Origin of the sequence: Enterobacter quasiroggenkampii, assembly GCF_043972695.1 — a bacterium.
GTDB lineage: Bacteria > Pseudomonadota > Gammaproteobacteria > Enterobacterales > Enterobacteriaceae > Enterobacter > Enterobacter quasiroggenkampii.
Map to the genome: position 1 here is coordinate 803,332 of NZ_CP143745.1, position 230,686 is coordinate 1,034,017.

A 230,686-nucleotide genomic window follows, 5' to 3' on the forward strand; every position below is an offset into this window, starting at 1 on the left:
CGCGACGCCGCGTCTGAACCCGGACGATCGTCGTGAGCGTATTAAGCTGACGGGAGAGCTGCCAAGCCCGCTGAATCCGCCGCCGGGATGTGCATTCAATGCCCGCTGCAGCCGCCGCTTTGGCCCCTGCACCCAGCTACAGCCGCAACTGAAGGATTATGGCGGCCAGCTGGTGGCCTGCTTTGCGGTCGATCAGGATGAAAATGGCGAGAAGCCGCATGCATAACGAAAAAAACCGGCGCTAAGCCGGTTTTTTTATGCCTGCTTTATTATTTCCGCAGGCGAATCTGGTCGACGGCGTGCTTCTCGCTCTTGGTGAGGATCAGGCTCGCACGCTCGCGCGTCGGCAGGATGTTCTCTTTGAGGTTCACGTAGTTGATCTCATTCCACAGTCCCGTGGCCACATTGATCGCTTCTTCTTCAGACAGCTGAGCATAGTGGTGGAAATAGGAGTCCGGATCGGTGAAGGCCCCTTCGCGGAACTTCAGGAAGCGGTTGATGTACCAGTTCTGCAGCAGGTCTTCCGGCGCATCGACATAAATAGAGAAATCGACGAAATCCGAGACAAAGACGTGATGCGGGTCGTGAGGATAGTCCATGCCGCTTTGCAGCACGTTCAGACCTTCCAGAATGAGAATATCCGGCTGGACCACCGTTTTATCCCCACCCGGGATGCGATCGTAGATCAGGTGCGAATAGACCGGCGCTGTTACGTGAGGCACGCCGGATTTCAGGTCGGAGACAAATTTCACCAGACGGTGCATATCATAAGAGAGCGGGAAGCCTTTCTTCTTCATCAGCCCGCGTTCTTTTAAGACTTCGTTTGGATGCAGGAAGCCGTCGGTCGTGATCAGCTCCACGCTGCGGTGTTCCGGCCAGCGGCTCAACAGCGCCTGCAGAACGCGTGCGGTGGTACTTTTACCCACGGCCACGCTGCCTGCGATACTGATGATATAAGGAATTCGTTGACCGTTCGTCCCGAGAAACTGCTCCAGCACCGCCTGACGACGCAGGTTCGAGCTGATATAGAAGTTAAGCAAGCGAGAGAGGGGGAGATAAATTTCTGCCACCTCTTCAAGGGACAGATCTTCGTTTATCCCTTTTAACCGTGCGATTTCACCTTCCGTCAGCGTCATAGGGACGGAATCACGCAGGGCAGCCCACTGGCTGCGGTTAAAGTGAAGATAAGGCGTCATTAACGTTTGCTCTTTTTTGCTCATAAGCATGCTTCAATGAGCCAGCGCTACACTGCCGGATCGTGGCTCATCACACAGTTAATTTTGGACAATGGGCAGGAGGTTAACACCAGATGGCAGGAATAATAAGAAAAAAGATGGATAGCGCTGCGTTACGCGGAAGCCGTCACGCTATGGTGTATATAGTGTAAATCACGCGTGCATGTTGATTATTTGACCCGCAATGACTACTTTTACAGCGCTTAGCGCTTCGTTCGCATAAAATGTGAGCGAAAGAACGTTTTATGCAAATTTTTAGTTGCATGACCGCGCAGGTATCCATAGAATGCGCGCTACTTGATGCCGACTTAGCTCAGTAGGTAGAGCAACTGACTTGTAATCAGTAGGTCACCAGTTCGATTCCGGTAGTCGGCACCATCAAGTCCGGTGGGGTTCCCGAGCGGCCAAAGGGAGCAGACTGTAAATCTGCCGTCACAGACTTCGAAGGTTCGAATCCTTCCCCCACCACCACTTTCTGGCAGCGTAAATGCCGCCGGAGCTGGTTGGAAAAATTAGCCAGCTCAAACTGAAAAAGAGAGAAATCTCTTTTTTTGTTACAGAAAGAACTGGGTAGCCGAGTTTCAGGATGCGGGCATCGTATAATGGCTATTACCTCAGCCTTCCAAGCTGATGATGCGGGTTCGATTCCCGCTGCCCGCTCCAATACGTGCTGATATGGCTCAGTTGGTAGAGCGCACCCTTGGTAAGGGTGAGGTCCCCAGTTCGACTCTGGGTATCAGCACCACTTCACTTCTCCTTCCCGTTTCTCTCTGTTTCAATTTTACTGTATTCAACAATTCAGGCATTTCGCCTGGTTGATGTGGTGATATCACCGATTTATCCGTGTCTTAGAGGGACAATCGATGTCTAAAGAAAAGTTTGAACGTACAAAACCGCACGTTAACGTCGGTACTATCGGCCACGTTGACCATGGTAAAACAACGCTGACCGCTGCAATCACTACCGTTCTGGCAAAAACCTACGGTGGTTCTGCTCGTGCATTCGACCAGATCGATAACGCACCAGAAGAAAAAGCTCGTGGTATCACCATCAACACCTCTCACGTTGAGTACGACACCCCGACTCGCCACTACGCACACGTAGACTGCCCAGGCCACGCCGACTATGTTAAAAACATGATCACCGGTGCTGCGCAGATGGACGGCGCGATCCTGGTTGTTGCTGCGACTGACGGCCCAATGCCTCAGACTCGTGAGCACATCCTGCTGGGTCGTCAGGTAGGCGTTCCTTACATCATCGTGTTCCTGAACAAGTGCGACATGGTTGATGACGAAGAGCTGCTGGAACTGGTAGAGATGGAAGTTCGTGAACTGCTGTCTCAGTACGATTTCCCAGGCGATGATACCCCAATCGTTCGTGGTTCTGCTCTGAAAGCGCTGGAAGGCGACGCAGAGTGGGAAGCGAAAATCATCGAACTGGCTGGCTTCCTGGATTCTTACATCCCAGAACCAGAGCGTGCGATTGACAAGCCATTCCTGCTGCCAATCGAAGACGTATTCTCCATCTCCGGTCGTGGTACCGTTGTTACCGGTCGTGTAGAGCGCGGTATCATCAAAGTTGGTGAAGAAGTTGAAATCGTTGGTATCAAAGAGACTGCGAAGTCTACCTGTACTGGCGTTGAAATGTTCCGCAAACTGCTGGACGAAGGCCGTGCTGGTGAGAACGTTGGTGTTCTGCTGCGTGGTATCAAACGTGAAGAAATCGAACGTGGTCAGGTTCTGGCTAAGCCAGGCTCAATCAAGCCGCACACCAAGTTCGAATCTGAAGTGTACATCCTGTCCAAAGACGAAGGCGGCCGTCATACTCCGTTCTTCAAAGGCTACCGTCCACAGTTCTACTTCCGTACTACTGACGTGACCGGTACCATCGAACTGCCAGAAGGCGTTGAGATGGTAATGCCAGGCGACAACATCAAGATGGTTGTGACGCTGATCCACCCAATCGCGATGGACGACGGTCTGCGTTTCGCAATCCGTGAAGGTGGCCGTACCGTTGGCGCGGGCGTGGTTGCTAAAGTTCTCGGCTAATTGCTGATAACATTTGACGCAATGCGCAATAAAAGGGCATCATTTGATGCCCTTTTTGCACGCTTTCACGTCAGAACCTGGCTCATCAGTGATTATTTTTGTCATAATCATTGCTGAGACAGGCTCTGCAGAGAGCGTATAATTCGAAAAGCGAATTAGCATTTCGATTTGGTTTGCCTCGCAATCGCGGGGTGAAAATGTTTGTAGAATACTTCTGACAGGTTGGTTTATGAGTGCGAATACCGAAGCTCAAGGGAGCGGGCGCGGCCTGGAAGCGATGAAATGGGTAGTAGTAGCCGTTCTGCTGATCGTAGCGATTGTCGGCAACTACCTTTATCGTGACATGATGCTGCCGCTACGCGCGCTTGCAGTGGTAATTCTGATTGCTGCAGCGGGTGGTGTCGCGCTGTTGACGACGAAAGGCAAAGCGACTGTCGCTTTTGCTCGCGAAGCGCGTACCGAAGTCCGTAAGGTAATTTGGCCGACTCGCCAGGAAACATTGCACACCACGCTGATCGTAGCGGCGGTTACCGCTGTAATGTCACTGATCCTGTGGGGACTGGATGGTATTCTGGTTCGCCTGGTATCCTTTATCACTGGCCTGAGGTTCTGAGATGTCTGAAGCCCCTAAAAAGCGCTGGTACGTCGTTCAGGCGTTTTCCGGTTTTGAAGGCCGCGTAGCAACGTCGCTGCGTGAGCATATCAAATTACACAACATGGAAGAGTTATTTGGCGAAGTTATGGTTCCGACCGAAGAAGTGGTCGAGATCCGTGGCGGCCAGCGTCGCAAAAGCGAACGCAAATTCTTCCCGGGTTACGTGCTGGTTCAGATGGTGATGAACGACGCGAGCTGGCACCTGGTGCGCAGCGTACCGCGCGTGATGGGCTTTATCGGCGGCACGTCTGACCGTCCGGCGCCAATCAGCGACAAAGAAGTGGATGCGATTATGAACCGCCTGCAGCAGGTTGGTGATAAGCCGCGTCCGAAAACGCTGTTTGAACCGGGTGAAATGGTGCGTGTTAATGACGGTCCGTTTGCTGACTTTAACGGCGTCGTTGAAGAAGTGGACTACGAGAAGTCCCGCCTGAAAGTTTCTGTATCTATCTTCGGTCGTGCGACCCCGGTAGAACTGGACTTTGCTCAGGTCGAAAAAGCCTAAGCAGCGATCAAAAAAGCGACGATTTAATCGTTGCACAGGGCGCGAGATTGGAATACAATTTCGCGCCTTTTGTTTTTATGGGCCCGGCCCGTAAAACGAATTTTATTCACGGGGAGCCTCACTGAGGCGCTATTACCCAATCAGAGGATTTTAGAATGGCTAAGAAAGTACAAGCCTACGTCAAGCTGCAGGTTGCAGCTGGTATGGCGAACCCAAGTCCACCAGTTGGTCCAGCTCTGGGTCAGCAGGGTGTGAACATCATGGAATTCTGTAAAGCGTTCAACGCAAAAACTGAATCCCTGGAAAAAGGTCTGCCAATCCCAGTCGTAATCACTGTTTACGCTGACCGTTCTTTCACTTTCGTTACCAAAACCCCTCCAGCAGCAGTTCTGCTGAAGAAAGCGGCTGGTATCAAGTCTGGTTCCGGTAAACCGAACAAAGACAAAGTGGGTAAAATTTCCCGCGCTCAGCTGCAGGAAATCGCGCAGACCAAAGCTGCCGACATGACTGGTGCCGACATTGAAGCGATGACTCGCTCAATCGAAGGTACTGCACGTTCCATGGGCCTGGTAGTGGAGGACTAAGAAATGGCTAAACTGACCAAGCGCATGTCCGTGATCCGTGACAAAGTTGATGCGACCAAACAGTACGACATCAACGAAGCTATCGCTCTGCTGAAAGAACTGGCAACTGCTAAGTTCGTTGAAAGCGTTGACGTTGCCGTTAACCTGGGCATCGACGCGCGTAAATCTGATCAGAACGTTCGTGGCGCAACTGTACTGCCACACGGTACTGGCCGTTCCGTACGTGTAGCTGTATTTGCTCAGGGTGCAAACGCTGAAGCTGCTAAAGCTGCCGGCGCTGAACTGGTAGGTATGGAAGATCTGGCTGATCAGATCAAGAAAGGCGAAATGAACTTTGACGTTGTTATTGCTTCTCCAGATGCAATGCGCGTTGTTGGCCAGCTGGGCCAGGTTCTGGGTCCACGCGGCCTGATGCCAAACCCGAAAGTGGGTACTGTAACGCCTAACGTTGCTGAAGCGGTTAAGAACGCTAAAGCAGGTCAGGTTCGTTATCGTAACGACAAAAACGGCATCATCCACACCACCATCGGTAAAGTGGACTTTGACGCTGACAAACTGAAAGAAAACCTGGAAGCTCTGCTGGTTGCGCTGAAAAAAGCAAAACCAACTCAGGCGAAAGGCGTGTACATCAAGAAAGTTAGCATCTCCACCACCATGGGTGCAGGTGTTGCAGTTGACCAGGCTGGCCTGAGCGCTGCTGCAAACTAATGCCTTTACGTGGGCGGTGATTTTGTCTACAATCTTACCCCCACGTTTGCTAACAAAAGTTAGCGGCTAAAAGATTTGTTCGTTGGAGCCTGGCCTAATCCAGGCCTCCGTCGAAGACCGCAGGTGTTTCGCAAGAGACTTAATCCCCTGCGTAGACGGTGACAGAACGCTAAGATTATTTTTGGATACTCTGGCTTGTTTCTGCTCACCGTATTAAGACGCTCTTTCCGTTGGGAAGAGTGAAGTGAGTTCCGGAACATGAGTTCCGGCAAACATCCAGGAGCAAAGCTAATGGCTTTAAATCTTCAAGACAAACAAGCGATTGTTGCTGAAGTCAGCGAAGTAGCCAAAGGCGCGCTGTCTGCAGTAGTTGCGGATTCCCGTGGCGTTACTGTAGACAAAATGACTGAACTGCGTAAAGCAGGTCGTGAAGCTGGCGTATACATGCGTGTTGTTCGTAACACCCTGCTGCGCCGCGTAGTTGAAGGTACTCAGTTCGAGTGCCTGAAAGACACGTTTGTTGGTCCGACCCTGATTGCATACTCTATGGAACACCCGGGCGCTGCTGCTCGTCTGTTCAAAGAGTTCGCGAAAGCGAATGCAAAATTTGAGGTCAAAGCTGCAGCCTTTGAAGGTGAGTTGATCCCGGCATCGCAAATCGATCGCCTGGCAACCCTGCCGACCTACGAAGAAGCAATTGCACGCCTGATGGCAACCATGAAAGAAGCTGCGGCTGGCAAACTGGTTCGCACTCTGGCTGCTGTACGCGATGCGAAAGAAGCTGCTTAATCGCAGTTATCTTTATAAAGCATTTGCTTACGTATAAACTTATTCTGATTTTCAGGAACAATTTAAATGTCTATCACTAAAGATCAAATCATTGAAGCAGTAGCAGCTATGTCCGTAATGGACGTTGTAGAGCTGGTTTCTGCAATGGAAGAAAAATTCGGTGTTTCTGCTGCTGCTGCTGTAGCTGTAGCTGCGGGCCCGGCTGAAGCTGCTGAAGAAAAAACTGAATTCGACGTAATTCTGAAAGCTGCTGGCGCGAACAAAGTTGCTGTTATCAAAGCAGTACGTGGCGCAACTGGCCTGGGTCTGAAAGAAGCTAAAGACCTGGTAGAATCTGCTCCAGCTGCGCTGAAAGAAGGCGTGAGCAAAGACGACGCAGAAGCACTGAAAAAATCTCTGGAAGAAGCTGGCGCTGAAGTTGAAGTTAAATAAGCCAACTTTTCTGGTTGCAGCCTAAGTCATTAGGCTGATGGCTGGTGACTTTTTAGTCACCAGCCTTTTTGCGCTGTAAGGCATCAGTAGCATTTCACACTGTTTGACTGCTGATTGTCCTGACAATGCATGTTTCTATCGACGACTTAATATATTGCGACAGGGTGCTCGCTCTGTGTAAATCGCGACGAAATGATTTAAGCGTGATAGCAACAGGTATTGCGGAAAGTATTCAATTTTCCGGTCCACAAAATGGTGTTGCACAAACTGTCCCTTCGTCGGACAGATGGGTCGACTTGTCAGCGAGCTGAGGAACCCTATGGTTTACTCCTATACCGAGAAAAAACGTATTCGTAAGGATTTTGGTAAACGTCCACAAGTTCTGGACATTCCATATCTCCTTTCTATCCAGCTTGACTCGTTCCAGAAGTTTATCGAGCAAGATCCTGAAGGGCAGTACGGTCTGGAAGCAGCCTTCCGCTCCGTGTTCCCGATTCAGAGCTACAGCGGTAACTCCGAGCTGCAGTACGTCAGCTACCGCCTTGGCGAACCGGTGTTTGACGTTCAGGAATGTCAGATCCGTGGCGTGACCTATTCCGCACCGCTGCGCGTAAAACTGCGTCTGGTGATCTACGAGCGCGAAGCGCCGGAAGGCACCGTAAAAGACATTAAAGAACAAGAAGTCTACATGGGTGAAATTCCACTCATGACAGACAACGGTACTTTCGTTATCAACGGTACTGAGCGTGTTATCGTTTCCCAGCTGCATCGTAGCCCGGGCGTCTTCTTCGACAGCGATAAAGGTAAAACACACTCTTCCGGTAAAGTACTGTATAACGCACGCATCATTCCTTACCGTGGTTCCTGGCTGGACTTCGAGTTCGATCCAAAAGACAACCTGTTTGTCCGTATCGACCGTCGTCGTAAACTGCCTGCAACCATCATTCTGCGTGCACTGAACTATACCACTGAGCAGATCCTGGACCTGTTCTTTGAGAAAGTGATCTTTGAAATCCGCGACAACAAGCTGCAGATGGAGCTGGTGCCGGAACGTCTGCGTGGTGAGACCGCGTCGTTCGACATCGAAGCCGACGGCAAAGTGTATGTGGAAAAAGGTCGCCGTATCACCGCGCGCCACATCCGCCAGCTGGAAAAAGATGATATCAAACACATCGAAGTTCCGGTTGAATACATTGCAGGAAAAGTAGCCGCGAAAGATTACGTTGATGAATCAACTGGCGAGCTGATCTGCCCGGCGAACATGGAGCTGAGCCTGGATCTGCTGGCTAAGCTGAGTCAGGCTGGCCACAAACGTATCGAAACGCTGTTCACCAACGATCTGGACCACGGTCCGTACATCTCTGAGACGGTACGCGTCGACCCAACGACCGATCGTCTGAGTGCGCTGGTTGAAATCTACCGCATGATGCGTCCTGGTGAGCCACCAACTCGCGAAGCGGCGGAAAGCCTGTTCGAGAATCTGTTCTTCTCCGAAGACCGCTACGATCTGTCTGCGGTTGGTCGTATGAAGTTCAACCGTTCTCTGCTGCGCGACGAAATTGAAGGTTCCGGTATCCTGAGCAAAGACGACATCATCGAAGTGATGAAGAAGCTCATCGATATCCGTAACGGTAAAGGCGAAGTGGACGATATCGACCACCTCGGCAACCGTCGTATCCGTTCCGTCGGCGAAATGGCGGAAAACCAGTTCCGCGTTGGCCTGGTGCGTGTAGAGCGTGCGGTGAAAGAGCGTCTGTCTCTGGGCGATCTGGATACCCTGATGCCTCAGGATATGATCAACGCCAAGCCGATTTCTGCAGCAGTGAAAGAGTTCTTTGGTTCCAGCCAGCTGTCTCAGTTCATGGACCAGAACAACCCGCTGTCTGAGATTACGCACAAACGTCGTATCTCTGCACTCGGCCCAGGCGGTCTGACCCGTGAACGTGCAGGCTTTGAAGTTCGAGACGTACACCCGACGCACTACGGTCGCGTATGTCCAATCGAAACGCCTGAAGGTCCAAACATCGGTCTGATCAACTCCCTGTCCGTGTACGCACAGACGAACGAATACGGTTTCCTTGAGACGCCGTACCGTAAAGTGACTGACGGTGTTGTAACCGACGAAATTCACTACCTGTCTGCTATCGAAGAAGGCAACTACGTTATCGCTCAGGCGAACTCCAACCTGGATGACGAAGGCCACTTTGTAGAAGATCTGGTGACCTGCCGTAGCAAAGGCGAATCCAGCTTGTTCAGCCGCGACCAGGTTGACTACATGGACGTATCCACCCAGCAGGTGGTATCCGTCGGTGCGTCCCTGATCCCGTTCCTGGAACACGATGACGCCAACCGTGCATTGATGGGTGCGAACATGCAACGTCAGGCCGTTCCAACTCTGCGCGCTGATAAGCCGCTGGTTGGTACCGGTATGGAACGTGCTGTTGCCGTTGACTCCGGTGTTACTGCAGTTGCTAAGCGTGGCGGTACCGTTCAGTACGTCGACGCATCCCGTATCGTTATCAAAGTTAACGAAGACGAGATGTATCCGGGCGAAGCAGGTATCGACATTTATAACCTGACCAAATACACCCGTTCTAACCAGAACACCTGTATCAACCAGATGCCTTGCGTATCTCTGGGTGAGCCAGTTGAGCGCGGCGACGTGCTGGCAGACGGTCCGTCCACCGACCTCGGTGAACTGGCGCTCGGTCAGAACATGCGCGTAGCGTTCATGCCGTGGAACGGTTACAACTTCGAAGACTCCATCCTCGTCTCCGAGCGTGTGGTTCAGGAAGATCGTTTCACCACCATCCACATTCAGGAACTGGCATGTGTGTCCCGTGACACCAAGCTGGGGCCAGAAGAGATCACCGCTGACATCCCTAACGTGGGTGAAGCTGCGCTCTCCAAACTGGATGAATCAGGTATCGTTTACATCGGTGCGGAAGTGACCGGCGGCGACATTCTGGTAGGTAAGGTTACGCCTAAAGGTGAAACCCAGCTGACGCCAGAAGAGAAACTGCTGCGTGCCATCTTCGGTGAGAAAGCGTCTGACGTTAAAGACTCTTCTCTGCGCGTACCAAACGGTGTTTCCGGTACGGTTATCGACGTTCAGGTCTTCACTCGTGACGGCGTTGAGAAAGATAAGCGTGCGCTGGAAATCGAAGAGATGCAGCTCAAACAGGCTAAGAAAGACCTGTCTGAAGAACTGCAGATCCTCGAAGCGGGTCTGTTCAGCCGTATCTATGCGGTGCTGGTTGCCGGTGGCGTTGAAGCTGAGAAGCTCGACAAACTGCCACGCGATCGCTGGCTGGAACTGGGCCTGACCGACGAAGAGAAACAAAATCAGCTGGAACAGCTGGCTGAGCAGTATGACGAACTGAAACACGAGTTCGAGAAAAAACTCGAAGCGAAACGCCGCAAAATCACTCAGGGCGACGATCTGGCACCAGGCGTGCTGAAGATTGTTAAGGTGTATCTGGCTGTTAAACGTCAGATCCAGCCTGGTGATAAGATGGCAGGTCGTCACGGTAACAAGGGTGTTATCTCTAAGATCAACCCGATCGAAGATATGCCGCACGATGCTAACGGTACGCCGGTAGATATCGTACTGAACCCACTGGGCGTACCGTCTCGTATGAACATTGGTCAGATCCTGGAAACTCACCTGGGTATGGCTGCGAAAGGCATCGGCGACAAGATTAACGCCATGCTGAAACAGCAGCAGGAAGTCGCGAAACTGCGCGAATTCATCCAGCGTGCCTACGATCTGGGTACCGACGTGCGTCAGAAAGTCGACCTGAACACCTTCAGCGATGAAGAAGTGCTGCGTCTGGCAGAGAACCTGCGCAAAGGTATGCCAATTGCAACGCCGGTATTCGACGGTGCAAAAGAAGCTGAAATTAAAGAGCTGCTGCAACTGGGTGGTCTGCCAACGTCTGGTCAGATTACGCTGTTTGACGGCCGTACCGGTGAACAGTTCGAACGTCCGGTAACCGTAGGTTACATGTACATGCTGAAACTGAACCACCTGGTCGACGACAAGATGCACGCTCGTTCTACCGGTTCTTACAGCCTGGTTACTCAGCAGCCGCTGGGTGGTAAGGCACAGTTCGGTGGTCAGCGCTTCGGGGAGATGGAAGTGTGGGCGCTGGAAGCATACGGCGCGGCATACACCCTGCAGGAAATGCTCACCGTTAAGTCTGATGACGTGAACGGTCGTACCAAGATGTATAAAAACATCGTGGACGGCAACCATCAGATGGAACCGGGCATGCCAGAATCCTTCAACGTTCTGTTGAAAGAGATTCGTTCGCTGGGTATCAACATCGAACTGGAAGACGAGTAATTCTCGCTCAAACAGGTCACTGGTGCCGGGTTAATCCCCGGCACCGGATTGTGCTAACTCCGACGGGAGCAAATCCGTGAAAGATTTATTAAAGTTTCTGAAAGCGCAGACTAAAACCGAAGAGTTTGATGCGATCAAAATTGCTCTGGCTTCGCCAGACATGATCCGTTCATGGTCTTTCGGTGAAGTTAAAAAGCCGGAAACCATCAACTACCGTACGTTCAAACCTGAGCGTGACGGCCTTTTCTGTGCGCGTATTTTCGGGCCAGTAAAAGATTACGAGTGCCTGTGCGGTAAGTACAAGCGCCTGAAACACCGTGGTGTGATCTGTGAGAAGTGCGGCGTTGAAGTGACCCAGACCAAAGTACGCCGTGAGCGTATGGGCCACATCGAGCTGGCGTCTCCGACTGCTCACATCTGGTTCCTGAAATCCCTGCCGTCCCGTATCGGTCTGCTGCTGGATATGCCGCTGCGTGATATCGAACGTGTTCTGTACTTCGAATCTTATGTGGTTATCGAAGGCGGGATGACGAACCTGGAACGTCATCAGATCCTGACTGAAGAGCAGTATCTGGACGCGCTGGAAGAGTTCGGTGACGAATTCGACGCGAAGATGGGTGCGGAAGCTATTCAGGCCCTGCTGAAGAGCATGGATCTGGAGCAAGAGTGCGAGCAGCTGCGTGAAGAGCTGAACGAAACCAACTCCGAAACCAAGCGTAAAAAGCTGACCAAGCGTATCAAACTGCTGGAAGCGTTCGTTCAGTCTGGTAACAAGCCAGAGTGGATGATCCTGACCGTTCTGCCGGTTCTGCCGCCAGATCTGCGTCCACTGGTTCCGCTGGATGGTGGTCGTTTCGCAACGTCCGATCTGAACGATCTGTATCGTCGCGTGATCAACCGTAACAACCGTCTGAAACGTCTGCTGGATCTGGCTGCCCCGGACATCATCGTACGCAACGAAAAACGTATGCTGCAGGAAGCGGTAGATGCCCTGCTGGATAACGGTCGTCGTGGTCGTGCGATCACCGGTTCTAACAAACGTCCTCTGAAATCTTTGGCCGACATGATCAAAGGTAAACAGGGTCGTTTCCGTCAGAACCTGCTCGGTAAGCGTGTTGACTACTCCGGTCGTTCTGTAATCACCGTAGGTCCATACCTGCGTCTGCATCAGTGCGGTCTGCCGAAGAAAATGGCACTGGAGCTGTTCAAACCGTTCATCTACGGCAAGCTGGAACTGCGTGGCCTGGCCACCACCATCAAAGCCGCGAAGAAAATGGTTGAGCGTGAAGAAGCTGTCGTTTGGGATATCCTGGACGAAGTGATCCGCGAACACCCGGTACTGCTGAACCGTGCACCAACCCTGCACCGTCTGGGTATCCAGGCATTTGAGCCGGTCCTGATCGAAGGTAAAGCTATTCAGCTGCACCCGCTGGTTTGTGCGGCATATAACGCCGACTTCGATGGTGACCAGATGGCTGTTCACGTACCGCTGACGCTGGAAGCCCAGCTCGAAGCGCGTGCGCTGATGATGTCTACCAACAACATCCTGTCTCCAGCGAACGGTGAGCCAATCATTGTTCCTTCTCAGGACGTTGTACTGGGTCTGTACTACATGACCCGTGACTGTGTTAACGCCAAAGGCGAAGGCATGGTGCTGACTGGCCCGAAAGAAGCTGAGCGTATTTATCGCGCTGGCCTGGCCTCTCTGCATGCGCGCGTTAAAGTGCGTATCACCGAATACGAAAAAGATGCAAACGGCGAATTCGTTGCGAAAACCAGCCTGAAAGACACGACCGTTGGCCGTGCCATTCTGTGGATGATCGTACCGAAAGGTCTGCCTTTCTCCATCGTCAACCAGGCGCTGGGCAAGAAAGCGATCTCCAAAATGCTGAACACCTGTTACCGCATTCTGGGTCTGAAGCCGACCGTTATCTTCGCTGACCAGACAATGTACACCGGCTTTGCGTATGCAGCGCGTTCAGGTGCATCTGTTGGTATCGATGACATGGTCATCCCAGAGAAGAAACACGAGATCATCTCTGAAGCGGAAGCCGAAGTTGCTGAGATCCAGGAGCAGTTCCAGTCTGGTCTGGTTACCGCGGGCGAACGCTATAACAAAGTTATCGATATCTGGGCCGCGGCGAACGATCGTGTATCCAAAGCGATGATGGATAACCTGCAGACCGAAACCGTGATTAACCGTGACGGCGTAGAAGAACAGCAGGTTTCCTTCAACAGCATTTACATGATGGCCGACTCCGGTGCGCGTGGTTCTGCAGCACAGATTCGTCAGCTGGCAGGTATGCGTGGTCTGATGGCGAAGCCAGATGGCTCCATCATCGAAACGCCAATCACCGCGAACTTCCGTGAAGGTCTGAACGTACTCCAGTACTTCATCTCCACGCACGGTGCGCGTAAAGGTCTGGCGGATACCGCACTGAAAACAGCGAACTCCGGTTATCTGACGCGTCGTCTGGTTGACGTTGCGCAGGACCTGGTTGTGACCGAAGACGATTGTGGCACCCTCGAAGGTATCACCATGACCCCGGTTATCGAGGGTGGTGATGTTAAAGAGCCACTGCGCGATCGCGTTCTGGGTCGTGTAACCGCGGAAGACATTCTGAAGCCGGGTACGGCAGACATTCTGGTTCCACGCAACACGCTGCTGCACGAGCACTGGTGTGACCTGCTGGAAGCGAACTCTGTTGACTCCGTGAAAGTCCGTTCCGTTGTATCCTGTGACACCGACTTTGGTGTATGTGCACACTGCTACGGTCGTGACCTGGCGCGTGGCCACATCATCAACAAAGGTGAAGCCATCGGCGTTATCGCGGCACAGTCCATCGGTGAGCCGGGTACACAGCTGACGATGCGTACGTTCCACATCGGTGGTGCGGCATCTCGTGCGGCTGCTGAATCCAGCATCCAGGTGAAAAACAAAGGTAGCATCAAGCTCAGCAACGCGAAGTCGGTTGTGAACTCCAGCGGTAAACTGGTCATCACTTCCCGTAACACCGAGCTGAAGCTGATCGACGAATTCGGTCGTACCAAAGAGAGCTATAAAGTGCCTTACGGTGCGGTTATGGCGAAAGGTGATGGCGAGCAGGTTGCCGGCGGTGAAACCGTTGCAAACTGGGATCCACACACCATGCCGGTTATCACCGAAGTAAGTGGTTTCATCCGCTTCACTGACATGATTGACGGCCAGACCATTACTCGTCAGACCGACGAGCTGACCGGTCTGTCTTCTCTGGTGGTTCTGGATTCTGCTGAACGTACTACCGGTGGTAAAGATCTGCGTCCTGCACTGAAAATCGTTGATGCTCAGGGTAACGACGTTCTGATCCCAGGTACCGATATGCCTGCGCAGTACTTCCTGCCGGGTAAAGCGATTGTACAGCTGGAAGATGGCGTACAGATCAGCTCTGGTGACACCCTGGCGCGTATTCCTCAGGAATCCGGCGGTACCAAGGACATCACCGGTGGTCTGCCACGCGTTGCGGACCTGTTCGAAGCGCGTCGTCCGAAAGAGCCTGCAATCCTGGCTGAAATCAGCGGTATCATCTCCTTCGGTAAAGAGACCAAAGGTAAACGCCGTCTGGTTATCACACCAGTAGATGGCAGCGAACCGTACGAAGAGATGATTCCTAAGTGGCGTCAGCTCAACGTGTTCGAAGGTGAACGTGTAGAACGTGGTGACGTGGTTTCCGATGGTCCAGAAGCGCCGCACGACATTCTGCGTCTTCGTGGCGTACATGCGGTAACGCGTTACATCACCAACGAAGTACAGGACGTTTATCGTCTGCAGGGCGTTAAGATAAACGATAAGCACATTGAAGTTATCGTTCGTCAGATGCTGCGTAAAGCAACCATCGAAAACGCAGGCAGCTCCGAGTTCCTGGAAGGCGAGCAGGTTGAATACTCACGCGTCAAGATCGCTAACCGCGAACTGGAAGCGAACGGCAAAATCGGTGCGACCTTCTCGCGCGATCTGCTGGGTATCACCAAAGCGTCTCTGGCAACCGAGTCCTTCATCTCTGCAGCATCGTTCCAGGAAACGACTCGTGTCCTGACCGAAGCTGCTGTTGCAGGTAAACGTGATGAACTGCGCGGTCTGAAAGAGAACGTTATCGTGGGTCGTCTGATCCCGGCTGGTACCGGTTATGCGTACCATCAGGATCGTATGCGTCGTCGTGCTGCGGGCGAACTGCCAGCTGCACCGCAGGTGACTGCTGAAGATGCATCCGCGAGCCTGGCAGAACTGCTGAACGCAGGTCTGGGTGGTTCTGACAACGAGTAATCGTTGAGCCGCTAATAAAAAACCCGCCTCGGCGGGTTTTTTTACATCTGCATGTTTTCAATTCACTAACGGGATCCGGCGATAAAGCTCAATCATATCGCCTGCCAGGTCCTGAATGACCATGGCGTTCATCAGGTGATCCTGAGAGTGGACGGTGATCAGGTTAACCGGAAGTTTCCCGGTCCCCTCATCAAGACCAATAAGCTGCGTCTGTATGGTGTGCGCATGCTTCACATATTCACGCGACTCTTCCATCGCTTTTTCAGCTTCGTCAAACTCACCTTTACGCGCCATCTGCAACGCCGTCAGGGCCGCACTGCGCGCTGCACCTGCGTTAACAAGCAGTTCCATAATCGTGGTTTCTAAGTCTTCCATTATGACTCCAGAAGTTTGAGCGCTTTATCCAGTACGGCATCACCTTTCATCATGCCGTAATCCATCATGTCGATCACCGCGACCTTTTTACCTAACGGGTCGGCCTGTGCCTGTAATTTAGCCTGCTCGTATTTAACCTGTGGCCCCAGTAATACGATGTCGGCCGTCGCGATGTTGTCTTTAAACTCCGCAACCGGAACGGCTTTAATGGTGACTTCAACCCCTTTTTTCTGCGCGGCATCTTTCATACGTTGAACCAGCATGCTGGTTGACATTCCCGCTGCACAGCATAAAACGATGTTCTTCATAATCAGCCTCGATCTACATGTGTTTATTGATAATTATCCCGTGCAGACCGCTTCAACAACCGCTTTACCGCGATTGTGTGTCAGGCATCACAAAGAAACAGGCGATTTTCTGAAACCGGTTACAATTTTACACTGGCGGGTACCCGGCCCGTCGAAACGGGCAGGGTGAAGGAGAGAGGATTAGCTGATGGATGTGCGAATGATGCGGTTTTTTCCCTGCTGTTTGGCGCTGTAGAGGGCGTTATCAACGCTTCCGACGAATTGTTCCAGCGGCTCAAAATGCCACTCTCCAAGACCACCGCTGAACGTAACGCGCAGGTTTTCTTCCCGCCAGACGCGATTTTCAACGGCGGTACGCCACGCTTCCAGCAAGGAGAGCGCGGAAGACATCTGCTCCGCCTGGAAGATGACCGCGAACTCTTCTCCACCATAACGGTAAACCGAAACATGATGTGGCTGCATAATCTGGATCCCTTCCCGAGCCACGTTGCGCAGAACGATATCACCGGTCAGGTGACCCAGCGTGTCGTTAATTGACTTGAAGTTATCGATATCCACCAGCGCCATCGCGAAAGGCTGCTGGGTATTCAGCAGCTCTGCGACATCGCTGTCGAACGCGCGGCGGTTTTTACAGCCCGTCAGCGCATCGTGGGTGGCCTGGCGCACATACGCCATTTCGCGCTCTTTATTGGACTGAATCGTGTGGCTCAGCATCGCTTCCAGGCGCGGCGCCTCGCTGACATCGCCGGTTTTGATGGCATTGATAATGTGCATCAACACGCTACGCGAGGCGTGGCGGAGGTATAAGCCGAAGAGGATGATGATGATGGCCGCCAGCGCAAACCCCCAGCCAACGATTGTCGTTTCGTGGCGGGTAATATCGGTAAGCGTCGCACCGGATACCCGGTAGATGACAAACCAGTCCGGGTTGGTAAACGAATAGTAGTAATACCAGGCGTTGCTTTTCTTGTCGTAAAGATGACCTTCGCCGCTGGTCATTTTATCCATCAGCGCTTCGCTCACATACTGCTTGAAGAGCGCGCCGGTATCCGGATGCAGCACCACGGCACCATCGCGTTCGACGACGAAGAATTCCCCCTGAACGGGCGCCACCATCTGACGCAGGGTGAAGCCCATTGAGGTCAAATCGAGATGGAAAGCGAGCGTTCCCTTCAGCCTCCCTTCAGGCGATATCAAAGGCTTATAAAGCGTCACCGTCGGATGGCCGGTGAAGTAGTCCATGTAAGGACGGGTATAGTGGCTGAAGATGCTGGCTTCCGCCTGAGCGACAAACCACGGTCGCGTCCGGGGATCGAAGGTTTTACTCGTCTCCGTGGGGAGCACTTCCGGTGCGCGGAGATAATGCCCTTGCGTGTCCGCCAGCGAGATGGAGGAGACGGTCGGCATCAGGTTCTGCAGATGCATCATCATCTGCAGTCCCTGCGTCGGATTGACGTTGAGCGTCTCGTTTAGCCTGTCGTCGCGCGCAAAGTACATCGCGGAACGGCCCAGGATATAGTCGTTTTCACGCAGGATAGATTCGGTGTAGTTCACCGCCAGGTTATGCGTGAAGTTGCTATTGATCTTATGATAATCCTCAAGAAAATCCTTCCGTTGCGAAAGCGTCACCGCGATCGCGATCACCGCAAAACTGCAGAGGATCCCCGCGAAGCTGAGCATAATGGGCCGGGTAAAAGAGAGCTTTTTGCTGTGAAGTGCCATGAGCTGTACATCGTTCCTGATGGTGAATACTTTTCGTCTGCCGATATCCTCTCAGCATAGTCGCTGTCCTGCGGTTAGCGGTGAATTATACGGCACACGATTTCTGACGGGATGATTTATCTTAAGAACCATTAAGAAAATACTTATTAAACTGGCAGGGACCGTTTGTGTAATGCACCAGAGGCAGGGCGAAACGAGGAAGAAGCTTTTCGCCCTGGTCAGCATCCGTTGCTGACCGTGTGACAATAAAAAACCGGACGATCGCTGACAATCCTCCGGTTTTGCCTTTTCGTTGTGCCTCGATAATTTTTTAACGTGTTGCAGTGCGTTTCAACGTCACTGCGAGGCTCTTCCCAGCCAGCTGTCCCAGTCTTTCCAGACAGGCTGCAGACCCTGCGCTGTCAGGGCGGCAGCGACCGCTTCAGGACGTCGGCTATCATGCGGTACAAACTGTTCCAGCTCGGGACGATCGTCGGCGTAGCCGCCTGGCTGCGTTTTGGAAAATGCGCTGACGTTGTTAATCGCAAGCGGGATGACGCGATCGCGAAACGCCGGGGACTCGCGCGTTGAGAGCGATAATTCCACTTCCGGTGCGAGCAGGCGAAACGCGCAGATGGTCTGCACCAGCTGGCGTTCATCCATCAGAGAAGCCGGCTCAATTCCTCCCGCGCAGGGACGCAGGCGCGGGAAGGAGATGGAATAACGGCTCTGCCAGTAGCGCTGTTGAAGCCACAGCAGATGTTCCGCCACCATGTAACAATCCACCCGCCAGCTGTCGGAGAGCCCGATCAGCGCACCCAGACCGATTTTGTCGATGCCGGCGCGACCCAGCCTGTCCGGCGTTTCCAGGCGGAAAAAGAAATCCTGTTTCTTGCCTTTCAGGTGGTGCCGGGCGTACGTCGCCTCGTGGTAGGTTTCCTGATAGACCATAACGCCGTCCAGCCCGAGCGTTTTGAGCTCCGCGTACTCCTCCTGCGACAGAGGCTGCACTTCCATCTGCAACGACGCAAACTGACGACGAATGGCAGGAAGATGCCGACGGAAATAGTCCATTCCCACTTTCCCCTGATGTTCGCCCGTAACCAGCAGAAGATGTTCAAAGCCCATTTCACGGATGGCTGCACACTCACGGGCAATCTCACCCTCATCAAGGGTTTTTCGCCTGATGCGGTTGCTCATGGAGAAGCCGCAGTAGGTGCAGTCATTGGCGCACAGGTTGGAGAGATAGAGCGGTACGTAGAAGCTCACCGTGTTGCCAAAACGCTGGCGGGTGAGCCGCTGCGCTCGCTGAGCCATCGGTTCGAGGTACGCGCTGGCCGCCGGGGAGAGCAGGGCCATCAGATCCTCGCGGGTCAGCTGACGGGCATGCAGCGCGCGCTCCACGTCAGCCGCCGTTTTGCTGTTGATGCGCAGGGCAATGTCGTCCCAGCTAAGCTGTCGCCAGCGCTCGGTAAACGTGCTCATGAGATCGCCTCCAGAAAACCGGTCAGCGGGCTGGTGGCCTGCGCCTGGAAACTGCGCGAGCCGGGACCTGATCCCCTTGCCAGCAGGCCGGCCTCCACGGCCAGGCGGAATGCCCGCGCCATCATGACCGGATCGTCGGCAACCGCGATAGCCGTATTGACCAGCACCGCGTCAGCCCCCATTTCCAGCGCCTGCGCGGCATGGCTGGGCACGCCAATGCCCGCATCAACCACCACCGGCACGGTAGCCTGCTCAATAATGATTTCCAGCATCGCGCGGGTCTCCAGCCCCTGGTTGGAGCCAATGGGGGCCCCCAGCGGCATGACGGCGGCGCAGCCGACCTCTTCGAGACGTTTGCACAGCACCGGGTCGGCCCCGCAGTAAGGCAGGACGGTAAACCCTTGCTGAACCAGCTTTTCAGCCGCTTTCAGCGTTTCAATCGGGTCGGGCAGCAGCCAGCGGGCATCCGGATGGATTTCCAGCTTCAGCCAGCGGGTGCCGAGCGCTTCACGCGCCAGCTGTGCGGCGAAAATTGCCTCTTCGGCGGTTTTCGCTCCGGAGGTGTTGGGCAGCAGCGTCACGCCTGCTTCCAGCAACGGAGCAAGAATGGCATCGCTGTGATGGCGCAGATCCACGCGCTTGAGCGCCAGCGTCACCAGCTGGCTGCCGCTTTCACGAATGGCATCCACCATCAGCTGCGGCGAGGCGAATTTTCCGGTTCCGGTAAACAGATGCGAATCAAAAACCTTATCGGCAATACGTAACATCTCAGCCCCCTGCGATAACCTGAAACAGCAGGATCTGGTCGCCTTCATTGACCTGCTGATGTTCCCACTGCTCGCGCGGCAGGATCTGTTGATTGAGCGCCAGCGCCGTTCCCGGCTTGAGCTGACGCAGCTTGTCGAGCAGTGCGGCAACGGTAAGCCCGTCGTCGCATCTCATCGGCTCATCGTTAAACAGAATGCGCATCGCGGCCTCCGCATACCGGGCAGCGGCTGGCGCGGCGTAACGCCAGCTGGCGCCAGCCGCTGGAGCGGGCATCAAACAGCCGCAGCGTATTGCGTTCCGTCTCCATGCCGCTGAGCAGCTTGATAGCCTCCAGCGCCTGCATGGTGCCCATCACGCCGACCACCGGACCCAGAATACCCGCCGTACGGCAGTTGCGCGTCGGCTCGGCATCGTCCGGCCACAGGCAGCGATAGCAGCCCTGCGTCCACGGTGGCGTCAGAACCATCATTTGCCCGCCGAACCCCACCGCGCTGGCGGTGATAAGCGGCGTATGATTTGCCACGCAGGCGGCGTTGATCGCCTGGCGCGTCGCCATGTTGTCGGTACAGTCCAGCACCACGTCGGCAAGGGCGACTTCACGGTGCAGGCTTTCACCGCTAAGACGCTCCTGTAAGGCAATCAGCTCGATATCCGGGTTAAGCTGGTTCAGCCGCTGCCGGGTGATTTTCGCTTTCGGCTGGTTGATATCGTCGGTAGTAAAGAGGATTTGCCGCTGCAGATTGCTGAGGTGGACCTCATCGTCGTCGGCCAGCACCAGCGTGCCGATGCCCGCACCTGTCAGATAGAGCGCGGCGGGTGCGCCTAATCCTCCCAGGCCAACAATCAGCACCCGGCTGGCGAGCAGTTTTTGCTGGCCGTCGATGGCGATATCCTCCAGCAGGATCTGACGGCTGTAGCGCATAAAGTCGCGATCATTCATCGCCTGCTCCTGCCAGCTGTAAAAGCTGTTCGGTGGCGGACCGCCAGTCTGCGGCCTGGGTGATGGCGCTGACGACGGCGATGCTGCCGACGTCGGTCTCCAGCACCGCCGGGGCACGTTCAAGGCTGATTCCGCCGATGGCGACGGTGGGGTAATCGGCAAGGCGTTTAACGTGACTCGCCAGCTGCATCAGACCCTGCGGTGCGGAGGGCATCTGCTTGGTTTGCGTCGGGAAGACGTGACCGAGTGCGATGTAAGAGGGACGGGCCGCCAGGGCCACGTCGATCTCCATGTCATCGTGCGTTGACACGCCAAGACGCAGCCCGGCTTCACGGATTGCGCTCAGATCCGTTGTTTCCAGGTCCTCCTGACCCAGATGCACGCCGTACGCCCGGTGCTTAACGGCCAGCCGCCAGTAGTCGTTGATAAACAGCCGGGCGTTATACCGACGCCCCAGCGCAATGGCGGCAACCACATCGGCTTCCACCTCGTCATCGCGCTTATCCTTGATGCGCAGCTGGAGGGTGCGAACGCCTGCCTCCAGCAGTCGCGCTAACCACGCCACGCTGTCCACCACCGGATAGAGCCCTAAACGGTAGGGGACGGGTGGGAAATCGGGCTGGTACATTACGCCTCCTCTTTTTTGAGGTAGATTTCGCCGCCTTTGGCGCGGAAGGTTTCAGACATGTCCGCCATACCCACTTCAATGGTTTGCGTGGCGGCGTAGTCGCGCACTTCCTGGCTGATTTTCATCGAGCAGAATTTTGGTCCGCACATGGAGCAGAAGTGCGCGACTTTGCCCGATTCCTGCGGCAGGGTTTCGTCGTGGTAGGCGCGGGCGGTGAACGGGTCCAGCGCCAGGTTGAACTGATCTTCCCAGCGGAATTCAAAGCGCGCCTTCGACATGGCGTTATCGCGGATTTGCGCGCCCGGGTGGCCTTTGGCCAGATCCGCCGCGTGGGCGGCAATTTTGTAGGTAATCAGCCCCTGCTTCACGTCCTCTTTGTTTGGCAGGCCGAGGTGCTCTTTCGGCGTCACGTAGCAGAGCATGGCGCAGCCGAACCAGCCGATCATCGCCGCGCCAATGCCTGACGTGAAGTGGTCGTAGCCCGGCGCAATATCGGTGGTCAACGGCCCCAGGGTATAGAACGGCGCTTCGTGGCAGTGCTCCAGCTCCTCGGTCATGTTGCGGCGGATCATCTGCATCGGCACGTGTCCCGGGCCTTCAATCATCACCTGCACGTCATACTCCCAGGCGATTTTGGTCAGTTCGCCCAGCGTGTGCAGCTCGGCAAACTGCGCTTCGTCGTTGGCGTCACGGATGGAGCCCGGGCGCAGGCCGTCGCCCAGCGACAGCGAGACGTCATAAGCGGCGCAGATTTCGCAGATCTCGCGGAAGTGTTCGTAGAGGAAGTTCTCCTGGTGATGGGAGAGGCACCACTTCGCCATGATCGAACCGCCGCGCGAGACGATACCGGTCAGACGCTTCGCGGTCATCGGCACGTAGCGCAGCAGCACGCCCGCGTGAATGGTGAAGTAGTCGACGCCCTGCTCGGCCTGCTCCAGCAACGTGTCGCGGAACGCTTCCCAGGTCAGATCTTCGGCAATGCCGTTGACCTTCTCCAGCGCCTGATAAATCGGGACGGTGCCAATCGGAACCGGGCTGTTACGCAGGATCCACTCGCGGGTTTCGTGAATATAGCGGCCGGTGGAGAGATCCATTACCGTGTCCGCGCCCCAGCGCGTTGACCAGACCAGCTTTTCCACCTCTTCTTCGATGGAGGAGGTGACGGCCGAGTTACCGATGTTAGCGTTAACCTTCACCAGGAAGTTGCGGCCAATAATCATAGGCTCGGATTCCGGGTGGTTAATGTTGGCGGGGATAATCGCGCGGCCGGCGGCCACTTCGTCACGCACAAATTCCGGCGTGATGTTCTCCGGCAGGCGCGCGCCAAAGCCCTCTCCCGGATGCTGGTAGCGCAGCACTTCGCTGCGGATACGCTCGCGGCCCATGTTCTCGCGGATGGCGATGAACTCCATCTCCGGCGTGACGATCCCCTGGCGGGCGTAGTGCAGCTGGGTCACGCATTTGCCCGCTTTGGCACGTTTTGGCGTCAGCAGGCCGGTAAAGCGCAGCGCGTCCAGACCGTCGTCGGCCAGGCGTTCTTTGGTGTACGCAGAACTGCGTACGCTGAGTTCTTCGCAGTCGTTACGCGCCTCTATCCACGGCTGGCGCAGCTTTGCCAGACCCTGCTGAACGTTGATCGTAACAGAGGGATCGCCGTACGGGCCGGAGGTGTCATACACCGGTACGGCTTCGTTGTCTTCATACTGCGGATTCTCTTTGCTGCCGCCGATAAGCGTCGGGCTGAGCTGGATTTCGCGCATCGGGACGCGGATATCGGCCTGCGAGCCGGAAATATAGATGCGTTTCGAGTTCGGGAAAGCGGTGCCTTCCAGGGTGTCGATGAAGTGTTGGGCCTGTGCGCGCTGTTCGCGGCGGGTCAGTTTTGCAGTAGACATAGCTCATTCCAAAAGTGAAGGACATGGCTTGTCAGACGACGGATGAAGCAAGAGAGGATCGCCCGGGGGGGCGATACAACAGCAGTGTGACTCTTGTTCCCTTCGCAGGTATTAACCTGATCAGGTTCCGCGGATCCCGAATTAACGGTCTCAGCCCGGCTTTCGCTCTGGGCACTCCGACAAGAAAAATCCCCCTCGTGAGAGGGGCGAATGGTTGTAAATTACTCGTTAACGATTAAGAACTCAAGCCGGGCGCGCGACGTTATCTTCGGGACTGGCATCCAGGACGAGGCTAATCAGTCTATCTTCCAGCGTGAATCGCTCCTCCAGCGCTTCACCGAGGTCGGATAATGCCCGCTGAAACTCAAGGTAGTTATCGTGATCGATGGCATTCTCGAGCGTGGAATCATAGTAATCCATGATCTGCTGGGTGTTGGCCTCCAGCAGCGGATAGAGTTTGCTGGCCGCTAAATACGGCGTTGTCCCTTCCATTTCGCGGATAATGCGTTCATAAATATTGAAATGGCCGTCAGACAGATAGTCGACCAGGCCCTGACAAAAATCATCCAGCGCTTTTTCGTTCAGCCGCATAAACGATTCTTTGCCAGGCTTAATGCCGACCAGATTGTAATAAGCCACGAGTAGATGCTTGCGCACATGAAGCCAGCGATCCACCAGTTTGTTACTTCCTCTAACGCGCTCAGTCAGGCTTTCTAGCTGGTTTAACATGGTCGACTCCGCAAAGTGTAGGATTGAATCTGCTTATCCAGAATGTAACCACAATGCTAACAACATGTCAGTGAAGCGAAGGTAGTGCAATAGATATGGATCGTATTATTGAAAAATCAGATCTGGGTTGGTGGATCGTCAGCCACGAACAAAAATTATGGTTGCCCGGTGGAGAACTGCCCTACGGTGCGGCGGAAACGTTCGATCTCGTGGGCCAGCCAGCGCTAAAGATCGGCGAGTGGCAGGGTGAGCCCGTGTGGTTGATCCAGCAAGCGCGTCGTCAGGATATGGGATCCGTTCGCCAGGTGTTGGATCTGGACGTGGGCCTGTTCCAGTTGGCGGGGCGCGGCGTGCAGCTGGCGGAGTTTTATCGCTCGCACAAATACTGCGGCTACTGCGGTCATACCATGCGTCCGAGCAAAACCGAATGGGCGATGCTCTGCAGCCACTGCCGCGAACGCTACTATCCGCAGATTGCGCCGTGCATTATCGTCGCTATCCGCCGGGAGGATTCCATCCTGCTGGCGCAACATACCCGCCATCGCAACGGCGTTCACACCGTGCTGGCCGGCTTCGTCGAGGTGGGCGAAACGCTGGAGCAGGCGGTGGCGCGCGAGGTGATGGAGGAGAGCGGGATCAAAGTGAAGAACCTGCGCTACGTCACCTCCCAGCCGTGGCCGTTCCCGCAGTCGCTGATGACGGCCTTTATGGCCGAATACGACAGCGGCGAGATCGTTATCGATCAGAAAGAGCTGCTGGACGCGAACTGGTATCGCTACGACGATTTACCGCTGTTACCACCGCCGGGCACCGTGGCGCGCCGGCTGATAGAAGATACCGTAGCGATGTGTCGGGCCGAGTATGAGTAGTGTTACACTGAGGCCATGACGCTTAAGGAACTGCAAAAATGACCGAACTGAAGAACGATCGTTATCTGCGTGCGCTGCTGCGACAGCCCGTTGATGTCACCCCGGTGTGGATGATGCGCCAGGCGGGACGCTATCTGCCAGAATACAAAGCCACGCGCGCGCAGGCGGGCGATTTTATGTCGCTGTGCAAAAACGCCGAGCTGGCCTGTGAAGTGACGCTCCAGCCGCTGCGCCGCTTCCCGCTGGATGCGGCGATCCTCTTCTCGGATATTCTGACCATTCCGGATGCCATGGGCCTGGGCCTGTACTTTGAAACGGGTGAAGGCCCGCGTTTCACCTCTCCGATCAAAAGCAAAGCCGACGTGGACAAGCTGCCGATCCCCGATCCGGAAGGTGAACTGGGCTACGTGATGAACGCCGTGCGCACCATTCGCCGCGAGCTGAAAGGCGAAGTGCCGCTGATTGGCTTCTCCGGCAGCCCGTGGACGCTGGCGACCTATATGGTGGAAGGGGGCAGCAGTAAAGCCTTCACCCTGATTAAAAAGATGATGTACGCCGAGCCGCTGGCCCTGCATGCGCTGCTCGACAAGCTGGCGAAGAGCGTCACGCTCTATCTGAACGCGCAGATTAAGGCGGGTGCGCAGTCGGTGATGATTTTCGACACCTGGGGCGGCGTGCTGACCGGCCGCGATTATCAGCAGTTCTCCCTGTACTACATGAATAAAATCGTCGACGGCCTGCTGCGTGAAAACGAAGGTCGCCGCGTGCCGGTGACGCTGTTCACCAAAGGTGGCGGCCAGTGGCTGGAAGCGATGGCCGCCACCGGCTGCGACGCGCTGGGTCTCGACTGGACCACCGATATTGCCGATGCCCGCCGCCGCGTGGGCGACAAAGTGGCGCTGCAGGGCAATATGGACCCGTCCATGCTCTATGCGCCGCCTGCCCGCATTGAAGAAGAAGTGTCGACTATACTGTCTGGTTACGGCCAGGGGGAAGGCCACGTCTTTAACCTCGGCCACGGTATTCATCAGGATGTACCGCCAGAGCACGCAGGCGTATTTGTGGAGGCGGTGCATCGGCTTTCTGCCCAGTATCACAAGTAAGGAGTCGTTATGGATCTCGCGTCGCTACGCGCTCAACAAATCGAACTGGCCTCATCGGTGATCCGCGAGGATCGTCTGGATAAGGATCCTCCGCAGTACATTGGCGGAGCAGACGTCGGGTTCGAGCAGGGTGGGGACGTGACGCGAGCGGCGATGGTGGTACTGAAGTACCCTTCGCTCGAGCTGGTGGAGTACAAGGTCGCGCGTATTGCCACCACCATGCCCTATATTCCCGGCTTTCTCTCCTTTCGCGAATATCCCGCGCTGCTGGCAGCGTGGGAGCAGCTCTCGCAAAAACCTGACCTGCTGTTTGTCGATGGGCACGGGATCTCACACCCGCGCCGCTTAGGCGTTGCCAGCCACTTTGGGCTGCTGGTGGATGTGCCGACCATTGGCGTTGCCAAGAAACGCCTGTGCGGGGCGTTTGAGCCACTCTCCGCCGAGCCGGGTGCGCTGGCGCCGCTCATCCATAAGGGCGAGCAGCTGGCGTGGGTCTGGCGCAGCAAGGCGCGCTGTAATCCGCTGTTCATCGCCACCGGCCATCGGGTGAGCATGGACAGTGCTCTGGCGTGGGTACAACGCTGCATGAAGGGCTACCGTTTACCGGAGCCGACGCGCTGGGCTGACGCGGTGGCCTCTTCGCGTCCGGCTTTTGTTCGTTGGCAGGAAATTCAGCGATGATTCAGGTAAACTGCGCCTAATTTTCGATTCGAGAGATCATCATGCTACAAAACCCGATTCACCTGCGCCTTGAAAAGCTGGAAAGCTGGCAGCACGTCACCTTTATGGCTTGCCTGTGCGAGCGCATGTATCCCAACTATGCCGCGTTCTGCAAGCAGACGGGCTTTGGTGATGGCCATATCTACCGCCGTATTCTGGATCTGATCTGGGAAACGCTGACGGTGAAAGACGCGAAGGTGAATTTCGACTCTCAGCTCGAAAAGCTGGAAGAGGCGATTCCGGTGGCGGATGATTTTGACCTGTACGGCGTCTACCCGGCAATTGATGCCTGTGTGGCGTTAAGCGAATTGCTCCACTCCCGCCTGAGCGGTGAGACGCTGGAGCACGCTATCGAAGTCAGTAAGGCCTCTATCACTACCGTAGCGATGCTGGAAATGACCCAGGAAGGTCGCGAAATGACCGATGAAGAGCTGCGCGCAAACCCGGCCGTTGAGCAAGAATGGGATATCCAGTGGGAAATTTTCCGCCTGCTGGCAGAGTGTGAAGAACGCGATATTGAACTGATAAAAGGGCTGCGTGCGGACTTACGTGAGGCCGGCGAGAGTAATATTGGTATAATTTTTAACCAATGAGATAAGAAAACTTGAGATAACGCCCGTTTTGTCGCTCCTCGACTCTTCCCTTTCGCCCCTTGTCTGGTCTACATTTGGGGGGCGAAAAAAAGTGGCTATCGGTGCGTGTATGCAGGAGAGTGCTTTTTTGGCATTTTCGTCGCACTCGATGCTTAGCAAGCGATAAACACATTGAAAGGATAACTTATGAACAAGACTCAACTGATTGATGTAATTGCGGACAAGGCTGATCTGTCTAAAGTGCAGGCTAAAGCTGCTCTGGAATCTACCCTGGCTGCTATTACTGAGTCTCTGAAAGAAGGCGATGCTGTACAACTGGTTGGTTTCGGTACCTTCAAAGTGAACCACCGCGCTGAGCGTACTGGCCGCAACCCGCAGACCGGTAAAGAAATCAAAATCGCCGCAGCGAACGTGCCGGCATTTGTTTCTGGTAAAGCACTGAAAGACGCAGTTAAGTAAGACGCGTGGCAGTGAACAGTTTTAGCGAAGGGGCGGCAACGCCCCTTTTGTCTTTCTGGCGCGGAACGCTCGCGCTGGCAGGCATGCTGCTGCTGTCAGCCTGTAGCCACGACACCGCTTTGCCGCCGTTTACCGCCAGCGGCTACGCGGACAACCAGGGCGCGGTCAGGATCTGGCGTAAAGATTCCGGCGGCGAAGTGCATCTGCTTTCTGCCTTTAGCCCGTGGCATAGCGGCAATACATCGACGGCGGAGTATCGCTGGCAGGGAGATGACCTGTCGCTGATTGAGCTGAACGTCTACAGCAAGACCCCCGAACACGTGAAAGTGCGTTTTGACGACCATGGCGAGCTGAGCTTTATGCAGCGCGAAGTCAGCGGTCAAAAACAGCAGCTTTCCAGCGATCAAATCGCCCTCTACCGTTACCGGGCCGAACAAATCCGCCAGACCAGCGATGCGCTTCGTCTGGGACGCGTCGTGCTGCGCCAGGGGCGCTGGCATAATGACGGGACGGTGACGACCTGCGAAGGGCAAACGGTCAAGCCTGAGCTCGAGTCCTGGGCGACCGAACACATTCAACGCCGTCAGCGTCATTCATCAATGGAAGTGAGTGTGGCGTGGCTGGAAGCGCCGGAAGGTTCTCAATTGCTATTGGTGGCGAACGAAGACTTCTGCACCTGGCAGCCGACAGAGAAGAGTTTCTGAGTTCTGTGGATTAAGCCGGATGGCGCTGACGCTTATCCGGCCTACGAACGATTCCCTCTCCCCGTGGGAGAGGGTGAGGGCGAGGAGGAATTACTCCCCCTGCTCGCGCGCAATCGCGCGATAGCCGATATCCTGACGGCTAAAGCTACCGTTCCAGTGAATATCCGCCATCAGCGCATAGGCGCGCTTCTGCGCTTCTGCCACGGTATGGCCCAGCGCGGTTGCACACAGCACGCGGCCGCCGTTGGTCAGAACGCGATCGTCCTCAGCCAGCTTCGTACCGGCGTGGAACACCTTCGCACCTTCCCTCTCTTCCAGCGGCAGACCGTGGATTTCATCTCCGGTGCTGTAGTTGCCCGGATAACCACCCGCAGCAATCACCACGCCGAGAGACGCACGCTCGTCCCACTCGGAGGTTTTTTCGTCCAGCTTGCCATCGCAGGCTGCCAGGCACAGATCCACCAGATCGGATTTCATGCGCAGCATGATGGGCTGTGTTTCCGGATCGCCAAAGCGGCAGTTGAATTCGATGACCTTAGGGTTACCCTGCTTGTCGATCATCAGACCTGCGTAAAGGAAACCGGTGTAGGTATTCCCTTCTGCTGCCATTCCCTTCACGGTAGGCCAGATGATGCGATCCATGGTGCGCTGGTGGACGTCGTCAGTCACGACCGGAGCAGGGGAGTAAGCGCCCATCCCGCCGGTGTTAGGACCCGTGTCGCCATTACCCACACGCTTGTGATCCTGGCTGGTGGCCATCGGCAGAACGTGCTCGCCGTCGACCATGACGATAAAGCTCGCCTCTTCACCGTCGAGGAACTCTTCAATCACGATGCGGTGGCCCGCATCGCCAAAGGCGTTACCTGCCAGCATGTCCTGAACCGCGGCTTCGGCTTCGTCGAGCGTCATCGCGACGATCACGCCTTTACCGGCGGCCAGTCCGTCGGCCTTGATAACAATCGGCGCGCCCTTCTCACGTAAGTAGGCCAGAGCAGGCTCCACTTCAGTGAAATTCTGATATTCCGCCGTCGGGATGTTATGACGCGCGAGGAAATCTTTGGTGAAGGCTTTGGAGCCTTCCAGCTGCGCGGCGCCTTCCGTTGGGCCGAAGATTTTCAGGCCCGCTGCGCGGAACGCATCCACCACGCCAATCACCAGCGGCGCTTCCGGGCCGACGATGGTCAGGTCGATTTTCTCGCTCTGGGCAAAACTGAGCAGCGCCGGAATGTCGGTCACGCCGATAGCCACGTTCTGCAGCGCGGGTTCCAGTGCGGTACCGGCGTTGCCCGGTGCCACGAAGACCGTTTTCACCAGCGGAGACTGCGCCGCTTTCCACGCCAGCGCGTGCTCGCGTCCGCCGTTACCAATCACTAATACTTTCATTTTCAGCTCCGGGAATTAATGGCGGAAGTGGCGCATGTCGGTGAAGATCATCGCGATGCCGTGTTCGTCGGCAGCGGCAATCACTTCGTCGTCGCGGATTGAACCGCCTGGCTGGATCACGCAGGTGATGCCGACAGCGGCTGCTGCGTCGATACCATCACGGAACGGGAAGAAGGCGTCAGAGGCCATGGCGGAGCCTTTGACTTCCAGACCTTCGTCACCTGCTTTAATACCCGCGATTTTCGCAGAGTAAACGCGGCTCATCTGGCCTGCGCCTATCCCGATGGTCATGTTCTCTTTCGCGTAGACGATGGCGTTGGATTTCACGAACTTCGCCACTTTCCAGCAGAACAGCGCGTCACGCAGTTCCTGTTCGGTCGGCTGACGTTTGGTCACCACGCGCAGGTCGGCTTCTGTCACCATACCCAGATCGCGATCCTGAACCAGCAGACCGCCGTTTACGCGTTTGAAGTCCAGGCCCGGCACGCGTTCTGCCCACTGGCCGCAAACCAGTACGCGCACGTTCTGTTTTGCCGCGGTGATTTTCAGCGCTTCCTCGGAGGCCGATGGCGCGATGATCACTTCGACAAACTGGCGGGAGATGATGGCCTGAGCCGTTTCCGCATCCAGCTCACGGTTGAAGGCAATGATGCCACCGAACGCGGAGGTTGGGTCAGTTTTGTATGCGCGATCGTAAGCTTCCAGAATCGACGTGCTTACCGCCACGCCGCATGGGTTGGCGTGCTTGACGATAACGCAGGCCGGCTCGCTGAACTCTTTCACGCATTCCAGCGCCGCGTCGGTGTCGGCAATGTTGTTATAGGAGAGCGCTTTGCCCTGCACCTGCTGAGCGGTTGCAACAGAGGCTTCTTTTACCTCTTCTTCTATATAGAAGGCTGCCTGCTGGTGGCTGTTCTCACCGTAACGCATATCCTGCTTCTTAATGAAGTTCAGGTTCAGGGTGCGCGGGAAGCGGCCGGAAGGATCTTTGCTTTCACCGTGGTAAGCCGGTACCAGGCTACCGAAGTAGTTGGCGATCATGCTGTCGTACGCCGCGGTGTGTTCGAAGGCTTTGATGGCGAGGTCGAAACGCGTTTCCAGGGTCAGCGACCCTTCGTTGGCGTCCATCTCATTAATAATGGTGGTGTAATCGCTGCTCTTTACCACGATGGCGACATCTTTATGGTTCTTGGCCGCAGAGCGCACCATGGTCGGGCCGCCGATATCAATGTTCTCTACAGCATCTTCCAGAGAGCAGCCTTCGCGGGCAACGGTCTGGGCAAACGGGTAGAGGTTAACGACAACCATGTCGATCGGCGCGATGTCGTGCTGTTCCATAATGGCGTCGTCCTGACCGCGACGGCCAAGAATACCGCCGTGGACTTTCGGATGCAGGGTTTTGACGCGTCCATCCATCATTTCCGGGAAACCGGTGTAATCGGACACTTCGGTTACCGGCAGACCTTTATCTGCTAACAGGCGAGCGGTTCCACCTGTGGAAAGCAGCTCCACACCGCGTGCAGAAAGTGCCTGAGCGAATTCGACGATACCGGCTTTATCAGAAACACTGAGCAGAGCGCGGCGGACTGGACGACGTTGTTGCATGGTAAATCCCCTGGATTTCACGATTACAGAGAGCGTTAGATGAATTTTCCTGTGAAAAACTCATCTAACACACCTGACGAGGCATCCTTGTTAAGCGCGAGCATTTTAACGAAAACGTTTGCGCAACGCTCGCACATTTTTACTTTTTCGTATCATTGTGGATAAGTCTGTGCGTAAAAAGGTATAAGGCGGGGTTTTGCTGTGGAATGCAGCAGTCAGTCATTTTTCTGTCATTTAGCGGTTGCGGCCTGCGGAGAACTCCCTATAATGCGCCTCCATCGACACGGCGGATGTGAATCACTTCACACAACAAGCGGTTCGGTTGAAGAGAAAAAATCCTGAAATAACGGGTTGACTCTGAAAGAGGAAAGCGTAATATACGCCACCTCGCAACGGTGAGCAAAAGCCGCGTTGCACTGCTCTTTAACAATTTATCAGACAATCTGTGTGGGCACTCAAAGTGACATGGATTCTTAATGTCTTCGGACAATAAATGAATACCAAGTCTCTGAGTGAACATGCGTAATTCATTACGAAGTTTAATTCACGAGCATCAAACTTAAATTGAAGAGTTTGATCATGGCTCAGATTGAACGCTGGCGGCAGGCCTAACACATGCAAGTCGAGCGGTAACACAGGGAGCTTGCTCCTGGGTGACGAGCGGCGGACGGGTGAGTAATGTCTGGGAAACTGCCTGATGGAGGGGGATAACTACTGGAAACGGTAGCTAATACCGCATAACGTCGCAAGACCAAAGAGGGGGACCTTCGGGCCTCTTGCCATCAGATGTGCCCAGATGGGATTAGCTAGTAGGTGGGGTAATGGCTCACCTAGGCGACGATCCCTAGCTGGTCTGAGAGGATGACCAGCCACACTGGAACTGAGACACGGTCCAGACTCCTACGGGAGGCAGCAGTGGGGAATATTGCACAATGGGCGCAAGCCTGATGCAGCCATGCCGCGTGTATGAAGAAGGCCTTCGGGTTGTAAAGTACTTTCAGCGGGGAGGAAGGTGTTGAGGTTAATAACCTCAGCAATTGACGTTACCCGCAGAAGAAGCACCGGCTAACTCCGTGCCAGCAGCCGCGGTAATACGGAGGGTGCAAGCGTTAATCGGAATTACTGGGCGTAAAGCGCACGCAGGCGGTCTGTCAAGTCGGATGTGAAATCCCCGGGCTCAACCTGGGAACTGCATTCGAAACTGGCAGGCTAGAGTCTTGTAGAGGGGGGTAGAATTCCAGGTGTAGCGGTGAAATGCGTAGAGATCTGGAGGAATACCGGTGGCGAAGGCGGCCCCCTGGACAAAGACTGACGCTCAGGTGCGAAAGCGTGGGGAGCAAACAGGATTAGATACCCTGGTAGTCCACGCCGTAAACGATGTCGACTTGGAGGTTGTGCCCTTGAGGCGTGGCTTCCGGAGCTAACGCGTTAAGTCGACCGCCTGGGGAGTACGGCCGCAAGGTTAAAACTCAAATGAATTGACGGGGGCCCGCACAAGCGGTGGAGCATGTGGTTTAATTCGATGCAACGCGAAGAACCTTACCTACTCTTGACATCCAGAGAACTTTCCAGAGATGGATTGGTGCCTTCGGGAACTCTGAGACAGGTGCTGCATGGCTGTCGTCAGCTCGTGTTGTGAAATGTTGGGTTAAGTCCCGCAACGAGCGCAACCCTTATCCTTTGTTGCCAGCGGTTAGGCCGGGAACTCAAAGGAGACTGCCAGTGATAAACTGGAGGAAGGTGGGGATGACGTCAAGTCATCATGGCCCTTACGAGTAGGGCTACACACGTGCTACAATGGCGCATACAAAGAGAAGCGACCTCGCGAGAGCAAGCGGACCTCATAAAGTGCGTCGTAGTCCGGATTGGAGTCTGCAACTCGACTCCATGAAGTCGGAATCGCTAGTAATCGTAGATCAGAATGCTACGGTGAATACGTTCCCGGGCCTTGTACACACCGCCCGTCACACCATGGGAGTGGGTTGCAAAAGAAGTAGGTAGCTTAACCTTCGGGAGGGCGCTTACCACTTTGTGATTCATGACTGGGGTGAAGTCGTAACAAGGTAACCGTAGGGGAACCTGCGGTTGGATCACCTCCTTACCTTAAAGAACCTGCCTTTGCAGTGCTCACACAGATTGTCTGATGAATGATGAACTTCTGAATGTACTTTTGAGTGCATTAAGAAGTTTTGCTCTTTAAAAATCTGGATCAAGCTGAAAATTGAAACGACACATCTTTAAGGTGTGTTCGAGTCTCTCAAATTTTCGCAATCAGAAGTGAAACATCTTCGGGTTGTGAGGTTAAGCGACTAAGCGTACACGGTGGATGCCCTGGCAGTCAGAGGCGATGAAGGACGTGCTAATCTGCGAAAAGCGCCGGCGAGGTGATATGAACCTTTGACCCGGCGATGTCCGAATGGGGAAACCCAGTGTGATTCGTCACACTATCGTTAACTGAATACATAGGTTAACGAGGCGAACCGGGGGAACTGAAACATCTAAGTACCCCGAGGAAAAGAAATCAACCGAGATTCCCCCAGTAGCGGCGAGCGAACGGGGAGCAGCCCAGAGTCTGAATCAGCTTGTGTGTTAGTGGAAGCGTCTGGAAAGTCGCACGGTACAGGGTGACAGTCCCGTACACGAAAACACACAGGTTGTGAACTCGAAGAGTAGGGCGGGACACGTGGTATCCTGTCTGAATATGGGGGGACCATCCTCCAAGGCTAAATACTCCTGACTGACCGATAGTGAACCAGTACCGTGAGGGAAAGGCGAAAAGAACCCCGGCGAGGGGAGTGAAAAAGAACCTGAAACCGTGTACGTACAAGCAGTGGGAGCACCTTCGTGGTGTGACTGCGTACCTTTTGTATAATGGGTCAGCGACTTATATTCTGTAGCAAGGTTAACCGTATAGGGGAGCCGAAGGGAAACCGAGTCTTAACTGGGCGTTAAGTTGCAGGGTATAGACCCGAAACCCGGTGATCTAGCCATGGGCAGGTTGAAGGTTGGGTAACACTAACTGGAGGACCGAACCGACTAATGTTGAAAAATTAGCGGATGACTTGTGGCTGGGGGTGAAAGGCCAATCAAACCGGGAGATAGCTGGTTCTCCCCGAAAGCTATTTAGGTAGCGCCTCGTGAACTCATCTTCGGGGGTAGAGCACTGTTTCGGCTAGGGGGCCATCCCGGCTTACCAACCCGATGCAAACTACGAATACCGAAGAATGTTATCACGGGAGACACACGGCGGGTGCTAACGTCCGTCGTGAAGAGGGAAACAACCCAGACCGCCAGCTAAGGTCCCAAAGTCATGGTTAAGTGGGAAACGATGTGGGAAGGCACAGACAGCCAGGATGTTGGCTTAGAAGCAGCCATCATTTAAAGAAAGCGTAATAGCTCACTGGTCGAGTCGGCCTGCGCGGAAGATGTAACGGGGCTAAACCATGCACCGAAGCTGCGGCAGCGACACTATGTGTTGTTGGGTAGGGGAGCGTTCTGTAAGCCGTTGAAGGTGTGCTGTGAGGCATGCTGGAGGTATCAGAAGTGCGAATGCTGACATAAGTAACGATAAAGCGGGTGAAAAGCCCGCTCGCCGGAAGACCAAGGGTTCCTGTCCAACGTTAATCGGGGCAGGGTGAGTCGACCCCTAAGGCGAGGCCGAAAGGCGTAGTCGATGGGAAACAGGTTAATATTCCTGTACTTGGTGTTACTGCGAAGGGGGGACGGAGAAGGCTATGTTAGCCGGGCGACGGTTGTCCCGGTTTAAGCATGTAGGCGGAGGTTCCAGGTAAATCCGGTACCTTTTAACGCTGAGGTGTGATGACGAGGCACTACGGTGCTGAAGTAACAAATGCCCTGCTTCCAGGAAAAGCCTCTAAGCATCAGGTAACACGAAATCGTACCCCAAACCGACACAGGTGGTCAGGTAGAGAATACCAAGGCGCTTGAGAGAACTCGGGTGAAGGAACTAGGCAAAATGGTGCCGTAACTTCGGGAGAAGGCACGCTGATATGTAGGTGAAGCCCCTGCGGGTGGAGCTGAAATCAGTCGAAGATACCAGCTGGCTGCAACTGTTTATTAAAAACACAGCACTGTGCAAACACGAAAGTGGACGTATACGGTGTGACGCCTGCCCGGTGCCGGAAGGTTAATTGATGGGGTTAGCGGCAACGCGAAGCTCTTGATCGAAGCCCCGGTAAACGGCGGCCGTAACTATAACGGTCCTAAGGTAGCGAAATTCCTTGTCGGGTAAGTTCCGACCTGCACGAATGGCGTAATGATGGCCAGGCTGTCTCCACCCGAGACTCAGTGAAATTGAACTCGCTGTGAAGATGCAGTGTACCCGCGGCAAGACGGAAAGACCCCGTGAACCTTTACTATAGCTTGACACTGAACACTGGTCCTTGATGTGTAGGATAGGTGGGAGGCTTTGAAGTGTGGACGCCAGTCTGCATGGAGCCGTCCTTGAAATACCACCCTTTAATGGCTGGTGTTCTAACGTAGACCCGTGATCCGGGTTGCGGACAGTGTCTGGTGGGTAGTTTGACTGGGGCGGTCTCCTCCCAAAGAGTAACGGAGGAGCACGAAGGTTAGCTAATCCTGGTCGGACATCAGGAGGTTAGTGCAATGGCATAAGCTAGCTTGACTGCGAGAGTGACGGCTCGAGCAGGTGCGAAAGCAGGTCATAGTGATCCGGTGGTTCTGAATGGAAGGGCCATCGCTCAACGGATAAAAGGTACTCCGGGGATAACAGGCTGATACCGCCCAAGAGTTCATATCGACGGCGGTGTTTGGCACCTCGATGTCGGCTCATCACATCCTGGGGCTGAAGTAGGTCCCAAGGGTATGGCTGTTCGCCATTTAAAGTGGTACGCGAGCTGGGTTTAGAACGTCGTGAGACAGTTCGGTCCCTATCTGCCGTGGGCGCTGGAGAATTGAGGGGGGCTGCTCCTAGTACGAGAGGACCGGAGTGGACGCATCACTGGTGTTCGGGTTGTCATGCCAATGGCACTGCCCGGTAGCTAAATGCGGAAAAGATAAGTGCTGAAAGCATCTAAGCACGAAACTTGCCCCGAGATGAGTTCTCCCTGAGACTTTAAGTCTCCTGAAGGAACGTTGAAGACGACGACGTTGATAGGTCGGGTGTGTAAGCGCAGCGATGCGTTGAGCTAACCGATACTAATGAACCGTGAGGCTTAACCTTACAACGCCGAAGATGTTTTGGCGAAGAGACGAACAATCAAAATTCAGCCTGATACAGATTAACAGAATTTGCCTGGCGGCTTTAGCGCGGTGGTCCCACCTGACCCCATGCCGAACTCAGAAGTGAAACGCCGTAGCGCCGATGGTAGTGTGGGGTCTCCCCATGTGAGAGTAGGGAACTGCCAGGCATCAATTAAGAAGAACCCCGTACCGTAAGGTGCGGGGTTTTTTGCTTTTGTTTTCTCCCTCTCCCTGTGGGAGAGGGACGGGGTGAGGGCGTCAGACTGCACCATCCTCTCCTTGAAACTTTCTCACCTTCTGCTTGCAGACTCGACATTCAAGCCATTTCTGGGTATCGTTAGCTGTCTGGATGTCTAAACGTTTATACGTATGCTGTGAGGATACAAAGCTATGCCGATTCGGGTGCAGGACGAGCTACCAGCCGTCAATTTCTTGCGTGAAGAAAATGTCTTTGTGATGACGACTTCACGTGCGACAGGTCAGGAAATTCGCCCGCTGAAGGTGCTTATTCTCAATCTGATGCCCAAAAAGATCGAAACAGAAAACCAGTTCCTGCGTCTGCTGTCGAACTCCCCGCTGCAGGTCGATATTCAACTGCTGCGAATCGACGCCCGTGAGTCACGCAATACGCCTTCTGAGCATCTGAACAACTTCTACTGCAACTTCGATGACATTCAGGGTGAAAACTTCGACGGTCTGATTGTGACCGGCGCGCCGCTGGGCCTGGTGGAATTTAACGATGTCGCTTACTGGCCGCAGATCAAACAGGTTCTGGAGTGGGCAAAAGATCACGTCACGTCCACGCTGTTTGTCTGTTGGGCGGTACAAGCCGCACTGAATATTCTCTATGGCATCCCCAAGCAAACCCGCACTGAAAAGCTCTCCGGCGTATACGAACACCATATTCTCCATCCCCATGCGTTGCTGACGCGCGGGTTTGATGATTCTTTCCTGGCTCCGCATTCTCGCTACGCTGACTTCCCGGCCCAGCTGATTCGTGATTACACCGATCTGGAGATTCTGGCCGAAACGGAAGATGGGGACGCTTACCTGTTTGCCAGTAAAGATAAGCGCATTGCCTTTGTGACCGGACATCCTGAGTACGATCCGCACACCCTTGCGTCAGAATATTTCCGTGATGTCGAAGCGGGTCTGAACCCGGATGTCCCGTACAACTATTTCCCGAAAGACGATCCGCAAAACAAACCGAGAGCGACCTGGCGAAGCCACGGGAATTTGCTTTTTACTAACTGGCTCAACTATTACGTCTACCAGATAACGCCATACGATCTGCGTCACATGAATCCAACGCTGGAGTAATCGTCTGCACTAAACGATCCTAAAGCGTTTCAGCTATTCAAATCAGGCACCTTCGGGTGCCTTTTTTATTTCCGAAATGTCACTCATCATTCTTTAAAACTTTAATTTCAATAAAATCAATCAATTAATTGCAATTTATAATTAAAATGGAAATTGTTTTTGATTTTAGAAAAAATAGAGATAGTCTTAATTCTGCTGAGCGAAAACTACCCAACGATCTTTCGTTCGCATCGGGAGCGTGATTTTGGATCTTTGATGAGGAGCAGAGTAATGACTCAACAGGCAACGACGGTCGATGAACTGGCCTTTACCCAGCCGTATGGCGAGCAAGAACAGCAAGTTTTGACGGCAGAAGCGGTAGAATTTCTGACTGAACTGGTGACCCGCTTTACCCCGCAGCGCAATAAGCTGCTGGCGGCACGTATTCATCAGCAGCAGGAAATTGATAACGGCAAGTTGCCTGGTTTTATTTCGGAAACCGCTTCCATTCGCCGTGGCGAGTGGAAAATCCGCGGCATCCCTGAAGATTTACAGGATCGCCGCGTCGAGATCACCGGTCCGGTAGAGCGCAAAATGGTGATCAACGCCATGAACGCCAACGTTAAGGTCTTTATGGCCGATTTTGAAGACTCGCTGGCGCCGGACTGGCGTAAGGTCATCGACGGACAGATCAACCTGCGCGACGCCGTAAACGGCACCATCAGCTATACCAACGAAACCGGCAAAATATACCAGCTCAAACCGAACCCGGCGGTACTGATCTGTCGCGTGCGTGGGCTGCACCTGCCGGAAAAACATGTCACCTGGCGTGGTGAAGCCATTCCGGGAAGCCTGTTTGATTTTGCGCTCTATTTCTTCCACAACTACAAAGCCCTGCTGGCGAAGGGCAGCGGCCCATATTTCTATCTGCCTAAAACGCAGGCCTGGCAGGAAGCGGCCTGGTGGAGCGAAGTCTTCAGCTATGCGGAAGATCGTTTCAACCTGCCGCGCGGCACCATCAAAGCCACCTTGCTGATTGAAACGCTGCCTGCCGTGTTCCAGATGAATGAAATTCTGCACGCCCTGCGTGACCACATTGTCGGCCTGAACTGCGGACGCTGGGACTATATTTTCAGCTACATCAAAACGCTGAAAAATTATCCCGATCGCGTACTGCCGGATCGCCAGGTCGTGACCATGGATAAATCGTTCCTGAGCGCCTACTCGCGTCTACTGATCAAAACCTGCCACAAGCGCGGTGCCTTCGCGATGGGCGGCATGGCGGCCTTTATCCCGAGCAAAGATGCCGAGCGCAACAATCAGGTGCTCAACAAGGTGAAAGCCGACAAAGAGCTTGAAGCACGTAACGGCCATGACGGGACGTGGATCGCGCATCCGGGTCTGGCCGATACGGCGATGGACGTCTTTAACCGCGTGCTTGGCGACAATAAAAACCAGCTGTTTGTCACGCGTGAAGACGATGCCCCAACGGCTGAAGAACAGCTGCTGGCCCCGTGCGCGGGCGAACGGACGGAAGAGGGGATGCGGGCCAATATCCGCGTTGCGGTGCAGTACATCGAAGCGTGGATCTCCGGCAACGGCTGCGTGCCGATCTACGGCCTGATGGAAGATGCTGCGACGGCGGAGATCTCACGTACCTCTATCTGGCAGTGGATCCACCATCAAAAAACGCTCAGCAACGGCAAGCTGGTGACCAAATCCCTGTTCCGCCAGATGCTGGCCGAAGAGATGCGGGTGATCCAGGACGAGCTGGGCGAACACCGCTTCAGCAGCGGACGCTTTGACGACGCTGCGCGCCTGATGGAGCAAATCACCACATCAGATGACTTAATCGACTTCCTGACCCTGCCGGGATACCGCTTCCTGGCGTAACTCACCACATAACAATATGGAGCATCTGCACATGAAAACCCGTACCCAACAAATCGAAGAATTAAAGAAAGAGTGGACACAACCTCGCTGGGAAGGCATCCGCCGTCCGTACAGCGCGGAGGACGTGGTGAAATTACGCGGCTCGGTCAATCCGGAATGCACGCTGGCGCAAAATGGCGCGGCTAAAATGTGGAAGCTGCTGCACGGTGGCTCTAAAAAGGGCTACATCAACAGCCTCGGCGCGCTGACCGGCGGTCAGGCGCTGCAGCAGGCGAAGGCCGGTATTGAGGCGATTTACCTCTCCGGCTGGCAGGTCGCGGCGGACGCCAACCTGGCCTCCAGCATGTACCCGGATCAGTCGCTCTATCCGGCTAACTCCGTGCCGTCGGTCGTGGATCGGATCAACAACACTTTCCGTCGTGCGGATCAGATCCAGTGGGCGGCGGGCATCGAGCCTAACGATCCGCGCTTTATTGACTATTTCCTGCCGATCGTTGCAGATGCGGAAGCGGGCTTCGGCGGCGTGCTGAACGCCTTTGAACTGATGAAATCGATGATTGAAGCCGGTGCAGCGGCCGTTCACTTCGAAGATCAGCTGGCGTCAGTGAAGAAGTGCGGACATATGGGCGGTAAGGTGCTGGTTCCCACACAGGAAGCGGTTCAGAAGCTGGTTGCCGCGCGTCTGGCTGCTGACGTGCTCGGCGTGCCGACGCTGGTCATTGCCCGTACCGATGCCGACGCGGCTGACCTGATCACCTCTGACTGCGATCCGTACGACAGCGAGTTCATCACCGGCGAGCGTACCAGTGAAGGTTTCTATCGTACCCACGCGGGTATCGAGCAGGCGATCAGCCGCGGTCTGGCGTACGCGCCGTACGCGGATCTGGTCTGGTGTGAAACGTCTACGCCGGATCTGGCGCTGGCAAAACGCTTTGCTGATGCCATTCATGCGAAGTACCCGGGCAAACTGCTGGCCTACAACTGCTCGCCGTCCTTCAACTGGCAGAAAAAGCTGGATGACAAAACGATCGCCAGCTTCCAGCAGCAGCTGTCCGACATGGGCTACAAATACCAGTTCATTACTCTGGCAGGCATCCACAGCATGTGGTTCAACATGTTCGATCTGGCGCACGCCTATGCGCAGGGTGAGGGCATGAAGCACTACGTTGAGAAGGTGCAGCAGCCGGAATTTGCGGCGGGCAAAGATGGTTATACCTTCGTCTCTCACCAGCAGGAAGTGGGCACCGGCTACTTTGATAATGTGACCACGATTATTCAGGGCGGCACCTCCTCCGTCACCGCCTTGACGGGTTCAACGGAAGAAGCACAGTTCTAATCTTTTCCCCCTCTCCCCCCTGGGGAGAGGGTTGGTGGTGAGGGGGAATATATGTCGCGTGGCCTGGAATTACTGATTGCCCAAACTATTTTGCAGGGCTTCGATGCCCAGTATGGTCGTTTTCTTGAAGTGACCTCCGGCGCGCAGCAGCGCTTCGAACACGCAGACTGGCATGCGGTTCAGCAGGCCATGAAGCAGCGTATCCATCTTTATGACCACCACGTGGGTCTGGTGGTGGAGCAGTTGCGCTGTATTACCGACGGTAAAAGTCCGGACGCGGAATTTTTACTGCGCGTAAAAGAGCATTACACCCATTTGTTACCCGACTACCCGCGCTTCGAGATTGCGGAGAGCTTTTTCAACTCCGTCTATTGCCGGTTATTTGACCACCGCTCATTATCTCCTGAGCGGTTATTTATCTTCAGCTCCCAGCCCGAGCGACGCTTTCGTACCATTCCGCGTCCGCTGGCGAAAGATTTCTTCCCCGATCGCGGATGGGAAAAGCTCCTGCACCGCGTGCTTACAGATCTGCCGCTGCGCCTGCCCTGGGAGAATAAAACCCGGGATATCGGGTATATCCACGCCCATCTCAAGGAATCCTTCGGCGCGGAGGTGCTCAGCCACAGCCATTTGCAGGTGGCCAACGAGCTTTTCTACCGCAATAAAGCGGCCTGGCTGGTGGGCAAACTGGTTACGACGACGGCCATTGTGCCGTTTCTGCTGCCCATTCACCGCACCGACGGCGGGGAACTGTTTGTCGATACCTGCCTGACCACCAGCGCCGAGGCCAGCATCGTGTTTGGCTTCGCCCGTTCCTATTTTATGGTCTATGCCCCGTTACCTGCCGCGCTGGTGGAGTGGCTGCGCGAGATCCTGCCGGGCAAAACCACCGCTGAGCTGTATATGGCTATTGGCTGCCAGAAGCACGCTAAAACGGAAAGCTACCGGGAATACCTGCGTTATGTCACTACCGCTGATGAGCAGTTCATCGAAGCGCCCGGCATTCGCGGCATGGTGATGCTGGTGTTTACGCTGCCGGGCTTTGACCGGGTCTTTAAGGTAATTAAGGACAGATTCGCGCCGCAGAAAGAGATGACTGCCGCGCACGTCCGCGCATGCTACCAGCTGGTTAAGGAGCACGACCGCGTCGGGCGCATGGCGGATACTCAGGAATTCGAAAACTTTGTGCTGGATAAGCAGCAGATCGATCCGGCACTCATGGCGCTTTTATTGCAGGAAGCACCTGCCAAAATCACCGATCTTGGCGACAAGATCGCCATCAGCCATCTCTATATTGAACGACGCATGGTGCCGCTGAATATCTGGCTGGAGCAGTCCGACGGTCAGGCTTTAAGAGATGCGATTGAAGAGTACGGCAACGCGATTCGTCAGCTTGCCGCCGCCAACATCTTCCCGGGCGATATGCTGTTTAAAAACTTCGGCGTCACCCGTCACGGTCGGGTGGTGTTCTACGATTACGACGAAATTTGCTACATGACCGAGGTGAACTTCCGCGATATTCCACCGCCCCGCTACCCGGAAGATGAGCTTTCCAGCGAGCCGTGGTACAGCGTTTCGCCGGGCGATGTGTTTCCCGAAGAGTTTCGCCACTGGTTGTGCGCCGATCCGCGCATCGGGCCGCTATTCGAAGAGATGCATGCCGATCTGTTTCGCGCCAGCTACTGGCGCGGACTGCAAACGCGGATCAAAAATGGGCATGTCGAAGATGTGTATGCATACCGCCGCAAGCAGCGGTTTTGCATCAGGTTTTCAGAGGGCATCATGTAGGCCGGGTAAGGCGAAGTCGCCACCCGGCAATGCATGCTTAACGAATCCCACCGTACGCCAGCGTCACCTCTTTCGCCGCTTTAATCACCAGCGCACCCAGCTCAGTGACCCGATCGTCGGTCATACGCGAAATCGGCCCGGAGATAGAGATGGCGGCAAACGGCTCGCGGTGCTCGTCAAAAATACAGGCTGCGATACAGCGCAGGCCGAGGGCGTGCTCCTCGTCGTCAAACGAATAGCCGCGCTTGCGGGTCAGGGCCAGATCTTCTTTCAGATGCACCGGCGAAACCAGCGTGGCGTGGGTATAGGCGTGCAGCCCTTTACGGTGCAGCAGCCCTGTCACCTGTTCCTCGCTCAGCTGCGAGAGAAATGCTTTCCCCGCCCCGGACGCGTGCATCGGCAGCTTACCGCCAATTGGCGCGGACATGCGCATCAGCTGCGTGCACTGTACCTGGTCGATGATAATCGCCTGGTGATCGCTCTGGTCCAGCACCGCCAGGTTTACGGTCTCACCGGACTCCTCCATCAGCTTGCGCAGAATCGGATGCACAATCGCCAGCAGGTTGCGGCTCTGCAGGAAGCTGCTGCCAACGATAAACGCATGCGCGCCCACCGCCCAGTGTCCCAGCTCGCCCACCTGGCGGACAAAACCCAGCTGCTGCATGGTGGTCAGCAGGCGGTGTGTTGTGGAGTTCGGCAGGCCAGCCTGCTGGGCCAGCTCCGTCAGGGCCACGCTGCTGTGCGACTCGGCTATCCACTCCAGCAGCTTCAGACCGCGCGTGAGCGATTGAACCTGTCCGCCCTGTTGTGCGGCGGCGGTGGTGGCAGCAGGTTTTCTGCCGCGTTTAGCGGGAACGGTCGCGACCATGACGATCTCCTTTTTCTGTATCGTGGAAATCATTTTCGTTTTATTTGGTGAATTTGCAACCGTTATCCTGACTGATCGGAGGAGTGATGGTGAACATGTCTCATGTTACCGCTGAGCGGCTTTTCCACCCTGCGAGATTGTGCCAGTATGGAACGCAGCCTTTTGGCCTTGTTGAGCGTTGTCGGGAGCAAGTGTGAGCAGCAAAGTAGAGCAACTGCGTGCGCAGTTAAATGAACGAATTCTGGTGCTGGACGGCGGCATGGGCACCATGATCCAGGGCTATCGCCTGAGTGAAGATGATTTCCGCGGCGAACGCTTTGCCGACTGGCCCTGCGACCTGAAAGGGAACAACGACCTGCTGGTGCTCAGCAAGCCGTCCGTTATTAAGGATATCCACAACGCCTACTTCGAAGCGGGTGCGGATATCGTTGAAACCAACACCTTTAACTCGACAACCATCGCCATGGCGGATTACCAGATGGAATCCCTGTCGGCGGAAATCAACTTTGAAGCCGCGAAGCTGGCGCGCGCCTGCGCCGACGAGTGGACGGCCCGCACGCCGGATAAGCCGCGCTACGTTGCCGGGGTGCTTGGCCCGACGAACCGCACCGCGTCGATTTCACCGGACGTCAACGACCCGGCGTTTCGTAATATCACCTTTGACCAGCTGGTTGCGGCCTACCGGGAATCGACCAAAGCGCTGGTGGAAGGTGGTTCCGATCTGATCCTGATTGAAACCGTCTTCGACACCCTCAACGCCAAAGCCGCAATTTACGCGGTGAAAGAGGAGTTCGAGGCGCTGGGCGTTGACCTGCCGATCATGATTTCCGGCACCATCACCGACGCCTCTGGCCGTACCCTGTCCGGCCAGACCACCGAAGCGTTTTATAACTCCCTGCGCCACGCCGACGCACTCTCCTTCGGCCTGAACTGCGCGCTGGGCCCGGATGAACTGCGCCAGTACGTACAGGAGCTGTCGCGCATCGCGGAATGCTACGTCACCGCACACCCGAACGCCGGTCTGCCAAACGCCTTCGGTGAATACGATCTGGATGCCGACACCATGGCGGCACAAATCCGCGAGTGGGCCGAGTCTGGATTTCTGAACATCGTCGGCGGCTGCTGCGGCACCACGCCGGAGCACATCGCGGCCATGAGCAATGCCGTCGCCGGGCTGCCGCCGCGCAAGCTGCCCGAGCTGCCGGTTGCCTGTCGCCTCTCCGGCCTTGAGCCGTTGACCATTGGTGAAGACAGCCTGTTTGTGAACGTGGGTGAGCGTACCAACGTCACCGGTTCCGCGAAGTTTAAACGCCTGATCAAAGAAGAGAAGTACAGCGAAGCGCTGGACGTTGCCCGCCAGCAGGTGGAAAGCGGCGCGCAGATTATCGATATCAACATGGATGAGGGGATGCTCGATGCCGAAGCGGCGATGGTGCGTTTCCTCAACCTGATTGCCGGTGAGCCGGACATCGCCCGCGTGCCGATCATGATCGACTCCTCCAAATGGGACGTGATCGAGAAGGGGCTGAAGTGCATTCAGGGTAAAGGCATCGTCAACTCCATCTCCATGAAAGAGGGCGTTGATGTCTTCATCCACCACGCGAAGAGGGTCCGCCGCTACGGTGCCGCCGTGGTGGTCATGGCCTTCGACGAAGTGGGCCAGGCCGATACCCGCGCGCGTAAAATTGAGATTTGCCGCCGCGCGTACAAAATACTGACCGAAGAGGTGGGCTTCCCGCCGGAAGACATCATCTTTGACCCGAACATCTTCGCCGTGGCGACCGGCATCGAAGAGCACAATAACTACGCCCAGGACTTTATCGGCGCGTGCGAGGACATTAAGCGCGAGCTGCCGCATGCCCTCATCTCCGGCGGCGTGTCGAACGTCTCGTTCTCGTTCCGCGGTAACGACCCGGTGCGTGAAGCAATCCACGCCGTGTTCCTCTACTACGCCATCCGCAACGGGATGGACATGGGGATCGTTAACGCCGGCCAGCTGGCGATTTACGACGACCTGCCTGCCGAGCTGCGCGATGCCGTAGAGGACGTGATCCTTAACCGCCGCGACGACGCCACCGAACGGCTGCTGGACCTGGCGGAGAAATACCGCGGCAGCAAGTCGGATGACGCAGCCAACGTTCAGCAGGCCGAGTGGCGTGCCTGGGACGTGAAAAAGCGTCTGGAATATTCGCTGGTAAAAGGCATCACCGAGTTTATCGAGCAGGACACCGAAGAGGCGCGTCAGCAGTCAGCCCGCCCGATTGAAGTGATCGAAGGGCCGCTGATGGACGGCATGAACGTGGTAGGCGATCTGTTCGGTGAAGGCAAAATGTTCCTGCCACAGGTGGTGAAATCCGCCCGCGTGATGAAGCAGGCCGTGGCGTACCTGGAGCCGTTTATCGAGGCCAGCAAAGAGAAAGGCTCCAGCAACGGCAAGATGGTCATCGCCACCGTCAAGGGTGACGTGCACGACATCGGCAAGAATATCGTCGGCGTGGTGCTGCAGTGTAATAACTACGAGATTATCGACCTCGGCGTGATGGTCCCGGCGGATAAAATCCTCAAGACCGCGCGCGAAGTGAATGCCGATTTGATTGGCCTCTCCGGGCTGATCACCCCGTCGCTGGACGAGATGGTTAACGTGGCGAAGGAGATGGAGCGTCAGGGCTTCACCATTCCGCTGCTGATTGGCGGCGCGACGACTTCCAAAGCGCACACGGCGGTGAAGATCGAGCAGAACTACAGCGGGCCGACGGTCTACGTGCAGAACGCCTCGCGCACGGTGGGCGTGGTCTCCGCGCTGCTCTCTGACACCCAGCGCGATGAGTTTGTTGAGCGCACCCGCAAAGAGTACGAAACCGTTCGCATCCAGCACGGGCGCAAGAAACCGCGTACCCCGCCAGTTTCACTCCAGGCGGCGCGCGATAACGATCTGGCGTTTGACTGGTCGAGCTATACGCCGCCGGTCGCGCACCGCCTGGGCGTTCAGGAGGTCAGCGCCAGCATTGAAACGCTGCGCAACTACATCGACTGGACGCCGTTCTTTATGACCTGGTCGCTCGCGGGCAAATATCCCCGCATCCTGGAAGATGAGGTGGTAGGTGAGGAGGCGAAACGCCTGTTTAAAGATGCTAACGACATGCTCGACAGGCTGAGTGCGGAGAAAACCCTTAACCCGCGCGGCGTCGTGGGCCTGTTCCCGGCTAACCGTGTGGGTGACGACATCGAAATTTACCGCGATGAAACTCGCACCCACATACTGGCGGTCAGCCGCCATCTGCGTCAGCAAACCGAGAAAGTGGGCTTTGCCAACTACTGCCTGGCCGATTTTGTCGCGCCGAAGCTGAGCGGTAAAGCCGACTATATTGGCGCCTTTGCCGTGACCGGCGGTCTGGAAGAAGATGCCCTGGCTGACGCGTTCGAAGCGCAGCACGACGATTACAATAAAATCATGGTGAAAGCGATCGCCGACCGACTGGCGGAAGCCTTCGCCGAGTACCTGCACGAGCGCGTGCGTAAGGTGCACTGGGGCTACGCGGCGAATGAAAACCTCAGCAACGAGGAGCTGATCCGCGAAAACTACCAGGGGATTCGTCCGGCACCGGGCTATCCGGCCTGCCCGGAGCACACCGAAAAGGGCACGATCTGGCAACTGCTGGACGTCGAAGCCCATACCGGGATGAAGCTCACCGAGTCGTTCGCCATGTGGCCGGGTGCGTCAGTTTCAGGCTGGTACTTCAGTCATCCGGACAGCAAGTACTTTGCCGTGGCGCAGCTGCAGCGCGATCAGATTGAAGATTACGCCCTGCGCAAAGGGATGAGCGTGTCAGAAGTCGAGCGCTGGCTGGCCCCGAACTTAGGCTACGACGCAGACTAACGTCACTTTTCCTTACAACAAACAAGGCACCTCAAGGGTGCCTTGTCTCTTTCTTACGCTTAACCCCTTATACTAAACCTATGGAAAACGAATAATGATAAGGAGGAAAACCTTCCGTGCTGACCCTGTTACATCTGCTCTCTGCAGTCGCACTGCTCGTATGGGGCACCCATATCGTCCGTACCGGCGTGATGCGCGTTTTTGGCGCCCGTTTACGTACCGTTCTCAGCAGCAGCGTTGAGAAGAAGCCGCTCGCCTTCTGCGCGGGCATTGGCGTAACGGCACTGGTTCAGAGCAGCAACGCCACAACCCTGCTTGTCACCTCCTTTGTGGCGCAGGATCTGGTGGCGCTGGCCCCGGCGCTGGTCATTGTGCTGGGGGCTGATGTGGGTACCGCGCTGATGGCGCGTATCCTGACGTTTGACCTCTCCTGGCTGTCGCCGCTGCTGATTTTTGTCGGCGTCATCTTTTTCCTCGGCCGCAAACAGACGCGGGCCGGCCAGCTTGGACGCGTGGGCATTGGCCTGGGGCTGATCCTGCTGGCGCTGGAGCTGATTGTGCAGGCGGTCACCCCGATTACCGAGGCCAACGGCGTTCAGGTCATCTTCGCTTCCCTGACCGGGGACATCATGCTCGACGCGCTGATTGGCGCGGTGTTTGCCATCGTCAGCTACTCCAGCCTGGCCGCCGTGCTGCTGACGGCCACGCTCACCGCCGCCGGGGCGATCTCCTTCCCGGTCGCGCTGTGTCTGGTGATCGGTGCCAACCTCGGCTCTGGCCTGCTGGCGATGCTCAATAACAGCGCCGCCAACGCTGCCGCCCGCCGCGTGGCGCTCGGTAGCCTGCTGTTTAAGCTGGTGGGCAGCCTGATTATCCTGCCCTTTATCCATCCGCTGGCGAACCTGATGGACAACCTCCCGCTGCCGAAGGCGGAGCTGGTGATCTATTTCCACGTGTTCTACAACCTGGTGCGCTGCCTGGCGATGGTCCCTTTTGCCGGGTCGATGGCCCGCTTCTGCGAACGACTCATTCAGGACGAACCGGAGCTGGATGCGCGCCTGAAGCCGAAGCATCTGGATACCTCCGCGCTGGACACCCCGGCGCTGGCGCTGGCGAATGCCGCACGCGAGACGCTGCGCATGGGCGACGCGATGGAGACCATGCTCGAAGGCCTGCAAAAGGTAATGCACGGCGAGCCGCGGGAGGAGAAAGAGCTGCGCAGACTGGCGGATGATATCAACGTGCTCTATACCGCCATTAAGCTCTACCTGGCGCGCATGCCGCAGGACGAGCTGGCGGAGGAGGAGTCCCGCCGCTGGGCGGAAATCATTGAGATGTCGCTCAACCTTGAGCAGGCCTCCGATATCGTTGAGCGCATGGGCAGCGAGATCGCCGATAAATCCCTGGCCGCACGCCGGGCGTTCTCCGTTGAAGGTCTGAAGGAGCTGGAAGCGCTGCACGAGCAGCTGGTTAGTAATCTGAAGCTGGCGATGCTGGTCTTCTTTTCCAGCGACGTCCCGAGCGCGCGCCGCCTGCGCCGTAACAAGCATCGATTCCGCATTCTTAACCGCCGCTACTCGCACGCCCACGTTGAGCGTCTGCATCAGCAAAACGTGCAAAGTATCGAAACCAGCTCACTCCACCTGGGACTGCTGGGGGATATGAAGCGCCTTAACTCGTTGTTCTGCGCGGTGGCCTACAGCGTGATGGAACAGCCGGATGAAGATGACCAGCGGGATGAGTATTAATCCCCGGCGTGTTTGAGTGTTAGCCCAAAACCCAATGCTTTCATGACCGCGAGCGTGGTTTTGAGCGTTGGGTTTCCTTTATCACTGAATGACCGATAAAGCTGCTCACGTGATAAACCGGTTTGCTGTGAAATGTTCGACATGCCTTTGGCTCGCGCGACAACACCAAGGGCTTTAGCGATATATGTCGAGTCGCCTGTTTCTAGTGCATCAGCGATAAACACGGCGATTTCCTCGTCATCCACCAACGCGTTGGCGGGATCGTAAGGTGTTAATTTATGCATGCTCATTCACTCCTGCCATTGGGATACATTGCTCAGCATTTTTGCCATCAGTATGTCTCTGGCCTGGCTGCTTTTGTCACCACCACATAACAGCACGATGATGTAATTGCCCTGGTCTTTAAAATAGATTCTGTAGCCCGGACCAAAGTGGATCCTTAGTTCACTTATATCTTCTCCCACGGGTTTAACGTCGCCCGCTAAGCCATTTGCCAACCGAAAGAGGCGGGAAGCGATAATGGTCTTCGCTCGTCGATCTTTTAAGTTTTGCTCCCAGCGTCGGAAGGATTCTGTCTGAACAATCTCCTTCATATTACTCCCTGTGATTTATAAACTACAAATACTTCTCCATGGAGAGTAAAACTAAAAGGCTTGAACACATGGGTAAATGACAGGATGCAAAATCCTGAAAGCGTCTCGCAAACTAAAAAACCCGTCTCAGTTACCGTCGGCTAATCTTTTTTTCCAGTCCATACCTAAGGTATATTTCGCCCTTCACAGGAGAAACTATGCTGCCAACTCAATCAACCCGATTAAACAAATACATTAGCGAGAGCGGGATCTGCTCACGTCGCGAGGCGGACCGTTACATTGAACAAGGTAATGTGTTCCTCAACGGCAAACGCGCCACGATTGGTGACCAGGTGATGCCTGGCGATGTGGTTAAAGTGAATGGTCAGCTCATCGAACCGCGTGATGCCGAAGACCTGGTGTTTATCGCGTTGAACAAACCGGTTGGGATTGTCAGCACCACGGAAGATGGCGAGCGGGACAACATCGTTGATTTCGTGAACCACAGCAGCCGTATCTTTCCGATTGGCCGTCTGGATAAAGACTCTCAGGGGCTGATTTTCCTCACCAACCACGGCGATCTGGTCAACAAGATCCTGCGTGCCGGTAACGATCACGAGAAAGAGTACATTGTGACGGTGAATAAGCCGGTCACGGACGACTTTATTCGCGGTATGGGCGCCGGTGTGCCGATCCTCGGTACCGTTACGAAAAAGTGTAAGGTGAAGAAAGAAGCGCCGTTCGCGTTCCGTATTACCCTTGTGCAGGGCTTAAACCGCCAGATCCGCCGCATGTGCGAGTACTTCGGTTATGAAGTGACGAAGCTGGAGCGCACGCGCATCATGAACGTCAGCCTGACTGGCATTCCGCTGGGCGAATGGCGCGACTTAACGGACGACGAACTGATCGAGCTGTTCAAGCTTATCGAGAACTCCTCGTCCGAAGCGAAGCCGAAGGCCAAAGCAAAACCGAAAACCCAGGCGATTAAGCGTCCGGTCGTGAAGGCACCCCAGGCGGAAGAGAAAGGACGCGGCAAACCGGGTAACGGGAAGCGATTTACCCAGCCTGGCCGTAAAAAGAAAGGGCGCTAGCTAGCGCCTTCCACGGGTAGAGGTATTGGCCGACCAGGAAAAGGTCGTTTCAGTATCCGGCTTGTAAGCCTGCTGCTTTTTCAGTTTGCGGGCTTTTTTCGCCTCGGCGTCACGCTGCGCCATCAGTTTGTCGATGTACTCTTTTTTCACCTGATTGGTTTCGGCGTTGGTCAGCGTACGGCCATGCGCGATGCGGGCGCGGTCGAGAAGCGTTTTCAGTTCGCGCTGCTCGGCTTCCGTCATGTCTTTCTGGGTCAAACGTGGTGTCGCCATTGCTGAAGCCTCCTGAGAGAGAGGCTTCAGTGTAAAGCAAGCTGAATCAATTAACCCTGCTTCACCGCATCTTTTTTCGTTTGTTCCTCAATCGGTTTGCCGGACCAGTAGCCCGCCAGCAGCGAGCCGGAGAGGTTGTGCCAGACTGAGAACAGCGCACCCGGCAGGGCCGCCAGCGGCGAGAAGTAGATTTTACCGAGCGCCGCCGCCAGGCCGGAGTTCTGCATCCCTACCTCGATTGCCAGCGTGCGGCAGGTCGATTCGTCGAAGCCAAACAGTTTCCCGCCCCAGTAGCCGCCCAGCAGGCCAATGGTGTTATGCAGCACCACCGCGACGATCACCACAAAGCCTACGGAAGCAATGTGCGAGGCGGAGCCCGCCACCACGGCGCTGATGATGGCCAGAATACAGACCATCGAAAATGCGGGCAGGTATGGCTCAACGGCCTTCACCACGCGCGGGAAAAGATGGTGAATGACCAGCCCCAGCGCAATCGGGATCACCACGATTTGCAGAATGCTCAGCAGCATGCCCATCACGTCCACCTGAATATGCGCATCCACGTACAGGCGGGTTAACAGCGGCGTGGCAATCACGCCCACCAGCGTAGAGACGGACGAGATAGTGACGGAGAGCGCCACGTCGCCTTTCGCCAGATAGATCATGACGTTGGACGCCGTGCCGCTGGCCACGCTGCCCACCAGCACCATCCCGGCGGAAAGGTCGGGCGGCATCTTAAAGGCCATCGCCAGTAGCCACGCCGCGAGCGGCATCACCAGGTAGTGCAGAAATATTCCTGCCGCGACGGGCGCAGGGCGAGACAGCACGCGTTTGAAGTCGTCGACTTTCAGATGCACGCCCATACCGAACATGATCAGCATCAGCAGCGTGGTGACCCACGGACCAATACCGGTGAACGTGGTGGGCGTGTAATACGCGAGTACGGAGAGCAGCAGCGCCCATAACGGGAACAGCCGCGTAATAGCGGATAACATAATGATTTCCTTGCGATGAATGTTGTGTGTGTTTGTTATAAAAAGCCGGGATCGAGCCCGGCTATAGTTATTGTTTATCGCGTAAGGAAGTAATATTCAAATGAATTATGACCGGATGCTTTCCCAGCTCAGACTAAAGCGAGCCAGATATTTGCGCAGTCGGTCGGCGTCGTTAGGATTGGCTTTTTTGAGCCGTGAAACGGCAAACAGCTCACGTCCGGCTTCAGACAACGATGCGCTGCGGCGACATACCTCCAGCACCGTTTCAAGTTGCCGCTGGTCAAAGAGGTCAATCTCCATGTCAGTTGCAGGCTGCGTCACGTCAGTTTGCCAGTCGGTCTGAAGACGTGAGATCTCCTCCAGCACCAGATCCTGAGTAATACGCCCTCGTTCCGCCAGGGTCGCCATGCGTGCGACGCTGGCGCTCAGTTCGCGAAAGTTGCCCCGCCACAGCGCCCTGCTGGAACAGGCAAAGGCCAGATAGCCTTCGCGCGCCTCTTTATCGAAGCGGATTTGCGTCTGGCTTTCGCGAGAGAAACGTTGAAGTTCGTAGTCGACATTCGGCGTGATGTCCTCTTTCCGTTGGGCAAGGCCGGGCAAGGCAAAGCTCCACATATTAATACGGGCATAGAGATCTTCACGAAAACGTCCCTCTGCCACCCACTGGCGCATATCACGGTGGGTTCCGGCGATAAGTTGAAAATCGCTGTGAACTTCTTTATCGGAGCCAAACGGGAAAAAAGTTTTCTCTTCAATGGCTTTGAGCAGCATCGCCTGTTCATCCAGGCCTAGTTCGGCAATCTCATCGAGGAAAAGGACGCCGCCATCGGCTTCACGCAGCAGGCCGCTGCGCGCCGACAGTGCGCCGGTAAAGGCTCCTTTCACATGGCCGAACAGCGTGGACATGGCGTTATCACCGCGCAGGGTCGCGCAGTTGACGGAAACCAGCTTGCCGGATACCTGATGGCGTGACTGCTTAAGCTGATAAATGCGGTTCGCGAGGAACGACTTGCCCGCGCCGGTGGGGCCGGTCAGCAGGATCGGGGCTGTTGAACGTAGCGCCACGCGTTCAATCTTGTCGATAAGAGTGTTAAAGGTGGCATTTCGCGTATCAATGCCCGCTTTCAGAAATGAGATTGACTGCTGCTGCTCGCGCTGAAAACGGTTGGTAAGGGTCGTGTAGCGGCTTAAATCCAGGTCGATAATTGAGTAAGTTCCGGCTGCAGTCTCCTCAGCAGAGGCTTCTTTTCTGGCAGGGCCAGTCTGCAAAAGGCTGGCGGGAAGATAACGGGCTTCCGTCAGCAGGAACCAGCAGATCTGCGCCACATGCGTGCCGGTGGTGATATGGACGAAATACTCTTCGTGATCGGTATCAAACGTGTACTGGGTGGCGAAATCGAGAAACGCGGCATAAACCTCTTCGAAATCCCACGGGTCTTCAATGATTACCGTGCTGGGACGCACCTCGGTGTGGGGGGAAACCAGCACAATATCTTCCGCCAGTTGCTGAGCCATGCCGAGATCTCGCGGTTGATGTAGCAGCTCCAGCCTGTCGACCGGGAAATCCGGCTGTTGGCACAGCCCGACGGTCGGTCGCCATTTGCGAAAGCGATTAGCCCGCTTTCCCCGTTTATCCATCACGGTGCCAAGCACCCCGATTACCACCTTCCGCTTCTTCATGTTTATCCAGAAAGATAATTGTCGATATAACAGGATAAAAAATGTTGAGCCGAACGGCAATGAATGAAAAGTGTGATAAATAAAAACCATTAATTATCAATGAAATAAAAAAATAAAACGGCAATTTTTGTTTTTGGCACGCTTCTGGCAATACAGATAACGTCACGACGTTGAGCACACTGGGGGTTAAGGCCCCGTCGGCGCACCAGGAACGGCAAGGCTGTTTTCCGGGGGCGTTCCGTCAACCAATGACAGACAGAAGGGTTCGATTCCCGATTCATTCTCCCAATGAAAACTGGTTGTAAACATCAAAGTAAAAACGGGGATTGCGCAGTCAGCAATCCCAATGAAGGTCGCCGGTAATGGCGCCGGATCGCAGGCGAAAAGGCATTCCCCTGTGATTTCGTGCCTGCACCCGCGCCTGACTTTAAGGAATATAAAATGGCTAAAAAAATCACGATAAAAAAAGGTCAGTTAGGACTGGTAGCAAAAGCTGGCGATTATTACCGGGTACTGGAGGCGGGTGAACACCGTCTGGGTTGGTTCAATACTGACGACGTGCTGGTGGTGAGCCAGGACGGCAGCGAGGTGCCGGGTGCGCTGGCGGATTATCTGCGCCGCTTTCAGCCTGACTGGGTGGCACGTTACTGCCTGGCGGTTGATCTTACTGCGGATGAAATCGGGGTGTTATCGAACAACGGCGTATTGCAGGAGATTGTGCCGCCTTGTACACGTCGTCTGTACTGGCAGCAGGATGCGGCGTTGAGCCTGCGAAGAATTGATACCCGTGATGTGCGGGTGCCGGAGGACGTGATGAATGCTGCTCTGCAGCCGCGTCGCAATGGCGCGGTAAAAGGGCGTGACGCGATGCTGGTCGTACAGGTACCTGCCTGGCACGTCGGGGTGGTGAAAATCGACGGAGAAATTCAGGCACTGTTACCGCCGGGACTGACGGCTTACTGGAAAATTAACCATCTGGTTGAGGCAGAGGTAGTGGATACGCGCCTTCAGGTGGTGGAAGTGAGCGGGCAGGAGATCCTGACGAAGGACAAAGTTAACCTGCGCCTGAACCTGGCGGCTAACTGGCGCTACAGCGACGTGCTACAGGCCTGCGGACAGCTTACGAAACCGCTGGAACATTTGTACCGCGAACTCCAGTTCGCACTGCGTGAAGCGGTCGGCACCCGAACTCTCGATGAGTTACTGGAAGATAAGCAGATCATTGACGAGGTGGTCAGCAAACAGGTGCAAGGCCGCCTGTCATCCTTTGGAATGGAAATTGCGTCGCTTGGGGTAAAAGATATTGTTTTACCTGGTGATATGAAAACGATTTTATCCCGTCTGGTAGAGGCCGAAAAATCGGCCCAGGCGAATGTTATTCGCCGACGTGAAGAAACGGCGGCGACACGATCGCTGTTAAACACCGCAAAGGTGATGGAAAACAACCCGGTGGCGCTGCGTTTAAAAGAGCTGGAAACCCTGGAAAGGGTCGCGGAGCGTATCGACAAAATTTCAGTATTTGGTGGCCTGGACCAGGTATTACACGGCCTTGTTAACCTGAAAGGATAACGCAATGCAACAGAATGATTTTGAATTACTGACGGCGTCAAACGGCGCCCCGATCAAAATGTGGACTCACGGTGTGCCCGTGGAGCCAGAGGCACAGGCGCAGTTACTGAATACCGCAAAGATGCCGTTTATTTTCAAACACCTTGCGGTGATGCCCGACGTTCATCTCGGTAAAGGCTCAACCATCGGCAGCGTGATCCCGACCAAAGGGGCAATTATTCCTGCGGCGGTTGGCGTGGATATTGGCTGTGGGATGATTGCCGTTCGCACGTCGTTGGTGGCCGGTGATTTGCCGGATAATCTCAGCGGTTTACGTAGCGCCATTGAACAGGCAGTACCGCATGGGAGAACCAATACCCGTTCTCGACGGGATAAAGGCGCGTGGGAAACGCCACCGAAAGAAGTGGACGATCGCTGGTGGGTGCTGGCCCCACGTTTTAAACAACTCACGGATAAATACCCGCAGTTGCTGAAAACCAACAACTACCAGCATCTGGGCACGCTGGGTACCGGAAACCACTTTATTGAAATTTGCCTCGATGAGCAGCAGCGCGTCTGGGTGATGTTGCACAGCGGCTCGCGCGGCGTAGGAAACGCCATCGGTAATGTGTTTATCGCCCTGGCACAGCAGGATATGCAGCATCACCTGGGACATCTGCCGGATAAAAATCTGGCCTATTTTCAGGAGGGGAGTCGTCACTATGAGGACTACATCGAGGCGGTGGAGTGGGCGCAGGATTTTGCCCGCCACAATCGGGAAGTGATGATGTCGCGCGTGCTGGCGGCGCTCTCTCGCGAAGTGACTAAGCCCTTTATTACGCAGCAGGAGGCGGTTAACTGCCATCACAACTATGTGCAGAAAGAGCATCACTTTGGGGAAGAGGTACTGATCACGCGCAAAGGTGCGGTGTCGGCGCAGAAAGGGCAAATGGGGATTATTCCGGGCTCAATGGGCGCAAAGAGCTTCATCGTGCGTGGCCTCGGCAACGAGCAAAGCTTCTGTTCCTGCAGCCACGGCGCTGGGCGAGTGATGAGCCGAACGGCGGCAAAAAAACGCTATACCCTTAGCGACCATATTCAGGCGACCTCTCACGTAGAGTGTCGCAAAGACAATGAGGTGATCGATGAAACGCCGATGGCCTATAAAGACATTGATGCCGTGATGGCCGCGCAATCGTCGCTGGTGGAGATCGTTCACACCCTGCGTCAGGTAGTGTGTGTAAAAGGATAAAAAAATGAGCAACAACGATGTTGATAGCGCGATGCGCGCACGAGTCTGCGCGCAACTTCGCGATATAGAGCAGCGCTATAACGTGCGCGTGCTCTACGCCTGTGAATCGGGCAGCCGGGGATGGGGATTTGCCTCACCGGATAGCGATTATGATGTGCGGTTTTTGTACGTTCACCGCCCAGAATGGTATCTGCGCGTCGAAGCCCAACGGGATGTGATCGAGCTGCCGATAGATGATGAACTGGACGTATGTGGCTGGGAATGGCGCAAGGCACTGGGCCTGCTGAAGGGGGCAAACCCGACGCTTATCGAGTGGCTGGATTCCCCTATTGTTTATCAGGAGGATGAGACGGTAGTGGCCGAGTTGCGCGCGCTGATACCCGCGTGGTTCTCACCATTGCGCGCCCGCTGGCATTACTACTCGATGGCCCGAAAAAACTTCCATGAATATTTACAGGGGGAAACGGTTCGGCTGAAAAAGTACTTTTATGTTCTGCGCCCTTTGCTGGCGGCGCGGTGGGTAGAAGCGGGGAAAGGCGTTCCACCGATGCGTTTTACCGAACTGCTTGCCGGGAGCGAACTGTGTGCGCCGTTACGTGCGGAAATCGATGCATTGCTGGAAATAAAACAGCGCGCAGATGAAGCGGAATATGGTCCTAAACGGCCATTACTCCACGCTTTTTTGCAAAATGAGCTGGTGAGAGGAGAAGTACCGCCGGTACTACCCGACAGCAGAGAAGGAAATTTAAAAGATCTGGATTCGTTGCTGATGAGAACAGTAATGAAAAGCTAAAGAATGGCCCGGTAGTGAAAACACCCGGGCCATTCTTGCGCTTATTCAAACAAATTCTGATGAAGCTTCTGCACAACCTGCTCGGCCTGATCGGCTGGCACCAGGAAGCAGAGGTTATAGCTGGACGCACCGTAGCAAATCATGCGGATGTTGAACGGGTCGAGCACGCCAAACACCTCTTTGCCCACGCCGCAGGCGCGTGACAGCTTGTTACCGATGATGGCAACCAGCGCCAGGTCTTCTTCGACTTCCACGCGGCACAGTTCAGACAGCTCAATCAGCAGCGACTGCGTCAGCAGGGTATCACCGGTTGAGGTAGAGCCCGTGGTGTCCAGCGTCAGCGCAATGCTCACTTCAGAGGTGGTGATCAGGTCCACGGAGATATTGTGGCGCGCCAGAATGCCAAACACTTCCGCCAGGAAACCGCGGGAGTGCAGCATATTGTGGCTGTGCAGGGTGACCAGCGTCTGGCGACGGCGCAGGGCAAGGGCGCGGAACAGCGGCGGGTTTTCCGTTTTCTTGCAGACCAGCGTCCCGCCCGCTTTTGGATCTTTACTGGAGCCGACGAAGACCGGAATATCGCTGCGTACGGCTGGCAAAAGGGTTGCCGGATGCAGCACTTTCGCACCGAAGGTGGCCATTTCAGCCGCTTCTTCAAACGCGATCACATCAATACGTTTCGCCGCGGAAACAACGCGCGGGTCGGTGGTGTAAATACCCGGAACGTCAGTCCAGATATCCACGCGCGTGGCATGCAGGGCCTCGCCCAGCAGCGCGGCGGTGTAGTCGCTGCCGCCACGGCCAAGCGTGGTGGTGCGGCCCTTCGCTTCGCTGCCGATAAAGCCCTGGGTGATCACGATGCCGTCTGCCAGACGCGGGGCCAGCTGCTGATTGGTCAGTTCGGCCAGTGCTTCAACATCCGGCTCGGCGCGACCAAAGCGGTCGCTGGTGCGCATCACTTTACGCACGTCAAACCACTGCGCCTGAATGTTACGCTCGCGCATGATTTCAACAAACAGCAGGGTGGACATCAGCTCACCGTGGCTGACCAGCTCGTCGGTCAGGGCGGTGGAGGTGGCCAGTGAGGCGGCTTCTGCCAGGGTGGTGATGTTTTCCAGCAGACGTTCCACTTCCTCGCGGATGACGTTCGGGTTCTGCAGACGCTCAAGAATGTCGAACTGAATTTTGCGCAGTGCATCCAGCTTCACGAAACGTTCTGTCGCTTCCAGTCCTTCAGACAGAGAAACCAGCAGGTTCGTCACGCCGGCAGAGGCAGACAGCACCACCAGGCGGGTATTCGGATCGGCCAGCACCACATCGGCGCTGCGGTTCATGGCATCGTAATCGGCCACACTGGTGCCGCCAAATTTGGCGACCACAAAACTCGTCATAACAACCTCGTGTCAGGGAATGAATAAGCGACCTTGGCACAAGAGTGAAACGAAAACAGGTGCAGGCGCAAAATACGGCCCTATAAATAAAATGCGGGGGAGGTCCTGTCAATGCTGGGATTATGCGGATTTTTTATGGGGGGGTACCCCTGAGAAACAGGACTTATAACAGGGCCAGATTTTATGCTCCGTTTTAGGGCATTTTGACCGACATTTCACCGCTCCTGGAAGGCGCTTCAGCAGCTATACTTTTCGGGTCTTTTCACCTGTGTTTGATGCAGGCCAGGGCAATGGCATAAAAACCATCACAATTTTTATTTGCAGGCGCTACAATCGACCGCAGTCACAATTCTCAAATCAGAAGAGTATTGCTAATGAAAAACATCAACCCAACGCAGACCGCTGCCTGGCAGGCACTCCAGAAACATTTTGATGAAATGAAAGACGTCACCATCGCGGATCTGTTCGCGAAAGATGCCGATCGTTTCAACAAGTTCTCCGCGACCTTCGACGACCTGATGCTGGTGGATTTCTCTAAAAACCGCATTACGGAAGAGACGCTGGCAAAACTGCAGGATCTGGCTAAAGAAACCGAGCTGGCGGACGCCATCAAATCCATGTTCTCCGGTGAGAAGATCAACCGCACCGAAGACCGTGCCGTGCTGCACGTCGCTCTGCGTAACCGTAGCAATACGCCAATCATCGTTGACGGCAAAGACGTCATGCCGGAAGTGAACGCGGTGCTGGAAAAGATGAAAACCTTCTCCGAAGCGATCATCTCCGGTAGCTGGAAAGGCTACACCGGCAAAGCGATCACCGACGTGGTAAACATCGGTATCGGCGGTTCTGACCTCGGCCCGTTCATGGTGACCGAAGCGCTGCGTCCGTACAAAAACCACCTCAATATGCACTTTGTGTCTAACGTCGATGGTACCCACATCGCCGAAGTGCTGAAGAACGTGAACCCGGAAACCACCCTGTTCCTGGTTGCGTCTAAAACCTTTACCACCCAGGAAACCATGACCAACGCCCACAGCGCGCGCGACTGGTTCCTGAAAACCGCGGGCGACAACAAGCACGTGGCGAAACACTTCGCGGCGCTGTCTACCAACGGTAAAGCCGTCAGCGAGTTCGGTATCGACACCGCGAACATGTTCGAGTTCTGGGACTGGGTTGGTGGCCGCTACTCTCTGTGGTCTGCAATTGGCCTGTCTATCATCCTGTCCGTGGGCTTCGACAACTTCGTTGAGCTGCTCTCCGGCGCGCACGCGATGGACAAACACTTCTCCACCACCGCGCCTGAGAAAAACCTGCCGGTGCTGCTGGCGCTGATCGGGATCTGGTACAACAACTTCTTCGGCGCTGAAACCGAAGCGATCCTGCCGTACGACCAGTATATGCACCGCTTTGCTGCGTACTTCCAGCAGGGCAACATGGAATCCAACGGTAAATACGTGGACCGTAATGGCAACGCGGTGGACTACCAGACTGGCCCAATCATCTGGGGCGAGCCGGGTACTAACGGCCAGCATGCTTTCTACCAGCTGATTCACCAGGGCACCAAAATGGTACCGTGCGATTTCATCGCGCCGGCTATCACCCATAACCCGCTGTCCGATCACCATCCGAAGCTGCTGTCCAACTTCTTCGCCCAGACCGAAGCGCTGGCGTTCGGTAAATCCCGCGAGGTGGTTGAGCAGGAATACCGCGACCAGGGTAAAGATCCGGCAACGCTGGACCACGTGGTGCCGTTCAAAGTATTCGAAGGCAACCGTCCAACCAATTCCATCCTGCTGCGCGAAATCACGCCGTTCAGCCTGGGTGCGCTGATTGCTCTGTACGAGCACAAAATCTTCACGCAGGGCGCGATCCTGAACATCTTCACCTTTGACCAGTGGGGCGTTGAGCTGGGCAAACAGCTGGCAAACCGTATTCTGCCAGAGCTGGGTGATGATAAAGCGATTACCAGCCATGACAGCTCGACCAATGGTTTGATCAACCGTTATAAAGCATGGCGTGCGTAATTAAAACGTCATGAAAACGTGCCGGCTTAATGCCGGCATTTTTTTATCGGATAATTCCTGATGTCTGTTAGTTAACTCAAATTCTGGTTCTGAGTTTAATCCGAAAAAGACGCTTAACCCGTTAATTGCTGCGGTTTATTTTAAGAAAATACGCAGAAGTCAGTTAATATCTCTATATTATAACATCTTGATTTTTATTGGTTATATATTTTCCTGTTTTTCCTTTCATTTCGATTTTATCCATTAGTCCGAAAACCCTCTCCCTATTTCCCCTTACGGCAAACCCGCGGCAGTAGTTGTGTATACTCGATTCCGCCTGAAATTCTTTTCGGGCAAATCTCCATTCATTCATTGAAGGGAAATTGTTATGAAGAAAGTACTGTATGGCATTTTTGCCATATCTGCGCTTGCGGCGACATCTGTCTATGCAGCTCCGGTTCAGGTCGGGGAAGCGGCAGGGTCGGCTGCGACGTCTGCGTCTGCGGGGAGTTCTACCGCAGCCAGCGCCAGCACCGTAAGTTCAGCCGTGGGTGTCGCGCTGGCGGCAACCGGTGGCGGTGATGGCTCCAACACCGGAACCACGACCACCACGACAACCAGCACCCAGTAATAGCGGGTGTTTTAATCATAACCACACTTCGGTGTGGTTATTTCGCCCCTTCGGAGAAGAGTCGTGAAGCGACCTGCAATCATTCTGATTTGCCTGCTGCTGCAGGCGTGCTCGGCCACCACTAAAGGGCTGGGAAACTCACTGTGGGAAAGCCTGTTCGGCACACCGGGCGTGCATCTGACCGATGACGAACTTCAGAACATGCCCTATGCCAGTCAGTACATGCAGCTTAACGATGGCCCGCAACTGTTTGTGGTGCTCGCTTTCGATGAAAACGGGCAGCAGAAATGGGTGACGCAGGATCAGGCCACCATCGTGACGCAGCATGGCCGTATCGTGAAAACCCTGTTGGGCGGCGATAACCTGCTGGAGGTGAATAATCTCGCCGACGACCCGCTGATCAAGCCGAACCAGATCGCCGACGGCGCAGGCTGGACGCGCACGATGGGCTGGACCGAACACAAGCAGGTGCGTTACGCCACGGCACGCTCGACCTTCCGCTGGGATGGCACCGACAGCGTGAAAGTCGGCAGCGACGAAACGCAGGTTCGCGTGCTGGATGAAGAGGTCACCACCGACCAGGCCACCTGGCACAACCGCTTCTGGATCGACGAGGAAGGGCAGATCCGTCAGTCCTTACAGTATCTCGGTGCCGGTTTCTTCCCGGTCAAAACCACCCTGATCAAGGCGGCGAAATCATGAAAACGCTCATTCACGTTGCGCTTATCGCCAGTTTTGCCGCGCCGCTGGCATGGTCCGCCGGGACAGTAAAGGTCTACACGCCGGACAGTGAAAAACCCAAAACCTTAACCCACGCCGAGCATCTGCTCGATCTTGTCGGACAGCCAAGGCTCGCCAACAGCTGGTGGCCAGGCGCGGTCATCGCTGAACGGCAGAAGACCGTGGAAGCGGAACAGCAGCACAAGGCGCTTCTTGCCAGGCTAACGGGACTCGCGGAGCAGGAAGATGGCGACGACGCGGCGGCCATTAATAGCGTCCGTCAGCAACTGCAGGCGCTGAAGGTGACGGGCCGACAGAACGTCAATCTTGATCCGGATGACGTGCGCGTCACGGAAAACGGCAACCCCACGCTGGAAGGGGACTATACGCTCTGGCTTCCGGCGAAGCCGACGACGGTGACCGTGATGGGGCTTATCAGCAGCCCAGGTAAGAAGCCCTTTATCCCCGGTCGTGACGTGGCGAGCTATCTCGACGAGCAGAGTCTGCTGAGCGGCGCGGATAACAGCTACGCCTGGGTGGTTTACCCTGACGGCCACACGCAAAAAGCCCCTGTCGCTTACTGGAATAAGCGTCATATCGAACCCATGCCGGGCAGCATTATTTTTGTCGGTTTTGCCGACCATTTCTGGACGAAGGCGTATGACGGGCTTAACGCCGATATCCTTCACTCCCTGATTCAGCGGATACCGGAATAATGAAAAGAACCTATCTCTACAGCATGCTGGCGCTCTGCGTGAGTGCCGCCTGCCATGCAGAAACGTATCCGGCACCCATTGGCCCGTCTCAGTCAGACTTCGGCGGCGTCGGTTTACTGCAAACGCCCACCGCGCGTATGGCGCGTGAAGGGGAAATTAGCCTTAACTACCGTGATAACGACCAGTATCGCTACTACTCGGCGTCGGTGCAGCTGTTCCCGTGGCTTGAAACCACCCTGCGCTATACCGACGTGCGGACGAAACAATACAGCAGCGTCGAGGCGTTCTCAGGCGATCAGACCTACAAAGATAAAGCCTTCGACGTCAAGCTGCGCCTGTGGGAAGAGAGCTACTGGATGCCGCAGGTCTCCGTGGGCGCCAAAGATATCGGCGGTACCGGCCTGTTTGACGCGGAATACATCGTGGCCAGCAAGGCCTGGGGACCGTTTGATTTCTCACTCGGTCTGGGATGGGGCTATCTTGGCACCAGCGGCAACGTGAAAAACCCGTTTTGCTCCTACAGCGATAAATACTGTTACCGCGATAACAGCTACCAGAAAGCGGGATCCATCAACAGTGACCAGATGTTCCACGGTCCGGCGTCACTGTTTGGCGGCGTTGAATATCAGACGCCCTGGCAGCCGTTACGCCTGAAGCTGGAGTACGAGGGGAATGACTACTCGCAGGACTTCGCCGGGAAGATTGAGCAGAAGAGCAAGTTTAACGTCGGCGCCATTTATCGCGTCACCGACTGGGCCGACGTTAACCTCAGCTACGAGCGCGGCAATACGGTGATGTTTGGCTTCACGCTGCGCACCAACTTTAACGACATGCGGCCGCACTACAATGATAACGCGCGGCCTGCATACCAGCCGGAGCCGCAGGATGCGATTCTGCAGCACTCCGTGGTGGCAAACCAGCTGACGCTGCTGAAATACAATGCCGGTCTGGCGGATCCGAAAATTCAGGTGAAAGGCGATACGCTGTACGTCACCGGCGAGCAGGTGAAATACCGCGACTCGCGTGAAGGGATCGAACGCGCCAACCGGATCATCATGAACGATCTCCCGGACGGGATCCGCACGATCCGCGTGACGGAGAATCGTCTCAACCTGCCGCAGGTGACGACGGAAACGGATGTTGCCAGCCTTAAGCGCCACCTGGAGGGCGAACCGCTTGGGCATGAAACCGAGCTGGTACAAAAACGCGTTGAGCCGATCGTGCCGGAGACCACCGAGCAGGGCTGGTATATCGACAAGTCGCGCTTCGATTTCCATATCGATCCGGTGCTGAACCAGTCCGTCGGCGGGCCGGAAAACTTCTACATGTATCAGCTGGGCGTTATGGCGACGGCGGATCTGTGGCTCACCGACCACCTGCTGACCACCGGCAGCCTGTTCGGCAACATCGCCAACAACTACGACAAGTTCAACTACACCAATCCGCCAAAAGACTCGACGCTGCCGCGCGTGCGTACCCGCGTGCGTGAGTACGTGCAGAACGATGCCTACGTGAATAACCTGCAGGCCAACTACTTCCAGTACTTCGGCAACGGCTTTTACGGCCAGGTGTACGGCGGGTATCTGGAAACCATGTACGGCGGCGCGGGGGCAGAAGTGCTTTATCGTCCTGTCGACAGTAACTGGGCGTTCGGGATTGATGCCAACTACGTCAAACAGCGTGACTGGCGCAGCGCCCAGGACATGATGAAGTTCACCGACTACAGCGTCAAAACCGGCCACCTGACCGCCTACTGGACGCCGTCGTTCGCGCCTGACGTGCTGGTGAAAGCCAGCGTCGGCCAGTACCTGGCGGGCGACAAGGGCGGCACGCTGGACATCTCCAAACACTTCGACAGCGGCGTCGTGGTGGGCGGCTATGCCACCATCACCAACGTCTCGCCGGACGAGTACGGGGAAGGGGACTTCACCAAAGGGGTTTACGTATCAATTCCGCTGGATCTGTTCTCATCCGGTCCAACCCGCAGCCGCGCGGCCATTGGCTGGACGCCGCTGACGCGCGACGGCGGTCAGCAGCTTGGACGTAAGTTCCAGCTGTATGATATGACGAGCGATAAGAACATTAACTTCCGCTGATGCCCCTCACCCTAACCCTCTCCCCAAAGGGGAGAGGGGATCGCTCGGTGCTGTCTTTTCCCCCTCGCCCCTTTGGGGAGAGGGCCGGGGTGAGGGGAATCCTCTCCGGTGCGCTAAACATAAACAAAAAATATAGATCTCCGTCACATTTTTGCGTTATACAGAAACCTCGCCCTGGAGAATGAGGTGCTATATGACATCCCTGACTCGCCCGCGCGTTGAGTTTATCTCAACTATCCTCCAGACCGTGCTGAACCTCGGTCTGTTGAGCCTTGGCCTGATACTGGTCGTCTTTTTGGGTAAGGAGACGGTGCATCTGGCGGATGTGCTGTTTGCCCCTGAACAAACCAGCAAATATGCGCTGGTGGAAGGACTGGTGGTCTACTTTCTCTACTTTGAATTTATCGCCCTGATTGTGAAGTATTTTCAGTCCGGCTTTCACTTCCCGCTGCGTTATTTTGTCTACATCGGGATCACCGCGATTGTGCGGCTGATCATCGTCGATCATAAATCCCCGCTCGACGTGCTGATCTACTCGGCGGCGATCCTGCTGCTGGTGATCACCCTCTGGCTGTGTAACTCGAAGCGGCTGAAACGCGAATAAAAAAATGGCGGCCCGGAGGCCGCCTAACAACAGTCACAAGTTGGGTCAATACAATACGTCTAAAGTTGAGGGTTGCAGTGGCATAACAAAATGAAACTTAACCTTTCACACCGCCCGCCGTCAGGCCGTTGACCAGCCAGCGCTGCGCCAGCAGGAACACCACGGTAATCGGGATGGCAGAGAGTACGGCCGCCGCGGCAAAGTCGCCCCACAGGTAGTTTTGCGGGTTGAGGTATTGCTGCATACCCACGGCCAGGGTGTAGCTGTTCACATCACGCAGTAACAGTGAGGCAACCGGTACTTCGGTGATCGCAGCGATAAACGACAGGATAAACACCACCGCCAGAATCGGCACCGACAGCGGCAGCAGCACCAGGCGGAACGCCTGCCACGGGGTAGCCCCATCCAGCGCGGCCGCTTCTTCCAGCGAACCGTCGATGGTTTCGAAATAGCCTTTAATGGTCCACACATGCAGTGCGATACCGCCAAGGTAGGCGAAGATCACGCCGCCGTGGGTGTTCAGACCGATAAACGGAATGTACTGGCCCAGGCGGTCAAACAGGGCGTACAGCGCCACCAGCGACAGCACCGCCGGGAACATCTGGAAAATCAACATCCCTTTCAGCAGCGTCGCTTTGCCCGGGAAACGCATACGGGCAAAGGCGTAAGCGCAGGTGGTGGACAGCGCTACGATACCGATCGCAGTAATGCCTGCGATTTTCACCGAGTTCCACAGCCACAGCAGCACCGGGAACGGCGGCGGCGTGACGCGACCATCTGCGTGCTCCACGCTGAAGCCCAGCGCGAGCTTCCAGTGCTCCCAGGAGATTTCGTCCGGGATCAGGCTCCCGGTGGCAAAGTTACCCGAACGCAGGGAGATGGCGATTACCATCAGCAGCGGGAACATGATCGCCGCGATAAAAATCAGCAGGCCTAAATGCGTCGCCAGGAGGCGCAGTTTCTGAGATTTGGGTTGTACCATAGCCATGTTCAGTGCCCTCCTTAGTCAAATTTCATACGCGTGGCTTTCAGGTTCACTATCGCCAGTGCGCCTACCAGCAGGAAGATCAGGGTGGCAATCGCCGCCGCCAGACCGAAGTCCTGACCGCCGCCGCCTTCGAAGGCGATACGGTAGGTGTAGCTCACGAGCAGGTCGGTATAGCCTGCCGGCGTGGTGGTGCCCAGGCGGTCCGGGCCGCCGTTGGTCAACAGCTGAATCAGCACGAAGTTGTTAAAGTTAAAGGCGAAGCTGGCAATCATCAACGGGGTGAGCGGCTTGATGAGCAGCGGCAGCGTAATCTTAAAGAAGTTCTGGAACGGGCCCGCACCGTCCATCGCTGAAGCTTCGTACAGGTCATCCGGGATGGCCTTCAGCAGCCCCATGCACAGGATCATCATGTACGGATAGCCCAGCCAGGTATTGACGATGATGATCATCGAGCGGGCGGTGGTTGGGTCGCTGAACCAGGCCGGTTTGATGCCGAACAGCGCGCTCAGCATCATGTTGATTTCACCGAAGCTCTGGTTAAACAGCCCTTTGAAAATCAGAATCGAGATAAACGATGGCACGGCATACGGCAGAATTAGCAGCACGCGGTAGATCGCTTTGCCCTTCAGGGATTCCCACTGGACAAGACAGGCCAGCACCATGCCCACGGCCACGGTGAGGATCACGGTCAGTACGGAGAAGACCATCGTCCAGACGAAGATGGCGAAGAACGGTTTCTGAATGCCTTCGTCGGTAAACACGCGGGTAAAGTTGTCCCAGCCGATGGTGACGGTGTAGCCCGGGCTGAGCTTGTCATCACCCCATTTGCCGTCGGCAGTAATGGACTGATAGAAACCAATGTCGTTATTCGGACGATATTTCACACCGCTCTGGTTGTTGGTCAGCGTGCCGTCATCCGCCAGGGTATAGAGCGGTTGGGTGCCTGAGAACTGGCGCAGCGAGCTCATGATCACTTTGCTTTCGTCTGGCAGCACGGCGGTGAGCTGGGTCAGCGCCTGACGGTTCTGGGTAATGACGCGCAGGTTGGCACGTTCACCTTCCGGCAGGGCTTGCGCCTCTTTTAAGGCCAGCTTCTGCTCGCCGCCAAATTTGAAGGCGTCAGAGACATAGTATTTCCCGCTTGCTTCGTCAGTGAGCGCTAACTTCCACTCATTGCCTGCAGGATAGAGGCCGAAGTTAAAGGTCTTGCCTGCCTGGTATGAGCGGTCCAGCAGGACCTGCTGCGCGCGTTCCTGCGCAAGCTGGTTGGTGCTGCTGTAGTTGGTAAACGCAATGGCGACGGTACAAATCAACGGGAACAGGACAAACAGCCCCATCCCGGCCACGCCAGGGTAGACATAGCGCCAGGCGTAGGCTTTACGGTTGGCGAAAATATACAGGCCAGCAGAGCTTAAAATCAGCGTCATGATGGCGAACAGATATTCCCCTTGTACGTACATTAAAACAACAAGGTAACCCACCAGCAGGCACAGCAGACCGATCGCTGACCACTTCAGCGCGTCGCTTTGCCACCAGCGTTTCTTTTTAATGACATCCATGGGGTTCTTCCTCTACAACGGTGGAATCTTATCGTCAGGTGGCGCTGCGCTTACCTGACCTACGGATCGTGCCGTAGTCGTAGGGCGGGTAAGCGCACGCGCTACCCGCCGTTTTTCTGCTTACTTAGTAATACGACCCTGAGCATCTTTCAGCGCGGCATCAACGGTCTGGCGACCGCTTGCAGCGTTGATAACCGCGGTACGGGTGGCGTACCAGAATGCGGCCATCTGTGGGATGTTCGGCATGATTTCGCCTTTCTGGGCGTTATCCATGGTGGCCGCGATACGTGGGTCTTTCGCCAGCTGATCCTGGAAAGATTTCAGCGCGACGGCGCCCAGCGGTTTGTCCTTGTTCACTTCATCCAGACCCTGATCGGTCAGCAGGTAGTTTTCCAGGAACTCTTTCGCCAGCTCTTTGTTCGGGCTGGCAGCGTTGATGCCTGCGCTCAGCACGCCAACGAACGGTTTAGACGGCTTGCCTTTGAAGGTTGGCAGCAGCGTCACGCCGTAGTTGATTTTGCTCTTATCGATGTTGGTCCAGGCCCACGGACCGTTGATGGTCATCGCGGTTTCGCCTTTGTTGAACGCAGCTTCCGCGATGGAGTAATCGGTATCCGCGTTCATGTGCTTGTTCTTGATCAGGTCAACCAGGAAGGTCAGACCCGCTTTCGCACCTGCGCTGTCGACGCCCACGTCTTTCACGTCGTATTTGCCGTTTTCAAACTTGAACGCGTAACCGCCGTCGGCAGCAATCAGCGGCCAGGTGAAGTACGGCTCTTGCAGGTTGAACATCAGGGCGGATTTACCTTTCGCCTTCAGCTCTTTATCCAGTTTCGGGATCTCTTCCCAGGTTTTCGGTGGGTTAGGGACCAGGTCTTTGTTGTAAATCAGAGACAGGGCTTCGACCGCGACAGGGTACGCGATCAGCTTGCCGTTATAGCGAACGGCATCCCAGGTGAACGGGAACAGTTTGTCCTGGAACGCTTTGTCCGGGGTGACTTCAGCCAACAGGCCAGACTGCGCGTAACCGCCGAAACGGTCATGCGCCCAGAAGATGATGTCCGGGCCGTCGCCGGTTGCCGCAACCTGCGGGAATTTCTCTTCCAGTTTGTCCGGATGCTCTACGGTCACTTTGATGCCGGTGTCTTTCTCGAATTTTTTGCCCACTTCGGCCAGGCCGTTATAGCCTTTGTCGCCGTTAATCCAGATAACCAGTTTGCCTTCTTCAATTTTGGCGAGCGCCGGTGCGGAAATCATCATTGCTGCGAGGGCGGACAATGCGAAAACGCGTGCGCCAGTCTTGATATTCATATCTGCCATCCTTTTTGGTGATGTCTCGTGGTATGACTTCAGTGGTTCAACGTGACTCAGTCTCCTTATTTGACATCCTCTTTCCATCCTCCCAACCCCTACGCCCCACCCCCCGTTTGTGTGATCTCCATTGCATAAATTTAAGTTATGAGTGCTGGCGCACATAAAAACGCACTGAATTTTGCAGGCGGCTTCACGAATTTTGCCCTGGCCCGCCCGTGCCGGTCGCAGAGCCTGCTCTCTCATCCTCCCGCCTCCTCCCCCATAAAAAAGCCGGGGGGTGGAGGATTCGGGAAAGTAATGGATACCCCATAGTGAACTTATCTTGAATGTTTCTGTCGGTGACAGGTTGTAACGAAGGGAGAAGGGCATGGCGAGCGTACAGCTGCGTAATGTAACGAAAGCCTGGGGTGACGTTGTGGTGTCGAAAGACATCAATCTGGACATCCACGAAGGTGAATTCGTGGTATTTGTCGGCCCATCAGGCTGCGGTAAATCAACTCTGCTGCGTATGATTGCCGGTCTTGAAACCATCACCAGCGGCGACCTGCTGATCGGTGATACCCGAATGAATGACATCCCGCCTGCCGAACGTGGCGTAGGCATGGTGTTCCAGTCTTATGCTCTCTATCCCCATCTTTCCGTCGCCGAGAACATGTCTTTTGGTCTGAAGCTGGCCGGCGCGAAGAAAGAGGTCATTAACCAGCGCGTGACGCAGGTGGCGGAAGTGTTACAGCTGGCGCACCTGCTGGAGCGTAAGCCGAAAGCGCTTTCCGGCGGTCAGCGTCAGCGTGTGGCGATCGGCCGTACTCTGGTTGCCGAGCCGCGCGTCTTCCTGCTCGACGAACCGCTTTCCAACCTGGATGCCGCCCTGCGCGTCCAGATGCGTATCGAAATCTCCCGTCTGCACAAGCGTCTTGGCCGCACGATGATTTACGTCACCCACGATCAGGTCGAAGCGATGACCCTCGCCGACAAAATTGTGGTGCTGGATGCCGGCCGCGTGGCGCAGGTGGGCAAACCGCTGGAGCTGTATCACTACCCGGCAGACCGCTTTGTTGCGGGCTTCATTGGCTCGCCAAAGATGAACTTCCTGCCCGTCAAAGTGACCGCGACCGCGATTGAACAGGTACAGGTGGAGCTGCCAAACCGCCAGCAGGTCTGGCTGCCGGTCGACAGCGCCAACGTACAGGTGGGGGCAAACATGTCCCTCGGTATTCGTCCTGAGCATTTACTGCCGAGCCACATCGCCGATGTGACGCTGGAAGGTGAGGTTCAGGTCGTCGAACAGCTTGGTCACGAAACACAGATTCATATCCAGATCCCCGCCATCCGTCAGAACCTGGTCTACCGCCAGAACGACGTGGTGTTGGTAGAAGAGGGTGCCACATTCGCTATCGGCTTGCCGCCAGAGCGCTGCCATCTGTTCCGTGAGGATGGCACTGCATGTCGTCGGTTGCACAAAGAGCCAGGCGTTTAAGCAATCCCAAAAGAAGACACGAAACCGACAGGTGAAGTGTTCAAAGAAAAGCAATGATCTCAGGAGATAGAATGATGATTACTCTGCGCAAACTTCCTCTGGCAGTTGCCGTCGCAGCGGGCGTAATGTCTGCTCAGGCAATGGCCGTGGATTTCCATGGTTATGCTCGTTCCGGTATCGGCTGGACGGGGAGTGGCGGCGAACAACAGTGCTTCCAGGCAACCGGTGCTCAAAGTAAATACCGTCTGGGTAACGAATGTGAAACCTATGCGGAACTGAAGCTGGGCCAGGAAGTATGGAAAGAAGGCGACAAGAGCTTCTACTTCGACACCAACGTAGCGTACTCCGTGGCGCAACAGAACGACTGGGAAGCCACTGATCCTGCGTTCCGTGAAGCCAACGTGCAGGGTAAAAACCTGATTGAGTGGCTGCCAGGTTCCACCATCTGGGCCGGTAAGCGCTTCTATCAGCGTCATGACGTCCACATGATCGACTTCTACTACTGGGATATTTCAGGTCCTGGTGCGGGTATCGAAAACGTCGATCTGGGCTTCGGTAAACTGTCTCTGGCCGCGACCCGTTCTCAGGAAGCGGGTGGTTCATACATCTTCACCAGCAACGATATCTATCATAACTTCAAAGACACCGCTAACGACGTCTTCGATGTGCGTTTAGCGCAGATGGAAATCAACCCGGGCGGTACGCTGGAGCTGGGTGTTGACTATGGCCGAGCTAACAAAACTGACGGTTACAGCTTCGCTGACGGCGCATCTAAAGATGGCTGGATGTTCACCGCTGAACATACCCAGAGCATGCTGAAAGGCTACAACAAGTTTGTTGTCCAGTACGCTACCGATGCAATGACCACGCAGGGCAAAGGTATTCCTCAGGGTTCCTTCACCGGCAACAACTATGACAAAGACGCTGAAATTGGTGTTGTAGACAACAAGATCAACAACAACGGCTCTCTGGTTCGTATTCTCGACCACGGTGCGATCTCTCTGGGTGACAGCTGGGATCTGATGTACGTCGGTATGTATCAGGATATCGATCGTGACGACAACAACGGTACGACCTGGTACACCGTGGGTGTGCGCCCAATGTATAAATGGACGCCAATCATGAGCACCTTGCTTGAAGTGGGCTACGACAACGTTAAGTCGCAGAAAACTGACGATACCAACAACCAGTACAAAATTACCCTTGCACAGCAATGGCAGGCCGGTGACAGCATCTGGTCCCGTCCAGCGATCCGTGTCTTCGCAACTTACGCGAAGTGGGATGAGAAATGGGGTTATGACAACGGCATTGCAAAAAGCGATACCAAAGCCACAACCTACAGCCGCGGTGACAACGACGAGTGGTCCTTCGGCGCCCAGATGGAAATCTGGTGGTAATACCGTCTTAACCTGACGTAATGACCAAACTGAGGGGCGCAAGCCCCTCAATCCTTGGGACGGCGCGCTATTGCCTGGCTACCGCTGACCTGTGCATTTTGAGGTGATAACAATGAAAATGAACAAAACTCTCCTTGCCCTTTGTTTATCCGCAGGGCTGCTGGCGAGCGCGCCTGCTGTAACGCTCGCTAATGTGAATTTCGTTCCGCAAAACACAACATCCGCGCCAGCCATACCGGCCGCAGCGTTGCAACAGCTGGTCTGGACGCCTGTCGATCAATCTAAAGCCCAAACGACCCAGCTCTCGACGGGGGGACAACCGCTTAATGTTCCAGGCATCAGTGGCCCGGTGGTCGCATACAGCGTGCCCGCTAACATTGGCGAACTGACGTTAACGCTCTCGAGTGAAGTCAATAAACAGACCAGCGTCTTTGCCCCGAACGTGCTGATTCTTGACCAGAACATGACGCCTTCTGCATTCTTCCCGAGCGAATACTTTACCTATCAGGAACCCGGCGTCATGAGCGCAGACCGCCTGGAAGGGGTAATGCGCCTGACGCCTGCGCTGGGTCAGCAGAAAATTTATGTTCTCGTCTTCACCACGGAAAAAGATTTGCAGCAAACCACCACGCTGCTTGATCCCGCTAAGGCCTATGCCAAAGGCGTAGGTAACGCCGTACCGGATATTCCGGACCCGATTGCCCGCCATACCACTGACGGCCTTGTGAAGCTGAAAGTATCGACCAGCAGTGCATCCAGCGTCCTGGTCGGCCCGCTGTTTGGCTCCTCCGGTACCGGCCCTGTCACCGTAGGTAATACCGCTGCGCCTGCCTATACCGCACCTGCTGCCACGACAGCCGCACCGGTAGCGACTGCAGCGCCAGCCCCGGCGAAGAAAGCGGAACCGGTACTGAACGACACCGAAGAATACTTCAACAACGCCATTAAGCAGGCGGTGAAGCGCGGCGATGTCGATAAAGCGCTGAAACTGCTTGATGAAGCCGAACGTTTAGGTTCAACCACTGCCCGTTCCACCTTTATCAGCAGTGTAAAAGGCAAGGGGTAACCGTTTCCCCGCAGTGCTGATTTGTTAGTCGTTTGGTGCGCCTGAGTGGGCGCACTTTTTTTCGTCTCCGCCGGGCTGTTGCACTCTTGTTGCGATCGTGATCGTTAAATAACGTTTGGCCCCCCTCAATCCGTGTTTCTGCGATACAATGCCATTACGTTATGTATCGGAGAGTCTGGCATGTCACACCCTGCGCTAACGCAACTGCGTGCGCTGCGCTATTTCGACCAAATACCTGCGCTTGATCCCCAGCAACTGGACTGGTTGCTGCTGGAAGATTCCATGACGAAACGTTTTGAGCAGCAGGGAAAAACGGTCACGGTGACCCTGATTCAGGAAGGGTTTGTCTCTGGCGATGAGATTGCCAACGAGCTGCCGCTGCTGCCGCACGAGCCACGTTACTGGCTGCGTGAAATTTTACTTTGTGCCGATGGCGAGCCGTGGCTTGCCGGGCGGACGGTGGTGCCCGAGTCCACCCTTTCCGGGCCAGAACTGGCGCTGCAACGTCTGGGGAAAACGCCGCTGGGGCGTTACCTTTTCACCTCGTCTGAGCTTACCCGGGATTTTATTGAGATTGGTCGTGATGCCGAACTGTGGGGGCGTCGTTCCCGCCTTCGCCTGAGCGGTAAGCCGTTAATTCTGACGGAGCTTTTTTTACCGGCATCGCCGTTGTACTAAGAGGAAGAAAAAATGGAGTGGAGCCTGACGCAGAATAAGCTGTTGGCGTATCACCGCTTAATGCGTACCGATAAACCGATTGGCGCGTTGCTGCTGCTGTGGCCGACCCTATGGGCGCTGTGGGTTGCCACGCCGGGCGTGCCGCCGCTGTGGATCCTTGGCGTGTTCGTGGCTGGCGTCTGGCTGATGCGCGCGGCGGGCTGCGTGGTCAATGATTATGCCGACCGTAAATTCGACGGCCATGTAAAGCGTACTGCCGGTCGTCCGTTACCCAGCGGGCAGGTCACCGGGAAAGAAGCCCGCGTGCTGTTCATCGTTCTGGTGTTGCTCTCTTTCCTGCTGGTGTTAACCCTGAACACCATGACCATTTTGCTTTCCGTCGCGGCCCTGGCCCTGGCCTGGGTGTATCCGTTTATGAAGCGCTATACCCACCTGCCTCAGGTGGTGCTCGGGGCGGCGTTTGGCTGGTCGATTCCGATGGCGTTTGCGGCGGTTAGTGAGTCCTTACCGCTCAGCTGCTGGTTGATGTTCCTGGCGAACATACTTTGGGCGGTGGCGTACGACACGCAGTATGCGATGGTTGACCGCGATGACGACCTAAAAATTGGCATCAAATCCACCGCCATCCTCTTTGGCCGTCAGGACAAGCTGATTATTGGTATCCTGCAGGTCGCGGTACTGGCGCTGATGGTGGCGATCGGTCGCCTGAACGGGCTGAACTGGGAGTTTTACTGGTCCGTGCTGGTGGCGGGGCTGCTGTTTGCCTACCAGCAAAAGCTGATTGCGAAGCGCGAACGCGACGCCTGCTTCAAGGCGTTTATGAACAATAACTACGTCGGTCTGGTGCTGTTTTTAGGGCTGGCGATGAGCTACTTCATATAAAAAAAGCCGGGTGGCGGCTTCGCCTTACCCGGCCTACGATTTAGCAGGATATGTAGGCCCGGTAAGCGTCAGCGCCACCGGGCGTTTTTTTACCGGCGACGCAACAGCCGGAGCGCGTTCGCCGTCACCAGCACCGTCGCGCCGGTATCCGCCAGCACCGCCAGCCACAGCCCGGTCATGCCCAGCAGCGTGGTCACCAGGAAAATCCCCTTCAGCCCCAGCGCGATGCCGATGTTCTGACGGATATTGGCCCGCGTCGCGCGCGCAAGATCGATCATCTGCGCCAGTCCGGTCAGGCGGTTGTGGGTCAGCGCCGCGTCAGCCGTTTCCAGTGCGACGTCGGTACCGCTGCCCATCGCAATACCGATGGTGGATGCTTTCATCGCCGGGGCATCGTTAATCCCGTCACCGACCATCGCCAGCGGCGCCTGAGCATTCAGTTCCGTCACCGCGCTGACCTTATCCGCCGGCAGCAATCCGGCTTTAAACGCCAGCCCCAGCTCACTGGCAATCGCTGCCGCCGCGCGAGGGTTATCGCCGGTGAGAATCACGCCCTGGACGCCCAACTGATGCAGCGCCGACACGGCCTCTTTTGCGTCATCGCGCAGGGTGTCGCGCAGCGCCAGCCTCCCTTTTGCGGTGCCGTCCTGCATGACGGTCACGACAGTTTGTCCGGTCTGTTCTAGCGCCTCCACCTCTGGCGTAGAAGACTTGCCCGCCGCGACAATCAGTACCTTTTTACCGTCAACGGTGGCCTCAATCCCTGTCCCGACCAGCGCCCGCTGGGCGGTTGCCGGAGGGATGTTCAGTCCGCGCGACTGCGCTTCTCGCACAATCGCCTGCGCCAGCGGGTGAGTGGACCCCTGCTCAACGGCGGCGGCCAGGGTCAGCAGTTCATCTTCACTGATGTCCTGCGGATACACGCCGGTCACCTGCGGCTTGCCGACGGTCAGCGTACCGGTTTTATCAAAAGCGATATGCTGGACCTGGCTTAGCTGCTCCAGCGCCGCGCCGCCCTTAATCAGCGCCCCGCGACGTGCCGCAGCCGCCAGCCCGGAGGTAATCGCCGCCGGGGTGGAAATCACCAGCGCGCACGGACAGCCGATCAGCAATAGCGTCAGCCCTTTATAAATCCACCCCTCCCACGGCGCGCCAAAGAACAGCGGCGGAACGACGGTAACCAGCAGGGCAACCAGCATAATGGCGGGCGTGTAGATCCGGCTGAAGCGGTCGATAAAGCGTTCGACTGGCGCGCGGCGCTCTTCGGCCTCTTCAATCAGCTTCAGGATGCGGTCGATGGCGCTGTCACCCGGCTCGGAAAGCACGGTGAGCTGCACCAGACGGTCGACGCTGGTGGCGCCTGCAGGCACTTTTTCACCCGCCTCACGTTCGACCGGAATGGATTCGCCGGTCAGGGCGCTTTCATCAAAGCTCGCGGTGGCGGTAAGCAGCGCACCGTCTGCAGGCAAGCGTCCACCTGCCGCGACTTCAATCACGTCGCCCGGACGAAGGGTCGTGATGGCGACCGTTTCACGCGTGCCGTTTACCACGCGCGTGGCGGTTTCCGGCTTCAGCGCCATCAGCGCGCTGACCCCTTTACGCGCCCGGCTGGCTGCCCAGCCCTCAAGGCGTTCACCAATTAAGAACAGCAGCAGCACCATCGCCGCTTCTGCCGTCGCGCCAATAAACAGCGCGCCGATGGCCGCCACGCTCATTAGCGTTTCGATGGCAAACCAGCTGCCGCTTTTCATCAGGCGCAGCGCCTGACGGGCAATCGGGAACAGACCGACCAGCGTGGTGGCGATAAACGCCAGGTTGCCGAACGGATGGTTAATCTGTTCCAGCCCCCAGCTCAGGGCCATCATGATGATGAGGGTGATGAGCGGCAGGTTTTCCCGCAGGGATGACGTTTTTTCCGCGGGCGCGGCTTCGCTACGCAGGCTGTAACCCGCCTTGCTTACCGCGGCTTCAACCTGTTTGCTGACGTCGTTTTCGGCGCTAACCAGCAGCTTTTCGGTGGCGAACAGCACCTGAACGTGGCTGACGCCCGGCACCTGTTTCACCGCATTTTCTACTTTACGGGCGCAGGCGGCGCAGTCCATGCCGTTAACGACCCAGCTGTAGCGGTTGCCGCTTTCGGGCAGCATTTCCGTTTGCGTTTCGCACGTGCCTTCGCAGCAGCAGTCGTCTTGCGGCGGAACCGGACTGAGCTTAAGCGCCGAGAATTGAGGAACTTTTTTGGGTGTTTCTGGAGTCGACATGGCAGTCTCCGGCAATGATAATTTTCTCATTAACCGCAGCATACACTCTGGAGTCGACTCCAGAGTCAAGCGTTATTTAGATATACAGCGAACGCACAATCAGGAAGTGCCCGGCAAAGTAACAGGCGGCGGCAATCGCGTTATCCGCCCGGAAACGGCGGCGATAGTGGCTGCCCAGCCACACGATATTCCCAATCAGCAGCAGCGCGGCGCCGAAGAATGCGGACATTGCCGGAGCGGTCGGACGGAAGAACCACAGTTCACCTGCCAGCCATACCATTACCAGGGTCATGGCGATAAACGTGCAGACCGGCAAACGCATCTCTTCCAGACGCGACCAGATCACCGCGATCAGCAGGGCGCCAATCACCAGCAGGACCAGCGGCAGCGGCCAGAAGAAAGAGAGCGTCATCTGGCTGGCGAAGTAGATGGTATACAGCAGGTGCGACAGGAAAAATGCCCCTACGGCATACAGCAGGCGCTGGCGCGGCAGCAGGGTCAGGGCGTCGCCAATCAGAGAGGCGCACAGCCCGGCGAGCACCAGATAGCTGACGGCGTTGAACATCGGCGCTTGCCAGGCCAGCAGCAACAGGAGCAACAGCGTGACCGGTTTAAACAGCCAGCGCTGCCAGGTGGGACCACGGTACGACGCATCGACATAAAGCCATGCGGAAAAACAGACAGCGATAAATGACCAAAGCATATTAACTCCCTGTATCTGTTAAGTCTGAATAATCAGTTTCTGATCCAGTGTAGTGACGCGGGCGGGCGTTTGGCAATGCCGGGGAAGGCAGGGTATCCTGAATTCCGCATAATCTGATGGGATTGTAGAATGAGCAAGATGCCGCTGTTTTTCATTATCGTGGTGGCGATTATCGTCATTGCCGCCTCGTTCCGCTTCGTGCAGCAGCGCCGCGAGAAGGCGGATAACGATGCCGCACCGCTGATGCAAAAGCGCGTGGTGGTGACGAACAAACGCGAAAAACCGCTCAATGACCGCCGCTCGCGCCAGCAGCAGGTGACGCCTGCGGGCACAACAATGCGCTATGAAGCGAGCTTTAAGCCAGAAACGGGCGGCCTGGAGATGACCTTCCGTCTGGAGGCGCAGCAGTACCACCAACTGACGGTGGGAGAGAAAGGAACGCTGAGCTACAAAGGGTCGCGATTCGAAGGGTTTGCACCGGAGCGGTAACGCCGGGCGGCACTGCGTTTGCCCGGCCTACAGGGTTTCGTAGGCCCGGTAAGCGAAGCGCCACCGGGCGATAGCGCGCACCTTACTTCTTCACCTGCGCCTTAAACTTCTTCATCCACACCAGCAGCTCAAACACGCCGAAAAGAAACACGCGCAGCTGCTGCCAGCCCGTCATCTGCGGGCCGTCTTTCGGCAGACCGTTTTTCAGCATCACCATCTGCAGGGCGTGCATGAACGAGGTGAAAATCAGCGCCACGTTAACGAAAATATTCATCGGACGCGGGAACGGGTGCACCAGGTTGAGCAGCAAAAACGCCCAGACGCCCAGCATCAGCAAACGTCCCAGATTAATCAGTACCGGCATCGGATCCTCCTTGTGCCTGACGGTGATACAGACGATAAGCAACCTGACCTGCCACTTTTTCGCGGTGCAGATCCCAGTGGGCGGGAACCGGCGGCAAACCGTTTTCCACTTCGCTTTCCACGTAAATCAATGCGTCATCCGCCAGCCAGCCGTTTTGCTCCAGCAGGGATAACGTCTCTTCCAGCAACCCCTTGCGGAACGGCGGGTCGACAAACACCACGGTGTGCGGCGTGCCCTTTTGTGCGAGGAAGCTCAGCGTGTTGGTGTTCACCACTTTCGCGTTGCTCGCCTTCAGCGTCGCCAGATTTTGCTGCAACGTCTGCGCCACGCCGCGCTCCATCTCCAGCAGCGTGGCGCTGGCAGCATAGCGCGACAGCGCTTCCAGCCCGAGCGCACCGCTTCCGGCGAAGCAGTCCAGGCAGCGGGCGTCTACCATTGACGGGGCCAGCCAGTTAAACAGCGTCTCGCGCACGCGATCGGTAGTAGGGCGTAAACCGGGGCTGTCCGGCACCGGTAATTTCCGGCCTCGCCACTGACCGCCGATAATACGAATTTGACCGGCCGGGGCGCGGTTGGGTTTCTTCATCTCAGGAAAGCTCTGTTAACAATTGGCCTGCGATTGCGGGCGGTGATGTCAATTAAGTAAAGTGTTAGACTATTTCATCATTTTTTTAGCTTCCATGTATATAGCGCCGCGAGGAGTGTAGTCGCAGATGGCAAAACAAAAAAAACGTGGCTTCTTTTCCTGGCTGGGCTTCGGTGAAAAAGAGCAAGAAACAGAACAGAAAACCGAAGAGCAACATGCCGTTGAAGAGCCGTCGCAGCCTGAAACGCCAGTAGAAACCGCCGCGGTTGTCGATGCGGAAGAAACGGCGCACAGCAAAGAAGAGGTTGAAACCTTTGCTGAAGAGGTGGTTGAGGTCACTGAACAGGTTCAGGAAAGCGAGAAGCCAGAGCCGGTTGTCGTAGAAGCCGCTATCGAAGCACCACAGGCTGCTATCGAACACGAAGAGCTGCCGCTGCCGGAAGAGGTGAAAGCCGAAGCGGTGTCTGCCGAAGAGTGGCAGGCCGAAGCGGAAACCGTTGAAATCGTTGAGGCGGTGGAAGAAGAGGCGGCGCTTGAGCCAGATCTGACCGACGAAGAGCTGGAAGCTCAGGCGCTGGCGGCTGAGGCCGCTGAAGAAGCGGTCATCGTGGTGCCGGTAGAAGAAGAACCGGAAGAAGAGACCGTTCAGGAGCAGGAAAAACCGACCAAAGAGGGTTTCTTCGCGCGTCTGAAACGCAGCCTGCTTAAAACCAAAGAAAACTTAGGTTCCGGATTTATCAGTCTGTTCCGCGGCAAGAAGATCGACGACGATCTGTTTGAAGAGCTGGAAGAGCAACTGCTGATTGCGGACGTGGGGGTCGAAACCACCCGTAAGATCATCACTAATCTGACCGAAGGGGCGAGCCGCAAACAGCTGCGTGACGCCGAAGCGCTGTACGGCCTGCTGAAAGACGAGATGGGTGAAATTCTCGCAAAAGTTGACGAACCGCTTAATATTGAAGGCAAAACGCCATTTGTTATTCTGATGGTCGGCGTGAACGGCGTGGGTAAAACCACCACCATCGGCAAGCTGGCGCGTCAGTTCGAGCAGCAGGGTAAATCGGTGATGCTGGCGGCGGGCGACACCTTCCGTGCGGCGGCGGTTGAGCAGCTGCAGGTCTGGGGCCAGCGCAACAACATTCCGGTGATTGCTCAGCATACCGGCGCGGATTCCGCGTCCGTGATCTTTGACGCCATCCAGGCGGCGAAGGCGCGTAACGTGGACGTGCTAATTGCCGATACCGCAGGGCGTTTGCAGAATAAATCGCACCTGATGGAAGAGCTGAAGAAAATCGTTCGCGTCATGAAGAAGCTGGACGAAGACGCACCGCATGAAATTATGCTGACCATTGATGCCAGCACCGGACAGAACGCCATCAGCCAGGCGAAGCTGTTCCATGAAGCGGTAGGACTGACGGGGATCACGCTGACCAAACTGGACGGCACCGCGAAAGGCGGGGTGATCTTCTCCGTGGCCGACCAGTTCGGCATTCCTATCCGTTACATCGGTGTGGGCGAGCGTATTGAGGATTTACGTCCGTTTAAGGCGGACGACTTTATTGAGGCATTATTTGCCCGAGAGGACTAACAATGATTCGCTTTGAACACGTCAGCAAGGCCTATCTCGGTGGGAGACAAGCGCTGCAGGGGGTCACATTCCACCTGCAGCCGGGCGAGATGGCATTCCTGACCGGCCATTCCGGCGCGGGGAAAAGTACCCTGCTCAAGCTTATCTGTGGGATCGAGCGGCCAAGCGCCGGGAAAATCTTTTTCGGCGGCCATGAGATCAGCCGCCTGAAAAACCGCGAAGTGCCGTTCCTGCGTCGTCAGATCGGCATGATTTTCCAGGATCACCACCTGCTGATGGATCGCACCGTTTTCGATAACGTGGCCATTCCGCTGATTATTGCCGGCGCCAGCTATGATGATATCCGCCGTCGCGTTTCCGCGGCGCTGGATAAGGTCGGGCTGCTGGACAAAGCGAAGAACTTCCCGATCCAGCTCTCCGGCGGTGAACAGCAGCGCGTGGGTATCGCCCGTGCGGTGGTGAACAAGCCTGCGGTGCTGCTGGCGGATGAACCGACCGGTAACCTGGACGATGCCCTGTCAGAAGGGATTTTGCGTCTGTTTGAGGAGTTTAACCGCGTGGGGGTTACCGTATTGATGGCGACGCACGACATCGGGCTGATTTCCCGTCGTTCGTACCGCATGCTGACCCTGAGCGACGGTCATTTGCACGGAGGCCACGGTGAATAAGCGTGATGCAATAAACCAGATTCGGCAGTTCGGGAACCGGTTTGACCGTTTCCGTAAGCCGCAGGGCGGGGGTGACGGCAATCGTAATGCGCCGAAGCGCCAGAAGGCCGCGCCAAAGCCAGCCTCCCGTAAAACCAACGTGTTTAACGAGCAGGTGCGCTACGCGTTCCACGGCGCGCTGCAGGACCTGAAAAGCAAACCGCTGGCGACGTTCCTGACGGTGATGGTGATCGCCATCTCCCTCACGCTGCCAAGCGTCTGCTATATGGTCTATAAAAACGTCAACCAGGCGGCGTCGCAGTATTATCCGTCTCCGCAGATCACGGTCTATCTGGATAAAGCGCTCGACGATAACGCGGCGGCGCAGGTGGTTGGGCAAATTCAGGCCGAGCAGGGCGTGGAGAAGGTCAATTATCTCTCACGTGAAGACGCGCTGGGTGAGTTCAGGAACTGGTCTGGCTTTGGCGGCGCGCTGGATATGCTCGAAGAGAACCCGCTGCCCGCCGTGGCGGTGGTGATCCCGAAGCTGGATTTCCAGGGGACAGATTCGCTTAACACCCTGCGCGATCGCATCACGCGCATTAAGGGGATTGATGAAGTGCGCATGGATGACAGCTGGTTTGCGCGTCTCTCTGCTCTGACCGGGCTGGTAGGCCGCGTCGCGGCGATGATTGGCGTGCTGATGGTGGCGGCGGTCTTCCTCGTCATCGGCAACAGCGTTCGCCTGAGCATCTTCGCCCGTCGCGACACCATCAACGTGCAGAAACTGATTGGTGCGACAGATGGCTTCATCCTCCGACCGTTCCTTTACGGTGGCGCACTGCTCGGTTTTTCCGGCGCATTTCTTTCACTGATATTGTCAGAAATTTTGGTGATGCGGCTTTCCTCTGCCGTGACTGAAGTGGCGCAGGTTTTCGGAACGAAGTTTGATATCAGTGGCTTAGGGTTCGATGAGTGCCTGTTGTTGCTGCTGGTGTGTTCGATGATTGGGTGGGTGGCAGCGTGGCTGGCAACCGTTCAACATTTACGTCACTTTACTCCCGACTAATAAAAGCGTGATATAATCTTTCCCTGCACCGAGATGTTCGCTCTGCAGGGAAAGCGTCCCTGTTGTCTCTTCCCCTGTTATCATCTCCATGTCACATTTTGTGCGTAATTTATTCACCGTTGCACCTGGAACTTGTGGATAAAATCACTGTCTGATAAAAGAGTGAATGCTAATCTCGTTGCTCAAACGCTTTGGCATGGTTGTTGCCTGACGGGGACAACCTGGACCAGAAGAAACACTGAGAGGAATGAATGACCAAAGAAATGCAAACTTTAGCTTTAGCCCCTGTTGGTAACCTGGAATCTTACATCCGGGCTGCGAACACCTGGCCGATGTTAACGGCCGAGGAAGAAAAGGAGCTTGCTGAAAAGCTGCATTACCAGGGCGATCTGGAAGCAGCGAAAAAGCTGATCCTGTCTCACCTGCGCTTTGTTGTTCACATTGCTCGTAATTATGCGGGCTATGGCCTGCCGCAGGCGGACTTGATTCAGGAAGGTAACATCGGCCTGATGAAGGCTGTGCGTCGCTTTAACCCGGAAGTGGGTGTGCGACTCGTCTCCTTCGCCGTACACTGGATCAAAGCAGAAATTCATGAATACGTGCTGCGCAACTGGCGTATCGTGAAAGTCGCCACGACAAAAGCGCAACGCAAACTGTTCTTCAACCTGCGTAAAACCAAGCAGCGTCTGGGCTGGTTCAATCAGGATGAAGTGGAAATGGTGGCGCGCGAGCTGGGCGTATCCAGCAAAGACGTGCGTGAGATGGAATCCCGTATGGCCGCGCAGGACATGACCTTTGATATGTCCTCCGACGACGACGCATCCGACAGCCAGCCAATGGCACCGGTTCTTTATCTGCAGGATAAAACCTCTAACTTTGCTGACGGCATCGAAGAGGACAACTGGGAAGATCAGGCCGCGAACAAGCTGAGCTATGCGATGGAAGGCCTCGACGAACGTAGCCAGGATATTATCCGCGCCCGCTGGCTGGACGAAGACAACAAGTCCACGCTGCAGGAGCTGGCCGACCGCTACGGCGTCTCTGCGGAACGTGTCCGTCAGCTTGAAAAGAACGCCATGAAAAAACTTCGCGCCGCTATCGAAGCGTAATTTCCGCGAAGTACACCGAGAACCCCTGGATGAGAGTCTGGGGGTTTTGTTTTTTTAGCGCCCGCTCTGGCGAATTCCCTCCCCCTGGCAAACACTTACTGATGCGCTAAGCAGGCGACTTTCTCAGGGGGACAGGGTGAAAAACAACGAACTGAACGACCGGCGTTTACAGGCGACGCCGCGTGGCATCGGCGTGATGTGTAACTTCTATGCCGATAAAGCAGAAAACGCCACGGTGTGGGATGTCGAGGGCAATGAGTACATCGACTTCGCCGCCGGTATCGCGGTGCTGAATACCGGCCATCGCCATCCCAAAGTCATTTCCGCCATCGAAAAACAACTCCACGCCTTTACCCACACGGCGTACCAGATCGTGCCGTACGAAGGCTACGTGGCGCTTGCCGAGCGCATCAACGCACGGGTGCCGATTGACGGCCCTGCCAAAACGGCGTTCTTCTCGACGGGCGCAGAAGCTGTGGAAAACGCCGTAAAAATTGCCCGCGCCTTTACCAGACGTCCTGGCCTTATCACCTTCGGCGGCGCGTTCCACGGCCGCACCTTTATGACCATGGCGCTGACCGGCAAGGTTGCGCCGTACAAGCTCGGCTTTGGGCCCTTCCCCGGCTCGGTGTATCACGCGCAGTATCCGAATGAACTGCACGGCGTCAGCACCGCTGAGGCGTTGAAAAGCCTGGAACGTATCTTTAAAGCGGATATTGCTCCTGACCAGGTCGCGGCGATCATTCTCGAACCGGTTCAGGGGGAGGGTGGCTTCAACATCGCTCCTGCTGATTTTATGCAGGCGCTGCGCGCCCTGTGCGATACCCACGGCATTTTGCTGATTGCCGACGAGGTCCAAAGCGGCTTCGCCCGCACCGGCAAGCTGTTCTCGATGGAACACCACTGCGTGAAACCGGATCTGATCACCATGGCGAAAAGCCTGGCGGGCGGGATGCCGCTCTCGGCGGTGTCGGGACGTGCTGAGGTGATGGATGCGCCCGCGCCGGGCGGGCTGGGTGGCACCTACGCAGGTAACCCGCTGGCGATTGCGGCGGCGCATGCCGTACTGGACGTGATTGATGAGGAAGATCTCTGTACGCGATCGGCGCATCTTGGCCATCACCTGGTGGAAGTGCTGAACAAAGCGAAGGAACACTGCCCGTATATCGCGGATATTCGCGCCCAGGGCTCGATGGTGGCGGTGGAGTTTAACGACCCGCAAACGGGTCAGCCTTCGCCGGAATTTACCCGCCAGGTGCAGGAGCGGGCGTTGCAGGAAGGGCTGCTTCTTCTGAGCTGCGGCGTCTACGGCAACGTCATTCGTTTCCTGTATCCGCTGACGATTCCCGAAGTGCAGTTCCGTAAAGCGCTGGACATTATCTCCGCCTCGCTGACACGTTAAAGCCATATGCCCGGCGAAAACCTCTGCCGGGCCTATCATATATTCATTTCAAATTAGCTATTCCAAAATCATAAAAATCGGGTATGTTTTAGCAGAGTATGCTGAAAAAGCGCGAACAGCACACCTATAACTGACATAAAGCGCTGCACAACAACATCACAACAATCGTAATAACCATAATAATGGGGAATCTCAGGATGAACATGAAGGGTAAAGCGTTACTGGCAGGATGTATCGCGTTGGCATTCAGCACCATGGCACAGGCAGACATTAAAGTGGCTGTGGTTGGCGCCATGTCCGGACCGGTAGCGCAGTACGGCGACCAGGAGTTTACTGGCGCAGAACAGGCGGTTGCAGACATTAATGCCAAAGGCGGTATTAAGGGCGAAAAACTGCAGATCGTAAAATATGATGATGCCTGTGACCCGAAACAAGCGGTCGCGGTCGCGAACAAAGTGGTGAACGACGGGATCAAATACGTTATCGGTCACCTGTGCTCTTCTTCTACTCAGCCCGCGTCTGACATCTACGAAGACGAAGGTATCCTGATGATCACCCCGGCTGCGACCGCACCGGAGCTGACCGCACGCGGCTACAAGCTGACCCTGCGCACCACCGGTCTGGACTCTGACCAGGGCCCAACCGCGGCGAAATACATCGTTGAAAAAGTGAAGCCGAAGCGCATTGCCATCGTTCATGACAAGCAGCAGTACGGTGAAGGTCTGGCGCGTTCAGTGCAGGACAACCTCAAGAAAGCCAATGCCGATGTGGTGTTCTTCGACGGGATCACCGCCGGTGAGAAAGACTTCTCCACCCTGGTGGCGCGTCTGAAGAAAGAGAATATCGACTTCGTATACTACGGCGGCTACCACCCGGAAATGGGCCAGATCCTGCGCCAGGCGCGCGCAGCGGGTCTGAAAACCCAGTTCATGGGCCCGGAAGGGGTGGCGAACGTTTCTCTGTCTAACATCGCAGGTGAATCCGCTGAAGGCCTGCTGGTGACCAAACCGAAGAACTACGACCAGGTTCCTGCGAACAAACCTATCGTAGATGCCATCAAGGCGAAGAAACAGGATCCAAGCGGCGCGTTCGTCTGGACCACCTATGCGGCGCTGCAGTCTCTGCAGGCGGGCCTGAACCAGTCAGCCGATCCGGCTGAGATTGCCACCTGGCTGAAAGCGAACACGGTTGAGACCGTCATGGGGCCTCTTTCCTGGGACGCGAAGGGCGACCTGAAGGGCTTCGAGTTCGGCGTGTTTGACTGGCATGCTAACGGCACGGCGACCGACGCAAAATAAACGCAAATGGCAACCGTAAGGTTGCCATTTTAGTGTTTGCACCCTCTCCCCGTGGGAGAGGGCCGGGGTGAGGGCATCAGACCGCACAGCACCTCGTAGGCCGGGTAAGGCGCAGCCGCCACCCGGCTTTCTTTTAGCGCTTCTCCCACCCGCTTTCCTGCGCCGTAAAGCCTAACGCCTGCATAAACGCCGCCATCACGTCGCGGTCTTCAACGCCCACGTCGGCCATCCACCAGGAGGTCACGCTCGGGTTTTCGCGGATCACTTCTTCAATTAAATACTGTCCCACGCCGCGACGACGGGTGACGTCACGCACGCGCAGCGAGTCCAGCGCCCCTTCTGTACCGCTCAGGGTGACGCGAACCGCTGCCAGCAGGCGCTCGTTAAAACGCGCGGCATAAATGCGGTGGGTCTCATCCACGCGTAGCGACGAAGGGGAATATTCCGGCCAGATCTTGCCCAGGTCGATATGATCCTGGTCGCTAAAGGTCACCAGACGCACGATAGTCAGTTTCATTAGCTACTTGTCCAAATCAAATTGAGTAGAGGCAGTGTACTCAATTTATTCACTCAGGGGCTTCCTCTTTTTATTCTCATTTGCCAGGTGATTAGTTTTTTGGCAACGCGTTGGGCAGTTTGAAAACACATGGATCGAAAAATACGCAGAATTTTAACCTGATGGGTAGTGATTTATTCGGCGCTTTGTACCGTTATTTTATGCTGCAAACTGCACTTTTAGTTGTTTATCTCTGCCTGATTTCAGAATATTATCTTTGCTTAATCGCCTGAAAAATAGAGATTTTAGTCTGGTTTTTGACAAAAACCTGCGCTAAACCATTAAAGGCACTGGTAAAAATAGCGTTGTTCATTAAAAGTACAGAATGCTTTTTAACCATAATAAAACAAAATATAAACACGACATCACGAATGGGGATTCAGAGATGAAAAGGAACGCGAAGACGTTAATCGCGGGGATGGTCGCACTGTCGATCTCGTATGCCGCCATGGCGGAGGACATTAAAGTTGCGGTAGTGGGTGCGATGTCCGGCCCTGTTGCCCAGTGGGGTGACATGGAGTTCAACGGTGCGCGCCAGGCCATCAAAGACATCAACGCTAAGGGCGGCATCAAAGGCGACAAGCTGGTGGGCGTAGAATATGACGACGCCTGCGATCCGAAACAGGCCGTCGCGGTCGCTAACAAAATCGTCAACGATGGCATCCAGTATGTGATCGGCCACCTGTGCTCGTCGTCCACCCAGCCCGCGTCTGATATCTACGAAGACGAAGGCATTCTGATGATCACCCCCGGTGCGACTAACCCGGAACTGACCCAGCGCGGCTATCAACACATTATGCGTACCGCGGGGCTGGACTCCTCTCAGGGGCCAACCGCCGCCAAATACATCCTTGAAACCGTCAAGCCGCAGCGTATCGCCATTATTCATGACAAGCAGCAGTACGGTGAAGGCCTGGCGCGCTCCGTTCAGGACGGCCTGAAAAAAGGCGGCGCAAACATCGTCTTCTTCGACGGGATTACCGCCGGTGAGAAAGACTTCTCCGCGCTGATCGCTCGTCTGCAAAAAGAGAATATCGACTTTGTTTACTACGGCGGCTACTACCCGGAGATGGGGCAGATGCTGCGTCAGGCGCGCGCCACCGGTCTGAAGACCCAGTTTATGGGGCCAGAGGGTGTGGGCAATGCTTCCCTGTCCAACATCGCCGGGGATTCTGCCGAAGGCATGCTGGTGACGATGCCAAAACGCTATGACCAGGATCCGGCCAACAAGGCTATCGTGGATGCGCTCAAGGCGCAGAAGAAAGATCCGAGTGGTCCGTACGTCTGGATCACCTACGCCGCCGTGCAGTCTCTGGCCACCGCGCTGGATCGTACCGGCAGCAAAGAACCGCTGGATCTGGTGAAAGATTTAAAAGCACACGGGGCGAACACCGTGATTGGGCCGCTGAACTGGGATGAGAAAGGCGATCTGAAGGGATTTGAGTTTGGTGTCTTTAAGTGGCACGCCGACGGGTCATCCTCGGCCGCCAAATAATTATCCCACCGCCCGGACTGACGGGCGGGTATAAAAAGGTTTACATATGTCCGAGCAGTTTCTCTATTTCCTGCAGCAGATGTTTAACGGCGTCACGCTGGGAAGCACCTACGCGCTGATCGCCATCGGCTATACGATGGTTTACGGCATTATCGGCATGATTAACTTCGCCCACGGCGAGGTCTACATGATCGGTAGCTATGTCTCCTTTATGATTATCGCCGCCCTGATGATGATGGGCATCGACAGCAGCTGGCTGCTGGTCGCCGCCGGGTTTGTCGGCGCGATTGTGATTGCCAGCGCCTACGGCTGGAGCATCGAGCGCGTGGCCTACCGGCCGGTGCGCAGCTCCAAACGCCTGATTGCGCTGATTTCCGCCATCGGGATGTCGATCTTCCTGCAAAACTACGTCAGCCTGACCGAAGGCTCGCGCGACGTGGCGCTGCCAAGCCTGTTTAACGGCCAGTGGATTGTGGGGGCCAGTGAAAACTTCGCGGCCTCTATCACCACCATGCAGCTGGTTATCTGGGTCGTGACCTTTATTGCGATGCTTGCCCTGACGCTGTTCATCCGCTACTCGCGGATGGGACGCGCCTGCCGCGCCTGCGCAGAAGACCTGAAGATGGCGAGCCTGCTCGGCATCAACACCGACCGCGTGATTGCCCTGACCTTCGTGATTGGCGCCGCGATGGCGGCGGTGGCGGGTGTCCTGCTCGGCCAGTTCTATGGCGTGATCAACCCGTACATCGGCTTTATGGCCGGGATGAAAGCCTTCACCGCGGCGGTGCTGGGCGGTATCGGCAGTATTCCGGGCGCGATGATTGGCGGCCTGATCCTGGGCGTGGCGGAAGCGCTCTCCTCGGCGTATCTGAGCACGGAATATAAAGATGTGGTGTCGTTTGCCCTGCTGATTCTGGTTCTGCTGGTCATGCCTACCGGCATTCTGGGCCGTCCGGAGGTAGAGAAAGTATGAAACCGATGCATTTTGCAATGGCGCTGCTCTCTGCCGCCATGTTCTTCGTGCTGGCAGGCGTCTTTATGGGCGTCCAGTTAGGTCTGGATGGGACGAAGCTGGTGGTGGATACCGCACCCGACATCCGCTGGCAGTGGGTATTTATCGGCACTGCCGTGGTGTTCCTGTTCCAGCTGTTGCGTCCGCTGTTCCAGAAGTCGCTGAAAAACGTCTCCGGGCCGAAATTCGTTCTGCCGGCCATCGACGGGTCTACCGTTAAGCAGAAGCTGTTCCTCGTGGCGCTGCTGGTGGCTGCCGTGGCGTGGCCGTTTGTGGTCTCTCGTGGCACCGTGGATATCGCTACCCTGACCATGATCTACGTGATCCTCGGTCTCGGTCTGAACGTGGTGGTGGGGCTCTCTGGCCTGCTGGTGCTGGGCTACGGCGGCTTCTACGCCATCGGCGCCTACACCTTCGCGCTGCTGAACCACTATTACGGCCTCGGCTTCTGGACCTGCCTGCCGCTGGCGGGGCTGGTCTCAGCCGCGGCAGGCTTCCTGCTCGGCTTCCCGGTACTGCGCCTGCGCGGTGACTACCTGGCGATTGTGACCTTAGGCTTTGGCGAAATCGTCCGTATCCTGCTGCTGAACAACACCGAAGTGACCGGCGGCCCGAACGGCATCAGCCAGATCCCGAAACCAACCTTCTTTGGCCTGGAGTTCAGCCGTACCGCCCGCGAAGGCGGCTGGGACACCTTCAGTAACTTCTTCGGCGTGAAGTATGACCCGTCCGACCGCGTCATCTGGCTCTATCTGGTGGCGCTGCTGCTGGTGGTGATTACCCTGTTCGTGATTAACCGTCTGCTGCGCATGCCGCTGGGCCGTGCGTGGGAAGCGCTGCGCGAAGATGAGATTGCCTGCCGTTCCCTGGGCCTGAACCCGACCCGCATCAAGCTGACCGCGTTCACCATCAGCGCCGCGTTTGCCGGTTTCGCCGGGACGCTGTTTGCCGCGCGTCAGGGCTTCGTCAGCCCGGAATCGTTCACCTTTGCCGAATCCGCTTTTGTGCTGGCGATTGTGGTGCTCGGCGGGATGGGCTCGCAGTTTGCCGTTATCCTCGCGGCCATCCTGCTGGTGGTCTCGCGCGAGCTGATGCGCGACTTTAACGAATACAGCATGTTAATGCTGGGTGGTTTGATGGTGCTGATGATGATCTGGCGTCCGCAGGGCTTGCTGCCGATGACCCGTCCACAGCTGAAGCTGAAGAACGGGCAAGCGAAAGGAGAGCAGGCATGAGTCAGCCATTATTATCCGTTAACGGTCTGATGATGCGTTTTGGCGGCCTGCTGGCGGTCAACAATGTGTCACTGGATCTGCACAAGAAAGAGATTGTCTCCCTGATTGGCCCGAACGGCGCGGGGAAAACCACCGTCTTTAACTGCCTGACCGGTTTTTACAAGCCGACGGGCGGCACCATCATGCTGCGCGACAAGCATCTTGAAGGGCTGCCGGGCCAGCAGATTGCCCGCATGGGCGTGGTGCGTACCTTCCAGCACGTGCGTCTGTTCCGCGAGATGACGGTGATTGAGAACCTGCTGGTCGCGCAGCATCAGCAGCTGAAAACCGGGCTGTTCTCCGGCCTGCTGAAAACCCCGGCCTTCCGCCGCGCCCAGGATGAAGCGCTCGATCGCGCCGCCACCTGGCTCGACCGCATTGGCCTGCTGCAGCACGCCAACCGTCAGGCGAGTAACCTGGCCTACGGCGACCAGCGTCGTCTGGAGATTGTGCGCTGCATGGTGACCCAGCCGGAGATCCTGATGCTCGACGAACCGGCGGCGGGCCTCAACCCGAAAGAGACCAAAGAGCTGGACGAGCTGATTGCCGAGCTGCGCGATCACCACGACACCACCATTCTGCTGATTGAGCACGACATGAAGCTGGTAATGGGCATTTCCGACCGTATCTACGTGGTTAACCAGGGTACGCCGCTGGCAAACGGCACGCCGGAAGAGATCCGCAACAACCCGGACGTGATCCGCGCATACCTGGGCGAGGCATAAGATGGAAAAAGCGATGTTAACGTTCGACAAGGTCAACGCGCACTACGGCAAGATCCAGGCGCTGCACGATGTCAGCCTGCATATCAATCAGGGTGAAATCGTTACCCTGATTGGCGCCAACGGCGCGGGCAAAACCACGCTGCTCGGCACCCTGTGCGGCGACCCGCGCGCCACCAGCGGGCGGATTGTGTTTGATGGCAAAGACATTACCGACTGGCAGACGGCCAGAATCATGCGTGAGGCGGTGGCGATTGTCCCGGAAGGGCGTCGCGTCTTCTCGCGTATGACGGTGGAAGAGAACCTGGCGATGGGCGGTTTCTTCGCCCATCGCGATGAATACCAGACCCGCATCAAGTGGGTGTACGAACTCTTCCCGCGCCTGTGGGAGCGTCGCATTCAGCGTGCGGGCACCATGTCCGGCGGTGAACAGCAGATGCTGGCAATTGGCCGCGCGCTGATGAGCCAGCCGCGTCTCCTGCTGCTGGACGAGCCGTCGCTCGGTCTTGCGCCGATCATCATCCAGCAGATATTCGACACCATCGAGCAGCTGCGTAAAGAGGGGATGACCATCTTCCTCGTCGAGCAGAACGCCAACCAGGCGCTGAAGCTCGCTGACCGTGGCTACGTGCTGGAGAACGGCCGCGTGGTGCTGGAAGACACCGGCGATGCGCTGCTGGCGAACGAAGCGGTGCGGAGCGCTTACCTGGGCGGCTGAGCCGTCTGTATCGCCCGGTGGCGCTGCGCTTACCGGGCCTACAGGGATCGAGTAGGCCGGGTAAGGCGTAGCCGCCACCCGGCTTTTTTAACCACTACACCCCTTCACACAACCATCATCCCCCTGACCCTTTACTGTCACTTATCTGTAAACAAACAGTTATTTTTCTGTCATTCGAGCATGTCATGTTACCTCGCGAGCATAAAACGCGTGATATCGCGCATCCGGCACAATAAGAGAGATGACAATGACATCGTTACGACACACAGCTTTGGGTCTGGCACTGGGTCTGGCTTTTGCGACGAACGCAATGGCTGTGACGACCATTCCGTTCTGGCATTCCATGGAAGGGGAGTTGGGTAAAGAAGTTGACTCCCTGGCGCAGCGTTTCAACGACACCCATCCGGATTACAAAATTGTGCCGGTGTACAAAGGTAACTACGAGCAGAGCCTGAGCGCGGGCATCGCCGCCTTCCGTACCGGCAACGCGCCTGCACTGTTACAGGTTTATGAAGTGGGCACCGCCACCATGATGGCCTCCAAAGCTATCAAGCCGGTGTATGAAGTGTTCAAAGAGGCGGGTATCAACTTTGATGAATCCCAGTTTGTGCCGACCGTAGCGGGTTACTACACCGATTCCAAAACCGGACATCTGCTGTCTCAGCCGTTTAACAGCTCCACGCCGGTGCTGTACTACAACAAAGACGCCTTCAGGAAAGCCGGTTTAGACCCGGAGCAGCCGCCAAAAACCTGGCAGGACCTGGCCGAATACACTGCGAAGCTGAAAGCGGCGGGGATGAAGTGCGGCTACGCCAGCGGCTGGCAGGGCTGGATCCAGATTGAAAACTTCAGCGCCTGGCACGGCCTGCCGGTGGCGACCAAAAACAACGGCTTCGACGGCACCGATGCGGTACTGGAGTTCAACAAGCCGGAGCAGGTGAAGCACATTGCGCTGCTGGAAGAACTCAACAAGAAGGGCGACTTCAGCTACTTCGGGCGTAAAGACGAATCCACCGAGAAGTTCTACAACGGCGACTGCGCCATTACCACCGCCTCGTCCGGCTCGCTGGCGGATATCCGTCACTACGCCAAATTCAATTACGGCGTGGGCATGATGCCGTATGACGCTGACGTGAAGGGCGCGCCGCAGAACGCCATCATCGGCGGGGCGAGCCTGTGGGTGATGCAGGGTAAAGACAAGGGCACCTATAAAGGCGTGGCCGAATTCCTCGACTTCCTGGCGAAGCCGGAAAACGCTGCCGAATGGCACCAGAAGACCGGCTACCTGCCGATCACCAAAGCCGCGTATGACCTGACCCGCGAGCAGGGCTTCTACAGCAAGAACCCGGGCGCGGACATCGCGACGCGTCAGATGCTGAACAAGCCGCCGTTGCCGTTCACCAAAGGCCTGCGCCTGGGCAACATGCCGCAGATCCGCACCATCGTGGATGAAGAGCTGGAAAGCGTGTGGACCGGGAAGAAAACGCCACAGCAGGCGCTGGATTCCGCAGTAGAGCGCGGGAATCAGCTGCTGCGCCGCTTTGAGCAGTCGACGAAATCGTAATCCGTGATTCGCCCGGTGACGCGTAGCGATCCGGGCCTACGGGGATCGTGCGGGCTGATGCCCTCACCCCAACCCTCTCCCACGGGGAGAGGGAGAAATATTTGTAGGCCGGGTAAGGCGCAGCCGCCACCCGGCATTGCTCAGGAACCCAATCTCAATGTCATCATCCCGTCCGGTGTTCCGTTCCCGCTGGCTGCCGTACCTGTTGGTCGCGCCTCAGCTGGTCATCACCGTTATCTTCTTTATCTGGCCTGCGGGCGAAGCACTGTGGTACTCGGTACAAAGCGTCGATCCGTTTGGGCTCTCCAGCCAGTTTGTCGGGCTGGACAACTTTACCGCGCTGTTCCATGACAGCTACTACCTGGACGCCTTCTGGACGACGATGAAGTTCAGCGCGCTGGTCACCGTCAGCGGCCTTGTCGCCTCGCTGTTTTTCGCCGCGCTGGTGGACTACGTGGTGCGCGGCAGTCGTATTTATCAGACCCTGATGCTGCTGCCGTACGCCGTGGCACCCGCCGTCGCTGCCGTACTGTGGATTTTCCTGTTTAACCCCGGTCGCGGGCTGATCACCCATTTCCTGGCAGAGTTCGGCTACGACTGGAACCACGCCCAGAACAGCGGTCAGGCGATGTTCCTGGTGGTGTTCGCCTCGGTGTGGAAGCAGATCAGTTACAACTTCCTGTTCTTCTTTGCCGCGCTGCAGTCCATTCCCCGTTCGCTGGTGGAAGCCGCCGCGATTGACGGCGCAGGGCCGATTCGTCGCTTCTTCAGGCTGTCGCTGCCGCTGATCGCCCCAGTGAGCTTCTTCCTGCTGGTGGTTAACCTCGTGTACGCCTTCTTCGACACCTTCCCGGTGATCGATGCGGCCACCGCAGGCGGCCCGGTGCAGGCGACCACGACGCTTATCTACAAGATCTACCGCGAAGGCTTCGCCGGGCTGGATCTCTCCGCCTCCGCCGCGCAGTCGGTGGTGTTGATGTTCCTCGTCATCATCCTCACGGTGGTGCAGTTCCGCTATGTCGAAAGTAAGGTGCGCTACCAATGATTGAGAACCGTCGCGGGCTGACGATTTTCAGCCACACCATGCTGATTCTGGGGATTATCGTCATCCTCTTCCCGCTGTACGTGGCCTTTGTCGCCGCCACGCTGGACACCAAAGCGGTGTTCGACACGCCGATGACGCTGATCCCAGGCACACATCTGTTCGAGAACATGAAGACCATCTGGACCCAGGGCGTGGGCGCCAACAGCGCGCCGTTCTGGCTGATGATGCTCAACAGCTTCATCATGGCGTTCGGCATTACGGTCGGCAAAATTACGGTGTCGATGCTCTCGGCCTTCGCCATCGTCTGGTTCCGTTTTCCGCTGCGCAACCTGTTTTTCTGGATGATTTTTATCACCCTGATGTTGCCGGTGGAGGTGCGTATCTTCCCTACGGTGGAAGTGATCGCCAACCTGAAGATGCTCGACAGCTACGCGGGCTTGACCCTGCCGCTGATGGCCTCGGCGACCGCCACATTCCTGTTTCGCCAGTTCTTTATGACCCTGCCGGACGAGCTGATTGAAGCGGCGCGCATTGATGGCGCATCGCCGATGCGTTTCTTCCGCGACATCGTGCTGCCGCTGTCGAAAACCAACCTTGCGGCGCTGTTTGTGATCACCTTTATCTACGGCTGGAACCAGTACCTGTGGCCGCTGCTGATTATTCAGGACGTCAATCTCGGCACCGCCGTGGCGGGCATCAAAGGCATGATTGCCACCGGCGAAGGCACCACCCTCTGGAACCAGGTGATGGCGGCGATGCTGCTTACCCTTATCCCACCCGTAGTCATTGTTTTAGCCATGCAGCGCGCGTTTGTCCGCGGCCTGGTCGATAGCGAGAAATAAGATGGCAGGTTTAAAACTTCAGGCAGTAACCAAAAGCTGGGACGGCAAAACCCAGGTGATTCAGCCGCTCACGCTCGACGTGGCGGACGGGGAGTTTATCGTGATGGTCGGCCCGTCCGGCTGTGGCAAATCCACCCTGCTGCGCATGGTGGCGGGGCTGGAGCGCGTGACCTCCGGGGATATCTGGATTGACCGCCAGCGCGTCACCGAGATGGAGCCGAAAGACAGAGGCATCGCGATGGTCTTCCAGAACTACGCTCTCTATCCGCACATGAGCGTGGAAGAGAACATGGCCTGGGGGCTGAAAATCCGCGGCATGGGCAAAGGCCATATCGAGGAGCGCGTGAAAGAAGCCGCCCGTATTCTGGAACTGGACGGCCTGCTCAAGCGCCGCCCGCGCGAGCTCTCCGGCGGCCAGCGCCAGCGCGTAGCGATGGGGCGCGCCATCGTGCGCGACCCGGCGGTATTTCTGTTCGACGAGCCGCTCTCTAACCTCGACGCCAAGCTGCGCGTGCAGATGCGCCTTGAGCTGCAGCAATTGCACCGTCGTCTGAAAACCACGTCGCTGTACGTTACCCACGATCAGGTCGAAGCCATGACCCTCGCCCAGCGCGTGATGGTGATGAACAAAGGCGTTGCCGAGCAGATTGGTACCCCGGTGGAAGTCTACGAGAAACCAGCCACCCGTTTCGTGGCGAGCTTTATCGGCAGCCCGGCGATGAACCTGCTGGAAGGGCGCATCAGCAGTGCGGGCTCGCACTTTGAGCTGGAAAGCGGGATGGCATTGCCGATCAACTGGTACTATCGTGGCTACGCCGGGCGTAAGATGACGCTCGGTATCCGCCCGGAACATATCGGTTTAACCACTCAGGCGGAAGGCGGCGTGCCGCTGGTGATGGACACGCTGGAGATGTTGGGTGCAGATAACCTGGCGCACGGGCGCTGGGGCGAGCAAAAAATGGTGGTGCGGCTGGCACATCAGGAGCGCCCTAAAGCAGGCAGCACGCTGTGGCTGCACCTGCCGGAAAATCATCTGCACCTGTTTGACGGTGAAACAGGACAACGAGTATGAGCAACTGGCCTTATCCCCATGTCGTCGCCCACCGGGGCGGCGGTAAGCTGGCGCCGGAGAATACCCTGGCGGCGATTGACGTTGGCGCGCGCTACGGCCACACGATGATCGAGTTCGACGCCAAGCTGTCGAAAGACGGCGAGATTTTCCTGCTGCATGACGATAACCTCGAACGCACCAGCAACGGCTGGGGCGTCGCGGGCGAGCTGCCGTGGCGCGATCTGCTGAAAGTCGACGCCGGAAGCTGGTACAGCGGCGAATTCAAAGGCGAACCGCTGCCGCTGCTGGCGGAAGTGGCCGATCGCTGTCGCCAGCACGGCATGATGGCCAATATCGAAATTAAACCGACCACCGGCACCGGGCCGCTGACGGGCAAAGTCATTGCCCTTGCCGCGCGCGAGCTGTGGGAGGGAATGACCGCGCCGCTGCTGTCATCATTTGAAATCGATGCGCTGGAGGCCGCGCAGGCCGCAGCGCCGGAACTGCCGCGCGGACTGCTGCTGGACGAGTGGCGCGAGGACTGGCGCGAGCTGACGACGCGCTTAGCGTGTGTCTCTATTCATCTTAATCACAAGCTGCTGGATGAGGCGCGGGTGAAGATGCTGAAAGACGCGGGCCTGCGTATTCTGGTTTACACCGTCAATAAACCCCAGCGTGCGGCCGAACTGCTGCGCTGGGGCGTGGACAGCATCTGTACCGATGCGATTGACCTGATCGGCCCGGACTTTAGTTCTGCGGATTAAGCATACTGCCATTCGACTGCGGCGGCAGCATATGCTGCTGTCCGCTACCTGACGAGGTCATCCCACCTAACATTCCGCCGTTTTTGTTCGGCAACGGCTGCTCGCGCACCTGCCCCTGCTGCACGCGCTGGGTGTTGGCGTTCATCTGATTTTGCAGGCTTTGCTGCTGCATCTGGGTCTGTGTTCTCAGTTGCTGATTCAGCATCCCTTTTTGCTGCTGTTGCTGGCTCATCATCTCGGTCTGCATACGCTGCTGGCTCGGGATGACATACCCCTGCTGGTTCGGGTTATTCATGGTGTTGAGTGGCTGTGCGAGCGCGGCAAAAGGGATCAGCGCCGTAAGAATCAATAAGCGTTTCATTGTCATTTCCTCCTGTTGAGGTCTCTCTTAAGTTTACCCTGATTTCACCATGACGATGATTTTTTAGGAGTTGTGAACCAGGCTTAAGCGGGGCATATGGATCCCTTCACCTGGAGAACAATAATGATGAAACCAACGTTTTTGCGCTGGGTCGCCCTCGCCGCGCTGATGGCAGGCGGTACATTTAGCGTGGCGGCCAACCCGCCCGCGGCGCCTCCGGTCTCTTACGGCGTGGAGGAGGATGTTTTTCATCCCGTGCGGGCAACCCACGGCATGGTGGCATCCGTGGATGCGCTGGCGACCCGCGTGGGCGTCGATATTCTCAGGCAGGGCGGTAACGCGGTGGATGCGGCGGTCGCCGTGGGCTATGCGCTGGCGGTGACGCACCCGCAGGCGGGGAACCTGGGCGGCGGTGGCTTTATGATGCTGCGCACCAAAGACGGGAAAACCACCGCCATCGACTTCCGTGAAATGGCGCCTTCTCAGGCGTCACGGGACATGTTCCTCGATGACCAGGGGAACCCGGACAGTAAAAAATCCCTGACCTCGCATCTCGCGTCCGGCACGCCGGGCACCGTTGCGGGCTTCTCGCTGGCGCTGGAAAAATACGGCACGATGCCGCTGAACAAGGTGGTGCAGCCTGCTATCAAGCTGGCGCGGGAGGGCTTTGTGGTGAATGACGCGCTGGCAGACGACCTCAAAACCTACGGCAGCGAAGTGATTCCGAATCACGAAAACAGCAAGGCCATCTTCTGGAAAGACGGTGAACCGCTGAAGAAGGGCGATAAGCTGGTGCAGAAGAACCTCGCTAAAAGCCTGGAGCTGATTGCCGAGCACGGTCCTGACGCCTTCTACAAAGGGGCGATTGCCGACCAGATTGCACAAGAGATGCAGAAGAACGGCGGGCTCATCACCAAAGCGGATCTGGCGGACTACAAGGCGGTAGAGCGCGAGCCGATTAGCGGCACCTACCGCGGCTACGAGGTCTTCTCCATGCCGCCACCGTCTTCCGGGGGCATTCACATCGTGCAGATCCTCAACATTCTTGAAAACTTCGATATGCACAAGTTCGGTTTCGGCAGCGCGGATGCCATGCAGGTGATGGCGGAAGCGGAAAAACGCGCCTACGCCGACCGCTCGGAATATCTCGGCGATCCGGACTTCGTGAAGGTGCCGTGGCAGGCGCTGACCAACAAGGCGTATGCCAAATCTATTGCCGATCAGATCGACATCAACAAGGCTAAGCCGTCGAGCGAGATCCGCCCCGGCAAGCTGGCGCCGTATGAAAGCAACCAGACCACCCACTTCTCGGTGGTGGATAAAGACGGTAACGCGGTGGCGGTGACCTTTACGCTCAACACGACCTTCGGCACCGGGATTGTGGCGGGTAACAGCGGCATTCTGCTGAATAACGAGATGGATGACTTCTCTGCCAAGCCGGGCGTGCCGAACGTCTACGGGCTGGTCGGCGGCGATGCGAACGCGGTAGGGCCGAAGAAACGCCCGCTGTCGTCCATGTCGCCCACCATCGTAGTGAAAGAGGGCAAAACCTGGCTGGTAACCGGTAGCCCGGGCGGCAGCCGGATTATCACCACCGTATTGCAGATGGTGGTGAACAGCATCGACTTTGGGATGAACGTCGCCGAAGCCACCAACGCCCCACGTTTCCACCATCAGTGGCTGCCGGACGAGCTGCGCGTCGAGAAGGGCTTTAGCCCGGACACCATTAAACTGCTTGAGCAGCGTGGGCAGAAGGTGGCGGTGAAAGAGGCGATGGGCAGCACCCAGAGCATTATGGTGGGGCCGGACGGAGCGCTGTTTGGCGCATCAGATCCGCGTTCGGTGGATGATTTGACGGCGGGGTATTGATTATTCCCCTCACCCTAACCCTCTCCCCATAGGGGAGAGGGGATTGCACGGTGCGGTCTTTTCTCCCTCGCCCCTATGGGGAGAGGGCCGGGGTGAGGGGAGTGTGTCACTTCATTCTCGCCATATAATACGCGTCCACATATTCGCCGTTGCGCAGGGCATAGCGCTTGCCGGTGCCTTCAATTTCGAACCCGTATTTTTTGTACACCGCAATCGCCGGCTCGTTATCGACAAACACCGTCAGCTCAATGCGGTCAACGCGCAGCCAGTTATCGCACATATCAATCATGGTGCGCATCAGCGCGCTGGCAACGCCCCGGTTTTGCCACTGCGCGCCGACACAAATCCCAAAATCAGCCACATGGCTGCGGCGTGGGCGTTGCGCGACGGCGATGCACAGATGCCCGGCGACATTACCGTCTATACAGGCGACCAGTTGCTTAATGCCAGGCTGGTCGGTGAGTCGTTCTTGCCACATTTGCTCAGATGGATGAGGAACCTGTAGTGTGTTGTGGTACACCTCCGGTTGGGCGTGGATCTGACGAATGGCGTCATAATCTTTCGGTTCCGCATGGCGTATCACTATCTCACTCATTCCTTGTTCCTCAGTCAGTTAAACGTCCCTTCCAACATCAATGACTTTAAAATTTGAGTCAACCGCTATTTTTTGCAAAAAGTATTGGACAAGTGCGAATGAGAATGATTATTATTGCTCTGCATTCAGGAAGACCCCTACGGGAACCTGAAAGCACGACATTGCTCACATTGCTTCCAGTATTACTTAGCCAGCTTTTAGCTGGCTTTTTTTTTGTTATGGTTAGACTCAGTAACCTTCCAAAAGGACTGAGCTATGACACTACATTGCGCATTTATTGGATTTGGTAAAAGTACGACCCGCTATCACCTGCCGTATGTTCTTAACCGCAAAGACAGCTGGCATGTGGCCCATATCTACCGCCGCCGCGCGAAGCCGGAAGAGCAATCTCCGCAGTATTCCCACATCCACTTCACCAGCGATCTCGATGAGGTGCTTAACGACCCACAGGTGAAGCTGGTGGTTGTCTGCACCCACGCCGACAGCCATTTTGACTATGCCAAACGCGCGCTCAATGCGGGTAAAAACGTGCTGGTAGAAAAGCCGTTCACCCCGACTATTGCCGAAGCGAAAGAGCTGTTCGCGCTGGCGAAAAGCAAAGGCCTGACCGTCACGCCGTATCAGAACCGTCGCTTTGACAGCTGCTTCCTGACGGCGAAAAAAGCGATTGAAAGCGGCAAGCTCGGCAACATCGTGGAAATCGAAAGCCACTTCGATTACTACCGTCCGGTGGCGGAAACGCAACCCGGACTGCCTCAGGATGGTTCGTTCTATGGTCTGGGCGTGCACACCATGGACCAGATCATCTCCCTGTTTGGCCGCCCGGACCACGTGGCGTATGACATTCGCAGCCTGCGCAACAAAGCCAACCCGGACGATACCTTCGAAGCCCAGCTGTTCTACGGCGATCTGAAGGCCATCGTCAAAACCAGTCACCTGGTGAAAATCGACTACCCGAAATTTATCGTTCACGGCACTAAAGGTTCGTTTATCAAATACGGTATCGACCAGCAGGAGACCAGCCTGAAGGCCAATATCATGCCGGGTGAACCAGGCTTTGCCGCGGACGATTCCGTGGGCGTGCTGGAGTATGTGAACGACGAGGGCGTGACGGTCAAAGAAACGCTGAAGCCGGAAACCGGCGACTATGGCCGCGTCTATGATGCGCTGTTTGAGACCCTCACAAACGGCATGGCGAATTACGTCAAGGAATCTGACGTTCTGACCAACCTCGAAATCCTTGAACGGGCCTTCGAACAGGCTTCTCCTGCCACGATAACCCTCGCAAAATAAGCAAAAACGGCTCCTCTGCACTTGTTCACAATTTTTGAACAGAGGAGTCAATTTTCACCCCCTATGATCCCAGGCCGTTTGCGTCCACACTTACTCCATCGAAACGAACTGAGGGTGAAAACAATGATCTACTTACGCAAAGCAAACGAACGTGGTCACGCGAATCATGGCTGGCTGGACTCATGGCATTCATTCTCGTTTGCCGACTACTACGACCCGAACTTCATGGGCTTCTCCGCACTGCGCGTGATTAACGATGACGTGATTGATGCGGGCCAGGGCTTCGGTACCCACCCGCACAAAGACATGGAAATCCTGACCTATGTGCTGGAAGGCGCGGTTGAGCACCAGGACAGCATGGGCAACAAAGAGCAGGTTCCGGCGGGCGAGTTCCAGATTATGAGCGCGGGTACCGGGGTGCGTCACTCTGAGTACAACCCAAGCAAAACGGAAAAACTGCACCTGTATCAAATCTGGATCATTCCAGAAGAGACCGGCATCACGCCGCGCTACGAGCAGCGCCGCTTCGACGCGAAACAGGGTAAACAGCTGGTGCTCTCCCCGGATGCGCGTGAAGGCTCCCTGAAAGTGCATCAGGATATGGAGCTGTACCGCTGGGCGCTGGCGAAAGATGAACAGTCCGTGCATCAGATTGCCGCTAACCGCCGCGTCTGGATCCAGGTGGTGAAAGGCGACGTGTCCATCAACGGGACCAAAGCGACAACCGCCGATGGTCTGGCCATCTGGGACATCTGGGACGAGCAGGCGATCTCCGTGCATGCCGACAGCGAAAGCGAAATTCTGCTGTTTGACCTGCCGCCGGTGTAATAAAACATAAATAAATCCCCATCCTTCCCTTTGACAGGGGAAGGATGGGCTTTGTCCGTGGTAAACTGAGCAAATCTCTCACTTCAAGATTTCTCAGGACGATGAAAAAGAAACGCCCCGTACTTCAGGATGTCGCCGATCGCGTCGGTGTGACCAAAATGACGGTCAGCCGTTTTTTACGTAACCCGGAACAGGTTTCCGTGGCGTTACGTGGCAAGATTGCCGCTGCCCTTGATGAACTGGGTTATATCCCCAACCGCGCGCCCGATATTCTCTCCAATGCGACCAGCCGCGCGGTGGGCGTTCTGCTTCCTTCTTTGACCAACCAGGTTTTCGCCGAAGTATTACGTGGAATCGAAAGCGTTACCGATGCGTTTGGCTACCAGACCATGCTCGCCCACTACGGGTACAAGCCGGAACTTGAAGAGGAACGTCTTGAATCGATGCTTTCCTGGAACATTGACGGCCTGATTTTAACCGAACGAACCCACACTGCCCGGACGCTCAAAATGATTGAAGTGGCCGGTATCCCAGTCGTGGAGCTGATGGACAGCCAGTCGCCGTGCCTCGACATCGCCGTGGGGTTTGATAACTTCGAAGCGGCGCGTCAGATGACGGCGGCCATCATCGCCCGCGGGCATCGTCATATCGCCTATCTGGGTGCGCGTCTTGATGAACGTACTATCATCAAACAGAAGGGATACGAGCAGGCGATGCTCGACGCGAACTTAACCCCGTACAGCGTGATGGTGGAGCAGTCCTCTTCCTATACGTCGGGTATTGAGCTGATGCGTCAGGCACGACGCGAGTATCCGCAACTGGACGGTATTTTCTGTACCAACGATGACCTTGCGGTCGGCGCAGCATTTGAGTGTCAGCGTCTGGGGCTGAAGATCCCTGATGATATGGCGATCGCCGGTTTCCACGGCCACGATATTGGCCAGGTGATGGAGCCGCGTCTGGCGAGCGTCCTGACGCCGCGTGAACGTATGGGCCGTATTGGCGCAGAACGCCTGCTGGCGCGCATTCGTGGCGAGACGGTGACCCCGAAAATGTTAGATTTAGGTTTCACCTTGTCACCGGGTGGATCTATTTGAACTGACAAATTTGAAGTAGCTCACACTTATTCACTTCGCGCACGTTTGGATATTGCTTCTCTTTTGCCCCAGCAGGACAATGTTACCGATAACTGTTACCCGTAACAATTGACTGAGGGACACCCTTTGAGCACGACTAATCACGATCACCACGTCTACGTCCTGATGGGCGTTTCCGGTAGCGGGAAATCAGCCGTGGCCAGCGAAGTGGCGCATCAACTCCAGGCTGCGTTTCTTGATGGCGACTTCCTCCATCCGCGCAGCAACATCATGAAAATGGCCTCCGGCGAGCCGCTGAACGATGACGACCGCAAACCGTGGTTGCAGGCGCTGAATGACGCCGCGTTCGCGATGCAGCGCACCAACAAAGTCTCCCTGATCGTCTGCTCCGCGCTGAAAAAAACCTATCGCGATCTGCTGCGTGACGGCAATCCGAACCTCTCTTTCATCTACCTGAAAGGGGATTTCGAGGTGATTGAAAGCCGCCTGAAGGCGCGTAAAGGACACTTCTTCAAAACCCAGATGCTGGTGACGCAGTTTGAAGCGCTGCAGGAGCCGGGTGAAGACGAGAAAGACGTCTTAGTGGTTGATATCGATCAGTCACTGGAGGGTGTTGTTGCCAGCACCATCGAGGTCATTAATAAAAGGCAGTAAGTTTTGAGTACATTAACGCTAGTTTTGACAGCAGTGGGTTCGGTATTGCTGCTGCTGTTTTTAGTGATGAAGGCGCGTATGCACGCCTTTGTTGCTTTGATGGTGGTTTCTATTGGTGCTGGTCTCTTTTCCGGTATGCCGCTCGACAAGATCGCCGCTACGATGGAAAAAGGGATGGGCGGTACGCTGGGCTTCCTGGCGATTGTGGTCGCGCTGGGCGCGATGTTTGGCAAGATTTTGCACGAGACGGGTGCGGTCGACCAGATTGCCGTCAAGATGCTGAAATCCTTTGGCCACAGCCGTGCGCACTACGCGATTGGTCTGGCCGGTCTGATTTGCGCGCTGCCGCTGTTCTTCGAAGTGGCCGTTGTGCTGCTGATAAGCGTCGCATTCTCTATGGCGCGCCATACCGGTACTAACCTCGTGAAGCTGGTCATTCCGCTGTTTGCGGGCGTGGCGGCGGCTGCGGCGTTTCTGCTGCCGGGACCCGCCCCGATGCTGCTGGCATCCCAGATGCACGCCGACTTTGGCTGGATGATTCTGATTGGCCTGTGCGCGGCAATCCCGGGGATGATTATCGCCGGCCCGCTGTGGGGCAACTTCATCAGCCGTTACGTTGAGCTGCATATTCCGGATGACATCACCGAGCCGCACCTGGGCGAGGGCAAAATGCCATCCTTCGGCTTCAGCCTGTCGCTGATCCTGCTGCCGCTGGTGCTGGTGGGTCTGAAAACCATCGCTGCGCGCTTTGTGCCGGTGGGGTCCACTGCCTACGAGTGGTTTGAGTTCATCGGTCACCCGTTCACGGCGATTCTGGTGGCGTGCCTGGTGGCGATTTACGGCCTGGCGATGCGTCAGGGGATGCCAAAAGACCGGGTGATGGAGATCTGCGGTGCGGCGCTGCAGCCTGCGGGGATTATCCTGCTGGTGATCGGTGCAGGCGGCGTGTTCAAGCAGGTGCTGGTGGATTCCGGCGTGGGCCCGGCTCTGGGTGAAGCGCTGACCGGGATGGGCCTGCCGATTGCGGTGACCTGCTTTGTGCTGGCTGCGGCGGTACGTATCATCCAGGGTTCTGCTACCGTGGCGTGTTTAACGGCCGTGGGTCTGGTGATGCCGGTGATTGAACAGCTGAACTACTCCGGTGCCCAGATGGCCGCGCTTTCTATTTGTATCGCGGGCGGTTCGATTGTGGTCTCTCACGTTAACGACGCCGGCTTCTGGCTGTTCGGTAAGTTTACCGGCGCCACCGAAGCGCAAACCCTGAAAACCTGGACGCTGATGGAAACCATTCTCGGCACGACGGGTGCAATTGTCGGGATGATTGCCTTTACGCTGCTCAGCTAAATGCGGTGATTTAACAAGGCTAAAAATAAGGCCCGGTAGCGTCAGCGCTTACCGGGCCTTTTTATTATCCAGGGCGTCAGGCCGGGCCATAACCCGGCATTGTGTTACTCACCCTGCGTGGCGCTCTCAATCGTCAAGCGCACGTCCGAGGTAATCAGCTCTGCCAGCATCTGGTACACCTTCAGCGTCTCTTCCGGCTCAGCATCACCCGTATCGCTGATGAAGCCTTCATCACGCAGCGTCAGCACCAGGGAACTGAAGACCGCTTTGTCGAAGAATTCAGGGGCGTTAATGCCGTGCAGAACGGACAGGCGCTGGGCCAGCGTCCGGCTCTCCTTCTCCAGCGTACCGCGGTTGATAGACGGATTCGCGCTCAGCAGCCAGAACGTAATGGCGTAGCGCTGCAGCGTTTCGCGCGCACCGGCCGCCAGCAGCTGCAGGGTGCGGGAGCGTGACGGATTGATGTGCAGCTCGTCGTTGTTCAGGGTAATCAGCCCCTGGCGACGCATCTCTTCCGTCATCTTATCCAGTTCTGTCGCCAGCTCATCCTTACTCCAGCGCAGGAACAGCTCCGCTTTCAGCATCGGATAGATGGTCTCAAGATGGCGCAATAGCTCCTGACGGGAGATATGACGATGCTGGGTAATAATGGCGGCCATGAGCGACGGCAGCATCAGCATATGCGTGATGTTGTTGCGGTAGTAGGTCATCAGCACTGCCTGCTCGCGCGGCAGAATGATGATGTCGCCGATCGTGTCCTTTTCGACTTCAAACTTGTTCATCTGCAACGCGTGATCGATAAGTTCACTGGCGGTTGCAGAAGGCACGGTCGAATCAACCGAATACGGCACGTTACGCATCATATCCAGATAGCAATCCAGCTGCTCCGTGAGCTGTTCACGGGTCAGCGAGCGCTGGCGTGAAGCCAGAAGTGCCGTACAGCACAGGTTCATGGCGTTAGCCGCACCGGCGTTGTTAATGCGCACCATCAGCTCGGATGCGATGCCGTTAACCGTTGGCGTCAGCCAGGCCGGACGCACCGCTTCGATAGGATCGATGGACTCGCGCCACTCCGGAACGTGGTGGTTCAGGTACGTCATCAGCGGCATCGGCTCACCGAAGTTCACGTAGCCCTGACCGAGATTGCGCAGCTTGCTCAAGCCGCGCAGCATCTGCGGCAGGCTCTCTTTCTCTTTGGTCGCACCACGCAGCTCTTTCGCGTACGTGCCCACTTCCATCACGTGCTCGTAGCCGATGTAGATAGGCACTAGCGTGATCGGACGGGTACCTCCGCGCAGCATCGCCTGGATGGTCATCGACAGCGTGCCGGTCTTCGGATCGAGCAGACGTCCGGTACGGGAACGACCGCCCTCCACGAAGTACTCCACGGAATAGCCGCGGCTGAACAGCTCGCCAAGATACTCGCGGAACACGGTGGAGTAGAGCTTGTTGCCCTTGAAGGTACGACGAATAAAGAACGCGCCCAGGCGGCGGAAAATCGGACCTGCTGGCCAGAAGTTCAGGTTGATACCGGCTGCGATGTGCGGTGGTACCAGCCCCTGATGATAGAGCACGTAGGAAAGGAGCAGGTAGTCCATGTGGCTGCGGTGGCAGGGGACATAGACAATCTCATGGCCATCATGCGCCAGCTGACGCACGCGCTCGGCGTTATGGACGTTAATGCCCTGATAGAGGCGGTTCCACGTAAAGCCGAGAATACGGTCAGAAAGGCGAATCATCTCGTAAGAGAAGTTCGCTGCAATCTCTTCCATCAGCGCAATGGCGTTCTGCTGGGCTTTCTCATGCGAAATTTTCTTGCTGCGCGCTTCATCTTCAACGGCGCGGGCAATCGCTTTGGAGGCCAACAGCTTGTTGAACAGATCCTGACGAGCCGGGAGGCGTGGTCCTACGGCAGCCAGGCGCTGACGGGCGAAGTGCATACGCGCCACGCGCGCCAGTTTTTGCGCGATGATCTTGTCGGTGCCGTGCTCGTCCGCCATGCGACGCAGCGAAACGGAAGGGGAGAAACGCACAAAGCTGTCGCGTCCCAGCCAGGAGACCGCGAAGAACTTCTGGATGCCGTTAAGCATGCGCAGCGGCGGATTCTCTTCGCCTTTTTCACGGCCCGGACGACGACCAAACATCACCGATACCGGCACCATCTGCACATCCAGATCGGGATTGCTGCGGTGCAGGTCGAGATAGTCATGGAACAGCTTGATGGACTCTTCTTTTGGCGTGTAATAGGTAAACACGCGCGGTCCACCGTGAATGAACACGTAGCGCGGCAGCAGCGTACCGTCAACTTCCAGCGGTTCAAGCGGGTCAGGTAAGTCATGCGCCAGACATTGGGCGCGAAGCGTCAGTAAGTCAGCCTTCGAGTTATAAGGCAAAACGTACATAATGGGGCGTGACGTATCGAGCCCCAATTCCAGCGCGGGTTCTGCTGGGATAGACTTGCTTTTTACCAGGATGCTTAATGGTAAATTAAGTAATTTGTAGTAAATTCGTGGCCAGCCGGACATAAACGATGTAAAGCCTCTGGTTAATAATGCAATTGCGGCGCAAGGATAACAGAAAGCGCGCAAAATTTCTGTTGTTACCCGTCATACTTCAGGCTGTAGCGAAACGCGCTACGGCTCCTGTTACTGACGCTCTTTTTTAAAAAAGGTTCTTTTAATGGCCAATAATACCACTGGGTTAACACGTATCATCAAAGCCGCCGGCTATTCATGGAAAGGTTTCCGTGCCGCATGGGTCAACGAAGCCGCCTTTCGCCAGGAGGGCGTCGCCGCTATCATCGCGGTGATCGTCGCCTGTTTCCTTGATGTTGATGCGATTACCCGCGTACTGCTTATCGGTTCCGTTCTTCTGGTGATGATAGTGGAAATTCTTAATAGCGCTATTGAGGCCGTTGTGGATCGCATTGGTTCCGATTTCCATGAGCTTTCTGGCCGTGCAAAAGACATGGGCTCTGCTGCCGTGTTGCTGGCGATTATCACTGCCGTTATCACCTGGGTCACGCTGCTTTGGTCACATTTCCGATGAGCCTCGAGGAATAATTAAGTCCCTGGTTTTTTGTGCAGTTTTTGGTTCCAAAATCGCCTTTGACTGTATATACTCACAGCATAACTGTATATACACCCAGGGGGCGGAATGAAAGCGTTAACGACCAGGCAGCAAGAGGTGTTTGATCTCATCCGGGATCATATCGGCCAGACGGGTATGCCACCCACGCGTGCGGAAATCGCGCAGCGTCTGGGTTTCCGTTCTCCAAATGCTGCCGAAGAACACCTGAAAGCGCTGGCGCGTAAGGGCGTGATTGAGATTGTCTCGGGCGCGTCACGGGGTATCCGCCTGCTGGTGGAAGAAGAGACGGGCATTCCGCTGATAGGGCGTGTTGCTGCCGGTGAGCCTTTACTGGCTCAGCAGCATATTGAAGGTCACTACCAGGTCGATCCTGGCATGTTCAAACCGAGCGCTGACTTCCTGCTGCGCGTCAGCGGCATGTCGATGAAAGACATCGGTATTCTTGATGGCGATCTGCTTGCGGTGCATAAAACACAGGATGTGCGAAACGGCCAGGTGGTGGTGGCGCGCATTGATGACGAAGTGACCGTTAAGCGTCTGAAAAAACAGGGTAACAGCGTACAGTTGCTGCCTGAAAACAGCGAGTTTTCACCCATTGTGGTCGATCTCCGCGAACAGAACTTCTCTATCGAAGGACTGGCGGTCGGGGTGATTCGCAACGGTGAATGGCTGTAACCTCTTCCTCACAGGCTATGGCACCGCTGTAGCCTGATTCATTCCCCACTCCCGGTATCTTTCATGTCACTGCTGACGGCATCCGATAAGGCATTGTGGCGTCTTGCTCTGCCGATGATTTTCTCCAATATTACCGTGCCCTTGCTGGGACTGGTCGATACTGCCGTTATAGGCCATCTTGATTCACCGGTTTATCTTGGCGGCGTGGCGATTGGCGCGACGGCAACCAGCTTCCTGTTTATGCTGCTGCTCTTTTTGCGCATGAGCACTACCGGTCTTACCGCACAGGCTTATGGCGCGAAAGATCCGCTGCGTCTGGCGCGCGCGCTGGTGCAGCCGCTGATCCTCGCGCTTGGCGCGGGTGCGTTCATCGTTTTATTGCGGGCACCCCTGATCGATCTTGCGCTTCATATTGTTGGCGGCAGCGAGGCGGTATTAGAGCAGGCGCGACGTTTCCTTGAAATCCGCTGGCTCAGCGCGCCCGCATCGCTGGCTAACCTGGTTCTGCTGGGGTGGCTACTGGGCGTGCAGTACGCCCGTGCGCCCGTGATTTTGCTGGTGGTGGGTAACCTGCTCAATATCGTTTTGGATGTCTGGCTGGTCATGGGTCTGCATATGAACGTGCGGGGTGCGGCGCTGGCGACGGCGATTGCCGAATACGGGACCTTTATCATTGGCTTGTGGATGGTCTGGCGGGTACTGGCCATGCGCGGGATCTCCCTGGCGCTGCTCAAAACCGCATGGCGCGGCAATATCCGTAAGCTGCTGGCCCTCAACCGTGACATCATGCTGCGCTCGCTTCTTCTCCAGCTTTGCTTCGGGGCACTGACGGTTTTCGGGGCTCGACTGGGGCCAGACATCGTCGCGGTCAACGCAGTATTGATGACGTTGCTGACATTTACCGCCTACGCGCTGGACGGTTTTGCCTATGCGGTTGAAGCGCATTCCGGGCAGGCGTACGGGGCGCGCGAAAGCGGGCAGCTACGGGATGTCTGGCGGGCAGCCTGCCGTCAGTCGGGACTGGTGGCGCTGGCATTTGGCCTGGTTTACGCCTGCTTTGGTGAGCAGATCGTTGCATTGCTTACCTCTCTCCCTGCGCTACGCGAGCTGGCGAGCCACTATCTCATCTGGCAAGTCGTTTTACCGGTGGTTGGCGTCTGGTGTTATCTGCTGGACGGCATGTTTATTGGTGCGACGCGCGGGGCCGAAATGCGTAACAGCATGGCCGTCGCGGCGGCCGGGTTTGGCCTGACGCTGCTGACGCTCCCCTGGCTGGGGAATCATGGTTTGTGGCTGGCCCTGGCCGTCTTCCTCTCACTGCGCGGGTTGTCGCTGGCGTTTATCTGGCATCGACACTGGCAAAACAATACCTGGTTTCCCCCACGCTCCGATATATCGTGACGGTTAAAGATTCCGAATATGAAATTAACCACGGAATCCTTAACTACAATAATTATCACGTCCAGCAGAAAAGAACGTAACGGACGTTACGACCCGACGCTTAACGAAGAGGACACGATGATGAATAAAGACGAAATCGGCGGCAACTGGAAGCAGTTCAAAGGTAAAGCGAAAGAACAGTGGGGTAAGCTGACGGATGACGACATGACCGTCATCGAAGGTAAACGCGATCAGCTAGTCGGTAAAATTCAGGAACGTTACGGCTACGCAAAAGACCAGGCGGAAAAAGAAGTGGGCGACTGGGAAAAACGCAACGACTACCGCTGGTAACGCTGAATAACCCACAGGGCGGCTCTAAGCCGCCTTTTCTTTTGCCGTTAACGCGGCTTTTTCTTCACCAGAATAGAGTGGTCGTGCTGACACGCGTCCTGATGACGACAGGCTTCCACCTCCACGCACGCGGAACAGAGCCCGTGCGCCTCAATCACGTTATGACGCAGGGCAAAACCCATTTTCGCTGCCAGCGTATGCATAATATCTTCCACGCCTTCCGCAGCCTCTTCTTTCACCACGCCGCAGCGGTCACAGATAAACATCGCCGATGTGTGGGTGGGCTGATCGAACAGATGGCACAGCACATAGCTGTTAGTGGATTCCACCTTGTGCACAAAACCTTGTTCAAGCAGGAAATCCAGTGCGCGATAGACCGTTGGCGGCTTTGCCTGCGGCTCGCTTTCGCGCAGCAGATCCAGCAGATCGTAGGCGCTGATGGCACCCTGCTGCAGGCTCATCAGGCGTAAGACTTCAAGGCGCTGCGGAGTCAGGCGCACATTGCGTTGCGCACACAGCTTTTCGGCCTGCGCTAACAGCTCTTTTGTGGACTTATCCATGTAGCACCCCGGATGTTATAGGACGGAAAACCCCCACTTTATCATGTTCTGCTAAAAACACCGAGATCCGCCAGTCTGTGCTATACCTGACCCATCGCAAACCGGGAGATGCATAATGAAAAGACCTGACTGTATTCGGCACTGGCGCGACGTGGAAGGCGCGGATGACTCGACCTACCCCGACAGCGATGAGCTGTTCTCTATCGGCGCACCGCTGGCTCGCAGGCTTGGACTCGGGCGTATTGGCATCCATCATGAGCGCCTGCCGCCGGGGCGCAGAACGTCCTATCCGCATGCGGAGAGCGACGAAGAAGAGTTTATTTACGTGCTCGAAGGTTACCCTGAAGCCTGGATTAACGGCTACTTGTGGAAGCTGGAGCCTGGCGACAGTGTAGGTTTTCCCGCCGGAACCGGCATCTGTCATACCTTTATCAACAACACGGACGACGAGGTTCGGTTACTGGTCGTTGGCGAGGCCAACAAGAAGCACAACCGCATCTACTATCCGCTCAACCCTGAGTATGCCGCCACGCGGGAAGATCGCTGGGTAGACCATCCCCCACAGTTTTTTGGGCCGCATGATGGAAAACCTGGGAAAAAATAATTTCCTCTTCTATAAATATTGAGGGCCGTCACAAAATATAACAGGCCGTAAGGGAGTTTTACTTAGGGAAAGAAATAGCGGGTCTTTTACTACTTATTCACAGCAATAGTTCGTTCCTGTTTGGGTGATAACAGACAGGGGTTATTTCATAACAGACTATAACGGGCATACTGTGAAAAAAAATTTTAAATTTTCGGTGGTTAGCATTGCTGTCTCCTTGTTTATGGCAAATCAGGCGGGAGCAGCCAATACCTGGACAGAATCACGCAGCGACGCCATGGGTGGCACCGGCGTGGCGTCGGGAAGCTATGGCAGTGGGGCGTTAATCAACCCGGCGCTGCTGGCAAAGGCAAAACCGGACGATGATGTGACGGTCATCTTGCCAGCCGTTGGGGTGCAGGTGACGGATGAAGACAATCTTCAGGACGAGATTGATAACATCAATGACAAAATCAATCACTACAAGGATGTGGTTGATAATCTCACGCCACGAGAAATTATCACCAATCCGTTAGGTTCCATTAATCAATTCCAGGGCGCGGCCAAAGATCTGGCCGATGAGCTGGACTATCTCAAAGGCAAAACCGCACGCGCAACGGCTGGTGCAGGGCTTGCGGTGAGTATCCCTAACGATGTCCTTTCCGTCGCCTTCATGGCGAAAGGTTATGCACATGGCCGGGTGAGCTCGTCTATCGATCAGCAAGACATTGATTATCTGCGTGGTATTCAACGAAGTAATGTGGTGGCGGCCGGTGTTGCGCTGGATGCTGCGCTGAACGGTACGGATCAGATCACTAAGAACCTCAACTCAACGGCGTCCGGCCGGGCGGCGATTGTCTCCGACTACGGTGTTGCCGTTGCCCGTCAGTTTGATCTCGGCGGCGTCCCGGTTTCCGTGGGCGTAACACCAAAACTGCAAAAAACCTGGGTCTATAACTACACCACGTCAATCTACGATTACGACAGTAACAAGTGGAACGACAGCCGCTACCGTACTGACGATACGGGCTTCAACGTGGATGCCGGTATTGCGGCCGATTTCGGCGAAAACTGGACCGTTGGCGTAAGCGGACAAAACCTGATGTCGCGTGATATCGACACCAAAGATATCCGTATCCGCAATGGCCGTACGGGAGAAGTGGTGAGCTATAAAGACACCTACCAGATCCGTCCGCTGGTGACCGCCGGTGCCGCCTGGCACAACGATCTGGTGACGCTGACCGCCGATGGCGATCTGACGGAAACCAAAGGCTTCAAGAGTGAAGATACGTCGCAGTACGTGGGTGTCGGTGCCGAGGTGACACCGCTGAGCTGGCTGGCGGTGCGTGCGGGTTATCGTGCCGACGTGAAGGGTAACGACAGTAATGTCTTTACCGGCGGTGTCGGTTTCGCGCCGTTTAGCACCGTGCATGTTGACCTGATGGGCCTGTACGGTGAAGACGAAACCTGGGGCGCAGGGGCTCAGCTGAGCATGACGTTCTAAAGTCATCCGGAGGCGCTGCGCCTCCGGCTTTTCTTTGTGCTATAGTAGCGCCCCTTTTCCACCAGATGCTTAAAACTTCGCCATGTCGTCAGAATTACAGACCGCTTTCCCTGCACACCGTTTTTCCATTGCGCCGATGCTCGACTGGACGGACAGACACTGCCGCTATTTCCTGCGCCAGCTCTCCCGCCATACGTTGCTGTACACCGAAATGGTGACCACGGGCGCAATCATCCACGGGAAGGGCGACTATCTGGCCTATAGCGAAGAAGAGCATCCGGTTGCCCTGCAGCTGGGCGGCAGCGATCCGGCCGCGCTGGCGCAGTGTGCGAAGCTGGCGGAAGCGCGCGGCTACGACGAGATCAACCTGAACGTTGGCTGTCCGTCCGACCGTGTGCAAAACGGTATGTTCGGTGCCTGCCTGATGGGGAATGCCCAGCTGGTAGCGGACTGTATCAAGGCGATGCGTGATGTCGTTTCCATTCCGGTGACGGTCAAAACCCGTATCGGGATTGACGACCAGGACAGCTACGAATTTCTGTGCGATTTCATCAATACGGTCTCCGGAAAGGGTGAATGCGAGATGTTCATCATCCATGCGCGAAAAGCCTGGCTCTCCGGCCTGAGCCCGAAAGAGAACCGTGAAATCCCGCCGCTGGACTACCCGCGCGTGTATCAGCTGAAGCGTGACTTCCCGCATCTGACCATGTCCATTAACGGCGGCATCAAGTCGCTGGAAGAGGCCAAAGCGCACCTTGAACATATGGATGGGGTGATGGTTGGGCGCGAGGCGTATCAGAACCCGGGCATTCTGGCGACGGTCGATCGCGAAATCTTTGGCATCGAAGGTGCAGACACCGATCCGGTTGCCGTCGTGCGGGCGATGTATCCTTACATTGAGCGCGAGCTGAGCAACGGTACGTATCTCGGCCATATCACCCGCCATATGCTTGGGCTGTTCCAGGGCATTCCGGGCGCGCGTCAGTGGCGTCGCTACCTGAGCGAAAACGCACATAAAGCCGGTGCCGATATCGAGGTGCTGGAACATGCGCTGCGACTGGTGGCAGACAAGCGATAACTTTTGCTAAAAATTCGTCAAATTCACCACGCCCTGCGAATTCTCGCGGGGCGTTTTGCTTTAAGAACAACAGGTTATGTCTGGCATGATTCTTGTAATGTTTGCAGCATCATTCGGGAACTCGTGGGAGAGCACCATGCTGGAACTACTTTTTGTGATTGGCTTTTTTGTCATGCTGTTAGCAACGGGCATTTCGCTGCTCGGCATTCTGGCGGCTATCGTGGTGGCGACGGTCGTCATGTTTATTGGCGGATTGTTTGCCCTGACGATCAAACTGCTGCCGTGGTTACTGCTGGCCGTGGCGGTGGTGTGGGTGATACGGGCGATTAAATCGCCAAAAGTGCCCAGTTATCAGCGCAATAACCGCTTCCGTTACTAAGGTATTGAGGGGTTCGTCACAGAGTTGTAACTTTTCCGGCAGCATGGCTTAGAACAGAATAGGATTTACTTATCGAATCTGTCACTATGACTGCCGTTAAAGAATTCATCGCGCTGTACCCTACATACAGCCGAACTAAAAAAAGAAAGGGCTTCCCACGGGAAGCCCAATTTCTTTTTGGGGCTCAGGGAATCAACAAACTCGACCCCTGCGTTGCCCGGCTCTCCAGCACCTCATGCGCACGCTGCGCATCGGTTAGCGGGTATTTCTGCGCTTCTGCCACATCCACCTTAATGACGCCGCTGGCGATCAGCGAGAACAGCTCGTTGCTGGCTTCCTCAAGTTCTTCCCGGTTGGTGATGTAACCCTGCAGGGAAGGGCGCGTGACGTACAGCGAGCCTTTCTGGTTCAGGATGCCGAGATTCACGCCGGTGACAGCACCTGAGGCGTTTCCGAAGCTCACCATCAGCCCACGACGCTGCAGGCAGTCCAGCGATGCCTCCCAGGTGTCTTTCCCAACCGAGTCATACACGACGCGCACCTTTTTGCCGCTTGTGATCTCCTTCAGCCGTTCGACGATGCTCTCTTCACGGTAGTTAATCACCTGCCAGGCGCCCGCCTGCAGTGCGCGCTGCGCTTTTTGGGCATTGCCCACGGTGCCGATCAGTTTTGCGCCCAGCGCTTTTGCCCACTGACAGGCGATGAGCCCGACGCCACCCGCCGCGGCATGAAACAGGAACTGCTCATCGGGTTTAATTTCATAGGTTTTACGCAGCAGGTAGTAAACGGTTAACCCTTTCAGGAAGGAGGCTGCCGCCTGCTCAAAGGAGATGGCGTTAGGCAGCAGGGCGGCTTTATCCGCCGGGACGTTGTGGACGGAGCTGTAAGCGCCCAGCGCAGATTGCGCATACACCACGCGGTCGCCCTCTTTAAGATGCTTAACCGCGCTGCCCACTTTGATGACGACACCGGCTGCCTCGGTGCCCAGTCCGCTTGGCATCGACGGAGGCGGGTAGAGCCCGCCGCGAATATAGGTGTCGATGTAGTTTATGCCGATGGCTTTGTTTTCAACCTGCACTTCGTTTTCGCCAGGCGCGGTGGGGGTGAACTCCACCGCGTTGAGTACGTCAGGGCCACCATGCTTGTGAAATTCAATACGTGTTGCCATGCTTCCTCCAGAATGTGGTAATCTTTCGACCCACTCTTTATCTCGGTAACTCCATTCACTATGGCAGGAAACAAACCCTTCAACAAACAGACTGAACCTCGCGAGCGTGATTTCCAGGTCGCAGGGTTAAAAGTCCCGCCGCACTCGATTGAAGCGGAACAGTCGGTGTTGGGCGGTTTAATGCTGGATAACGAACGCTGGGACGACGTCGCCGAGCGCGTGGTGTCTGAGGATTTCTACACCCGTCCGCACCGTCATATCTTTACCGAAATGGCGCGCCTGCAGGAGTCGGGTAGCCCAATTGACCTGATCACCCTCGCGGAATCGCTGGAGCGTCAGGGACAGCTGGACAGCGTCGGCGGGTTTGCCTATCTGGCAGAACTGTCAAAAAACACGCCAAGTGCGGCAAACATCAGCGCTTATGCCGACATCGTGCGTGAACGTGCCGTTGTCCGCGAGATGATCTCGGTGGCGAATGAGATCGCCGAAGCTGGTTTTGATCCGCAGGGGCGCACCAGTGAAGACCTGCTCGACCTTGCCGAGTCCCGCGTCTTCAAAATCGCCGAAAGCCGCGCCAACAAAGACGAAGGCCCCAAAAACATCGCCGATGTCCTCGACGCCACCGTCGCCCGTATCGAACAGCTGTTCCAGCAGCCGCACGACGGTGTGACCGGGGTAAACACCGGCTATGACGATCTCAACAAGAAAACCGCCGGTCTGCAGCCGTCGGATTTGATTATCGTCGCGGCGCGTCCGTCGATGGGTAAAACGACCTTTGCGATGAACCTCGTCGAAAATGCGGCGATGTTGCAGGATAAGCCGGTACTGATTTTCAGTCTTGAGATGCCCTCTGAGCAGATCATGATGCGTTCTCTGGCATCGCTGTCGCGCGTGGACCAGACCCGCATCCGTACCGGCCAGCTCGACGATGAGGACTGGGCGCGCATCTCCGGCACCATGGGCATTCTGCTGGAAAAACGTAACATCTATATTGATGACTCTTCCGGCCTGACGCCGACGGAAGTCCGTTCCCGCGCGCGTCGTATCGCCCGTGAACACGGCGGTATCGGCCTTATCATGATCGACTACCTTCAGCTGATGCGCGTCCCGTCGCTCTCCGACAACCGTACGCTGGAAATCGCCGAAATTTCCCGCTCGCTCAAGGCGTTAGCCAAAGAGTTGCACGTGCCGGTGGTGGCGCTGTCGCAGCTTAACCGTTCTCTGGAACAACGTGCTGACAAGCGCCCGGTCAACTCCGACCTGCGTGAATCCGGCTCCATCGAGCAGGATGCCGACTTAATCATGTTTATCTACCGTGATGAGGTTTATCACGAGAACAGCGACCTGAAAGGGATCGCCGAAATTATTATTGGTAAACAACGTAACGGTCCGATCGGGACGGTACGTCTGACCTTTAACGGACAGTGGTCGCGTTTCGACAACTATGCCGGTCCTCAATATGATGATGAGTAATTTCTAAGGAATTCAAATGCAAGCGGCAACTGTTGTGATTAACCGCCGCGCTCTGCGACACAACCTGCAACGTCTGCGTGAACTGGCACCCGCCAGCAAGCTCGTTGCAGTCGTGAAAGCGAACGCTTACGGACACGGTCTTCTTGAGACCGCGCGAACGCTCCCCGATGCCGACGCCTTTGGCGTCGCCCGTCTTGAAGAAGCCCTCCGCCTGCGCGCGGGGGGGATTACCCAACCGATTCTGCTCCTCGAAGGCTTTTTCGAAGCCACCGATCTGCCAACCATCGCAGATCAGCATCTGCACACGGCGGTACACAACGAAGAACAGCTGGCCGCACTGGAAACCGCTGAGCTGAGCGAGCCGGTGACCGTGTGGATGAAGCTTGATACGGGCATGCATCGTCTGGGCGTGCGTCCGGAAAGCGCCGAAGCGTTTTATCAGCGTTTATGCCGGTGCAAAAACGTGCGTCAGCCGGTGAATATTGTCAGCCACTTCGCCCGTGCCGATGAGCCCGAGTGCGGTGCGACCGAGCGGCAGCTGGATATTTTTAATACCTTCTGCGAAGGCAAGCCGGGGATGCGCTCGATCGCCGCATCCGGCGGGATCCTGCTGTGGCCGCAGTCGCATTTCGACTGGGCGCGACCGGGCATCATTCTTTACGGCGTGTCGCCGCTGGAGAATAAACCCTGGGGGCCGGACATGGGTTTTCAGCCAGTCATGTCTCTGGTGTCTACTCTGATTGCCGTGCGCGAACACAAAGCCGGTGAGCCGGTGGGCTACGGCGGCACCTGGATCAGCGAGCGTGATACCCGCCTCGGCGTCGTGGCGATGGGCTATGGCGATGGCTATCCGCGCGCTGCACCCACGGGTACGCCGGTGCTGGTCAACGGTCGCGAAGTGAAGATCGTTGGCCGCGTGGCGATGGACATGATTTGTGTCGATCTGGGTCCTGAAGCCCAGGATAAACCCGGCGACGATGTGGTGATGTGGGGGGAAGGTTTACCCGTTGAACGTATTGCTGAAATCACGAAAGTGAGTGCTTACGAACTTATTACCCGCCTGACGTCTCGGGTGGCGATGAAGTACGTCGACTAACATTTTATTCCAGGGAAGGATAATGTCCCCTTCAGAAATCGCTGCGTGTCTGGCCTATGCTCTCTCCGTCTGGCTGGCCGCCAGAAACAATATCCATACGTGGTGGATAGGTATCATTGGTAGCGGGCTTTATGCCTGGGTGTTCTATTCTGTTCAGCTTTATGCTGACGTTACCCTTCAGTTCTTTTTCATCATAACGAGCATAACCGGCTGGCTGCATTGGCTTAAAGGCAATCATGGAGAGGTCTTGCCTGTTCGTCGTACCAGACCGGGACATTTTTTTATGCTTTTAGCCTGCGCCGTAAGCGTAGCAGCGGCGTACGGGTGGATATTGCATCTCTATACCAATGCATGGGCCCCCTGGCTGGACTCCATCATTTTGACATTCAGCATTCTTGCTCAGTTTATGTTGATGGGACGGCGTCTGGAAAACTGGTACATCTGGCTTGCCGTTAACACGCTGGCAGTACCGCTGTACGCGACGAGAGAACTGTATCTGACCGCCGGTTTATATCTGGTGTTTTGGTTTAATGCGTGGCACGGACTGTATCAGTGGCGCAAGGAGATCCGTGCGCAATGACGCTGTATGCCAACGGCCTGGTGGTAGGCAAATTCGCACCATTACATGCGGGCCATGAAGCGCTTATCAATACGGCACTTGAGCAGTGCGAGACGGTCTGTATCATCAGCTATTCGTCGCCGGAAATACGCGGTTACGAACCTGAAAAGCGGCTTAACTGGTTAACAACGCGCTTCCCACAATGTCGCCACCTCGTGCTTTCGCCGCAAGTGTTGGCTTCATATGGCCTTGCGCCACCGCCACCGAATGACGCTGATGACGATCTTCACCGGCATTATGTTGCAACGCTATGTGAGGACATTCTGCATTGTCAGCCAGAGGCGGTATTTACTGCCGAAGACTATGGAGACGGGTTTGCCACTGTCCTGAGCCAGCGTTTCGGACGACCGGTTGCGCACGTGCGTCTCCAGCGTCAACAGGGACCAGAAGCTCCATCGGGAACGCTCATCCGCTCTGATGTTCATCGTTATCGCAAGATGATGTCCCCTGAGGTGTATCGCAGCTTTGTTTTTCGTATCTGCTTATTAGGTGGAGAATCGACGGGCAAAAGTACGCTTGCAAAGGCACTGGCGCAAACGCTAAACGTTCCGTACGTTGCAGAGTATGGTCGTGAACACTGGGAAAAGAAGAACGGCATCCTTGATCTGGAGGATTTGCTGCATATTGCCCGCGAGCAGGTGCGTCGGGAAGAATTAGCCTGCACGGCGCCTTATCTGGTCTGTGATACGTCCCCTTTAACGACCCTGTTTTACGCGCTCGATCAGTTTGGCAGCGCGCCGCAGGCGTTAATGGCGCTTGCTGAACGAGACTATGCACTGGTCGTACTTTGCGGAGATGATTTTCCGTTTGTGCAGGATGGCACCCGGCATGGGGAGGCGTTTCGCCACAGACAGCAGGTATGGTATGAAGCAGAGCTATCACAACGAAACATTCCTTTTCTGCGCGTGCAGGGCTCGGTGCCTGAGCGAATCGATTGCATTTGCCGATATATCGAGTGTCTGGCCTGATATCGCACTCGACCTTCACCTGCTTCCGGTTTATTGTTGAAATCCCTGCCTCATCGAATTCCGGAGAACCATCGCGTGTTTCAGAAAGTTGACGCCTATGCCGGCGACCCTATCCTCTCCTTAATGGAGCGTTTTAAAGAAGATCCTCGCAGCGACAAAGTGAACCTCAGCATCGGTCTGTATTACAACGAGGATGGCATTATTCCTCAATTAAAAGCCGTAGCTGAAGCCGAAGCGCGTCTGAACGCTGTTCCACACGGCGCTTCTCTGTATCTGCCGATGGAAGGGCTAAACGCTTATCGCAACACCATCGCACCGCTTCTGTTCGGCGCCGATCACGCGGTGCTCGCGCAAAAACGCGTGGCGACCATCCAGACGCTGGGCGGCTCGGGTGCGCTGAAAGTGGGCGCAGACTTCCTGAAAAAATATTTCCCGGATTCAGGCGTGTGGGTCAGCGACCCGACGTGGGAAAACCACGTTGCGATCTTCGAGGGCGCGGGCTTTAAGGTGGCGACCTATCCGTGGTTTGACAGTGAAACTAACGGCGTGCGCGTTGATGCGCTGCTGGAAAAACTGAACACCCTGCCGGAGCGCAGTATTGTGCTGCTGCATCCGTGCTGCCATAACCCGACCGGTGCCGATCTCACCAATGCTCAGTGGGATGCGGTGATTGAGGTGCTGAAGGCCCGTAACCTGATCCCATTCCTCGATATCGCCTATCAGGGCTTTGGCGCGGGTATGGAAGAAGACGCCTATGCCATTCGCGCCGCTGCCAGCGCCGGGCTGCCTGTTCTGGTGAGTAACTCCTTCTCTAAAATCTTCTCCCTGTACGGTGAACGCGTTGGTGGTCTTTCCGTGGTATGTGAAGACGCCGAAGCAGCCAGCCGCGTGCTGGGTCAGCTGAAAGCGACGGTGCGCCGTATCTACTCCAGCCCGCCAAACTTTGGTGCGCAGGTGGTGGCAACGGTTCTCGGTGACGAAACGCTGAAAGCGTCCTGGCTTGGCGAAGTGGAGGCGATGCGTAAGCGCATCCTGTCGATGCGTCAGGAGCTGGTTAATGTCCTGAAAGAGGCTGTGCCTGGGCATAACTTTGATTATCTGCTCAAGCAGCGCGGGATGTTCAGCTATACCGGACTGAGCGCGGCGCAGGTCGATCGCCTGCGCGAAGAGTTCGGCGTCTACCTGATCGCCAGCGGCCGTATGTGCGTGGCGGGCCTGAATGCCGGCAACGTTCATCGCGTGGCGCAGGCGTTTGCCTCCGTAATGTAAGTATTCACTTACTTGCATGCTATATGTAGGCCGGGTAAGGCGCAGCCGCCACCCGGCTTTTTTGTTCGCGCCGGTGCCAGTCATTGCCCGGTGGCGCTGCGCTTTGTGATCGTCTTCTTTTTATTCCGCTTCATAAGCAAAAACTCCTTCCCTTCACCTCCCGCTGGGGTTATGGTCGGATAGTTTTTTGACCATTCACTCAAAATAAAACGATAACAAGCTGAATATTCAGGGGAAAATATGCGCAAGATCACACTGGCGCTCAGCGCCGCCTGCTTATTGTTCTCACTTAACAGCGCCGTCGTCGCGCGAGCTTCCGCCCCGACGCCGCTTTACACCGGCACTACCGCCGCCATTCTTGCCGAGCAGGCGCCCATTCACTGGGTTTCCGTGGCCCAAATCGAAAACAGCCTGATGGGGCGGCCACCAATGGCCGTGGGCTTCGATATTGACGATACCGTCTTGTTCTCAAGCCCAGGATTCTGGCGCGGCAAAAAAATGTATTCTCCCGACAGCGAAGCGTATCTGAAGAACCCGGAGTTCTGGGAAAAAATGAATAACGGCTGGGACGAGTACAGCATTCCGAAAGAGGTCGCCCGGGCGGTAATTGCTATGCATGTTAAGCGTGGCGACAGTATTTATTTCGTCACCGGTCGTAGCCAGACCAAAACGGAAACCGTCTCCAGAACCCTGCAGGACGATTTCCAGATCCCGGCAGCCAACATGAACCCGGTCATTTTTGCCGGTGACAAAGAGGGGCAAAACACCAAAATCCAGTGGCTGGAAAAGAAAAACATCAAAGTGTTTTATGGCGATTCGGATAACGACATTACCGCCGCGCAGGATGCAGGAGCCAGAGGGATCAGGGTGTTACGCGCGTCTAACTCTACCTATCGACCGCTGCCGATGGCCGGAAAGTTTGGCGAAGAGGTGATCGTCAACTCGGAGTACTGAGTCCCTGGCAGCGAGTTTGACTCTTTTTTAATCAAATCTCGCTGCTGCGGGTTTTACCTTTCGTCTTCTTGCTGCACACTTAGAAAGATTCATCTTTCATCACGGAGCAGCTTATGTGGTACCAACAGACCCTGACCTTAAGCGCGAAGCCACGCGGATTTCACCTGGTGACGGATGAAGTCATCGGGCAACTCCGCGACCTGTCGCGCGTCAGAACGGGTTTGCTGCATCTGCTGCTTCAGCATACGTCTGCCTCTCTGACGCTGAATGAAAATTGCGATCCCACCGTCCGGTCTGACATGGAGCGGCATTTTCTGAAGAGCGTCCCGGACAACGCCCCTTACGAGCATGACTATGAGGGGGCAGACGATATGCCTTCGCATATTAAGTCCTCTTTGCTGGGCGTATCGTTGATGCTGCCGGTCCACAACGGGCGGCTGCTGTTGGGAACGTGGCAGGGGATCTGGCTGGGAGAGCATCGCATTCACGGTGGTTCGCGTAAAATTATCGCCACGCTACAAGGGGAATAAAGATGACAATTTCGGAGATACTTCAGTACTGCATGAGCAAGCCCGGCGCGGAGCAGAGCGTCCACAGCGACTGGAAGGCCACGCAGGTTAAGGTGGGGGATGTGCTGTTTGCGATGGTGAAAGAGGTGGAAGGCCGTCCTGCGGCATCGCTGAAAACCAGCCCTGAACTGGCCGATTTACTCCGTCAGCAGCATGATGACGTGAGGCCGAGCCAGCACCTCAATAAGGCGCACTGGAGCACCGTCTATCTGGATGGATCGATTCCAGGCTCACAAATTTACTACCTGGTGGACGCATCCTATCAGCAGGCGGTTGAGCTGCTGCCGGAAACGACCCGACAGCAGCTCTCCGTGTGACAATTACAGCAACGGTTTAAGGAAGCGCGCGGTGTGCGAGGCTTCGCACTCTGCAACGGTCTCTGGCGTACCGGAGACGAGGATTTCACCGCCGCCGCTGCCGCCTTCCGGGCCGAGATCGACAATCCAGTCCGCGGTTTTAATCACGTCCAGGTTATGTTCGATGACCACGATAGTGTTGCCCTGATCGCGCAGTTGATGCAGCACGTCCAGCAGCTGCTGGATGTCGGCAAAGTGCAGACCGGTGGTCGGCTCATCCAGGATATACAGCGTCTGGCCAGTACCGCGTTTTGACAGCTCGCGCGCCAGCTTCACGCGCTGCGCTTCACCGCCGGACAGCGTCGTGGCGGACTGCCCCAGACGAATGTAGGTCAGGCCGACGTCCATCAGCGTCTGCAGCTTACGCGCCAGCGCCGGAACGGCGTCAAAGAACTCGCGCGCCTCTTCGATGGTCATGTCCAGCACTTCGTGGATGGTCTTGCCCTTGTACTTAATCTCCAGCGTTTCGCGGTTATAGCGTTTGCCTTTGCACTGGTCGCACGGCACGTAGATATCCGGCAGGAAGTGCATCTCAACCTTGATCACGCCATCGCCCTGGCACGCTTCGCAGCGGCCGCCGCGTACGTTAAAGCTGAAACGCCCTGGCGTATACCCGCGTGAACGCGCTTCCGGCACACCGGCAAACAGTTCACGTACGGGCGTGAAAACGCCGGTATAGGTTGCCGGGTTAGAGCGCGGCGTACGGCCAATCGGGCTCTGGTCGATATCGATAACTTTATCGAAATGCTCCAGCCCCTGAATGTCGCGGTACGGTGCCGGCTCTGCCAGCGTCGCACCGTTTAGCGCGGTCTGTGCAATCGGGAACAGCGTATCGTTGATCAGCGTGGATTTACCGGAGCCGGACACGCCAGTGACACAGGTAAACAGCCCGACGGGCAGGGTCAGGGTGACGTCTTTCAGGTTGTTGCCGCGCGCGCCGGTCAGCTTCAGCACTTTTTCCGGATCCGCTGCCACGCGCTGTTTGGGGACGTCAATCTTGCGCTTGCCGCTCATGTACTGGCCGGTCAGCGACTCGGGCACCGCCATAATGTCATTCAGCGTCCCTTCCGCCACCACCTGGCCACCGTGGACGCCGGCACCCGGGCCGATGTCGATCACGTGGTCTGCGGCGCGGATTGCGTCTTCGTCGTGCTCGACCACAATCACCGTGTTACCGAGATTACGCAGGTGAATCAGGGTGCCGAGCAGACGTTCGTTATCACGCTGGTGCAGGCCGATTGACGGCTCGTCCAGCACGTACATCACGCCCACCAGGCCCGCACCAATCTGGCTCGCCAGACGAATACGTTGAGCTTCCCCCCCGGAGAGCGTTTCTGCCGAGCGGGAAAGCGTCAGGTAGTTCAGGCCGACGTTCACCAGGAACTTCAGGCGATCGCCAATCTCTTTCAGGACTTTTTCGGCGATTTTCGCGCGCTGGCCAGAGAGCTTCAGGTTATTGAAGAAGTCCATCGCGTGACCGATGCTCATGTCTGAGATGGTCGGCAGCGCCGTATTTTCCACAAACACGTGGCGCGCTTCGCGACGCAGGCGTGTGCCCTCGCAGGTGGCGCAGGAGCGGTTGCTGATGAACTTCGCCAGCTCTTCGCGCACCGCGCTGGATTCGGTCTCTTTGTAGCGGCGCTCCATATTGTGCAGCACCCCTTCGAACGGGTGGCGACGCACGGAGGTATCACCGCGATCGTTCATGTATTTGAACTCGATGTTCTCTTTGCCAGAGCCGAACAGGATCACTTTGTGTACGTTCGGGCTCAGGCTGGCCCACGGCGCTTCCACGTCGAACTTGTAGTGCTCCGCCAGCGACTTCAGCATCTGGAAGTAATAGAAGTTACGCTTGTCCCAGCCGCGAATGGCGCCGCCCGCCAAAGAAAGCTCCGGATTTTGGATCACGCGGTCCGGATCGAAATACTGCTGCACGCCCAGGCCGTCACACGTCGGGCAGGCGCCCGCCGGGTTGTTGAACGAGAACAGGCGTGGTTCCAGCTCGCGCATGCTGTAGCCGCAAATCGGGCAGGCAAAGTTGGCGGAGAAGAGCAGCTCTTCCGCTTTCGGGTCGTCCATGTCGGAGACCACGGCCGTGCCGCCGGAGAGTTCCAGCGCCGTTTCAAACGATTCTGCGAGACGCGTGGCGAGATCGTCACGCACCTTAAAGCGATCAATCACCACCTCGATGGTGTGCTTCTTCTGCAGTTCCAGCTTGGGCGGATCGGACAGGTCACACACTTCGCCGTCAATACGGGCGCGGATATAACCCTGGCTTGCCAGGTTTTCCAGCGTTTTGGTGTGCTCACCCTTACGCTCTTTGATGATCGGCGCCAGCAGCATCAGGCGCTTGCCTTCCGGCTGCGACAGGACGTTGTCCACCATCTGGCTCACGGTCTGTGCCGCCAGCGGGACGTCGTGGTCCGGGCAGCGCGGCTCACCCACGCGGGCATACAGCAGACGCAGGTAGTCATGGATTTCGGTAATGGTACCGACTGTTGAACGCGGGTTATGCGAGGTGGATTTCTGCTCAATAGAGATAGCAGGGGACAACCCTTCAATGTGGTCGACATCCGGTTTTTCCATCAGCGACAGGAACTGACGCGCGTACGCAGAGAGTGATTCAACGTAACGACGCTGTCCTTCGGCATACAGGGTGTCGAAAGCCAGTGAGGATTTGCCAGACCCCGACAGCCCGGTCACGACAATCAGCTTGTCGCGAGGGATTATCAGGTTGATATTCTTGAGATTGTGGGTGCGGGCGCCCCGAACTTCGATCTTATCCATTCACCTTTCCCGGTTGGAACACGGATTGCCTGGTTTGTTTGAAGGACAAACGGCTGTCAGAAACGGCTAATTATGACACAATTTGACCTGTTTGAATATACAGTATTGGAATGCATTTTCTGATTCGCTGTGTAACAATGTGGAGTTGCGGGAGAACTCTGGAACGTGCTACGCAACTATCAAAGTGCAGCATGGAAATGGTACACTCGCGCGTTTACACTATTAAGAAACGTATTCAGGAGACACGAACATGGCCAGCAGAGGCGTAAACAAGGTGATTCTCGTCGGTAATCTGGGCCAGGACCCGGAAGTACGCTACATGCCGAGTGGTGGCGCAGTTGCCAACATTACGCTGGCTACTTCCGAATCCTGGCGTGATAAAGCGACCGGTGAGATGAAAGAGCAGACCGAATGGCACCGCGTTGTGCTGTTTGGCAAACTGGCCGAAGTGGCTGGCGAGTATCTGCGTAAAGGTTCTCAGGTCTATATCGAAGGCCAGCTGCGCACCCGCAAATGGACCGATCAGTCCGGTGCTGAGAAGTACACGACGGAAGTGGTGGTTAACGTCGGCGGCACCATGCAGATGCTGGGTGGCCGTCAGGGCGGTGGCGCACCAGCAGGTGGCGGCCAGCAGCAGGGCGGTTGGGGCCAGCCTCAGCAGCCGCAGGGTGGCAACCAGTTCAGCGGCGGCGCGCAGTCTCGCCCGCAGCAGCAGTCTGCTCCTGCACCGTCTAACGAACCGCCAATGGATTTCGACGACGACATTCCGTTCTGATTTCCGCGTTCCCCAAACAAAAAACCCAGACATCGTCTGGGTTTTTTTATTCCATAAGGGATCAGGTAATCACCATCGGCCAGTCTGGTGGCGTGTGGCTCATCGCCTCAACCATCACCACTTTGATATTTTCCCAGACGGCAGCCATATCCAGCAGGGTAATGCCAAGCAGACCCGTTGCAAACCAGCAGGCAGCCCCCAGCCCCAACAGCGTGCTGATGACAGCGAGACCCGCGTAGTCAGATTTACGAAACTGAATGTTCAGCGTGCTGGCCAAAAACATCAGTACCGCACTCAACAAAGGCCAGCGCAGGAGTACCATGCTGGTAGTAATGGTTGCCATAAAACCCATCCTCTATAAAACAGACGAACTGAATGAAACAGAATTTTTTCGTTACATAAGTTGTGTGAACTATATCACGTTTGCTGTTTTATTCGCCAGTCCCGGGATGATGAAAAACGAGCGATTCATAGTTGCCGAGAATCAGTGGGTGCCTGAGTGAAAATATATCTTTGCTGGCTAAGTTCCCCAGTTCCCGCACTCTTTATAATGAATTCATTAAGATAGCAAAACTGATGCAAAAGGACGCACGCTGTACAATGTTTACAGCAATAACCCTATGGCTTATGCTTGAGTGGACAATTAATTTTACTCGCAGCTAACCTTTCAGGTTTTTGAATTTCATTATTTTTTTATTTTTTTGTACGTTTTTAATTACACACAACGTTGTTTTTAATTCGCTACGCTGAGATTCAGCCTGCGCGTTGGTTTGTCGATTTTTCGAATCTGAAGAAAGTTGCGTCCGGTTTATCGCCTGATAATCAGCGAAAAAAATGAAAGAAAACCGACGTGAGATTGTTAATGACAGCATGCAGGCGTTGCATGCGCTGGCTAAGCTAATGCCCCAGCTTCATGCTCAATGTTCTCTGGCCGACATGCTGGCGACCATCAGTCGCGCGCTGGGCGCAAGTCTTGCCTGGGTCAGCGTTAACGGTGATGACGGGCTGAAGCGCGTGGTGTCCGCCGGGGAGATGACCTGCCATCCCCTCGACGTGGCCGATTTCCTGGCGAACACGCTGCTTCAGCGACATCATCGATCGTGGCGGGTGGTTTACTGGAAAGAGAATATTGGCCGCACGTTATTTCCTCCTCAGCACCCGGGCTATGCGCAACTGCAAAGCGGTGTGCTGTGCAAGCTTTCAACTCAAAACTGGCACTGCAGCGGTTATTTCTTTTTAGCGTTCGAAGAAAGGCTTTCTTCTTTGCCGATTCTGAAAAATATCGTCGTGGTGCTGGTCGAAAAATTAAAAGACTATTTTGCGGAAATTATTGCCCGAGAAAAAACGGCGCAGGAAATGCAGCGCGTCGTGACGCAATATAAGACGCTCTTTGAACGCGCCCCGGTTTTAATGAACTCTTTCGACAAATTTAACCGCTGCGTGTTGTGGAATGCCGAATGTGAAAAAGTATTCGGCTGGACGATGGCGGAGATCGCGGAACATGCCGATCCGCTTTCGCTGTTTTATCCCGATCCGGAAGAGCGGCGGCGGGTAAGAGAGTCGGTCAATGTCTCGCCGCTGAAGGATATGTATGAATGGCATCCGCTACGCAAAGACGGCACCCCGCTGACGGTGCTGTGGTCAAACATTCTGTTGCCGGACAACTCTATCCTCAATATTGGGCTGGATATCACCGAGCGGAAAAAAGCCGAACAGCAGCTCGAAGTTAAAGCCACCACTGACGATCTCACCGGCTGCTTTAACCGGTCGGCGATTTTGCAGCAGCTGGAGCTTGCGCTGGCCACCAGTGCCAGGCAGGAGGCTAACAGCCATTTTTGCGTCCTGATGTTTGACCTGGATTTTTTCAAACAGATCAACGACGAGTGGGGACACCCGGTGGGCGATGCGGCGCTTCTTCACTTCTGTAATGCTATCCGTGAGTTGGCCCCTTCAGGCTCCGCATTAGGGCGCGTGGGAGGGGAGGAATTTTTGCTCCTTCTGGCGCAAACTGACGGTAATGGCGCTGCGCAACTGTCCGCCAGGTTGCGCACCGTTTTGCAAACTCATCCGCTGATAGTGGGCGAGAGAACGCTGTCGCTGTCGTTTAGCGCAGGGGTCGTGGAAGTCCGCGGGGAACAGCGGGATACTTCAGCCTTGCTAAGGCGTGCTGATAAAGCGTTATATGAGGCTAAGCATTTGGGGCGAGGAAAAACGGTGGTGGCGGCTGATTATTTATAAATCAGTGAACACAATACACCCGATCAAATAGCATAAAATGTCATGATGACGGTGTGCTTTTTTCATGCTGCCAGAAGTTTGGCTTAATCAACAATCGTCTGTTGTGTTATCTTCCCACCGCCCTTACGGGCTGGATAATTATTTTCCTTAATTGAAACGGAACGAATACTTACAGTTTCACTTACGGGAAAATATTATCGTCATAACGAAATTTAAGATTTTTAATACGAAAAGTCAGTTGCTAACTTCGCATGATTCATGCAACGTAATCACCTGTTTAACACAGCATCCGGCCTTCATTACTACAGGCGTACAACATGCAGGGATATAGGGCGGGAAATGAATCGTAGCGCGCAGCGCAAGATGCTCAGGGTGGTAGGGATCATCATGGTAGTTATGCTGCCGGTGATGCTTGCGCTATGGTTTGCCCAGCTAAGAGCCGTGTCTGAAACAAGCGCCCAGCTACGGACATTTGCTGAACTGGCTTTAGACAAAACAGAGCTGGTTATACAGCAGGTTGATCTGGCCCGGGACGAGGCGGAAAAATATCGGGGCGAGCTTTGCACCCCGGGACACCGTCAATATATGTTGAACGTTGTTCGTGGCCGCCTGTTTGTTGCCGATTTAATTTATGCTGAAGGTCAGAATTTTCTTTGTTCGACCGTTTTTACACCGGATCGTCCCTACGCTATTCCCGTCGCTAATTACACGCGTAAACCTGACGTCGCTATCTATTATTATCGCGACACCCCATTTTATACTGGTTATAAAATGACATATATGCAGCGTGGAAATTATGTGGTGGTCGTTAATCCGCTTTCATACAGCGAAGTCATGTCTGCGGATCATTCTCTCTCGTGGGGGGTATACGACACGGTAACCAATGCTTTCTTTTCCGTCAGTCAGAAAGCCAATGTTTCTTTATTAAATTCGATGATTCGGGATAAGGAATCGGTATTTCAAAAAGATAACCGCTTTTATACGATCGTCACATCCCCCAAAAGACCGATTGCGGCTATCGTGTCGACATCGAATAAACGCTTTTATGAAACGCTTTACCATCAGGCGACATTAACGCTGCCGCTGGGAATGATTTGCAGCATTATTATTTTGCTGGTCTGGTCTCGCACCCATCGTGAGCTCAATTCGCCGGGGCGTTTACTGCACAGGGCGCTGAACAAACGCCAGCTTTGCGTGCACTATCAGCCGATTATTGATATCAAGAACAACCGGTGTGTCGGCGCGGAGGCGTTATTACGCTGGCCTGGTTTTAACGGGCAGGTGATGAGCCCGGCTGAGTTTATTCCGCTGGCTGAAAATGAGGGGATGAGCGAGCGGATTACGGATTATGTCGTTGAGGAAGTGTTCAGTGATTTAGGCCATTTCCTGGCCGAGCATCCGCATCTCTATATTTCGATTAACCTGTCGGCGACGGATTTCCACTCCTCGCGGCTGATCGCCATGATTTCTGAGAAGGCCCGCCACTATGCCGTCCGCGCGCAGCAAATCAAAATTGAAGTGACGGAACGCGGTTTTATCGATGTGCCTAAAACCACGCCGGTGATTCAGGCTTTTCGTCAGGCGGGGTATGAAGTCGCCATCGATGATTTCGGTACCGGCTACTCGAACCTGCACAATCTCTACTCGCTGAACGTCGATATTCTGAAAATCGACAAATCGTTTATCGATACCTTAACGACCAACAGCACCAGCCACCTGATCGCCGAGCATATTATCGAGATGGCGCAAAGCCTGCGGCTGAAAACCATTGCGGAAGGGGTTGAGACGGCAGAGCAGGTGAGCTGGCTGTTGAAGCGCGGCGTCCAGTTTTGTCAGGGATGGCACTTCGCGAAAGCGATGCCGCCCCAGGAATTTATGACCTGGCAGCAGCAACCTTTGCACTGAGCGTGATTAATTCAACTGGTGGCGATAGTCGCTCGGCGTGCGGTCAAACTCGCGGCGAAACACGCGGGAAAAGGTTTGTTGCGACACATAGCCAAGATCCATCGCGATATCAAAAATCGGCCGCTGCGTTGAGCGTAGCGCCTGCGCCGCCAGCAGCAGTCTGCGCTGACGAATGTACTCACCCAGCGTCTGATGCATGACCGTACGGAACATTCTCTGTAAATACCATTTCGAATAGCCCGACTTTTTCGCGACCACATCAATGTTCAACGGTTGGTCGATATGGTCATCAATCCATTCAATAAGCGTCTGAATAATCTGCTGATGCGACATAAGGTTGCCCCTCTGTAGATACAACTATCTCGGTTAATTCGTCGTTTTCTCTGCGGGGGAGTATAATTCCTCAAGTTAACTTGAGGTAAAGAGGTTTTATGGAAAAGAGATTGCCGCGCATTAAAGCGCTGTTAACCCCCGGCGAAGTGGCAAAGCGAAGCGGCGTGGCGGTATCGGCGCTCCACTTCTATGAAAGCAAAGGGTTAATTAAAAGCATCCGTAATGGCGGCAACCAGCGTCGCTATACCCGCGACGTGCTCCGCTACGTGGCGATTATCAAAATTGCGCAACGAATCGGAATTCCCCTGGCCACGATCGGCGAGGCATTTGGCGTGCTGCCGGAAGGGCACACGCTGAGCCCGAAAGAGTGGAAAGAGCTGTCGTCCCAGTGGCGTGAAGAGCTGGACAGGCGTATTCATACGCTGGTCGCGCTGCGTGACGAACTGGATGGCTGCATTGGCTGCGGTTGCCTGTCGCGCAGCGACTGCCCGCTGCGTAACCCCGGGGACAAACTGGGCGAGCAGGGAACGGGAGCGCGGTTGCTGGAAGAGGATTGAGATCGGTTTGCCGGGTGGCGCTTCGCTTACCCGGCCTACCAAACCGTCAAATGTAGGCCGGGTAAGGCGTAGCCGCCACCCGGCAAAACCCCACATACATAAAGAACTAAAGCGCCACAAAGGGCGCTTTAGTTTTTCCCGGTCTTTGTCTTTCTCTCTATCCCGCTGGTTCACGGGAGGGTTTCCCCCGACATCAGCACCCCTCGTGTCGAGCTGGTTGGGGAGGTTCCGGATTGTGCTGACACTTTAATTCTATGCAAGGCCCGTTTTTTCGCCAGCGACGCTGACCGGTTTTTAGCCGAATTTTTTTCGCGGTGTTGTTCAATTTTCTATAGTTAAAAAGTATGAATAACAGGAGAAAGCCATGCTCACGGTACACCACCTAAACCAGTCGCGCTCGCACCGCGTAATCTGGGCGCTGGAAGAACTCGGTCTGCCTTATGAGATCGTTCACTATCAGCGCGAAAAGAACATGCTGGCACCTGAGGCGCTCAAAAAGGTGCATCCGTTGGGCAAATCACCGGTCATCGAAGATAACGGACTGATCCTCGCAGAGTCAGGCGCCATTCTGGAGTATCTGCAGGAGACGTACGATCCCGAGTCGCGGCTTAAGCCTTTAGATCCCGCGCATAAGGTGCAGTACCGCTTCTGGTTGCACTACGCGGAAGGATCGCTGATGCCGCTGCTGTTAATGAAGCTGGTCTTCAACAGCCTCGGCAAGCCGCCCGTGCCGTTTGGTATCCGAACCCTGGGAAAAGCGCTGGGGCAGGGGGTGCAGAAAGCGTACCTCAACCGCCAGCTGGAAACCCATGCACGCTTTATTGAGTCGCACCTTGCTAAAAACAGCTGGTTTGCCGGGGATTCGCTCAGCATGGCCGACATCCAGATGAGCTTCCCGATCTTTGCCCTGCTGGCGCGCGGCGGTATTAACAACTTGCCGCATAGTCAGGCATGGAAAACGAAGGTTGAAAACAGCCCTGGCTGGCAACGAACCCTGGCACAAGGGGGGCCGTTATTCATCCCGGGGGAGGATTGAAATGTAAACAAATTGCGCATAGACGATAACGTTTGCGCATCCTCTGTTTATTTCTTCAGCGTCATAAGTGAATTTTAGCGAAAAACGATAAAGTTCAGTTGAAAAGGGCGGGGATTAGGCTAGATAATCGTTTGCCTTAATTTGACCACCCGTTTGTAAGCGCGGAGCTAAACGTTTGCTTTTTCTGTGACGCCCTTTCGTCGCAAACGCAACACAAGGATTTGACGTTTAGCTGGCAGTGGCGTCTCCACCTCGCTTACGGACTTCCTAAAAAACTCTCAGGGGATGTTTTCTATGTCTACGCCATCTGCGCGTACTGGCGGTTCACTTGACGCCATGTTTAAAATTTCGGCCCGCGGCAGCACCGTGCGTCAGGAAATCGTTGCCGGTTTGACAACGTTTCTGGCGATGGTGTATTCCGTCATCGTTGTGCCGGGCATGCTGGGCAAAGCGGGCTTCCCGCCAGCAGCTGTCTTTGTAGCGACCTGCCTTGTGGCCGGCGTGGGCTCTATCGTGATGGGCCTGTGGGCGAACCTGCCGCTGGCGATTGGTTGCGCCATCTCCCTGACCGCGTTTACCGCGTTCAGCCTGGTGCTGGGCCAGCACATCAGCGTACCGGTTGCGCTGGGCGCCGTGTTCCTGATGGGTGTGCTGTTTACCGTTATTTCAGCGACCGGCATCCGTAGCTGGATCTTGCGCAACCTGCCGCAGGGCGTGGCGCACGGTACCGGCATCGGCATCGGCCTGTTCCTGCTGCTGATCGCCGCCAACGGCGTCGGTCTGGTCATCAAGAACCCGCTGGACGGTCTGCCGGTGGCGCTCGGCCATTTCGCCAGCTTCCCGGTGATCATGTCGCTGATCGGGCTGGCGGTGATTATCGGTCTGGAAAAACTGAAAGTCCCGGGCGGCATCCTGCTGACCATTATCGGCGTTTCCATTGTCGGCCTGATTTTCGATCCGAACGTCCACTTCTCCGGCATTTTCGCCATGCCGTCGCTGAGTGATGACAAAGGCAACTCTCTGATTGGCAGCCTGGATATCGTTGGCGCGCTGAACCCGGTCATCCTGCCAAGCGTGCTGGCGCTGGTAATGACCGCGGTGTTTGACGCGACCGGGACCATTCGTGCGGTGGCCGGTCAGGCGAACCTGCTGGATAAAGACGGTCAGATTATTGACGGTGGCAAAGCGCTGACGACGGACTCCCTGAGCAGCGTCTTCTCAGGCCTGGTGGGCGCAGCGCCTGCGGCGGTGTACATCGAGTCCGCAGCGGGTACGGCGGCAGGCGGTAAAACCGGCCTGACGGCGATCACCGTGGGCGTGCTGTTCATGCTGATCCTGTTCCTCTCTCCGCTCTCCTACCTGGTTCCGGCGTACGCGACCGCGCCAGCGCTGATGTACGTTGGCCTGCTGATGCTGAGCAACGTGGCGAAAATCGACTTTGCGGATTTCGTGGACGCGATGTCTGGCCTGATTACCGCGGTCTTTATCGTGCTGACCTGTAACATCGTGACCGGCATTATGATCGGTTTCGCATCGCTGGTGATTGGTCGTCTGGTCTCCGGGGAATGGCGCAAGCTGAACGTTGGCACCGTTGTGATTGCCGTTGCGCTGGTGGCGTTTTACGCGGGCGGCTGGGCAATCTAAATTGGCCTTTGATGCGAAAACGGGTGGCTCAGGCCGCCCGTTTTTATTTTCAGGACTCATCCTGTTGCCTTTTGCGTTACTCTGGGGAAGATAGAATAAAAGGCACGACGCCTTCCGGAGTACATAAGCAACACAGCAAACAGGGAACGCATGGAAATCTTCTTCACAATACTCATCATGACCCTTGTGGTCTCGCTATCCGGGGTGGTTACACGCGTACTGCCCTTTCAGGTCCCCCTGCCATTAATGCAAATTGCCATCGGCGCGCTGCTGGCGTGGCCGACGTTTGGCCTGCACGTGGAATTTGACCCCGAACTGTTCCTCGTGCTGTTCATCCCGCCACTGCTGTTTGCCGATGGCTGGAAAACGCCCACGCGCGAATTCCTTGAGCACGGGCGAGAGATCTTCGGCCTGGCGCTGGCGCTGGTGGTGGTCACCGTCGTCGGGATTGGTTTTCTGATCTACTGGACGGTACCGGGCATTCCGTTAATACCGGCTTTTGCGCTGGCCGCCGTGCTGTCGCCAACCGATGCCGTGGCGCTGTCCGGCATTGTGGGTGAAGGCCGCATTCCGAAGAAAATCATGGGGATTTTACAGGGTGAGGCGCTGATGAATGACGCCTCCGGCCTGGTTGCCCTGAAGTTTGCCGTGGCCGTTGCGATGGGCACGATGGTCTTTACCGTCGGCGGCGCGACCCTGGAGTTCTTCAAGGTGGCGATTGGCGGTATTCTCGCGGGCTTCGTGGTGAGCTGGCTGTACGGCCGCTCGCTGCGCTTCCTCAGCCGCTGGGGCGGCGATGAACCCGCTACGCAGATCGTACTGCTGTTCCTGCTGCCGTTCGCCTCTTATCTGATTGCCGAACATATCGGCGTGTCGGGCATTCTGGCGGCAGTGGCGGCAGGGATGACCATTACCCGCTCTGGCGTGATGCGCCGCGCGCCGCTGGCTATGCGTCTGCGTGCAAACAGCACCTGGGCGATGCTGGAGTTTGTCTTTAACGGCATGGTGTTCCTGCTGTTGGGCCTGCAGCTGCCGGGCATTATGGAATCCTCGCTGGTGGCGGCCGAAGCCGATCCGAACGTTGAAGTCTGGATGCTGTTTACCGACATCGTGTTGATCTACCTGGCGCTGATGCTGGTGCGTTTCGGCTGGTTGTGGACGATGAAAAACTTCAGCGTCCGCTTCCTGAAGAAAAAGCCGATGGAGTTTGGTTCGTGGACAACGCGTGAACTGCTGATTGCCTCTTTTGCGGGCGTACGCGGGGCGATCACCCTTGCCGGTGTCCTCTCCATTCCACTGCTGCTGCCGACGGGCGACGTCTTCCCGGCGCGTTACGAGCTGGTGTTCCTGGCGGCGGGCGTCATTCTGTTCTCACTGTTTGTCGGCGTGATTATGCTGCCGATTTTACTCCAGCATATTGATGTCGGTGATTCGACCCAGCAGCACAAGGAAGAGCGTATTGCGCGTGCAGCGACCGCCGAAGTGGCGATTGTCGCCATCCAGAAAATGGAAGAGCGCCTGGCCGCGGATGCGGAAGAGAACATCGATAATCAGCTGCTGACGGAGGTGAGTTCCCGCGTAATTGGTAACCTTCGCCGCCGCGCGGACGGGCGTAACGATGTGGAAAGCTCGCTGCAGGAGGAGAACCTGGAACGCCGGTTCCGTCTGGCAGCGCTGCGCTCAGAGCGTGCCGAACTGTACCACCTGCGCGCCACGCGCCAGATCAGCAACGAGACGCTGCAAAAGCTGCTGCACGATCTGGACCTGCTGGAAGCGCTGTTGATAGAGAATCAGTAGCGCTGTTTTGCCCGGTAAGCGCAGCGCCACCGGGCACTATTCAGACCGCACCCAAAACCCCTCACAACACTGCAGCCACGCCTGCGCGCTCTGCGACAAATAGACCCCTTCACGCCAGATCATCCCTAACTGCCAGTGCAGATCGCTCTCCAGCGGGATCCAGCGCAGCGTGTTTTTATCCAGACGCTCGCAAATCGGCTGCGGCAGAATGGCAATCCCCACGCCCGCCTGCACCATCGCGGCCAGGAAATCCCATTGTCCGCTGCGTACCGCAATGCGCGGCTTGACGTTATGCTGGTTAAACAGCGTCATCAGCTGGCGGCTGAGGGCGAAGTCTTCGTTGTAGATCAGCAGAGGGTGCTCGCCGAGCAGTTCAGGCTTCACCGACTCCCTCTTTAGCCAGTCGCCGGAGCGGGGCACCAGCACGCACAGCGGGTGGCTAAAGAGCGGAAGCGTCGCCAGGCCGCTCTCTTCCTCAACGGGGAGGGCGGTCATTGCCACGTCGAGCTCGCCGTTAGTGACGGCCTGCTGGACGGTTAACCCACCAAACTCCGAAATCTTCAGCTCTACGCCGGGATAACGCTGGCGAAACAGGCTAATCGGCCCGGCCATCATCATGCCGACCATCGGGGGAATGCCGAGGCGAAGCACCCCTTTGGTCAGATGATTAATATCGTCCAGCTCTGCTTCCAGCTGGCGGAACTCCGCCAGAATCGCCAGCCCGCGTTCGAACACCACGCGTCCGGTGTCGGTCAGCAGCAGCTTGCGCCCGTCGCGGATCAGCAGGGTACAGTTCAGTTCATCTTCGAGGTTTTTCAGCATTTTGCTGATGGTGGGCTGGGTAACAAACAACTTCTCCGCTGCGCGGGTGAAACTTTGCTGACGAACCACTTCGACAAAATAGCGCAGCGTTCTTATGTCCATGATTATTCCTCGAAACTATACCTTTGATGATTTTAATTCATTTCAGTCCACACCGTGCGCTCACTATACTGGCGCCTCGTCTCATTTTTGAGGAAAACCCCCATGGCCGTGGCGTTAAGCCGTGTTACGCCTGCCGTTGTACAACGACTCCAGGTCCCGGTTCAGGTACTGCTCTACGCGGGACTGTTTGTTTTCGCCGAATATCTTGTCGGCTGGCTCCACCTGCCGCTGCCTGCCAACCTGGTAGGGATGCTGCTGATGCTGACGCTCATCCTCTGTCGCGTGATCCCCCTTAACTGGGTGCGCGCCGGGGCGCGCTGGCTGCTGGCGGAGATGCTGCTGTTCTTTGTCCCTGCCGTGGTGGCGGTGGTGAACTATGCGCAACTGCTGATGGTGGACGGCTGGCGAATCTTTGCGGTGATCGCGCTGAGTACGTTGATGGTGCTGGGGGCGACCGCCTGGGTCGTGGATAAAGTCTACCGGTTTGAAATCAGCAGGCACAAACATGACTAACTTTCAGATCAGCGTCTTGTGCCTGATCGCGACGCTCGGGATCTACTTCGCCAACAAGCGGCTGTATCGCCGGTTTCATGCGCTGCCGCTGATGCCGCTGGTCTTCACGCCGATCCTGCTGGTGCTGATGCTGGTCTTCGGCCACATTTCCTGGCAGAACTACATTGGTGAATCCCACTGGCTGCTGTGGCTGCTCGGCCCGGCGACCATCGCCTTTGCCGTGCCCGTTTATGACAACCTGGCGATTATCAGGCGCCACTGGATGTCGCTCAGCGCAGGCGTGATCACCGCCACGGTGGTCGCGGTCTGTAGCTCCGTCTGGCTGGCGAGACTGTTTACGCTGCCCGATGAAATTCAGCGCAGCCTGGCCGTGCGCTCGGTGACCACGCCGTTTGCGCTGGCGGCGGCTAAACCCCTCGGCGGACAGCCGGACCTGGTGGCGCTGTTTGTGGTGGTGACGGGTGTCTTTGGGATGGCGGTGGGCGATATGCTCTTTCTGCGGCTTTCTATTCGGGAAGGAATGGCCAAAGGCGCGGGATTTGGCGCGGCGTCGCACGGCGCGGGCACGGCACGTTCCTATGAGCTGGGCCAGCAGGAGGGCGTTGTCGCGAGCCTGGTGATGATGCTGTCGGGCGTGGTGATGGTGCTGGTTGCGCCGCTGGTGGCGTGGGTGATGTTTTAAGCTCCCCGACCAGAATGGCCGGGGAGAAAGGTTTAGTGCGCGCGGCCCTGCTCAACGCCAAGACCGGTTTGTGAACGAATAAACTGGGCGCGGAATTTCTCGCGCTCCAGGTTACCCTCCGGCGAATTGTCGGTGGCCGAGAAGACCCAGATACCGATAAACGCCACGGCAATGGAGAACAGCGCCGGGTATTCATACGGGAAGATGGCGCTGGCGTGACCGAGGATCTGCACCCAGATTGTCGGGCCCAGAATCATCAAGATCACCGCCGTCAGCAGCCCCAGCCAGCCGCCAATCATCGCGCCACGGGTGGTCAGTTTCGACCAGTACATGGAGAGCAGGATGATCGGGAAGTTACAGCTTGCCGCGATGGAGAAGGCCAGCCCCACCATAAAGGCGATGTTTTGCTTCTCGAACAGAATGCCCAGCAGGATCGCCACTACACCCAGCACCAGCACGGTGATTTTGGAGACCTTCAGCTCATCGCGCTCGCTCGCGCCTTTGCGGAAGACGTTGGCGTAGAGGTCATGCGAAACCGCCGACGCCCCGGCCAGCGTTAAGCCCGCAACCACCGCAAGAATGGTGGCGAAGGCCACGGCAGAGATAAAGCCGAGGAACAGGTTGCCGCCCACCGCGTCGGCCAGATGCACCGCCGCCATGTTATTGCCGCCAATCAGCGCGCCCGCGGCATCTTTAAACGCCGGGTTTGCCCCCACCAGCATGATCGCACCAAAGCCGATGATAAAGGTCAGGATATAGAAGTAGCCCATGAAGCCGGTAGCGTAGAAGACGCTCTTGCGCGCTTCACGCGCATCGCTCACGGTGAAGAAGCGCATCAGAATGTGCGGTAGACCTGCGGTACCAAACATCAGGCCCAGACCGAGCGACAGGGCAGAAATCGGGTCTTTCACCAGCCCGCCCGGGCTCATAATGGCTTCTCCTTTCGGGTGAACCGCCATGGCTTCGGTAAACAGGTTATTGAAGCTGAAGCCGACGTGCTTCATCACCATAAAGGCCATAAAGCTTGCGCCGAACAGCAGCAATACCGCTTTGATGATTTGCACCCAGGTGGTGGCCAGCATGCCGCCGAACAGGACGTACATCACCATCAGCACGCCCACCAGCACCACCGCGATGTGGTAGTTCAGGCCGAACAGCAGCTCGATCAATTTACCCGCGCCCACCATCTGCGCGATCAGATACAGTGCCACCACCACCAGCGAACCGCAGGCGGAGAGGGTGCGAATCGGCCCCTGCTTCAGGCGATACGAGGCCACGTCGGCGAAGGTATAGCGGCCCAGGTTGCGCAGGCGCTCGGCAATCAGGAACAGAATGATCGGCCAGCCGACGAGGAAGCCGAGGGAGTAAATCAGGCCGTCATAGCCGGAGGTGTAGACCAGCGCGGAGATCCCGAGGAACGAGGCGGCGGACATAAAGTCACCCGCAATCGCCAGGCCGTTCTGGAAGCCGGTAATGTTGCCGCCTGCGGTGTAGTAGTCGTTACGGGAGCGCACGCGTTTCGACGCCCAGTACGTAATGTACAGCGTCAGCACCACGAAAATCAGGAACATGATAATCGCCTGCCAGTTGGTTGGCTGGCGCTGTACCTCGCCGGTAATGGCATCCGCCGCGTGGGCGGCAAAGGGAAGTGTGGCGGCTAGCGCCGTCAGGACTCGCTTCATGATGCTTTTACCTCTTGCAGTACCGCTTTATTAAGACGATCGAATTCACCGTTCGCGCGCCAGACGTAGACGCCGGTGAGCACAAATGAAATCACGATCACGCCAATGCCAATGGGAATACCGCGCGTCACGCTGGTCCCCTCGTGTAACGGGGTGCCCAGCCAGTGCGGCGCAAAGGCGATCAGCAGAATAAAGCCGACATAGATAATCAGCATGATGATGGAAAGGGTGAAGGCAAACCGTTGCCGCTTATCGACGAGCTCCCTGTAGTGCGCACTATTCTCTATCTGCAGACAAATATGGTCATTCATCACAGAGTCTCCAAAGGTAAGGTTGGTTTGTTTTTATCCCCTCTCCCCTATGGGGAGAGGGTGAGGGGAGGAAGGTGCGGTCTGATGCCCTCACCCAGGCCCTCTCCCACGGGGAGAGGAAGAAAAGATTACGATGGCATTGCGATGGCCTGCTTCTCTTCGAGCAGTTTTTCCACCACGCCAGGATCCGCGAGCGTTGAGGTATCACCGAGGTTGCTGGTGTCCCCTGCCGCGATTTTGCGCAAGATACGGCGCATGATTTTGCCGGAGCGGGTTTTCGGCAGCGAGTCGGTCCAGTGCAGCACGTCCGGCGTGGCCAGCGGGCCAATCTCTTTACGCACCCAGTTGCGCACTTCGGTGTACAGCTCTGGCGACGGCTCTTCCCCGTGGTTCAGAGTGACATAGGCGTAAATCGCCTGGCCTTTGATGTTGTGCGGAATACCGACAACGGCCGCTTCGGCAATCTTCGGATGCGACACCAGCGCCGATTCAATCTCCGCGGTGCCCAGACGGTGGCCGGAGACGTTCAGCACGTCGTCCACGCGTCCGGTGATCCAGTAATAACCGTCTTCATCACGGCGCGCGCCGTCGCCGCTGAAGTACATGTTTTTAAAGGTCGAGAAGTAGGTCTGCTCGAAGCGATCGTGATCGCCGAACAGGGTACGCGCCTGACCCGGCCACGAGTCCGTGATCACCAGGTTGCCTTCGGTGGCGCCTTCCAGCGGGTTGCCTTCGTTATCCACCAGCGCAGGCTGCACGCCGAAGAACGGACGGGTTGCCGAGCCTGCTTTCAGCTGCGTGGCGCCCGGCATCGGGGTGATCATGAAACCGCCGGTTTCGGTCTGCCACCAGGTGTCCATGACCGGGCATTTCTCGTTGCCGATTTTCTTCCAGTACCACTCCCAGGCTTCCGGGTTAATCGGCTCGCCCACGGAACCGAGGATGCGCAATGAAGAGCGGTCGGTGCCTTCGATGGCTTTATCGCCTTCCGCCATTAAGGCGCGGATCGCCGTTGGCGCGGTGTAGAGAATATTGACCTGATGCTTGTCGACGACCTGGCACATACGCGCCGGGGTCGGCCAGTTCGGTACGCCTTCAAACATCAGCGTTGTTGCGCCACAGGCCAGCGGGCCGTACAGCAGGTAGCTGTGCCCGGTGACCCAGCCCACGTCGGCGGTGCACCAGTAGATGTCGCCCGGGTGGTAGTCGAAGACGTATTTGAACGTGGTGGCCGCGTAGACCAGATAGCCGCCGGTGGTGTGCAGCACGCCTTTCGGTTTGCCGGTTGAGCCAGAGGTGTAAAGAATGAAGAGCGGATCTTCCGCATTCATCTCTTCAGGCTGATGCTGGTCGCTCGCTTTTTCAATCAGGTCGCTCCACCACAGGTCGCGCCCCTCGTGCCAGTCGATTTTGCCGCCGGTACGCTTAAGGACGATGACGTTGCTGACCGTGTTGACGTTCGGGTTTTTCAGCGCTTCGTCGACGTTTTTCTTAAGTGGGATACCGCGTCCTGCACGCACGCCTTCATCGGCGGTGATCACCAGTTTTGAGCTTGAATCGACAATACGACCCGCAACCGCCTCTGGCGAGAACCCGCCAAAGATAACCGAGTGAATGGCGCCGATACGCGCGCAGGCCAGCATGGCCACCGCCGCTTCCGGCACCATCGGCATATAGATTGCCACCACGTCGCCTTTTTTAATGCCTTTATCCAGCAGGACGTTGGCAAAGCGGCACACGTCGCGGTGCAGTTCTTTATAAGTAATGTGTTTGCTCTGCGAGGCATCATCGCCTTCCCAGATAATCGCCGTCTCGTTCCCGCGTGCGGCAAGGTGGCGGTCAAGGCAGTTCGCCGCCAGGTTCAGCGTGCCATCTTCATACCATTTAATGGAGACGTTACCGGGCGCAAAGGAGGTGTTCTTCACCTTCTGATAAGGTTTGATCCAGTCCAGGATATGGCCCTGCTCACCCCAGAAGGTGTCCGGGGCGGTGATAGATTGCTGATATTTCTCGTGGTACTGCTCCGGGTTGATCAGGCAACGGTCCGCAATGTTTGCGGGAATGTCATGTTTGTGTATTTGGCTCATGGCTTTTTTTCTCCTTGTAAGATGTTAATAATATGTCGCAAAAACGTTAATAGTAGGGGCTTTACAAGCTTTGTTTATTATTTGGGCTACAGATCACGCATTGTTTGAACAGGTTGAAAAATGAGCGAATGAAACTTTGAAGGAAAATAATTTATGCTGACGATTATTCACATTTATGTTTAAAAAAGCGTTTTTATAACAAAAGGTTATTTATTAGAAACAGGATAAACTCCCGTCACGGACGCTTTTACGAGTGAAATGCGTCGTTCTTTAAGGCTTGCGCAACAGGCCGCGCAAATGATACTCATACGCCGCGTTAAAAAATCCCATAAATCGACGCAACACAATTCATACCCTATCAGTATGTCCCCCTATTCATGCAGTTTGAGTGAATAAGGCGCTTCATTGAGGAAGTCAGTTTCTATGAAAAACGTTAAAGTCAGCCTGGCCTGGCAGATCTTAATTGCCCTTGTGCTGGGCATCTTGCTGGGCAGTTACCTCCACTATCACAGCGACAGCCGCGACTGGCTGATTGCGAACCTGCTTTCACCGGCAGGGGATATCTTTATTCATCTGATCAAGATGATTGTGGTACCAATTGTGATCTCGACGCTGGTGGTGGGTATTGCGGGCGTCGGCGATGCGAAGCAGTTAGGTCGTATTGGTGCGAAAACCATTATCTATTTCGAAGTGATCACTACGGTTGCGATCATTCTCGGTATCACCCTGGCGAACGTGTTCCAGCCGGGTTCCGGTATTGATATGTCGCAGCTGGCTACGGTGGATATTTCGAAATACCAAAGTACAACCGCTGACGTGCAGAGCCATGCGCACGGCCTGATGGGCACTATCCTTTCTCTGGTACCGACCAACATCGTGGCATCGATGGCGAAGGGCGAGATGTTGCCGATTATCTTCTTCTCGGTCCTGTTTGGTCTGGGGCTCTCCTCTCTGCCCGCGACGCACCGCGAACCGCTGGTAACCGTGTTCCGCTCTATCTCCGAGACCATGTTTAAAGTGACCCACATGGTGATGCGTTACGCGCCGGTAGGGGTGTTTGCGCTTATTGCCGTCACCGTGGCGAACTTCGGTTTTGCCTCCCTCTGGCCGCTGGCGAAGCTGGTGATTCTGGTGCACTTCGCGATCCTGTTCTTTGCGCTGGTGGTGCTGGGCATCGTGGCGCGTCTGTGCGGGCTGAGCATCTGGATTCTGATCCGTATCCTGAAAGATGAGCTGATTCTGGCCTACTCCACGGCAAGCTCTGAGAGCGTGCTGCCGCGTATTATTGAGAAGATGGAAGCCTACGGCGCGCCAGCGTCGATCACCAGCTTCGTGGTGCCGACCGGTTACTCCTTTAACCTGGATGGCTCCACGCTGTACCAGAGTATCGCCGCTATCTTTATTGCCCAGCTGTACGGCATTGATCTGTCGCTGTGGCAGGAGATCGTCCTGGTGCTGACGCTGATGGTGACCTCAAAAGGTATCGCAGGCGTACCGGGCGTTTCGTTCGTGGTGCTGCTGGCGACGCTGGGCAGCGTCGGTATTCCGCTGGAAGGCCTGGCCTTTATCGCGGGCGTGGACCGTATCCTCGACATGGCGCGTACGGCGCTGAACGTGGTGGGTAATGCACTGGCGGTGCTGGTTATCGCCAAGTGGGAACACAAATTCGATCGTAAAAAGGCGCTGGCGTATGAACGCGAGGTGCTGGGTCGTTTTGATAAGACTGCCGATCGCTAACCTCTTAAGCCCGGTGGCGCTGCGCTTACCGGGCCTGCGGGTCTTGTAGGCCGGGTAAGGCGAAGCCGCCACCCGGCACTTTACTCCCCGCTCAACGCATCAAACTCTTCACATCCCGTATCAAACCCTTCAGTACAGCTCAGGTTCAACCAGTACAGTGCTTTCTGTTTATTGGGCGTGATAAAGCCTTTCTCACCCTGCCTGAACAACATCCCTGCCCAGTACTCGGCGTAGCCGGTACGCGAAAGGGCTGAACTCCGCTTGAACCACGAGGCGGCCTGCACATCATCCTGCGCTACCTCGACGCCGTTGGCATAAATGAGTCCCAGCAGCAGCTGCGCATCGACCGCAGAGTCACTGTCGATATCTTCGGTTGCCGTTTGCAGCAGTCTGATAGCCTGCGGATAGTCCGTTTTCCCCGCCTGAGTATTTACCAGAATGCGCGCCAGCATGATCGCGCCGCGTTTGCTGCCAGCAATGTTTGCCTGTTGGGCCAGGGCTTTGGCCTGTGCGTAATCGCCCTGTGTAAAGAGGATTTGCGAGAGCAACCCCATGGCGTCGACATCACCGCCTTTCGCGGCTTTCTCGGCCCACAGCGCGGCCTGCTTGCTGTCGCCGGAGCTGAAGTACGTATCGGCAAGATAATACTGGGCACGCGCATCACCGGCTTCTGCCTGTTTCCGATACTGGCTGCCTATCTCATCCGCGCGGGCGAAGGACGTTAAAAACACTAACAACAGAAAAATGGCTTTCATGGATTCTTATCATCTGGGTACACGCCGCGCAGTATAATCGCGGGCGCAAAAGAAAAAAATGGGTGCATTAAGACCTCAGCATCCTACAAGCCGGGCGGAACCGTTGTTCCGCCCATAGAGGTTAGCCTGGGTTGCAGGCTAATTTAGCCGCCACCTCCTGATGTTCACTCTTTATTGAAAACTCGCAGAGCTTACCGCGAGTAATAAAGGTAAAGATCACTATCGTCAGGCAAACAATAAAGACGATGCCTAACGCAGTTTTTAATGGCGTCATGCCTTTTACTCCTTGTCAAAAAAAGAATAAGAGGCTACTCTCAACCTGTTGGGAGTTGAGGGAGTAGCCTCGGGTAAATGAAAATTTCCCGGGGCTTTCTACTTTCTGTCCCTCAACAATGCTCAAGACAGAAAGTCTTAAGCACCCGCCGCATATCTTATCTCGCTGAATTAAAATGCAAAGATGTAATTCCTTTTCGCGAAAATTACATTATTTCTGCGAGCCGCTTTCCAGAATAATAATTTATATTTCTTATGAATTAATCGGAAATAAAAAGGGAGTGAATATATCACTCCCTTTATTCATCGATGAATTAACGGCTTCAACCCATTGCGCTTTCGCGCAGTCGGGCTTTCAGCTTGTTATATTCGTCGATCACGTACTGTTCCGCCGCGTGCTGATCCGCAATCGGCTCAACGTTGACGGCGCAGTATTTATACTCCGGCGTTTTGGTTATCGGGCTTAAGTTCTCCGTTACCAGCTCGTTGCAGGCACCAATCCACCACTGATAGGTCATATAGACCGCCCCTTTGTTTGGACGATCGCTGACCTGCGCACGGGTGATGACCCGCCCTTTGCGCGAATTCACCCACACCAGCGCCTCGTCCTCAATACCAAGGCGTTCCGCATCGGCGGTGTTGATTTGCGCATAGCCGGGCTCGTCCGCCAGCGCGGCCAGCGCGGCGCAGTTGCCGGTCATCGAACGACAGGAGTAGTGGCCCACTTCACGTACGGTGGAGAGCACCATCGGATACTCATCGGTGAGTTTATCAATGGGCGCGACCCAGTCGCAGGTGAAGAATTGCGCCAGCCCGTTCGGGGTGTCGAATTTCTCCTTAAAGAGATAGGACGTGCCTTGATCGGCCTCCGACTCATCCCGGCACGGCCACTGGATGTATCCCAGCTCACCCATTTTTTCATAGGTGGCGCCGTAGAAGTCCGGGCACAGGCTGCGCAACTCGTCCCAGATCTCCTGGGTGTTGTTGTAGTGCATCGGGTAGCCCATACGGGTGGCGATTTCGCTGATAATCTGCCAGTCCGTTTTCAGATCCCACTTCGGCTCGACTGCCTTGAAGAAGCGCTGGAAGCCGCGGTCGGCCGCCGTGTAGACGCCTTCATGCTCGCCCCAGGAGGTCGACGGTAAAATGACATCCGCCGCCGCCGCGGTTTTGGTCATGAAGATATCCTGGACAATCACCAGCTCCAGATCCTCAAACCCTTTACGCACTGCAGAGAGCTCGGCGTCGGTTTGAAGCGGATCTTCACCCATGATGTAGGCCGCACGCACTTCGCCATGCGCCGCGCGGTGCGGCAGTTCGCTGATGCGGTACCCGGTGTGTTCCGGCAGGCTTTCCACGCCCCAGGCCTTCGCGAATTTGGCGCGGTTCTCCGGGAACTTCACGTACTGGTAGCCAGGATAAGTATCCGGCAGCGCGCCCATATCGCAGGCGCCCTGCACATTATTCTGACCACGCACCGGGTTCACGCCAACGTGGGCTTTACCCAGATTACCGGTCAGCATCGCGAGGCTGGTCAGAGAGCGCACGGTTTCCACGCCCTGGTAGAACTGTGTCACGCCCATGCCCCAGAGGATGGCGGCGGTTTTCGCCCCGGCATACATCCTGGCCGCCTGACGGATCGCCTGCGCACTGACGCCGGTTATCGCTTCAACCGACTCTGGCGTGTAGCCTTCGACTATTTTCTTATACTCTTCAAAGCCTTCCGTACGGGTCGCGACAAACGCCTGGTCGTACAGGTTCTCCTCAATGATGACGTGTCCCATTGCATTCAACAGCGCGATGTTCGAGCCGTTTTTCAATGCAATGTGCATATCCGCAATGCGCGCGGTTTCAATTTTGCGCGGATCGCAGACGATGATTTTCGCCCCATTCTGTTTAGCGCGAATAACGTGGTTCGCGACGATAGGGTGAGAATCCGCCGGGTTATAACCAAAGATGAAGACGAGATCGGTATTATCTATCTCGTTGATGGCATTACTCATTGCGCCGTTACCGACCGACTGGTGCAGACCTGCAACCGATGGGCCGTGTCAGACGCGAGCGCAGCAGTCGACGTTATTAGTACCAATAACGGCGCGCGCGAATTTTTGCATCACATAGTTGGTTTCATTTCCCGTCCCGCGGGAAGAGCCGGTGGTCTGGATGGCATCCGGGCCATACTTGGCCTTGATGGCGCTCAGGCGCGTGGCGACGTAATCCAGCGCCTCGTTCCAGGAGACGGCTTCCAGCTTGCCGCCGCGCTCGCGGCGGATCATAGGGGTTTTCAGGCGCGGGGTAAGGATTTGGGTATCGTTAATAAAATCCCAGCCGTAGTAACCTTTCAGGCACAGCGTGCCCTGGTTGGTTTTCCCCTGTGCGGCCTCCGCCCGGACGATTTTGCCGTTATCGACCACCAGGTGGATCTTGCAACCTGAGGCACAATAAGGGCAAACCGTGACGACTTTTTTCATCAGTCTGCTCCAGTTAATCGAATCGTTCGCACCCACTATGCAGCTTCTATGCCATGTTTTTTGTATGGGTATCCCCTGACTTTACGGCCCATTCGGGGTGAAAACCCTGACAAAAAGCAGCCAATCGTCAAAATTGACGTGTCGACAGGGCGGCGGATGTGACATGGGTTGAATTTCCGTCACTGAAAAAACCTTTTGACTGGAGCCGACGGCAGAATAGTTCAGACTTAACATAATCCCCTGACGGAAGCATACGATGAAACCGGCGATTCTGGTGGTTGATGACGATACGGCAGTCTGCGAACTGCTTCAGGACGTGCTGAGCGAGCACGTCTTTAGCGTGCTTGTCTGCCATAACGGCCAGGATGCGCTGCGCCGGGTACAACAGGAGACAAATATCGCGCTTGTGCTGCTGGATATGATGCTGCCGGATATTAATGGCCTGCAGGTTCTGCTGCAGCTGCAAAAGCAGCGTCCGGCGCTACCGGTTGTGATGTTAACCGGGCTGGGCAGCGAGTCAGACGTGGTGGTGGGGCTGGAGATGGGGGCCGACGATTATATTGGCAAACCGTTCAACCCGCGTGTGGTGGTTGCCCGCGTGAAAGCGGTGCTGCGCCGTACGGGCGTGCTGGCGGCGGAAGCTCCCGCAGCGCCCGTCGCGGGCATTGCGTTTAACGGATGGACGCTTGATACCACCCGCTGCGAGCTGAGCGATCCGCAGCGTAATCCCGTGCCCTTAACCCAGGGCGAGTACGGCCTGCTGCTGGCGCTCACGCAAAATGCCCGTCGGGTGCTGAGCCGTGACAGGCTGCTCGAGCTGACCCACAGCGAAAGCGCGGACGTGTTCGATCGCACGATTGACGTGCTGATCATGCGCCTGCGCCGGAAAATAGAGGCTAACCCGCATCAGCCTGCGCTGATCAAAACGATCCGCGGGCTGGGTTACGTGTTTGCCACCGATGTGAGCCGGCCCGAACAGGCGGCATAAGGCTTACGTTATCGCCGGAACAATGATGGCGGCAAAGATTGCAGCGATGCACAGATACTTGAGGGCGTAATAGGCCTTACGGTTTCTTTTTTTCAGACGCTGCCCCCGCTCGCGACCTGCATGAACGTATTTAAAAATGCGGTTAATGCCGCCAGTGCTGTCATTCTCGTCATTCGGTGAGCTGGCTGCAGACATTAGCGTGGTTCCCACCCAATGGTTAACCGCCTGCGCCCAGCGCCATTTCATCGGACGCTCAATATCACAGAAGAGAATAATGCGCGTTTGATCCGTTTTATTCTCTGCCCAGTGGACGTAGGTCTCATCAAAAATAACGGCTTCTCCATCCCGCCAGCTGTGGCGCTGCCTGTCGACTTCAATAAAGCAGCGATCGTCATTCGGTGTGAATAAGCCCAGATGGTAACGAACCGAGCCCGCGTACGGGTCCCGGTGCTTGCCAAGCTTCGCCCCCGCCGGCAGCTCGGCAAACATGGCCGCCTTCACCGAGGGGATTTCACTTACCAGCCGGGTCGTCACCGGGCATAAAGACTGCGCGGAGGGATGGGCATCGGCATACCACTTCAGATAAAAACGTTTCCAGCCGCGTTTAAAAAAGGTGTTAAAGCCAGCGTCGTTATTATTTTCCGCCGCCTTAATATGATGCTGCAAACGCAGCGCCTCTTCGCGAATAACCAGCCAGTTTTCCGTCAGCTTATTTAATTCCGGGAAGCGTTCTGTTTCAAAGAAAGGCTGCCTGGCGGGCAGGGAAGAAAACGCCGTCATAAACATATTGATGGGCGCCATGAACGTCGAATGGTCGAAGAGCTGACGAGAAAGCGTCTGTTTTTCTTTGCCGCGTGAATGCGCATAAATAACGCTGATAATGAAAATACCGATGATGATGGCTGCGAACATTTTTCCCTTGTCCTCTTTCTATCTCATTTCGGAAAAGTGTGCGGACAGTGTGCTGCCCACGCCGAATATGCCAGATGGAGAGAGTGTAGTTCGGGGATGTAAAATTCATAGAACTGTAATGAAATATCGCAATTATTGTTAAATTAAACGCTCTCGCGAATAAACGCCTGCAGCTCGGCCAGCGTTTTTGCACCGTCAATCGCATTGGCCGCCAGTAGGCTTGCCCGCGCGCAGGCGTGCGCCAGATAAATACTCTCTGTCAGCGGCAGCGATTCATGGCAGCCGTATAAAAAGCCCGCGCAAAAGGCATCGCCCGCGCCGACGCTGCCGATAATCTCTTCCTGCTCCAGCATCCATGACGGGATCCAGCGACCCTCTTCACCGCGGGCTTCTCCCCATGCGCCTTCCGGGCAGTGGATCACCACCCGCTGGCGTACGCCTGCCGCCAGCAGCTGCGCCGCGGCATCGGCGATATGGGCAATGTGCGGGGCGTCGTTTTCATCACGCATTGTCAGGCCGCTAAACTCACCGGCCTCCAGCTCGTTAATGACCAGATAGTCGAGATGGCGCAGGGCAGGGAGCACCAGCGGCTGATAGCGTGGGTCACCCTTGCGGGAAACCAGGTCGAGCGAGGTTTCATACCCCTGGTCACGCATTTGTGCCAGCAGCCGCGCGCTGCGGGTGCCGAACTCGTCATCGGGCATATCCAGGCTGTCGAGCAGCAGGAGATAGCCGAGATGGAAGATCTTCATCGATCCGTCTAAGCGATCGAAAGCGGGAAGATCCAGCAGGCGGTTGGCCCCCGGTGAGTGGAAAAAGGTGCGCTGTCCGCTGGGATCGGTCATCACCTGCGACATGGAGGTTGGCGCAAAGGTGGTGCGCTGTACGCGCTGGCGGTTGACGTGGTACTGGTCGAGCATCGCCAGAATGTAGTCCCCGTCGCTGTCTTCCCCGATCAGCCCCACCGCCTGCAGCGGCAGGCCAACGTGCATTTTCGCCAGCGTCAGCAGGACGTTGAGCGGCGCGCCACCGGTTGAGCGTTCGCTGTGGGTGATTTCCGCCAGCCAGCCGCGCTCCGGCCACTGCACGATCTGGTGGACGTGGTCCACCAGCATATTGCCTGCGGCGATGATGCCTTTGCGTTCCATTATGCCTGCCCCGCGCTGCCAAAGATGCGCATCTGTTCGGCGACTGTATCCGTAATCGCCTCTTCTATGCCCAGCAGCAGCTCGGCAAACTCGTCGTAGAGCGGCTGGCGTTTTGCCATACGCTGCTCCACGGCGGCGAGCGCGGCCTGCGACATCCCGGTATAGAAATTGATTTTATGAATGCCCAGCTCGATGGCGCGGCGGAAGTCGGCATCGCTAATCCCGGAGCCGCCGTGTAAAACCAGCGGCAGTCCCGTCTGCTGGCGAATGGCGTCCAGGCGCGGGAAATCGAGCTTCGGCTCGCCCCTGTATTTGCCGTGCGCGTTACCGATAGCCACCGCCAGCGCGTCGATGCCGGTTGAATCGACAAATTCGCGCGCCAGCTGTGGGTCGGTGAAGAAGGCTTCATCCGCATGTCCGTAAAGCGCGCCGCCTTCATCCCCCCCGACCGCGCCCAGCTCCGCCTCCACCGAGACGCCCACCGCGTGGCACATCTTCACCACTTCCCGCGTCTGGCGGATGTTTTCCTCATAGCTCAGCGTAGAGCCGTCGAACATCACCGAGCTGAACCCTAAGCGCAGGGCGCGCACCACGGCGTCAAAATGCAGGCCGTGGTCGAGATTGAGCACCACGGGAATGTCGTGACGGGCGGCTTCGAACTTCACCGCTTCGACAAGGGAATCCAGCGACACGTACTTAAAGTGCACTTCGGCGATGTTGATGATAAACGGCGAGCGCTCCTGCTTTGCGGCGGCGAACAGCGCGCGCAGGAAGTGGGAATCGAGCACGTTAAACGCGCCCAGCGCATAGCGGTGTTGTCTGGCGTGGGCAAGACCGTCGGCAAGAGAAATCAATGGCATCATTCACCCCTTATATCCGAAACAGGTTGTACTCGTTGCACAGCACCAGCAGCGCCGGCTCGTCTTCTTCGATGTTGTTATAGCGGGCAACGGGCTGCAAAAAGTGGTTGTCGTGTTCATCGTCATTGACCGAGGACACTTCCCCGACCAGCACGTCGCCGAAGCCGCGTTCGCCCCAGAAACTGTGGTAAAGACCGGGCGTCAGGCAGATGCTTTCCCCTGGCGTGAGGCGCAGCTGGCTGCCGGGGGCGTGGGTTTGACGGCAGCCGTCGACGGTGACCGTCACGTCGGTGTTTTCCGTCTCTTCATGCGCCCCGGCATTCCATAATTCCACGATCAGATTCCCGCCGCCCCGGTTGATGATGTCTTCCCGTTTCCGCCAGTGAAAATGCATCGGCGTGACCTGGCCGTCACGCACGTGCATGATTTTTTCGGCATAGTTTTTTTCATACGGCACGCCGTTAGGCGAGCCGTTGCGCAGGGTAAACAGCGTCAGGCCCTCAGCGGCAAAGTTATTGCCGCCGAATGCCGTCACGTCCCAGCCGAGCCTGAGGTCGAACACTTCCTGCCATGCGGCCTGGTCAAGCTGCTGCCATTTCGTTGGCGGAAAGCTGGCAAAAGGCGGGAGATGAACGTCGTGCATGGAGAAAAACTGCCGCGTGTGGCCGAGGATTTCGTTAATGTCGGAGCGTTTCATGGGGACTCCTTGAAAACAGTTCCCTCTCCCTGCGGAAGAGGGAAAAGGATCATTTAACCGTCCACCCCTTATACGTGCCGACGTTCTTTTTATCGATCATCGTCACCGGGATCAGCACGGGCGCTTTCGGCGCAGGTTTGCCCTGGAGAATGTCATAGCCGATCTCCACCGCTTTTGCCGCCATGACCTGCGGATCCTGCGCCGGGGTCGCCACAAACAGCGAGTTTTCACGCTTCAGCGCTTCCTCACCGTCCGGTGAACCATCCACGCCAACGATAAAGAACTCATTGCGCTGCGCCTGTTTCGCGGCCAGATCGGCGCCGATCGCCGTCGGATCGTTAATCGCAAACACGCCGTCGATCTTCGGATTGGCCGCCAGCAGGGAGGTCATGACTTCCAGACCGCCTTCACGACTGCCTTTGGCGTTCTGGTTATCCGAGAGCACCTTGATATCCGGATGTTTTTTGAACTCCGTCTGGCAACCTTCCACGCGGTTTTGCACCGCTGAGACCGGCGGTCCGTTGATGATCACCACGTTGCCTTTCCCTTTCAGGCGGTCGGTAATGTACTTACAGGCCATCTCACCCGCCTGGGTGTTATCGGAGGTGATGGTCGCATCAGCCCCTTCCGCCGCCACGTCAACCGCCACGACCACGATCCCGGCGTCCTTCGCGCGCTTCACCGCCGGGCCGATCCCTTTGGAGTCCGCGGCGTTGAGGATGATCATGTCCACTTTCGCGGCGATGAAGTTGTCGATCTGCGCCACCTGCTGGCCCAGATCGTACCCGCTGGAGACCAGCGTCACCTTGACGTTATCCCCCGCCAGCTTGCGCGCTTCCAGCTCGGCACCTTTGGTGATCTGCACGAAGAACGGGTTAGCCAGGTCACCCACCGTCACGCCAATGGACTTCAGATCTTTCGCCTGCGCAAACGGCGTTGCGGCAAGCAGCGCGCCAGCACAGAGCGCGGTTACTAACGGTTTCAAACGCATCTTGTCTTCCTCACTCGTAGGGTATTGTTGTTATGCACTTTGATGGTGTCGGGTACGGTATTTGTCGATCAGCACCGCAATGATGATCACCGCCCCTTTGATCACCAGCTGCCAGAAGTAGGAGACGCCCATCAGCGTCATGCCGTTGTTGAGGGTGGCGATGATCAATGCGCCGACCAGCGTGCCGGTGATCGTGCCGATCCCGCCGACAAAGCTGGTGCCGCCAAGGATCACCGCCGCAATCGCATCCAGCTCGTAACCCGTGCCGAGGTTGCCGTTAGCGCTGTAGAGGCGTGAGGCGCTCATGACGCCGCCGAGGCCGGAGAGCAGGCCGCTCATGCCGTAGACAAACAGCAGCACCAGCCAGACCTTAATGCCCGTTAAGCGCGCCGCCTGCATGTTGCCGCCCACGGCGTAGATATGAACGCCGAGCGTGGTACGGCGCAGGATGAACCAGCACACCACAATGACCGCCAGGGCGATCACCACCAGCCAGGGAATTGGGCCGAGATAGTTATTGCCGATCCACTCGAAGTTGATGTTCGAGTTAATGACCGTCGTGCCGTCGGCCAGCAGGTACGCCGCGCCGCGCAGCGCCGTGTAGGTGCCGAGCGTGACGATAAAGGGCGGCAGCCCGGCAAAGGCCACCAGCGCGCCGTTAAACAGGCCCAGCACCATGCCGAGCATCAGCGCGGCGGGAATGGACAGCCCGGCGAATTCGGGAATGAGCGATACCACCATCGCGGCCACCGCCGTGGTGCCGAGAATCGACCCCACGGAGAGATCAATCCCGCCGGTGAGGATAATGAAGGTCATTCCCGCCGCCAGCACGATGTTGATCGACGCCTGACGGGTAATGTTGAGCAGGTTGCTCTCGGTAAAGAAGTTCGGGGCAATAAAGCCAAATACCGCCACAATCAGGATAAGAATTGGCAAAATACCGACCGTTTGCATCAGATCGCTCATCAGCATTTTTTTGGCGGAGGCGGATTTTGCCACCTGCTGCGGATGGGTTGGAGTTGTCATGGTTACACCGCCTGATGATGAGTGTCGTTCACGCCAGTTGCCAGCGTCATAATGTTTTCCTGAGAGATGTCACGCCCGTGAAGCTCGCCCGCGATGCTGCCTTCGCGCATCACGTACACCCGGTCGCTCATCCCCACCACTTCCGGCAGCTCGCTGGAGATCATCAAAATCGCCACCCCTTTGCGCGCCATCTGGTTCATGATGCGGTAGATCTCGCTTTTCGCCCCGACGTCCACGCCGCGCGTGGGTTCGTCCAGAATCAGAATGCGCGGGCCGATGGCGACCCAGCGGGAGATGAGCAGCTTCTGCTGGTTGCCGCCCGACAGCCCGCCCGCGCGCACCTGAGCATGCGGCACGCGGATGTTAAGCAGGGCGATGGCGTCATCGGAGATGGCCTGCGCTTTTTTGCGGTTTAACATGCCGAAGGTGGCGTCGCGCTCCAGCGTCGCCATGGTGATGTTCTCCTGCGCCGCCAGCTCCAGAAACAGTCCCTGCTCCTTGCGGTTCTCGGTGAGAAAACCGATGCCATTTTCGATGGCCGCACGCGGGGAGTGGATCACCACCGGCTCGCCGTCGACCTCAATCATGCCGCCCGTGGCTTTGCGCACGCCGAAGATGAGTTGTGCCAGCTCGGAACGTCCGGCCCCGACCAACCCCGCCAGCCCGACGATTTCGCCGGAACGCACCTGCAGGCTGCAGGGCTGTACTTTTTTACCGTCGGTGAGGTGGTGCACGTTGAGGCGCGGGCTGCCGAGGGGGATATCACGCTCCTTGTTGAACAGGTCGCTTAACGGTCGTCCCACCATCATGCGCACCAGCTCGGAAGCGTTGAGCTTGTCGCGCGTCAGACTGCCGACGTACTGCCCGTCGCGCAGAACGCTGACGCGGTCAGAGAGTTCATACACTTCCGCCATGCGGTGGCTGATATAGATGATTGCCATCCCTTCATCGCGCAGGCGCAAAATCAGTTCAAACAGGCGATGCGTTTCCCGCGAGGAGAGGGCGGCGGTGGGTTCATCCATCACCAGAATGCGGCTGTTGCGGTGCAGCGCGCGGGCAATTTCCACCTGCTGCTGTTCGGCTATGGTCAGTTTCATTACCAGATCGGTGGCGCTGAACTGCGCGCCGAGGCGGTCAATCACCGCCTGCGCCTGGGCAGCCATCTCTTTGCGCTGCACCATCCCGCCGCGCGACAGCTCGCTGCCGAGGAAGATATTTTCGGCTACGGTCAGATTGGGCGCGAGCTGCATCTCCTGATAAATCAGGGTGATGCCTGCGGCCAGCGCATCTTTCGGCCCTTTAATGTGAAACGGCTGACCGTCGATCAGGATCTCGCCGCTGGTCGCGGTATAGGCCCCCGCGAGGATTTTCATCAGCGTGCTTTTTCCCGCGCCGTTTTCGCCCATCAGCGCGTGGATCTCACCGGGAAAAACCGTCAAATCCACACCCTTGAGCGCGTGGAAACTGCCAAACGTTTTGGCAATGCTGCGCATCTCTAATACCGGGGTTCTGCTCATGGCGGATCTCCTGTGAATGCCGATTTCTGCACTTCATCACAGGTGCGTAAATGCAAAATGTCAGAAGCTGTTCATATTTGTCATAGTTATGAATAGCTAATGTGGATCACAGTTATTGAATTACCCTCACCCCGGCCCTCTCCCTGAAAGGGAGAGGAAGCAAATTATTCCCTCGCCCCTTTGGGGAGAGGGTTAGGGTGAGGGGACAACAAACCGCAAAGGAGCCTCAATCCATGCCATCACACCGCCCCCCGTTCTTCGCCAGCGCCCGCGGTCGCCTGCTGATTTTCAATCTGCTGGTGGTCGCCGTGACGCTGATGGTGAGCGGCGTGGCGGTACTCGGCTTCCGTCACGCCAGTCAAATCCAGGAGCAGGTGCAGCAGCAAACGCTGGACGATATGACCGGCAGCATGAACCTGGCCCGCGATACCGCCAACGTGGCGACGGCGGCGGTGCGGCTCTCGCAGGTGGTGGGGGCGCTCGAGTACAAAGGGGAAGCCGAGCGCCTGAAGCAGACGCAAATGGCCCTGCGCCATTCGCTGGAACAGCTTGCGGAGGCGCCGCTGGCGCAGCAGGAGCCAGCCCTGGTGGCGCGTATTATTCAACGAAGCAATGAGTTACAGCAGAGCGTGACGGAGATGCTGGAGCGCGGACAGCGACGCCATCTGGAGCGTAACGCGCTGCTGAGCTCGCTATATCAAAGCCAGAGCTACCTGCGCCATCTGCAGGACATCAACCGCCGTTATGACAGTAACGTACCGGATGCACAGCAGCTGATGGAGATGGACCGGCTGATCGCCGCCGCCATCGATACCCCTTCGCCGCGCGCGACCATCCGGCAACTGGACGCGGTGGCTGCAACGCTGCCCCGGCGTGCCGTACAGCCGGTCGTAAAGACGGTTCTGCCTGATTTTAATGCCGAGCTAGGTCAGCTCGCCCCGCTGTCGAAGCAGCTGGAGGAGAGCGATCTGGCGATAAGCTGGTATATGTTCCACATCAAGGCGCTGGTGGCGATCCTCAACAGCGACATCAATCAGTACGTGGAGCAGGTGGCGCAGGCCTCCCGGCTTCGCACCGCCCAGAGCCATCACGAACTGCAATCCATCAGCGTATTTATCACCATTTTCGCCGTGCTGGCGCTGATCATCACCGGGTGTGCCTGCTGGTATATCTACCGCAATCTGGCCTCCAACCTGACGGCCATTTCCCGGGCGATGTCGCGTCTTGCTCACGGCGAACAGGATGTGTCCGTCCCCGCGCTGCAGCGGCGCGATGAGCTGGGTGAACTGGCGCGCGCGTTTAACGTTTTTGCCCGCAATACCGCCTCGCTTGAGCACACCACGCGCCTGCTGAAAGAAAAAACCACGCAGATGGAGATCGACCGCATTGAGCGTCAGGGGCTGGAAGAGGCGCTGCTGCACAGCCAGAAAATGAAGGCCGTTGGGCAGCTGACGGGCGGGCTGGCGCATGATTTTAATAACCTGCTGGCGGTGATCATCGGCAGTCTTGAGCTCACCGACCCCGAATCAAACGACGCGCCGCGCATTACCCGGGCGCTGAAGGCGGCCGAGCGTGGCGCCTTACTGACCCAGCGCCTGCTGGCGTTTTCCCGCAAGCAATCCCTGACGCCGCATGCGGTAGAGATGCAGCCGCTGCTGGAGAACCTCCGGGAACTGCTGCGTCACTCCTTGCCCGCCACCCTGACCCTGGAAATTGAAGCGCAATCCCCGGCATGGCCCGCATGGATCGACGTCAGCCAGCTGGAAAACGCCATCATTAATCTGGTGATGAACGCGCGTGATGCGATGGAAGGGCAAAGCGGGGTGATTAAAATTCGCACCTGGAATCAGCGCGTTACCCGCAGCGACGGACGCAGGCAGGATATGGTGGCGCTGGAAGTCATTGACCGCGGCAGCGGCATGTCGCAGGAGGTCAAATCCCGCGTCTTTGAACCGTTCTTCACCACCAAACAGACCGGGAGCGGGAGCGGGTTAGGCCTGTCGATGGTGTACGGCTTTGTGCGCCAGTCCGGTGGTCGCGTGGAGATTGAAAGCGCGCCGGGACAGGGAACGACCGTGCGGCTTCACCTCCCGCGCTCGACGCAGCCCGCCGCTGCAGTTGATGAAGCGCTGTCAGCCACCGCCTCCGTCGAGAGCGAGCGCCTGGTGCTGGTGCTGGAGGATGAAGCGGATGTCCGTCAGACCCTGTGCGAGCAGTTGCACCAGCTTGGCTATCTGACGCTCGAAGCGGACAACAGCGAGCAGGCGCTGAGCATGCTGGCGGCGTCGCCGGATATTGGCATGTTTATCAGCGACCTGATGTTGCCCGGAAGCCTGAGCGGGGCCGAGGTGATTAGCCATGTGCGCAGTCACTATCCGCAGCTTCCGGTGCTGCTGATCAGCGGACAGGATTTACGGCCCACGCATAACCCTCAACTGCCGGACGTTCCGTTATTGCGTAAGCCGTTTACGCGGGCGCAGCTGGCGCAGGCTCTGCGGAAGGTCATGGTAATTTGAGATTCCTCCGCTACCCCCGTTTCCTGCTGTTCATTATCGTAAGGCCAGTTCACCTGCGAGTCTGGCCTTATGAAACGTTACTCAACTGCTCTGTTATTTGGTCTGCTGTCTCTCACCAGCCAACTGGCTCATGCCGACATTGTTGATGATGCTATTGGCAACATTCAGCAGGCGATCAACGATGCCTACAACCCCAGCAGCAGCCGCAGCAATGACGACGACGATCGTTATGACCGCAGCCGTCAAATCGACAGTCGACAGTACGACGATCGTCGTCGGCAGCTCGAAGACAGACGCCGCCGTTTAGACGAGCGCCAGCGCCAGCTGGATGACGACAGGCGTCGGTTAGAAGAGGATGAGCGCAGGTTAGAAGACGATTACGATCGAGGCTAAAGCCTGGTGGCGCTTCGCTGACGCAGGCCTGCAAAAACCTGGACCGTAGGCCGGGTAAGGCGCAGCCGCCACCCGGCAAAACTCAGTCCAGTACCAACACCATCCCGTCATACCCCGCTTCAATGCCGTCGGGCAGTGGGTTATCCATCATCCACACGTCAAACTGATGGCTGATGTGCGTCAGGATCACCTGCAGACAGCCAATCACCTCGTTTAGCGCCATCACGGTATTTAAGTCGCAATGGTTTTGCGGCGTTTCGTCGCGCGGTGCATGGCTGCAGTCGATAATCATCACCTGCGGTTGATTGTTGAGCAGGAACTTCACCGTTTTTTCCGGCAGTCCGGCGGTGTCGGACAGCCAGGCCACGCGGCTGTGGGCCGACTCCAGCAAATACCCGAAGGTCAGTTTCGAATGGTTGAGCGGCAGCGGCGTGACCCGCATACCCTGAAGCTCAAACATAACAAAGGGGTCGACCGTGTGGCTGAAATCCAGAATCCCCGGATGTTTAAACAGGTCGTCGCATCCTGCTTCATCCGGCGGACCGTAAACGGGGATCGTCGCGCCCACGCCCCAGCGCAGGGGGAAGAGTCCCTGGACGTGATCCATATGGTAATGGGTCAGCAAAAATTGCTGAAAGCTGCCTGCGGCCCAGTCGTCCATCAGGTGCGGAATACCGGCATCCAGCAGGGTGACAGCATCGTTGAATTTCACTACCGCGCTGCACGGGCGACGGCGATAGTTATCCTGCAGGCGCGCCCGGCGACACGCCGCGCAGTCGCAGCCAAAGACCGGCACCAACTGGGCGCCACCGGTTCCCGTCAACGTGATGGTCAGACTCATAGCGCACCTCTACAGCGGTTTGGTGAATCGGAAATGGCTCTGCGTATATCCTTCACGAACGTAAAAACGATGGGCGTCCACGCGCTTCACGCTGGTGGAGAGTTCGGTCAGCTCCGCGCCGGCCTCTCGTGCTACCCCTTCCGCCCAGGCCAGCAGTTGGCTGCCCACCTTTAATCCGCGCGCCTGCGGCATCACCACCAGCTCCTGGATCTCGCCGATCCAGCGCGCGTGATGGAGATGAAACTGCAGGTGCAGGCCGATCATGCCGATCACCTGCCCGTCCAGTTCGGCAAGCTGATAGCGCATATTGCGATCCTGCAAATTGGCAAGATAGCCCGCGTGAAACGCCTGGCGATCGAACTCGGCCTGCTTTAACTCGCAGATTAACGCGTAAACGATTTGCGCATCGTCGGCGGTGGCGGGACGAAGCGTGCAGTCAGGCATGCTGTTTCTCCTTCTGACGGATAAGCGATAAAAAGATCTCGACTGACTGTAGCAAACTTCCGTCGTTATTGAGGACGTGGCAGTCGGACGGGGTATAGCGGGCCGCACGCTCCAGCCGCTGGTCGATCTCACGGGCGGATTCACGCCCCCGGCTCTGCAACCGGCTGCGCAGGACGTCCGGTGAAACCTGCAGGCAGACCGGCAGCAGGGCCGCTCCATAGCGGGCGCGCGCTTGCGAAAGATGCGCCCGTGAACCGTTGACCAGCACGTCGAACCCCGCATGCAGCCACAGATCGGTCTCGATACCGATCCCGTAGTAATAGCCGTTGGCGTGCCAGCTCAGCGCCAGCAGATTTTGCCCGGCACGGGTGAAAAACTCCTGCTCGCTCAGGGCGATATGGTTTTCACTCCCCGCATTCGCCGCCCGGGTAATGTACCGGTGCGCTACCAGCAGTTGCGGATGCTCCTGCTGCCGTAAGGCGGACAGCAGGCTGTCCTTACCGGAGCCGGACGGCCCCATTAACCAGATAAGTCTTCCCATCAGAACACCCTCTTTCCCTGACGCCAGACGTGGTCGATATGGATGTGCTCGCCCTTGCGGTGGGCCAGCACCAGATCCGCCCGCTTGCCTTCGGCTATCTCGCCGCGATCCTGCAGGTTAAGCGCCGAGGCCGGGTTTTTCGTCACCAGACGAATCGCCTGCGGCAGCGTAAAGCGGTTGCCCTCGTCGTCGGCCACCCGGAACGCCGCGTCGAGCAGGCTGGCGGGGTAATAGTCGGACGAGAGGATATCCAGCAGGCCAAGGGAAGCGAGCTTGCTTGCCGCGACGTTGCCGGAGTGTGAGCCGCCGCGCACGATGTTCGGTGCGCCCATCAGCACGTTCATGCCGTGCTTGCGGGAGGCTTCAGCCGCCTCGAACGTGGTGGGAAATTCGGCGATCACGCTGCCAAGCTGATGGGATTCGACCACGTGATCGTGTGTGGCGTCGTCATGGCTGGCCAGCGCGATATTACGGTCCCGGCACATCGCCGCAATCCTGAGACGGTTAGGCTGGGACCACTGTGCCGCAAGCGCCAGCTGCTCTTCTTCGTAACGGGCCATCTCCGCATCGCTGAGAGAATATTTGCCCTGATAGTATTCGCGATACTTTTCAATGTTGGCGAACTGACGCTGCCCCGGCGAGTGGTCCATCAGGGAGACCAACGAGACCGGCTCGCGGCCGACCAGCTTTTCAAACAGCGGCAGGGTGGTGTGGTGCGGCAGCTCGCAGCGCAGGTGCAGGCGGTGCTCGGCGCGGTTGAGGCCGCGTTTTTGCGTCTCCTCCACGGCGTTGATCATCTTCTCCAGGTTCTCCAGACGGTCGCCGCCGTCGCGCACGTCACCGATGGCCACCGCGTCCAGTACGGTGGTGATGCCGCTGGCGACCATCAGCGCGTCGTGGCTGCTCATCGCTGAATGCGCGGGCCAGTCCACCTTCGGCCGTGGCGTGAAGAACTTGTCCAGATTATCGGTATGCAGTTCGATCAGCCCCGGCAGCAGCCAGCCGCCGTCGCCGTCCATCGCTTCGGGTGAGCGGCTCTGGGTTTCGGCAAACGCGCGGATTGTTCCGTCCTGGATCTCAATCGAGCCGCCAACCACCTCATTGTCCAGTACCAGCTTGACGTTATTGATAATCATGCGGGAGTCCCCATTGGGTGCAGCCGGTCCGCGACGCGGGTGCGAACGCTCTCGTCGTGGAAGATCCCGACGATCGCCGCCCCGCGCGCTTTGGCCTGTTCGATCAGTTCCACCACGGCGGCGCTGTTTTTGCTGTCGAGCGAGGCGGTGGGTTCATCCAGAAGTAAAATCGGGTAGTCGACGATAAAGCCGCGGGCGATATTGACGCGCTGCTGCTCGCCGCCGGAAAAGGTCGACGGGGCAAGGTGCCAGAGGCGCTCGGGCACATTGAGGCGCGTCAGCAGGCTGGCGGCTTTGGCGGCGCAGGTTTCGCGCGGCACGCCGAGATCCAGCAGCGGCTGCATCACCACGTCGAGGGCGGAGATCCGCGGGATCACCCGCAGAAACTGGCTCACCCAGCCGATCGTGGTGCGGCGCACGTCCAGCACCTTCCGCGCGGGGGCCTGTACCAGGTCGACCCATTCATCGCCGTGGCGAATATGAATATGGCCTTCGTCGGGCAAATAGTTGGCGTAGAGGGAGCGCAGCAGGGTCGATTTTCCGCTGCCGGAGTGGCCGTGCAGCACCACGCATTCGCCGCGATTAACCTCCAGAGAGGCATTTTGCAGCACCGGCAGACGTACGCCGTTTTGCTGGTGGAGCACAAAGGTTTTACTTACGTTTTGTACGTGGATCATGTTGGCCTCGCGATTTGTTTTGCCGGGTGGCGGCTTCGCCTTACCCGGCCTACAAGATGCGGTGTTCGTGTTGCCGGGTGGCGGCTACGCCTTACCCGGCCTACAGGTGCGCTATTCGTAGGCCGGGTAAGCGCAGCGCCACCCGGCAGCAGCAACCTCAGTTCTGCAACACGGACGACACCAGCAGCTGGGTGTAGGGATGGTGGGGATCGTCGAGCACACGGTCGGTTAACCCACTTTCCACCACTCGACCCTGCTTCATCACCAGCAGGCGGTCCGCCAGCAGGCGCGCAACGCCCAGATCGTGGGTGACAATCACCACTGCCAGGTTCAGCTCTACCACCAGGCCGCGCAGCAGGTCGAGCAGGCGCGCCTGCACCGAGACGTCCAGCCCGCCGGTGGGTTCATCCATAAACACCAGCTTCGGGTGCGTGACCAGGTTGCGGGCGATCTGCAGGCGCTGCTGCATACCGCCGGAAAAGGTGGTGGGCAGGTCGTCGATGCGCGACGCGGGAATTTCCACTTCTTCCAGCCAGCGCTGCGCCGTAGCGCGGATATTGCCGTAGTGGCGCGCGCCGGTGGCCATCAGGCGTTCGCCGATGTTGCCCCCCGCAGAGACCTGACGGCGCAGGCCGTCCATCGGGTGCTGGTGCACCACGCCCCACTCGGTGCGCAGCAGGCGGCGGCGTTCGGCCTCGCTCATGCCGTAGAGGGAGGCGCCCTCATACAAAATGTCGCCGTTCTGCGGCGTCAGGCGCGCGGAGATGGACTTCAGCAGGGTGGTTTTGCCTGAGCCGGACTCGCCGACAATCCCCAGCACTTCGCCCGGCCACAGCTCGAACGACACGTCGCTAAAGCCTTTGCCCGGCGCATACAGGTGGGTCAGGTTGTTAACCGAAAGCAGCGGTTTCATTGGCCGTTCGCCTCGCTCTGTTGGCGGCAAAAATCGGTGTCGGAGCAGACAAACATCCGTTTGCCCGTGTCATCCAGCACTACTTCATCCAGATAGCTGTGTTTGGATCCGCAGATGGCGCACGGCTCGTCCCACTCCTGCACCGTAAACGGGTGATCGTCGAAATCCAGGCTTTCGACACGCGTGTAGGGCGGGACGGCGTAGATGCGTTTTTCACGTCCGGCACCGAACAGCTGCAGGGCGGGCATCATGTCCATCTTCGGGTTGTCAAATTTCGGGATCGGCGACGGGTCCATGACGTAGCGCCCGTTGACCTTCACCGGGTAGGCGTAGGTGGTGGCGATATGGCCGAAGCGGGCGATATCCTCATACAGCTTCACCTGCATGACCCCGTACTCTTCCAGGGCGTGCATGGTGCGGGTTTCGGTTTCGCGCGGCTCGATAAAGCGCAGCGGCTCCGGGATCGGCACCTGGAAAATCAGAATCTGATCTTCAGCGAGCGGGGTTTCCGGAATGCGGTGGCGGGTCTGGATCAGCGTCGCGTCTTCGGTTTTTTCCGTGGTCGCGACGCCCGTTACCCGCTGAAAGAAGTTGCGGATCGACACGGCGTTGGTGGTGTCGTCCGCGCCCTGGTCGATGACCTTCAGCACGTCCGCCTCGCCGATCACGCTGGCGGTGATCTGAATACCGCCCGTGCCCCAGCCGTAGGGCATCGGCATTTCGCGGCCGCCGAACGGCACCTGATAGCCCGGGATCGCCACCGCTTTAAGTATCGCTCGGCGGATCATGCGTTTGGTTTGCTCATCCAGATAGGCAAAGTTGTAGCCGCTTAAGTTAGCCATGTTTGCGCTCCCGTTGCAGGCGTTTCAGCAGTTCCAGTTCGGCCTGGAAATCGACGTAGTGCGGCAGCTTGAGGTGCGAGACGAAGCCCGCGGCCTCGACGTTATCCGCGTGGGCCAGGACGAACTCTTCGTCCTGTGCCGGGCCCGCGTTGTGTTCGCCGTAGTCCGGCGCCTGCAGGGCGCGGTCGACCAGCGCCATGGCCATCGCCTTGCGCTCGCCAAGGCCAAACACCAGCCCGTAGCCGCGGGTAAAGTGCGGGTCTTCATTTTCGGGGGCAACAAAACCGTTCACCATTTCGCATTCTGTCATCAGCAGTTCGCCGACGTTCACCGCAAATCCCAGCTCTTCCGGCACGATTTCAACGTCGATGTAGCCGCTGCGAATTTCGGCGGCAAACGGATGGTTACGCCCGTAGCCTCGCTGGGTGGAGTAGGCCAGCGCCAGCAGATAGCCTTCGTCGCCGCGCATCAGCTGCTGCAGGCGGGACGAGCGTGAACACGGGTAGACCGGCGGCGTGCGGGTGATGTCATCCGGCTGCGCGCCGGAGTCCTCCTCCGCCTTCGCCAGGCCCTGTTTCGCCAGCAGGCTGAAGACGTGCGGGGACGGTTCCTGTTCGGCGTCAGAGGTGCTGAGCGGCGACGTCTCGCCGTTAGCCAGCAGGGTAAAATCCAGCAGGCGATGGGTGTAGTCACTGGTAGGGCCAAGCAGCTGGCCGCCGGGGATGTCTTTATAAACGGCAGAAATGCGGCGCTCCAGGCGCATCTCCGCCGTATTCACCGGCTCGCTGACCGCCAGTTTCGCCAGCGTGGTGCGGTAGGCGCGCAGCAGGAAGATCGCTTCCACGTTATCACCGCTGGCCTGCTTCAGGGCCAGAGCCGCCAGTTCTCGGTCGGCGATGCCGCCCTCGGTCATTACCCGGTCTACGGCGAGGTTTAGCTGCTGCTCGATTTGGGCGACGCTCAGCTCGGGGAGCTGTTCATCGCCCCGTCGTCTGTGCGCCTGCAGCGCATGGGCGGCGGCGATGGCCTTCTCGCCCCCTTTGACGGCAACGTACATCAGCACACCTCCACGTGGGTGGTCCGCGGGATGGCCAGCAGGCGCTCGCCGCAGGTCAGGATCAGGTCAATGCCCAGCGGGAACGGGTGCGGGCGCTCGGTCAGCTCGTGAATGATGCACTCCGGCAGCTGCGGCGCGACCATGCGTTCTTCGGCGATGCCTGCGCCGGTCAGGCGCAGCATGCGGCCGCCGCTCAGGCTGGCGACCTGCAAAATCAGCGTGGCGCTGGTTTCCGGGGCGACGGCGGTGCCTTCGCTCAGGGCATTCAGCTGTTCATGGCTGATTTGTTCGTCGGCCACGGCAAAGATCGCCTGCCGGGGCTGATCGACCAGCGGAGCGCCGGTGTGAAAACGCAGGTTCTGGCTGGCGATGTCGTTCGACAGGGCGCCCGAAAGCCATACCGGGGTATCGTTGTCGGCCAGGGTCAGCAGTACGCTGGTGGTGGCCAGATTCAGCGGCAGCCAGCCCTGGGAGAGCTGGTGCAGCGAGACAATCACGCCCGGCTCGCTCATGGCCTTCAGCAGGCGACGAAAACTGTGTTGGGCATCCTGGACGGCCAGGGTAAAAGCAGGTTGAAGCGTCATGCGTTGTCTCCGCGAACGAGCGTAAAGAAGTCGACCCGGCTGGTATTCACTTCGGCCTGACGCGCGGCAAGACGTGCGGCGCGGTCGGCCTCCAGCGGGGAAATAAGGGTTTCCATCAGCGTCTGGAAATGCGGTGGTTCCTGTAAAAGCGCGTCGATGACCGCGCAGCGCTCGGCGTGGGCTTTATCACGCCCCAGCACGTAGCTGTAGCCCAGCGTGCCGCTGTGCAGGCGGATCGCTGCGCGGGTGAGGGTGGCATCCCCGGCGAAAAAGCGCTCGCCGGTGCCGCCCATGCGCGCCTGGATCTGCACGAGGCCGATCTCCGGCGCGCGGAGGATGTCGTACCCGGGAGCCAGGCTAAGGGCGTTCATGCGGGCAGACAGCGCAGCAGGCTGGCTGTGGGCCAGCACGCGCATCCAGCGCTGTCGGGTGGCGGTGTCGAAGTGCATTCAGTGCTCCATGGTGAATTCGATCATGTCGGCGCGGGTCAGGCTGACGGAATATTCCGTCGCGTCGATCTCGCCGTCACGGTGGTTGAGGGTGCGCACGCAGAGCAGCGGGGCCATATTGGGGATTTCGAGCACTTTGCTCTCTTTCGCCTGCGCGCGGCGGGCGCTGATACGCGTCTGGGTGCGTTTCAGCGCAATGCCTGTCGCATTCTGGAGAAAATCATGTAGCGAACCGCTGGAGAAATTCTGCAGCACTGGCCAGAGGGTGAGATCCGCGAAGTAGTGGTCTATCTGGCACACCGCGACGCCGTTGACCCGGCGCAGGGTGCGCAGGTGGATGACGTTGTCGCCCTCCTGAATACCCAGCGCGTCCGCCACGTGGCTGGAGGCCGGGCGTAAGACAGAGAGCAGCTTTTCGCTGGTCGGGTGGCTGCCCTGATCCAGCAGGTTCTGGCTAAAGCGCGCCTGGGCGTTAAGCGGGTAGTCGAACGGGCGCATCAGCACCAGCACGCCCACGCCCTGACGGCGCTGGACCCAGCCGCGCTCGACCAGCTGGTCAATGGCACGGCGCAGGGTGTGTCGGTTCACTTCATAGCGGTCGGCAAGCTGCTGCTCGGCAGGAAGGTAGTCTCCGCAGCGGTAGTGCGTGCGCAGCTCCACTTCGAGCTTCGCCGCAATCTCTTGCCAGCGGGTAGGGTAACTGGTCGGATGTCTGGATAAGTGCATAGAAAACAAAGCCTCGCTTCTCAGATGAAGTGCTTACGCAAACGTTGAGAGAGGAAATCCAGCAGGCTGACGGTGATGATGATAAGCACCATCAGGGCACAGGTTTGCTGGAACTGGAAACCGCGAATCGCTTCCCACAGGGTGACGCCAATCCCGCCTGCGCCGACCATGCCGACGACGGTGGCGGAGCGGACGTTGGACTCAAAGCGGTACAGGGAGTAGGAGATCAGCAGCGGCATCACCTGTGGCAGAACGCCGTAGAGGATCTCTTCGATTTTGTTGGCGCCGGTCGCGCGAATGCCTTCCACCGGACCGGGCTCAATGGCTTCGACCGCCTCGGAGAGCAGCTTGGAGAGCACACCGGTGGTGTGGATGAACAGCGCCATGACGCCCGCAAACGGACCCAGGCCGACGGCGACCACGAACAGCATCGCAAAGACCATTTCGTTGATCGCTCGACAGGCGTCCATCAGGCGGCGCATGGGCTGGTATACCCACCACGGCACGATGTTTTCGGCGCTCATCAGGCCAAACGGAACAGAGAGAATAACGGCCAGCGCGGTGCCCCAGACGGCGATTTGCAGGGTGACCGCCATTTCGCTGAGGTAGTCCTGCCACTGGCTGAAGTCCGGCGGGAAGAAGTCGGCGGCGAAGGTCGCCATGTTGCCCGCGTCTTTGAAGAGCAGCAGCGGATCCATTTCCGCGCCCTTCCAGGAGATAACCAGCACCGCCAGCAGGATGGCCCAGCTTATAAGCGAGAACCAGCTGCGCTTTGGCGGTGGGAGGGTGATGGTTTGCATGTATTACTCCGCAGGTCTTTGTGTGCCGGATGGCGCTACGCTTATCCGGCCTACGATCCAAAATGTAGGCCCGGTAAGCGCAGCGCCACCGGGCGAAAAGCGTTACTGCACCGCTTTATTCACGCTGGTCATCGCGCCGAGCGCGGCGGTCAGGCGGTCGAGGTCTTCAAGCTGGGCCTGAATCGCGGCCACTTTGCTGGTCTTCTCCTCGTCCTTCAGGCCTTTGTTGTCCTTCACGCCCTGCATCTCTTTAAACAGCGCCAGCTGGCGAATCGGGACCAGCTGCAGGTCGCTTGACGGGCGGAACGGCGCCCAGCCCAGACGTTCGAGGACCGCTTTCTCTTCCGGCGTTTTGCCATAGGTCATAAAGAAGTCGTACACCTTGTCCTTGGTGCTTTCGGACAGGTTTTTACGCCACACGATCGGGTCGCCGGGGATCAGCGGGGATTTCCAGATAACCTTGATCTCTTTCAGCTTGTCCGGTGCGGAGGTCTTCAGCTTGTCGAGGTTCTCGGTGTTGTTGGTGGCAACATCCACCTGCTTGTTGGCCACGGCCAGAGCGTTGGTTTCATGGCTGGCGTTTACCGTGCGTTTGAAGTCGCTGGCAGAGGCGTTGTTTTTGGCGAAGACGTAGTAGCCAGGGACCAGGTAGCCGGAGGTAGAGTTCGGATCGCCGTTGCCGAAGGTCAGCTCTTTGCGTTTGGCGAGCATGTCATTGAGGTTGTTGATCGGGCTGTCTTTGTTGACGATCAGCACGCTCCAGTAGCCCGGGGAGCCATCTGCCGCGACGGTCTGGGCAAAGACCTGGCCGTTCGCGCGGTCCACCGCTTCCATGGCGGAGAGGTTGCCGTACCAGGCGATGTCCACTTTGTTAAAGCGCATCCCCTGGATGATGCCTGCATAGTCCGGGGCGAAGAAGGCGTTCACTTTGATCCCCAGTTTGGTTTCCATATCTTTCAGGAACGGTTCCCACTGAGGTTTCAGGTTTTGCTGTGATTCCGTCGAAATAATGCCGAAATTCAGCGCTTTTTCCTGCTCTTGTGCATACGCCGGGCTTAACAGGGTGCTGAGGCTGAACATGCTGGTAAAGGCCAGCGCGGCAACGGCTTTGTAGCTCATGTACTTTCCTCGGATCGGGTTTAATTAAGCAGCCTGCGCGTTCTCTTCGACGCGGTTAATGCTGCGGTAGAGATGGTCAAAACGTTCGTTATCAAACTGATGGCTCGCGCCATCAAAGAACACGTGTCCCTGACGCAGGGCGACGATGCGTTCGCAATAGCGCAGGGCGTAATCCACCTGATGCAGCGTGACCACCACGGTAATGCCGTCGTTCTGGTTAATGTCGCGCAGGGTTTCCATCACGATGCGGGCGGACTCCGGGTCCAGCGAGGCAATGGGTTCGTCAGCGAGAATGATTTGCGCTTTTTGCATCAGCGCGCGCGCAATCGCCACGCGCTGTTGTTGTCCACCGGACAGGGTGGAGACGCGCTGGTGGGCGAAGTGCGCCATGCCGACGCGAGTCAGCGCCTGTAAGGCTTCTTGCTTCTGGGAAGGGGTGAACCAGCGCAAACAGGTGCGCCAGAACGGGGTGCTGCCGAGCGCGCCAATCAGCACGTTCTCCAGCACCGTCAGGCGGTTTACCAGGTTGAACTGCTGGAAGATGTAGCCCGTCTGGGCACGGCTCTTGCGGATATCGCTCGCCAGACGCCCCGCGCGCTGCACGGTATTACCCAGCAGCTCGACGTGGCTTTCCGGCGTTTTATCGCCGGTGATAAGCCCGCTCAAATGGCGCAGAAGGGTGGATTTACCCGAGCCGGAAGGCCCGAGAAGCGCCACCATGTCGCCCTGCCGGACGGTCAGATCAACGGCATGCAGAGCCTTGTTGTGATTGAAGGTCTTGCTCAGTTTCTCGACGCGGATGACAGTTTGCATGTGCTGGGCCTCACGATAAATGTGGCCTCATGCTGGCGCATCAATGTGACATTTGGGTTAAGTGCAGGTTGCGGGAGTTTGAAGAGTTGAGCGGAGTTTGATGACAATCACCGTAGGTCCGGTCAGCGCAGCGCCACCGGCGCTATGGGCGGATGCGCTGCGCGTGTCCTGCCTACGACGTTTGTTGCTTGACGACGTTAATCATCCACGGCACGCCGTATTTGTCGGTGACTTTACCGAAACCGTGCGCCCAGAAGGTCTCCTGCCAGGCCATTTCGATATTCCCGCCATCGGCAAGGTTGTCGAACCAGCGCTTGCCTTCATTGACGTCCTGGGTGTCGAGCACCAGCGTAAAGCCCGCGTACTGCGTGTTACTGCCGGGCGGCATCCCGTCGCTCATCATGATATCGCTGCCCGCAATGCGGACGTTGGAGTGGGCGATAGCCGAATCCGGAAATTGCATACCGGACGGACAGCCTTCATCGCTGTTATCGCTTTTTGGCATTTCGCCGAAGGTAATTTTATAGAGAAGCTCTGCGCCGACGGCGTGCTGGTAGAAGGCGGTGGCCTCAGCGCAGTTGCCGGCGAAAGAGATGTAGGGACTTAACGGCATAATCTTTACCTCACGTAAGAAAAGCCCATTAAGTGTAGTTCCCGAAAGCCCGGCAAGCGAAGCGCCACCGGGCGGGTAAATCAGTTCTTTTTCACGAACTCAGATTTCAGTTTCATCGGACCGAAGCCGTCAATTTTGCAGTCGATATTATGATCGCCTTCAACCAGACGGATATTCTTCACTTTGGTGCCGATTTTCAGCATGGAAGAACTGCCTTTCACCTTCAGGTCCTTAACGACGGTAACGCTGTCACCGTCCGCCAGCAGATTGCCGTTCGCATCTTTCACGATGAGCGCATCAGCATCCTGAGCCGGCTCGGCATCATTCCATTCATGAGCGCATTCCGGGCAGATGAACATGCCATTATCTTCATAGGTGTATTCAGAATTGCATTTTGGGCAGTGTGGAAGTGACATATCGGTATCCTCAAAAGTGTAAACGCGCTGGAAAGTGCCAGCAAAATGACGGCAGGGTGCCGAAAAAGGCGGCAAGTATAGCGCAAATCCACACCGTTGTCGGTGATATTGTGAATTAAAAAAGGCAAAAAGCGTATCGGGAGTGACACGTTCTGTCAGTCAGTTAAGCGATGCTTATGCCCATTAACACGGTGGGAAGAAATGACGATAAATATATCGAATATTTTATTGCAGCAAATTGCTACGCTCTGCCATTTCGGATAAGGTGAAGCGACACATTGTTATTTATCGCCGGACTTCACTGCCCTACATATCTTATGGCAGTGGCGCATTACCTCTCTTTTTAGGTGGATAAATAATGATGATATATCCTGAAGTTTCTTAAAAATGGGCTACGCTTTTTTCTTTTGGCTAACGGGCCAGGAGAGAAGCTATACACGCCATGCAAGGATAGTGAATTATTTCTGATTATCTTCAATCAGTTATATTTCGGCGAACATGTTTTCCACACGTGATCATATAAGCCTGAACGACATAATTAAAACAAGTGGCTTAATAAAAGTAATAAATTTGCGTTAAGGAAAGGCTTTTATCATGCACACACAGACCATTTTTGAATTAAGCCAGGAAGCGGAGCGTTTGTTACAGCTTGCCCTGCAAAATCTTGATACGTTGAAATCAATGCCGACTGCAATGCTGGAGAGCACTGCGGCTGCTATTACTGGCGAAACGAACAACGTTTTACCTTTGCATTTTAGCGCGCGCGGCGTCGACGCGCAGCAGGCGATGCTGAATAATGAATTACGGAAAATAACCCGGCTGGAAATGGTCCTGGCCATTGTGGGCACCATGAAAGCGGGGAAATCGACCACCATTAATGCGATTGTGGGTACCGAAGTGCTGCCGAACCGCAATCGTCCGATGACGGCGCTGCCGACGCTGATCCGCCACACGCCGGGTCAGAAGGAGCCGGTGCTGCATTTCTCTCATGCCTCCCCGATTGATGAATTGATCCAACTGCTTCAGAAACAGTTATGCGATTACGATCGCGGGAAGCTGGCCCAGCGTCTGGAAATTGATAAAGACATGAATACGCTGCTGGAGCGCATTGAAAAAGGGGAAGCGTTTGAGAAGCATCATCTGGGGGCGCAGCCGATATTTCATTGTCTGAAAAGCCTCAATGACCTGGTGAGACTTTCCCAGGCGCTGGGCGTGGCGTTTCCGTTCTCGGAATATGCGGCTATCGAACATATCCCGGTCATTGAAGTGGAGTTCGTGCATCTTGCGGGCCTGGATGCCCACCTCGGGCAGTTGACGCTGCTCGACACACCCGGGCCGAACGAGGCCGGACAGCCGCATCTGCAAAAAATGCTCAGCGAGCAACTCTCTCGCGCATCGGCGGTGCTGGCCGTGATGGATTATACCCAGCTTAAATCCATCTCTGATGAAGAAGTCCGCCAGGCCATTTCCGCGGCGGGAAAATCGGTGCCGCTGTATGCGCTGGTGAATAAATTCGATCAGAAAGATCGCAATAGCGACGATGAAGAACAAATCCGGGCGATGATCTCCGGCACCTTAATGAAAGGCAATATTTCGCCTGGGCAGATTTATCCCGTTTCGTCCATGTGGGCGTATCTGGCGAACCGCGCGCGCTACGAGTTGAGTACGCACGGGCAACTGCCGGATCATCAGGAGCAACCCTGGGTGCAGGATTTTGCCGAAGCGGCACTCGGACGTCGCTGGCGTACGGCGGACCTGGACGATATCGACCATATCCGACATTCTGCCGATTTGCTCTGGGAAGATTCGCTCTTCGAGCAACCGATACGCAAACTGATTTACGCAGCCTATGCCAATGCCTCGCTATACGCGCTGCGTTCAGCCTCGCATAAGCTGCTCAACTACGCGCAAAATGCCCGCGAGTATCTCGATTTCCGCTATCAGGGGCTGACGGTGGCCTTTGAGGCGCTGGAGTTGAATATCGCACGTCTGGAAGAGGACATGGCGCTTTTGCAGACGCGTCAGTGCGTGGTGAGCGATGAGGTGAAACACGAGGTTGAGGAAGCGCTGAGCGCTACCGCGGACTTTATCGGGTCCCAAAAAACCGCGCTACACCATGAGATTGACCTGGTGTTCAGCACGCACCCGATTCTTGATTTGCCAGGCACCGACCGGCAGAACCTTCGCGGTGAGGTGCTGAAGCAGCTGGTTCTGGACGATGAAGGGCAGGCGCAGATTGCGCTGAGTAAATTACGCGCCTCCTGCGAGCAGGTGATGCTGGATGCCCAGACGAAGATCGGCCGGGAGCTGGCGTTACGCTTCGATCAGCTGGAGTCCACGCTGGCACGCTCCCTGAACGAAGCCATGCGACCCATCGAAACGCGTATTAAAGAGCATCTGAGCCATGCGGGTTTTCGGGCGCGGATCAGCTTCCCGGCGTTTCAGGCAAGCCAGCTTAACTTCAATACGCGGGCGCTGTTCAACGATGCGATTGCGCAGGACGACAGCCAGACCGTCCCTCCCTCCGGCGGGAGCAGCATGCGTGAAACGGTCTCTCGTTGGCTCAATAATCCGGGCTGGGGCTGGGACGAGTATGTGGAAACGCGCACGCGGTATGTTATCGACATTGCGCAGCTACATGACAAATTTAAGCAACATATTGATCAGTTTTGTGAACAAATACGTAAAGCTTTGTCCGCGCAGGTCGATGTCTCTGTTACGGCAGGAATGGCGACGTTCTTTGCAGAATTTTCGTTGTGCCTGACCGGGTTACAGGAAAGCTTGCGTGATAGCCTCGCAGTGCGTCAGCAAAATGAGCACTCAACCCGAGCGCTCTGCCAGTTGTTGAAGCAAAGCATCACTACTGCGACGTGGATACAGGAAGATACCCGACTGTTACGCGATGATATTCAAACCCTATTCGCGGCAGAGCAACCATGACAACACCACTACTGGACGGCCCCGGGCGAACGCTGGAGTGTATTAATCCAAAATTTATGGTCGATCTGGTGCAGGGGGGAGACGCAGCGCGTCATCCTCGCCTGGGACCACAGCAGCTGCAGTTTCGTGAGCGTTTGACGCAGGAAATCATGACGCATACCCGGCTACGCCCCTGGGCGATGGCGGGGATGCTCAATGAAAATGCGGGGCTGCGCCTGGGGCTGGCGGAAAAACTGGCCAGCATGCTTGATCCGGGTCATCTCGCGCTGACGCTGATGGCAGAGAAGCTGATAGCGCTGCGTCAGCAGACTCACCCGCGCACCCTGCAGTCCCCCGGACTGACACAGCAGTACGCCGATCTCGTGTCTCATTTTACCCAACGCGCAGCCTATAAGGAAAAGGCGCTGACCCAGCGCGGCCTGACGGTGCAGGCGGGTGAGCACAGCGAGCAAATTTTTACCCGCTGGCGGGCCGGGCATTATGATGGCTGGTCGCTGGCCGGGCGCTGTTTTATCGTCCTGGAGGAGCTGCGCTGGGGGGCATTTGGCGACGCATGCCGTCTCGCAAACGAAGATGTGGCGGCAATGCTTAAGGATAACCTGCGCAGCATGGCGGCTAACTATCTGGCGCAGGGCATCAATGCCTCCCCCACGACCCGCCATTTTTATCACCAGTGGCTGACAACGCCGGCTTCGCCGGGATTGATCGATCATAAAGACATGCTGGGCTGGCTGGGGGACTGGTGTCAGGCGGATAAGCATCCGGTGAGCTGGTCAGTGACGCAAAACTGGCAGACCGTCGCGCTGGGAATGCCGAGGCTCTGTTCGGCAAAACGGCTGGTGGACGGGATGGTGGAAGAGATTTTTGGGTGAATCCCTTCTTCCCCTCACCTTGATCCTCTCCCCGGGGGGAGAGGGAATGGTTTGGTGCGGCGCGTTAATGATTCATTTCAATTGGTTTCGGTTCAGGCTGGGTCTCTTGCATATTCCCGTAGCGTTTCGCATACAGCGCCGTGACGATCGGCACCAGAATCGCGGTGACAATCACGCTGGCCGCAACCAGCGCCGTCGCGGAAGCGGCCACCGGTTCGAAGGCCGGGTTAATCTGGGCAATAATCACCGGGTTGGCGACGGCAGCGCCTGCGGCTGAAGAGGCGGCGACGCCCGCTGTGCCGTTTCCTCCGCCGATCGCGCGGTCGGCAATGATTAGCGGGATACCGGTAATGATAATTACGGCGACACCCAGCACAATACCCAGCAGGCCGGTATCAAGGATAACCTTCAGATTGATGGTGTTCCCCAGCGCGAAGCCGAAGAACGGGATCAGCACCGGCGTGGCTTTGCTGAAGAAATCACGCAGATCGTGATCGAGATTGCCAAGGGCAAAGCCGATCAGGAAGGGCAGGATCGCGCCGACAAAGTGGTGGGGTTCAAAAGAGGCCAGGCCAGCAGACCCCAGGATCAGCATCGTCATCAGCGGGCCAGACTCCAGAGACATCAACACAAATGCGCCGGACTCTTCTTTTGTCCCGTACTGATTCATCAGGCTGGCGTACAATCCGCCGTTAGTCATATCCATCGCTGAGACAATCGCCAGGACCGATAATCCCGCGAAGAACCCGGTCTGAATTCCAGTCTCCGGGATGAACATCGCGCATATCATCGCTACTGCCCAGGCTACCGCTATTTTGGTTATTACCAGCGTACCGGATTTCCGTAATACGGTACCCGTCGCCCGTAAATTAATGGATGCACCGATACAAAAAAACCAGACGGCAAGAATCGGAACCGTGCCCGTTATCATGCCTTTTGTGAAACCGCCAAAATAAGCCCCGGTATCAGGGGCAAGGGTATTCAGGATGGCGCCCAGTACCAGCGGAACCAGCATCATACCGCCGGGTATGCGTTCTATCGTGGCTTTAATCTTCATAGACAATCCTCACATCTGACCCCGCCTGACGGGCGATCGGTGCTAAAATTTAGTCAATAAATTCAATTGATTGGCGTTTGTGCTTGAGGGGCATTTCTCGATAACCCTGCAAGGAAAATAAATGAGTGCTCTCGATTGACCTCATTGGAAAACACATGAAACGTTGTATTCGGATTTATCATGCGATCAATGGAATATTGATTCAATGAAAATAAAACATCGTTTTAGTTATCTTTGTCACATATTCAATGTAAAAACATCGATGGCTTCCTGATGATGAAAATTTATGTAAATTGGATGTGAGAAAACGTGGTTTGTTTTTTTGTTGAGAAAGAACTCATGATGTGTGTGAAGGGGCTCTAAAGGCGGGGATGAGAAAGTGCTTATTTGCACTCATTGACAAATCCGGGAACGAGTTGACCTGACGCTGAAATATGTGTGAAGTTGATCACAAATATAAACGCTGGTAGGGTACAAAGGTCATTAACTGCCCAGGCAGGCGTCAACAGGTTCGGTTGTATCGACGTAAAACGTCAATGTAAGTAAACCTGCTACGCTTGAATAAGGCGATTCGCATGGAGCGGATCCCATGGTTCACAGAACGTAAACTGGACTGTGAAACAGACAGGGCCGAGTCAACGAGGATAGCTATGCTGAGAAGGAAAAAGATTAAACCCATCACGCTTCGCGACGTCACCATTATTGATGACGCAAAACTGCGTAAAGCGATTACCGCAGCCTCGCTCGGTAATGCGATGGAATGGTTCGATTTTGGTGTCTACGGCTTTGTGGCCTATGCGTTAGGTAAAGTGTTTTTCCCCGGGGCCGATCCCAGCCTGCAGATGATTGCCGCACTGGGTACGTTCTCCGTCCCCTTCCTGATTCGCCCGCTGGGTGGTCTGTTCTTCGGTATGCTCGGTGATAAATATGGTCGTCAGAAGATCCTGGCTATCACCATCGTCATTATGTCGATCAGTACATTCTGTATCGGTCTTATCCCTTCTTACGCCACCATCGGCATTTGGGCACCGATTCTGCTGCTGATCTGTAAGATGGCGCAGGGCTTCTCCGTGGGCGGTGAATATACCGGCGCCTCGATCTTTGTTGCCGAGTATTCCCCCGACCGTAAGCGCGGCTTTATGGGAAGCTGGCTGGACTTCGGCTCCATTGCCGGGTTCGTTCTGGGCGCGGGCGTGGTGGTGCTGATTTCAACCGTAGTGGGGGAAGCGAACTTCCTCGACTGGGGCTGGCGTATCCCGTTCTTCCTGGCACTGCCGCTGGGGATCATTGGTCTCTACCTGCGTCATGCGCTTGAAGAGACGCCTGCGTTCCAGCAGCACGTCGATAAGCTGGAACAGGGTGACCGTGAAGGGCTGCAGGATGGTCCGAAGGTATCGTTCAAAGAGATTGCCACTAAGCACTGGCGCAGCCTGCTGACCTGTATTGGTCTGGTGATTTCGACCAACGTGACCTACTACATGCTGCTGACCTACATGCCGAGCTATCTGTCGCATAACCTGCACTACTCGGAAGATCACGGTGTGCTGATTATTATCGCCATCATGGTCGGTATGCTGTTTGTGCAGCCGATTATGGGCCTGTTGAGTGACCGTTTTGGCCGTCGACCGTTCATTATTCTGGGAAGCGTTGCGCTGTTTGCGCTGGCAATCCCGGCATTTATTCTGATTAACAGCGATGTGCTGGGGCTGATTTTTGCCGGTCTGCTGATGCTGGCGGTGATCCTTAACTGCTTTATCGGGGTGATGGCCTCAACGCTGCCCGCGATGTTCCCGACCCACATTCGCTACAGCGCGCTGGCCGCGGCCTTTAACATCTCGGTACTGATTGCCGGTCTGACCCCGACGCTTGCCGCCTCGCTGGTGGAGAGCACGCAGAACCTGATGATGCCGGCTTATTACCTGATGGTGATCGCGGTGATTGGTTTGATTACCGGTATTACCATGAAGGAGACGGCGAATCGTCCTCTGAAAGGCGCCACGCCTGCGGCATCGGATATTCAGGAGGCGAAAGAGATCCTGCGTGAGCACTACGATAATGTAGAGCAGAAGATTGAGGATATTGACGCCGAGATTGAAGAGCTGCAGAAAAAACGCTCCCGACTGGTGGATCAGCATCCACGCATCAACGAGTAATAAAGAAACCCGCCAACGGCGGGTTTTCTTTTATTAGCATCCGGCGGCGATGTAGTCGCCATTGGCACTGATGGGGATCACCGTCAGGAACAGCACCGTCGCGAACAGGATCAGGACTATCCCTCCGGCTATTTTGACTGCCGGCACCAGCCAGCTTAATGAGGCGCTTTCTCCGAACCAGGTCACCGTACGTTCGCGGGCGTACCGTACAGCCAGGGAAAGCCCCACAATAGAGAGCGCGGTTCCCAAAGACATGGTCATGACTGCGGCCACTCCCCAGGTAACAATACCCAGCGCGTTCGAGAACATCAGAATCATGATCGCCCCGCTGCACGGACGTGCCCCAATTGCCAGAATCACGCCCAGACGGGTTTTCCAGTCGCCCTGCGTCAGGTCTGTGCCTACGCCGTGATGGCCGCAGCCACAGTGTTCGTCGTGCTGATGAAGCGGCTTAATGGCAGAGACAGACATCCTGCGCGGGCGCAGACTCCTCAGCGCCTGGTAAATGACAAATGCGCCGAATGCGCCAATAAGCACTGCGCTGATCTTCTCCACGTACCAGCGGCTGGTACTGATATCCCCTGAAGCGAGGTTGAACCCTACCGCCAGAATAAAGACAAACAGAATGGCGCTGACGCCCTGCATCAGGCTACCCAGGAAGGGGACGACCCGGGCGGCCAGCTCGCTTTCCTTATTGGTGGTCAGATAGGTCGTCACAATGAATTTTCCGTGCCCGGGTCCGATGGCGTGAAGGACACCATAAAGGAAAGCCCCCGTTAACAGCCATAACCCACCGCTGTACTGGTGGTTATTCAGCTGCAGCAGGTACATCACCAGATAACGGTGCAGGGTAATTTGCGTGGCAAGACACCACTGGATAAAGGCGTTCCAGTGCGTATGCAGGGTAAAACCGGCAAAGAGAATTGCCAGCAGCATCAACCCAGCGGTAGGGAGACGCCAGTCACGGGTGAGGCGTTGTGTGGTCATGAAGCGGCCTGCACAGAGGAGAGTATTTGCCGCTAGTATAGTTGATCTTCCCGCTCAATTCGTGGGATCGCGTCCGGATCCGTGCATGATTGTGGATAACTATGTGCATAAAAGGGTATAAGGCGGGGTTTTGCTGGGGAATGCAGCAGTCAGTCATTTTTTTGCAACTTTTCGGTTGCGGTCGTTCGGGAACTCCCTATAATGCGCCTCCATCGACACGGCGGATGTGAATCACTTCACACAACAAGCGGTTCGGTTGAAGAGAAAAAATCCTGAAATAACGGGTTGACTCTGAAAGAGGAAAGCGTAATATACGCCACCTCGCAACGGTGAGCGAAAGCCGCGTTGCACTGCTCTTTAACAATTTATCAGACAATCTGTGTGGGCACTCAAAGTGACATGGATTCTTAATGTCTTCGGACAATAAATGAATACCAAGTCTCTGAGTGAACATGCGTAATTCATTACGAAGTTTAATTCACGAGCATCAAACTTAAATTGAAGAGTTTGATCATGGCTCAGATTGAACGCTGGCGGCAGGCCTAACACATGCAAGTCGAGCGGCAGCGGAAAGTAGCTTGCTACTTTGCCGGCGAGCGGCGGACGGGTGAGTAATGTCTGGGAAACTGCCTGATGGAGGGGGATAACTACTGGAAACGGTAGCTAATACCGCATAACGTCGCAAGACCAAAGAGGGGGACCTTCGGGCCTCTTGCCATCAGATGTGCCCAGATGGGATTAGCTAGTAGGTGGGGTAACGGCTCACCTAGGCGACGATCCCTAGCTGGTCTGAGAGGATGACCAGCCACACTGGAACTGAGACACGGTCCAGACTCCTACGGGAGGCAGCAGTGGGGAATATTGCACAATGGGCGCAAGCCTGATGCAGCCATGCCGCGTGTATGAAGAAGGCCTTCGGGTTGTAAAGTACTTTCAGCGGGGAGGAAGGTGTTGAGGTTAATAACCTCAGCAATTGACGTTACCCGCAGAAGAAGCACCGGCTAACTCCGTGCCAGCAGCCGCGGTAATACGGAGGGTGCAAGCGTTAATCGGAATTACTGGGCGTAAAGCGCACGCAGGCGGTCTGTCAAGTCGGATGTGAAATCCCCGGGCTCAACCTGGGAACTGCATTCGAAACTGGCAGGCTAGAGTCTTGTAGAGGGGGGTAGAATTCCAGGTGTAGCGGTGAAATGCGTAGAGATCTGGAGGAATACCGGTGGCGAAGGCGGCCCCCTGGACAAAGACTGACGCTCAGGTGCGAAAGCGTGGGGAGCAAACAGGATTAGATACCCTGGTAGTCCACGCCGTAAACGATGTCGACTTGGAGGTTGTGCCCTTGAGGCGTGGCTTCCGGAGCTAACGCGTTAAGTCGACCGCCTGGGGAGTACGGCCGCAAGGTTAAAACTCAAATGAATTGACGGGGGCCCGCACAAGCGGTGGAGCATGTGGTTTAATTCGATGCAACGCGAAGAACCTTACCTACTCTTGACATCCAGAGAACTTTCCAGAGATGGATTGGTGCCTTCGGGAACTCTGAGACAGGTGCTGCATGGCTGTCGTCAGCTCGTGTTGTGAAATGTTGGGTTAAGTCCCGCAACGAGCGCAACCCTTATCCTTTGTTGCCAGCGGTTAGGCCGGGAACTCAAAGGAGACTGCCAGTGATAAACTGGAGGAAGGTGGGGATGACGTCAAGTCATCATGGCCCTTACGAGTAGGGCTACACACGTGCTACAATGGCGCATACAAAGAGAAGCGACCTCGCGAGAGCAAGCGGACCTCATAAAGTGCGTCGTAGTCCGGATTGGAGTCTGCAACTCGACTCCATGAAGTCGGAATCGCTAGTAATCGTAGATCAGAATGCTACGGTGAATACGTTCCCGGGCCTTGTACACACCGCCCGTCACACCATGGGAGTGGGTTGCAAAAGAAGTAGGTAGCTTAACCTTCGGGAGGGCGCTTACCACTTTGTGATTCATGACTGGGGTGAAGTCGTAACAAGGTAACCGTAGGGGAACCTGCGGTTGGATCACCTCCTTACCTTAAAGAACCTGCCTTTGTAGTGCTCACACAGATTGTCTGATGAAAAGTAAATAGCAAGGCGTCTTGCGATTGAGACTTCAGTGTCCCCTTCGTCTAGAGGCCCAGGACACCGCCCTTTCACGGCGGTAACAGGGGTTCGAATCCCCTAGGGGACGCCACTTGCTGGTTCGTGAGTGAAAGTCACCTGCCGTCATATCTCAAAACTGACTTGCGAGTCATGTTTGAGATATTTGCTCTTTAAAAATCTGGATCAAGCTGAAAATTGAAACGACACATCTTAATGGTGTGTTCGAGTCTCTCAAATTTTCGCAATCAGAAGTGAAACATCTTCGGGTTGTGAGGTTAAGCGACTAAGCGTACACGGTGGATGCCCTGGCAGTCAGAGGCGATGAAGGACGTGCTAATCTGCGAAAAGCGCCGGCGAGGTGATATGAACCTTTGACCCGGCGATGTCCGAATGGGGAAACCCAGTGCAATTCGTTGCACTATCGTTAACTGAATACATAGGTTAACGAGGCGAACCGGGGGAACTGAAACATCTAAGTACCCCGAGGAAAAGAAATCAACCGAGATTCCCCCAGTAGCGGCGAGCGAACGGGGAGCAGCCCAGAGTCTGAATCAGCTTGTGTGTTAGTGGAAGCGTCTGGAAAGTCGCACGGTACAGGGTGACAGTCCCGTACACGAAAACACACAGGTTGTGAACTCGAAGAGTAGGGCGGGACACGTGGTATCCTGTCTGAATATGGGGGGACCATCCTCCAAGGCTAAATACTCCTGACTGACCGATAGTGAACCAGTACCGTGAGGGAAAGGCGAAAAGAACCCCGGCGAGGGGAGTGAAAAAGAACCTGAAACCGTGTACGTACAAGCAGTGGGAGCACCTTCGTGGTGTGACTGCGTACCTTTTGTATAATGGGTCAGCGACTTATATTCTGTAGCAAGGTTAACCGTATAGGGGAGCCGAAGGGAAACCGAGTCTTAACTGGGCGTTAAGTTGCAGGGTATAGACCCGAAACCCGGTGATCTAGCCATGGGCAGGTTGAAGGTTGGGTAACACTAACTGGAGGACCGAACCGACTAATGTTGAAAAATTAGCGGATGACTTGTGGCTGGGGGTGAAAGGCCAATCAAACCGGGAGATAGCTGGTTCTCCCCGAAAGCTATTTAGGTAGCGCCTCGTGAACTCATCTTCGGGGGTAGAGCACTGTTTCGGCTAGGGGGCCATCCCGGCTTACCAACCCGATGCAAACTACGAATACCGAAGAATGTTATCACGGGAGACACACGGCGGGTGCTAACGTCCGTCGTGAAGAGGGAAACAACCCAGACCGCCAGCTAAGGTCCCAAAGTCATGGTTAAGTGGGAAACGATGTGGGAAGGCACAGACAGCCAGGATGTTGGCTTAGAAGCAGCCATCATTTAAAGAAAGCGTAATAGCTCACTGGTCGAGTCGGCCTGCGCGGAAGATGTAACGGGGCTAAACCATGCACCGAAGCTGCGGCAGCGACACTATGTGTTGTTGGGTAGGGGAGCGTTCTGTAAGCCGTTGAAGGTGTGCTGTGAGGCATGCTGGAGGTATCAGAAGTGCGAATGCTGACATAAGTAACGATAAAGCGGGTGAAAAGCCCGCTCGCCGGAAGACCAAGGGTTCCTGTCCAACGTTAATCGGGGCAGGGTGAGTCGACCCCTAAGGCGAGGCCGAAAGGCGTAGTCGATGGGAAACAGGTTAATATTCCTGTACTTGGTGTTACTGCGAAGGGGGGACGGAGAAGGCTATGTTAGCCGGGCGACGGTTGTCCCGGTTTAAGCATGTAGGCGGAGGTTCCAGGTAAATCCGGTACCTTTTAACGCTGAGGTGTGATGACGAGGCACTACGGTGCTGAAGTAACAAATGCCCTGCTTCCAGGAAAAGCCTCTAAGCATCAGGTAACACGAAATCGTACCCCAAACCGACACAGGTGGTCAGGTAGAGAATACCAAGGCGCTTGAGAGAACTCGGGTGAAGGAACTAGGCAAAATGGTGCCGTAACTTCGGGAGAAGGCACGCTGATATGTAGGTGAAGCCCCTGCGGGTGGAGCTGAAATCAGTCGAAGATACCAGCTGGCTGCAACTGTTTATTAAAAACACAGCACTGTGCAAACACGAAAGTGGACGTATACGGTGTGACGCCTGCCCGGTGCCGGAAGGTTAATTGATGGGGTTAGCGGCAACGCGAAGCTCTTGATCGAAGCCCCGGTAAACGGCGGCCGTAACTATAACGGTCCTAAGGTAGCGAAATTCCTTGTCGGGTAAGTTCCGACCTGCACGAATGGCGTAATGATGGCCAGGCTGTCTCCACCCGAGACTCAGTGAAATTGAACTCGCTGTGAAGATGCAGTGTACCCGCGGCAAGACGGAAAGACCCCGTGAACCTTTACTATAGCTTGACACTGAACACTGGTCCTTGATGTGTAGGATAGGTGGGAGGCTTTGAAGTGTGGACGCCAGTCTGCATGGAGCCGTCCTTGAAATACCACCCTTTAATGGCTGGTGTTCTAACGTAGACCCGTGATCCGGGTTGCGGACAGTGTCTGGTGGGTAGTTTGACTGGGGCGGTCTCCTCCCAAAGAGTAACGGAGGAGCACGAAGGTTAGCTAATCCTGGTCGGACATCAGGAGGTTAGTGCAATGGCATAAGCTAGCTTGACTGCGAGAGTGACGGCTCGAGCAGGTGCGAAAGCAGGTCATAGTGATCCGGTGGTTCTGAATGGAAGGGCCATCGCTCAACGGATAAAAGGTACTCCGGGGATAACAGGCTGATACCGCCCAAGAGTTCATATCGACGGCGGTGTTTGGCACCTCGATGTCGGCTCATCACATCCTGGGGCTGAAGTAGGTCCCAAGGGTATGGCTGTTCGCCATTTAAAGTGGTACGCGAGCTGGGTTTAGAACGTCGTGAGACAGTTCGGTCCCTATCTGCCGTGGGCGCTGGAGAATTGAGGGGGGCTGCTCCTAGTACGAGAGGACCGGAGTGGACGCATCACTGGTGTTCGGGTTGTCATGCCAATGGCACTGCCCGGTAGCTAAATGCGGAAAAGATAAGTGCTGAAAGCATCTAAGCACGAAACTTGCCCCGAGATGAGTTCTCCCTGAGACTTTAAGTCTCCTGAAGGAACGTTGAAGACGACGACGTTGATAGGTCGGGTGTGTAAGCGCAGCGATGCGTTGAGCTAACCGATACTAATGAACCGTGAGGCTTAACCTTACAACGCCGAAGCTGTTTTGGCGAAGAGACGAACAATCAAAATTCAGCCTGATACAGATTAACAGAATTTGCCTGGCGGCTTTAGCGCGGTGGTCCCACCTGACCCCATGCCGAACTCAGAAGTGAAACGCCGTAGCGCCGATGGTAGTGTGGGGTCTCCCCATGTGAGAGTAGGGAACTGCCAGGCATCAAATAAGAAGAACCCCGTACCGTAAGGTGCGGGGTTTTTTGCTTTGTGCGTCAGAAATCATGCCGGATGGTTTTGTAGGCCCGGTAAGCGCAGCGCCACCGGGCATGGCAGACCGCACGATCCCACGGTAAAAAGAAGCAAGAATACTAAAGAAGGGATTTATAAACGCAGAAAAGCAAAAACCCAGCCATAGGCTGGGTTCTTTAAATAGTGGTGCCCGGACTCGGAATCGAACCAAGGACACGGGGATTTTCAATCCCCTGCTCTACCGACTGAGCTATCCGGGCAACGGAGCGCATTAAACCGCAATCGCGCCTTATCGTCAACATTATTTCGGGAAAAGCTGTTCAATTGCTTAACTTTGCGGCAATCTGATGGTTTACGCGTCGAATAGGGCAAATTTAACAGGCTCGCTTACGTCAATGCCCCACCCATACGGCACTGAGCAAAGCGCAGAATATCTTCCGCCAGTCGGTGCGCCGTATCCACGTCGGCCTGGCTACGGTTCACCAGCATGCGGCTCAGGCAGCCCTCCAGCACCAGCTCCATCTGTTTCGCCACCATTGCCGGGTCATCCACTTCAAGACGGGTCAGCAGCTCGTGAGTGAAGTCATGCGCTGCCCGTTTTTGCTGATCCGCCAACTGGTGGACAGGATGGTCGGGATCGGGATAGAACGTACAGGCCGCAATAAACAGGCAGCCCGGATAGCGGTTGTTGCTGACACATTCCGTCAGGGCGGTATAGCGCGCCAGCAGCTTTTGTTCCGCAGTCAGTTCTTCATTCAGCATCAGTTGCCTGCGCCAGATATCAACCTGCTGGCTGAGATAGCGTAGAGCATCATAAACGAGCGCCTCTTTATCCGGCCAGAAGCGCTTAAGATCATCCAGGGGGTAATCGATACGGTCGGCTACCATCTCAAGCGTGGTGCTGGCGATCCCATAAATCTCAAGTAATTGCAGGGCTTGTCCCAGTACGTCTTCGCGTTGCACGGTTGTCTCCTCCGCTATTCCCAACGGTGTGTTACGTTTACAGTGTTGTTTACGGTTGGCGATTGCGCAAATGCGCGCTGAATACCGCGGCATCCATAAAGCCGGTTACACGCTGTTCTGGCTGCTCCTGTCCCTGTTGATTGAAGAACAGGATGGTTGGCAGCCCGAGCACGTTAAGCTGCTTCAGCAGAGCCTTATCCTGCGCATTATTGGCGGTTACATTCGCCTGGAGCAGAACAGTCTCTTTCAGGGCGTTTTGTACCTGAGGATCGCTAAAGGTGTATTTTTCAAACTCTTTGCAGGCGACGCACCAGTCGGCATAGAGATCGAGCATCACCGGCTTGCCTTTTGCCTGCGCGAGCGCGCTGTTGAGCTCATCAACGTTCTTAATCTGGATGAAGTTCAGATGCGCCTGCGTCTGGCCGACCGGCGAGCCGAACGCCCAGTCCTGAAGAGGACGCACGCTCACCAGCGCGGCGGCGAGCAGGAGGATTTGCACCAGGCGCATCCACGCTTTTTTCGCCCCCAGACTGACGATAAACGCCCAAGAGAAGAACGCTACGCCGAGCATCGCCCAGAGGCGAGTGCCCCACACGTCACCCGTAATACGTTCCAGCAGGAACACCGGCAGCGCCAGAATGACAAAACCAAACGCGGTTTTCACCGTCTCCATCCACGGGCCGCTCTTCGGCAGAAGTCGATTGCCGAAAACCGTAACCAGAATCAGCGGCAGGCCCATGCCCAGCGCATAAAGGTACAGCGTACCGCCGCCAAGCCACAGATTGCCGCTCTGGGCAATATAGAGCAGGATGGCGCTCAGCGGTGCGGTGGTGCAAGGGGAGCAAATCAGTCCGGCGATGGCCCCCATCATAAACACGCCGCCTGCCGAACCACCCTGCTGGCGATTACTCATCAGCGTTAAGCGGGTTTGCAGAGCTGACGGTAACTGCAGCGTGAACAGGCCAAACATCGACAGTGCCAGCAGGATAAATATCGCCGACAGGCCAATCAGCACATAAGGGTGCTGAAGTGCGGCCTGGAACTGCAACCCGGCAGCGGCGACCACAAGGCCGAGTGCCGTGTAGGTCAGCGCCATACCCTGCACGTAAATAAAGGCCAGCAGCAGCGCGCGGGCGGTGGAAAGGCGCTGTTTGCCGCCCAGCACAATCCCAGAGATGAGTGGATACATCGGCAGCACGCACGGCGTAAAGGCAATGCCGATACCGATCAGCAAGGCCCACAGCGCGGAGAACGGAAGGTCAGCGGGAGCTTCACGCTTCTCGCCTGAAGGAAGAGGGGGAACCGTGGCAGAGGCTTTCACTTCACTAAGCGGAACCACCTTTGTTTCAGGCGGATAGCAGAATCCGGCATCCGCGCACCCCTGATAGGTCACCGTCAGGGTCGCACCTTTATCCGCCTGATTCACCGTAACAGGCACGCTCAGGTGCTGGCGATAGATTTCGCTTTTGCCGTAAAACTCATCTTCATGCCACTCGCCAGAGGGCATCTGTAAAGCGCCCACGCTGGCCTGAGCAGGCGTAATGCTTACCTGCTTGCGATAGAGGTAATAGCCCTCTTTCACCTGCCAGTTAAGCGTAAGGTCATGCTGGTTTTGCTGAAAATCGAAAACAAACGCCCGATCGGCAGGAATGAAGTTCGAACGGCCGGGCGCGTCAAACAACCCGGCAAATACTGATGAGCTGCACAGCAGCAGGATCAGCGTAAGGAAGCGTTGAGCCATGAGAGATAGTCGTTATCGCCATGAACCACTGGCAGGACCAGCAGCTCCGGGGTTTGGTAAGGATGATGAGATTTGAGGCCGTCCAGGAGTGCCTGCTGATTCGCCAGATTGGTTTTGAGCAACATCTGGACTTCGTACTCTTGCTCCAGCTTACCTTCCCAGTAGTAAAGAGAGGTCGCGCCGGGGAGGAGCGTGACGCAGGCTGCCAGTTTTTCGGCCAGCACTTTGGCGGCGAGATCCTGGGCAGAGGCTTCATCAGGGGCGGTACACAGTACGACAACGGCATCAGGCGTGTTCACAAGTCGACCTCCTCATCACGAAAGGTTTCACTATATCACGCAAGGCGGTTGGTCATTAATGAAACGGGCCGCAGAGCGGCCCGATTTTAACTATTTTTACAACCGGGAACGGTTTACAGCACCACGCCACCGATGATAAAGCCGAGGATCACGCAGAGTGAAATGGCGACCACGCCCGGGATCAGGAACGCATGGTTAAACACATACTTACCGATACGGGTTGAGCCGGTGTCGTCCATCTCAACGGCCGCCAGCAAGGTTGGGTAGGTAGGCAGCACGAACAGGGCAGAAACAGCAGCAAACGAGGCGATAGCGGTTAACGGGGTGACGCCCAGCATCAGAGCCGCAGGCATCAGCGCTTTGGTGGTCGCTGCCTGAGAGTAAAGCAGGGTAGCCGCAAAGAACAGCACGACCGCCAGCAGCCATGGGTAGTTATGCAGCAGGTCGCCTGCTACGGTCTGAATGTCGCTAATGTGCGCTTTCACGAAGGTATCACCGAGCCACGCCACACCCAGCACGCACACGCAGGCGCTCATACCGGATTTGAAGGTGCTGGCGTTCAGCACTTCGCTGGTATCAATTTTACAGGTGATGCTAATCAGCGTTGCGATGGTCAGCATGAACACCACAATCGCTTCGTTACGAGGCAGGACCGGGTTCTGGATCAGCCCCACGGTATCGCTGATGGCGGTCGCATAGAACATGACGGCGACAATCCCAATCAGGAACAGCAGCACGGAGCGTTTCGCATGTGGCTTCAGTTCGAAGACCTGGCTGCCGCGCAGGCTCACTTCACCTTTTGCCAGACGCTCCTGATAAACCGGGTCGTCTTTCAGTTCAGCGCCGAGGAAGTTACACAGCACGGCGGTAATCATCACCGCAATCAGCGTCACCGGGATACAGATCGCCAGCAGCGTCAGGTAGCTCACGCCCATCGGCTCCAGGATACCGGCGAAGAAGACCACCGCCGCGGAAATCGGCGAGGCGGTAATGGCGATCTGGGACGCGACGACGGCAATAGAGAGCGGACGCGACGGACGGATACCCTGTTCTTTCGCCACTTCGGTAATCACCGGTAACGTGGAGAAAGCGGTGTGGCCAGTACCGGCGAGAATGGTCATAAACCAGGTCACCAGCGGAGCAAGGAAGGTAATGTATTTAGGGTGGCGGCGTAGCATGCGCTCCGCCAGGCTTACCAGGTAGTCCATACCGCCTGCCACCTGCATGGCGGCAATAGCGGCAATAACAGCCATGATGATTTCGATAACGTCGAACGGGATAGCGCCGGGTTTAATCTGAAAGATAAGGGTAAGAACAAGCACTCCAAGACCGCCGGCAAAACCGATGCCGATACCCCCGAGTCGTGCTCCCAAATAAATCGCCAACAAGACGATGACGAGTTCTGCTCCAAACATAAGGACCTGCCTTGCTTATTAACAAGTTGATATTGAATTGTTGTATTTTGGTAACGCCTAAAAAGAAAAAAGGCACGTCACAAGTGACGTGCCTTAAGAAGCCTAGCCTGAACGGTTACTGTTCGCTTTCATCGGTATATCGTTTCGCTTTATATGCCGGGTGCATCAGGTTTTGGGCCGAGAAGATATCGTCCAGCTCGGCTTCGGTCAACAGCCCGCGCTCCAGCACCACTTCACGCACGCTCTTACCGGTTTCGGCACAAATCTTACCGACGATGTCGCCGTTGTGGTGGCCGATGAACGGGTTGAGGTAGGTGACGATCCCGATGGAGTTATAGACATAACCTTCACAGACTTCTTTATTCGCCGTGATGCCGTTAATGCATTTTTCCAGCAGGTTGTAGCAGGCATTGGTCAGAATGTGGATAGATTCAAACATCGCCTGGCCAATTACCGGCTCCATCACGTTCAGCTGCAGCTGACCCGCTTCAGAGGCCATGGTTACGGTCGTATCGTTACCGATGACTTTAAAGCAAACCTGATTCACCACTTCTGGCACGACCGGGTTCACCTTGGCCGGCATGATGGATGAACCCGCCTGCAGTTCTGGCAGGTTGATTTCATTCAGGCCAGCGCGCGGACCGGAAGAGAGCAGGCGCAGGTCGTTACAGATTTTGGACAGTTTCACCGCCAGACGTTTCAGCGCGCTGTGTACCATGACGTAGGCGCCGCAGTCGGAGGTCGCTTCAATCAGGTCTTCTGCAGGCACAACCGGCAGGTTGGACACTTCAGCCAGCTTCTGTACCGCCAGTTGCTGATAGCCATCCGGGGTGTTCAGACGCGTACCGATAGCGGTGGCGCCCAGGTTCACTTCCAGCAGCAGCTCGGAGGTACGCAGCAGGTTTTTGGTCTCTTCGTTCAGCAGTACGTTAAACGCGTGGAATTCCTGACCGAGGGTCATCGGCACCGCATCCTGCAGCTGGGTACGACCCATTTTCAGAATGTCCTGGAACTCAACCGCTTTACGCTGGAAGCCATCGCCCAGCTGGTTGATCGCATCCACCAGTTTCACCACGGAGGCATACACCGCAATACGGAAGCCGGTTGGGTAGGCGTCGTTGGTGGACTGGCATTTGTTGACGTGGTCGTTCGGGTTCAGGTACTGGTATTCACCTTTCTGGTGACCCATCAGCTCCAGGCCAATGTTTGCCAGTACTTCGTTGGTATTCATGTTGACGGAGGTGCCCGCGCCGCCCTGATAGACGTCAACCGGGAACTGATCCATGCATTTGCCGTTGTTCAGCACTTCATCGCAGGCCGCGATAATCGCATTTGCCGCGCTTTTAGGAATGGTTTGCAGCTCTTTGTTGGCCAGGGCTGCGGCTTTCTTCACCATCACCATGCCACGAACAAACTCAGGGATGTCACTGATTTTGCTGTTGCTGATGTAGAAGTTTTCAATCGCTCTCAGAGTGTGGACACCGTAGTAGGCATCCGCTGGAACTTCCCTGGTACCCAACAAGTCTTCTTCGATACGAATGTTGTTTAACATGTGAACCTTCTTTTCAAGCTGCCGATGGATTGTACTAAACACACAGTATTTATGTGGTTTTGAATATTTTCTGGCCGACGATTATTCCCTCAATCAGCCAGATGCTCGAGATCATATGCTGATGATAGCGAATTGCCGTAAGCTGGATCACTTATTATCGAGCCGATTCCATGATAATTATTAATCTGTGAAATGGGTCACCGCTTTAATATTTCCAAAAAAAATATCCGTGCAAACTGATTGAATTTTCGCTAACCGTCACCATCTCATACAAACGCGCGTCGCGAACACATTCAGACAGGGGCCCGATGGCCTCTGCCACACAGGAGATGCCAGTGCGCTGGATACCGTTTATTGCTTTCTTTCTCTATGTTTACATTGAGATTTCCATTTTCATCCAGGTTGCCCATGTGCTGGGCGTCCTGCTGACGTTGATTCTGGTGATTTTCACCTCCGTCATCGGCATGTCGCTGGTGCGTAATCAGGGTTTCAAAAATTTCCTGATAATGCAGCAGAAGATGGCCGCAGGCGAAAGCCCGGCGGAAGAGATGATCAAAAGCGTGTCGTTGATTATTGCGGGGCTGCTGCTGATTCTGCCAGGGTTCTTCACCGACTTCCTCGGCCTTCTACTGCTTCTTCCGCCGGTGCAAAAGCACCTGACCATGAAGCTGCTGCCGCATCTGCGCTTTAGCCGTATGCCCGGCGGTGGGTTCAGCACCGGGCCAGGCGACACGTTTGAAGGGGAATATCAGCGTAAGGATGAACAGCACGACCGTCTGGATCACAAAGACGATCGGTGATTTTGTTGCCCGGTGGCGCTTCGCTTGCCGGGCCTACTAAAGCGCCAGCCACAACACCGCCAGCATGACGATGGCATACATGCTCTTCCATCCCACCATCGCCAGCAACAGCAGGCACAGCAGCCCCCCAACAACCGCCAGTGCTTTATAACGGCCTTTCAGCAAACGGCAGCCCGCCAGCATACACAGCAGGTAGATCATAATAAAAATGCCGTTGGCATAGACGAGCAGCGTATCCAGATTGATCTTCAGGGCGTAAATGCACAGCGTACTCAGCACGCAGCAGCCCAATACAGCATTCAGGGCATTCAGCGGCAGCTGGCGTTTAGACAGGCGCGCGAGGCGGTTATCAGGTTTATCCAGCGCCTGCGACCACACCAGACGGGCAAAGCTCTGGATATAAATGTTGAGGCTAGCAAAACAGGCCAGATAGCCGATGACGCAGGCGATCCACAGCGCCTTCACACCAAACAGTTCAACCACGATGCCTGGCAGCGATGCCGCGGCGGCGAGATCCGCGCCGAACGCGTGGAAGTGCAACACCAGCACGGTACACGCCCAGTAGACCGTACCCGCCAGCAGCAGGCCGATCATCAGCGCGCGGGGGAAATCACGTTCAGGTTGCTTAAATTCCGACGCCAGATGGGCAAAGGCTTCCAGACCGACAAAACACCAGAACATGACGGAGAGCGCGGCAAAAAGCTGCGCGTGGTCGACGTCTGTTACCGCCGGGAAGGGAATCTCCTTTACGGTGATATCGCCCGCCCACCAGATAGCGGCCACAAGCGCGACAATCAGCACTGCAACCAGCGTCTGCAGGTTGGCGCTGGAGCTGGCGCCGCGTGAGCCCACCCACCAGACGATAGCCAGCGTCCCCAGCTCGGCCAGCAACAGCTGCTCGTGATGCCAGCCAAACAGCGCCTGCCCAAAACCTGTCGCAATATGCAGCGCCGCCGGGAGGCCAACCGGAATGACGGAGAGAAACAGCCAGCCGGTCACTCGCTCCAGCCGTGCGCCAAAGGCCAGGCCGACAAAGTGCGCCACGCCGCCCGCGCTGGGAAAATGCCGCCCCAGGATGGCAAACACAATGGCTATCGGGAAAACCAGTACAATCAACACCGGCCACGCCCACAGGCTGTTATTTCCTGCCACCAGCGCCGCCAGTGCGGGTACGGCAAACACGCCCGTACCTAACAAGGAGGTTGAGAGCAGGCCAACGCCCTGCGCCAGCCCCAACTCCTGCTTGAGTCCACTCATTGACATCGCCCTGCCAATACCAAAAGAGAGGCGATGGTAACACTTTCGCAAATTTTTTTTTCAACTCCCCCTTGAAGGGGTAAAAAGCTATCCCCATCTCTCAGGGCACTAGTCGGAAAACCGCATGCGGGCCGGCGTCATCCATAACTGATAATGACTTTCTCAAAGGAGAGCTATCAATGAGTATTCGTCCGTTACATGATCGTGTGATCGTCAAACGTAAAGAAGTTGAAACCAAGTCTGCTGGCGGCATCGTTCTGACCGGTTCTGCAGCAGCCAAATCAACGCGTGGCGAAATCATCGCTGTCGGTAAGGGCCGCATCCTGGAAAACGGAACTGTGCAGCCGCTGGACGTTAAAGTTGGTGACATCGTAATTTTCAACGATGGCTACGGCGTGAAATCCGAGAAGATCGACAATGAAGAAGTGTTGATCATGTCCGAGAGCGACATTCTGGCAATTGTTGAAGCGTAATTTACGCACGAGAATTTGAGGAAATAAGAACATGGCAGCTAAAGACGTAAAATTCGGTAACGACGCTCGTGTAAAAATGCTCCGCGGCGTAAACGTACTGGCAGATGCAGTTAAAGTGACCCTGGGCCCGAAAGGCCGTAACGTAGTGCTGGATAAATCCTTCGGCGCGCCAACCATCACCAAAGATGGTGTTTCTGTAGCACGTGAAATCGAGCTGGAAGACAAGTTCGAAAACATGGGCGCGCAGATGGTGAAAGAAGTTGCCTCTAAAGCGAACGACGCTGCAGGCGACGGTACCACCACCGCGACCGTTCTGGCGCAGGCGATCATCACCGAAGGTCTGAAAGCCGTTGCGGCGGGCATGAACCCAATGGATCTGAAACGTGGTATCGACAAAGCTGTCGCCTCCGCTGTTGAAGAACTGAAAGCGCTGTCCGTACCGTGCTCTGACTCTAAAGCCATTGCTCAGGTAGGTACCATCTCCGCTAACTCCGACGAAACCGTGGGTAAACTGATCGCGGAAGCGATGGATAAAGTCGGTAAAGAAGGCGTGATCACCGTTGAAGACGGTACCGGTCTGGAAGACGAACTGGACGTGGTTGAAGGTATGCAGTTCGACCGCGGTTACCTGTCCCCATACTTCATCAACAAGCCAGAGACTGGCGCTGTTGAGCTGGAAAGCCCGTTCATCCTGCTGGCTGACAAGAAAATCTCCAACATCCGCGAAATGCTGCCAGTGCTGGAAGCCGTTGCGAAAGCAGGCAAACCGCTGGTTATCATCGCTGAAGACGTTGAAGGCGAAGCGCTGGCGACCCTGGTGGTTAACACCATGCGCGGCATTGTGAAAGTGGCTGCGGTTAAAGCACCTGGCTTCGGCGATCGCCGTAAAGCGATGCTGCAGGATATCGCTACCCTGACTGGCGGTACCGTCATCTCCGAAGAGATCGGTATGGAGCTGGAAAAAGCGACCCTGGAAGACCTGGGTCAGGCGAAACGCGTTGTGATCAACAAAGACACCACCACCATCATCGATGGCGTGGGTGAAGAAGCCGCTATTCAGGGCCGTGTTGCTCAGATCCGTAAGCAGATCGAAGAAGCGACTTCCGATTACGACCGTGAAAAACTGCAGGAGCGCGTAGCGAAACTGGCAGGCGGCGTTGCGGTAATCAAAGTCGGTGCTGCGACCGAAGTTGAAATGAAAGAGAAAAAAGCTCGCGTTGACGATGCCCTGCACGCGACCCGTGCTGCGGTAGAAGAAGGCGTGGTTGCAGGTGGTGGCGTTGCGCTGGTGCGCGTTGCCGCTAAACTGGCTGGCCTGACTGCTCAGAACGAAGACCAGAACGTGGGTATCAAAGTTGCGCTGCGCGCAATGGAAGCCCCTCTGCGTCAGATCGTGTCTAACGCCGGTGAAGAGCCATCTGTAGTGGCGAACAAGGTTAAAGCGGGCGAAGGTAACTACGGTTACAACGCTGCAACCGAAGAATACGGCAACATGATCGACTTCGGTATCCTGGACCCAACTAAAGTGACCCGTTCTGCTCTGCAGTACGCGGCCTCTGTTGCTGGTCTGATGATCACCACCGAGTGCATGGTGACCGACCTGCCAAAAGGCGATGCGCCTGACTTAGGTGCTGCTGGTATGGGCGGCATGGGCGGAATGGGCGGCATGATGTAATCATGTTGTTCTGAACCTCTCAGAACGAACCCCGGGCAGAAATGCCCGGGGTTTTTTTATTGCGTGCTATTCGAAAGTCCCTTTGACGCACACGATACCTTCACGCACCATCTGGCGGCCTTTGGCCCAGACGTCGCGGATCTGCAGGTCATCCGTCAGCACCAGGAAATCGGCATCGCATCCGGGCGCGATCCGTTCCTTATGTTCCAGACCGAGAAACGCCGCCACGTTTTGCGTAAACGGAAGAAGCGCCTCTTCCAGCGGCAACTGATGTCGGTTGACCAGCTGTTGCAGGGTTTCGAGCAGGGATTCGAACCCCGCTACGCCTATACCCACCAGATTGCCGCTCTCATCAAATTTCGGCTGGCTGCCGTTACCGTCAGAACTGAGCGTAAGCCGGTTAAACGGCACCTGAGCCTCGCGGGCCATCACGATGGCGCTGGCGGCGTTAATCGGTTCGCTGATGCTGGTCGTGATGTCGATAAAGCCGCCTTCGCGGGCATAGTTCAGCGCGGCATGGAACAGCGCCTGGGCGCGGTTAACGTGGGTTGGCAGCAGTTTTACGCGGGGAACGTCGGCGTTATGCAGGATGCTTAATAGCGGCTCCAGCAGCTTTGGGCTGTTGCCGAGGTGAAACACGGATATGCCCGCTTTGGCACCCAACAGCCCACCTACCCGAGACTGGGCAGCCATACTGGCGAGCTGGTGGTCTGCTGGCGCGGAAGAACGATGGTCAGATATTGCGCATTTCACGCCGATAATTTTGTCAATCAGCGCCACGTCTTTTTCTACGCTGCCGGTGATTGTCGGTGAAGGCAGCCCGTACGCGCCCGTCAGCATCCATGCGCTGATCCCTTCATGTTCGAGCGCCCGCGTTTTTGCCAGCAGCGATTCAGGATGGCGGGTTACGCCGTCGGTGCCGAGCAGGCCCACAACGGAGGTGATGCCTGCGGCCACGAGTGCAGACAGGCGAACCTCTGGCGTACGGGTGTGAGGGCCTGCCTCACCACCGCCCCCGATCAAATGCACATGTTGGTCGATAAACCCCGGGCAAACCACCGCCCCGGCGAGATCGGTTTCCGGGCAGTCTGGCCTCGTTGTTCCCTGGCTCGCTTTTTCGATCGCCACGATTTTCCCCGCAGCGATCAACAGATCGCAACGTCCTTTATCCTCCGGAGCGAAGAGATGCGCGTTGCGGAAAAGGTGGGGGGTCAGCACTGAAAAATCCATTTTTATCTCCTCAGAAGAGTAGCTGCATCACCCACATTGAGAGCAGGGCATTAATGACGCAAAGAGTAATAATATGCGGATAATATTTTGGGTTCACCCCGGCGGTCCCCAGGCAGCGACCGGTGTTTTGCACCGGATTGCCCATCAGATAGATGGCGGGTAGCAGGATGGTAGCATCGTGGCCGTTGAGCGTGCCGGCGGCGACCAGGCTGGCGCAGACGCCCACGCCGCCCCCCATACTCATCACCGAGGCCAGAAGAACCGTTGCCGCCGCGCCCGGAAGGCCCCACAGCGCCATAATCGGCTCACATATTTTACCGACAATATCCAGCAGGCCGGTGACCTTGAGCGCCTGAATGATGACAAACGCCATGACGACGTTCGGCAACAGGCTGGTGGTGGCGATGGTAAAGCCGCGGCGGGCGCCATCAATAAACATATCCATGATATTTTTACGCGGCTGGGCGATCATGTTCTTCCTCCTGAAGACGATTTTCCATGTGGGCGATCCACAGGCGCAGGACGTTCGCGCCAACAAACTTAAACACCAGAATGACGGCCAGCGGCGTAATCACCGGGACGGTAATGAAGGTGAAGAGCGCGGCACCGGAAGAAAAATAGTTGGTAATGATGGCGCTACCGCTGGTCTGGAAGGTGGCGAAAATAGCGCGCTCCTGGTCCGTAATCGCGCCTTCATCGGTTAACTCTTTGGTCATCCCTGCCGCCGCATCGGTGTTTTGCAGGTTGGCAATCAGCGCCAGGGAGCAAACGCCCGGCACACCAAGCAGCGGACGTAAAACAGGTGTCATAAGCTGCTGCGCGGCACGCAGCCCGCCCAGACCTTCGGTGACGGCAATAATACCGAGCGATAAGATGACCGAGGGAGCCAGCTCAAGGGCAAACAGGAAACCGTCTTTCGCCCCCGTTCCGCCCGTTCCGCGAAACGTCAGGGCGCCGTTAACCGGGCCAAAGCTGCCGTTTAAGACGGTAAAGTCCAGCACGCGCCACCAGTCGGTGCTTTTTGCGAAAAAACCGGAGAAAAAAACGATGGTCAGCACAAACGCCAGATAGCCCACCCACGTCACTCTTTCCTCTCCTGAGGATGATGCACTCATGTAACCTCCTTTTCGTTGCGTACAAAAGTTGTACGTCGCATCACTAAAAACGATCGGAGAAGAAAACACGATATCCCAAAGGCCAATATCAGAATTCATTTAGGATATCAGGGAAGGGATGACTGGAATCAGGCCCTCAGAATTGCTCAACGTTTTTCTTTTGGTCATCTTTTAGGTATAAGATTTACACACGGACAACTACTGTCCAGCTTATTGAAAACGAGGAATAACATGCGCGTAAAAGTCTGTGCAGGGATTGTAGGGGCAGCACTGCTGCTGGCGGGGTGTAGCTCCAGCAATGAGCTGTCGGCAGCGGGCCAGGGCGTTCGCTTTGTGGAAGATAAGCCTGGCACTGAATGCCAGCTGTTAGGCACGGCAACCGGTGAGCAAAGTAACTGGATGTCAGGGCAGCATGGCGAAGAAGGTGGCTCAATGCGCGGTGCGGCGAATGCCCTGCGCAATCAGGCTGCGGCAATGGGTGGCAACGTGATTTACGGCGTAAGCAGCCCAACGCAGAGTATGCTGTCCAGCTTCGTGCCGACCGCCAGCCAGATGACGGGCCAGGTCTATAAGTGCCCGAACTGATGTAATGTGCTGATGGCGCTACGCTTACCTGCCCTGTAGGGCAGGTAAGCGTAGCGCCACCTGCCTTTTTAGTGCTGCCGCAACTGCAAATCCAGCGGCGTCTTGCTCGGCTCTCCGCCAATCTCACGTGCCAGCTTCGGCACCATATAGCCTGAAACCAGCGTTAACAGTTCGCGCATGATCTGCCGGGCTTCTTCATCCGTCACCATGAAATGCGCCGCGCCCTGAACGCGATCCAGCACGTGCAGGTAATACGGCATCACGCCCGCATCAAACAGGGCATTGCTCAGATCGGCCAGCACGCGGGCGCTGTCATTCACGCCGCGCAGCAGCACGCTCTGATTCAGCAGCGTCACGCCCGCTTTACGCAGTGGCGCCATCGCCGCGCAAAACGCATCGTCAATTTCGTTCGCGTGGTTAATATGATTCACCAGCAGCACCTGCAGGCGGGACTGCTCCAGGCGTGACACCAGGCCGTCGGTGATACGTGCCGGAATGACAATCGGTAAGCGGCTGTGAATGCGCAGGCGCTTAATGTGCGGGATGGCTTCAAGCTGAGTCAGCAGCCAGTCCAGCTCATGATCTTTCGCCATCAGCGGATCGCCGCCGGAAAAAATAATCTCATCCAGCTCCGGATGGGCGGCAATATAGTCCAGCGCAACCTGCCAGTTGCGTTTATTGCCCTGATTTTCGGCGTACGGGAAGTGCCGGCGGAAGCAATAACGACAATTTACCGCACATCCGCCTTTGACCAGCAGCAGGGCGCGGTTGAGATACTTATGCAGTAAACCCGGCACCACGCTGTTCTGCTCTTCCAGCGGATCGGTGCTGTATCCCAGCGCAGTAATGAATTCATCCTGCGAAGTAAGTGTTTGTTTTAATAATGGATCGTCGGGGTTGCCTTTCTCCATCCGCGCCACAAACGCACGGGGAACGCGCAGGGCGAAAAGGCGCTTTGCCTCGCGGCCTGCAAGCAACTCTGGGTGCTGATCGAGGTCTAAAAGACGCAGCAATTCATCAGGACTGGTGATTACATCGGCAAGTTGCGATAACCAATCTTCTCTGGACGGGGTGTTTAGGGTTACAATATGCGCCATTTTGTGGCTTAGCTACCAGTTAACAAATTTAGAGGGCCTTATGGCAACGTACTATAGCAACGATTTTCGTGCTGGTCTTAAAATCATGATGGACGGCGAACCGTACGCGGTTGAAGCCAGCGAATTCGTTAAACCAGGTAAAGGCCAGGCATTCGCACGCGTTAAGCTGCGCCGTCTGCTGACCGGTACCCGTGTTGAGAAAACCTTCAAGTCTACTGACTCTGCTGAAGGCGCTGATGTTGTTGATATGAACCTGACCTATCTGTACAACGATGGCGAGTTCTGGCATTTCATGAACAACTCCACTTTCGAACAGCTCTCTGCTGATGAGAAAGCGGTAGGTGACAGCGCTAAATGGCTGCTGGATCAGGCTGAGTGCATCGTGACCCTGTGGAACGGCCAGCCTATCGCGGTGACCCCACCAAACTTCGTAGAGCTGGAAATCGTAGAAACCGATCCAGGTCTGAAGGGTGATACCGCAGGTACCGGCGGTAAGCCAGCCAAACTGTCTACCGGCGCAGTGGTGAAAGTGCCACTGTTCGTACAGACTGGCGAAGTGATCAAAGTGGATACTCGCTCCGGCGAATACGTGTCCCGCGTGAAGTAATTTACGTATGACTGAAGGCGCAGCGCCCGCTGCGCCTGATTTTTGCAGGCAGGGATGATGAAACGTACCGTTAAAATTCTGCTTCTGTTAGCGCTCTCCAGTGCATTACTTTCCGGCTGTAACACCACGCGTGGAATGGGACAAGATATCCAGGATCTGGGTCATATCATTTCTCACGCCGCCAGCTAAGTTCGTCTAATTTTCCTAAAAATGCGTCCTTTTCCGTCAACCGGCGGGATTTTGTCTATCCTTAAGTTGCTATACACAAAACAACTTTGGCTATAAAAGGAAGATATTATGGTTAAGAAGACAATTGCAGCGATCTTTTCAGTCCTGGTACTTTCTTCAGTGTTAACGGCCTGTAATACCACGCGTGGCGTCGGTCAGGATATTTCTGAAGGTGGTAGCGCAATCTCTGGTGCGGCAACAAAAGCTCAGCAGTAACGAATAAACGGTACGGGACCAGTCGGGTTTCGTACCGTCAGCTTTCTGATTCCTGCAGGGATAAGAACGGAGAAAAACGCGTATCCATATGTAATTTCATGCGGATATTGCGTTTATAGGTATAAACCGTTTTTCCATTGATACTCAGGTGAGCGGCAATTTTTTGATTGCTCGCGCCGTCCATCCACAATGTCAGCACCTTCTCTTCCTGGCGGGTCAGCAAGGGGGCCGCCGCCGTTGGCCTGTCAGCGCCTGCGCGCGAGCGTAATGCGTCGTTGATAACCGTCGCCACTTCTTTGAGACTGACGTTTTTCAACAGTGACGACCACACCGGGAACTTTCCAAGCCAGTCGGTCATGCCGCTGTCCTCTCCCGACTGCAGTAAAATAAACGGTAAGCGTTCACTGGCGTTAAGCAGAGAAGAGAGCTGCTGAAAATGGTGAATATCCTGCCTGAAGCCGTACAGGTCAGCGATGACCAGCGCAGGTTTCCATTGCAGAATGTGTTCTCTGGCAAGAAACAGATTATTCAGCCCGGTCACAACGTAGTGTCCCGGGAACAAACCGGAATGATTGAGCCATGCTTCAAACCCCGCGCGGGTGAAGTGACAACGGTCAATCAAAAGAATTTTGAACATATTTTATTCGCAGTCGGCTAGTGGTTTGGCTTCCTGCCATCAGAAAGCACATCATCATAGAGAAGTCGGATGAGTGCTAAAAGCCGGAACTCCGCGCCATACTGCGGCTATTTCTTGCCTTAACGTGTTCAGCAAAAAATGATTGAAAAATAATAGCACGCTAACCACAATAGGGGGCGTAATCTCTGCCTTACGGGACGACCCGTAAGCGTTTCTTTCACCGGGGACGGCCCCAACTTGCATTAAGTTAAGGAGCCTGACATGTCCTGGATCATTCTTTTTATTGCTGGCCTGCTCGAAGTGGTATGGGCGATTGGTCTCAAGTACACCCACGGATTTACCCGCCTGACGCCCAGCGTCATTACCGTTACCGCCATGATCGTCAGTATCGTTCTGTTATCCTGGGCGATGCGCTCTCTGCCTGTGGGAACGGCTTATGCCGTCTGGACGGGTATTGGCGCGGTGGGTGCTGCCATCACCGGCATTCTGCTGCTTGGCGAGTCAGCGAGTCTGGCGCGTATTGCCAGCCTCGCGTTGATTGTGGCCGGGATCGTTGGGCTTAAGCTCAGCACCCACTAATGGGGCTGTTTTACCCAGATAAGTTTTGACACATCAAACCCTTGCCGGGTCGCGACGTCCAGCATCTGCTGCTTCATTTCGGGTGAAAGAGTTGGCGTGCGGGAGAGTATCCACAGGTAGTCGCGATCCGGCCCGCAGACCAGCGCGTGACGGTACTCTCTGTCGAGCGCGATCACGTTATAGCCGCCATAAAACGGGCCAAAGAAAGAGACCTTGAGCGCGGCTCGCCGCGGGTCGCCAGTGAAGTACGCTTTCCCAACCGACTGCTGCCACATCTCACGATCGGGATTATAGCCCCGGTTGATCACCTGAATACCGCCATCATCCATCGGACTGTAATTCGCAGTGACCTTCTCTAAGCCCTGCTCAAACCGATGGTCGAGGCGCGCGATTTCATACCATGTTCCAAGGAAGCGTTGTGCATCAAAAGGCGTGACGACGGTAACGCCAGGCGGTGGGGTAGGGGAACTGCAGGCAACCACTAAAAATGCGGCTGTCACCGCGGCGATAACAGGCAGAATGCGCATAGGAGTTTCCTTACTGTTTTTTGTTAAGTGTAGATGACAGCAGGAAAAATGCGGAAGAGTGTGCGGGGTATTTCGCCGCACACCGTGGATTTTATAGGCCGGGTAAGGCGAAGCTGCCACCCGGCAATGTTTTACTGCAGCGCGTCGAGGATACGGTATGCCGCCTCAACGCGTGCCGGGTTCGGATAGCTTTTATTCGCCAGCATCACAATGCCGAGCTGCTTTTCAGGAATAAATGCCACGTAGCTGCCAAATCCGCCGGTAGAGCCCGTTTTATGGACCCAGGAGGCCTTAACCGGTGGTGCCGGTGGATTCACTTCTCTTGCAGGCAACGGCGCCAGCGCCACCTTATTGTCGCTGCCCCCGACCACCGTTTGGGCGTCGACCGGCCAGTTCAGCATTTCCCAGCCCAATCCTTGATACATGGATCCCACGCGCCAGTAGCGAGACTGTGCCAGGGCAATACCGTGTTTAAGTGGGGAATCCTGAAGGGAGTCCGGCATCATATTGACCATCACCCAGCTTGCCATATCCTGCACGTTGGTTTTTACGCCATAGGCTTCCGCGTCCAGCATCCCTGGCGAAACGTGGACCGCTTTACCGTCACGGTATCCCCAGGCGTAATGCGCCTCTTCCGCTTTCGGGACGTTAATCCATGTATGGTCCAGCTTGAGCGGCTTAAATACCCGCGTCGTCATGGCCTGCTCATAGCTCATGCCGGAGGGTTTGACCGCCAGCGCGCCAAAAAGACCGATGCTGGTGTTAGCGTAAAGACGCGTGGTGCCCGGCTTCCACTTTGGCTGCCAGTTTTGATAAAAGCGCAGCAGGGAGGCGGTATCCGTGACCTCATCCGGCACCTGCAACGGCAGGCCGCCTGCGGTATAGGTTGCCAGATCCAGCATGCGAATGCCCTGCCACTGCTTGCCCGTGAGCTCAGGCCAGTATTTGGTCACCGGATCGCCCAGCGTTATTTCACCGCGCGCAATCGCATCGCCACCCAATACGCCGGTGAAGGTTTTACTTATCGAACCCAGCTCGAACAAGGTTTGCGGGGTGACGGGTTTGTTCGCTGCAACATCAGCTTTACCGAAGGTAAAGTAGTGCGGCTGACCCTGATAAATCACCGCCACCGCCATACCCGGAATGGCCTGCGCGTTCATCAGCGGCGTAACGGTACGTTCCACCACCTCAGCCAGCTGTTTTTCGGACATCGGTGCGGCGAATGCAGCGCTGGCAACGCTGAGCAGCAGGGCACAGCTTAGGTTTTTTTTCATCATTAGTTATCTTCCGTAATAGCAGTTCAAGGGAGTGTCCGGGCCCGTCAGACCGCTGTAGTCTGTGAGATTTGACTGTGGCTGACAAACGGTTAAATTTAGCATTAGCTGTTAATTTTTCTAACGGACGAGACCATGACGCGCAGCTATCTTCCTCTTAATTCCCTGCGGGCGTTTGAAGCCGCCGCCAGGCACCTCAGTTTTACGCATGCCGCTATTGAGCTGAATGTCACCCATTCCGCGATTAGCCAGCACGTAAAGGCGCTGGAGCAGCACCTGAACTGCCAGCTGTTCGTCCGCGTTTCCCGTGGGCTGATGTTGACCACGGAAGGCGAGAATTTGCTGCCGGTACTGAATGACTCGTTCGACCGAATTGCCGGAATGCTGGATCGCTTTGCCAGCCAGCGCGCTCAGGAGAAGCTGAAAATTGGCGTGGTGGGTACCTTTGCTACGGGGATGTTATTCTCGCAGCTCGCTGACTTTCGTCGCTGCTATCCGCATATCGATCTTCAGCTGTCGACGCACAACAATCGCGTCGATCCGGCAGCCGAGGGGCTTGATTACGCCATTCGCTATGGCGGAGGGGCGTGGCACGGCACGGAAGCGACATTTCTCTGTTCTGCGCCGCTGGCACCGCTTTGCACGCCTGATATCGCTGCCGCGTTGCATACTCCTGCCGATATCCTGAAGTTTACCCTGCTGCGTTCTTACCGGCGCGACGAGTGGACCGCCTGGATGCAGGCCGCGGGAGAACATCCGCCTTCACCGACGCACCGGGTGATGGTGTTTGATTCGTCCGTGACCATGCTGGAAGCTGCGCAGGCAGGTGCGGGCATAGCGATTGCCCCTGTCGATATGTTTACCCACCTGCTGAACAGTGAGCGCATTGTGCAACCCTTTGCGACGCAGATTGACCTTGGCAGCTACTGGCTCACGAGGCTGCAGTCACGCGCAGAAACGCCCGCAATGAGTGAGTTTGCCCAGTGGCTGGTGGGGAAGATGCAGAGATAAAAGGCCCGCCGGATGGCGGGCCAGAGGCGTCAGAGGGTGACCACCGCAATCAGCGTCACCACGGTCAGGATGGTCGCCAGACCGTAGAATACCCATTTCCCGCTCGGTACATGAATTTTCAGGTCATGCATCGCATGGTGAATACGGTGCAGGCCACACCACAGCGGCAGGACGATCATCAGGAAGATGAACACGCGGCCGATAAAGCTGCTCGCGAACGCCAGTACGCGCTCGTAGCTCAGCGCATCGCCCGGGAACAGCCCCAGCGGCAGCATAATGCCGACCAGCAGAATGATGACGGGGGCAATGATGGCACTCCACATGCCGCCTGCGCCAAAGAGGCCCCAGAAGACCGGCTCATCAGAACGTTTTGGATTTGGATTGATCACAATAGTCTCCTTACCAGAACAGTGCGACAAACAGAATGACCACGGTGACCAGAACCGTCACCGCCCAGAGCCCCTTAATCACCGGCTCTGGCCCCATTTTCTCGCCTTTTACAATGATGTTCGCCGCTTTTGGCGCCAGTTCAAACCAGGTTTTGGTATGCAGCAGCGCGGCCGCAAGCACGATCAGGTTCAGAATGACTATGATCGGGTTTTGCAGGAAACCGACGAAGCTGGCCCAGGTTTCCGGGCCATGCTTGAGGGCAAAAACGCCGTACATCAGCTCAAGGCTGAACCAGACCGCCGGTACCGCCGTGCCTTCACGCAGCATGTAGAAGCGATAAAACGGCAGGTTTTTCCACCAGGTGGACGGCACAGGCCGCACATAGGCTTTGCGTTTAGTCGTCATCATGCACTCCTTAGCGTGGTTTCAGGGTAGCGATAAGAAAGTCTTTCGAGCTTTCCACTTTACCCTGCTGAATAGCGGCGGCCGGGTCGACGTGCTTCGGACAGACTTCGGAGCAATAGCCCACAAAGGTACAGGTCCAGACGCCGTTCTGGCTGTTAAGCTGCGCCATACGTTCTTTTTTACCGTGGTCGCGGCTGTCTTCGTTATAGCGGTGCGCCAGGGTAATGGCGGCCGGGCCGATGAACTCGGGGTTCAGGCCAAACTGTGGACAGGCAGCGTAGCAAAGACCGCAGTTGATGCAGCCGGAGAACTGATGGTATTTCGCCATCTGAGCCGGGGTCTGGGTGTTTGGCCCCTGATCCGGCGTGCGCGGGTTGCCGATGATGTAGGGCTTAATGGCTTCCAGGCTTTCGATAAAGTGGGTCATATCGACCACCAGATCGCGTTCAATCGGGAAGTTGCCCAGGGCTTCGACCTTGATGCCTTTGGTATAGTCACGCAGGAAGGTCTTACAGGCCAGCTTCGGCACCTTGTTGACCATCATGCCGCAGGAGCCGCAGATCGCCATGCGGCAGGACCAGCGGTAGCTCAGGTCTGGCGCCAGGTTGTCTTTGATATAGCCGAGCGCGTCCAGCAGGGAGGTTTGCTCGTCGTAAGGGACTTCATAGAAAGCACTGTGCGGTGCGGCATCCACTTCCGGGTTGTAGCGCACCACTTCAACTTTGAGTGTTTGCATCTCAGCCATTCGCCTTCTCCTTCTTCTCGGCGGCTTCTGCTTCTGCACCGTACACGCGTTTAGCCGGTGGCAGCGTGGTGATTTTCACGTCGCTGTAGTCCAGACGTGTGGTGCCATCCGCATCGCGCCAGGCGAGCGTGTGTTTCAGGAAGTTGACGTCGTCACGCTCGGTACAGCCTTCGTCCAGACGCTGGTGGGCACCACGCGACTCTTTCCGCGCCAGCGCAGAGTGCGCCATACATTCCGCCACGTTCAGGCCGTGGCCCAGTTCGATGGTATAGAGCAGGTCGGTGTTGAAGACGCTGGAGGTATCGGTGATCCGTACGCGCTTGAAGCGCTCCTGCAGTTCCGCCAGCTTGTCGACGGTTTTTTGCATCAGCTCAGGGGTACGGTAGATACCGCAGCCTTCTTCCATCGACAGGCCCATCTCGTCGCGGATCTTAGACCAGTTCTCGTTACCTTCCTGGTTCACCAGATCTTTCAGGCGTTTTTCAACGTCGGCGACCTGTGCATCCAGCGCGGCACCGTTGGCTTCGCCTGCGGTTGCCGCCCGCTCCATCGCGCGCTCGCCCGCCATGCGGCCAAAGACGACCAGCTCGGCCAGCGAGTTTGAGCCGAGACGGTTGGCGCCGTGCAGGCCCACGGAGGAACATTCACCGACGGCGAACAAACCCTTAATACGAGTTTCACACTGCTGATCGGTTTCGATCCCGCCCATGGTGTAGTGCGCCGTTGGGCGTACCGGAATCGGCTCTTTCACCGGATCGACGCCGACGTAGGCTTTCGCCAGCTCGCAGATGAACGGCAGACGTTCCAGCAGTTTTTTCTCGCCCAGATGACGCAGGTCGAGATAGACCACATCGCCGCGCGGCGTAGAGATGGTGTTGCCTTTGCGCCACTCGTGCCAGAAAGCCTGAGAGACTTTGTCACGCGGGCCGAGCTCCATGTACTTGTTCTTCGGCTCGCCGAGCGGGGTTTCCGGACCCATGCCGTAATCCTGCAGGTAGCGGTAGCCGTTTTTGTTGACCAGAATACCGCCTTCACCGCGGCAGCCTTCCGTCATCAGAATGCCGGAGCCTGGCAGACCGGTTGGGTGATACTGCACGAATTCCATATCGCGCAGCGGCACGCCGTGGCTGAGCGCCATACCCATACCGTCGCCGGTAACGATGCCGCCGTTGGTGTTATAACGATAAACGCGGCCCGCACCGCCCGTCGCCATCACCACCGCATTGGCGCGGATCTGGACGAGCGTGCCTTCCATCATATTCATCGCCACCAGGCCGCGCGCGTGTCCATCATCCACCAGAATATCGAGGACGAAATGCTCATCGAAGCGCTGAATTTGTGGGAACTGAAGGGAGGTCTGGAACAGGGTGTGCAGCATGTGGAAGCCGGTCTTATCGGCAGCGAACCAGGTGCGTTCGATCTTCATGCCGCCGAAGCGGCGAACGTTGACGCTGCCGTCCGGACGGCGGCTCCACGGACAACCCCACTGCTCAAGCTGGGTCATCTCCGTTGGACAATGGTGCACAAAGTAGTCAACGACATCCTGTTCACAAAGCCAGTCGCCCCCTGCAACCGTGTCGTGGAAATGGTATTCAAAGCTGTCATGATCCTGCGCAACGGCGGCGGACCCTCCTTCTGCGGCCACCGTGTGGCTGCGCATTGGATAGACTTTTGAAATCAATGCGATTTTAGCGTTGGGATTAGCTTGCGCTGCAGCAATCGCAGCACGTAATCCAGCCCCGCCAGCGCCTATTACGGCAAGATCGGCCTGAAAAGTTTGCACGACATTCCTCCAGATTTTTGTTATTTCGCAACGCGACAAACTAAAGGTAGTTCACCCGTCCAAAAGGACGATTGCGAAAGCGTTTCCACTGCTCCTTTATGGGTAAAACAGTATAACCGTGTAGATGTCAGGGAAATTTGACGTGTTCGATTTTTTTGCTGTTCTGTCCGGCGATTTATCATTGAGATTGATGAATTGCATCACGCAATTGTTCACCTAAATGAAATGCGCTTTTTTACTGCGCAAAATTTGTCTCTGTCCCTGCTAACGAGTAGACTTCGTGCCCTTGTCTGAAATCGGAGAACAACTCATGAGCGAAACGGCCACCTGGGAGCCGAGCGCATCCATCCCTAATCTGTTAAAACGCGCTGCAATTATGACGGAGATCCGCCGTTTCTTTGCCGACCGCGGCGTCCTGGAGGTGGAAACCCCGTGCATGAGTCAGGCAACGGTAACGGATATTCATCTGGTCCCGTTTGAAACCCGTTTTGTTGGCCCCGGCCACTCTCAGGGCATGAATTTGTATCTGATGACCAGCCCGGAATACCACATGAAACGCCTGCTGGCGGCGGGGTGTGGTCCGGTCTATCAGCTGTGCCGCAGTTTCCGTAATGAAGAGATGGGGCGTCACCACAACCCGGAATTCACCATGCTGGAGTGGTACCGCCCGCATTATGATATGTACCGCCTGATGAATGAGGTGGACGATCTGCTGCAGCAGGTCCTGGACTGCTCTGAAGCTGAAACGCTCTCTTATCAGCAGGCCTTCCAGCGCTATCTGGAAATCGATCCGCTGTCGGCGGACAAAACCCAGCTGCGCGAAGTGGCGGCAAAACTGGATCTGAGCAACGTGGCGGATACCGAAGAGGATCGCGACACGCTGCTGCAGCTGCTGTTCACCTTCGGCGTGGAACCGCAGATTGGCAAAGACCGTCCGACGTTTGTCTATCACTTCCCGGCAAGCCAGGCGTCACTGGCGCAGATCAGTACCGAAGACCATCGTGTCGCAGAGCGTTTTGAGGTCTATTACAAAGGTATTGAGCTGGCGAACGGCTTCCACGAACTGACCGACGCCCGCGAGCAGGCGCAGCGTTTCGAGCAGGATAACCGCAAGCGCGCCGCGCGCGGCCTGCCACAGCAGCCGATCGATACCAACCTGCTGGAAGCGTTAAAAGCGGGCCTGCCGGATTGCTCCGGCGTGGCGCTGGGCGTAGACCGTCTGGTGATGCTGGCGCTGGGCGCCGAGCAGCTGGGCGATGTGATTGCCTTTACGGTCGATCGCGCTTAAAGAATTGCCGGGTGGCGCTGTCGCTTACCCGGCCTACTCGGTCATTTGGTCCTGCCACATTAAAAACTGCCATATTATCAATACACGGGTCTTTTTCTTAATTTGGCCCTTATAGCCACAATATTAGTCTGGTCTTCTGCTACCATCCGCGCAGTTTAATTTCTCTTTGGATGGTTCTATGTCCCACTCACTCAAAAAGATGACCCTCACCGGGCTCATCCTGATGATATTTACCTCAGTGTTTGGCTTTGCAAACAGCCCCTCCGCGTTCTATCTGATGGGCTATAGCGCGACGCCGTTTTATATCGTTTCTGCTCTGTTCTTCTTTATCCCGTTTGCGCTGATGATGGCGGAGATGGGCTCGGCTTACCGGAAAGAAGAGGGCGGGATTTACTCATGGATGAATAACAGCGTCGGCCCGCGTTATGCCTTTATCGGTACGTTTATGTGGTTTTCATCCTACGTCGTCTGGATGGTCAGTACGGCCGCTAAAGTCTGGGTGCCGTTCTCGACGTTTGTTTTCGGCGCCGATAAAACCCAGGTCTGGTCGTTAGCCGGGCTGAGCTCCACGCAGGTCGTCGGGATTCTGGCGGTATGCTGGATGGTTGTCGTGACGCTGGTGGCGTCTAAAGGCATCAACAAAATTGCCCGGATTACCGCCGTGGGCGGGATTTCCGTGATGTGCCTGAACCTGGTGCTGCTGCTGGTGAGTATCGCTATCCTGTGCCTGAACGGTGGTCATTTTGCGCAGGAGGTGAACTTCGTTTCATCGCCTAATCCAGGTTACCAGTCCGGGCTGGCTATGCTCTCCTTCGTGGTGTTTGCCATCTTCGCTTACGGCGGCATCGAAGCCGTTGGCGGTCTGGTCGACAAGACCGAGAACCCGGAGAAAAACTTTGCCAAAGGCATTATTTTTGCCGCCATCGTGATTTCCATCGGCTATTCGCTGGCGATTTTCCTCTGGGGGGTCAGCACCAACTGGCAACAGGTGTTGAGCAACAGCACCACCAACCTCGGGAACATCACCTATGTGCTGATGAAAAGCCTGGGGATGACGCTGGGGCAGGCGATGAACCTGACGCCGGATGCGGCGGCAACGCTGGGCATTTGGTTTGCGCGTATTACCGGTCTGTCGATGTTCCTCGCCTATACCGGCGCATTCTTCACGCTGATCTATTCGCCGCTGAAAGCGATTATTCAGGGTACGCCGAAGGCGCTGTGGCCTGCGCGCATGACCCAGCTCAACACGACGGGGATGCCTGCTAACGCGATGTGGATGCAGTGCCTGCTGGTATGTGCGTTCATTCTGCTGGTGTCATTTGGCGGCGATACGGCGTCTGCGTTTTACAACAAGCTGACCCTGATGGCAAACGTGTCGATGACCCTGCCGTACCTGTTCCTGACCCTGGCGTTCCCGTTCTTTAAGGCGAAGCAGGACCTTGAACGTCCGTTTGTGATCTTCAAAACCCGCGCGGCAACACTGCTGGCCACCACGGTGGTGGTGCTGGTGGTGGCGTTTGCCAACATCTTCACCATTATTCAGCCGGTGATTGAGGCGAACGACTGGAACAGCGCGCTGTGGATGGTGGGCGGCCCAATTTTCTTCTCGCTGTTAGCGATGGGGATTTATGAGAATTACCGTCGACGCGCGACGGCGTTCATCGCAGAAGTGGCGTAGCGGGAATATTCCCCTCCCGAAAGGGAGGGGAAACGAGTTACAGACTGCCCGCCGGGCGCGTACGCGCCGCTGACGTCAGCGTTCTTCCCGTTTTACGCCCGTCCAGGCTTTCCAGACGCATCTGGAACGGTGGGAACGGCATATCAATACCGTGCTCGCGGAAGCCCGCCAGAATCAGCTGGTGGATCTCATGGCGCAGCGGCATACGGTGGCCCATTTCGGCGGCGTAGATACGCAGCTCGAAAATCTGAATCCCCTGCTGTAAATCCACAAGGAAGACTTCTGGCGCCGGGTTGTCGATCACCAGCGAGCAGCGCTCAGCGGCGGTGTAGAGGATCTGGGTGACCTCTTCGCTGTTAGCGTCCGACGGTGCCGGTACCGTCAGCACCACACGGGTAACGGAGTCTGACAGCGACCAGTTGATGAACTGCTCGGTAATAAACGCCTTGTTTGGCACGATGATCTCTTTCCGATCCCAGTCGCTGATCGTCGTCGCACGGGTGTTGATCTTCGTGATGCTGCCGGTCAGATCGCGGATCGTGACGGTATCGCCAATACGGATTGGTTTTTCGAACAGTATGATCAGGCCAGAGATGAAGTTGGCGAAGATCTCCTGTAAACCAAAACCTAACCCGACGCCGAGCGCTGCGACGAGCCACTGGAGCTTCGACCACTCAATGCCGATCATCGAGAAGCCAACCAGTCCACCAAACAGCATGATCAGATACTTGGTAATGGTCGTGATCGCATAGCCCGTACCCGGCGTTAAATCCAGATGCTGCAGCAGCGCCAGCTCCAGCAGCGCCGGGAAGTTGCGCACCAGCTGGGTGGTGATGATAAGCACCAGAATGGCAATCAGCACTGCCCCTAGAGTGATCGGCTCCAGGCTTTCAACGCCCTGCACCGTGGAGGTCACATCCCACAGCGAGATGTTCTCCAGGAAGCCAAATGCGGAGTGGATCTCCGACCACAGGAAGATGACCGACAGGAGGGCAATCAGCATCAGAATGGAGCGAACCAGACGCAGGGACTGGGTACTGATGGCATCCAGATCCAGCTCGACCTCATCCGCCTCCGTCGTGCCTTCCGTACTGTTGACGTGGTTTGGCTCTTCCTCACCCCGCGCGCGCTGGGCGAGGATCTCCGCCCGGCGATGCTTGGCACGATCAAACGCCAGACGGCGGCGCTGAATCAGCATCCAGCGGCGGATCACGTGATATACCACCAGCAGCAGGAACCAGATGGCCACCGAGGTTTCCAGACGAGCCAACAGCGCTTGCGACGTCGCCAGGTAACCCACCGCGGCTGCCAGCATCGCAATCAACGGTGCGCTGAGCAGCAGGTTCCAGAGCAGCCGGTTGAACATGTTGTCGCCGCTGCCGGTTTTATCCAGATAGAGCGGGATACCCGCGCGTTTCAGGCTGAGCGTGACGATGGCCAGCGCTCCACATATCAGCATAAAGCAGAGGCGGCCCAGCGAGCCTGAGAATTCGCGGTCGTTGAGATTATCGAACATGATCAGCGCCATAATCAGCGGCACAATCAGCCCGATGCTCATCAGATAGTAACGCATGGCGCGCGCCACGCGATTACGCGGCCAGCCAAAGTGGGCGATAAACAGGCCATTGGGTCGCGCAAAGGTGGCGCAAATCATCACCACCCACAGCAGCGGTACCGTGGCGGTGACGCCATCGCCAATCGCTACCGCGAGCGGATAGGGCCAGGCTTCCCGCAGGCCATAGCCCAGCGTCATCCACAGCACCGGCAGCGGGGAGGCGACAAGAATCGACCAGAATACGGTGCGCAACGTCAGCCAGAAGTGATCCTGGGTAACCTTCCCCACCCGGGAGCTGGAACGCTCGAGGAAGCGGGTGAAATGTCTGCGCGAGTAAATGCTGAAGCCCACCAGAATCAACGCCCCCAGCAGCGGGAAAATGGTCTCTTTGCTGGTGAGCATCATTACGCTTGCCTGTCCCAGCTGGCTGAAGGTATCCAGCGAAATCAGACGGCGCAGATCCTGGACAATCTCAATTGGCCACGAGAAGGTCATCGGACGCACGTCGGACGTCCAGAAGAGATAACGGTGCGTCGCCTCGTTCACCTCTTTCAGCGCATCTTCCAGCTGGCTGTTGGACACTTTTAGCTTGGTCAGCTCCAGAATCAGCGTATCCCCGCCCTGGAGCAGAGAGTTCAGCAGTTCACGCTGGGTACGCATCTGGGCTTCAAGAATGCGGTTTTGCTCGCTGGTCAGAGGCTGTCCGTCAGCCTGACGGATCTGGCGGATTTGCGGCTGTTTGTTGAGAAGATCTTCAAAATGCAGCCGCTGAACGCGCAGCTGGGCCATTTCGGTATCCAGCTGCTGCGGCTTGGGCATTTCCGGCAGCCGCGCGACCTGGGCGCGCAGCGCTTCGCCCAGCAGGTTTGACGATCCGAGCCACTGGGACTGCTCGCGCAGGGTGTTAAGCGCCTGGCGAACCTGAAGGGTTTGATTGGTGGCCTGACGCTGCTGCGAGGCCACCAGATCCATACGCTGCGCCTGTTGGTTCAGCGCGGCCGAAAGCTCACGGTTGACCTTAAACTGCTGGACGATGCCGGCAGGCAGGTTATCGCTGTTTTCTGCCAGCAGCTCGGTACTTTCCAGCGCGCGCTCCGCTTCACGCTGGCGCTGGCTGTTGAGCTGGTTGCGCAGGGCCTGAAGATACGCGTCCAGTTGCTCGCTCTGCTTCTGAGCGAGTTCTGAGCGCATCCGCGACAGCTCCTGGCGGTTATTGGCGGAAAGCTGCGCCAGCTCAAGCTCATCGACAAGGGCCTTCAGGCGAGCCGATTCTGCCTGCAGGCCCAGATTTTGGGCCTGTGCCTGCGGCGTGTTGCCGTTTTGCGTACCCACGCGGCGCTCAACTTCATTAAGCTGGCGACGGGCGTCGGTTTGCTGCTGCGGAAGCTGGCTGAGAGAGTCGGCAATTTCGCGCGCTCGCTCCTGCTCCTGCTGAGCTAGGCGGCTCTTTTCCAGAAGCTGGCTGCTGACCTGCAGGATCTCCTGGTTCAGTGCGTCGGAGGTCATCCCTGCGGGCACATCGCGCGGTTCGTCACGCAAATTATTGAGCTGCGCGCGCAGCGTCTGCGAGAGTTTGGGGAAGTTGTCGATAACCTGCTGATACTGCTGAGCGCGCTCAAGAGAGCCTTTCCGCTCCTCAAGCGCGTTCAGTGCGGACTGGAGCGACTCGACGGTCTCTGGCTGAGCGGGTTTGGCCGCTTTTGCCTGCTCCAGTTCCTGGGTTATCTGTTTGGCGTCGGGGGCTGTCGCTGCGTACGCCCCCATGCTGAGGCACCAGGCCATCAGTAGAACGATAATCGGGCGCACGTCAGCGATCCTTCTGTTGTTAGCCTTCGTCTTTTTTGTCGTCAACCAGCGGGCTGGCGTCGTGCTCGGCCTGGATCTCTTCTTGTGACAGCGGAGCCGGTTCTGCCTCTGGCGTCACGAAGGTTTCAGTAGAGACCGCCAGCGGCTGGCCCAGCTTTGTCACCGACAGGCTTTCAAGCTGTTCAGCCAGCTTCACTTTGCCCGGCGCAAACAGGTTGATCACGGTGGAGCCCAGCTTAAAGCGACCCATCTCCTGGCCTTTCAGCAGGGCCACAGAGCCTTCCGCTTCACCGGCAGGCCAGGTCCAGCGTTTGATCACGCCTTCGCGCGGTGGGGTAATGGTGCCAGCCCAGACGGTTTCGATGCTGCCGACGATGGTCGCACCGACCAGAATCTGTGCCATAGGGCCGAATTCAGTATCAAACAGGCAGATGACGCGCTCGTTACGGGCAAACAGGTTTGGCACGTTCTGCGCGGTGAGGTGGTTCACGGAGAACAGATCGCCCGGGACGTAAATCATTTCACGCAGGATGCCGTTACACGGCATGTGCACGCGGTGGTAGTCGCGCGGTGACAGATAGGTGGTGGCAAAGGTACCGTTGCGGAACAGATCCGCCATCAGGTAGTTACCCGCCAGCAGCGCTTCCAGGCTGTAGTTATGGCCCTTCGCCTGCAGAATTTTGTCGTCTTCGATGTTACCCAACTGGCTGATCACGCCGTCTGCAGGCATCACCAGGACGTTAGGGTCGGTGTTCACCGGGCGCACGTCGTCACGCAGCGGGCGCACGAAGAATTCGTTGAAGGTGCGGTAGCTGGCGGTATCCGGCTTCTGCGCCTCTTTCATATCGACCTTGTAATATTTTACGAAAAGGTCGATGACCAGTTTGGTCAGCCAGCCTGCGCGTTTGCTCGCGCCCCAGCCCGCCAGGCGAGTGAGCCACAGTTTTGGCAGAATGTATTGAAGCGAAAGTTTAAATGCGTTTAACAAGGTAGCCTCCAGGCCATTGTTTTGTCGTTCCTGATCCGGCGTTAAGCCGCCGGAACCTGAAAAAAGGGGACGATTTTAGCGATGCTTAGCTTAGTTGTCAGTTATCAGAATCAGAAAAGTTTTTACGCGTTTTTACCTGATCCATGCTCTCAAGAATACGGTGGTAATTCTCGAAGCGGGTCTCCGCAATTTCGCCTTTCTCAACCGCTTCACGGATAGCGCAGCCTGGGTCGTTATCGTGTTTACAGTCGCGGTACTTGCAAGCGCCTAAATAATCATGGAATTCGACAAATCCGTTAAAGATTTGTTCCGGCTCCAGGTGCCATAAACCGAACTCTCGCACGCCCGGGGAGTCGATGACATCGCCCCCATGCGGGAAGTGATACAGGCGTGACGCGGTGGTGGTGTGCTGGCCCAGGCCCGAGACATCAGAGACATCGTTGGTGAGGATCTCTTGTTGCAGGCCAAGCAGGTTGTTCAGCAGGCTCGATTTGCCCACGCCGGACTGGCCCGCAAAGATGCTGATGCGATCGGTAAGCGCCTCTTCCAGCGGTTTCAGGCCATCTTTGGTGTAGCTGGAGACCATCAGGACGCGGTAGCCAATCTTGCGATAGATATCCATCTGCTCATTGACGAAGGCCATTCCGTCGTCGTCCAGCAGATCGATTTTGTTCAGCACGATAATCGGCTCAACCTGCAGCGTTTCGCAGGCGACGAGGTATCGGTCGATAATATTGAGCGACAGTTCGGGCAAAATCGCCGATACGATAACAATCTGGTTAATGTTGGCGGCGATCGGTTTGACCCCGTCGTAGAAATCGGGACGGGTTAACACGGACGTGCGCTCATGGACCGCTTCAACGATACCTTTTACCGTCACGCCTTCCGCCGCCTCTTTCCCCGGCCGCCAGACGACGCGGTCGCCGGTCACCAGAGAACGAATGGTCCGGCGGATGTTGCAGCGGTGAATCGCTCCATCGGCGGATTCCACGTCAGCGTGCATACCGAAACGGCTGATGACTACGCCTTCCGTTGGGTCGCCAAACAGGTTGTCGTCGTAATCGACCTTCTCCGCAGTGGTTTTAAGACGGCGCTGGTGATTGGCATTCACGCGGCGCTGCTGCCCTTTGGAGAGTTTATTTTTACTCAATCGCACTGGCTCCTGGTCGCCCGTAGGGGGCAAAACCTCTATGATACACTCTAATTAATACTAGTTAACCTGCTACTGCCGGTTATGCGAGAAGGGTGGAAAATAACATGAGCGCGGATGAAAACAACCTGATTTGGATCGATCTCGAAATGACCGGGCTGGATCCCGAGCGCGATCGCATCATTGAAATTGCAACCCTGGTGACGGACGCCAACCTGAATATCCTGGCGGAAGGGCCAACGATAGCGGTGCATCAGTCCGATGACCAGCTGGCGTTGATGGATGAGTGGAACGTGCGTACCCACACCGGCAGTGGTCTGGTGGAGCGCGTGAAGGCGAGCACCATGGGTGACCGTGAGGCGGAGCTGGCGACGCTTGAGTTCCTGAAAAAGTGGGTTCCGGCGGGCAAATCACCTATCTGTGGGAATAGTATCGGTCAGGATCGTCGTTTCCTGTTTAAGTACATGCCGGAGCTGGAGTCTTACTTCCACTACCGCTATCTGGATGTCAGCACGTTGAAAGAGCTGGCGCGTCGCTGGAAGCCTGAAATCCTCGACGGCTTTAAAAAGCAGGGGACGCATCAGGCGATGGACGATATCCGAGAGTCCGTGGCGGAGCTTTCCTACTACCGCGAAAACTTTATTAAGCTGTGATTTTGAGATCCGGCGCCTTGCGTGGCCGGGTTTTTGTCGTTAAATTGTTCAGCTTGCCGATTAAATAAGCATTTGAACTGAATTTCGAAAAAATCGCTTTAAGGGGGGTTGCAGCTAAAAGGATTTCTCGTATAATGCGCCTCCCGTAACGACAGAGAATTACACGTTACGACAGCAACAAAAGCAGTGCAGATTTGCGGGAATAGCTCAGTTGGTAGAGCACGACCTTGCCAAGGTCGGGGTCGCGAGTTCGAGTCTCGTTTCCCGCTCCAAAATTTGAAAGTGCTTTCACAGCACAGACTGCCCAAGCGGGAATAGCTCAGTTGGTAGAGCACGACCTTGCCAAGGTCGGGGTCGCGAGTTCGAGTCTCGTTTCCCGCTCCAAAATTTGAAAGTGCTTCCACAGCACGGACCACCCAAGCGGGAATAGCTCAGTTGGTAGAGCACGACCTTGCCAAGGTCGGGGTCGCGAGTTCGAGTCTCGTTTCCCGCTCCAAATTCTTCTTCATTTCTATAATATCCACAGCGAAAAGCGTCGCTGGGGACGTTTTCTATTGTCTCTGAAATACTCTTGTGAACAGAGTTATCCACAGAAACTGCGCTTAACCGAAACAGGGTTAAAACTTAGCAGGGTGAATAGTATCTTCATAACACATTGTATTTTAAGTATAAAATTTGATTTCAAAATGTTATTGAGATCACTTGACCTCATCTCCAGCCCAGATGGCGCTTGAGTTTGTAATTTTATTCACAGGCTGTGAATAGTTCAGGCATCCCGCGGAAGCCCTTTCTCAATCACCCTCACCAGACGCTGTTTCTTCGGTATTTGCACCTCGACCACGCAAGCATTACGCTTCTCTATCTGCTGCGCAATCGCCCATTCTATGTGTTCATCAAGAAGTGGGTGCTCACCTCGACGGCTTTCAAGCGCCCGAATATTGGCTTCATCCCACGGGGCATTCCCCAGCGCGACGGCGACATTTCGCAGCCAGCGCAGATGGCCGATACGGCGAATAGCCGAACCCTCCGTCACTTTCAGGAACCAGGCCTCGGACCAGGCGAACAGCTCAATGAGCGGCGGGGCATGGAGCGCCTTACGCGGGCTGAAATCCACTTCGTCAGTAAGCTGCGAATAGCGGTTCCATGGGCAGATGAGCTGGCAATCATCGCAGCCGTAGATGCGGTTGCCGATAAGCGGTCGGAATTCCTCTGGAATGGCTCCTTCCAGTTCGATAGTCAGGTAGGAGATACAGCGGCGCGCATCAACGGTGTAGGGCTCAACGATGGCGCCGGTAGGGCAGATGGTCATACAGGCCACGCAGCGGCCACAGCCTTCCTCTACCGGGCCGTCTACCGGCAGCGGCAAATCGATCAGCAGTTCACCGAGGAAGAAGAACGATCCGGCGTCGCGGCTAAGGATAAGTGAGTGCTTACCTGTCCAGCCAAGCCCGGCTTTTTCGGCGATCGGACGCTCAAGAATAGGCGCGGAATCGACAAAGGGTCTAAAATTCAGCGAAACACAGTGCTGCTGAATAGTTTCCCCGAGTTTTTTTAAACGGTTACGCAGAAGCTTATGGTAATCACGTCCCAGGGCGTACCGGCTGACGTAACCCAGCGAGGGGTCTTTTAGCGTGCGCGCAAAGGCCGCGTTGGCGGGCAGATAATTCATGCGCACGCTGATGACGCGTAATGTGCCCGGCAAAAGCTCGTGTGGACGGGCGCGCATCATGCCATGACGCGCCATCCACTCCATTTCGCCGTGGTATTGTTTATCCAGCCAGGCCTGCAGTTTCGGCTCGCTGGCGGAAAGGTCGGTATCGGTAATGCCCACCTTCTGGAAGCCAAGCTCAGCACCCCACTGTTTTATTTTTTGCGCTAATTCATTGAGATCGAGGGGCTGTGACATGACGGACCATACGGTGAAGAAAAACCCCGCAAGTATACCACATTCCATCTGGCATGCGGATGACCTCCGGCGCGCCGAAAAAGAGGCCGCAGATAGCCTCGGGATTACCCTGTATGAACTGATGCTGCGCGCGGGTGAGGCGGCGTTTGACGTTGCCCGAAGCGCCTTCCCGCAGGCGGCTCACTGGCTAATTCTGTGCGGGCACGGCAACAACGGCGGTGATGGCTACGTCGTTGCCCGTCTCGCGGTGGCTGCGGGTATCCGCGTGACCTTGCTGGCTCTCGAAAGTGATAAACCGCTGCCGGAAGAGGCCAGCGCGGCGCGGGAGGCATGGCTGAACGCAGGCGGTGTGATTCATGCGCCTGATATCGTCTGGCCAGAGGATGTTGATCTGATTGTTGACGGGCTGCTGGGCACCGGGCTGCGCAGTGCGCCGCGCGAAAACGTTGCTGCGCTTATTGAGCACGCTAACAGACATTCCGCGCCGGTAGTCGCCCTGGATATTCCCTCTGGACTGATGGCACAAACCGGCGCGACGCCGGGGGCGGTGATTCAGGCGGCACATACGGTGACCTTCATCGCCCTCAAGCCGGGGTTACTGACCGGCAAAGCGCGGGATGTCGTCGGCGTGCTGCATCACAGTGCGCTGGGACTGGAGAGCTGGCTCGCCGGGCAGGACATGCGCATCGCGCGTTTTGATGCATCGCAGCTTGCTGCATGGCTCCCGCCGCGCCGGCCGACGTCCCATAAGGGCGATCACGGCAGGCTGGTCATTGTGGGCGGCGACCACGGTACGGCAGGTGCGATTCGCATGACCGGTGAAGCGGCTTTGCGCAGCGGCGCCGGATTAGTGCGAGTGCTCACTCGCATTGAGAATATTGCGCCAATCATCACTGCCCGACCGGAGTTGATGGTCCATGAGCTTACGCTTCAGACGTTAGAGGAAAGCCTCGAATGGGCGGATGTGGTGGTGATCGGTCCCGGGCTTGGACAGCAGGCGTGGGGTAAACAGGCTCTGCAAAAGGTCGAGAATTTTCGCAAACCGATGCTGTGGGATGCTGACGCGCTTAACCTTCTGGCAATAAACCCGGATAAGCGTCACAATCGCATTCTGACGCCACACCCCGGCGAAGCCGCGCGGCTGCTTAACTGCAGCGTGGCAGAAATTGAAAGCGATCGCTTACTTTCTGCTCAGCGTCTGGTAAAACGTTACGGAGGTGTTGCTGTTTTAAAAGGGGCAGGAACCGTTGTCGCCTGTGACGAGACGCAGGGCATTATTGATGCCGGAAATGCGGGCATGGCGAGCGGCGGCATGGGCGATGTGCTTTCCGGCATCATCGGCGCATTGCTTGGACAGAAACTTCCCCTTTATGATGCAGCCTGCGCGGGCTGCGTGGCTCACGGCGTTGCGGCGGATAAACTGGCTGCGCGTTACGGTACACGCGGTATGCTGGCCACCGATCTCTTTTGCACGCTGCGGCGTGTTGTTAACCCGGATGTGATTGACGTAGAAAATGACTAATCGAGCGATTCCTTTACCTGATGAACAAGCCACTTTAGAACTCGGCAAGCGCGTGGCGCAGGCCTGTCAGGGGGCAACCGTCATTTATCTGTATGGTGATTTAGGTGCGGGTAAAACCACCTTCAGCCGGGGTTTTTTGCAGGCGTTAGGGCATAACGGGAATGTGAAAAGCCCAACCTACACGCTGGTCGAACCGTACACCCTTGAAAATCTCATGGTGTACCACTTCGATTTATACCGCCTTGCGGATCCTGAGGAGCTGGAATTTATGGGGATCCGTGATTATTTTGCCAATGATGCCATCTGCCTGGTGGAGTGGCCGCAACAAGGTGCGGGTGTGCTGCCTGACCCGGATGTCGAAATTCACTTAGATTACCAGGCACAAGGGCGTGAGGCACGCATCAGTGCTGTTTCCTCATCAGGCAGTTCCTTACTGGCGCGACTGGCCGGTTAAGCGTAGGGATGACGGGATGATAAATCGCGTTAAAGGTTGGTTGTTGGCTGCCACCGTGCTGATGTGCGCGCAGGCCGGGGCGGCAAACCTCTCAGATATTCAGGTCTCGAACGGCGAAAGCCAGGCCCGGATCACGTTCAGCTTTATGGGCGATCCTGAGTATGCGTTTTCACAGCCAGACAGCCACAGCGTGGCGCTGGATATCAAACAGACAGGCGTGATCCAGGGACTCCCGCTGCAGTTCAGCGGCAACAACCTGGTGAAAAGTATCCGTTCGGGTACGCCGCAGGATAGCCAGTCGTTACGCCTGGTGGTCGATCTGACCGAAAAGGGCAAAACGAAGGCGGTGAAGCAGCAAAACGGGGCGAACTATACGGTGGTCTTTACCATCAATGCCGACGCGCCGCCACCGCCTCCACCGCCGCCGGTCGTTGCGAAACGCGTCGAAGAACCGGTGTATACGCCGCGTCCTGCTGAACCTGCGCGTAATCCGTTTAAATCGCAGAACGATCGCATCACTGCGGCAACCAGCAGCAATACGGTAACGCGTCCGGCAGCGAGTGCGCGCCGTGCAGCGACCAGCGGTGACAAAGTGATTATCGCCATCGATGCGGGTCACGGTGGACAGGACCCGGGTGCGATTGGCCCGGGGGGAACGCAAGAGAAAAATGTCACCATCGCCATTGCCCGTAAGCTGCGTGCGCTGCTCAACGACGACCCTATGTTCAAAGGCGTGTTGACCCGCGACGGGGATTACTTCATTTCGGTGATGGGGCGTTCGGACGTTGCACGTAAGCAGAATGCGAACTTCCTGGTCTCCATCCACGCGGATGCTGCGCCAAACCGTAACGCGACCGGCGCCTCGGTATGGGTACTCTCGAACCGTCGCGCCAACAGCGAAATGGCCAACTGGCTGGAAGAGCATGAGAAGCAGTCCGAACTGTTGGGCGGCGCGGGCGATGTGCTGGCAAACAGCCAGTCAGATCCGTATCTCAGCCAGGCGGTGCTGGATTTACAATTCGGTCATTCTCAGCGCGTCGGGTATGATGTCGCCACTAACGTATTGAACCAGCTGCAAAGTATTGGCGTGCTGCATAAGCGTCGTCCTGAACATGCCAGCCTCGGCGTTCTGCGCTCGCCAGATATCCCGTCCATCCTTGTAGAGACGGGCTTTATCAGTAACAACGGTGAAGAGCGTCTGCTGGGAAGCGACAGCTATCAGCAGCAAATTGCCGAAGCGATTTATAACGGTCTGCGTAAATACTTTGATGCCCATCCGCTGCAGTCTGCGCCACAGAGTGGCGCAGGCCAGACGGCCAGCGCAGCGCTGCCGGGTGAGATGACCGCGACCAACTAAGGAGAATTCATGCCGATTCAGGTTCTGCCGCCGCAGCTTGCGAACCAAATCGCCGCCGGTGAGGTGGTGGAACGCCCTGCGTCGGTCGTGAAGGAGTTGGTGGAAAACAGCCTCGATGCGGGCGCGACCCGTATTGATATTGATATCGAGCGCGGTGGCGCGAAGCTTATCCGCATTCGCGATAACGGCTGTGGCATAAAAAAAGAGGAGCTGGCGCTGGCGCTGGCCCGTCACGCCACCAGTAAAATTGCTTCTCTGGATGACCTGGAAGCGATTATTAGCCTCGGCTTTCGCGGTGAAGCGCTGGCCAGTATCAGCTCGGTTTCGCGCTTAACGCTGACCTCCCGTACCGCCGAACAGCAGGAAGCCTGGCAGGCTTACGCCGAAGGGCGCGATATGGATGTGACGGTCAAACCCGCGGCGCACCCTGTCGGCACGACGCTTGAAGTATTAGATCTCTTCTACAACACCCCCGCCCGACGCAAGTTCATGCGTACCGAGAAGACCGAATTCGGACACATCGACGAGATCATCCGCCGTATCGCGCTGGCGCGTTTCGATGTCACCATCAATCTCAGCCACAACGGCAAGGTGATGCGCCAGTATCGCGCGGTGGCGGAAGGTGGACAGAAAGAGCGACGGCTGGGCGCCATTTGCGGGACCCCGTTTCTGGAACAGGCGCTGGCCATTGAGTGGCAGCACGGCGATCTGGCGCTGCGCGGCTGGGTAGCCGATCCGAATGCGAGCAGCGCTGCGTTTGCGGAGATCCAGTATTGCTACGTCAACGGCCGCATGATGCGCGACCGTCTCATCAATCACGCCATTCGCCAGGCCTGTGAAGACAAGCTCGGGGCCGATCAGCAGCCTGCTTTCGTGCTTTATCTGGACATCGACCCCCATCAGGTGGATGTGAACGTCCATCCTGCCAAGCACGAAGTGCGATTCCACCAGTCGCGACTGGTGCATGATTTTATCTATCAGGGCGTGCTGAGCGTGCTGCAGCAGCAGGTTGAAACGTCATTGCCGCTGGAACACGCAGAACCGGCGCCACGCCCAATCCCGGAAAACCGCGTCGCGGCGGGCCGCAACCATTTTGCGGAGCCCGCCGTCGCGCGTGAACCGGAAGCGCCGCGCTTTTCCTCCGCCGGGGGCGCACCGCGTTCAACGGGTGCTAACTACCCGAATGCCCAGCCCGGCTATCAAAAGCAGCAGGGCGCGTTGTACCGCAAACTGCTGGAAACGCCAGCCGTGGAGCGTAAAACATCCATTCCGGCGCCTCAGCCTTCTCTGGACGGCCACAGCCAGAGTTTTGGTCGTGTGCTGACGATCATCGCGCCGGATATGGCGCTGCTGGAGCGTGACGGTAAATTGATGCTTCTGGCACTGCCGGTGGCCGAACGCTGGCTCAAACAGGTGCAGCTCACGCCGGGCGAAAATGCCGCCTGTGCGCAGCCGCTGTTAATTCCGGTTCGCCTGAAAATATCCCCTGATGAAACAAGGGTATTGCAGCGCGCTGAGGCGCAGCTGGCGCAGATGGGGATTGAAACTGTGCTCGAACCGCAACATGTGACAATTCGTGCAGTGCCTTTACCCTTACGCCAACAAAATTTACAAAACTTGATTCCTGAACTGATAGGCTACCTGGCGCAGCAAACAGCGTTTGATGCAGCTAACACCGCGCAGTGGATCGCCCGTCATCTGGCAAGCGAACACACGCCGTGGAGCATGGCACAGGCCATTAGCGTGCTGGCGGAGGTGGAACGCCTCTGTCCGCATCTGGTGAAAACGCCGCCGGGTGGATTATTACAACCTGTTGATTTACAAACGGCGATGAACGCCCTGAAACATGATTGATGTAAGTAAGGCGAGCCTGCCTAAGGCAATTTTTTTAATGGGCCCAACGGCCTCCGGCAAAACGGCGCTCGCCATTGAGTTGCGTAAAGTTTTGCCTGTAGAGTTGATTAGCGTCGACTCCGCCCTCATTTATCGGGGGATGGACATCGGCACGGCGAAGCCTGACGCAGAAGAGCTGCGTGCGGCACCGCACCGTTTGCTGGATATACTCGACCCGGCTCAGGCTTACTCCGCAGCGGATTTTCGCCGGGATGCCTTAGCCGAGATGGCCGAGATAACGGCGGCGGGGCGTATACCGCTGTTGGTTGGCGGAACCATGCTCTACTTCAAGGCGCTGCTGGAGGGGTTATCACCTCTGCCATCCGCGGACCCGGAAGTAAGAGCGAAAATTGAGCAGCAGGCGGCAGAGCAGGGTTGGGACGTTTTGCATCAGCAACTGGCGGAGATTGATCCGGTTGCCGCAGCACGGATCCATCCAAATGATCCGCAAAGGCTTTCCCGGGCACTGGAAGTTTTTTTCATTTCGGGTAAAACTTTAACGGAACTGACGCAAACGTCAGGAGACGCTCTGCCGTATCAGGTGCATCAGTTCGCCATCGCCCCGGCGAGCCGTGAACTGCTCCATCAGCGAATTGAGCAGCGTTTTCATCAGATGTTAGCTTCAGATTTTGAAGCAGAAGTGCGGGCGTTATTTGCCCGTGGAGATTTGCATACGGACATGCCTTCCATTCGTTGTGTGGGATACCGCCAGATGTGGTCGTATCTTGAAGGTGAGATTTCATACGATGAAATGGTTTATCGAGGTGTTTGCGCCACGAGACAGTTAGCGAAGCGCCAGATCACCTGGTTGCGCGGTTGGGAAGGGGTTCACTGGTTAGACAGTGAAAAACCACAACAGGCGTTAAACGACGTGATTGAGGTTGTTGGTGATATCGCTCACTGAATGTGTACAATTGAGACGTATCGTGCGCAATTTTTCAGAATCGCAAGGTTCTAAGTACAAAACAAGCATATAAGGAAAAGATAGAATGGCTAAGGGGCAATCTTTACAAGATCCGTTCCTGAACGCATTGCGTCGGGAACGTGTTCCAGTTTCTATTTATTTGGTGAATGGTATTAAGCTGCAAGGTCAGATTGAGTCTTTCGATCAGTTCGTGATTCTGTTGAAAAACACGGTCAGTCAGATGGTCTACAAGCACGCTATTTCTACTGTTGTTCCGTCCCGTCCGGTATCTCATCACAGCAATAACGCTGGCGGCGGTACAGGTAGTAACTACCATCATGGCAGCAACGCGCAGGGTTCTTCAACGCCAGCGCAGGACAGCGACGAGACCGAATAAGGTTTCGCACTGTTATCCACACGGGGAGCCAGGGATCCTGCGTTCCCCGCTGATCTTTTTAGAGAGGTTTACGCTTGTTTGACCGTTATGATGCCGGTGAGCAGGCGGTGCTGGTACACATCTATTTTTCGCAAGACAAAGATATGGAAGACCTCCAGGAGTTTGAATCTCTGGTCTCTTCCGCCGGTGTCGAAGCAATGCAGGTGATTACCGGTAGCCGTAAAGCGCCGCACCCAAAGTATTTTGTTGGTGAAGGTAAAGCAGTCGAAATTGCGGATGCCGTAAAAGCAACCGGCGCGTCAGTCGTGTTGTTTGATCATGCGCTGTCTCCAGCCCAGGAGCGCAACCTGGAAGCTCTCTGCGAATGCCGTGTTATCGATCGCACGGGATTGATTTTAGACATTTTTGCTCAGCGTGCACGTACCCACGAAGGGAAACTGCAGGTTGAGCTGGCGCAGCTGCGCCATCTGGCAACGCGTCTGGTGCGTGGCTGGACCCACCTTGAAAGACAAAAAGGCGGGATTGGTTTGCGCGGCCCGGGTGAAACCCAGCTCGAAACCGACCGTCGTTTGCTGCGTGGCCGAATTACCCAGATCCTCTCACGTCTGGAAAGGGTTGAGAAACAGCGTGAGCAGGGGCGTCGGGCACGAACCAAAGCCGACATCCCGACGGTGTCGCTGGTGGGGTATACCAACGCCGGTAAATCCACCCTGTTTAACCAGATAACCGAGGCCCAGGTTTATGCCGCAGACCAGCTGTTTGCGACCCTGGACCCTACGCTGCGCCGTATTGACGTCGCAGACGTCGGTGAAACGGTGCTGGCGGATACCGTAGGGTTTATCCGTCACCTGCCGCATGACCTGGTGGCGGCATTCAAGGCCACCCTGCAGGAGACGCGACAGGCGACGCTGCTGCTGCACGTGATTGATGCGGCAGACGTGCGCGTGCAGGAGAACATCGACGCGGTAAACGTGGTGCTCGAAGAGATCGACGCCCACGAAATTCCCACGCTGTTGGTCATGAACAAGATCGATATGCTGGACGATTTCGAACCGCGTATCGACAGAGATGAAGAGAACAAACCGATTCGGGTCTGGCTTTCTGCCCAGACCGGTATTGGTGTGCCACTGCTTTTCCAGGCTTTGACAGAACGTCTTTCCGGTGAGGTAGCTCAGCACACGCTGCGACTGCCGCCACAGGAAGGCAGGCTGCGCAGCCGGTTTTATCAGCTTCAGGCGATAGAAAAAGAGTGGATGGAGGATGACGGCAGCGTGGGGATGCAGGTGCGTATGCCGATCGTTGACTGGCGTCGCCTCTGTAAACAAGAACCTGCGCTGGTCGACTATATCGTCTGATCAGAAAGGGGATGCCTGAATAATTCGCCCTTGCATAACAAATATGGAGCATATACATGGCGTGGAATCAGCCCGGTAATAACGGACAGGACCGCGACCCGTGGGGAAGCAGCAATAATCAAGGCGGCAACTCTGGGGGAAATGGCAACAAAGGTGGTCGCGAGCAGGGGCCGCCGGATCTGGATGATATCTTCCGCAAGCTGAGCAAAAAGCTTGGTGGTCTTGGCGGAGGTAAAGGTTCTGGCTCAGGTGGAAATTCCACCCAGGGGCCGCGCCCGCAAATGGGTGGCCGCGTAGTGGGTATTGTTGCCGCTGCAGTGGTAATCATCTGGGCTGCTACCGGGTTCTACACCATTAAAGAAGCGGAACGCGGTGTGGTGACCCGCTTCGGTAAGTTCAGCCATCTGGTTGAGCCGGGCCTGAACTGGAAACCGACCTTCATTGACGACGTGACTGCGGTCAACGTGGAATCCGTCCGTGAACTGGCCGCCTCTGGCGTGATGCTGACCTCTGACGAAAACGTCGTGCGCGTTGAGATGAACGTGCAGTACCGCGTAACCGATCCTGAGCGTTATCTGTTTAGCGTGACCAGTGCCGATGACAGCCTGCGTCAGGCGACCGACAGCGCCCTGCGTGGTGTGATCGGTAAATACACCATGGACCGCATTCTGACCGAAGGTCGTACCGTTATTCGTAGCGATACCCAGCGTGAGCTGGAAGAGACCATTCGTCCGTACAACATGGGTATTACCCTGCTGGACGTCAACTTCCAGGCTGCCCGTCCGCCGGAAGAGGTAAAAGCGGCCTTTGACGATGCGATTGCTGCACGTGAAAACGAACAGCAGTACATTCGTGAAGCAGAAGCCTATACCAACGAAGTTCAGCCGCGTGCTAACGGTCAGGCGCAGCGTATTCTGGAAGAAGCGCGTGCGTATAAGACCCAGACCATCCTGGAAGCACAGGGTGAAGTGGCTCGCTTTGCGAAGATCCTGCCTGAATATAAAGCGGCGCCGGAAATTACCCGTGAGCGTCTCTATATCGAGACCATGGAAAAAGTGCTGAGCCACACCCGCAAAGTGTTGGTTAACGACAGTAAAGGCGGAAACCTGATGGTGCTGCCGCTGGATCAGATGCTGAAAGGCGGTTCTGCTCCGGCAGCAAAAGATAACAGCGGTGCGAACAACCTGCTGCGTCTGCCGCCATCCTCAACGGGCAGCGCCAGCACGAACACAACGCCTTCTTCGAACGATGGTGACATTATGGACCAACGCCGTGCTAACGCGCAGCGTAACGACTACCAGCGTCAGGGGGAATAAGGATGCGTAAGTCAGTTATTGCGATCATCGTCATCGTACTGGTCGTGCTTTATACCTCGATCTTTGTGGTGAAAGAGGGCGAGCGTGGGATCAAGTTCCAGTTCAGCAGCGTCGTGCGTGATGGCGACAAACGTCCGGTCATTTACGAACCGGGCCTGCACTTCAAGGTGCCGTTCATTCAGTCTGTGAAAACGCTGGATGCGCGTATCCAGACCATGGATAACCAGGCCGACCGTTTCGTGACCAAAGAGAAGAAAGACCTGATCGTTGATTCCTATATCAAATGGCGCATCAGTGATTTCAGCCGTTACTTCCTGGCAACGGGCGGCGGTGACGTTTCTCAGGCGGAAGTGCTGCTGAAACGTAAGTTCTCTGACCGTCTGCGTTCCGAGATTGGTCGTCTGGATGTGAAAGACATCGTGACCGACTCCCGTGGCCGTCTGACCCTGGAAGTTCGCGATGCGCTGAACTCCGGCACCGCGGGCACGGAAGATGAAGTTTCAACGCCAGCAGCTGACGATGCAATTGCCAAAGCGGCTGAACGCGTTCAGGCAGAAACCAACGGTAAAGTGCCGGTGATCAACCCGAACAGTATGGCTGCGCTGGGTATCGAAGTGGTGGACGTGCGTATCAAGCAGATCAACCTGCCGGTGGAAGTGTCCGAGGCGATTTACAACCGTATGCGCGCCGAGCGTGAAGCGGTCGCCCGTCGTCACCGTTCACAGGGCCAGGAAGAGGCGGAGAAGCTGCGTGCTGCTGCGGACTACGAAGTGGCCAAGACGCTGGCGGAATCTGAGCGCCAGGGCCGTATCCTGCGCGGTGAAGGTGATGCGGAAGCCGCGAAACTGTTTGCTGATGCCTTCAGCCAGGATCCTGACTTCTATGCCTTTATCCGTAGCCTGCGTGCTTACGAGAATAGCTTCCAGAGCAACCAGGATGTGATGGTGCTCAGCCCGGACAGCGATTTCTTCCGTTATATGAAGACGCCGACTAACGCAACGCGATAAACTCAGGCTCGTTTGAGTATTCAAACCACCGCTCCCCACGGAGCGGTGGTTTTCTTTTATAAGGAACAAAAATGAATTCAACGATCTGGCTCGCGCTGGCCCTGGTCCTGGTGCTGGAAGGTCTGGGACCGATGCTCTATCCACGCGCCTGGCGTCGAATGATCGCCACCATGAGCCAACTGCCGGATAATATTTTACGTCGTTTTGGCGGCGGTCTTGTGGTTGCGGGCATCGTGATCTACTACATGTTGAGGAAAACGATTGGCTGATCAAAAAGTAGGCGCAATCGGCGTATTTTGAGGTCAAAAAGTGCTGTATATCTGAAAAAGCGATGGTAGAATCCATTTTTAAGCAAACGGTGATTTTGAAAAAAATGGGTAACAACGTCGTCGTACTGGGCACCCAATGGGGTGACGAAGGTAAAGGGAAGATTGTTGATCTTCTGACTGAACGGGCTAAATATGTTGTGCGCTACCAGGGCGGTCACAACGCAGGCCATACTCTCGTAATCAACGGTGAAAAAACCGTCCTCCATCTTATTCCATCAGGCATTCTTCGCGAAAACGTCACCAGCATCATCGGTAACGGCGTTGTGCTGTCTCCAGCGGCGCTGATGAAAGAGATGAAAGGTCTGGAAGACCGTGGTATCCCTGTTCGTGAGCGTCTGCTGCTCTCCGAAGCCTGCCCGCTGATCCTGGATTATCACGTGGCGCTGGACGTTGCGCGTGAAAAAGCGCGTGGCGCGAAAGCGATCGGCACCACCGGTCGTGGTATCGGCCCAGCTTACGAAGATAAAGTTGCACGTCGCGGTCTGCGCGTGGGCGATCTCTTCGACAAAGCGACCTTCGCTGAAAAGCTGAAAGAAGTGATGGAATATCACAACTTCCAGCTGGTGAACTTCTACAAAGCTGACGCTGTTGACTACCAGAAAGTGCTGGATGACGTCATGGCGATTGCAGACATTCTGACCGGTATGGTTGTTGATGTGTCCGATCTGCTGGACCAGGCGCGCAAGCGTGGCGATTTCGTCATGTTCGAAGGTGCGCAGGGTACGCTGCTGGACATCGACCACGGTACCTATCCGTACGTAACCTCCTCTAACACCACCGCGGGTGGCGTGGCGACCGGCTCTGGCCTGGGTCCACGTTATGTGGATTACGTTCTGGGTATCATCAAAGCGTACTCCACTCGCGTGGGTGCGGGTCCATTCCCGACCGAACTGTTTGATGAAACCGGCGAGTTCCTGTGCAAGCAGGGTAACGAGTTTGGCGCGACCACCGGTCGTCGTCGTCGTACCGGCTGGCTGGATGCGGTTGCCGTGCGTCGTGCAGTGCAGATCAACTCCCTGTCTGGCTTCTGCCTGACCAAGCTGGACGTACTGGACGGCCTGAAAGAAGTGAAAATCTGCGTAGGCTACCGTATGCCAGATGGCCGCGAAGTGACCACCACTCCGCTGGCTGCTGACGACTGGGAAGGCATTGAGCCAATCTACGAAACCATGCCGGGCTGGTCTGAGAC

General features: G+C 56.3%; 204 protein-coding genes, 9 tRNA genes, 6 rRNA genes and 1 riboswitch (2 of these 220 running past the window's edge). Of the genes, 129 read left to right on the forward strand and 90 right to left on the reverse strand.

The window, feature by feature from the left end; translation table 11 throughout:
* Nucleotides 1-226, forward strand: the 3' portion of a protein-coding gene (dppF, locus tag V1572_RS03840) for a dipeptide ABC transporter ATP-binding subunit DppF (RefSeq protein ID WP_032644494.1). It extends 788 nt beyond the left edge of the window; 226 of the gene's 1,014 nt are visible here — the last part of the coding sequence; its start codon lies off the left edge, out of view; it ends in the stop codon at nucleotides 224-226.
* 43 nt (nucleotides 227-269) lie between these two features.
* On the opposite strand, the gene coaA is transcribed toward dppF, so the two are convergent.
* Complete coding sequence (gene coaA / locus V1572_RS03845) at nucleotides 270-1,220, reverse strand: type I pantothenate kinase (RefSeq protein ID WP_021242480.1); 951 nt, start codon at nucleotides 1,218-1,220, stop codon at nucleotides 270-272.
* 317 nt (nucleotides 1,221-1,537) lie between these two features.
* On the opposite strand from coaA, the gene V1572_RS03850 reads away from it, so the two are divergent.
* The 13 genes from V1572_RS03850 (at nucleotide 1,538) to rpoC (ending at nucleotide 15,604) form a co-directional block, all read left to right on the forward strand.
* Nucleotides 1,538-1,613, forward strand: a tRNA-Thr gene (locus V1572_RS03850).
* Nucleotides 1,614-1,621: 8 nt separating this feature from the next.
* Nucleotides 1,622-1,706: transfer RNA gene (locus V1572_RS03855), tRNA-Tyr, on the forward strand.
* Between the two features lie 117 nt (nucleotides 1,707-1,823).
* Nucleotides 1,824-1,898 (forward strand) — tRNA-Gly (locus tag V1572_RS03860).
* Between the two features lie 6 nt (nucleotides 1,899-1,904).
* Nucleotides 1,905-1,980 (forward strand) — tRNA-Thr (locus tag V1572_RS03865).
* Between the two features lie 118 nt (nucleotides 1,981-2,098).
* Nucleotides 2,099-3,283 carry an elongation factor Tu gene (gene tuf / locus V1572_RS03870; RefSeq protein ID WP_014830236.1) on the forward strand — a complete coding sequence of 395 codons (1,185 nt, stop codon included), beginning with the start codon at nucleotides 2,099-2,101 and terminating at the stop codon, nucleotides 3,281-3,283.
* Nucleotides 3,284-3,512: 229 nt separating this feature from the next.
* Nucleotides 3,513-3,896: a preprotein translocase subunit SecE gene (gene secE / locus V1572_RS03875; protein WP_003862342.1), complete on the forward strand. Its 384-nt coding sequence runs from the start codon at nucleotides 3,513-3,515 to the stop codon at nucleotides 3,894-3,896.
* 1 nt (nucleotide 3,897) lies between these two features.
* Entirely contained in the window at nucleotides 3,898-4,443 is a 546-nt protein-coding gene (gene nusG, locus V1572_RS03880) for a transcription termination/antitermination protein NusG (RefSeq protein WP_003862341.1), read from the forward strand.
* Between the two features lie 155 nt (nucleotides 4,444-4,598).
* Entirely contained in the window at nucleotides 4,599-5,027 is a 429-nt protein-coding gene (gene rplK, locus V1572_RS03885) for a 50S ribosomal protein L11 (RefSeq protein WP_008503452.1), read from the forward strand.
* Between the two features lie 3 nt (nucleotides 5,028-5,030).
* Nucleotides 5,031-5,735, forward strand: a complete 705-nt coding sequence (gene rplA, locus V1572_RS03890; RefSeq protein WP_006810530.1) for a 50S ribosomal protein L1 — start codon at nucleotides 5,031-5,033, stop codon at nucleotides 5,733-5,735.
* A gap of 291 nt (nucleotides 5,736-6,026) precedes the next feature.
* Entirely contained in the window at nucleotides 6,027-6,524 is a 498-nt protein-coding gene (gene rplJ / locus V1572_RS03895) for a 50S ribosomal protein L10 (protein ID WP_003862338.1), read from the forward strand.
* A 66-nt stretch (nucleotides 6,525-6,590) separates the two neighbouring features.
* Nucleotides 6,591-6,956, forward strand: coding sequence for a 50S ribosomal protein L7/L12 (rplL, locus tag V1572_RS03900; protein WP_002445276.1), 366 nt, complete (start codon nucleotides 6,591-6,593; stop codon nucleotides 6,954-6,956).
* Nucleotides 6,957-7,275: 319 nt separating this feature from the next.
* The gene (gene rpoB, locus V1572_RS03905; RefSeq protein ID WP_045909524.1) at nucleotides 7,276-11,304 is read left to right on the forward strand and encodes a DNA-directed RNA polymerase subunit beta; all 4,029 of its coding nucleotides are present in this window, start codon (nucleotides 7,276-7,278) and stop codon (nucleotides 11,302-11,304) included.
* Nucleotides 11,305-11,380: 76 nt separating this feature from the next.
* A complete protein-coding gene (gene rpoC, locus V1572_RS03910) occupies nucleotides 11,381-15,604 on the forward strand; it encodes a DNA-directed RNA polymerase subunit beta' (protein ID WP_045909523.1) in 4,224 nt (1,407 codons plus the stop codon).
* 57 nt (nucleotides 15,605-15,661) lie between these two features.
* On the opposite strand, the gene V1572_RS03915 is transcribed toward rpoC, so the two are convergent.
* The 10 genes from V1572_RS03915 to V1572_RS03960 form a co-directional block, all read right to left on the reverse strand.
* The gene (locus tag V1572_RS03915; RefSeq protein WP_008503455.1) at nucleotides 15,662-15,979 is read right to left on the reverse strand and encodes a PTS lactose/cellobiose transporter subunit IIA; all 318 of its coding nucleotides are present in this window, start codon (nucleotides 15,977-15,979) and stop codon (nucleotides 15,662-15,664) included.
* Nucleotides 15,979-16,287 carry a PTS sugar transporter subunit IIB gene (locus tag V1572_RS03920; RefSeq protein WP_008503456.1) on the reverse strand — a complete coding sequence of 103 codons (309 nt, stop codon included), beginning with the start codon at nucleotides 16,285-16,287 and terminating at the stop codon, nucleotides 15,979-15,981. Before V1572_RS03920 ends, V1572_RS03915 begins: the two co-directional genes overlap by 1 nt.
* Nucleotides 16,288-16,467: 180 nt before the next feature.
* Nucleotides 16,468-18,009, reverse strand: a complete 1,542-nt coding sequence (locus tag V1572_RS03925; RefSeq protein ID WP_048030764.1) for a sensor domain-containing diguanylate cyclase — start codon at nucleotides 18,007-18,009, stop codon at nucleotides 16,468-16,470.
* 336 nt (nucleotides 18,010-18,345) lie between these two features.
* Nucleotides 18,346-19,473 (reverse strand): 2-iminoacetate synthase ThiH, encoded by a 1,128-nt coding sequence (gene thiH / locus V1572_RS03930; RefSeq protein ID WP_395299718.1) that lies wholly within the window; start codon nucleotides 19,471-19,473, stop codon nucleotides 18,346-18,348.
* Nucleotides 19,470-20,240, reverse strand: a complete 771-nt coding sequence (thiG, locus tag V1572_RS03935) for a thiazole synthase (protein WP_048226928.1) — start codon at nucleotides 20,238-20,240, stop codon at nucleotides 19,470-19,472. The genes thiH and thiG overlap by 4 nt, the downstream gene beginning before the upstream one ends.
* 1 nt (nucleotide 20,241) lies before the next feature.
* Complete coding sequence (thiS, locus tag V1572_RS03940; RefSeq protein ID WP_032644502.1) at nucleotides 20,242-20,442, reverse strand: sulfur carrier protein ThiS; 201 nt, start codon at nucleotides 20,440-20,442, stop codon at nucleotides 20,242-20,244.
* Nucleotides 20,426-21,181 carry a HesA/MoeB/ThiF family protein gene (locus V1572_RS03945; protein ID WP_277718263.1) on the reverse strand — a complete coding sequence of 252 codons (756 nt, stop codon included), beginning with the start codon at nucleotides 21,179-21,181 and terminating at the stop codon, nucleotides 20,426-20,428. The genes thiS and V1572_RS03945 overlap by 17 nt, the downstream gene beginning before the upstream one ends.
* Nucleotides 21,174-21,809, reverse strand: coding sequence for a thiamine phosphate synthase (gene thiE / locus V1572_RS03950; protein ID WP_395299719.1), 636 nt, complete (start codon nucleotides 21,807-21,809; stop codon nucleotides 21,174-21,176). Before thiE ends, V1572_RS03945 begins: the two co-directional genes overlap by 8 nt.
* Entirely contained in the window at nucleotides 21,809-23,704 is a 1,896-nt protein-coding gene (gene thiC / locus V1572_RS03955; protein WP_045909517.1) for a phosphomethylpyrimidine synthase ThiC, read from the reverse strand. The genes thiE and thiC overlap by 1 nt, the downstream gene beginning before the upstream one ends.
* Before the next feature lie 80 nt (nucleotides 23,705-23,784).
* A riboswitch (TPP riboswitch) is annotated at nucleotides 23,785-23,893 on the reverse strand.
* Between the two features lie 54 nt (nucleotides 23,894-23,947).
* The gene (locus V1572_RS03960; protein ID WP_045909516.1) at nucleotides 23,948-24,433 is read right to left on the reverse strand and encodes an Rsd/AlgQ family anti-sigma factor; all 486 of its coding nucleotides are present in this window, start codon (nucleotides 24,431-24,433) and stop codon (nucleotides 23,948-23,950) included.
* Between the two features lie 95 nt (nucleotides 24,434-24,528).
* On the opposite strand from V1572_RS03960, the gene nudC reads away from it, so the two are divergent.
* The 6 genes from nudC to V1572_RS03990 all read left to right on the forward strand — a co-directional run bounded on the left by nudC (nucleotide 24,529) and on the right by V1572_RS03990 (nucleotide 28,881).
* On the forward strand, nucleotides 24,529-25,302 hold the full coding sequence (nudC, locus tag V1572_RS03965; RefSeq protein ID WP_048226934.1) for an NAD(+) diphosphatase: 774 nt from the start codon (nucleotides 24,529-24,531) through the stop codon (nucleotides 25,300-25,302).
* Between the two features lie 38 nt (nucleotides 25,303-25,340).
* The gene (gene hemE / locus V1572_RS03970) at nucleotides 25,341-26,405 is read left to right on the forward strand and encodes a uroporphyrinogen decarboxylase (protein WP_395299720.1); all 1,065 of its coding nucleotides are present in this window, start codon (nucleotides 25,341-25,343) and stop codon (nucleotides 26,403-26,405) included.
* 9 nt (nucleotides 26,406-26,414) lie between these two features.
* Nucleotides 26,415-27,086, forward strand: coding sequence for a deoxyribonuclease V (gene nfi / locus V1572_RS03975; RefSeq protein ID WP_021242964.1), 672 nt, complete (start codon nucleotides 26,415-26,417; stop codon nucleotides 27,084-27,086).
* Between the two features lie 41 nt (nucleotides 27,087-27,127).
* Complete coding sequence (locus V1572_RS03980) at nucleotides 27,128-27,718, forward strand: YjaG family protein (RefSeq protein WP_008503468.1); 591 nt, start codon at nucleotides 27,128-27,130, stop codon at nucleotides 27,716-27,718.
* A 186-nt stretch (nucleotides 27,719-27,904) separates the two neighbouring features.
* Nucleotides 27,905-28,177: a nucleoid-associated protein HU-alpha gene (gene hupA / locus V1572_RS03985; protein ID WP_002445246.1), complete on the forward strand. Its 273-nt coding sequence runs from the start codon at nucleotides 27,905-27,907 to the stop codon at nucleotides 28,175-28,177.
* 11 nt (nucleotides 28,178-28,188) lie between these two features.
* Nucleotides 28,189-28,881: a DUF1481 domain-containing protein gene (locus tag V1572_RS03990; RefSeq protein ID WP_045909513.1), complete on the forward strand. Its 693-nt coding sequence runs from the start codon at nucleotides 28,189-28,191 to the stop codon at nucleotides 28,879-28,881.
* A gap of 90 nt (nucleotides 28,882-28,971) precedes the next feature.
* On the opposite strand, the gene purD is transcribed toward V1572_RS03990, so the two are convergent.
* Together purD and purH are read right to left on the reverse strand one after the other, a co-directional pair.
* On the reverse strand, nucleotides 28,972-30,264 hold the full coding sequence (purD, locus tag V1572_RS03995; RefSeq protein ID WP_045909512.1) for a phosphoribosylamine--glycine ligase: 1,293 nt from the start codon (nucleotides 30,262-30,264) through the stop codon (nucleotides 28,972-28,974).
* 15 nt (nucleotides 30,265-30,279) lie between these two features.
* Nucleotides 30,280-31,869 (reverse strand): bifunctional phosphoribosylaminoimidazolecarboxamide formyltransferase/IMP cyclohydrolase, encoded by a 1,590-nt coding sequence (gene purH, locus V1572_RS04000; RefSeq protein ID WP_069720473.1) that lies wholly within the window; start codon nucleotides 31,867-31,869, stop codon nucleotides 30,280-30,282.
* 561 nt (nucleotides 31,870-32,430) lie between these two features.
* On the opposite strand from purH, the gene V1572_RS04005 reads away from it, so the two are divergent.
* The 7 genes from V1572_RS04005 to aceK all read left to right on the forward strand — a co-directional run bounded on the left by V1572_RS04005 (nucleotide 32,431) and on the right by aceK (nucleotide 43,408).
* A 16S ribosomal RNA gene (locus tag V1572_RS04005) occupies nucleotides 32,431-33,970 on the forward strand.
* A 198-nt stretch (nucleotides 33,971-34,168) separates the two neighbouring features.
* Nucleotides 34,169-37,072 (forward strand): 23S ribosomal RNA (locus V1572_RS04010).
* A gap of 71 nt (nucleotides 37,073-37,143) precedes the next feature.
* Nucleotides 37,144-37,259: ribosomal RNA gene (rrf, locus tag V1572_RS04015) — 5S ribosomal RNA — on the forward strand.
* The 16S, 23S and 5S rRNA genes sit together here, the layout of an rRNA operon.
* Nucleotides 37,260-37,482: 223 nt before the next feature.
* On the forward strand, nucleotides 37,483-38,412 hold the full coding sequence (gene metA / locus V1572_RS04020; protein ID WP_008503405.1) for a homoserine O-succinyltransferase: 930 nt from the start codon (nucleotides 37,483-37,485) through the stop codon (nucleotides 38,410-38,412).
* A gap of 270 nt (nucleotides 38,413-38,682) precedes the next feature.
* Complete coding sequence (gene aceB / locus V1572_RS04025) at nucleotides 38,683-40,284, forward strand: malate synthase A (protein ID WP_395299721.1); 1,602 nt, start codon at nucleotides 38,683-38,685, stop codon at nucleotides 40,282-40,284.
* A gap of 31 nt (nucleotides 40,285-40,315) precedes the next feature.
* Complete coding sequence (gene aceA / locus V1572_RS04030; protein WP_008503407.1) at nucleotides 40,316-41,620, forward strand: isocitrate lyase; 1,305 nt, start codon at nucleotides 40,316-40,318, stop codon at nucleotides 41,618-41,620.
* A gap of 51 nt (nucleotides 41,621-41,671) precedes the next feature.
* Nucleotides 41,672-43,408: a bifunctional isocitrate dehydrogenase kinase/phosphatase gene (gene aceK, locus V1572_RS04035; RefSeq protein ID WP_395299722.1), complete on the forward strand. Its 1,737-nt coding sequence runs from the start codon at nucleotides 41,672-41,674 to the stop codon at nucleotides 43,406-43,408.
* A 37-nt stretch (nucleotides 43,409-43,445) separates the two neighbouring features.
* On the opposite strand, the gene iclR is transcribed toward aceK, so the two are convergent.
* On the reverse strand, nucleotides 43,446-44,276 hold the full coding sequence (iclR, locus tag V1572_RS04040; protein ID WP_126534939.1) for a glyoxylate bypass operon transcriptional repressor IclR: 831 nt from the start codon (nucleotides 44,274-44,276) through the stop codon (nucleotides 43,446-43,448).
* A 193-nt stretch (nucleotides 44,277-44,469) separates the two neighbouring features.
* Between iclR and metH the strand changes: the two genes are divergently transcribed.
* Both metH and V1572_RS04050 read left to right on the forward strand, forming a co-directional pair.
* A complete protein-coding gene (metH, locus tag V1572_RS04045; RefSeq protein ID WP_395299723.1) occupies nucleotides 44,470-48,153 on the forward strand; it encodes a methionine synthase in 3,684 nt (1,227 codons plus the stop codon).
* Nucleotides 48,154-48,269: 116 nt separating this feature from the next.
* Nucleotides 48,270-49,901 (forward strand): Na/Pi cotransporter family protein, encoded by a 1,632-nt coding sequence (locus tag V1572_RS04050; protein WP_008503411.1) that lies wholly within the window; start codon nucleotides 48,270-48,272, stop codon nucleotides 49,899-49,901.
* Here V1572_RS04050 and V1572_RS04055 read toward each other — a convergent pair.
* Together V1572_RS04055 and V1572_RS04060 are read right to left on the reverse strand one after the other, a co-directional pair.
* Nucleotides 49,898-50,185, reverse strand: coding sequence for an addiction module antidote protein (locus V1572_RS04055; protein WP_021242718.1), 288 nt, complete (start codon nucleotides 50,183-50,185; stop codon nucleotides 49,898-49,900). The two genes, V1572_RS04050 and V1572_RS04055, sit on opposite strands and share 4 nt — an antisense overlap.
* Before the next feature lie 6 nt (nucleotides 50,186-50,191).
* Nucleotides 50,192-50,494 carry a type II toxin-antitoxin system RelE/ParE family toxin gene (locus V1572_RS04060; RefSeq protein WP_252074145.1) on the reverse strand — a complete coding sequence of 101 codons (303 nt, stop codon included), beginning with the start codon at nucleotides 50,492-50,494 and terminating at the stop codon, nucleotides 50,192-50,194.
* 197 nt (nucleotides 50,495-50,691) lie between these two features.
* On the opposite strand from V1572_RS04060, the gene rluF reads away from it, so the two are divergent.
* Nucleotides 50,692-51,564 carry a 23S rRNA pseudouridine(2604) synthase RluF gene (gene rluF, locus V1572_RS04065; protein WP_023293552.1) on the forward strand — a complete coding sequence of 291 codons (873 nt, stop codon included), beginning with the start codon at nucleotides 50,692-50,694 and terminating at the stop codon, nucleotides 51,562-51,564.
* Here the strand turns inward: rluF and V1572_RS04070 are convergent, their stop codons facing one another.
* From V1572_RS04070 to rtcR, 3 genes are all read right to left on the reverse strand, one after another.
* Entirely contained in the window at nucleotides 51,565-51,837 is a 273-nt protein-coding gene (locus tag V1572_RS04070; protein WP_014830263.1) for a DUF3811 domain-containing protein, read from the reverse strand. It abuts the gene before it with no gap.
* Between the two features lie 50 nt (nucleotides 51,838-51,887).
* Entirely contained in the window at nucleotides 51,888-52,832 is a 945-nt protein-coding gene (panS, locus tag V1572_RS04075) for a ketopantoate/pantoate/pantothenate transporter PanS (RefSeq protein WP_045909140.1), read from the reverse strand.
* 105 nt (nucleotides 52,833-52,937) lie between these two features.
* Nucleotides 52,938-54,512 carry an RNA repair transcriptional activator RtcR gene (gene rtcR / locus V1572_RS04080; RefSeq protein WP_048030173.1) on the reverse strand — a complete coding sequence of 525 codons (1,575 nt, stop codon included), beginning with the start codon at nucleotides 54,510-54,512 and terminating at the stop codon, nucleotides 52,938-52,940.
* A 441-nt stretch (nucleotides 54,513-54,953) separates the two neighbouring features.
* Between rtcR and V1572_RS04085 the strand changes: the two genes are divergently transcribed.
* The 3 genes from V1572_RS04085 to V1572_RS04095 are packed head-to-tail and all read left to right on the forward strand — an operon-like array spanning nucleotide 54,954 to nucleotide 58,105.
* A complete protein-coding gene (locus tag V1572_RS04085; RefSeq protein WP_048226415.1) occupies nucleotides 54,954-56,081 on the forward strand; it encodes a slipin family protein in 1,128 nt (375 codons plus the stop codon).
* Nucleotides 56,082-56,085: 4 nt separating this feature from the next.
* Nucleotides 56,086-57,312, forward strand: a complete 1,227-nt coding sequence (locus V1572_RS04090; protein WP_021242724.1) for an RtcB family protein — start codon at nucleotides 56,086-56,088, stop codon at nucleotides 57,310-57,312.
* Between the two features lie 4 nt (nucleotides 57,313-57,316).
* Nucleotides 57,317-58,105: a nucleotidyltransferase domain-containing protein gene (locus tag V1572_RS04095; RefSeq protein WP_069719709.1), complete on the forward strand. Its 789-nt coding sequence runs from the start codon at nucleotides 57,317-57,319 to the stop codon at nucleotides 58,103-58,105.
* Nucleotides 58,106-58,146: 41 nt separating this feature from the next.
* Here V1572_RS04095 and lysC read toward each other — a convergent pair whose 3' ends face one another.
* Entirely contained in the window at nucleotides 58,147-59,496 is a 1,350-nt protein-coding gene (gene lysC, locus V1572_RS04100) for a lysine-sensitive aspartokinase 3 (RefSeq protein ID WP_045909145.1), read from the reverse strand.
* A 374-nt stretch (nucleotides 59,497-59,870) separates the two neighbouring features.
* On the opposite strand from lysC, the gene pgi reads away from it, so the two are divergent.
* The 6 genes from pgi (at nucleotide 59,871) to psiE (ending at nucleotide 66,266) form a co-directional block, all read left to right on the forward strand.
* Nucleotides 59,871-61,520, forward strand: coding sequence for a glucose-6-phosphate isomerase (gene pgi, locus V1572_RS04105; RefSeq protein ID WP_045909146.1), 1,650 nt, complete (start codon nucleotides 59,871-59,873; stop codon nucleotides 61,518-61,520).
* Nucleotides 61,521-61,887: 367 nt separating this feature from the next.
* A complete protein-coding gene (gene yjbE, locus V1572_RS04110; RefSeq protein ID WP_008503423.1) occupies nucleotides 61,888-62,130 on the forward strand; it encodes an exopolysaccharide production protein YjbE in 243 nt (80 codons plus the stop codon).
* Between the two features lie 63 nt (nucleotides 62,131-62,193).
* Nucleotides 62,194-62,832 (forward strand): YjbF family lipoprotein, encoded by a 639-nt coding sequence (locus tag V1572_RS04115; protein ID WP_008503424.1) that lies wholly within the window; start codon nucleotides 62,194-62,196, stop codon nucleotides 62,830-62,832.
* On the forward strand, nucleotides 62,829-63,566 hold the full coding sequence (locus tag V1572_RS04120) for a capsule biosynthesis GfcC D2 domain-containing protein (protein WP_395299724.1): 738 nt from the start codon (nucleotides 62,829-62,831) through the stop codon (nucleotides 63,564-63,566). Before V1572_RS04115 ends, V1572_RS04120 begins: the two co-directional genes overlap by 4 nt.
* The gene (locus V1572_RS04125; RefSeq protein WP_395299725.1) at nucleotides 63,566-65,662 is read left to right on the forward strand and encodes a YjbH domain-containing protein; all 2,097 of its coding nucleotides are present in this window, start codon (nucleotides 63,566-63,568) and stop codon (nucleotides 65,660-65,662) included. The genes V1572_RS04120 and V1572_RS04125 overlap by 1 nt, the downstream gene beginning before the upstream one ends.
* Nucleotides 65,663-65,855: 193 nt before the next feature.
* Nucleotides 65,856-66,266 (forward strand): phosphate-starvation-inducible protein PsiE, encoded by a 411-nt coding sequence (psiE, locus tag V1572_RS04130; RefSeq protein ID WP_000202963.1) that lies wholly within the window; start codon nucleotides 65,856-65,858, stop codon nucleotides 66,264-66,266.
* A gap of 97 nt (nucleotides 66,267-66,363) precedes the next feature.
* Here psiE and malG read toward each other — a convergent pair whose 3' ends face one another.
* The 3 genes from malG to malE all read right to left on the reverse strand — a co-directional run bounded on the left by malG (nucleotide 66,364) and on the right by malE (nucleotide 70,124).
* Nucleotides 66,364-67,254, reverse strand: coding sequence for a maltose ABC transporter permease MalG (malG, locus tag V1572_RS04135; RefSeq protein ID WP_008500077.1), 891 nt, complete (start codon nucleotides 67,252-67,254; stop codon nucleotides 66,364-66,366).
* A gap of 14 nt (nucleotides 67,255-67,268) precedes the next feature.
* Nucleotides 67,269-68,813, reverse strand: coding sequence for a maltose ABC transporter permease MalF (malF, locus tag V1572_RS04140; protein WP_395299726.1), 1,545 nt, complete (start codon nucleotides 68,811-68,813; stop codon nucleotides 67,269-67,271).
* Between the two features lie 120 nt (nucleotides 68,814-68,933).
* Entirely contained in the window at nucleotides 68,934-70,124 is a 1,191-nt protein-coding gene (gene malE / locus V1572_RS04145) for a maltose/maltodextrin ABC transporter substrate-binding protein MalE (RefSeq protein WP_045909150.1), read from the reverse strand.
* A 370-nt stretch (nucleotides 70,125-70,494) separates the two neighbouring features.
* Here malE and malK point away from each other — a divergent pair, with 370 nt between their 5' ends.
* The 5 genes from malK (at nucleotide 70,495) to ubiA (ending at nucleotide 75,627) form a co-directional block, all read left to right on the forward strand.
* Entirely contained in the window at nucleotides 70,495-71,604 is a 1,110-nt protein-coding gene (gene malK / locus V1572_RS04150; protein WP_008500080.1) for a maltose/maltodextrin ABC transporter ATP-binding protein MalK, read from the forward strand.
* Nucleotides 71,605-71,675: 71 nt separating this feature from the next.
* Nucleotides 71,676-73,001: a maltoporin gene (locus V1572_RS04155; RefSeq protein WP_074168353.1), complete on the forward strand. Its 1,326-nt coding sequence runs from the start codon at nucleotides 71,676-71,678 to the stop codon at nucleotides 72,999-73,001.
* Between the two features lie 112 nt (nucleotides 73,002-73,113).
* A complete protein-coding gene (gene malM / locus V1572_RS04160) occupies nucleotides 73,114-74,067 on the forward strand; it encodes a maltose operon protein MalM (RefSeq protein ID WP_048030189.1) in 954 nt (317 codons plus the stop codon).
* A gap of 180 nt (nucleotides 74,068-74,247) precedes the next feature.
* A complete protein-coding gene (ubiC, locus tag V1572_RS04165; RefSeq protein ID WP_021242729.1) occupies nucleotides 74,248-74,745 on the forward strand; it encodes a chorismate lyase in 498 nt (165 codons plus the stop codon).
* Between the two features lie 12 nt (nucleotides 74,746-74,757).
* The gene (gene ubiA / locus V1572_RS04170) at nucleotides 74,758-75,627 is read left to right on the forward strand and encodes a 4-hydroxybenzoate octaprenyltransferase (protein ID WP_048030191.1); all 870 of its coding nucleotides are present in this window, start codon (nucleotides 74,758-74,760) and stop codon (nucleotides 75,625-75,627) included.
* Between the two features lie 89 nt (nucleotides 75,628-75,716).
* Here the strand turns inward: ubiA and zntA are convergent, their stop codons facing one another.
* Together zntA and V1572_RS04180 are read right to left on the reverse strand one after the other, a co-directional pair.
* Nucleotides 75,717-77,888: a Zn(II)/Cd(II)/Pb(II) translocating P-type ATPase ZntA gene (zntA, locus tag V1572_RS04175; RefSeq protein ID WP_395299727.1), complete on the reverse strand. Its 2,172-nt coding sequence runs from the start codon at nucleotides 77,886-77,888 to the stop codon at nucleotides 75,717-75,719.
* A gap of 76 nt (nucleotides 77,889-77,964) precedes the next feature.
* Nucleotides 77,965-78,591, reverse strand: a complete 627-nt coding sequence (locus V1572_RS04180; RefSeq protein WP_045909154.1) for a lysoplasmalogenase — start codon at nucleotides 78,589-78,591, stop codon at nucleotides 77,965-77,967.
* A 129-nt stretch (nucleotides 78,592-78,720) separates the two neighbouring features.
* Here V1572_RS04180 and V1572_RS04185 point away from each other — a divergent pair, with 129 nt between their 5' ends.
* Entirely contained in the window at nucleotides 78,721-79,080 is a 360-nt protein-coding gene (locus V1572_RS04185) for a DUF2500 domain-containing protein (RefSeq protein WP_048030196.1), read from the forward strand.
* Nucleotides 79,081-79,162: 82 nt separating this feature from the next.
* Here the strand turns inward: V1572_RS04185 and V1572_RS04190 are convergent, their stop codons facing one another.
* Both V1572_RS04190 and rsmD read right to left on the reverse strand, forming a co-directional pair.
* Nucleotides 79,163-79,444 (reverse strand): DUF1145 family protein, encoded by a 282-nt coding sequence (locus V1572_RS04190; protein WP_235401079.1) that lies wholly within the window; start codon nucleotides 79,442-79,444, stop codon nucleotides 79,163-79,165.
* Nucleotides 79,428-80,030 (reverse strand): 16S rRNA (guanine(966)-N(2))-methyltransferase, encoded by a 603-nt coding sequence (gene rsmD, locus V1572_RS04195; RefSeq protein ID WP_008500089.1) that lies wholly within the window; start codon nucleotides 80,028-80,030, stop codon nucleotides 79,428-79,430. Before rsmD ends, V1572_RS04190 begins: the two co-directional genes overlap by 17 nt.
* Before the next feature lie 127 nt (nucleotides 80,031-80,157).
* On the opposite strand from rsmD, the gene ftsY reads away from it, so the two are divergent.
* The 6 genes from ftsY (at nucleotide 80,158) to livJ (ending at nucleotide 87,143) form a co-directional block, all read left to right on the forward strand.
* Complete coding sequence (ftsY, locus tag V1572_RS04200; RefSeq protein WP_395299728.1) at nucleotides 80,158-81,618, forward strand: signal recognition particle-docking protein FtsY; 1,461 nt, start codon at nucleotides 80,158-80,160, stop codon at nucleotides 81,616-81,618.
* A gap of 2 nt (nucleotides 81,619-81,620) precedes the next feature.
* Complete coding sequence (ftsE, locus tag V1572_RS04205; protein ID WP_025758973.1) at nucleotides 81,621-82,286, forward strand: cell division ATP-binding protein FtsE; 666 nt, start codon at nucleotides 81,621-81,623, stop codon at nucleotides 82,284-82,286.
* Entirely contained in the window at nucleotides 82,279-83,334 is a 1,056-nt protein-coding gene (gene ftsX, locus V1572_RS04210) for a permease-like cell division protein FtsX (RefSeq protein WP_045909157.1), read from the forward strand. The genes ftsE and ftsX overlap by 8 nt, the downstream gene beginning before the upstream one ends.
* A 251-nt stretch (nucleotides 83,335-83,585) precedes the next feature.
* Nucleotides 83,586-84,443 carry an RNA polymerase sigma factor RpoH gene (rpoH, locus tag V1572_RS04215; protein ID WP_008500093.1) on the forward strand — a complete coding sequence of 286 codons (858 nt, stop codon included), beginning with the start codon at nucleotides 83,586-83,588 and terminating at the stop codon, nucleotides 84,441-84,443.
* A 136-nt stretch (nucleotides 84,444-84,579) separates the two neighbouring features.
* The gene (locus tag V1572_RS04220) at nucleotides 84,580-85,845 is read left to right on the forward strand and encodes a 4-aminobutyrate--2-oxoglutarate transaminase (RefSeq protein WP_048030200.1); all 1,266 of its coding nucleotides are present in this window, start codon (nucleotides 84,580-84,582) and stop codon (nucleotides 85,843-85,845) included.
* A 197-nt stretch (nucleotides 85,846-86,042) separates the two neighbouring features.
* Nucleotides 86,043-87,143, forward strand: a complete 1,101-nt coding sequence (gene livJ / locus V1572_RS04225) for a branched chain amino acid ABC transporter substrate-binding protein LivJ (protein ID WP_072163886.1) — start codon at nucleotides 86,043-86,045, stop codon at nucleotides 87,141-87,143.
* Between the two features lie 133 nt (nucleotides 87,144-87,276).
* Here livJ and panM read toward each other — a convergent pair whose 3' ends face one another.
* The gene (panM, locus tag V1572_RS04230; RefSeq protein ID WP_045909159.1) at nucleotides 87,277-87,660 is read right to left on the reverse strand and encodes an aspartate 1-decarboxylase autocleavage activator PanM; all 384 of its coding nucleotides are present in this window, start codon (nucleotides 87,658-87,660) and stop codon (nucleotides 87,277-87,279) included.
* A 424-nt stretch (nucleotides 87,661-88,084) separates the two neighbouring features.
* Between panM and livK the strand changes: the two genes are divergently transcribed.
* The 10 genes from livK (at nucleotide 88,085) to ugpQ (ending at nucleotide 98,186) form a co-directional block, all read left to right on the forward strand.
* Entirely contained in the window at nucleotides 88,085-89,194 is a 1,110-nt protein-coding gene (gene livK / locus V1572_RS04235; RefSeq protein WP_395299729.1) for a high-affinity branched-chain amino acid ABC transporter substrate-binding protein LivK, read from the forward strand.
* Nucleotides 89,195-89,240: 46 nt separating this feature from the next.
* On the forward strand, nucleotides 89,241-90,167 hold the full coding sequence (gene livH, locus V1572_RS04240; protein WP_008500099.1) for a high-affinity branched-chain amino acid ABC transporter permease LivH: 927 nt from the start codon (nucleotides 89,241-89,243) through the stop codon (nucleotides 90,165-90,167).
* A complete protein-coding gene (livM, locus tag V1572_RS04245; protein ID WP_045909161.1) occupies nucleotides 90,164-91,441 on the forward strand; it encodes a branched chain amino acid ABC transporter permease LivM in 1,278 nt (425 codons plus the stop codon). Before livH ends, livM begins: the two co-directional genes overlap by 4 nt.
* On the forward strand, nucleotides 91,438-92,205 hold the full coding sequence (gene livG, locus V1572_RS04250) for a high-affinity branched-chain amino acid ABC transporter ATP-binding protein LivG (RefSeq protein ID WP_024906698.1): 768 nt from the start codon (nucleotides 91,438-91,440) through the stop codon (nucleotides 92,203-92,205). The genes livM and livG overlap by 4 nt, the downstream gene beginning before the upstream one ends.
* A 1-nt stretch (nucleotide 92,206) precedes the next feature.
* A complete protein-coding gene (gene livF / locus V1572_RS04255) occupies nucleotides 92,207-92,920 on the forward strand; it encodes a high-affinity branched-chain amino acid ABC transporter ATP-binding protein LivF (RefSeq protein ID WP_008500102.1) in 714 nt (237 codons plus the stop codon).
* A gap of 247 nt (nucleotides 92,921-93,167) precedes the next feature.
* Nucleotides 93,168-94,484 (forward strand): sn-glycerol-3-phosphate ABC transporter substrate-binding protein UgpB, encoded by a 1,317-nt coding sequence (gene ugpB, locus V1572_RS04260; RefSeq protein ID WP_008500103.1) that lies wholly within the window; start codon nucleotides 93,168-93,170, stop codon nucleotides 94,482-94,484.
* Between the two features lie 157 nt (nucleotides 94,485-94,641).
* Nucleotides 94,642-95,529: a sn-glycerol-3-phosphate ABC transporter permease UgpA gene (gene ugpA / locus V1572_RS04265; protein ID WP_032650577.1), complete on the forward strand. Its 888-nt coding sequence runs from the start codon at nucleotides 94,642-94,644 to the stop codon at nucleotides 95,527-95,529.
* Nucleotides 95,526-96,371, forward strand: a complete 846-nt coding sequence (gene ugpE, locus V1572_RS04270; RefSeq protein ID WP_013099125.1) for a sn-glycerol-3-phosphate ABC transporter permease UgpE — start codon at nucleotides 95,526-95,528, stop codon at nucleotides 96,369-96,371. Before ugpA ends, ugpE begins: the two co-directional genes overlap by 4 nt.
* Nucleotide 96,372: 1 nt before the next feature.
* Nucleotides 96,373-97,443 carry a sn-glycerol-3-phosphate import ATP-binding protein UgpC gene (locus tag V1572_RS04275; protein ID WP_045909162.1) on the forward strand — a complete coding sequence of 357 codons (1,071 nt, stop codon included), beginning with the start codon at nucleotides 96,373-96,375 and terminating at the stop codon, nucleotides 97,441-97,443.
* Nucleotides 97,440-98,186 (forward strand): glycerophosphodiester phosphodiesterase, encoded by a 747-nt coding sequence (gene ugpQ, locus V1572_RS04280; protein WP_045909163.1) that lies wholly within the window; start codon nucleotides 97,440-97,442, stop codon nucleotides 98,184-98,186. Before V1572_RS04275 ends, ugpQ begins: the two co-directional genes overlap by 4 nt.
* Here the strand turns inward: ugpQ and V1572_RS04285 are convergent.
* The gene (locus V1572_RS04285; protein WP_045328887.1) at nucleotides 98,170-98,547 is read right to left on the reverse strand and encodes a DUF2756 family protein; all 378 of its coding nucleotides are present in this window, start codon (nucleotides 98,545-98,547) and stop codon (nucleotides 98,170-98,172) included. The genes ugpQ and V1572_RS04285 overlap by 17 nt on opposite strands.
* 123 nt (nucleotides 98,548-98,670) lie before the next feature.
* Here V1572_RS04285 and ggt point away from each other — a divergent pair, with 123 nt between their 5' ends.
* Nucleotides 98,671-100,416, forward strand: coding sequence for a gamma-glutamyltransferase (gene ggt, locus V1572_RS04290; protein ID WP_395299730.1), 1,746 nt, complete (start codon nucleotides 98,671-98,673; stop codon nucleotides 100,414-100,416).
* 106 nt (nucleotides 100,417-100,522) lie between these two features.
* Here ggt and yhhY read toward each other — a convergent pair whose 3' ends face one another.
* Nucleotides 100,523-101,011, reverse strand: a complete 489-nt coding sequence (gene yhhY / locus V1572_RS04295) for an N-acetyltransferase (RefSeq protein WP_063622869.1) — start codon at nucleotides 101,009-101,011, stop codon at nucleotides 100,523-100,525.
* A gap of 255 nt (nucleotides 101,012-101,266) precedes the next feature.
* Between yhhY and V1572_RS04300 the strand changes: the two genes are divergently transcribed.
* The 5 genes from V1572_RS04300 (at nucleotide 101,267) to gntU (ending at nucleotide 106,227) form a co-directional block, all read left to right on the forward strand.
* On the forward strand, nucleotides 101,267-102,304 hold the full coding sequence (locus V1572_RS04300) for an oxidoreductase (protein ID WP_069719701.1): 1,038 nt from the start codon (nucleotides 101,267-101,269) through the stop codon (nucleotides 102,302-102,304).
* 123 nt (nucleotides 102,305-102,427) lie between these two features.
* Nucleotides 102,428-103,132, forward strand: coding sequence for a pirin family protein (locus tag V1572_RS04305; protein ID WP_395299731.1), 705 nt, complete (start codon nucleotides 102,428-102,430; stop codon nucleotides 103,130-103,132).
* A 101-nt stretch (nucleotides 103,133-103,233) separates the two neighbouring features.
* On the forward strand, nucleotides 103,234-104,229 hold the full coding sequence (gene gntR / locus V1572_RS04310) for a gluconate operon transcriptional repressor GntR (RefSeq protein WP_021242747.1): 996 nt from the start codon (nucleotides 103,234-103,236) through the stop codon (nucleotides 104,227-104,229).
* A gap of 126 nt (nucleotides 104,230-104,355) precedes the next feature.
* The gene (gntK, locus tag V1572_RS04315) at nucleotides 104,356-104,883 is read left to right on the forward strand and encodes a gluconokinase (protein ID WP_008503362.1); all 528 of its coding nucleotides are present in this window, start codon (nucleotides 104,356-104,358) and stop codon (nucleotides 104,881-104,883) included.
* 3 nt (nucleotides 104,884-104,886) lie between these two features.
* Nucleotides 104,887-106,227 (forward strand): gluconate transporter, encoded by a 1,341-nt coding sequence (gene gntU, locus V1572_RS04320; protein WP_014833577.1) that lies wholly within the window; start codon nucleotides 104,887-104,889, stop codon nucleotides 106,225-106,227.
* A 104-nt stretch (nucleotides 106,228-106,331) separates the two neighbouring features.
* Here the strand turns inward: gntU and plsB are convergent, their stop codons facing one another.
* Nucleotides 106,332-108,752: a glycerol-3-phosphate 1-O-acyltransferase PlsB gene (plsB, locus tag V1572_RS04325; RefSeq protein ID WP_021242749.1), complete on the reverse strand. Its 2,421-nt coding sequence runs from the start codon at nucleotides 108,750-108,752 to the stop codon at nucleotides 106,332-106,334.
* A 154-nt stretch (nucleotides 108,753-108,906) separates the two neighbouring features.
* On the opposite strand from plsB, the gene V1572_RS04330 reads away from it, so the two are divergent.
* The 4 genes from V1572_RS04330 (at nucleotide 108,907) to V1572_RS04345 (ending at nucleotide 111,723) form a co-directional block, all read left to right on the forward strand.
* Nucleotides 108,907-109,275 (forward strand): diacylglycerol kinase, encoded by a 369-nt coding sequence (locus V1572_RS04330; RefSeq protein ID WP_021242750.1) that lies wholly within the window; start codon nucleotides 108,907-108,909, stop codon nucleotides 109,273-109,275.
* A 108-nt stretch (nucleotides 109,276-109,383) separates the two neighbouring features.
* Nucleotides 109,384-109,992: a transcriptional repressor LexA gene (gene lexA, locus V1572_RS04335; protein WP_045909165.1), complete on the forward strand. Its 609-nt coding sequence runs from the start codon at nucleotides 109,384-109,386 to the stop codon at nucleotides 109,990-109,992.
* A 63-nt stretch (nucleotides 109,993-110,055) separates the two neighbouring features.
* Complete coding sequence (dinF, locus tag V1572_RS04340; RefSeq protein WP_252077957.1) at nucleotides 110,056-111,393, forward strand: MATE family efflux transporter DinF; 1,338 nt, start codon at nucleotides 110,056-110,058, stop codon at nucleotides 111,391-111,393.
* A 120-nt stretch (nucleotides 111,394-111,513) separates the two neighbouring features.
* Nucleotides 111,514-111,723, forward strand: coding sequence for a CsbD family protein (locus tag V1572_RS04345; RefSeq protein WP_014830284.1), 210 nt, complete (start codon nucleotides 111,514-111,516; stop codon nucleotides 111,721-111,723).
* A 47-nt stretch (nucleotides 111,724-111,770) separates the two neighbouring features.
* Here the strand turns inward: V1572_RS04345 and zur are convergent, their stop codons facing one another.
* The gene (zur, locus tag V1572_RS04350) at nucleotides 111,771-112,283 is read right to left on the reverse strand and encodes a zinc uptake transcriptional repressor Zur (RefSeq protein WP_008503369.1); all 513 of its coding nucleotides are present in this window, start codon (nucleotides 112,281-112,283) and stop codon (nucleotides 111,771-111,773) included.
* A gap of 115 nt (nucleotides 112,284-112,398) precedes the next feature.
* Between zur and V1572_RS04355 the strand changes: the two genes are divergently transcribed.
* From V1572_RS04355 to pspG, 4 genes are all read left to right on the forward strand, one after another.
* Nucleotides 112,399-112,887 carry a cupin domain-containing protein gene (locus V1572_RS04355; protein ID WP_048030220.1) on the forward strand — a complete coding sequence of 163 codons (489 nt, stop codon included), beginning with the start codon at nucleotides 112,399-112,401 and terminating at the stop codon, nucleotides 112,885-112,887.
* Between the two features lie 172 nt (nucleotides 112,888-113,059).
* A complete protein-coding gene (locus tag V1572_RS04360; protein WP_048030222.1) occupies nucleotides 113,060-114,370 on the forward strand; it encodes a conjugal transfer protein TraF in 1,311 nt (436 codons plus the stop codon).
* 82 nt (nucleotides 114,371-114,452) lie between these two features.
* Nucleotides 114,453-115,448 carry a tRNA dihydrouridine(20/20a) synthase DusA gene (gene dusA / locus V1572_RS04365; RefSeq protein WP_032623124.1) on the forward strand — a complete coding sequence of 332 codons (996 nt, stop codon included), beginning with the start codon at nucleotides 114,453-114,455 and terminating at the stop codon, nucleotides 115,446-115,448.
* 136 nt (nucleotides 115,449-115,584) lie between these two features.
* Nucleotides 115,585-115,827 (forward strand): envelope stress response protein PspG, encoded by a 243-nt coding sequence (pspG, locus tag V1572_RS04370; RefSeq protein ID WP_008503373.1) that lies wholly within the window; start codon nucleotides 115,585-115,587, stop codon nucleotides 115,825-115,827.
* Nucleotides 115,828-116,011: 184 nt separating this feature from the next.
* Here pspG and V1572_RS04375 read toward each other — a convergent pair whose 3' ends face one another.
* Nucleotides 116,012-116,995 (reverse strand): quinone oxidoreductase, encoded by a 984-nt coding sequence (locus V1572_RS04375; RefSeq protein ID WP_048030224.1) that lies wholly within the window; start codon nucleotides 116,993-116,995, stop codon nucleotides 116,012-116,014.
* Between the two features lie 60 nt (nucleotides 116,996-117,055).
* Here V1572_RS04375 and dnaB point away from each other — a divergent pair, with 60 nt between their 5' ends.
* The 8 genes from dnaB to V1572_RS04415 all read left to right on the forward strand — a co-directional run bounded on the left by dnaB (nucleotide 117,056) and on the right by V1572_RS04415 (nucleotide 124,260).
* Nucleotides 117,056-118,468, forward strand: a complete 1,413-nt coding sequence (gene dnaB, locus V1572_RS04380; protein ID WP_008503375.1) for a replicative DNA helicase — start codon at nucleotides 117,056-117,058, stop codon at nucleotides 118,466-118,468.
* A 16-nt stretch (nucleotides 118,469-118,484) separates the two neighbouring features.
* Nucleotides 118,485-119,564 (forward strand): alanine racemase, encoded by a 1,080-nt coding sequence (alr, locus tag V1572_RS04385; protein ID WP_048226447.1) that lies wholly within the window; start codon nucleotides 118,485-118,487, stop codon nucleotides 119,562-119,564.
* A 22-nt stretch (nucleotides 119,565-119,586) separates the two neighbouring features.
* The gene (pnuC, locus tag V1572_RS04390) at nucleotides 119,587-120,144 is read left to right on the forward strand and encodes a nicotinamide riboside transporter PnuC (protein WP_023293520.1); all 558 of its coding nucleotides are present in this window, start codon (nucleotides 119,587-119,589) and stop codon (nucleotides 120,142-120,144) included.
* Nucleotides 120,141-121,151, forward strand: a complete 1,011-nt coding sequence (locus V1572_RS04395) for an AAA family ATPase (protein ID WP_048226449.1) — start codon at nucleotides 120,141-120,143, stop codon at nucleotides 121,149-121,151. The genes pnuC and V1572_RS04395 overlap by 4 nt, the downstream gene beginning before the upstream one ends.
* Nucleotides 121,152-121,226: 75 nt before the next feature.
* Nucleotides 121,227-122,420, forward strand: a complete 1,194-nt coding sequence (gene tyrB, locus V1572_RS04400; protein ID WP_048226451.1) for an aromatic amino acid transaminase — start codon at nucleotides 121,227-121,229, stop codon at nucleotides 122,418-122,420.
* Nucleotides 122,421-122,660: 240 nt separating this feature from the next.
* A complete protein-coding gene (gene aphA, locus V1572_RS04405) occupies nucleotides 122,661-123,374 on the forward strand; it encodes an acid phosphatase AphA (protein ID WP_045909173.1) in 714 nt (237 codons plus the stop codon).
* Between the two features lie 113 nt (nucleotides 123,375-123,487).
* Entirely contained in the window at nucleotides 123,488-123,904 is a 417-nt protein-coding gene (locus V1572_RS04410; protein ID WP_045909174.1) for a secondary thiamine-phosphate synthase enzyme YjbQ, read from the forward strand.
* Nucleotides 123,905-123,906: 2 nt separating this feature from the next.
* Nucleotides 123,907-124,260, forward strand: a complete 354-nt coding sequence (locus V1572_RS04415; protein ID WP_008503382.1) for an MmcQ/YjbR family DNA-binding protein — start codon at nucleotides 123,907-123,909, stop codon at nucleotides 124,258-124,260.
* A 3-nt stretch (nucleotides 124,261-124,263) separates the two neighbouring features.
* Here V1572_RS04415 and uvrA read toward each other — a convergent pair whose 3' ends face one another.
* Nucleotides 124,264-127,086 (reverse strand): excinuclease ABC subunit UvrA, encoded by a 2,823-nt coding sequence (uvrA, locus tag V1572_RS04420; protein ID WP_048226453.1) that lies wholly within the window; start codon nucleotides 127,084-127,086, stop codon nucleotides 124,264-124,266.
* 250 nt (nucleotides 127,087-127,336) lie between these two features.
* Here uvrA and ssb1 point away from each other — a divergent pair, with 250 nt between their 5' ends.
* Entirely contained in the window at nucleotides 127,337-127,861 is a 525-nt protein-coding gene (gene ssb1, locus V1572_RS04425; protein ID WP_008503384.1) for a single-stranded DNA-binding protein SSB1, read from the forward strand.
* 61 nt (nucleotides 127,862-127,922) lie between these two features.
* On the opposite strand, the gene V1572_RS04430 is transcribed toward ssb1, so the two are convergent.
* Nucleotides 127,923-128,204, reverse strand: a complete 282-nt coding sequence (locus V1572_RS04430) for a YjcB family protein (protein ID WP_045261050.1) — start codon at nucleotides 128,202-128,204, stop codon at nucleotides 127,923-127,925.
* 491 nt (nucleotides 128,205-128,695) lie between these two features.
* Between V1572_RS04430 and V1572_RS04435 the strand changes: the two genes are divergently transcribed.
* Nucleotides 128,696-130,099: a sensor domain-containing diguanylate cyclase gene (locus V1572_RS04435; protein ID WP_048226456.1), complete on the forward strand. Its 1,404-nt coding sequence runs from the start codon at nucleotides 128,696-128,698 to the stop codon at nucleotides 130,097-130,099.
* Between the two features lie 339 nt (nucleotides 130,100-130,438).
* Nucleotides 130,439-132,004: an EAL domain-containing protein gene (locus V1572_RS04440; RefSeq protein WP_048030238.1), complete on the forward strand. Its 1,566-nt coding sequence runs from the start codon at nucleotides 130,439-130,441 to the stop codon at nucleotides 132,002-132,004.
* 6 nt (nucleotides 132,005-132,010) lie between these two features.
* Here the strand turns inward: V1572_RS04440 and soxS are convergent, their stop codons facing one another.
* Entirely contained in the window at nucleotides 132,011-132,337 is a 327-nt protein-coding gene (soxS, locus tag V1572_RS04445; protein WP_008503387.1) for a superoxide response transcriptional regulator SoxS, read from the reverse strand.
* Nucleotides 132,338-132,435: 98 nt separating this feature from the next.
* Here soxS and soxR point away from each other — a divergent pair, with 98 nt between their 5' ends.
* From soxR to V1572_RS04465, 4 genes are all read left to right on the forward strand, one after another.
* On the forward strand, nucleotides 132,436-132,894 hold the full coding sequence (gene soxR, locus V1572_RS04450; protein ID WP_008503388.1) for a redox-sensitive transcriptional activator SoxR: 459 nt from the start codon (nucleotides 132,436-132,438) through the stop codon (nucleotides 132,892-132,894).
* 364 nt (nucleotides 132,895-133,258) lie between these two features.
* The gene (locus V1572_RS04455; protein WP_196365647.1) at nucleotides 133,259-133,930 is read left to right on the forward strand and encodes a glutathione S-transferase; all 672 of its coding nucleotides are present in this window, start codon (nucleotides 133,259-133,261) and stop codon (nucleotides 133,928-133,930) included.
* 294 nt (nucleotides 133,931-134,224) lie between these two features.
* Nucleotides 134,225-135,574 carry a guanine/hypoxanthine transporter GhxP gene (gene ghxP / locus V1572_RS04460; protein ID WP_008503390.1) on the forward strand — a complete coding sequence of 450 codons (1,350 nt, stop codon included), beginning with the start codon at nucleotides 134,225-134,227 and terminating at the stop codon, nucleotides 135,572-135,574.
* A gap of 150 nt (nucleotides 135,575-135,724) precedes the next feature.
* Nucleotides 135,725-137,371 (forward strand): Na+/H+ antiporter, encoded by a 1,647-nt coding sequence (locus V1572_RS04465; RefSeq protein ID WP_008503391.1) that lies wholly within the window; start codon nucleotides 135,725-135,727, stop codon nucleotides 137,369-137,371.
* A gap of 36 nt (nucleotides 137,372-137,407) precedes the next feature.
* On the opposite strand, the gene V1572_RS04470 is transcribed toward V1572_RS04465, so the two are convergent.
* Nucleotides 137,408-138,295 carry a LysR family transcriptional regulator gene (locus tag V1572_RS04470; protein WP_024906729.1) on the reverse strand — a complete coding sequence of 296 codons (888 nt, stop codon included), beginning with the start codon at nucleotides 138,293-138,295 and terminating at the stop codon, nucleotides 137,408-137,410.
* 102 nt (nucleotides 138,296-138,397) lie between these two features.
* Between V1572_RS04470 and V1572_RS04475 the strand changes: the two genes are divergently transcribed.
* Both V1572_RS04475 and V1572_RS04480 read left to right on the forward strand, forming a co-directional pair.
* Nucleotides 138,398-138,808, forward strand: a complete 411-nt coding sequence (locus V1572_RS04475) for a CidA/LrgA family protein (protein ID WP_021242769.1) — start codon at nucleotides 138,398-138,400, stop codon at nucleotides 138,806-138,808.
* The gene (locus tag V1572_RS04480; RefSeq protein WP_045909180.1) at nucleotides 138,801-139,490 is read left to right on the forward strand and encodes an LrgB family protein; all 690 of its coding nucleotides are present in this window, start codon (nucleotides 138,801-138,803) and stop codon (nucleotides 139,488-139,490) included. The genes V1572_RS04475 and V1572_RS04480 overlap by 8 nt, the downstream gene beginning before the upstream one ends.
* Nucleotides 139,491-139,522: 32 nt before the next feature.
* Here V1572_RS04480 and actP read toward each other — a convergent pair whose 3' ends face one another.
* The 3 genes from actP to acs all read right to left on the reverse strand — a co-directional run bounded on the left by actP (nucleotide 139,523) and on the right by acs (nucleotide 143,570).
* The gene (gene actP / locus V1572_RS04485) at nucleotides 139,523-141,172 is read right to left on the reverse strand and encodes a cation/acetate symporter ActP (protein ID WP_045909181.1); all 1,650 of its coding nucleotides are present in this window, start codon (nucleotides 141,170-141,172) and stop codon (nucleotides 139,523-139,525) included.
* Nucleotides 141,169-141,483, reverse strand: a complete 315-nt coding sequence (locus V1572_RS04490) for a DUF485 domain-containing protein (RefSeq protein WP_395299732.1) — start codon at nucleotides 141,481-141,483, stop codon at nucleotides 141,169-141,171. Before V1572_RS04490 ends, actP begins: the two co-directional genes overlap by 4 nt.
* 128 nt (nucleotides 141,484-141,611) lie before the next feature.
* Complete coding sequence (gene acs / locus V1572_RS04495; protein ID WP_048226461.1) at nucleotides 141,612-143,570, reverse strand: acetate--CoA ligase; 1,959 nt, start codon at nucleotides 143,568-143,570, stop codon at nucleotides 141,612-141,614.
* Between the two features lie 423 nt (nucleotides 143,571-143,993).
* On the opposite strand from acs, the gene gltP reads away from it, so the two are divergent.
* Nucleotides 143,994-145,307, forward strand: coding sequence for a glutamate/aspartate:proton symporter GltP (gene gltP, locus V1572_RS04500; protein WP_045909183.1), 1,314 nt, complete (start codon nucleotides 143,994-143,996; stop codon nucleotides 145,305-145,307).
* A gap of 80 nt (nucleotides 145,308-145,387) precedes the next feature.
* Here gltP and V1572_RS04505 read toward each other — a convergent pair whose 3' ends face one another.
* The 3 genes from V1572_RS04505 to fdhF form a co-directional block, all read right to left on the reverse strand.
* Nucleotides 145,388-146,062, reverse strand: coding sequence for a tetratricopeptide repeat protein (locus V1572_RS04505; protein WP_023618154.1), 675 nt, complete (start codon nucleotides 146,060-146,062; stop codon nucleotides 145,388-145,390).
* A gap of 121 nt (nucleotides 146,063-146,183) precedes the next feature.
* Nucleotides 146,184-146,336: a Hok/Gef family protein gene (locus tag V1572_RS04510; protein ID WP_045909184.1), complete on the reverse strand. Its 153-nt coding sequence runs from the start codon at nucleotides 146,334-146,336 to the stop codon at nucleotides 146,184-146,186.
* A gap of 322 nt (nucleotides 146,337-146,658) precedes the next feature.
* Nucleotides 146,659-148,806: a formate dehydrogenase subunit alpha gene (fdhF, locus tag V1572_RS04515; protein ID WP_080347341.1), complete on the reverse strand. Its 2,148-nt coding sequence runs from the start codon at nucleotides 148,804-148,806 to the stop codon at nucleotides 146,659-146,661.
* 256 nt (nucleotides 148,807-149,062) lie between these two features.
* On the opposite strand from fdhF, the gene V1572_RS04520 reads away from it, so the two are divergent.
* Complete coding sequence (locus tag V1572_RS04520) at nucleotides 149,063-149,794, forward strand: response regulator (protein ID WP_223539887.1); 732 nt, start codon at nucleotides 149,063-149,065, stop codon at nucleotides 149,792-149,794.
* Between the two features lie 3 nt (nucleotides 149,795-149,797).
* On the opposite strand, the gene lpxO is transcribed toward V1572_RS04520, so the two are convergent.
* The 7 genes from lpxO to V1572_RS04555 form a co-directional block, all read right to left on the reverse strand.
* On the reverse strand, nucleotides 149,798-150,706 hold the full coding sequence (gene lpxO, locus V1572_RS04525) for a lipid A hydroxylase LpxO (protein ID WP_008500041.1): 909 nt from the start codon (nucleotides 150,704-150,706) through the stop codon (nucleotides 149,798-149,800).
* Nucleotides 150,707-150,849: 143 nt separating this feature from the next.
* Entirely contained in the window at nucleotides 150,850-151,854 is a 1,005-nt protein-coding gene (locus V1572_RS04530; protein ID WP_045909186.1) for a carbohydrate kinase family protein, read from the reverse strand.
* Entirely contained in the window at nucleotides 151,854-152,714 is an 861-nt protein-coding gene (locus tag V1572_RS04535; protein WP_262802677.1) for a ketose 1,6-bisphosphate aldolase, read from the reverse strand. Before V1572_RS04535 ends, V1572_RS04530 begins: the two co-directional genes overlap by 1 nt.
* A 10-nt stretch (nucleotides 152,715-152,724) precedes the next feature.
* A complete protein-coding gene (locus V1572_RS04540) occupies nucleotides 152,725-153,411 on the reverse strand; it encodes a D-lyxose/D-mannose family sugar isomerase (protein ID WP_045909188.1) in 687 nt (228 codons plus the stop codon).
* Between the two features lie 49 nt (nucleotides 153,412-153,460).
* A complete protein-coding gene (locus V1572_RS04545; RefSeq protein ID WP_021242935.1) occupies nucleotides 153,461-154,402 on the reverse strand; it encodes an ABC transporter substrate-binding protein in 942 nt (313 codons plus the stop codon).
* 30 nt (nucleotides 154,403-154,432) lie between these two features.
* Nucleotides 154,433-155,428 carry an ABC transporter permease subunit gene (locus V1572_RS04550; RefSeq protein WP_048030254.1) on the reverse strand — a complete coding sequence of 332 codons (996 nt, stop codon included), beginning with the start codon at nucleotides 155,426-155,428 and terminating at the stop codon, nucleotides 154,433-154,435.
* A gap of 2 nt (nucleotides 155,429-155,430) precedes the next feature.
* Complete coding sequence (locus tag V1572_RS04555) at nucleotides 155,431-156,945, reverse strand: sugar ABC transporter ATP-binding protein (RefSeq protein ID WP_371899537.1); 1,515 nt, start codon at nucleotides 156,943-156,945, stop codon at nucleotides 155,431-155,433.
* Between the two features lie 233 nt (nucleotides 156,946-157,178).
* Between V1572_RS04555 and V1572_RS04560 the strand changes: the two genes are divergently transcribed.
* A complete protein-coding gene (locus V1572_RS04560; protein ID WP_395299733.1) occupies nucleotides 157,179-159,461 on the forward strand; it encodes an ATP-binding protein in 2,283 nt (760 codons plus the stop codon).
* A 69-nt stretch (nucleotides 159,462-159,530) separates the two neighbouring features.
* Nucleotides 159,531-159,854 carry a DDRRRQL repeat protein YjdP gene (gene yjdP, locus V1572_RS04565; protein ID WP_033144428.1) on the forward strand — a complete coding sequence of 108 codons (324 nt, stop codon included), beginning with the start codon at nucleotides 159,531-159,533 and terminating at the stop codon, nucleotides 159,852-159,854.
* Nucleotides 159,855-159,936: 82 nt separating this feature from the next.
* Here the strand turns inward: yjdP and phnP are convergent, their stop codons facing one another.
* The 16 genes from phnP to V1572_RS04645 all read right to left on the reverse strand — a co-directional run bounded on the left by phnP (nucleotide 159,937) and on the right by V1572_RS04645 (nucleotide 171,825).
* Nucleotides 159,937-160,695, reverse strand: coding sequence for a phosphonate metabolism protein PhnP (gene phnP / locus V1572_RS04570; protein WP_395299734.1), 759 nt, complete (start codon nucleotides 160,693-160,695; stop codon nucleotides 159,937-159,939).
* Nucleotides 160,696-160,704: 9 nt separating this feature from the next.
* A complete protein-coding gene (gene phnO / locus V1572_RS04575; RefSeq protein ID WP_045909193.1) occupies nucleotides 160,705-161,139 on the reverse strand; it encodes an aminoalkylphosphonate N-acetyltransferase in 435 nt (144 codons plus the stop codon).
* Nucleotides 161,132-161,683 carry a ribose 1,5-bisphosphokinase gene (gene phnN, locus V1572_RS04580; protein ID WP_086374964.1) on the reverse strand — a complete coding sequence of 184 codons (552 nt, stop codon included), beginning with the start codon at nucleotides 161,681-161,683 and terminating at the stop codon, nucleotides 161,132-161,134. The genes phnO and phnN overlap by 8 nt, the downstream gene beginning before the upstream one ends.
* Nucleotides 161,680-162,816 carry an alpha-D-ribose 1-methylphosphonate 5-triphosphate diphosphatase gene (phnM, locus tag V1572_RS04585; protein ID WP_048226481.1) on the reverse strand — a complete coding sequence of 379 codons (1,137 nt, stop codon included), beginning with the start codon at nucleotides 162,814-162,816 and terminating at the stop codon, nucleotides 161,680-161,682. Before phnM ends, phnN begins: the two co-directional genes overlap by 4 nt.
* Nucleotides 162,813-163,493 (reverse strand): phosphonate C-P lyase system protein PhnL, encoded by a 681-nt coding sequence (gene phnL, locus V1572_RS04590; protein WP_048226483.1) that lies wholly within the window; start codon nucleotides 163,491-163,493, stop codon nucleotides 162,813-162,815. Before phnL ends, phnM begins: the two co-directional genes overlap by 4 nt.
* Before the next feature lie 157 nt (nucleotides 163,494-163,650).
* Complete coding sequence (gene phnK, locus V1572_RS04595; RefSeq protein ID WP_111967834.1) at nucleotides 163,651-164,406, reverse strand: phosphonate C-P lyase system protein PhnK; 756 nt, start codon at nucleotides 164,404-164,406, stop codon at nucleotides 163,651-163,653.
* A complete protein-coding gene (locus V1572_RS04600) occupies nucleotides 164,403-165,248 on the reverse strand; it encodes an alpha-D-ribose 1-methylphosphonate 5-phosphate C-P-lyase PhnJ (RefSeq protein WP_032650644.1) in 846 nt (281 codons plus the stop codon). Before V1572_RS04600 ends, phnK begins: the two co-directional genes overlap by 4 nt.
* Complete coding sequence (locus tag V1572_RS04605) at nucleotides 165,241-166,305, reverse strand: carbon-phosphorus lyase complex subunit PhnI (protein ID WP_395299735.1); 1,065 nt, start codon at nucleotides 166,303-166,305, stop codon at nucleotides 165,241-165,243. The genes V1572_RS04600 and V1572_RS04605 overlap by 8 nt, the downstream gene beginning before the upstream one ends.
* A complete protein-coding gene (phnH, locus tag V1572_RS04610; protein ID WP_262805839.1) occupies nucleotides 166,305-166,889 on the reverse strand; it encodes a phosphonate C-P lyase system protein PhnH in 585 nt (194 codons plus the stop codon). The genes V1572_RS04605 and phnH overlap by 1 nt, the downstream gene beginning before the upstream one ends.
* Nucleotides 166,886-167,338: a phosphonate C-P lyase system protein PhnG gene (phnG, locus tag V1572_RS04615; RefSeq protein WP_045909201.1), complete on the reverse strand. Its 453-nt coding sequence runs from the start codon at nucleotides 167,336-167,338 to the stop codon at nucleotides 166,886-166,888. The genes phnH and phnG overlap by 4 nt, the downstream gene beginning before the upstream one ends.
* Nucleotides 167,339-168,064, reverse strand: a complete 726-nt coding sequence (gene phnF / locus V1572_RS04620; protein WP_023326523.1) for a phosphonate metabolism transcriptional regulator PhnF — start codon at nucleotides 168,062-168,064, stop codon at nucleotides 167,339-167,341. It abuts the gene before it with no gap.
* Nucleotides 168,065-168,084: 20 nt separating this feature from the next.
* Complete coding sequence (gene phnE / locus V1572_RS04625) at nucleotides 168,085-168,864, reverse strand: phosphonate ABC transporter, permease protein PhnE (RefSeq protein ID WP_045909202.1); 780 nt, start codon at nucleotides 168,862-168,864, stop codon at nucleotides 168,085-168,087.
* Nucleotides 168,865-168,966: 102 nt separating this feature from the next.
* Nucleotides 168,967-169,983: a phosphonate ABC transporter substrate-binding protein gene (gene phnD, locus V1572_RS04630; protein ID WP_024906756.1), complete on the reverse strand. Its 1,017-nt coding sequence runs from the start codon at nucleotides 169,981-169,983 to the stop codon at nucleotides 168,967-168,969.
* A gap of 24 nt (nucleotides 169,984-170,007) precedes the next feature.
* Complete coding sequence (phnC, locus tag V1572_RS04635; protein WP_023618659.1) at nucleotides 170,008-170,796, reverse strand: phosphonate ABC transporter ATP-binding protein; 789 nt, start codon at nucleotides 170,794-170,796, stop codon at nucleotides 170,008-170,010.
* Between the two features lie 172 nt (nucleotides 170,797-170,968).
* Complete coding sequence (gene yjdN, locus V1572_RS04640) at nucleotides 170,969-171,409, reverse strand: VOC family metalloprotein YjdN (protein ID WP_252077969.1); 441 nt, start codon at nucleotides 171,407-171,409, stop codon at nucleotides 170,969-170,971.
* An 80-nt stretch (nucleotides 171,410-171,489) separates the two neighbouring features.
* Nucleotides 171,490-171,825, reverse strand: coding sequence for a zinc ribbon domain-containing protein YjdM (locus V1572_RS04645; RefSeq protein ID WP_008500067.1), 336 nt, complete (start codon nucleotides 171,823-171,825; stop codon nucleotides 171,490-171,492).
* 594 nt (nucleotides 171,826-172,419) lie between these two features.
* On the opposite strand from V1572_RS04645, the gene crfC reads away from it, so the two are divergent.
* Nucleotides 172,420-174,765 carry a clamp-binding protein CrfC gene (gene crfC / locus V1572_RS04650; protein WP_063622844.1) on the forward strand — a complete coding sequence of 782 codons (2,346 nt, stop codon included), beginning with the start codon at nucleotides 172,420-172,422 and terminating at the stop codon, nucleotides 174,763-174,765.
* Nucleotides 174,762-175,637, forward strand: a complete 876-nt coding sequence (locus V1572_RS04655; protein ID WP_045909207.1) for a diguanylate cyclase regulator RdcB family protein — start codon at nucleotides 174,762-174,764, stop codon at nucleotides 175,635-175,637. The genes crfC and V1572_RS04655 overlap by 4 nt, the downstream gene beginning before the upstream one ends.
* A 64-nt stretch (nucleotides 175,638-175,701) precedes the next feature.
* Here the strand turns inward: V1572_RS04655 and kdgT are convergent, their stop codons facing one another.
* The gene (gene kdgT / locus V1572_RS04660; protein ID WP_045909208.1) at nucleotides 175,702-176,694 is read right to left on the reverse strand and encodes a 2-keto-3-deoxygluconate transporter; all 993 of its coding nucleotides are present in this window, start codon (nucleotides 176,692-176,694) and stop codon (nucleotides 175,702-175,704) included.
* Nucleotides 176,695-177,344: 650 nt separating this feature from the next.
* On the opposite strand from kdgT, the gene proP reads away from it, so the two are divergent.
* Nucleotides 177,345-178,847 carry a glycine betaine/L-proline transporter ProP gene (proP, locus tag V1572_RS04665; protein WP_024906762.1) on the forward strand — a complete coding sequence of 501 codons (1,503 nt, stop codon included), beginning with the start codon at nucleotides 177,345-177,347 and terminating at the stop codon, nucleotides 178,845-178,847.
* Between the two features lie 33 nt (nucleotides 178,848-178,880).
* On the opposite strand, the gene V1572_RS04670 is transcribed toward proP, so the two are convergent.
* Complete coding sequence (locus tag V1572_RS04670) at nucleotides 178,881-179,834, reverse strand: nickel/cobalt transporter (protein ID WP_262823648.1); 954 nt, start codon at nucleotides 179,832-179,834, stop codon at nucleotides 178,881-178,883.
* 495 nt (nucleotides 179,835-180,329) lie between these two features.
* Here V1572_RS04670 and V1572_RS04675 point away from each other — a divergent pair.
* The 4 genes from V1572_RS04675 (at nucleotide 180,330) to rrf (V1572_RS04690) (ending at nucleotide 185,305) form a co-directional block, all read left to right on the forward strand.
* Nucleotides 180,330-181,871, forward strand: a 16S ribosomal RNA gene (locus tag V1572_RS04675).
* 85 nt (nucleotides 181,872-181,956) lie between these two features.
* Nucleotides 181,957-182,032 (forward strand) — tRNA-Glu (locus V1572_RS04680).
* Between the two features lie 182 nt (nucleotides 182,033-182,214).
* A 23S ribosomal RNA gene (locus V1572_RS04685) occupies nucleotides 182,215-185,118 on the forward strand.
* A 71-nt stretch (nucleotides 185,119-185,189) separates the two neighbouring features.
* Nucleotides 185,190-185,305: ribosomal RNA gene (rrf, locus tag V1572_RS04690) — 5S ribosomal RNA — on the forward strand.
* 214 nt (nucleotides 185,306-185,519) lie between these two features.
* On the opposite strand, the gene V1572_RS04695 is transcribed toward rrf (V1572_RS04690), so the two are convergent.
* The 6 genes from V1572_RS04695 to aspA form a co-directional block, all read right to left on the reverse strand.
* Nucleotides 185,520-185,595: transfer RNA gene (locus V1572_RS04695), tRNA-Phe, on the reverse strand.
* Nucleotides 185,596-185,722: 127 nt separating this feature from the next.
* Nucleotides 185,723-186,298, reverse strand: coding sequence for a transcriptional regulator (locus V1572_RS04700; protein ID WP_021240733.1), 576 nt, complete (start codon nucleotides 186,296-186,298; stop codon nucleotides 185,723-185,725).
* A gap of 49 nt (nucleotides 186,299-186,347) precedes the next feature.
* Complete coding sequence (locus tag V1572_RS04705; protein WP_395299736.1) at nucleotides 186,348-188,039, reverse strand: protein-disulfide reductase DsbD; 1,692 nt, start codon at nucleotides 188,037-188,039, stop codon at nucleotides 186,348-186,350.
* Nucleotides 188,015-188,338, reverse strand: coding sequence for a divalent cation tolerance protein CutA (cutA, locus tag V1572_RS04710; RefSeq protein WP_395299737.1), 324 nt, complete (start codon nucleotides 188,336-188,338; stop codon nucleotides 188,015-188,017). Before cutA ends, V1572_RS04705 begins: the two co-directional genes overlap by 25 nt.
* A gap of 113 nt (nucleotides 188,339-188,451) precedes the next feature.
* Nucleotides 188,452-189,753, reverse strand: a complete 1,302-nt coding sequence (locus tag V1572_RS04715) for an anaerobic C4-dicarboxylate transporter (RefSeq protein ID WP_024907357.1) — start codon at nucleotides 189,751-189,753, stop codon at nucleotides 188,452-188,454.
* A 115-nt stretch (nucleotides 189,754-189,868) separates the two neighbouring features.
* Nucleotides 189,869-191,305 (reverse strand): aspartate ammonia-lyase, encoded by a 1,437-nt coding sequence (aspA, locus tag V1572_RS04720; protein WP_003855923.1) that lies wholly within the window; start codon nucleotides 191,303-191,305, stop codon nucleotides 189,869-189,871.
* 335 nt (nucleotides 191,306-191,640) lie between these two features.
* On the opposite strand from aspA, the gene V1572_RS04725 reads away from it, so the two are divergent.
* A complete protein-coding gene (locus V1572_RS04725) occupies nucleotides 191,641-192,105 on the forward strand; it encodes an FxsA family protein (RefSeq protein ID WP_023616652.1) in 465 nt (154 codons plus the stop codon).
* Between the two features lie 36 nt (nucleotides 192,106-192,141).
* Here the strand turns inward: V1572_RS04725 and yjeH are convergent, their stop codons facing one another.
* Nucleotides 192,142-193,362: an L-methionine/branched-chain amino acid transporter gene (yjeH, locus tag V1572_RS04730; protein ID WP_167214336.1), complete on the reverse strand. Its 1,221-nt coding sequence runs from the start codon at nucleotides 193,360-193,362 to the stop codon at nucleotides 192,142-192,144.
* Between the two features lie 179 nt (nucleotides 193,363-193,541).
* Between yjeH and V1572_RS04735 the strand changes: the two genes are divergently transcribed.
* A complete protein-coding gene (locus V1572_RS04735) occupies nucleotides 193,542-193,835 on the forward strand; it encodes a co-chaperone GroES (protein ID WP_003855929.1) in 294 nt (97 codons plus the stop codon).
* A gap of 31 nt (nucleotides 193,836-193,866) precedes the next feature.
* On the forward strand, nucleotides 193,867-195,510 hold the full coding sequence (gene groL, locus V1572_RS04740) for a chaperonin GroEL (RefSeq protein WP_047748209.1): 1,644 nt from the start codon (nucleotides 193,867-193,869) through the stop codon (nucleotides 195,508-195,510).
* A 66-nt stretch (nucleotides 195,511-195,576) separates the two neighbouring features.
* Here the strand turns inward: groL and iadA are convergent, their stop codons facing one another.
* From iadA to V1572_RS04755, 3 genes are read right to left on the reverse strand one after another with little or no spacing between them, the layout of a single operon-like run.
* Nucleotides 195,577-196,740 (reverse strand): beta-aspartyl-peptidase, encoded by a 1,164-nt coding sequence (gene iadA / locus V1572_RS04745; protein WP_395299738.1) that lies wholly within the window; start codon nucleotides 196,738-196,740, stop codon nucleotides 195,577-195,579.
* Nucleotides 196,741-196,750: 10 nt separating this feature from the next.
* Nucleotides 196,751-197,212, reverse strand: coding sequence for a YjiG family protein (locus V1572_RS04750; RefSeq protein ID WP_023293466.1), 462 nt, complete (start codon nucleotides 197,210-197,212; stop codon nucleotides 196,751-196,753).
* Complete coding sequence (locus tag V1572_RS04755) at nucleotides 197,193-197,855, reverse strand: nucleoside recognition domain-containing protein (RefSeq protein WP_045909555.1); 663 nt, start codon at nucleotides 197,853-197,855, stop codon at nucleotides 197,193-197,195. Before V1572_RS04755 ends, V1572_RS04750 begins: the two co-directional genes overlap by 20 nt.
* A gap of 231 nt (nucleotides 197,856-198,086) precedes the next feature.
* Here V1572_RS04755 and V1572_RS04760 point away from each other — a divergent pair, with 231 nt between their 5' ends.
* Nucleotides 198,087-198,440 carry a DUF4156 domain-containing protein gene (locus V1572_RS04760; protein WP_045909554.1) on the forward strand — a complete coding sequence of 118 codons (354 nt, stop codon included), beginning with the start codon at nucleotides 198,087-198,089 and terminating at the stop codon, nucleotides 198,438-198,440.
* Between the two features lie 68 nt (nucleotides 198,441-198,508).
* Here V1572_RS04760 and epmB read toward each other — a convergent pair whose 3' ends face one another.
* Entirely contained in the window at nucleotides 198,509-199,537 is a 1,029-nt protein-coding gene (epmB, locus tag V1572_RS04765; RefSeq protein ID WP_395299739.1) for an EF-P beta-lysylation protein EpmB, read from the reverse strand.
* A gap of 40 nt (nucleotides 199,538-199,577) precedes the next feature.
* Between epmB and efp the strand changes: the two genes are divergently transcribed.
* The 3 genes from efp (at nucleotide 199,578) to ecnB (ending at nucleotide 200,588) form a co-directional block, all read left to right on the forward strand.
* Nucleotides 199,578-200,144 carry an elongation factor P gene (gene efp, locus V1572_RS04770; RefSeq protein WP_008502940.1) on the forward strand — a complete coding sequence of 189 codons (567 nt, stop codon included), beginning with the start codon at nucleotides 199,578-199,580 and terminating at the stop codon, nucleotides 200,142-200,144.
* A gap of 57 nt (nucleotides 200,145-200,201) precedes the next feature.
* Nucleotides 200,202-200,333, forward strand: a complete 132-nt coding sequence (locus V1572_RS04775; protein WP_024907352.1) for an entericidin A/B family lipoprotein — start codon at nucleotides 200,202-200,204, stop codon at nucleotides 200,331-200,333.
* A 108-nt stretch (nucleotides 200,334-200,441) separates the two neighbouring features.
* The gene (gene ecnB / locus V1572_RS04780) at nucleotides 200,442-200,588 is read left to right on the forward strand and encodes a lipoprotein toxin entericidin B (RefSeq protein ID WP_003025482.1); all 147 of its coding nucleotides are present in this window, start codon (nucleotides 200,442-200,444) and stop codon (nucleotides 200,586-200,588) included.
* Nucleotides 200,589-200,625: 37 nt separating this feature from the next.
* Here ecnB and V1572_RS04785 read toward each other — a convergent pair whose 3' ends face one another.
* Nucleotides 200,626-201,225, reverse strand: coding sequence for a response regulator transcription factor (locus V1572_RS04785; protein ID WP_395299740.1), 600 nt, complete (start codon nucleotides 201,223-201,225; stop codon nucleotides 200,626-200,628).
* A 261-nt stretch (nucleotides 201,226-201,486) separates the two neighbouring features.
* Between V1572_RS04785 and sugE the strand changes: the two genes are divergently transcribed.
* On the forward strand, nucleotides 201,487-201,804 hold the full coding sequence (gene sugE / locus V1572_RS04790; RefSeq protein ID WP_008502938.1) for a quaternary ammonium compound efflux SMR transporter SugE: 318 nt from the start codon (nucleotides 201,487-201,489) through the stop codon (nucleotides 201,802-201,804).
* Here the strand turns inward: sugE and V1572_RS04795 are convergent.
* Nucleotides 201,801-202,331: a lipocalin family protein gene (locus tag V1572_RS04795; RefSeq protein ID WP_045909551.1), complete on the reverse strand. Its 531-nt coding sequence runs from the start codon at nucleotides 202,329-202,331 to the stop codon at nucleotides 201,801-201,803. The two genes, sugE and V1572_RS04795, sit on opposite strands and share 4 nt — an antisense overlap.
* A gap of 131 nt (nucleotides 202,332-202,462) precedes the next feature.
* Nucleotides 202,463-203,608: a cephalosporin-hydrolyzing class C beta-lactamase ACT-168 gene (locus tag V1572_RS04800; RefSeq protein WP_367187912.1), complete on the reverse strand. Its 1,146-nt coding sequence runs from the start codon at nucleotides 203,606-203,608 to the stop codon at nucleotides 202,463-202,465.
* Between the two features lie 132 nt (nucleotides 203,609-203,740).
* On the opposite strand from V1572_RS04800, the gene ampR reads away from it, so the two are divergent.
* Entirely contained in the window at nucleotides 203,741-204,616 is an 876-nt protein-coding gene (ampR, locus tag V1572_RS04805) for a LysR family transcriptional regulator AmpR (RefSeq protein ID WP_395299741.1), read from the forward strand.
* Between the two features lie 29 nt (nucleotides 204,617-204,645).
* Here the strand turns inward: ampR and frdD are convergent, their stop codons facing one another.
* The 4 genes from frdD to frdA are packed head-to-tail and all read right to left on the reverse strand — an operon-like array spanning nucleotide 204,646 to nucleotide 207,939.
* A complete protein-coding gene (gene frdD, locus V1572_RS04810) occupies nucleotides 204,646-205,005 on the reverse strand; it encodes a fumarate reductase subunit FrdD (protein ID WP_032662398.1) in 360 nt (119 codons plus the stop codon).
* A gap of 10 nt (nucleotides 205,006-205,015) precedes the next feature.
* Nucleotides 205,016-205,411 carry a fumarate reductase subunit FrdC gene (frdC, locus tag V1572_RS04815; protein ID WP_045909548.1) on the reverse strand — a complete coding sequence of 132 codons (396 nt, stop codon included), beginning with the start codon at nucleotides 205,409-205,411 and terminating at the stop codon, nucleotides 205,016-205,018.
* Between the two features lie 10 nt (nucleotides 205,412-205,421).
* Nucleotides 205,422-206,156 carry a succinate dehydrogenase/fumarate reductase iron-sulfur subunit gene (locus tag V1572_RS04820; protein ID WP_045909547.1) on the reverse strand — a complete coding sequence of 245 codons (735 nt, stop codon included), beginning with the start codon at nucleotides 206,154-206,156 and terminating at the stop codon, nucleotides 205,422-205,424.
* Nucleotides 206,149-207,939 (reverse strand): fumarate reductase (quinol) flavoprotein subunit, encoded by a 1,791-nt coding sequence (frdA, locus tag V1572_RS04825; protein ID WP_045909546.1) that lies wholly within the window; start codon nucleotides 207,937-207,939, stop codon nucleotides 206,149-206,151. The genes V1572_RS04820 and frdA overlap by 8 nt, the downstream gene beginning before the upstream one ends.
* 310 nt (nucleotides 207,940-208,249) lie before the next feature.
* Here frdA and epmA point away from each other — a divergent pair, with 310 nt between their 5' ends.
* Both epmA and yjeM read left to right on the forward strand, forming a co-directional pair.
* Entirely contained in the window at nucleotides 208,250-209,227 is a 978-nt protein-coding gene (gene epmA / locus V1572_RS04830; RefSeq protein ID WP_045909545.1) for an elongation factor P--(R)-beta-lysine ligase, read from the forward strand.
* A 178-nt stretch (nucleotides 209,228-209,405) separates the two neighbouring features.
* On the forward strand, nucleotides 209,406-210,905 hold the full coding sequence (gene yjeM, locus V1572_RS04835; RefSeq protein ID WP_252077666.1) for a glutamate/gamma-aminobutyrate family transporter YjeM: 1,500 nt from the start codon (nucleotides 209,406-209,408) through the stop codon (nucleotides 210,903-210,905).
* Nucleotides 210,906-210,942: 37 nt separating this feature from the next.
* Here the strand turns inward: yjeM and mscM are convergent, their stop codons facing one another.
* The 3 genes from mscM to rsgA form a co-directional block, all read right to left on the reverse strand.
* The gene (gene mscM, locus V1572_RS04840) at nucleotides 210,943-214,266 is read right to left on the reverse strand and encodes a miniconductance mechanosensitive channel MscM (protein ID WP_045909543.1); all 3,324 of its coding nucleotides are present in this window, start codon (nucleotides 214,264-214,266) and stop codon (nucleotides 210,943-210,945) included.
* Between the two features lie 19 nt (nucleotides 214,267-214,285).
* Nucleotides 214,286-215,254: an archaetidylserine decarboxylase gene (gene asd, locus V1572_RS04845; protein WP_023293460.1), complete on the reverse strand. Its 969-nt coding sequence runs from the start codon at nucleotides 215,252-215,254 to the stop codon at nucleotides 214,286-214,288.
* Nucleotides 215,255-215,351: 97 nt separating this feature from the next.
* Nucleotides 215,352-216,404 carry a small ribosomal subunit biogenesis GTPase RsgA gene (rsgA, locus tag V1572_RS04850; protein WP_008502927.1) on the reverse strand — a complete coding sequence of 351 codons (1,053 nt, stop codon included), beginning with the start codon at nucleotides 216,402-216,404 and terminating at the stop codon, nucleotides 215,352-215,354.
* A 107-nt stretch (nucleotides 216,405-216,511) separates the two neighbouring features.
* On the opposite strand from rsgA, the gene orn reads away from it, so the two are divergent.
* The 4 genes from orn to V1572_RS04870 all read left to right on the forward strand — a co-directional run bounded on the left by orn (nucleotide 216,512) and on the right by V1572_RS04870 (nucleotide 217,553).
* Entirely contained in the window at nucleotides 216,512-217,057 is a 546-nt protein-coding gene (orn, locus tag V1572_RS04855; RefSeq protein WP_045909541.1) for an oligoribonuclease, read from the forward strand.
* 196 nt (nucleotides 217,058-217,253) lie between these two features.
* Nucleotides 217,254-217,329 (forward strand) — tRNA-Gly (locus tag V1572_RS04860).
* Between the two features lie 36 nt (nucleotides 217,330-217,365).
* Nucleotides 217,366-217,441 (forward strand) — tRNA-Gly (locus V1572_RS04865).
* Between the two features lie 36 nt (nucleotides 217,442-217,477).
* Nucleotides 217,478-217,553 (forward strand) — tRNA-Gly (locus V1572_RS04870).
* 270 nt (nucleotides 217,554-217,823) lie between these two features.
* Here the strand turns inward: V1572_RS04870 and queG are convergent.
* Nucleotides 217,824-218,963, reverse strand: a complete 1,140-nt coding sequence (gene queG / locus V1572_RS04875) for a tRNA epoxyqueuosine(34) reductase QueG (protein WP_395299742.1) — start codon at nucleotides 218,961-218,963, stop codon at nucleotides 217,824-217,826.
* Here queG and nnr point away from each other — a divergent pair.
* The 11 genes from nnr to V1572_RS04930 all read left to right on the forward strand — a co-directional run.
* Complete coding sequence (gene nnr, locus V1572_RS04880) at nucleotides 218,962-220,485, forward strand: bifunctional ADP-dependent NAD(P)H-hydrate dehydratase/NAD(P)H-hydrate epimerase (RefSeq protein ID WP_048225271.1); 1,524 nt, start codon at nucleotides 218,962-218,964, stop codon at nucleotides 220,483-220,485. The genes queG and nnr overlap by 2 nt on opposite strands.
* Nucleotides 220,478-220,939 (forward strand): tRNA (adenosine(37)-N6)-threonylcarbamoyltransferase complex ATPase subunit type 1 TsaE, encoded by a 462-nt coding sequence (gene tsaE, locus V1572_RS04885; protein ID WP_013095283.1) that lies wholly within the window; start codon nucleotides 220,478-220,480, stop codon nucleotides 220,937-220,939. The genes nnr and tsaE overlap by 8 nt, the downstream gene beginning before the upstream one ends.
* Nucleotides 220,940-220,955: 16 nt before the next feature.
* Nucleotides 220,956-222,296, forward strand: a complete 1,341-nt coding sequence (amiB, locus tag V1572_RS04890; RefSeq protein ID WP_395299743.1) for an N-acetylmuramoyl-L-alanine amidase AmiB — start codon at nucleotides 220,956-220,958, stop codon at nucleotides 222,294-222,296.
* A gap of 9 nt (nucleotides 222,297-222,305) precedes the next feature.
* Nucleotides 222,306-224,150, forward strand: a complete 1,845-nt coding sequence (gene mutL / locus V1572_RS04895) for a DNA mismatch repair endonuclease MutL (protein ID WP_196365408.1) — start codon at nucleotides 222,306-222,308, stop codon at nucleotides 224,148-224,150.
* Nucleotides 224,143-225,093, forward strand: a complete 951-nt coding sequence (gene miaA / locus V1572_RS04900; protein WP_047073328.1) for a tRNA (adenosine(37)-N6)-dimethylallyltransferase MiaA — start codon at nucleotides 224,143-224,145, stop codon at nucleotides 225,091-225,093. Before mutL ends, miaA begins: the two co-directional genes overlap by 8 nt.
* An 85-nt stretch (nucleotides 225,094-225,178) precedes the next feature.
* Nucleotides 225,179-225,490 carry an RNA chaperone Hfq gene (gene hfq, locus V1572_RS04905; protein WP_008502919.1) on the forward strand — a complete coding sequence of 104 codons (312 nt, stop codon included), beginning with the start codon at nucleotides 225,179-225,181 and terminating at the stop codon, nucleotides 225,488-225,490.
* A gap of 74 nt (nucleotides 225,491-225,564) precedes the next feature.
* Nucleotides 225,565-226,845 (forward strand): ribosome rescue GTPase HflX, encoded by a 1,281-nt coding sequence (gene hflX, locus V1572_RS04910; RefSeq protein ID WP_023310136.1) that lies wholly within the window; start codon nucleotides 225,565-225,567, stop codon nucleotides 226,843-226,845.
* Nucleotides 226,846-226,901: 56 nt separating this feature from the next.
* On the forward strand, nucleotides 226,902-228,161 hold the full coding sequence (gene hflK, locus V1572_RS04915) for an FtsH protease activity modulator HflK (protein ID WP_045907965.1): 1,260 nt from the start codon (nucleotides 226,902-226,904) through the stop codon (nucleotides 228,159-228,161).
* Nucleotides 228,162-228,163: 2 nt separating this feature from the next.
* On the forward strand, nucleotides 228,164-229,168 hold the full coding sequence (gene hflC / locus V1572_RS04920; RefSeq protein ID WP_008502916.1) for a protease modulator HflC: 1,005 nt from the start codon (nucleotides 228,164-228,166) through the stop codon (nucleotides 229,166-229,168).
* 71 nt (nucleotides 229,169-229,239) lie between these two features.
* Nucleotides 229,240-229,437 (forward strand): DUF2065 domain-containing protein, encoded by a 198-nt coding sequence (locus V1572_RS04925; RefSeq protein ID WP_003855996.1) that lies wholly within the window; start codon nucleotides 229,240-229,242, stop codon nucleotides 229,435-229,437.
* Between the two features lie 104 nt (nucleotides 229,438-229,541).
* Nucleotides 229,542-230,686, forward strand: the 5' portion of a protein-coding gene (locus V1572_RS04930) for an adenylosuccinate synthase (RefSeq protein WP_006178975.1). The gene runs 154 nt beyond the window's last position; 1,145 of the gene's 1,299 nt are visible here — the first part of the coding sequence; it begins with the start codon at nucleotides 229,542-229,544; the stop codon falls past the right edge of the window.

Bases quoted from the DNA above. Each gene is read 5' to 3' on its own strand.
- coaA (WP_021242480.1), bottom strand. From the start codon at position 1,220: ATGAGCAAAAAAGAGCAAACGTTAATGACGCCTTATCTTCACTTTAAC.
- tuf (WP_014830236.1), top strand. From the start codon at position 2,099: ATGTCTAAAGAAAAGTTTGAACGTACAAAACCGCACGTTAACGTCGGT.
- secE (WP_003862342.1), top strand. From the start codon at position 3,513: ATGAGTGCGAATACCGAAGCTCAAGGGAGCGGGCGCGGCCTGGAAGCG.
- nusG (WP_003862341.1), top strand. From the start codon at position 3,898: ATGTCTGAAGCCCCTAAAAAGCGCTGGTACGTCGTTCAGGCGTTTTCC.
- rplK (WP_008503452.1), top strand. From the start codon at position 4,599: ATGGCTAAGAAAGTACAAGCCTACGTCAAGCTGCAGGTTGCAGCTGGT.
- rplA (WP_006810530.1), top strand. From the start codon at position 5,031: ATGGCTAAACTGACCAAGCGCATGTCCGTGATCCGTGACAAAGTTGAT.
- rplJ (WP_003862338.1), top strand. From the start codon at position 6,027: ATGGCTTTAAATCTTCAAGACAAACAAGCGATTGTTGCTGAAGTCAGC.
- rplL (WP_002445276.1), top strand. From the start codon at position 6,591: ATGTCTATCACTAAAGATCAAATCATTGAAGCAGTAGCAGCTATGTCC.
- rpoB (WP_045909524.1), top strand. From the start codon at position 7,276: ATGGTTTACTCCTATACCGAGAAAAAACGTATTCGTAAGGATTTTGGT.
- V1572_RS03915 (WP_008503455.1), bottom strand. From the start codon at position 15,979: ATGGAAGACTTAGAAACCACGATTATGGAACTGCTTGTTAACGCAGGT.
- V1572_RS03920 (WP_008503456.1), bottom strand. From the start codon at position 16,287: ATGAAGAACATCGTTTTATGCTGTGCAGCGGGAATGTCAACCAGCATG.
- V1572_RS03925 (WP_048030764.1), bottom strand. From the start codon at position 18,009: ATGGCACTTCACAGCAAAAAGCTCTCTTTTACCCGGCCCATTATGCTC.
- thiH (WP_395299718.1), bottom strand. From the start codon at position 19,473: ATGAGCACGTTTACCGAGCGCTGGCGACAGCTTAGCTGGGACGACATT.
- thiG (WP_048226928.1), bottom strand. From the start codon at position 20,240: ATGTTACGTATTGCCGATAAGGTTTTTGATTCGCATCTGTTTACCGGA.
- thiS (WP_032644502.1), bottom strand. From the start codon at position 20,442: ATGCGCATTCTGTTTAACGATGAGCCGATGAGATGCGACGACGGGCTT.
- V1572_RS03945 (WP_277718263.1), bottom strand. From the start codon at position 21,181: ATGAATGATCGCGACTTTATGCGCTACAGCCGTCAGATCCTGCTGGAG.
- thiE (WP_395299719.1), bottom strand. From the start codon at position 21,809: ATGTACCAGCCCGATTTCCCACCCGTCCCCTACCGTTTAGGGCTCTAT.
- thiC (WP_045909517.1), bottom strand. From the start codon at position 23,704: ATGTCTACTGCAAAACTGACCCGCCGCGAACAGCGCGCACAGGCCCAA.
- V1572_RS03960 (WP_045909516.1), bottom strand. From the start codon at position 24,433: ATGTTAAACCAGCTAGAAAGCCTGACTGAGCGCGTTAGAGGAAGTAAC.
- nudC (WP_048226934.1), top strand. From the start codon at position 24,529: ATGGATCGTATTATTGAAAAATCAGATCTGGGTTGGTGGATCGTCAGC.
- hemE (WP_395299720.1), top strand. From the start codon at position 25,341: ATGACCGAACTGAAGAACGATCGTTATCTGCGTGCGCTGCTGCGACAG.
- nfi (WP_021242964.1), top strand. From the start codon at position 26,415: ATGGATCTCGCGTCGCTACGCGCTCAACAAATCGAACTGGCCTCATCG.
- V1572_RS03980 (WP_008503468.1), top strand. From the start codon at position 27,128: ATGCTACAAAACCCGATTCACCTGCGCCTTGAAAAGCTGGAAAGCTGG.
- hupA (WP_002445246.1), top strand. From the start codon at position 27,905: ATGAACAAGACTCAACTGATTGATGTAATTGCGGACAAGGCTGATCTG.
- purD (WP_045909512.1), bottom strand. From the start codon at position 30,264: ATGAAAGTATTAGTGATTGGTAACGGCGGACGCGAGCACGCGCTGGCG.
- purH (WP_069720473.1), bottom strand. From the start codon at position 31,869: ATGCAACAACGTCGTCCAGTCCGCCGCGCTCTGCTCAGTGTTTCTGAT.
- metA (WP_008503405.1), top strand. From the start codon at position 37,483: ATGCCGATTCGGGTGCAGGACGAGCTACCAGCCGTCAATTTCTTGCGT.
- aceB (WP_395299721.1), top strand. From the start codon at position 38,683: ATGACTCAACAGGCAACGACGGTCGATGAACTGGCCTTTACCCAGCCG.
- aceA (WP_008503407.1), top strand. From the start codon at position 40,316: ATGAAAACCCGTACCCAACAAATCGAAGAATTAAAGAAAGAGTGGACA.
- aceK (WP_395299722.1), top strand. From the start codon at position 41,672: ATGTCGCGTGGCCTGGAATTACTGATTGCCCAAACTATTTTGCAGGGC.
- iclR (WP_126534939.1), bottom strand. From the start codon at position 44,276: ATGGTCGCGACCGTTCCCGCTAAACGCGGCAGAAAACCTGCTGCCACC.
- V1572_RS04055 (WP_021242718.1), bottom strand. From the start codon at position 50,185: ATGCATAAATTAACACCTTACGATCCCGCCAACGCGTTGGTGGATGAC.
- V1572_RS04060 (WP_252074145.1), bottom strand. From the start codon at position 50,494: ATGAAGGAGATTGTTCAGACAGAATCCTTCCGACGCTGGGAGCAAAAC.
- rluF (WP_023293552.1), top strand. From the start codon at position 50,692: ATGCTGCCAACTCAATCAACCCGATTAAACAAATACATTAGCGAGAGC.
- V1572_RS04070 (WP_014830263.1), bottom strand. From the start codon at position 51,837: ATGGCGACACCACGTTTGACCCAGAAAGACATGACGGAAGCCGAGCAG.
- panS (WP_045909140.1), bottom strand. From the start codon at position 52,832: ATGTTATCCGCTATTACGCGGCTGTTCCCGTTATGGGCGCTGCTGCTC.
- rtcR (WP_048030173.1), bottom strand. From the start codon at position 54,512: ATGAAGAAGCGGAAGGTGGTAATCGGGGTGCTTGGCACCGTGATGGAT.
- V1572_RS04085 (WP_048226415.1), top strand. From the start codon at position 54,954: ATGGCTAAAAAAATCACGATAAAAAAAGGTCAGTTAGGACTGGTAGCA.
- V1572_RS04090 (WP_021242724.1), top strand. From the start codon at position 56,086: ATGCAACAGAATGATTTTGAATTACTGACGGCGTCAAACGGCGCCCCG.
- V1572_RS04095 (WP_069719709.1), top strand. From the start codon at position 57,317: ATGAGCAACAACGATGTTGATAGCGCGATGCGCGCACGAGTCTGCGCG.
- lysC (WP_045909145.1), bottom strand. From the start codon at position 59,496: ATGACGAGTTTTGTGGTCGCCAAATTTGGCGGCACCAGTGTGGCCGAT.
- pgi (WP_045909146.1), top strand. From the start codon at position 59,871: ATGAAAAACATCAACCCAACGCAGACCGCTGCCTGGCAGGCACTCCAG.
- yjbE (WP_008503423.1), top strand. From the start codon at position 61,888: ATGAAGAAAGTACTGTATGGCATTTTTGCCATATCTGCGCTTGCGGCG.
- V1572_RS04120 (WP_395299724.1), top strand. From the start codon at position 62,829: ATGAAAACGCTCATTCACGTTGCGCTTATCGCCAGTTTTGCCGCGCCG.
- V1572_RS04125 (WP_395299725.1), top strand. From the start codon at position 63,566: ATGAAAAGAACCTATCTCTACAGCATGCTGGCGCTCTGCGTGAGTGCC.
- psiE (WP_000202963.1), top strand. From the start codon at position 65,856: ATGACATCCCTGACTCGCCCGCGCGTTGAGTTTATCTCAACTATCCTC.
- malG (WP_008500077.1), bottom strand. From the start codon at position 67,254: ATGGCTATGGTACAACCCAAATCTCAGAAACTGCGCCTCCTGGCGACG.
- malF (WP_395299726.1), bottom strand. From the start codon at position 68,813: ATGGATGTCATTAAAAAGAAACGCTGGTGGCAAAGCGACGCGCTGAAG.
- malE (WP_045909150.1), bottom strand. From the start codon at position 70,124: ATGAATATCAAGACTGGCGCACGCGTTTTCGCATTGTCCGCCCTCGCA.
- malK (WP_008500080.1), top strand. From the start codon at position 70,495: ATGGCGAGCGTACAGCTGCGTAATGTAACGAAAGCCTGGGGTGACGTT.
- V1572_RS04155 (WP_074168353.1), top strand. From the start codon at position 71,676: ATGATGATTACTCTGCGCAAACTTCCTCTGGCAGTTGCCGTCGCAGCG.
- malM (WP_048030189.1), top strand. From the start codon at position 73,114: ATGAAAATGAACAAAACTCTCCTTGCCCTTTGTTTATCCGCAGGGCTG.
- ubiC (WP_021242729.1), top strand. From the start codon at position 74,248: ATGTCACACCCTGCGCTAACGCAACTGCGTGCGCTGCGCTATTTCGAC.
- ubiA (WP_048030191.1), top strand. From the start codon at position 74,758: ATGGAGTGGAGCCTGACGCAGAATAAGCTGTTGGCGTATCACCGCTTA.
- zntA (WP_395299727.1), bottom strand. From the start codon at position 77,888: ATGTCGACTCCAGAAACACCCAAAAAAGTTCCTCAATTCTCGGCGCTT.
- V1572_RS04180 (WP_045909154.1), bottom strand. From the start codon at position 78,591: ATGCTTTGGTCATTTATCGCTGTCTGTTTTTCCGCATGGCTTTATGTC.
- V1572_RS04185 (WP_048030196.1), top strand. From the start codon at position 78,721: ATGAGCAAGATGCCGCTGTTTTTCATTATCGTGGTGGCGATTATCGTC.
- V1572_RS04190 (WP_235401079.1), bottom strand. From the start codon at position 79,444: ATGCCGGTACTGATTAATCTGGGACGTTTGCTGATGCTGGGCGTCTGG.
- rsmD (WP_008500089.1), bottom strand. From the start codon at position 80,030: ATGAAGAAACCCAACCGCGCCCCGGCCGGTCAAATTCGTATTATCGGC.
- ftsY (WP_395299728.1), top strand. From the start codon at position 80,158: ATGGCAAAACAAAAAAAACGTGGCTTCTTTTCCTGGCTGGGCTTCGGT.
- ftsE (WP_025758973.1), top strand. From the start codon at position 81,621: ATGATTCGCTTTGAACACGTCAGCAAGGCCTATCTCGGTGGGAGACAA.
- rpoH (WP_008500093.1), top strand. From the start codon at position 83,586: ATGACCAAAGAAATGCAAACTTTAGCTTTAGCCCCTGTTGGTAACCTG.
- livJ (WP_072163886.1), top strand. From the start codon at position 86,043: ATGAACATGAAGGGTAAAGCGTTACTGGCAGGATGTATCGCGTTGGCA.
- panM (WP_045909159.1), bottom strand. From the start codon at position 87,660: ATGAAACTGACTATCGTGCGTCTGGTGACCTTTAGCGACCAGGATCAT.
- livK (WP_395299729.1), top strand. From the start codon at position 88,085: ATGAAAAGGAACGCGAAGACGTTAATCGCGGGGATGGTCGCACTGTCG.
- livH (WP_008500099.1), top strand. From the start codon at position 89,241: ATGTCCGAGCAGTTTCTCTATTTCCTGCAGCAGATGTTTAACGGCGTC.
- livM (WP_045909161.1), top strand. From the start codon at position 90,164: ATGAAACCGATGCATTTTGCAATGGCGCTGCTCTCTGCCGCCATGTTC.
- livG (WP_024906698.1), top strand. From the start codon at position 91,438: ATGAGTCAGCCATTATTATCCGTTAACGGTCTGATGATGCGTTTTGGC.
- livF (WP_008500102.1), top strand. From the start codon at position 92,207: ATGGAAAAAGCGATGTTAACGTTCGACAAGGTCAACGCGCACTACGGC.
- ugpB (WP_008500103.1), top strand. From the start codon at position 93,168: ATGACATCGTTACGACACACAGCTTTGGGTCTGGCACTGGGTCTGGCT.
- ugpA (WP_032650577.1), top strand. From the start codon at position 94,642: ATGTCATCATCCCGTCCGGTGTTCCGTTCCCGCTGGCTGCCGTACCTG.
- ugpE (WP_013099125.1), top strand. From the start codon at position 95,526: ATGATTGAGAACCGTCGCGGGCTGACGATTTTCAGCCACACCATGCTG.
- V1572_RS04275 (WP_045909162.1), top strand. From the start codon at position 96,373: ATGGCAGGTTTAAAACTTCAGGCAGTAACCAAAAGCTGGGACGGCAAA.
- ugpQ (WP_045909163.1), top strand. From the start codon at position 97,440: ATGAGCAACTGGCCTTATCCCCATGTCGTCGCCCACCGGGGCGGCGGT.
- V1572_RS04285 (WP_045328887.1), bottom strand. From the start codon at position 98,547: ATGAAACGCTTATTGATTCTTACGGCGCTGATCCCTTTTGCCGCGCTC.
- ggt (WP_395299730.1), top strand. From the start codon at position 98,671: ATGATGAAACCAACGTTTTTGCGCTGGGTCGCCCTCGCCGCGCTGATG.
- yhhY (WP_063622869.1), bottom strand. From the start codon at position 101,011: ATGAGTGAGATAGTGATACGCCATGCGGAACCGAAAGATTATGACGCC.
- V1572_RS04300 (WP_069719701.1), top strand. From the start codon at position 101,267: ATGACACTACATTGCGCATTTATTGGATTTGGTAAAAGTACGACCCGC.
- V1572_RS04305 (WP_395299731.1), top strand. From the start codon at position 102,428: ATGATCTACTTACGCAAAGCAAACGAACGTGGTCACGCGAATCATGGC.
- gntR (WP_021242747.1), top strand. From the start codon at position 103,234: ATGAAAAAGAAACGCCCCGTACTTCAGGATGTCGCCGATCGCGTCGGT.
- plsB (WP_021242749.1), bottom strand. From the start codon at position 108,752: ATGTCCGGCTGGCCACGAATTTACTACAAATTACTTAATTTACCATTA.
- V1572_RS04330 (WP_021242750.1), top strand. From the start codon at position 108,907: ATGGCCAATAATACCACTGGGTTAACACGTATCATCAAAGCCGCCGGC.
- lexA (WP_045909165.1), top strand. From the start codon at position 109,384: ATGAAAGCGTTAACGACCAGGCAGCAAGAGGTGTTTGATCTCATCCGG.
- dinF (WP_252077957.1), top strand. From the start codon at position 110,056: ATGTCACTGCTGACGGCATCCGATAAGGCATTGTGGCGTCTTGCTCTG.
- V1572_RS04345 (WP_014830284.1), top strand. From the start codon at position 111,514: ATGAATAAAGACGAAATCGGCGGCAACTGGAAGCAGTTCAAAGGTAAA.
- zur (WP_008503369.1), bottom strand. From the start codon at position 112,283: ATGGATAAGTCCACAAAAGAGCTGTTAGCGCAGGCCGAAAAGCTGTGT.
- V1572_RS04355 (WP_048030220.1), top strand. From the start codon at position 112,399: ATGAAAAGACCTGACTGTATTCGGCACTGGCGCGACGTGGAAGGCGCG.
- dusA (WP_032623124.1), top strand. From the start codon at position 114,453: ATGTCGTCAGAATTACAGACCGCTTTCCCTGCACACCGTTTTTCCATT.
- pspG (WP_008503373.1), top strand. From the start codon at position 115,585: ATGCTGGAACTACTTTTTGTGATTGGCTTTTTTGTCATGCTGTTAGCA.
- V1572_RS04375 (WP_048030224.1), bottom strand. From the start codon at position 116,995: ATGGCAACACGTATTGAATTTCACAAGCATGGTGGCCCTGACGTACTC.
- dnaB (WP_008503375.1), top strand. From the start codon at position 117,056: ATGGCAGGAAACAAACCCTTCAACAAACAGACTGAACCTCGCGAGCGT.
- alr (WP_048226447.1), top strand. From the start codon at position 118,485: ATGCAAGCGGCAACTGTTGTGATTAACCGCCGCGCTCTGCGACACAAC.
- pnuC (WP_023293520.1), top strand. From the start codon at position 119,587: ATGTCCCCTTCAGAAATCGCTGCGTGTCTGGCCTATGCTCTCTCCGTC.
- V1572_RS04395 (WP_048226449.1), top strand. From the start codon at position 120,141: ATGACGCTGTATGCCAACGGCCTGGTGGTAGGCAAATTCGCACCATTA.
- aphA (WP_045909173.1), top strand. From the start codon at position 122,661: ATGCGCAAGATCACACTGGCGCTCAGCGCCGCCTGCTTATTGTTCTCA.
- V1572_RS04410 (WP_045909174.1), top strand. From the start codon at position 123,488: ATGTGGTACCAACAGACCCTGACCTTAAGCGCGAAGCCACGCGGATTT.
- V1572_RS04415 (WP_008503382.1), top strand. From the start codon at position 123,907: ATGACAATTTCGGAGATACTTCAGTACTGCATGAGCAAGCCCGGCGCG.
- uvrA (WP_048226453.1), bottom strand. From the start codon at position 127,086: ATGGATAAGATCGAAGTTCGGGGCGCCCGCACCCACAATCTCAAGAAT.
- ssb1 (WP_008503384.1), top strand. From the start codon at position 127,337: ATGGCCAGCAGAGGCGTAAACAAGGTGATTCTCGTCGGTAATCTGGGC.
- V1572_RS04430 (WP_045261050.1), bottom strand. From the start codon at position 128,204: ATGGCAACCATTACTACCAGCATGGTACTCCTGCGCTGGCCTTTGTTG.
- V1572_RS04435 (WP_048226456.1), top strand. From the start codon at position 128,696: ATGAAAGAAAACCGACGTGAGATTGTTAATGACAGCATGCAGGCGTTG.
- V1572_RS04440 (WP_048030238.1), top strand. From the start codon at position 130,439: ATGAATCGTAGCGCGCAGCGCAAGATGCTCAGGGTGGTAGGGATCATC.
- soxS (WP_008503387.1), bottom strand. From the start codon at position 132,337: ATGTCGCATCAGCAGATTATTCAGACGCTTATTGAATGGATTGATGAC.
- soxR (WP_008503388.1), top strand. From the start codon at position 132,436: ATGGAAAAGAGATTGCCGCGCATTAAAGCGCTGTTAACCCCCGGCGAA.
- V1572_RS04455 (WP_196365647.1), top strand. From the start codon at position 133,259: ATGCTCACGGTACACCACCTAAACCAGTCGCGCTCGCACCGCGTAATC.
- ghxP (WP_008503390.1), top strand. From the start codon at position 134,225: ATGTCTACGCCATCTGCGCGTACTGGCGGTTCACTTGACGCCATGTTT.
- V1572_RS04465 (WP_008503391.1), top strand. From the start codon at position 135,725: ATGGAAATCTTCTTCACAATACTCATCATGACCCTTGTGGTCTCGCTA.
- V1572_RS04470 (WP_024906729.1), bottom strand. From the start codon at position 138,295: ATGGACATAAGAACGCTGCGCTATTTTGTCGAAGTGGTTCGTCAGCAA.
- V1572_RS04475 (WP_021242769.1), top strand. From the start codon at position 138,398: ATGGCCGTGGCGTTAAGCCGTGTTACGCCTGCCGTTGTACAACGACTC.
- V1572_RS04480 (WP_045909180.1), top strand. From the start codon at position 138,801: ATGACTAACTTTCAGATCAGCGTCTTGTGCCTGATCGCGACGCTCGGG.
- actP (WP_045909181.1), bottom strand. From the start codon at position 141,172: ATGAAGCGAGTCCTGACGGCGCTAGCCGCCACACTTCCCTTTGCCGCC.
- V1572_RS04490 (WP_395299732.1), bottom strand. From the start codon at position 141,483: ATGAATGACCATATTTGTCTGCAGATAGAGAATAGTGCGCACTACAGG.
- acs (WP_048226461.1), bottom strand. From the start codon at position 143,570: ATGAGCCAAATACACAAACATGACATTCCCGCAAACATTGCGGACCGT.
- gltP (WP_045909183.1), top strand. From the start codon at position 143,994: ATGAAAAACGTTAAAGTCAGCCTGGCCTGGCAGATCTTAATTGCCCTT.
- V1572_RS04505 (WP_023618154.1), bottom strand. From the start codon at position 146,062: ATGAAAGCCATTTTTCTGTTGTTAGTGTTTTTAACGTCCTTCGCCCGC.
- V1572_RS04510 (WP_045909184.1), bottom strand. From the start codon at position 146,336: ATGACGCCATTAAAAACTGCGTTAGGCATCGTCTTTATTGTTTGCCTG.
- V1572_RS04520 (WP_223539887.1), top strand. From the start codon at position 149,063: ATGAAACCGGCGATTCTGGTGGTTGATGACGATACGGCAGTCTGCGAA.
- lpxO (WP_008500041.1), bottom strand. From the start codon at position 150,706: ATGTTCGCAGCCATCATCATCGGTATTTTCATTATCAGCGTTATTTAT.
- V1572_RS04530 (WP_045909186.1), bottom strand. From the start codon at position 151,854: ATGGAACGCAAAGGCATCATCGCCGCAGGCAATATGCTGGTGGACCAC.
- V1572_RS04535 (WP_262802677.1), bottom strand. From the start codon at position 152,714: ATGCCATTGATTTCTCTTGCCGACGGTCTTGCCCACGCCAGACAACAC.
- V1572_RS04540 (WP_045909188.1), bottom strand. From the start codon at position 153,411: ATGAAACGCTCCGACATTAACGAAATCCTCGGCCACACGCGGCAGTTT.
- V1572_RS04545 (WP_021242935.1), bottom strand. From the start codon at position 154,402: ATGCGTTTGAAACCGTTAGTAACCGCGCTCTGTGCTGGCGCGCTGCTT.
- V1572_RS04550 (WP_048030254.1), bottom strand. From the start codon at position 155,428: ATGACAACTCCAACCCATCCGCAGCAGGTGGCAAAATCCGCCTCCGCC.
- V1572_RS04555 (WP_371899537.1), bottom strand. From the start codon at position 156,945: ATGAGCAGAACCCCGGTATTAGAGATGCGCAGCATTGCCAAAACGTTT.
- V1572_RS04560 (WP_395299733.1), top strand. From the start codon at position 157,179: ATGCCATCACACCGCCCCCCGTTCTTCGCCAGCGCCCGCGGTCGCCTG.
- yjdP (WP_033144428.1), top strand. From the start codon at position 159,531: ATGAAACGTTACTCAACTGCTCTGTTATTTGGTCTGCTGTCTCTCACC.
- phnP (WP_395299734.1), bottom strand. From the start codon at position 160,695: ATGAGTCTGACCATCACGTTGACGGGAACCGGTGGCGCCCAGTTGGTG.
- phnO (WP_045909193.1), bottom strand. From the start codon at position 161,139: ATGCCTGACTGCACGCTTCGTCCCGCCACCGCCGACGATGCGCAAATC.
- phnM (WP_048226481.1), bottom strand. From the start codon at position 162,816: ATGATTATCAATAACGTCAAGCTGGTACTGGACAATGAGGTGGTTGGC.
- phnL (WP_048226483.1), bottom strand. From the start codon at position 163,493: ATGATCCACGTACAAAACGTAAGTAAAACCTTTGTGCTCCACCAGCAA.
- phnK (WP_111967834.1), bottom strand. From the start codon at position 164,406: ATGAAACCGCTGCTTTCGGTTAACAACCTGACCCACCTGTATGCGCCG.
- V1572_RS04600 (WP_032650644.1), bottom strand. From the start codon at position 165,248: ATGGCTAACTTAAGCGGCTACAACTTTGCCTATCTGGATGAGCAAACC.
- V1572_RS04605 (WP_395299735.1), bottom strand. From the start codon at position 166,305: ATGTACGTTGCCGTCAAAGGGGGCGAGAAGGCCATCGCCGCCGCCCAT.
- phnH (WP_262805839.1), bottom strand. From the start codon at position 166,889: ATGACGCTTCAACCTGCTTTTACCCTGGCCGTCCAGGATGCCCAACAC.
- phnG (WP_045909201.1), bottom strand. From the start codon at position 167,338: ATGCACTTCGACACCGCCACCCGACAGCGCTGGATGCGCGTGCTGGCC.
- phnF (WP_023326523.1), bottom strand. From the start codon at position 168,064: ATGCACTTATCCAGACATCCGACCAGTTACCCTACCCGCTGGCAAGAG.
- phnE (WP_045909202.1), bottom strand. From the start codon at position 168,864: ATGCAAACCATCACCCTCCCACCGCCAAAGCGCAGCTGGTTCTCGCTT.
- phnD (WP_024906756.1), bottom strand. From the start codon at position 169,983: ATGAGCTACAAAGCCGTTGCCGCGCTGGCCTTTACCAGCATGTTCAGC.
- phnC (WP_023618659.1), bottom strand. From the start codon at position 170,796: ATGCAAACTGTCATCCGCGTCGAGAAACTGAGCAAGACCTTCAATCAC.
- yjdN (WP_252077969.1), bottom strand. From the start codon at position 171,409: ATGCCGTTAAGTCCCTACATCTCTTTCGCCGGCAACTGCGCTGAGGCC.
- V1572_RS04645 (WP_008500067.1), bottom strand. From the start codon at position 171,825: ATGTCACTTCCACACTGCCCAAAATGCAATTCTGAATACACCTATGAA.
- crfC (WP_063622844.1), top strand. From the start codon at position 172,420: ATGCACACACAGACCATTTTTGAATTAAGCCAGGAAGCGGAGCGTTTG.
- V1572_RS04655 (WP_045909207.1), top strand. From the start codon at position 174,762: ATGACAACACCACTACTGGACGGCCCCGGGCGAACGCTGGAGTGTATT.
- kdgT (WP_045909208.1), bottom strand. From the start codon at position 176,694: ATGAAGATTAAAGCCACGATAGAACGCATACCCGGCGGTATGATGCTG.
- proP (WP_024906762.1), top strand. From the start codon at position 177,345: ATGCTGAGAAGGAAAAAGATTAAACCCATCACGCTTCGCGACGTCACC.
- V1572_RS04670 (WP_262823648.1), bottom strand. From the start codon at position 179,834: ATGACCACACAACGCCTCACCCGTGACTGGCGTCTCCCTACCGCTGGG.
- V1572_RS04705 (WP_395299736.1), bottom strand. From the start codon at position 188,039: ATGGCTCAACGCTTCCTTACGCTGATCCTGCTGCTGTGCAGCTCATCA.
- V1572_RS04715 (WP_024907357.1), bottom strand. From the start codon at position 189,753: ATGTTTGGAGCAGAACTCGTCATCGTCTTGTTGGCGATTTATTTGGGA.
- aspA (WP_003855923.1), bottom strand. From the start codon at position 191,305: ATGTTAAACAACATTCGTATCGAAGAAGACTTGTTGGGTACCAGGGAA.
- yjeH (WP_167214336.1), bottom strand. From the start codon at position 193,362: ATGAGTGGACTCAAGCAGGAGTTGGGGCTGGCGCAGGGCGTTGGCCTG.
- V1572_RS04735 (WP_003855929.1), top strand. From the start codon at position 193,542: ATGAGTATTCGTCCGTTACATGATCGTGTGATCGTCAAACGTAAAGAA.
- groL (WP_047748209.1), top strand. From the start codon at position 193,867: ATGGCAGCTAAAGACGTAAAATTCGGTAACGACGCTCGTGTAAAAATG.
- iadA (WP_395299738.1), bottom strand. From the start codon at position 196,740: ATGGATTTTTCAGTGCTGACCCCCCACCTTTTCCGCAACGCGCATCTC.
- V1572_RS04750 (WP_023293466.1), bottom strand. From the start codon at position 197,212: ATGATCGCCCAGCCGCGTAAAAATATCATGGATATGTTTATTGATGGC.
- V1572_RS04755 (WP_045909555.1), bottom strand. From the start codon at position 197,855: ATGAGTGCATCATCCTCAGGAGAGGAAAGAGTGACGTGGGTGGGCTAT.
- V1572_RS04760 (WP_045909554.1), top strand. From the start codon at position 198,087: ATGCGCGTAAAAGTCTGTGCAGGGATTGTAGGGGCAGCACTGCTGCTG.
- epmB (WP_395299739.1), bottom strand. From the start codon at position 199,537: ATGGCGCATATTGTAACCCTAAACACCCCGTCCAGAGAAGATTGGTTA.
- efp (WP_008502940.1), top strand. From the start codon at position 199,578: ATGGCAACGTACTATAGCAACGATTTTCGTGCTGGTCTTAAAATCATG.
- V1572_RS04775 (WP_024907352.1), top strand. From the start codon at position 200,202: ATGAAACGTACCGTTAAAATTCTGCTTCTGTTAGCGCTCTCCAGTGCA.
- ecnB (WP_003025482.1), top strand. From the start codon at position 200,442: ATGGTTAAGAAGACAATTGCAGCGATCTTTTCAGTCCTGGTACTTTCT.
- V1572_RS04785 (WP_395299740.1), bottom strand. From the start codon at position 201,225: ATGTTCAAAATTCTTTTGATTGACCGTTGTCACTTCACCCGCGCGGGG.
- sugE (WP_008502938.1), top strand. From the start codon at position 201,487: ATGTCCTGGATCATTCTTTTTATTGCTGGCCTGCTCGAAGTGGTATGG.
- V1572_RS04795 (WP_045909551.1), bottom strand. From the start codon at position 202,331: ATGCGCATTCTGCCTGTTATCGCCGCGGTGACAGCCGCATTTTTAGTG.
- V1572_RS04800 (WP_367187912.1), bottom strand. From the start codon at position 203,608: ATGATGAAAAAAAACCTAAGCTGTGCCCTGCTGCTCAGCGTTGCCAGC.
- ampR (WP_395299741.1), top strand. From the start codon at position 203,741: ATGACGCGCAGCTATCTTCCTCTTAATTCCCTGCGGGCGTTTGAAGCC.
- frdC (WP_045909548.1), bottom strand. From the start codon at position 205,411: ATGACGACTAAACGCAAAGCCTATGTGCGGCCTGTGCCGTCCACCTGG.
- V1572_RS04820 (WP_045909547.1), bottom strand. From the start codon at position 206,156: ATGGCTGAGATGCAAACACTCAAAGTTGAAGTGGTGCGCTACAACCCG.
- epmA (WP_045909545.1), top strand. From the start codon at position 208,250: ATGAGCGAAACGGCCACCTGGGAGCCGAGCGCATCCATCCCTAATCTG.
- yjeM (WP_252077666.1), top strand. From the start codon at position 209,406: ATGTCCCACTCACTCAAAAAGATGACCCTCACCGGGCTCATCCTGATG.
- orn (WP_045909541.1), top strand. From the start codon at position 216,512: ATGAGCGCGGATGAAAACAACCTGATTTGGATCGATCTCGAAATGACC.
- nnr (WP_048225271.1), top strand. From the start codon at position 218,962: ATGACGGACCATACGGTGAAGAAAAACCCCGCAAGTATACCACATTCC.
- queG (WP_395299742.1), bottom strand. From the start codon at position 218,963: ATGTCACAGCCCCTCGATCTCAATGAATTAGCGCAAAAAATAAAACAG.
- tsaE (WP_013095283.1), top strand. From the start codon at position 220,478: ATGACTAATCGAGCGATTCCTTTACCTGATGAACAAGCCACTTTAGAA.
- amiB (WP_395299743.1), top strand. From the start codon at position 220,956: ATGATAAATCGCGTTAAAGGTTGGTTGTTGGCTGCCACCGTGCTGATG.
- mutL (WP_196365408.1), top strand. From the start codon at position 222,306: ATGCCGATTCAGGTTCTGCCGCCGCAGCTTGCGAACCAAATCGCCGCC.
- miaA (WP_047073328.1), top strand. From the start codon at position 224,143: ATGATTGATGTAAGTAAGGCGAGCCTGCCTAAGGCAATTTTTTTAATG.
- hfq (WP_008502919.1), top strand. From the start codon at position 225,179: ATGGCTAAGGGGCAATCTTTACAAGATCCGTTCCTGAACGCATTGCGT.
- hflK (WP_045907965.1), top strand. From the start codon at position 226,902: ATGGCGTGGAATCAGCCCGGTAATAACGGACAGGACCGCGACCCGTGG.
- hflC (WP_008502916.1), top strand. From the start codon at position 228,164: ATGCGTAAGTCAGTTATTGCGATCATCGTCATCGTACTGGTCGTGCTT.
- V1572_RS04925 (WP_003855996.1), top strand. From the start codon at position 229,240: ATGAATTCAACGATCTGGCTCGCGCTGGCCCTGGTCCTGGTGCTGGAA.